Raw genomic sequence first — 225,716 nt, 5'->3', positions numbered from 1 at the left:
TGCACCTGACGGGCACGGTCGAGCCGTACCCGGATCCCCTTGACGTGGTGGAGCGCACCGTGGAGACGCTGGAGTCGCCGCGGACCCCGTCGTGGCGGCCCGGCCCGGCGTCGCGGGAGTACTTCGCCCGGATCGTGTCCGGCGTGGCCGCCTTCCGTGTCCGGGTGACGGCGGAGCAGAGCATGTTCAAGCTGAGCCAGGACATGGACGATGACCGGCGCGCCCGGGTCCACCGCGACGCGCACCCGGAGTTGGCACGCCTGATGAACGAGGTGGACCCGAGATGACCGTTCCCGCCCTTGACCCGAGCACTGCCTTCCCCACCTACGTCTCCTCCCCGCTGGATACGGCGGGCGGGGGCAGGCCGCCGGACGCGGCGGGCCGGGGCCGGGAGTTCGGCGCGCGCTGGCAGGCCGAGGTGCGCGCCAACCTGGACGGCTACACTCGGCTGTTCGAGGCGGGCGGCGCGAGCGAGGCCCGGGTGCGGGGGCTGGCCGAGCGCGCTCTGGACAATACGGCGGCCTGGGCGCCCGCCCTGGCTGAGGAGATCATCGGCATCGCCGCCGGGGCCGGACTGGAACCGTGGCAGGCGGCCGCCGTCAACGCGCGCACCGAGATCCTGGCCGCGCTCGGCGACGACGGCGAGGGGGAGTGCTCCACGGCCGTCGTGGTGGGCGGCGACCTGCCGCCGCGTGCCGTGCAGACCTGGGACTGGCACGACCATCTGCGCGACGCGCCGCTGCTGTGGGCGTTCGAGCCGAGACCGGGCCACACCGTGCGGACCTTCACCGAGTTCGGTGTGCTGGGCAAGATCGGGGTGAACAGCGCGGGCCTGGGCGTCCACTTCAACATCCTGCGCCACTCGGCCGACCACGCCCGCATCGGCGTGCCCGTGCACGTGGTGGCACGCCGGATCCTCGACGAGGCGGCCACGCTGGAGCAGGCGGCCGAGCTCGCCCGGTCGGCGCGGACCTCCGCGTCCACGGTGATCACCGTCGTCACGGAGGCGGGCGTACGGGCGCTGGAGATCTGCCCCGAGGGGGTCGCGGAGGTCGGGACGGGCGGCATACTGCTGCACACCAACCACTTCCTGGACGGCGCGCTCGCCGCCGGCGAGCGGCTGGGCACCGAGCGGCCGGCCACGTACGCGCGGCTGCGGCACCTGGAGGGGCGGCTGGCCCAGCTGGGCGACCCGGACGTCACCACGCGGGCACGGGCGATGACCTGCCACGCGCCGGTCGCTCCCGTCTGCGCGCACGCCGACCCCGAGCTGCCCTTCGACCAGCGCTGGGAGACGCTGGCGGTGATCGCCCTGGACGTCGCCACGGCCACCATGCGGGTGCACCGGGGAAGGCTCTGCCAGGTCACCGAGTCGACCTGGCAGACCTTCTGACGGCCGGTCAGTGGAAGGCGCTGAGCCCGGTCAGGGCCCGGCCCACGACGAGCGCGTGGATCTCAGACGTGCCCTCGTAGGTGAGCACGGACTCAAGGTTGACCGCATGCCTGATCACCGGATACTCCAGGGTGATGCCGCTCGCGCCGAGCAGTGTGCGGCATTTCCTGGCGATGTCGAGGGCCTCGCGCACATTGTTCAGCTTGCCGGCGCTCACCTGTTCGGGGGTGAGCGTGCCGCGCTCCTTGAGCCGCCCGAGGTGGATCGCGAGCAGCATCCCCTTGCCCAGCTCCACGGCCATGTCGGCGAGCTTCTCCTGGGTGAGCTGGTAGGAGGCGAGGGGCCGGGCGAAGACGGCCCGGTCGGCGGTGTAGGCGAGGGTGGTCTCCAGGCAGTCCAGCGCGGCGCCCATCGCCCCGAACACGATCCCGAACCTGGCCTCGTTCAGGCAGCCGAGGGGTCCGGACAGGCCGCGCGCGCCGGGCAGCAGCGCCTCGGCCGGCAGCCGTACGTCGTCGCAGACCAGCTCGCTCGTCACGCTCGCGCGCAGCGACACCTTCCGCTTGAGGTCGTTGGCGGTGAAGCCGGGCGTGCCCGCGGGCACCAGGAAGCCGCGGATGCCGTCCTCGGCGCGGGCCCAGACGACCGAGACGTCCGCCACCGAGCCGTTGGTGATCCACATCTTGGTGCCGTTCAGCACCCAGTCGGAGCCGTCCCGCCTGGCCGTGGCGCGCATGCCGGCCGGGTCGGAGCCGAAGTCCGGCTCGGTCAGGCCGAAGCAGCCGATCCGCTCACCGGCCGCCATCGCGGGCAGCCACTCCTGCTTCTGCTCCTCGCTGCCGTACTTCCAGATCGCGTACATGGCCAGCGAGCCCTGCACCGAGACCAGGCTGCGCAGGCCGGAGTCGGCCGCCTCCAGCTCCAGGCAGGCCAGGCCGTACGCGACGGCGCCCAGCCCGGCGCAGCCGTATCCGTCGAGGTGCATGCCGAGCACGCCGACCGAGCCGAGGGTGCGCGCGAGCTCGCGGGCGGGCAGCTCGCCGGACTCGAACCAGCCGGCCAGATGCGGCCGCAGCTCGCGGTCGCAGACCTGGCGGACGGCCTGGCGGATGTCGCGCTCCTCGTCGGTGAGCAGACCGTCCAGCGCGAACAGTGTCCAGGGGTGCACCTAACCTCCTGCTATTTTGGATCCAATATTCAATGTCCAATATGACACAGACGAGATGAGTTTGACCATGGAGATCATGAACCTGGTGGCCGGCCGCTGGATCGAGGGCTCCGGCGCCGCGTTCGCCGACACCGATCCCGCCCACCCGGACGAGGTCGTCGCGCACGGGCACGCGGCCTCCCCGGCGGAGGTGGAGCTCGCCATCCGCGCGGCCCGCGACGCAGCGCCAGGCTGGCGGGCCACCCCGCACCACGAGCGCGCCGCCGTGCTCGCCGCCGCCGCCGTCCGCATCGACGCGGCGGCCGAGGAGTGGGGGCGAGAGCTGAGCCGCGAGGAGGGCAAGACACTGCCCGAAGGCGTGGCCGAGGTACGCGGCGCGGCCCGGATCCTGCGCTTCTACGCGGCCGAGGCCGACCGGGAGAGCGGCGAGGTCTACGCCTCCCCTCGCCGCGGCGAGAACCTGCTGGTGATGCGGAAGCCGGTCGGAGTCGCCGGCCTGATCACCCCGTTCAACTTTCCGATCGCGATCCCCGCCTGGAAGCTCGGCCCCGCTCTCAGCTACGGCAACACGGTCGTGTGGAAGCCGTCCTCGCTCGTCCCGCTGCTCGCCGCCCGCCTGGCCGGTGCGCTCACCGACGCCGGCCTGCCGCCGGGCGTGCTCAACCTCGTGTACGGCGAAGCGGGCACGGGACTGGCCATCATCGACCACCCGGACGTGGACGCCGTGTCCTTCACCGGCTCCACCGAGGTCGGCAGGGCCGTCATCGCCCGCTGCGGCGCGCTCGCCAAGCCGGTGCAGACCGAGATGGGCGGCAAGAACGCGGCCGTCGTGCTCGCCGACGCCGATCTCGACCACGCCGCCGAGCAGGTGTGCGCGGGCGCCTTCCGGTCCAGCGGGCAGAAGTGCACGGCCACCTCCCGGCTCGTCGTCGAGGAGGCGGTCGCCGACGAGCTGCTGAGCAGGGTGGCCGCCAGAGCCGGGGAGCTCGTCGTCGGCGACCCGCTCGCCGCCGGTGTGGACCTCGGGCCGCTGATCAGCGCCGCCGCCAGGGACCGGGTCGCCGCGGGCGTGCGCCGGGCGCTGGACCAGGGCGCCGAACCGCTCGCCGGCTCCTCGCCGCACCCCGGCCAGGGCTGGTTCACCCCGCCCACCGTGCTCGCGCTGCCCCGCACCGACGTGGACGTGTGGCGTGAGGAACTGTTCGGGCCGGTGCTCGGCGCGGTACGGGCCTCGGGACCGCAGGAGGCGTTGCGGCTGGCCAACGAGAGCGAGCACGGCCTGTCCGCGGCGATCTTCACCCGCGACCTCGGCGCCGCGCTCCAGGCGGTCGACCACCTGGAGGTCGGCGTCCTGCACGTCAACTCCGAGTCCGCGGGCACCTTTCCCTGGGTGCCGTTCGGCGGCAGCAAGCGCAGCGGCTTCGGCCCCAGGGAGCAGGGCAGGGCGGCCCGCGAGTTCTTCACCCAGACCGTGACCGTCTACCTCGGTGCCCCGGCGTGAGCGGCGCGCTGTCGGGCCTGCTGGTCGCCGACTTCAGCCGGGTGCTGGCCGGGCCGTACGCCACCATGCTGCTGGCCGATCTCGGCGCCGACGTCGTCAAGGTCGAACGGCCCGGCGCCGGCGACGACACCCGCTCGTGGGGACCGCCGCACGCCGGCGGCCAGGCCACCTACTACCTGGCCGTCAACAGGAACAAGCGGTCGATCGCCCTCGACCTGCGCGACCCCGCCGACCTGCGGGTCGCCAGGGCGCTGGCGGCCCGCGCCGACGTCCTGGTGGAGAACTTCAAACCGGGCACCATGGACCGGCTCGGCCTCGGCCACGACGAGCTGAGCGCGCTCAACCCGGGGCTGGTCTACTGCTCGGTGACCGGCTTCGGCCTCGGCAAGGGCGCCGAACTGCCGGGTTACGACCTGATCGCGCAGGCGGTGGGTGGGCTGATGAGCGTGACCGGCGAGCCGGGAGGGCCGGGCACCAAGACCGGCGTGGCCCTGGTCGACGTGATCACCGGCCTGCACGCGGCGCTCGGCGTGCTGGCCGCGCTCCGGCACCGCGACAGGACCGGGCAGGGCCAGCGGGTGACGGTCTCGCTGCTGTCGTCGCTGCTGTCCGCCCTGACCAACCAGGCCGCCGGGTACGCCGCCGCCGGGGTGGTGCCGAAGGCCATGGGCAACCGGCATCCCAGCATCGTCCCGTACGAGGTGTTCAGGGCCGCCGACCGGCCGATGGTCATCGCGGCGGGCAACGACGGCCAGTTCGCCGCCCTGTGCGAGGTGCTGGGCCGCGCCGACCTGGCGGCGGACCCCAGGTTCGCCGCCAACTCCGGCCGGGTCGCCCACCGCGCGGAACTGGTCGCGGCGCTGGAGGACACGCTCGCGACCCGCACCGCCGACGCGTGGTTCGCCGCGCTCACCCCCGCCGGGGTGCCGTGCGGCCCGATCAACGACCTGGCCGCGGCCTTCACCCTAGCGACGGAACTGGGCCTTGAACCCCTCGTCGGCGGCCAGGTCGCCAACCCCATCACCCTGGGCGCGACCCCGCCGTCGTACCGGCTGCCGCCGCCCGCGCTCGGGCAGGACGAGCAGTGGGTCCGTGAGATATTGGAGCAATGACCAGCAGGCCGCCCACGGCTCAGCAGTTCGTTCTGGCGGAGCTCAGGCAGGCCATCACCTCCGGCCGGCTGCCCCCCGGCGAGCCGATCAGGCAGGAGGCCCTGGCCGAGGAGCTCGACGTCAGCAGGGTGCCGCTGCGGGAGGCGCTGAAGACCCTTGAGGGCGAAGGGCTCGTCGGCTACCGCCCGCACCGGGGCTACTCCGTCGTACGGCTGTCCCTCGACGATCTTCGCGAGGTCTACCTCATCAGGGAGCTGCTGGAGGGCGAGGCGGTGCGGCGCGCGGTCACGCGCCTCACCCCGGCCGCCCTGGAGGCGGCCGAGCAGGCACAGGCGGAGGTCGAGCGGGCCGCCGCGGCGGGCGACGTGCCCGCGATGACCGAGGCCAACCGCCGCTTCCACATGACGATCTTCGAGGGCGCCGGCCTGCCGCGCCTGGCCCGGCTCATCGCGACCCTGTGGGACTCCACAGACGCCTACCGCTCGGTCTACTACGGTGACGACGTCAACAGGCAGCGGGTCATCCGGGAGCACCGCGCCACGCTCGACCTGCTGCGCCGCCGTGACGCGGAGGCCGTGGTGAAGGTGCTGGACGAGCACCGGGCGGCGGCCGTCACCGCCCTGGAGACACTGCTCGCGCCGGACGCGTAGGTCAGGGGCCGCGATTCAGCGGCCGGAGACTGTGCGACCAGAGACTCTGCGACCGGAGACTTCGCGGCCGGAGATTCAGCGGCCGGAGATGAGGTCCGCCAGGCGGGCGTACGGCGAGGTGGTGGTGCCGCGCTCGTTCTCCCGCCGGTCGGCGGCCCGATAGAGGGTGTAGATGAGCTGCACGCCCGCCCACCGCAGCGGCTCCGGCTCCCACTGCCTGACCTGACGCCCCACCCAGGGCAGCGCGGTCAGCTCGGTGTCGCGGCGCAGCAGCAGGTCACGCAGGGTGCGCCCGGCCAGGTTGGTGGTGGTGACACCGCTGCCCACGTAGCCGCCGGCCCAGCCGAGGCCGCTGGCGTGGTCGAGGTGCACGGTGGAGCACCAGTCGCGGGGCACGCCCAGCACCCCGCACCAGGAGTGCTGGACCCGCACGTCCACCGCCGCCGGGAACAGCTTGACCAGCATCCGCCACAGCAGCGCCGCCGTCCGCGGCTGGGTGGCCCCCCGGTCGTCCGTACGGGATCCGTACCGGTAGGGGACGCCGCGCCCGCCGATCGCGATGCGGTCGTCGGCGGTGCGCTGGGCGTAGACGTAGGCGTGCGCCTCGTCGCCGAGCAGTTCGCCGCCCGCCCAGCCGATGTGCTTCCACACCTCGGCCGGCAGCGGCTCGGTGACGATCATCGAGCTGTTCATCGGCAGCCACTGCCGGTGCTGACCGGCGAGGCCGGCCGTGAACCCCTCGGTGGCGCGGATGACGTAGTCGGCCCGGACGATGCCGCGCGTGGTGACGGCCGACGCCGTGCCGCCCTGACGCGGCCGGATCTCGGTGACGGTGGTGTTCTCGAACACGTCCACGCCGAGTCCCGCGACCGTGCGGGCCAGGCCGACGGCCAGCTTGGCCGGCTGGAGGCGGGCGCAGTGCGGCGAGTAGGTGGCCTCGACGGCGCCCGCGACGTTCACCCGCTCGTGCTGCTCGTCGCGGCTCAACGGCCGCATGTCGTCCTCGCCGTAGCCCCAGGTGCGCAGGTCGGCGAGGTCGGCGCGCAGCCGGGCGCGCTGGGCGGGGTTGGTGGCGACGCGGACCAGGCCGCCCTTGTGGATGTCTGCGTCGATGCCTTCGTCGCGGGCCACGCCGATCACCTCGTCGACGGACCGGAACATCGCGCGCTGCAGGTCGATCATCGCCTGGCGGCCCCGCGCCTTGGCGTGCCGCCTGCGCGAGCCCGCGAACTCGGCCGACAGCCAGCCGCCGTTGCGGCCGGACGCGCCGAACCCGGCGAACTCCTTCTCCAGGATCGCGATCCGCAGGTCCGGCTGCTCCTTCTTCAGGTAGTAGGCCGTCCACAGGCCCGTGTAGCCGCCGCCGACGATGGCGACGTCGTACTCCCGGTCTCCGGGCAGCCCGGCGCGGCGCTCCGGCACGCCGATCTGCCGGTACCAGTAGGACACGCCGCCGTTGGCGAAGTCCTTGGTCCGCGGGATGCCTCTCACGTCGTCACAGCTCCTCAGGCAGGGGTGGGCGGGCTGATCACCCAGAGGACCTCGGCGACCTCGTCACCCTGGTTGGCCAGGCGGTGCGGGACCGAGGTGCGGTACTCGACGCTGTCCCCGCCGGTCAGCACCTGCGGGGACGCCGAGCCGAGCCAGATGGTCACCTGGCCGCGGAGCACGAGGAGGATCTCCTGCGAGTCGCCGTGCGTGTACGGCTCCGCCCCGGTGGAGGCGCCCGGGTCGAACTCGCCCGCGTACATCTCCAGATTCCGCAGCGGACGCTGTGAGATCAGGTATTTACGGGTGCCGGGGCTCATGGGCAGCTCCGGCCGTTGCGAGCGGCGGACCACGCGGTGGCCCACCTCCTCCTCGTCGTTGAAGAGGTCGGCCACGGTGAGGCCGAGAGCGCCGGCGATCCGCCGCAGCATGCCGATGCTCGCGCTGGTCTGACCGCGCTCCAGCTGGCTGATGAAGCTGGGGCTCGCCTGCGCCTCGCCGGCCAGACCCCGCACGGTCATGTGCCGCATGAGCCGGTAGGCCCGGATGCGGGCGCCCAACTCGGTCATCGAACCCCTCGATCAGCCCTACTGAACAAGGTGTTCAGTGCCCTGAGGGGCAACGTACCCAACCTGGAGGAACTCCAGCAAGAGGACGCCGGGTAACGATTATTTCCTCGTCTGCCGCTGGTAGCCCTCGTCGCCGCCGTAGACCCGCAGGTCGGGATCGCGCTCCGGCTGGTTGGCCGGGCTGGTCGGCGAGGCCGTGTGCTCCACGGCGAAGTCGTCGGACAGGGGCATCGGCGGGGACAGATAGTCGGCCCAGGAGACCCGGCCCAGGGGAGTGGCGTCCGTGGTCAGCGCGCCCGATCGCTGCGCGGCGACCAGCTTGCCGGGGTAGCGGACCCGTACGCACACGCGGCGCAACCCACGAGCCCGCAGCCAGGTCCTGACCAGCTCGTCGGTGCCGAGCACCTGCGGCCCGCCGAACTCCAGCGTCTCGTCCCGCGGCCCCTCGGCGAGCAGCCCGGCCAGGCGCGCGGCCACCTCGCCGGTGTCGACCGGCTGCCAGGGGACCGAGCGGTCCACCGGCAGCATGGGCAGGCCGGCGAACCCGCGCAGCAGCTTGTCGAGCCACTGGTGGAAGTGGGTGGCGCGGAGCACGGTGTAGCCGAGGCCGCTGCCCCTGATCACGCGTTCGGCCTCGAACGTGTGCCGCAGCAGGCCGGTGGGCGCCCGGTCGGCGCCGACCAGCGAGACGTACAGCAGGTGAGTCACCCGCGCCTCGCGAGCGGCCGAGACGAGCGTCAGGGTGCCCGCGACGTCGACCCGCTCGGCCCCCTTACGGCCGTGAGTGGCCAGATGCACGATCGCGTCGCAGTCGCGGGCCGCCTGCCTGACGCCGTTGCCGGAGGCGAGGTCGCCCCGCACCCACGTCACCTCACCCCCGTCCCGCTCACGGCGACTCAACGCCCGGACCTGGTGGCCCCGCCTGACCAGGGCGGGCACCACGGCCCTGCCCAGCGTGCCGGTCGCTCCCGTAACCAAAATGCGCATATCGGTCACCTACCCGGTGAAAGCCTGTCCGTGCATCTGCGGGGTAGTGCGCTGCACATGGCTCGAATCGCAGCGGAATCCCTGATAGAGCGGCTCGCCGAGTGGGATGTCGACACCGTCTTCGGCATGCCCGGCGACGGCATCAACGGCATCATGGAAGGCCTGCGCCGCCATCGCGACCGGGTGCGCTTCGTCCTCGTGCACCACGAGGAGGCCGCCGCCTTCATGGCCACCGCCTACGCCAAGGCGACCGGCCGGATCGGCGTCTGCCTGGCCACCTCCGGTCCCGGTGGCATCCACCTGCTCAACGGGCTCTACGACGCCAAGCTGGACCACGCGCCCGTGCTGGCCATCACCGGCATGCAGGAGACGTCGGTGCTCGGCACGGCCTACCAGCAGGAGGTCCACCTGGACCGGCTGTTCGAGGACGTCACCGAGTACAACATGATGATCAGCAACCCGGCGCAGCTCCCGTCGCTGGTGGACGTGGCGATCAGGACCGCCTACGCGCGGCGCGGGGTCGCGCACCTCACCATCCCCAACGACGTGCAGGTCGCCGACGCCGGCGCCGAGCCGTACGACAGCCTCGGACCCGTCAGGCCGCCGCAGACCGCGCCCGTCTACCTGCGGGCGTCCGGCCTGCCGCGCGCGGAGGACCTGGAGTGGGCGGCCGAGGTGCTCAACGGGGCCGTCCGCCCGGCCATGCTCGTCGGCGCGGGCGCGCTGCACGCCGGGGACGAGGTGCTGGCGGTGGCCCAGGCGCTGGACGCGCCCGTGGTCAAGACGCTGCCCGGCAAGGCGGTCATCCCGGACGACTCGCCGTACACGACGGGCGGCATCGGCCTGCTCGGCACCCGGCCGAGCGAGGAGCTGATGGAAGAGGCCGACGTGCTCTTCATGGTGGGGACCAACTTCCCCTACACCAAGTATCTGCCGGAACCCGGCAGGGCCCGGGTGGTGCAGTTCGAGGCGGACCCGGCCAGGGCGGGCACCAGGATCGCGACGGACGTGCCGGTGGTGTGCGACGCCAGGGAGGGGCTGCGCGAGCTGCTGCCGCTGCTCTCCCGCCGCGACGGCAACGCCCATTTGGCGAAATATCAGGAAAAAATGGCGCGGTGGCGGGCCGACATGGACGCACTGGAGAACGGCGAGCGCGACCCCATCGCCCCGCAGTACGCCGTGTCCGTCCTCGACCGGCTGGCCACCGACGACGCCATCCTGACCTGCGACAGCGGCACCATCGCCACCTGGGCGGCCCGCCACTGGACCATCCGCGGCGGGCGCGAGTTCTACCTGTCCGGCACCCTGGCCACGATGGCGCCCGGCCTGCCGTACGCGATCGCCATGCAGCACGCCCACCCCGGGCGGCAGGTGATCGCCTACGTCGGCGACGGCGGCTTCGCCATGCTCATGGCCGAGTTCCTCACCGCCGCCCAGCACCGGCTGCCGGTCAAGGTCATCATCAACAACAACAACTCGCTCGGCCAGATCCTCTGGGAGCAGATGGTCCTCGGCTACCCCGAGCACGGAGTCCGCTACCCCGAGCCGGTGGCCGACTTCTCCACCTGGGCCCGATCCTGCGGCGGGTTCGGCGCCAAGGTCAGCAAGGCGGGCGACCTGGCACCGGCGATCAGCCAGGCGCTCGCCCACGACGGCCCGGCCCTGGTGGACGTGGACGTGAACCCGAACGAGCCGCCCATGCCCGGCAAGGTCTCCTACGAGCAGGCCAAGAACTTCGCCCAGGCCTTCCTCAGGGGACAGCCGCACAAGGCCGCCATCGCCACCACTCTGTGGAAGGACCGCATCCAGCGCCTGGGCGACTAGAGGTTCAGGCCACGCTCAACGGCTCACGCTTTCCTTCTGCCGGACGTACCAGGTGACGATCCACAGGACCAGGCCGATCGCCAGCAGCACACCCGCGATCTGGTACTGGCCGGCCGGACGCCCGGAGGACCACGGCAGCACCAGGTAGAGGCACGTGAACGTGCCCACCACGGGAAGGATCCGGCCCGCCTTGAAGTGCTCCCCGGGCACCTGGTCCTTGCGCAGGACGAGCACGGACAGGTTGACGAGCGCGAACACCGCGAGCAGGAGCAGCGACGTTGTCCCGCCCAGCAGGGCCACGACCGGGCTCTCCGGGTCCAGCGAGACGAAGGTGATGAGGCCACCCGCGATGGCGGTGGTGAACAGGATCGCCGCGTGCGGCGTGCGGCGCGTGGGGTGCACCTTCGCCAGGAAGGCCGGCAGCACGCCCTGTCTGCCCATCCCGTAGAGCAGCCGACTGGCCATCAGCATGTTGATCAGCGCTGAGTTGGCGACGGCGAACATCGAGATGAACGGCAGCAGGTCGGAGATCGGGAAGCCGGGAGCCGCGGTCTGCACCACCAGCGACAGCGGCGTCTCGCTGTCGGCGAGCTCTCCGACGGGGACCACGGCGACGGCGCAGATGGAGACGAGCACGTAGATCAGACCCGTGATCCCGAGACCGGTGAGCATGATGCGGGGAAAGATCCGGGCCGGGTTCTTCGTCTCCTCCGCCATGTTGACCGAGTCCTCGAACCCGACCATGGCGAAGAACGCCAGCGACGTCGCGGCGCTGACCGCCAGGAACACGCTCTTGTCCTCGGGAGTCTCGAAGGCGACGACGCGGGAGAAGTCCGCGTTCCCGCCGGAGATGAAGTACAGACTGATCACGATGACGAGCAGCAGTCCCGAGAGCTCGATCGCGGTGAGGACCACGTTGATCTTGACGCTCTCGCCGACTCCGCGCAGGTTGACCGCCAGAACCAGGAGCATGAAAATCAGCGCGATCATCAGGATGACGCCGTTGCCGACGTCGAGCCCGAATCCGGTGCTGAGGTTCGCGGCGAAGGCCCGCGAGGCGGCGGAGGCGGAGGTGATGCCGGAGCACATCACGGCGAAGCACACCATGAAGGTCAGGATGTGCGTGCCGAACGCCTTGTGCACGTAGAGCGCGGCTCCGGCGGCCTGCGGATACTTGGTGACCAGCTCCAGGTACGAGCACGCCGTGATCAACGCGACGAAGAAGGCGATGGCGAAGGGCAACCAGGCGGCGCCTCCCACTTCGCCCGCGACCTGGCCGGTCAGCGCGTAGATGCCGGTGCCGAGAATGTCGCCGATGATGAACAGCAGCAACAGTCCCGGGCCCATCACCTGCTTCAGGCTGGGTTGCTCGCCGCTGTTCGTCCCGATATGGCTGGGTGGGCTGGTCTGTGCCATGGGGGGTTCCTCTTCTGCAGCCGCTCTGGAACGTCATTACGTACCCCGGTTGGCCTGCGGATATTCTGGCCCGCGCGGTGACATTGCGATCGTCCGGCCGCGACTTAAGCCGCCTGTGACCAGGCGCGGGCGATCCCGGCCGCCGCGCTGCGCAGCGGCTCCACCAGGCGGGGCAGCTCCCGCGACCGCCGGGAGGACAGCACGATGCCCAGGGCCGCGATGGCCCGCCCCTCCACCAGGACGGGAGCCGCCGCCGAGCACGAGCCCAGCGACATCTCCTCGAACGTGAGCGCGTAGCCCTGCGCCCGGACCGTTCCCAGCTCCCTCGCCAGCCGGCCCCGCTCGGTGATCGTGTGCGAGGTGGGCCGCTCCAGCTCGCGCGCCAGATAGGCCCGGACGAACCAGTCGGGCTCGTACGCCAGCAGCGCCTTGCCCACCCCCGTCGGGTGCATGGGCAGCCGCGACCCCGTCTTGGAGACGATCGGCACCGCCCGTTTGCCGTACACCTTGTCGACGTACAGCACCTCCAGGCCGTCGCGGACGGCCAGGTGCACGTTCTCGCCGGTGCTGCCGAACAGCTCCTGCAGCCACGGGTGCGCCACGTCGTGCAGCGGGTCCGGCGCGAGCCGGCCGAGCTCCCACAGCCGCAGCCCCACCCGTAACCGCCCGTCGGCGGTGCGGTTGAGCGCCTGCCACCGCTCCAGCTCGCCGACCAGCCGGTGAGTCGTCGTCAGCGGCACCCCGCTGCGGGTGGCGAGCTCGGTGAGGGAGAGCTGCGGGTGCGCCGCGTCGAACGCGCCCAGCAACGCGAGCACTTTCGAGGTGACCGTACGACCCGGCTCGCGGGATCCGCCTGACATGTGCCTATCGTGCAATGTTCTTCCACTGAGTGGAAGAGTCCTGTCGGCTTGTCCACCGCCGGGGCAGGATGCTTCCCGTATGCGGACTCAGGTAGGGATCATCGGCGCGGGGCCCGCGGGCCTGCTCCTGTCACACCTGCTCCACCTGCGCGGCATCTCCTCCGTGGTGCTGGAGAAGCGCAGCCGCGACTACGTGGAGCGGCGGGTGCGGGCCGGCGTGCTGGAGCAGGGGACGGTCGACACGCTCATCGAGGCCGGCGTGGGCGAGCGCCTGCTCCGCGAAGGGCTGCCCCATCACGGCATCGAGCTCAGGTACGACGGCGAGCGGCACCGCATCGCCTTCGAGAAGCTCGTGCCCGGCAGGGCCATCACCGTGTACGGCCAGCAGGAGGTGGTCAAGGACCTCATCGCCGCCAGGCTGGAGGCGGGCGGCGACATCCGCTTCGAGGTCGAGGACGTGGCGGCGCACTCCCTGGAGGACCGGCCGTACCTGACCTTCGGCGGCGAGCGGCTCGACTGCGACGTGATCGCCGGCTGCGACGGCTTTCACGGGGTGTCCCGGCCGTCCATCCCGCCGGGCGTGCTCACGACCTACGAGCGCGACTACCCGTTCGCCTGGCTGGGCGTCCTGGCCGAGGTCGCGCCGTCCTCGGAAGAGCTGATCTACGCCAGGACCGAGCGTGGTTTCGCTTTGCACAGCATGCGCTCACCCACGATCAGCCGCTTCTACCTTCAGGTGCCGCCCGACGCCGACGTGGCCGAATGGCCCGACGAGCGCATCTGGGCCGAGCTCAGGACACGGCTGGAGACCGTGCCCGGATTCGCCCTGACCACCGGCGCGATCATCGAGAAGAGCGTCACCCCGATGCGCGGCTTCGTCACCGAGCCGATGCAGCACGGCAGGCTCTACCTGGCCGGCGACGCCGCGCACATCGTGCCGCCCACCGGCGCCAAGGGGCTGAACCTGGCCGTGGCCGACGTCCGGGTGCTCACCGAGGCGCTGACCGCGTTCTTCCACGACGGCGGAGCGGGCGCGCTCGACGGCTACTCCGCCGCCTGCCTCAAACGGGTGTGGCGGGCGCAGCACTTCTCCTGGTGGATGACCACGCTGCTGCACACCTTCGACTCCGACGACGCCTACGGGCGGCGGTTGCAGCTGTCCTACCTGGACTACGTGACCTCCTCCGAGGCGGCGGCGACCACACTGGCGGAGAACTACGTAGGACTCCCCTGGTGAACTCAACCCCCGCAACTGAAGGAACGCGATGACCCATCCGCCCTATCTGAGCCCAGGCTACGGCAGCACCGTCCTGCGCGCCCCCTCCCAGCCGCCGGTGACGTTCAAGGCAGACCCGGACGCGATCGAGCTGACCAGCCCCGTCTTCGGCCACCAGGAGGTCGGCGCCCTCGACGCCGACCTGACCAGGCAGCACGACGGCGAGCCGATCGGCGAGCGCATCATCGTGACCGGACGCGTCCTCGACGCGGACGGGCGTCCCGTACGCGACAGCCTGATCGAACTGTGGCAGGCCAACTCCGCCGGCCGGTACGCCCACCTCGGCGACCAGCATCCGGCCCCGCTCGACCCCAACTTCACCGGCGGCGGCCGCTGCCTCACCGACGCGGACGGCCGCTACCGCTTCGTCACCATCAAGCCCGGCGCCTACCCGTGGCGCAACCACCCCAACGCCTGGCGCCCGGCCCACCTGCACTTCTCGGTGTTCGGCCAGGCGTTCACGCAGCGGCTCATCACCCAGATGTACTTCCCCGGCGACCCGCTGATGGCGCTCGACCCGATCTACCAGTCGATCCCCGACGACGCCGCCAGGCAACGGCTCATCTCCTCCTACGCCCACGACGTCACCGAGCCCGAGTGGGCGCTCGGCTACACCTTCGACATCGTGCTCGGCCGGACCCCGGTGGAGCCCTCATGACGACCCTTCCCCTGACCCCCTCGCAGACGATCGGCCCGTTCTACTCCCACGCGCTGCCCTACCCGCACGACTGGGAGCTCGTCCCCGGCACCCACCCCGAGGCGATCACGCTGTCGGGCACCGTCCGGGACGGCGCGGGCGAGCCCGTCCCCGACGCCCTCCTGGAGATCTGGCTCGGCGACACCGGCGACCGGGGCGCCCTGCTCCGCGGCGACGGCCAGGTGTCCGGCTTCGGGCGCTGCGCCACCCAGCCCGACGGCACCTACCGCTTCCGGCTGGCCCGCCCGGCCCGGCCGTACCTGTCGATGCAGATCTTCGCCCGCGGCCTGCTGCGGTCGGTGCTCACCCGCGTGTACCTGGCGGACCAGCCGGACCCCTTCCTGGACACCCTCGACCCGGCCCGCCGCGCCACCCTCGTCGCGACCGGTTCGGACGGTTCGTACCGGTTCGACGTACGGCTCCAGGGCAAGGGGGAGACGGTCTTCCTTGACTTCTGACCCGACCCCGCCGCCCGGCCCGCCGTCCCCTCCGACAGTGGGTACGGCGGGCCTCGGCGGCGGGGCGGCGGCCGGCTCTGCCGGTGACCTCGGTGTGAGGGTGGGCGCCGACTCCGTCGGCTCGCACGGTGGCTCGACGGCAGGGGGTTCCGGCCGCGCGGGTTCGGGTGCGGCGGCTGGCACCGGCGGCGGTCCGGGTGCGACGGTGGGCTCGAACCGCGCCTCGGGTGCGGGAGGTCGCTCCCGCGTGGAGGCAGAGGAGGCAGAGGAGGTGGAGGTGGAGGTGGACGGCGGGTTGCTGGCGCCGGTGCGGGCGGGCACCCGGGTGGAGGCGCTCACGTCGGATCGGGCGTGGGTGCGGGCCATGCTGGACGCCGAGGCGGCGCTCGCCCGTGCCCAGGCCCGCGCCGGCCTGATCTCCGGCGAGGCGGCGGCCCTGATCGACCGTACGGCGGCGGCGCTCACGGTGGACCCCGCCGACCTCGCCCGCCGCTCCCGCCAGTCGGCGGGCCCCGTCGCCCCCCTGGTCTCCGACCTGCGCCAGGCCGTGTCCCGGGCTGGGCCCCAGCCTGTGACCCAGGGCGTGTCCCAGGGCGGGTCCGGCGAGGACGTGGCTCGCCTGGTCCATCTGGGAGCCACCACCCAGGACATCCTGGACACCGCGGCCATGCTGGTCGCCACCCGGGCGGTCGCCGTCATCACCGCCGACCTGGACTCCCTCCTGGCCCTCCTGGCCGACCTGGCCCAGCGCCACCGCACCACCGTGATGGCCGCCCGAACCCTCGGCCAGCACGCGGTGCCGACGACCTTCGGCCTCAAGGCGGCCGGCTGGCTGACAGGCGTCCTGCGCACCCGCGACCGCCTGCGCGCCATCCCTCTCCCCGCCCAGCTCGGCGGCGCCGCAGGCACCCTCGCCGCCCTCGTCGAAGCCACCCGCGAGCCCACCCCCGCAGGACCCGCCCGCGAGGAGCCCTGTGGGGGTACCGCGGGTGGGAAGGCCGTGCGTGGGAAGGCCGTGCGTGGGGAGGCCGGGCGTGAGAATGCCGATCGTCCAGCGGGCGATCGTGAGGTGGCCGCCGCTGATTCCCCGCAGCGGGCGATCGCGCTCGTCGCCGTCTACGCCGAGGAGCTGGGGCTGGCGGTGCCGCTGGCGCCGTGGCACGCGGAGCGGTCGGTGGTCGGCGAGCTCGGGGCCGCGCTGACCGGTACGGCGAGGGCCCTCGGCAAGCTGGCGACCGACGTGATCCTCATGGCCCAGACCGAGGTGGGCGAGGCCGCCGAGTCCTCGCAGGGCGGCTCCTCAGCCATGCCGCACAAACGCAACCCCGCCCTGTCGGTGCTCATCCGCTCGGCCTCGCTGCAGGTGCCCGCGTACGCGCAGGCGCTGGCCCAGGCGGGGGAGCACGAGCGGGGGGCCGGCGCCTGGCAGGCAGAGTGGGCGCCGTTGCGCGAATGTCTCAGGCTGACCGGGGGCGCGGCGGAGACGGCCGTGGAGCTGGTCGGCGGGCTGCGAGTCTTCCCGGACAGGATGCGCGCCAACGTGGACCTCACCGGCGGTCGCATAGTCTCCGAACGGCTCGCCGCCCATCTCGACAAGAACGACCTGCGCACGCTCCTGGACCAGGACGCCCCCCTCGACATCCCACGGGACGCGCTGGATCCTGACGCCCCGCAGGACCTGCTGGACCCGGCCGGATACCTGGGCGCCGCCCCGGAACTGGTCGACCGCATTCTCGCCGCGTACCGGGAGCGACCGTGAACGTCAGTATCGGAGTGAGCACGTGAAGCTGCATCACCGCCTCGACGGACCCGCTGACGGACCGCTGCTGGTCCTCGGCCCGTCACTGGGCACCACCCTGGACGTCTGGCAGCCCCAGCTGCCGGAGCTGACCGCCGGCTGGCGGGTGCTCAGGTACGACCTTCCCGGGCATGGTGACTCACCGCCGGCCGAGGGGTTCACCATCGACGACCTGGCGCGGGCCGTACTGGATCTGGTGGATGAGCCGTACTTCGCGATAGGTGGGATCTCGGTCGGCGGCGCGATCGCCGCCACTGCGGCGATCAAGGCGCCGGAGCGGGTACGCAGCCTCGTCCTGTGCTGTTCGTCGGCCCGCTTCGGCGAGCCGGGGCCGTGGCTGGGACGGGCGGCGCTGGTGCGGGGCAAGGGCGTTACCTCGCTCGCGCCCGCCCTGGCGACGCGCTGGTTCTCCGAGGGGTACGACGGCGGCTGGGTGCTGGACATGCTGGGGCAGGTCGACTCCTCGTCGTACGCCGCCTGCTGTGAGGCGCTGGCCGCCTTCGACCTGAGGTCGCGCCTGCCCGAGATCGCGGCTCCCACCCTCGTCGTGGCCGGAGCCGACGATCCCGCCACGCCGATCGAGCACGCGCTGACCCTCGCCACCGGCATCCCGGGCGCGCTCCTGTCGGCGGTGCCGGGCGCGGCCCATCTGGCGAGCGTCGAGCGCGCCGACGCGGTGACGCCCGCCATCGTGCGGCACCTGTCCTCTGCGCCGTCGCGCGTGGCGAGTGCCGCTGCGGCGGGCGGCGCCGACGCGGCGGCCGGGATGCGGACCAGGCGGGAGGTGCTCGGTGACGCACACGTCGACCATGCCATCGCCGCCACGACCGATTTCACCAGGGACTTCCAGAGTTTCATCACCCGCTACGCCTGGGACGAGATCTGGAACCGCCCCGGTCTGGACCGGCGGACGCGTAGTTGCGTCACGCTCACCGCCCTGGTCGCGCACGGCCACCTCAGCGAGCTCGCGATGCACGTACGCGCGGCCTTACGCAACGGGCTCACCCGGGAGGAGATCGGTGAGGTGCTGCTGCAGAGCGCCGTGTACTGCGGGGTTCCGGCGGCGAACGCCGCCTTCGGTGTGGCACAGCGCACGCTCGCGGAACTCGACGCCGAAGGGTAAAGGGGTTTTGTCATAGTTTATGGTTTAAAGGGTGAATCTCCAGGACGGCTGGGCCGCCTCACCGCTGCGATCGGTGATGGACATGCTCGGCCAAGCGCAGCTCGACCGGATGACCACCGACCCGGGCCTGGTGGCCGCGGTGGATCAGCACGCCGCGGTGCTGCGGGATGCGATCCCGCTGGACCGCGAGACCTTGGGCGACTACGTCCTGGGTTTCCTGGACGAGTTGCGCGACCGTGACTGGATGTTCTACGGCGACCTCGACGCCCCCGCGCTGCGGCTGACGGCGGCCTGCTGGCTCGCCAGGGAGTCGGGCTTCCTCGAAGACGGGGCACCCGCCTGACGGACCGGCCGGCCCATGGCGCGAGCCGGCCGGTCCGCGGGCTCAGGGCTGCTCGTAACCCGACCGGGTGGCACCGCCGGGCCCGGTTCCGGTGGGGCGGGTCGTCGGCTGCTCGGTCATCGAGGCGGCGTCGCCACGACCTCGCTGGTACGCCTCGGCCTGTGCCCTGGCCTGTGGCGCCTCGGCCTCGACCCGGCCTATCCACCGCTCCCACCGCTGCTGCATCGGCCGGACGAGGCCGCCCCCGATCCCGATGGCCGCGATCGCGCCGATGGTGGCGAGCACGGTGATCAGCACCGGTGTGGTGACCGCCGTGGCCACCCCGATCTGGTTCAGCGCGGCGATGATGCCGAGCGCCCAGATGAACACCTGGGCGGCGACAGCCAGCATGCGGCCGTACGAGAGCCCGCCCAGCGCGCCTCTGATGATGTCGCCGACGGCCTTGGCTATCGCCCCGGCCACGACGATGATCACGATGGCGACGATGGCGCTGGGCAGCCAGGCCACCACGCCGGTGAGCAGCGCGGAGATCGGGTTCGGCCCGAAGACGCTGAAGGCGATCTGCAGGGTGATCAGGATGATCGCGTAGTAGACGATCTTCCCGACCAGGCTGCTGGCGTCGTAGTCGCTGCGGGCCAGCCAGGTGTGCACGCCGCTGCGCTGTACCAGCCGGTCGAAGCCGACCCGCTCAAGGATCTTGTCGACGACCTTCATCAGCACCTTCGCGATGATCCACCCGATGACGAGTATGACCAGGAACGCGAAGAACTTCGGTACGAACGTCGCAATCTGTCGCCAGGCATCCGATATGCCTTGGCCTATGTTGATGTCCACGGTTTCCTCCTCCGAGGAGCCAATGCCAACGCGCTACCCGGTCAGAAGGCCGATCACGCACAGAGCGTAATCAATGGGATGTATTTTGCATTTTCTGGACGATCGACGTCCTAGGTGAGGACTCCGGCCCGGCGGAGGACCAGGGCGGTGTCCACTGTCCGAACGCCGGCCAGGCGCCGATCCGTTCGCTGGGGGTAGGCGTACAGGTCGCCGGTGGTACTGCCCTGGCGGCAGGCACCGCCGTCCTGGCCGCTGGCGGCACGATGGCGCCGGACGCACATCCTTCTGCTTCGACAGGATCTCGTGGCCAGATCGCCCGTCGGCGAACCCGAAGCCCGAAAGGGCAGCTGGTATGACAGGGTCCTCATGAGCTTGCTGGAGCGCGAGCTCAAGGACTGAGCACAGGTCCGATCAGCCAGAGCGCGAAAAAACGCTCGACCGGGCATCCGGTCGAGCGTCTCGCCTTGCTTCGCACAGCCACTCATTGATCGCTGTGGTGTGACGGCCTCTGGAATGCGCCGTGTGGTGGACGATACTGGGATTGAACCAGTGACCTCTTCCGTGTCAGGGAAGCGCTCTCCCGCTGAGCTAATCGTCCGTATTGAGTTGTGCACTCAGAGCGGAAGACGGGATTCGAACCCGCGACCCTCACCTTGGCAAGGTGATGCTCTACCACTGAGCCACTTCCGCATGGCGTCGCACTTTACTTTAGCGGATCCCGGAGGCTCCGCTGACCTTCGCCGAGGTGGAGACGGGATTTGAACCCGTGTAGACGGCTTTGCAGGCCGCTGCCTCGCCTCTCGGCCACTCCACCAGGAGATTGAACTCCGAGCGGAAGACGGGATTCGAACCCGCGACCCTCACCTTGGCAAGGTGATGCTCTACCACTGAGCCACTTCCGCGTGCTTCCGGCACTGGCCGGTCACGGGAAAACCATATCGCCTTCGCGGAGTGCCCGTGTGCACTGAGAGGTCGGTGAAGCCAAAATCAACGGATGATGCGTACGTCTTCCGCCCGGACGAACATGACCCGGTGGCCGAGCTGGATCTGGTGGTAACGCAGGTCGCCCTTGACCATGACGTGCTTGGCCGGCTTGAACGATTTCGCCGACTGGTAGGTGCCGGTCAGGGTGTGGCCGACGGTGTAGGACTGGCCCTGGCGGATGGTGTAGGGAAGCGGGACATGGCGCTGGAAAGCGACCCCCGTGCCTCGGTAGGCGGATTTTTCGGGGTACGCCCGGCCGTACACCTTGACTGTGGGTTTGATCGGGGTGACGAGCGGGCCTCGGGCCGGGACGGCGGTCGGCCGTGACCGCGGGTTGTGGAACCAGGCCTTCTGGCCGAGATACCAGATGGCCGTCCAGTCACCGCGCCGCTCGGCGACCGCGTACCGCTGGCCGGTCGAGGCGCGGGCGCTGTGGTCGTAGACGCTGTACGTGCTGGGCTTGCCCACGAGCTTGCCGATGTCGTCGATCAGCGGGGCCTTGTGCCGCGGTTCGGTGTGCAGCCACACCACCGACGCGCCGTGCGGGGGGCACGCCTTGGCGGGCTTGGCGGACGTACAGCCGGTGAAGCGAGGCCGGTGATCGTCGTAGGACGGCCGGATGAGCACCGACCCGCCGCCCTCAAGCTGCGCGTCCTCCCTGGACCACTGGTACGGCGCGTCCCGATCGGGCCTGGCGAACTCCTCCTCCCTACGCGGCGTGGCCTCGCTGGACGGCGGCTCGTGCCAGGCGGGCCCGAACGAAATCTTGAACGGCGCGTCCCACAGGGTCTCCCCGATGGGAGTGCTCCACCAGGTGTGCTCGAACGACGGGTCCTGGTCGTGCGACTGGTCGTGCGAGGGACTGTTCGATGGGTCGTTCGGCAGTGCGGCCTTGTCGTACGACGTATCCTGGCCGGCGCTCCCGAACGGCTCGCCCAGCAGGTCGAAGTAGTGGGCCCAGTCCCAGTAGGGGCCCGGGTCGTCGTGCATGTCGGGCAGGGTTTCGGGGGTGGTGCCGGGAACGTTGTCGTGGCCGAGGATGTGGGCGCGGTCGAGGGGGATGTCGTGCTTGTTCGCCAGATAGCGGACGAGCTTGGCCGAGGCCCGGTACATCGCCTCGGTGTACCAGGTGCCGCCCTTGGCCAGGTAGCCCTCGTGTTCGATGCCGATCGAGCGGCTGTTGACATCCCAGTTGCCCGCATGCCAGGCGATGTCCTTGTTCAGCACATGCTGGGCGACATGTCCGTCGTTGGAGCGGATCGTGTAGTGCCAGCTCACGTACTTAGGGTTCTTCACCAGGGCCGAGATGCCCCGGTAGGTCCCTTCGGTGTCGTGGACGATGATGTAGTCGATCTGCCGGGAGTGATCAAGACGGTCGTGGTTGCCGTAGTCCTTCTTGCCGGTCCGCTTGTACGCCGCGGGCATCCACTCGCAGGTCAGCGCCTGCGGACACTCGGCCCGGCTCGCCGCCCGGCGCAGCGGAGCCGGTGACCGCAGGCCGGGGTCGGCCGTCAGCCGCACCACGGAGCCGTCGTCCGTACGGCGTGATGCTCCGGCGCGGATCACCGAGAGCACCTCGTCGGCGAAGCTCCGTGACCCCGCGTACCGGATGATCGCGCCGTACCACTGGGCCGGGTCGGAGCTGGGCCGCTCCTGGAAGGAGGCGAGCAGCGCGGCGCCGCCCCTGATGTTCGCGGCCGGATCACTGCGCAACCGCGCCGAGCTCAGCCCCGTCAACCGCCCGGCCTCCTTCAACAACGCCCCACCGGAGACGGAAGGACCCCCCGCCAGGGGACTCCCCGCCCCAGGAAGTCCCGCAGTCTCCCGCTGCGAGTCGCCGGTCTGGGGAGGGGAAGACGGCTGAGAGGAGTCCGAGGGGGAGTGGCGCACCGGACGGGCGCTGTCGCCGCGTGCGTCCCCGTGGGCGTGATCGCCTCCCGGCTCGCGCTCCTGGCCGGGGAGTGCGGTGAGGTCCACGAGGTGCATCGGCCCGTAGCCGCCCGCGGTGCTCGGCTCGCCGGCGTGCGCGTCCCAGCGTGACTGCAGGTAGGAGACGCCGAGCAGGACGCTCTGCGGCACCCCGTACTCCCTGGCCGCCTCGGCGAAGTCGCCCTGCCGCCCCGGGGCCTGGCCCGGCACGGCCAGGGCGCCGGCGGTGGCGGTGAGCGCGACCCAGAGCAGCATGACAACCCCCATGTAAATGTCACGAGATGAACACTCCCCGTAACCATTCCCAGAAAGGGGTGTGTCAGACGGGACGGATGTTACGCAGGAGACCAGTTGAGTTCACGGCAAACTCCTCACCCTCTCGTGGGACTTCACCCAGGTTCGAGTGGGTAAGTGGCCGAACCTCCATGGGAGAAGTCAGAAGCGCCTTAGAGCTAAATCCTGCCCGATTTCGGGCAGGATCTTGGCATGTCCCGATCGATCTGCGTAATGTCCTCCTCTGTGTCCACGGCACGGCATCCCTACGAAGACCTCATCGCCCACCTGACCAAGACCAGCCCCCTGGGACCTGGTGAGGCGGCACGCGTGGTGGCCGACGTGCTGTCGTACTTCTCCGAGTCGACCGAGGAGTTCGTACGGCGACGCCACGGCGAGCTGCAGGCTCGCGGCCTCACCAACGACGAGATCTTCCCCAGGGTCGCCGCGGAGCTACGGGGCCGCCGGGTGGCGGCCCCCGAGCTTTCCCTGCGGCAGCTACGCCGGATCATCTACGGATAGGAGACCTCAGATGTGCGGAATCGTGGCGTATATCGGGCCGAAGGACGCGGCCCCCATCCTGCTCGAAGGGCTGCAGCGGCTCGAATACCGCGGTTACGACTCCGCCGGGGTCGTGGTCTCCAACAAGGGCCTCAAGCTGCGCAAGGTCAAGGGCAGGGTCGCCGACCTGGCCAAGGTGGTGCCGGCCCGGTTCAAGGGGACGCTCGGCATCGGCCACACCCGCTGGGCCACGCACGGCGTGCCGAGTGACGTGAACGCGCACCCGCACCTGTCGGCCGACGAGCGCATCGCGGTCGTGCACAACGGCATCATCGAGAACGCCGACGAGCTGCGCGCCAAGCTGAGCGCCGACGGCGTGGAGTTCGTGTCCGAGACCGACACCGAGGTGCTCGCCCACCTGGTCGCCCGGGCCGTCGACGAGAACGACTCGCTGGAGGAGGCCGTCCGCAAGTCCCTCAAGAGCGTGGTGGGGACGTACGGCATCGCGGTGATCGACGCCGAGCGGCCGGGTGAGGTCGTCGTGGCGCGCAACGGCAGCCCGATCGTGATCGGCATCGGCGAGAAGGAGATGTTCGCCGCCTCCGACGTGGCCGCGCTGGTCCGTTACACCCGCCAGGTGGTGCACCTGGAGGACGGCGAGCTGGCCGTGCTGCGCGCCGACGGCTTCCACACCTTCGCCAGCGACGCCCGCGAGACCGCCAAGGAGCCGCTGACCGTCGACTGGGACGCCGGCCACTACGACACCGGCGGCTACGAGCACTACCTGCTCAAGGAGATCTCCGAGCAGCCCGACACCGTCACCCGCACCCTGAGCGGCCGACTCGACGAGCGCTTCAACATCGCCCACCTGGGCGGGCTGAACATGGACGCGCGCGAGACCCGCTCCTTCCGCCGGGTGAAGGTCATCGGCTGCGGCTCGGCCTACTACGCCGGCCAGATCGGCGCGCAGCTCATCGAGGAGCTGGCCCGCATCCCGGCCGACGCCGAGCCGGCCAGCGAGTTTCGCTACCGCAACCCCGTCGTCGACCAGGACACCCTCTACGTGGCGATCAGCCAGTCCGGCGAGACCTACGACACCCTGGCCGCCGTGCAGGAGCTCAAGCGCAAGGGCGGCCGGGTCATCGGCATCGTCAACGCCGTCGGCAGCGCCATCGCCCGCGAGGTCGACGGCGGCGTCTACCTGCACGCGGGGCCGGAGGTGTCGGTGGCCTCCACCAAGGCGTTCACCTCGACCGCGGTGGCGTTCGCGCTGCTGGCGCTGCATCTGGGCCGGGTGCGCGACCTGTCGCCCGCCGACGGCCGGCGCATCTGCGAGGGCCTGCGCAGGCTGCCCGACCAGATCGGGGAGATCCTCACGCAGAGCGACAAGATCGCCCAGCTGGCGCAGAAGTACGCCGGCCATGCCAGCATGATGTTCGTGGGCCGGGTGCGCGGCTATCCGGTGGCCCGCGAGGGCGCGCAGAAGCTCAAGGAGATCTCCTACGTGCACGCCGAGGCCTACCCGGCCAGTGAGCTCAAGCACGGCCCGCTCGCGCTGATCGGCCCCGAGATCCCGACGGTGGCGATCGTCCCCGACGACGAGCTGCTCGACAAGAACCTCACCACACTCGGCGAGATCCGCGCCCGGGGCGGCAACGTCCTGATGATCGGCCACCGCGAGCCCGACGCCAAGCTGGCCGACGACGCCATCGTGGTGCCGAAGAACGAGATCGAGCTGGACCCGATCCTGCTGACCATCCCGCTTCAGCTGCTGGCCTACCACGCCGCCGTCGCGCTCGGCCGTGACGTGGACAAGCCGCGCAACCTGGCCAAGAGCGTCACCGTCGAATAGGCGGTAAGACAAGGCTTACCGTTCGGATGGGTCATAGTCGGATTCGGCCCTGTGTCCCCCTTGACACTGAGCCCATAGTGTCAGAAAGGTGTCCCAGTCCGACCCCCACACCCCCAATGTCGCCCGGATGTACGACTACCTCCTCGGCGGCAAGGACAACTACGCGGTCGATCGTGAGGCCATTGACAGGCTGACGGATCTGATCCCGGAGGCGCTGCCGCTGGCCCGCGCCAGCCGCGGCTTCCTCCAGCGGGCGGTCCGTTACGTCGCGCAGGAAGGCGTGGAGCAGTTCCTCGACCTCGGCAGCGGCCTGCCCACGCAGGGCAACGTACACGAGGTGGCACCGCACGCCGTGGTCGTCTACGTCGATCAGGACCCGATCGTGGCGGCGCACGCGCGTGCGCTGCTGCGGGGGGAGGACAGGGCGGTCTTCGTGGAGGCCGACCTGCTCGACCTCGACCGGATTCTGGCGGGAGCCACCGGCCTTCTCGACCTGAACGAGCCGGTCGCGGTCCTGATGGTGTCGATGCTGCACTCCTTCCCGGCGGGCCGCGATCCCGATGGCCTGGTGGCCCGCCTGCGCGAGGCGGTGGCCCCGGGCAGCTATCTGGCGCTCACGCACGCCACCTCCAGCAGCCGGCAGGAGGGCGAGGCGTCCACCGACCGCAGCCCGGAGGAGATCCGGGCCTTCTTCGGCGACTTCGAGCTGGTGCCTCCGGGTCTGGTGCAGGCGGCCGACTGGCGTCCTGACCGGCCCCGGCTGGTGGGCGGCCCGCTGCTGCCCTCGTACGTGCTGGCGGGTCTGGCCCGGAAACCGTAGGACCCCGAGGTGTAACTCTGCGTTATGTGACAATAACGTGAAGTAGGGGACTCGGGGGGTGCGTCATGCGGCGAAGACGGTTTCTCGCAGGCGGACTGGGGGCGGCCGCCTGCCTGGCCGGCTGCGGCACCCAGCGCCACGTCCCAGGAGCGAACGGCGGGCGGCCGTACACGATCGTCGCGGGGGGAGCGCGGTGGCGGCCGGTGACGCGGGCGTTCGTCGCGGCGGTGCGCGAGGCCGGGTTCCCGGTGGCCGGGCCGGGACAGGCCGTCCGGCTCACCGTCACCGGGCTGCCGGCGCTCGCCGCGGCCGAGCTCAACGACGGGCTGACGCTGGCCGAGACCGCGACACCGCTGGCCCGGCTGGCGGGCGAGGTCGAGGTGGTGCTCGTGCCCGCCGACTCCCGCTTCAGGACCTTTGCCGACTTCGGCGCGCACCTGCTCGCCCACACCGGCCGGACGCCCCTGGCCGGCGGACCTCTGGGGGAGCCCGACCACCTGCTGTTCGGGCTGATCGCCAAGGGGGTCGGCGCCGACATCCGTCAGGTCGACTACACCGGCTACCAGAGCAGCGCGGAGGCGGCCACCGCGCTGTTCGCGGGCCGGGCCGAGGCGGTCGTCGGCACGCTCGCCGACTGGCGCCCCCACATCGATCAGGAACGGGTACGAGTGCTCGCCGTGTCGTGCGCCAAGCGCTTCCCCGGGCTGGACGCGCCGAGCCTGCTGGAGAGCGGCGTGCGCGTCGACTTCGCCAACTGGTGCGCCGTCGTCGGGCCGGCCGCCATGCAGGACGAGGCCCGCGCCTCGGCCGTCGGCATGTGCGAGGAGGTGGCGGGGTCCGCGGCCTGGCGGCGGGCCTGCCGTACCGGAGGATGGGCGCCGATCCCACTGGCGGGCGAGGAGTTCGTGCAGTGGCTGGCCTCGGAGGTGCGGCGGACCAAGGCCGTGATGCGCGACCTCGGGCTCTTGGGAGCGCGCTGAGACACAAGATGCTGGGGCGGTTGCGGAAACTGCCACTAGATGTAGGATCCTGCTCGTCGCTGGTTCGCCTCCTGGAGGCGGAGCAAAAGGGAACCCGGTGCGATTCCGGGGCTGCCCCGCAGCGGTGAGCGGGAACGACCGCCGTCACGTGCACTGGAGAGATCTGGGAAGCGACGGCCAGTAGGAGGAAGACAGGCGCCCGCAAGCCCGAAGACCTGCCGGTGATGTGAATGTCCAGGGCCTCGAGGGAGGGTCCGGGGGCGTCCGCGGCCGGCGTTCGAGGCGAGCCGCAGTGCTCTCGCGTGCCCTCATCGAGGATGAGCTCGCGAGGAGAGAGCACGTGACACAGATCGTTGAGGCCGATCGGCGGCTGGCCATCGAGGAAGCCGCCGCCCGGGTGATCACCGACCCGGCCAACTCCCGGGTGGCCGCCCGGCTGCTCGCCGAGGAGATCGCCGACGAGGCCGCCGGGCACGGGGTGCGCTCGTTCTCCGAATCCGTGGCCGCCACCCACGCCGCCGGGCTGGTCCAGGACGCGCTGGCGGCGTTCGTCGCGGCCAACGCCGCCGAGCTGGACGCGCTGATCCGCGAGGAAGCCGACGAGCGCTTCGAGTACTTCGGGCTCCGCACGGTCTACGACCGCTACCTGCTGCGCCACCCGGACACGCGGGCGGTGCTGGAGCGGCCGCAGCACTTCTTCCTGCGGGTGGCGTGCGGGCTGTCCACGACAGTCGCCGAGGCCGCCGAGCTCTACGCCCTGATGTCCACCCTGTCCTACCTGCCGAGCTCGCCGACGCTGTTCAACTCCGGCTCGCGGCGGCCCCAGCTCTCCTCCTGCTTCCTGCTCGACTCACCCCGCGACGAGCTGGAGGCGATCTACGACCGGTACGGCCAGGTGGCCAGACTGTCGAAGTACGCCGGCGGCATCGGCATCTCCTGGACCCGGGTCCGCTCGCGCGGCTCGCTGATCAAGGGCACCAACGGGCACTCCAACGGCATCGTGCCCTGGCTGCGCACCCTGGACTCCTCGGTGGCCGCGGTCAACCAGGGCGGCCGCCGCAAGGGCGCTGCCTGCGTCTACCTGGAGACCTGGCACGCCGACATCGAGGAGTTCCTGGAGCTGCGGGACAACACCGGCGAGGACGCCCGCCGCACCCACAACCTCAACCTGGCCAACTGGGTGCCGGACGAGTTCATGCGCCGGGTGGAGGCGGACGAGCCCTGGTCGCTGTTCGACCCGAAGCAGGTGCCCGACCTCACCGACCTGTACGGCGAGGCGTTCACACGCGCCTACCGTGCCTACGAGGCCGACGGGCGATTCGTCCGTCAGATCCCCGCCCGGACCCTCTACGGCCGCATGATGCGCACGCTGGCGCAGACCGGCAACGGCTGGATGACGTTCAAGGACGCGGCCAACCGCACCTCCAACCAGACGGCCCGCCCCGAGAACGTCATCCACCTGTCGAACCTGTGCACCGAGATCCTGGAGGTCACCAGCGACGCCGAGACCGCGGTGTGCAACCTCGGCTCCATCAACCTCGCCGCCCACCTGCGCGAGGGGGCCGAGATCGACTGGGACAGGCTGCGCTCGACCGTACGCACCGCCGTGCGCTTCCTCGACGTCACTATCGACCTCGGCTTCTACCCGACGCCCGAGGCCGAGGCGGCCAACCGGCGGTGGCGGCCGATCGGGCTGGGCGTGATGGGGCTGGCGGACGTGTTCTTCACGCTGCGGCTGCCGTTCGACTCGCCCGAGGCGCTGGCGCTGTCGACCCGCATCGCCGAGGAGATCGCGCTGGCCGCCTACGACACCTCCGCCGACCTGGCCGCCGAGCGCGGCAGGCACCCGTCCTACGACGACACCCGGGCCGCCGGGGGAGTGCTGCACCCCGACCATTACGACGCCGCCACCTCGCCGCGCTGGGACGCGGTGCGCGCCAAGATCGCCGCCTCCGGCCTGCGCAACTCCCTCATGCTCGCCATCGCGCCGACGGCCACGATCGCCTCCATCGCCGGCTGCTACGAGTGCATCGAGCCGCAGGTGTCCAACGTGTTCAAGCGCGAGACGCTGTCCGGCGAGTTCCTCCAGGTCAACCGCTATCTGGTGGCCGACCTCCAGGCGCGCGGGCAGTGGACCCAGCAGGTGCGCGACGACCTCAAGCGGGCCGACGGCTCGGTCCAGAACGTGCCCGGCGTCCCCGAGGATCTCAAGACCCTCTACCGCACGGCCTGGGAGCTGCCGCAGAAGGCCCTGATCGACCTGGCGGCGGCGCGGCAGCCGTACATCGACCAGTCGCAGTCGCTCAACCTCTTCATGGCCGAACCGACCATCGGCAAGCTGTCGTCGATGTACGCCTACGCGTGGAAGAGCGGCCTGAAGACCACCTACTACCTCCGCTCCCGCCCGGCCACCCGGATCGCGCAGACCACCATTCAGCAGATCACCGTCCAGCAGGCCGCCCCGGACGTCTGCTCCCTGGAGAACCCGGAAACCTGCGAAGCCTGCCAGTAGACCCCTTTTCTGTACGGAGAACTCCCCATGCTGCTTGACCCCGGAATGGACCTCACCCTGCGCCCGATGCGCTACCCGGACTTCTACGAGCGCTACCGGGCCGCGATCCGCAACACCTGGACGGTCGAGGAGGTGGACCTGCACACCGACCTCGCCGACCTGGCCAGGATGACGCCCCAGGAACGCCACCTGATCAACCGGCTCGTCGCCTTCTTCGCCACCGGCGACTCCATCGTGGCCAACAACCTCGTGCTCAACCTCTACCAGCACGCCAACGCCCCCGAGGCGCGCCTGTACCTGAGCAGGCAGCTGTACGAGGAGGCCGTCCACGTGCAGTTCTACCTCACACTGCTGGACACCTACTTGCCCGATCCGGACGAGCGGGTCAAGGCGTTCGCCGCCATCGAGCACATCCCGTCCATCCGCGACAAGGCCGAGTTCTGCTTCAGGTGGATCGACTCCATCAACGGGATCCAGCGCCTGGAGACCCCCGGCGAGCGCAAGCAGTTCCTGCTCAACGTCATCTGCTTCGCCGCCTGCATCGAGGGCCTGTTCTTCTACGGCGCGTTCGCCTACGTCTACTGGTTCCGCTCCCGGGGCCTGCTCAGCGGGCTCGCCACCGGGACGAACTGGGTGTTCCGCGACGAGTCCATGCACATGGAGTTCGCCTTCAGCGTCGTGGACACCGTACGGGCCGAGGAGCCCGAGCTGTTCGACGACGAGCTGAGCGAGCAGGTGACCCGGATGATCGAGGAGGCCGTCGAGGCGGAGCTGGCCTTCGCCGGCGACCTGTGCGGTGACGGCATGCCCGGGATGAGCGTCGGGCAGATGCGTGCTTACCTTGAGTACGTCGCCGACCAGCGCCTGGCCAGGCTCGGCCTGCCCGCCAGGTACGGCACCGCCAACCCGTTCGCGTTCATGGAGCTGCAGGACGTTCAGGAACTGGCCAACTTCTTCGAACGGCGTGTTTCCGCTTACCAGGTGGCTGTTGAGGGCAATGTGAGTTTTGATGAGACGTTCTAGGTAATTTGGTGGGATATTTCGGGAGGTTGTGAAGGTGACGTCGACGGCTCACTGGCTGATCCTGGCCGTGTCCGTGGCCGGCGCGATCCTGCTGGTGGAACTGGCCAGACGGGCGCTGACCAGAGCCGGGCGCAAGTGGGACCTGGCCCGCCACCTGGGGGAGCGCTGCGCCTGGCCGGCCTTCGCGGTGGCCGCGACGCTGTCGTTCAACCTGGTGTTCGAGCCGTCGATGATCGGCGTGTCGCGGGAAGAGCTGGCCGTCGGCGCGGTGATCGAGCGCGTGGTCGGACTCGTCTCGATCGCGGGGCTCACCTGGCTGATCATCCAGGCCAGCTACGCTCTCACGGACGTCGTCATGGACCGCCTGGTCCAGGTCGAGGGGGAGCGCAACCGGCGGGCCCGGCGGATCATGACGCAGATCGGGCTGGTCCGCCGGGTCGCCACCGCGGTCGTCATCGTGGTGGCCTTCGGCGTCATGCTGTTCTCCTTCCCGCAGGTACAGGCGCTGGGAGCCGGGCTGCTCGCCTCCGCCGGCATCGCGGGCGCCATCATCGGCATCGCCGCGCAGCCGACACTCGGCAACATGGTCGCCGGCCTGCAACTCGCCTTCAGCGACGCGCTCCGGCTGGACGACGTGGTCGTGGTGGAGGAGGAATGGGGCAGGATCGAGGAGCTCACGCTCACCTACGTGGTGCTGCGACTGTGGGACGAGCGTCGGCTGGTCCTGCCCGTCTCCTACTTCACCCAGAACCCGTTCGAGAACTGGACCAGGCACGGCAGCCGGGTGATCGCGGCGGTCTACCTGAGGGTCGACTGGGCGGTGCCGGTCGACAAGCTCCGCGAGGAGCTCTACCGCTTCATCCAGGGCAACCCGCTCTGGGACCAGAAGGACTGGACGCTCCAGGTCACCGACGTGCTGCCGAACGGCCTGGTGGAGCTGCGCGGCCTGATGAGCGCCGCGGACTCGGCGTCCGCCTGGGATCTCAAGTGCGACGTACGCGAGCACCTCGTCACCTACATCAGGGAGAACTACCCCGACGCGCTGCCCCGCTTCCGCATCGAGACGCCCGAGACCCGTGCCGGGGCGTCGTGGCGCAGTGGCGCACGCGAGTGAGTTTTATTCGGTGGCACCCGGGGCGATCACCGGGCTACCGTGGACATCGTCCAGCAAGAACAGCGTCCAGCAAGAACAGCGAAGGAAAGGAGGGCGACGGTGCGCGAGCTGAAGGCACTTGGACCGTCCCCTCTGGGGGCAGGGCCGGCTTCCTGGTGATCTGAGACGGACACCAGGACGGCCGCCCGGGGCGATCCCCGAGGCGGTTTTTTCATGCCTTCATGGCTCATGCCTTCATGTACGACCGAGTGTGGGGTAGCTTGGCCGCCCGCCTGCCTTGGGAGCAGGAGCATCGCAGGTTCGAATCCTGCCACTCGGACGACGGCCCTGAAAGAAGAGGGCCGCGGGTTCGGCCTGGCCGGTGGGAATGGCGCCCCCCGGCCGGACACGAGCCCTCGCCCCGGGCGCGGCCCACGCCAGCCCGGCCCGGGGCCCAAGCCGCCCTGGCCCAATTGGCAGAGGCGCCGCCCTGCGGAGGTCGGGGTTCGACTCCCCGGGGCGGCACCCGGATGATCAGGTGCCGTCGCGCCCAGCGTGGCGTGCGGGGCGCGCTCGAAGGCCCTCCGTATAGTGATGGACCGATGACACTTCGTGATCACGGGGGGAATATCATGAGAGGTACCCTTATCGCTGCGGGCGGGGCTGCGTTCGCCGCTGCCGCGCTGGTCGGTGGCCTGGCGGGCCCGGCCACCGCGGACATCGAAGACCGCCACAGGAGCCACGGCTGCGACATGCAGACGAAGGAGGTCAAGACCTGGATGGACATCCACGGTCACAAGATCTCGCTCGGGACGCGTCACGCCAGCGCCTGCAAGGGCGACGGCCGCCCGTACGGCCGCGACTACGGCAGCTGGGCACTCAACTACGCGCTCGACGGCGAGAGCTGGCGCCTCGACGACTGAGCATCGGGCCGTTCGGCCTGGCCGGTCCCGGGAGCTCGCGACGAGCCCTGGGGCCGGCCTTTCGCGCGCTCATTGACCGGCCGCCCAGACGGCCTGGAACGCCGCCTCGCTGATCTCCATCAGGTCCCAGATCTCCAGCGCCTGGTCGGTGAGGAAGCCGTGCTCGTCCTGCAGGTGCCGCCACCAGTAGAGGTGAACACCTCGCTCGGCGTCGATCTCGATCTGCCGGATCGCCCAGTGCTCGCCGTCGCCCTCGACGGTCTCGAACAGCCACACCCCGCCGTCGCCGTCATCCCCGCGCCAGTGGCGGCGGGGCAGCTCCGACTCGCTGAGCTCTCGGATCCGGGGTTGGCGAAGATCTGGCAGCACGGCACCACTCTAGGCCCGTCCGGCAGCGGTCCCGGCGGTCCCGGCGGCCTCAGCGGTCCACGATCTCGTTCTTGCCGATGACGACCACGCCGCCGCGGGTCAGCGCGAAGCGGGTGCGGTCGTACTCCAGGTCGAAGCCGATGCGCGCGCCGTCCGGGATGACCACGTTCTTGTCGATGATGGCCCTGCGGACGATCGCGCCCCTGCCCACCTTGACGTTGTCCATCAGGACGGAGTCCTCCACCTGCGAGTGGGAATGCAGCACGACCATCGGCGACAGGATGGACCGCAGGGCCAGGCCGCCGGAGATGATCACCCCGGGGGAGACCAGCGAGTCGATCGCCCGGCCCACCCGGTCGCCGTCGTTGTGCACGAACTTGGCCGGCGGCAGCGGGTCGTGGCCGGTGTGGATGGGCCACTTGTCGTTGTAGAGGTTGAAGATCGGGTGGGCGGAGATGAGGTCCATGTGGGCCTCGTAGTAGGCGTCGAGCGTGCCCACGTCGCGCCAGTAGCCGCGGTCGCGCTCGCTGGAGCCGGGCACCATGTTGTGCGCGAAGTCGTAGACGTCGGCCCCGCCCGACTTGACCAGCATCGGGATGATGTTGCCGCCCAGGTCGTGCTTGCTGGTCGGGTCGAGCGCGTCTTCACGCAGTGCGTCGATCATCGCCTGGGTCTTGAACACGTAGTTGCCCATCGAGGCGAACACCTCGTCGGGCGAGTCGGCCAGGCCCACCGCGTCCTTGGGCTTCTCCCGGAACGCGACGATCCTGCGGCCCTGCGGATCGGTCTCGATCACGCCGAACTGGTCGGCCAGCGACAGCGGCTGCCGGATGGCCGCCACCGTCACGTCCGCGCCGGACTGCTCGTGCTGATCCACCATCTGCCGCGGGTCCATCCGGTAGATGTGGTCCGCGCCGAACACGATCACGTGCTCGGGCATCTCGTCGTAGATCAGGTTCAGGTTCTGGAAGAGCGCGTCGGCCGAGCCGGAGAACCAGCGTGGGCCCAGCCGCTGCTGCGCGGGGACCGGCGTCACGTAGTTGCCGAGCATCGACGACAGCCGCCAGGTGCGCGAGACGTGGCGGTCGAGGCTGTGATTCTTGTACTGGGTCAGTACGACGATCTTCAGATAGTTGCCGTTGGCCAGGTTGGACAGCACGAAGTCGATGAGCCGATACATCCCGCCGAACGGCACCGCCGGTTTCGCCCGGTCCGCCGTGAGAGGCATGAGCCTCTTTCCCTCTCCACCTGCCAGCACGACCGCAAGCACCCTCCGGGACCTCATGCCCAGGACGCTACCCTCAATTGGCCCATCTATCGAAGAAACCTCGTCCGGCTCCCTCCCGTCGTGTCCCATTCTCCTTAGATATGTACGTCCATCGCCTCACGTTCGATCCCGGTGTCGGGCTGTCGATGTGCCCTGGACGGGCGGCTTGCTCGTAAGGTCGAGTCATGCGTGTTGATCTGCTCAGCAGGGAGTATCCACCGGAGGTCTACGGCGGAGCCGGCGTGCACCTGGAATACCTGGCCAGGGAGTTGCGGGAGCTGGCTGACGTGCGAGTCCGGTGTTTCGGGGCCGAACGGGACGAACCCGGCGTGTCGGCCTATCGGGTGCCGGGCGGGCTGGAGTCGGCGAACGCCGCCTTGCAGGTGCTCGGCGTGGACCTGGAAATGGCCGCCGCGTGCGAGGGCGCGGACGTCGTTCACTCGCATACCTGGTACGCCAACTTTGCCGGGCATGTCGCGAAGATGCTCCACGGCATCCCGCACGTGATCACGACGCACAGCCTGGAGCCGCTGCGCCCGTGGAAGGCCGAGCAGCTCGGCGGGGGCTACACGATCTCGTCGTGGGCCGAGCGCACCGCCCTCGCCGCCGCCGACGCGGTGATCGCGGTGTCGGAGGGGATGCGCCGCGACGTGCTGGCCGCCTACCCGGGGATCGACCCGGCCAAGGTGAGCGTCATCCACAACGGCATCGACACCACCGAGTACGCGCCGGACAACGGCCACGAGATCCTAAAAAAGCATGGCATCGACCCCGCCAGGCCGTACGTCATCTTCGTCGGGCGGATCACCCGGCAGAAGGGGCTGGTCCACCTCCTGCACGCGGCGCGGTCCTTCGCCCCCGACGCGCAGCTCGTGCTCTGCGCGGGCGCGCCGGACACCCCCGAGATCGAGGCCGAGGTGACCGGCCTGGTGCGCGACCTGGACCGGGAGGGCGTGGTCTGGATCTCCGAGATGCTGCCCAAGCCCCAGGTCATCCAGTTGCTCACGCACGCGGCCGTGTTCGTGTGCCCGTCGGTGTACGAGCCGATGGGCATCGTGAACCTGGAGGCGATGGCGTGCGAGACCGCCGTCGTCGCCACCGCCACCGGCGGCATCCCCGAAGTGGTCGCCGACGGTGAGACCGGCCTGCTCGTGCCCATCGACCAGGCCGCCGACGGCACCCCGCACGACCCCGGCCGGTTCGCCGCGGACCTGGCCGAGCGGGTCAACGCCCTGCTGGCAGACCCGGCGCGGGCGGCGGCCATGGGGCGGGCGGGGCGGGCGCGAGCCGTCGAGCACTTCTCCTGGGAACGCGTTGCGCGCCGCACCGCAGACCTTTACGCGTCGCTGCGCAAAACAGGCTAATTGGGCCTTGTTACGGCCCTGTATCGGGCTCACGCTGAGCGGCAGGAGGCAGAGCCATGTCGCACCCGCTCGGAGTCAGCCGCCCGGACCTCGACGTCACCGACCTGCCCACGCCCGAGGAGGTCTTCAAGGTCTCCCGGATCGGGCCCGCGCAACTGTTCAAGTACGCCGTGGGGCCGAGCCTGATCGCTCTCGGCATCTCCATCGGCAGCGGCGAGTGGCTGCTCGGGCCGCTCAACGTGGGGCAGTACGGCTTCGTCGGCGTCGGCTGGGTCATCCTGGTGTCGGCGATCCTGCAGACGTTCTACAACGTCGAGTGCGCCCGCTACGTCGTGGCGACGGGAGAGACACCGGTGGTCGGCTGGGGCCGGGTGCCGCCGGGCTGGCGGCTGTGGATCCCGCTGTCGGTCCTGATCGTCATCTTCGCCTTCATCGCCGGGGGCTGGGCCGCCTCGGCCGGGCAGGGCGTGTACGCGCTCGTGCACGGTGCGATCCCGCCCGCCGACGCCGAGGAGCCCCGCCTGTGGGCCATCGCCCTGCTGGTCCTGGTCTTCGCGATCACCGCGCTGGCCCGCCGCATCAGCCGCGCGCTGGAGCTGGCGAACTGGCTCCTGGTGAGCACCATCCTCGTCGCCCTGCTCGCCATCGACCTGCTCGTGGTGCCGTGGGAGCTGTGGTGGGAGGGCATCCGCGGCTTCTTCACCCCCGCCGCCCCGCCCGCCGGGATCACCGCCACCCAGCTGGGCGCGCTGGCCGGCTTCACCGCCCTGGCCTCCGGCCTCAACTGGTACGTCATGGGCCACTACCGCGACAAGGGCTACGGCATGGGCTACCGCGCGGGGTACATCTCCGGGCTGCGCGGCAAGCGGAGCGAGATCCTGGCCAGTGGCGTGACCTTCCCGGACAACGAGCTCAACCGGGGGCTGTGGCGCAGGTGGTACCGCCTGCTGATGGTGGACATGTGGGGGGTGTTCTTCGTCGGCGCCATCCTCGGCATGCTGCTGCCCACGATCCTCATGGCGCAGGCGGTCGCGCTCTCGGGCGAGACCCCCACCCGGGCCAACGTCCCCACCTTCGTCGCCGCCGCGCTGGGCGACGAGTACGGGCAAGCGGTCTTCTACGTGGGGCTGGTGCTGGGGGTGCTGATCCTGTTCTCCACCCAGCTGGGCATCTTCGAGGCGATGGTGCGGGTGACGACCGACGCCGCGCACGCCACCAGCCCGCGCCTGCGCCGCCTGGTCGAGGGGGATCCGCGCCGGTTCTACTACCCGTTCATGATCACGCTGTTGGTGATCATCTCCATCGTCATCCACCTCAGCCTGCCCGTGGCGCTGGTGGAATGGTCAGCCAACATGTCGAACCTGGGCGCGCTGATCTACCCGTTCTTCCTCATCTACCTGAACAGCAAGCTGCCCCGCCCGGCCCGGCCACGGCCCTGGCACTACGTCATCCTGGTGCTGAACTTCCTGTTCTTCGGGTTCTTCTTCGTCAACTTCATCGCCGACTTCGTCGGCGAGCCGCTGATCACCTTCTGACCCGCCCCGCCGCGCCCGGGTGCGGCGGGGACACCGTCAACGGATCGGTTCGAGGACGACGACCGGAATCTCCCGATCGGTCTTCTTGGTGTACTCGTCGTAGTCGGGCCAGGTCGCGGTCATCAGCCGCCAGAGCTCCCGCCGTTCCTCGCCGGTGGCCGTACGGGTGCCGGCCCGGAACTTGTCACCCTTGACCTGCACCTCCACCTCGGGATTGGACTGCAGGTTCTTGTACCAGTCAGGGTGATCCGGGTCGCCGCCCTTCGACGCGACGATGACATAGGCGTCGCCGTGCGGCCGGTAGATCAGCGGCGTCGTGTATGGCTCGCCTGACCTGCGGCCTTTGGTGGTCAGGAGAAGGACCGTGGTGTTGTTCCAGTCGTGTCCTTCGGCGCCGTCGGTCTCCTGATAGCGCCGGACGTGTTCCTTGCCGTAGAGCATGTGGGGTCGCCTACCCCGGCAGCGCGTGACCTCACCGTCACGCTCCGGGCCTGTACGAAGAGTTGACGGCTCCCGTCCCGGACGTGCGCGACCCGGTCCTGTACGACGGGGCCGGGCTGGTGAGAGCCTTGCCCCATGAACGATCCGGCCGGACCTCTCGCTGCCCGTATCGAGGAGTTCGAACGGACCGCCGACCCCCGATCCGTGCTGGCGGGGCCCGCGCTGGCCGAGGCCGAGCAGGCGATGCGGGCCTGCACCGGCGAGGCGGCCGACGCCGAGATCTGGCGTCTGATCGGGAAGCTCCACCTGGCCCGCTACCGGCTGGACGGACACGGCGGCGAGGCGGCCGTGGCGGGCGTGTTCTTCGCCGCCGCAGCCGTGGTCGATCCCGGCGGGATGCCGGGGACGACGAACGTCCCGTCGGCCGACGAGCCGCAGACGTGGGCGGAACTGGTCGACGAGGTCCTGCGCCATGTGGACCCGGACACCTCACCGCATGTCGGGCTGCTGCTGCACGCCCTGATCCGCCGCGCGATCAGCACGCCGTCGGCGGAGGTGTGCGACCTGCTGGCGGAGTCACTGCTGCGGGAGACGATGGAGGCCCCCCATCCCGTCTGGGCGGCGGAGGCGCTGGCGATCCTGGGCGGCGGGCTGCTCCGGCTGTTCGCGGCCACGGGGGAGCCGGAGGCGCTCGACGACGCGGTCCACGTACACCTGAGGGCGGCGCTCGGCGCGCCCGGCGACAGCCGCCACCTGCGCGAGCTGGCCGCGGTGCTCGGCCTGGCCGTCCCCGGCGACGACGAGCTGATCAGGGCCCACCTCGCGGCCGCCCAGCTCCCGCCGGGCGGCCAGGAGCGGTCCCAGGCGCTGCTCACCCTGTTCGACCTGGCCCAGGCCAGGGCCTCCGCGTCGGCCGCCGACGCCGACCTCCTGGCCTTCATCCGGGTCGGGCAGGCCACGCTGGACTTCTGGCACGACGAGCACGCCCACCCGCGCGTGCTCGCGGGCTACGCCGCGGGACTGGTCGAGTGGTACGTGGTCACCGGCGACATACGATCGCTGGAGGCGGGCCGGGAGATGCTGGAGGTGCTCGGCACACCCGGCCGGGAGATCCCCGAGCGGCTCGGACGCGACCAGCTGACCCGCCTCGACCTGCTCGCGGACCGGCGCCGGCGGCGCTGGCGGGCGGGCGGCGACCTGGCCGACCTGGAGATCGCGATCCAGACCCTGCGGCAGGCCGTCGCGCGCACCTACGCCGGTCACCCGGACCGCCCGAGGCTGCTGGCCGACCTGGCCGACGCGCTGGTCCAGCGCGCCGATCTGGGAGACCATCCGGGTGAGGCGACAGCCGCCGCGCGCTCGGCCGTCGCGGCCTGCGGCGAGGACGATCCGCTGCGCCCCAGAGCCCTGCTGCTGCTCGGCCAGGCCCTGCGCCTGGACCTGAGCACGAGCGCCGCCGACGAGGGCATCGCCGCGCTGCGCGAAGCGCTCGCCGCCGGACAGGAGCCGTCGTTCCTGGCGGAGGCGTACGGCCCGCTCTCCGAGCTGCTGCGGCGCCGGGCGATGGACGGCGGCGAGGGACGCAAGGCCGACCTCGACGAGGCCGTGACCACCGGCCGCCAGGCCGCCGAGGCGCAGGACCGGCCCGCCGCCGTCGGCACGCTCGCCAAGGCGCTGATCCAGCGGTTCAGGGCGGATGGCGACCCCGCGGACCTCGCCGAGGCGCTGACGCTGGCCAGCAGCGTCCCACGCGGCGACCGCGAGCTGCGCTCCCAGCTCCGCCTCGCGATCGAGGACGCCGACCTGCTGCCCGGCATCCCCGGCGAGGACCTGGCGCTGGCGGCCACGCGGCTCGCGCTGGTGTACGACGAGGAGGAGACGGCCCGCGTCCTGCTCCGGATCGGTGAGCGCCATGCCCGCGTGGCGGGCGAGGCCGGCCCTTTCCTGGCGGCCACCGCCGTCCAGCTCGCCGAGAGCGAGCGGCTCCCGCTCGCGATCGAGCTGCTCGAACGGGCCGGTCCGGCGTTCGCCACGGCGGACGAGCCGGCCGAGGCGGCGGACGCGCTCTCCACGATGGGCGGCCACCACCAGCGGCTCGGCGAGTGGGAGGCGGCGCTGCACGCCTTCCAACGCGCCGCGACCGCCTACCGCGAGCTGGGCGCGAGCCCGGAGGAGGCGGCGCAGGTGGGCCACATGGGCGCCGTGGCGGCCCAGGCAGGCGATCCTCGCCGGGCCGTCGAGCTCCACCTGCGGGCCGCCGCCCTGTGCGCGGACGCCGGACTCGCCGGCGAGGAGGCGTCCCACCGGAGTGACGCGGCCGACGCCTACCTCGCCGCGGGCGACCCCGCCGCGGCACGGGAGTGCGCCGGCCGGGCCCGTGAGCTGCACCAGGCACTCGGCCAGGCCGAACGGGCGGCGGCGGTCCTGATCGGCAGCGCCAGAGCCTGCGCGGAGCTGGGCCGCCCGACCGCCGCCGTTGAGCTGATCACCACCTGCGCCGCCGAGCTCGAAGCCCTCGGCGCCTGGGACGACGCCTGCCAGGCGCTGGACTCCCACGCGCGGCTGCTCCACACGCTCGGACAGGCCGAACACGCGGCCGCCTGCGAGACGAGCATCGTCGACATCGTGCGCCGGCACGGGCAGCGGCGCGACCCCGCCGACGAATGGCTGCACATCGCCCACCGCCGCCACGCCCGAGGCGACCTGCCGGCCGCCAGACGCGCGTTCGAGCTGGCCGAACGCGCCTACAACACCATCGGCGACGTCGACGGCCTCGCCACCGTCCGCTACGACCTCGGCGTCCTCGGCTACGGCGACCACGACATGGAGCAGGCGGCCCAGGACTTCGCGACGGCCGCCGAGGCGTACGCCCGGCTGGGGGCAGGGGGCAAGGAGTCCGCCGCCCGCACCATGCGCGGCGCCTGCCTGATGGAGCTGGACCGTTTCGACGCGGCGGCGGCTGAGCTCGGCAGGGCGTTGGAGCTCGCGGCCTTGGACGGAGACCTGACGGCGCTGTTCTCCGTCACGCTCGCCGAGGCCGAGCTGGCGGCGGTCACCGGGCGGCTGCCCGAGGCGGAGGCCCGCCTGCTCGCCGCCCACGGCCTGGCCGCCGCCGACCCGGTGCGCTCGGCGGTCGTCAGGGAACGGATTGAGGGGCCGGGCACGCACGCCGGCGACCCGGAGACCCTGCGCCTCGCCGGCGCGACCTACCGCGACCACGGCCGGCCGCACCTCGCCGCCCTCGCCTGCCTCCGGCTCGGCTTCGCCTTCGAAGGCCATGGCGAACTGGTCCGTGCCAGGGCCGCGCTGGAGGAAGGGCTCGCCGCCCTCGCCGCAGAGAAGGTGACGCCTCTCGCCGAGGCGCCGTACGAGGTGATGGCGGGCCGCACGGACGAGCTGGTCCCTCTGGCCCTGGATCGCCTGCAGGCGATCCAACGCGCCCTCACCACCCCCACCGACCGCCACCACCTCGCCACACCCGCATCCGACCGTCACCACCTCGCCACCCCCCTTTCATCGGTCGGCGACGGCGATCTCGTGCTACCGGACGAGTCCGGCGGGCGGTCGCCTGGCGAAGGGGCCGGGAGTGGGGCGGGCGAGCCACAGGAGGACGGTAGGCCGGGCTGACCGCGATGGGCCTCGGAGCGGAACCGGCTGTCCGACGCCGACGCGGCCGGCTTCCGCTCCCAGGGTGGAGGAATCGGGCGCTGAAGGTCAGAGGTAGGGGCGGGCCACGGTGACCAGGTCGGGGGCGGCGTGGCGGGTGTCGACGTAGATGGCGGTGCCGGGGGTGCGCTCGCGGATGTCGCGGTCGCGGATGGCGAAGACCGCGGGGGCGACCCCCACGTCGCCGTAGTGGACGGTCACGGCCGCGTCGACGGCCCGCCGCATGTCGGCGAGCACGCCTCGGGCAGTGTGCCCGGCCCCGGAGGCCGCGAGGTGGCCGAGCATCGCGGCGAAGCGGGACTCGGCCTCCGCCTGGGGCCGCTGCTCGGGCAGCACCGGACGGTCGAGCCAGAACACCTTGCCCGCCAGGAAGGCGTCGTAGCTCACGCCCTCGTGGCTGAGCGTGCGTGCCGTGCCGGCGAGCAGCTCGCCGAACTCCGCCAGCTCGGCCCTCGGCGGCAGGTCGGCGGTGACGAACAGGGGCACGATCAGCGAGTCCAGCATGGGCGGCCTTCCCTCCTTGAGGAGGCTCATCGTAGAGCGCGCCACCGACAATCTCCGTGCCCGCCGTCCCGGCGCGTCCTCACCCGTCCCGCCGGGAGCCGCGAGCCGCGTCGGCGAGGCGGTCGGACAGCACCTGAAGGTGCGCCGTCAGCTCGGGCGGCTCGTGCACCTCGAAGGGGACGCCCAGGGACGCGAGCCAGAGCGCCAGCTCGTCCAGCGAGTTCGAGCCGCCGATCAGCAGGCAGGTGGCGGCGTCGACGGGCACGACGGTCGCCGCGGCGGGGGTGACCCGCTCGGCGACGGCCTCGGCGGGCGCGTGCACGGTGACCCGGCCCTGGTAGCGGTAGGGGGCGTTGGAGATCATCCGCGAGGCGTACCCGGCGAGGTCGGGGTCGGGGGGTTCGCGCGGGGTGAACCGCGGGCCGCCCGGGGTGCGCAGCCGCAGCCGGTCCACCCGGAAGACGCGCCAGTCGTCGCGCCCGGTGTCGTAGGCGACGAGATACCAGCGGCGGCCGGTGGCCACGAGCCGGTACGGCTCGACCGTGCGGGTGCCGGCGGTGCCGTCCGGCTTGCTGTAGTCGAAGCGCAGGCTCTCGTGGTCGCGGCAGGCGGCCGCGATGGCGGACAGGGTGTCCGCGCCGACGGTGGCGGGCCCGGTCAGCGGTACGGTCATCGACTGCAGGGCGTTGACCCGGTGGCGCAGCCGGGTGGGCAGCACCCGTTCGAGCTTGGCCAGCGCGCGCAGGGAGGTCTCCTCGATGCCGGTCACGCTGCCCTGCGCGGCGGTGCGCAGCCCGACGGCGACGGCGACCGCCTCCTCGTCGTCGAGCAGCAGCGGGGGCAGGTCGTGTCCGGCGCCGAGCCGGTATCCGGACAGCCCGGCGGTGGCGTGCACGGGGTAGCCGAGCTCGCGCAGCCGGTCCACGTCGCGCCGGACGGTGCGGCCGGTCACGCCGAGCCGGTCCGCGAGCTCGGAGCCGGACCAGTCGCGATGGGTCTGCAAGAGGGACAGCAGCTTGAGCAGCCGGGCGGAGGTTTCCCACATGTCCGCCAGTATCGCGCCCACCTAGGACCGTAGTTGTCCTAACCGGCGCCTAGCGTGATCCGTATGAGCAACGACATTCGCCCCTTCCGCATCGATGTCCCGCAGGCCGACCTGGACGACCTGCGGGAGCGCCTGGCCAGGACTCGCTGGCCGGACGACCTGGACGGTGCCGGCTGGCCGTACGGTGTGCCCGTCCCGTACGCCCGGCGACTGGCCGCCTACTGGCGCGACGGCTACGACTGGCGCGCGCAGGAGGCGGCGCTGAACGCCTTCCCGCAGTTCACCACGGAGATCGACGGCCAGAACGTGCATTTCCTGCACGTACGCTCGCCGGAGCCGGACGCGTTGCCGCTGCTCCTCACGCACGGCTGGCCGGGTTCCGTGGTCGAGTTCATGAACGTAATCGGCCCGCTCACCGACCCCCGCGCGCACGGCGGCGACCCCGCCGACGCCTTCCACGTCGTGGCCCCCTCCATCCCGGGCTTCGGCTTCTCCGGCCCCACCCGGGAGCGAGGCTGGGACCTGAACAGGGTCGCGCGGGCCTGGAAGGAGCTGATGCGCCGCCTCGGCCACGACCGCTACGGCGCTCAGGGCGGCGACTCCGGGGCGACGATCTCGCCCCAGGTGGCCAGGATCGACCCCGAGCGGGTGGTGGGCGTGCACGTCAACGGCGCGCTCGGCTTCCCCTCCGGCGACCCCGCCGAGTTCGAGGGACTGTCGGAGGCCGAGCAGGCGCGGCTGCGCGGCTACGGCGACCAGGACGGCGTCGGCTACGCGATCCTCCAGTCCACCCGGCCGCACACCCTCGCCTACGGCCTGCACGACTCACCGGCGGGGCAGCTCGCGTGGATTGCCGAGAAGTTCAAGGAGTGGACCGACCCGGCCCACGACCTGCCCGAGGAGGCGGTGGACCGCGACCAGCTGCTGACCAACATCAGCCTCTACTGGCTGACCGGCACCGCGGGTTCCTCGGCCCGCCTGTACAAGGAGAGCGCGGCGTCCTGGGGGCGGCCGGTCGAGCCGTCCACGGTCCCGCACGGCGTGGCGGTCTTCCCCGGCGATCTCGGCGTCCGCCGCTTCGCCGAGCGCGAGCACAAGGTGGTCCACTGGTCGGAGTTCGACAGGGGCGGCCACTTCGCCGCCATGGAGGCCCCGGACCTGCTCATCGGCGACGTCCGCGCCTTCTTCCGGCTCGTGCGCTGACCGCTCAGCGCTCGGTCCACTCCTCTTCCAGCGCGGCGTGGACGACGGAGTCGCGCCAGCCGGCCGGTGTGGACTCGTGGTGGCGCAGGCGGCCCTCCTCCACCATGCCCGCGGTGAGCATGGCGAGCTGCGCGGGCAGGTTGGCGGGGGAGCGGGCGCCCCAGACGCGGTGCAGGCCGAGCCGCTTGAAGCCGAACGCCAGCAGCAGCCGGACCAGGTCCGTGCCCATGCCGCGTCCCCACCGGTCCGGGCGCAGGCCCAGGCCGATCTCGGCGCTGTGCGGGCGGTCGGCGTCGATGTGCAGCCGGGCCACGCCGATCACTTCCTGGCTGTCGACGTCGAGCACCGCCAGCACGTACAGCATGCGCGGCTCGGCCGCTGCGGACCGCACGCCCTCGTCGACGAGCTCGGCGACCTGCTGGAGGGTACGGGGCCCGAACGGCATGTGCTGGGTCGCCTCGGGATCGCCGTAGACGGCGTGCAGCGCCGCGACGTCCGCCTCGGTGACCTCGCGAAGCCACAGACGCGCACCTTTGCACACAACTGGCTGCATGCGCAGAAGGTAACGCGAGATCACCGATCTTTACAAGTCTTGTCAAGTAGCGAGTTGACTCCCGTAAGCTCGCGCGACAAGTTCGGCGATGGCGCTGTGCGCGCCGAGCGGCTCGGCGTGCCCGGCGCCGGACTGGGCGGCGGCCTTCTCCACGACGTCAGCAGGCGCCTCGTGGCCGATCAGGCAGGGGGCGATGGCCAGTCGCTCGGCGCCCGCCGCGCGCAGCCGCTGGGCCGCCAGGGGGACGCCGGGCTCGCTGTCGAGCGAGGCGGCGACCACGGGCAGGGTGAGCCGGGAGGCCAGCAGCACCGCGGTGGGCTGGACGGCGTGCACGGCCCGCTCGCCGCCGACCGTGCCGAGGATGACGCCGTCGACGGGGCTGGAGACGTTCAGCAGGCGGACGCGATCTGCCCTGGCCAGGCCGCGCTCGGCGAGCCTGATGTGCAGCGCCTCGGCCAGCAGCGGGTGCGGGCCGAGGGCCTCGGTCACCGTCGCACCGGATCCGCTCGCGGCGACGGCCTTGTTGATCTCCGCCAGGACCACCGGGTCGTCCCAGGTGACCAGGGGCACCACGACGGCCTGACGGTCGGCCGGCAGCGATTCGGCCAGCGAGTCGACGACGACGAGTCGTACCTCGATCTGGGGGTTGTCCGTGCGCACGACGGCGGCGATCTCGGCGGCCACGCCCGACGCGCTGCCAGGCGCCGCTAGCACGAGAACGGGCGCGTCCGGTGGCAGGGACGTGGGGACGGGACGGCGGTGGCGGCCGCCCCCCGGCCGGGGGGAACGTTCGCGTACAGGGAGGCTCACAGGCGCGCAGTTTATGCGCAAAGGGGGTGCGACGTTCCAGAAATCGGCCGCGATTCCGTTACAACGGGCGGTAAAAGTGACTGAGATCACGTCGCAACACCCAGAAACGTTGACTTATGGGGATAAAACGGCAGACGCAGCAGTAACTAGAGACGCGTTCTAGAGCGACAGTCCACTTCGTCCCCCGGAGGGGGAATGAAGCCGTTCTAGGTCCGCGAGCTCAGCGTCAACCTGAGGGGACGAGCCCGCCGTCCGGCCAGGCCCCGGCCGGACGGCGGGCGCCCCCGCCACGGGAGGTCAGCGGGTGGGTACGACCACCGACTGCGGGTTGCCGGGGGCGTAGACGGTGATCCCCTGCGGCAGCGCCTTGAGCTTGTCGATCTCCGCGCAGGCCGGGCACTTGTCGTAACCGTCCTGCCTGGCCTGGTTCGCGTCCGCCTCCGCCCTGGCCTGCGCCACCCTGGCCTGGGACTCCGAGACGGCGGCGTTGGCGGCCAGCGAGCGGTCGACCGCCTTCTGCACGTCCCCGGGCAGCGTGACCTTGACCAGGGTGAACCGCAGACCGGTCAGGAAGTCGCCGCCCAGCGTCTGCGGCAGGTCGCGGGCGAGCGAGGCGTTGACGGCGTTCTGCACCGTGGAGATGTTGGTGTTGCTGTCCTGGGGCTTGAGCGAGGAGCTCTCCAGCAGCGCGCACGACGGGACGAGCTCGGCGCAGCGCATGGCGCCGATCTGGGCGCGCAGCGCGTTGTCGATCACGGGCCGGACCGCCTGGCCGAAGAACGCGGACCAGCCCTCGTCGCCGTCCCACGCGTACAGGGACCGGTCGTCCTGACTGCGGAAGGTACGGGTGCCGTACTTGTCGTCGAACGTCTTCAGCGTCTCGTGGTCCAGGTTGAGGGTGAAGTAGAGGGTGCCTTCGATGCCCAGGTTCACGCCGTCGCTGCTGGGCACCGTCACCACGTCCACGCCGAGTGTGGTGGCACGCTTGGCGTCGGCGGTGATCGTGTAGAACCGCTGCTGCGCCGGATAGGTGTGGCTGGACGACCACAGGCCGGCCCAGGTCAGGCCGGAGCCCGGATCGATCACCTGGCGGATCTGGTTGTCGTCGAGCGGGCCGCCGTCGCGGACGACGGTGACGACGCCGGCGTCGGTGCTCTCCAGGCCGCCGATGCCCCCGACGAGGAAGGGGAGCGCGATGATGGCGGCGATGATGGCCAGGGCTGTTCTCAACGTCGTCCTCCCACGCGGGCGGCGGTGGCAGCCGCCGCCCGCGGCTTTCGCGGCGAACTATCGACAGGGACGACCTCAGGCGCGCTGCGGCACACCGGCGAGGTCGACGTCGCGGGTCTCCGGCGCGATGGCCAGGCCCACGGCGGTGATGGCCAGCGCGGCCACCACGTAGACGGACACCGCGATGGTGGTGCCGAAGGAGTCGAACAGTTTGATCGCGATGATCGGCGCGAGCCCGCCGCCCACGATCCCGGCCACCTGATAGCCCATCGAGGCCCCGCTGTAGCGCAGCCGGGTGCTGAACAGCTCGGCGATGAAGGCCGCCTGCGGGCCGTACATCGCGGCGTGGCAGAGCAGCGCCACGGCGGTCGCGAGCACGATCAGCGGGAAGGATCTGGTCTCCAGCAGCGGGAAGAACGCGAACACCCAGACCGCGGCCCCGATGACGCCCGCCAGGTAGACCCGCCGCCTGCCGAAGCGGTCGGACAGCGAGCCGAACAGCGGGATCAGCGCCAGCTGCAGCGCCGAGGCGATCAGCACCGCGTTCAGCCCGAGGTCGCGATCGAGGCCCAGCGGGCCGGTCAGGTAGACCAGGATGTAGGCGGTGAAGGTGTAGAAGGCCACGTCCACGCCGATGCGCGCGGTGAACGCCGACAACAGCGCCCGCGGGTGCGTGCGCAGCACCTCGACCAGCGGCATCCTGGCCTTGGCGCCCTTCTGCTCGACCTGCGCGAACAGCGGCGACTCGGTGATCCGCAGCCGCACCCAGAGACCGACGAAGACGAGCACGCCGGACAGCAGGAACGGCACCCGCCAGCCCCACGACAGGAACGCCGCGTCGGACAGCGTGGCCGACAGGATCGTGAGCAGCGCGGTCGCCAGCACGTAACCGGCGGGCACGCCCACCTGCGGCCAGCTCGCGTTGAAACCGCGGCGGCGCGGATCGCCGTGCTCCAGCGACATGATGACCGCTCCGCCCCATTCGCCGCCGAGCCCGAGGCCCTGCGCGAACCGGAGGACGGCCAGCATGATCGGCGCGAGCACGCCCACGCTGTCGTAGCCGGGCAGCACCCCGATGAGGAAGGTCGAGACGCCCATCAGCAGCAAGGTCACGACCAGCACGGTCTTACGGCCGTTACGGTCGCCGAAGTGGCCGAAGATGATGCCGCCGAGCGGCCGGGCCACGAACGCCACCGCGTTGGTCGTCAGCGCCAGCAGGGTCGCGTTGAGCGGGTCGAAGGTGGGGAAGAACAACTTGCCGAAGACCAGCGTCGCCGCCGTGGTGTAGAGGAAGAAGTCATACCACTCGAGCGACGTGCCGATCAGACTCGCGAGGATCACCCGCCGGGTCTGTGTGGTGGAGCTTGCCATCCCTCGCTCCTTACGTGGGGGGATTGGTTACACCATAAAAATCGTTGAACAATTCGACAAGGGGTTTGTTCAATGATTTCCTGATCCTGTGAAGAACGCCGCCGCCGACCTCGCGCAGGACCGCTCACGTCTTGGACGTAGCAGCACGGCCGAGCGCGTGGCGGACATCCTGCGTGACCGCATCATCGAAGGCCTGTTCAAGCCCGGCCAGCGCCTGTCGGAGGAGTCGATCTGCGAGGCGCTCGGCGTCTCGCGCAACACGCTGCGCGAGGCCTTCCGGCTCCTCAGTCACGAGCGGCTGCTCGACCACCGGCTCAACAGGGGCGTGTTCGTGCGGGTCCTGTCCGCCGAGGACGTCGCCGACCTCTATCAGGTGCGCCGGGTGATCGAGGGCATGGCCGTGCGCCGCAAGCCGACCGAGCAGGTGCTGCAGGTGATCAGAGAGGCGGTCGCCGACGCCGAGGGGGCCGCCCGGGATGACGACTGGCAGGCCGTCGGCACCGCCAACATCCGCTTCCACCAGGCCCTGGTGACGCTCAACGACAGCCCGCGGCTCAACGAGGCGATGCGGCAGCTCCTGGCCGAGCTCCGGCTCGTCTTCCACGTCATGGAGGATCCGCGGGCCTTCCACGAGCCGTTCGTGGCGCTCAACCGCGAGCTGCTGGGGCTGATCGAGGCCGGCGAGCCCGGCCGGGCCGTCGCCGCCCTGGACGCCTATCTCGACCACGCCGAGCAGCTTCTCCTCCACGCCTACGAGCCGAACCGCTAACGTTCCCGAGATGGACAGGCTCTTCACCCTCGCCGAGGCCCGCGCACTGATGCCGTCGATCATCGAGGAGGCCCGCGAGCTCATCGCCGCGCGCGCCGACCTCGCCGAGATCGCCTTCGACCGTGGCACCCCCGGCGGCTCCCGGCTGGGCGGGCTGCCCGAGCTCAAGGCCGCCGAAGCCCGCATCCAGGAGATCGTGAGCGGCTGGAGCGAGCAGGGCGTGGAGGTCAAGGGCGTCGCGCCCTTGCTGCTGGACTTCCCCTCGATGCTCGAGGGTGTGTCCGTACGCCTGTGCTGGATCGAGCCGGAGCCGGAGCTCGGCTGGTATCACCGCAGCGAGCTGGGCTTTCCCGGCCGCCGCCCACTGCCGTCCTGACCTCGCCCAAGTGTGGCCGACCTGTGACCAACCGGCCTGTGAGACGGCGACTCTAACCGGGTGAGCGAAAGGATCACCCATGAGGCTCACCCCTGCGACCGCCGCCCTCCTGGCGTCCGCGGTCCTCGGCGGGGTGGCGGCCACGCCACCCTCCGCACACGCCCAGACCGGTCCGTCCGTCGCACGAGCCGCCTGGATCAAGTCCTGCTCCAGCGGCCACGGCTCCGGCCCGTGCGGTCACTGGCGGCTCATCCTGCGGAACGGCCGGACGATCACCGTCCCCGACGCCGCCGCGACCAAGGTGGACGCCCGGGGCAGGCGCACCACCGACACCGGCGTCTTCGCCGTCAGCGGCGACGGCCGGACGATGCTCTACGAGCGGGCATCGGATCACCGCCTGATCGTCCGCCGGGTCGCCGGCGGTCCCGCCACCGAGCTGCCCCGCTCGCTCGCGCCCAAGGGCACCGGGTCGATCACCGCGCAGCTGTCACCCGATGGGGACCGGGTGCTGGTCGACCACGGGGACGAGAGCGGGCGGGTGCCGACCAGGGTCTTCACGGTCGCGACCGGCAGGACCACCGAACTCCCCGGCCTCGACCTGCCACTCGGCTTCAGCGCCGACGGCGACGAGGTGCTGGCCCAGCGCACCGCCGGCGACAACACCACCGCCCTGGTCGCGCACCGGCTCGACGGCACCTCGACCAGACGCACGCCGCCTCAGGTCGTGGCCGGCGCCGCCACCACGACGCTGGCCGCCGACGGCAGGACGGTCGCGGCGTTCATCTGGGGGGACGCCGAGAAGAAGAAGCGGCCCCGGCTGCGCCTCTACGACCTGCAGACCGGGGAGCTCTCCAAGGGCGTGGACCTGGCGCTGGACCCGGCCAGGACGCCGTACTCCGCCCACTGGACGGCGGACGGCAAGCTGACCGCGCTGGTGACGACGGACGGCGAAGGTTCCGCAGCGGTGGTACGGGTGCTCACCGCTGATCCCGGGACGGGCGCGCTCAAGCAGCGGGACACGTACACGATCGGCAAGTCCAGGCACGCCTTCTACGCGGCGGGAGAGACGGCATGAGAATCAGGATCGCCCTGCTGGCCGCCGCGCTGCTCGCGGCGCCGACGACCGCGCCGGCCACTGCGTCCACCACTGCGTCCACCACTGCATCCGCCACCGCGCCGGCCACTGGGACGGCCACCGCGCCGGCCAGTGGGATGGCCGGCGCCTGGGCGGCGCCGCACCACGAGAGCATCCGGTACGCCTCCGTCAAGGGCTGCAAGCTCAAGGGGGGCGGCGAGGTCCCCTGCGGTCATTGGCGTCTGGTCCTGCACAGCGGCGAGCAGCGCGTCCTGCGTGACGCCCAGGTCGTGGCCCGGCGCGCGAACGGCAAGTCCGCCGTCTACCCCGCCGCCCCGATCTCCGTCAGCGGCGACGGCCAGAAGGTCGCCTACATCACCCGCGCCGGACGTCTCGCCGTACGCACCCTGGACGGCGGGGTCACACTGCTGCCCGCCGGCGCGCTGCCGCGCAGGGACCAGGAGGTGATCCGGCTGCAGCTGTCCGGAGACGGGGCCAGGCTCGCCGTCAGCATCGGCGACGACGCCTACGGCACCCGCGTCTACGACACCGGCAGCGGCGCCCGGCTGGGCGGCATCGCGGGGCCGCACCATCTGGCCGGGTTCAGCGGCGACGGCGGGGAGCTGCTCACGGTCCTGAACGGCGAGGAGGGCGTCACCGACCTGGCCGTCAACGCCGACACCGGTGAGCGGCTCAACCGCGTCACGCCGCCACAGGTCATCGCCGTCAACGCCCCGCCGGCCCTGTCCGGCGACGGCCGCACCATCGCCGTCTGGGTCGCCGGCAAGTCGCGGCTCGCGCTGTACGACGCGCAGACGGACCAGCTGCTCAAGCGGCAGCGGGTCAAGCTGCCGGCCGGTCAGGTCCGCATGATCGACTGGACCGGCGACCGGCAGGTGACCGTGCACCTGGAACGACCGGTGGGCAAGGAGACCAGGATGACGATCGCGCAGATGGACACGGAGACCGGCGCGGTCACCATCAGGGACCGCTACACGCTCCTGAAGGACACCTTCGTCTTCGCCTCCTGCGGCGGCTGAGCCTCCCGTCCAGAGGCGGCCGGGGGCGTGTGGTGGACGTTTTCGCGTTGACCTGCGACACGAGGCCGGCGACCCACGATGACGATCGCACTCAGGCGCGGGTCACGAGGATGCCGTCGTCGTCGCTGAACAGCTCGGCGCCCGGGTGGAAGGTGACGCCGCCGAAGGTGACGGGGACGTCACGCTCGCCGGTGCCCTGCTTGCCGCTTTTGCGGGGGTTGGAGCCGCGGGCTTTGATGCCGAGGCCGAGTTCACGCAGGGCGGTGACGTCGCGCACCGCGCCGTTGATGACGATGCCGGCCCAGCCGTTGGCAGCGGCCGTGCCGGCGATGACATCGCCCATGAGGGCGGTGTGCAACGAGCCGCCACCGTCGACCACCAGGACGCGGCCGTCGCCGGGCTCGCGCAGGACGGACCTGAGGAGGGCGTTGTCCTCGTGGCAGCGGACGGTGACGATCGTGCCGGCGAAGGCGCGGCGGCCACCGTACTGGAGCAGTTGCAGGTCGCAGGAGTCGAGCCGGTCGCCGTGCTCGTCGTACAGGTCCGCGGTGGCGATGGTCATGGTGGGGAACCTCTCCAGGGGTCGACGGGAAGCCGCCGGGCGGCCAGGGCGGCCCAGCCGAGGCTGAGCGCGGTGATGAACAGGACGCCGCCGGCGCCGAGCCCGGCGGCGGCGAGGCCCGCCGCGCCGGGGATGAGCAACTGGCCGGTGCGGTTGCCGGCCAGGCGCAGGGACATGGCCCGGCCGCGCATGCCCGGCGGTGCGGACTCGGCCAGCCAGGACATGGTCAGCGGCTGCCCCACGCCGAGCCCGAGGCCGATGACCACGAGCAGGGCGGACAGCAGCCACAGCGACATGGGCAGCGGGGTGAGCAGCATGGCGACGGCCGCGGCGACGGTGCTGCTGACCAGCAGTCTGCGCCGGCCGAGTGCACGGGCGAGCCGGCCGAGGAACAGGCGCGAGACCATGGAGGCCGCGCCGCGGATGGTCAGCAGGAGGCCCACGGTGCCGGCGGTCAGGCCGTGCTCGGTGCCGAGCGCGGGCAGGTAGGCCAGGGTGATGTCGACCGCGGCGAGCACCACGCAGCTGGTGAGCAGGGCGTGCGCGAGGCCGGGCAGGCGCAGCAGCGAGCGGAGATCGCCGCCTACGGCACGGGCCGTGGTGGCGGGACGGCTCGGCGGCAGCAGGACGGAGAGCAGGAGAAGAAGAACGGCCAGCCCGCACGAGGCGGCGAAGATGCGGCCGGTGTCGGGGATGGCGCGCCCGCCGCCGAACGCCGTGATGAGCGACGGGCCCACCGCCTGGCCGAGGGACGCGGCGAAGGTGTAGTGGCCGAAGGCGGTGTCGTGGCGGCCTTGCTCGGTGGTGTTGGCGACGAGCGCCTGCTGGGCGATGACGCTGCCCAGGTGGCCGGTGCCGAGCAGGAGACCGGCCGCGACGAGGCCGGCGACGGTGTGGCCGAGCGTGATGAAGGCGGCGGCGGAAGCGGCGAGCAGGAGTGCGCCGGCCACGGCCATCCGGCGCTCGCCGTAGCGGTCGGCGGCGTGCCCGGCGGGCAGGGCGAGCAGCAGCGGCGCGAGGGCGAAACTGGCGCCGAGCAGCCCCAGCCAGGCCGTGGGCACGTCGAGTTCGATCGCCCGATAGGACATGGTGGGGCGCAGCACGAAGGTGATCATCTGGGTGCCGGCGGCGTGCGCCAGCAGGACGGCGTGCCGATGCCAGGGCTCAGGCATCAACCTCGTCCTGGCCCAGGGGGCGCGGCTCGGTGTGGTGCTTGCGCAGCCGCCAGGCAGCCTGGGCGCCGAGGCTCGTGTCGATGTGCTCGCGCATGACGGCGGCGGCCGACTCGGCGTCGCCCGCGATCACGTACTCCAGCAGGGCGTCGTGCTCGGCGGCCTTGCGGTCGCGGGCGGCCTGGCCGCGTTCGACCTCCAGGGCGAGGCGGCGGTAGCGGTCGGCTTTGTCCCACAGGCTGTTGAGGGTCTGGATGAGCAGGTCGTTGTGCGAGGCGGTGTACAGGGCGGTGTGGAACTTGCGGTGGGCGACGAGCTGCTCGTAGTCGGGGTTGCCGGGCAAGGGCTTGAGGCCGTCCGCGGCGGCGCGCATGGCGGCGATGTCGGCCTTGGTGCGGCGTTCGGCGGCCAGCGCGACGGCTAGGGGATCGAGGGAGCGGCGCAGCTCCAGCAGGTCGCGGGCCTCCTCGGCGGCCAGGGGAGCGACGCGGGCGTCGCGGTGGGCGTCGAGTTCGACCAGCCCTTCGCTCTTGAGCCGGCGCAGGGCTTCGCGCAGGGGCGTGGTGCTGATGCCGATGTCGCGGGCGAGCTGCGCCTGCGCGATGACGGAGCCGGGGAGCAGCGTCCCGGACAGGATCAGCTCCTTGACGCGTAGGTAGGCGTAGTCCGCCTTGGTGGTGTAGAGCTCGGCCGCTGATTCGCTCATCGCTGTCCTGTCTCGTCGGTGGCAGTTATAACCTACACCGCCGTCCCGACTTGCCAGCAAGAGCCCTCATGGATGGCCGCAACCACCGTGTACTGGAGGTGGACGCTATAAGGCGCTCCAAGGGCTCATCGCGTTACGTTCCGGAAACAGGGGGTTGACGTCATAGGTTATAACGAAGCAGAGTGTGCGCCATTGCAGGCGGCGGCCAGCCCTCGCCTGGTCTAGGAGGAAGCACATGACCACCTTCCATCCCACTCTCCGCTCCATCGCCGCCGTGCTCGCGCTCGGCGTCGTGACGGCCTGCGGCGGAGGTGGCGAGGCGGCGAAGCAACCGCCGCCGAACCCGATCGCCACGGGACAGGTCCCGTCGTACTACCCGGGCGACTACACGCAGGTGATCGAGGCCTCCAAGAAGGAGGGCGGCACCCTCACCATCTACTCCAACACCGATCAGGAGAATTGGGCGCCGATCTTCCGCGACTTCCGGAAGAAGTACGCCTGGGTGACGGAGATCGCGGCCAACAACCTCGACAGCGACGAGGTGTTTCAGCGGGTGCTCAGCGAACAGGCCACCGGCGACTCGCCGGCCGACCTGGTCGTGTCGAACGCCGCCCAGGCGTGGGCCGACTTCGCCGCCCGCTCGGGCACGCTGCTGGAGTACGCCTCGCCGGAGAAGGGCAAGCTGCCGGACTTCGCCGAGTTGCTGCCCAACGTGTACGCGATGTCGGTCGATCCGCTGTCAATCGCGTACAACACCGCGCTGCTGCCGGAGAAGCCGACGGGCTTGAAGAGCCTGGCGGCGATTCTGGCGAAGAAGCCCGCCGACTACCAGAACAAGGTGACCACCCGGGACGTGGGCGGGGCGTTCGGCTTCACCGTCTCGCACGCCTTCGCCGCAGCGCGGCCGGAGTCCTGGACGTCGCTGGCCTCGGTGTTGCCCCTGGCCAGGCCGGAGACCTCGTCCGGCACGCAGCTGGAGAAGATCATGGCCGGCGAGTACGTGGCCGGGTTCTTCGTCAGCGCCGCTCCCGCGTACCCCGTCGTGGCCAAGAGCGGCGGGCTGCTGGAGATCTCCTTCCTCGACGACGGCACCGTCGCCCTGCCGCGCGGCATCGGCATCGCCGCCAAGGCGCCGCACCCGGCCACGTCGAAGCTGTTCGTGGACTTCCTGCTGTCTCAGGAGGGGCAACGGGCGGTGGCCGAGGGCGGGCTCACCTCCTACCGCGACGGCATCGCCGTCGGCGACGGGCTGCACACCTACCAGGAACTGGTCACGTCCGTGGGCGAGGACAACGTCATCCTCGCCAAGTACGCGAAGGTCCCTGACGACGAGGTCAAGTCCTTCACCGACAAGTGGAACGGCCTGCTCGGTCGCTGACCTTCGAAAGGATCGCGATGACCACCCTGTCCCCGCCGTCACCGCCGCGTCCGGCGGTCCATCCGCCGCCGCGATATCGCAGGCCGCTGGGACTGACCCGGGAGAGCTGGCTGCAGTACGCCGTGCTCCTCCTCCTGGCCGTCCTGGTGCTGGCTCCGGTCGTCCCGACGCTCTACCAGTCCTTCCTCGACCGCCCGCTGTACGAGGCCGGCGGCGTCCTCGGCGCCGGCAACTACGTGCGGCTGTTCACCGAGGCGGGATTCGGCCGGGTCGTGCTCAACACGGCGCTGTTCGCCGGGCTCACCACTGTGCTGAGCCTGGCCATCGCGGTGCCGATGGCGGTGGTCGTGGTGCGTACCAAGCTGCCCGGCGGCCGGGTCTTCGCCGCCGCCATGCAGTGGCCGTTCTTCATCTCCTCGCTCATTCTCGGCTTCGGCTGGATCACCATGTACGGGCCGGCCGGGTTCGTCAGCGTCGAGGTGCGCCAGATTCTCGGCTTCCTGCCGTGGAATCTGTACTCCATCCCCGGCATGGCCATGACGGAGGCGGTGGCGCTGGCGCCCATCGTCTACACCTTCTGCGCCAACGCGCTGCGGCAGAGCGACGCCTCGCTGGAGGCCGCCGCGCAGGTGTGCGGGGCGCGCCCGCTGCGCATCCTGCGCTCGGTGATCCTGCCGTTGCTGCGCCCGCCCATCGTCTACAGCTCGATCCTGGTGATCAGCATGTCGGTCGAGACGCTCAGCGTGCCGCTGCTGTTCGGCCAGCCGGTCGGCATCGACGTCTTCTCCACGTTCCTCTACCGCAACGGCCTGCAGTCGATCAACCCTGACTACGGGGTGCTCGGCGCGGCGTCGGCCCTCATCCTGCTCGTCACCATCAGCCTGGTCGCGCTGCAGGCCAAGCTGCTGAAGGACGCTCAGCGGTTCGTCTCGGTACGTGGCAAGGCCACCCGCCCGCGCCGCCTGGACCTCGGGTGGCTCAAGTGGATCAGCGTGGCCGCCATCGCCTTCTACGTCGTCATGGGCGCCCTGATCCCCATCGGCGGGCTCGTCCTGCGCTCCTTCACCCAGGTGTTCACACCGCTGCAGTCCCCGTTCAAGACCCTCACCGGCGACAACTACGAGCGGATCTTCACCTATCCGGTGTACGTGCAGTCGATCGTCAACAGCCTGCTGGTGGCCGCGATCGGCGCCGTGCTGGTGAGCGCGCTGTCGCTGGCGGCGGTGATGGTGGCCAGGAGGTCGAGCTTCCGCTTCGGCCGCGCGGTGGAGTATCTGGCGCTCGCGCCGCAGGCGATGCCCGGCATCATCGTCGGCATCGGCCTGTTCTGGGCGCTCGCCTTCGCCCCCTTCGGGCTGGGGACGCTGATCCAGGGCACCCTGTGGGCGCTGATCATCGGCTTCGGGCTGCGCGCGCTGCCGAGCGGGTTCGGGTCCATCGCGCCGTCGATCATGCAGATCGGCCGGGAGCTCGACCACGCCGCCCGGGTGTCAGGCGCCGACTGGGTGCGCATGTTCACCCGCATCCTGGCGGCGCTGCTGCGACCGGCCTTCGCCGGGGCGCTGATCCTGACCTTCGTGACGCTGCTCAAGGAGTACTCGCCCGCGGTGTTCCTGGCCTCGGCCGACACCAACATCATCGGCACGACCATGCTCGAACTGTGGGTGCAGGGCAACACCGGCTCGGTGGCCGCGCTGGCCAGCCTGCAGATCGCCATCACGGCGACCTTCGTCGGGCTCGCCGGACTACTTCTCAAGGGACGCCCCCAGAAAGCAGACGACAATGCCTGAGGTCAAGGTCGCCCACCTGTCCAAGGAGTTCGGGGACAACGCCGTCCTGCGCGACATCTCGTTCACCATCGCCGACGGCGAGTTCTTCACCCTGCTCGGCCCCAGCGGCTGCGGCAAGTCCACCACGCTGGCGTGCATCGCCGGCCTGGAGCAGCCGACGAGCGGCAGCATCACGGTCGGGAACGCCACCTTCGTCGACTCCGGCACATTCGTGCCGCCCGAGGGGCGCAACCTCGGGATGGTGTTCCAGTCGTACGCGCTGTGGCCGCACATGACCGTCGCCCAGAACCTCGCCATGCCCCTCAAGATTCGCAAGGTGGAGCGGCGCGAGCAGGGCACGCTCATCGCCGGGGCGCTGGCCAAGGTCGGCCTGGCCGAGCTGAAGGACCGCTACCCGCACCAGCTGTCCGGCGGCCAGCAGCAGCGCGTCGCGCTCGCCCGCGCCCTCGTCTACTCACCTGGCGTGCTGCTGCTGGACGAGCCGCTGTCCAACCTGGACGCGCAGCTGCGTGAGCAGGCCCGAGCCTGGCTCAAGCGCCTGCAGGAAGAGCTCGGCATCACCACCGTGTACGTCACCCACGACCAGGAAGAGGCCCTGGCCCTGAGCGACCGGATCGCGGTGATGTCCAGGGGCGACATGCTGCAGGTCGGCACCCCGGAAGACATCTACGAGACGCCCGCGACCGCCGAGGTGGCGGCCTTCGTCGGCCGCTGCAACTTCCTCACGGGCACCATGACCGGCCCGGCGGAGGTGCGGCTGGACTGTACCGGCCAGACCATCGCCGTCCCCGCCGGAACGGCCGGCGGCGGCAGGCGGGTCAGCGTGGCGATCCGCCCCGAACGGCTGGAGATCCTCCCGGCCGGCCGCACCGCCCCCGACGGCGTGAACGTGCTCACGGCCCAGGTGCTCACCAGCTCCTACGCCGGCTCCCGCCACGACTACCACCTGCGCCTGGGCGACCACGTCATCCAGGCCGAAAGCAGCCGCGCAGGCCTGAGCGGCGACGTCACGCTCCTGGCCGAGCCCGCGGCCTGCCTGCTCTACCCGACCACCGACGCCTTGCCCGAGGACGTCGAAGCGCTCATCACCGTCACCCGGTGAAGCCACTCACACAGAATCGAGATCTCGTGACTTCCTACCGTCTTGGTGTACTGGAGGGCGACGGCATCGGCCCCGAGATCGTCCCGGCCTCCGTTCTGGTCCTGGACGCCGCGCTCGCCGCCGCCGGCGCCCCGCCCGTGGAGTGGGTGGAGCTGCCGCTCGGCGCCTCCGCCATCGGCACGCACGGCGACGCGGTACCGGAATCGACGCTGACCGCGCTCGCCGAGCTGGACGCCTGGCTGCTCGGCCCGCACGACAGCGTCGCCTACCCCGAGCCGCACCGCTCCAAGCTCAACCCCAGCGGCACCATCCGCAAGCACTTCGACCTGTTCGCCAACATCCGCCCGGCCAAGTCCTTCGACGGCGCCGACGCCGTCGTCCCCGGCACCGACCTGGTCATCGTCCGCGAGAACACCCAGGGCTTCTACGCCGACCGCAGCACCTACAAAGGCACCGGCGAGTTCATGCCCACTCCCGACGTGGCCATCGCCATGGGCATCATCACCCGGCCCGCGGTCGAACGCATCGCCGTCGAGGCGTTCGAGCTGGCCACCCGCAGACGCGGCAAGGTCACCATCGTCCACAAGGCCAACGTGCTCAAGTTGACCACCGGCCTGTTCCTCGACGTCTGCCGCGAGGTCGCCGCCCGCTACCCCGGCGTGAGCGTGGACGACTTCCACATCGACGCGATGACCGTCCATCTCGTGCGACGGGCCGACGACTTCGACGTCATCGTCACCGAGAACATGTTCGGCGACATCCTGTCCGACCTGACCGGCGAGATCGCCGGATCCCTCGGCATCGCCCCGTCCATCAACTCCTCCCACGAGCGCGCCATGGCCCAGGCCGCCCACGGCTCCGCCCCCGACATCGCCGGACGGGACCTGGCCAACCCCATCGCGATGATCCTCTCCAGCGCCATGCTGCTCGACTGGCTCGGTGCCCGCCACCAGGAGCCCGGCCTGGCCAGGGCCGCCACGCTGATCGAGGAGACGGTCGCAGAAACCGTCCGCTCCGGCACCCGTACCAGGGACATGGGCGGCACGGCGGGCACCCGCGCGTTCGCCGAGGCCGTCGCGGCCGGCGTCAAGAGGGCACGATGAGCCTGACGGTCGCGATCGTCAACGCCACGCCCGCCTCCATCCAGCCCGCCACCGACGGGCTCGACGAGGGCTTCCCGGAGGCCACCGCCTGGCATCTGCTGGATGACCGGCTCGTGACGGAGGCTGACGCGGCCGGCGGCCTGACGCCCCCGCTGACGCGCCGCATGCTCGCCCTGATCGATCACGCGGTACGCGGCGGCGCGGGTGCGGTGCTGCTGTCCTGCTCGATGTACGGCCCGGCCGCCGAGCTGGCCCGACGGCTCCACGACGTGCCGGTCACCGGCTCGGACGAGGCGATGTTCGCCCACGTCGCCCGGCACCGCCCCGGCAGGGTGCTGGTGCTCGGCTCACTGAGCTCGGCGGCGGCCGACTCGGCGAGACGGCTCGAGAACGCGGCGTACGGCGTCGAGGCGCACGCGGTCGCGGCGCCGGGAGCCGCCGCGGCGGCCGCAGCCCGCGACTGGCCCGGCCTGACCGACGCGCTGGCGCGAGCCGCCGAACCCCGCCTCGGCCAGGTCGACCTGGTCCTGCTCGGCCAGTACTCGATCAGCCCGGTGCATGCCGAGCTCGCCCGGCGGCTGGGAGTCGAGGTCCTCAGCCCTCCGCTGATGGCGGCGCGGGCGCTGCGCGAGGCACTGACATGAGCGCCGTACTCGGTTGCGTCGCGGACGACTACACCGGCGGCACCGACGTGGCCGCGGCCTTGCGCCGGTCAGGTCTGCGCACGGTCCTGCTGTTCGGCATCCCAGGCTCCGGGACCACCGTCCCGGACTGCGACGCCGTGGTCGTCGCGCTGAAGACCCGCTCCCTTCCCGCGAAGGAGGCCGTGGCCGTGTCGCTGGCCGCGCGGAGCTGGCTCGCGGGGGAGGGGGTGCGGCGCGTCTACGTCAAGTACTGCTCCACCTTCGACTCCACCGACGAGGGCAACATCGGCCCGGTCGCCGACGCGTTGACGCAGGCGGCCGGGGCCCGGCTGACCGTCGTGTGCCCGGCGGCGCCGGAGCACGGCCGCACGGTCTACCAGGGGCACCTGTTCGTCGGCGACCGGCTGCTGTCGGACTCGCCGATGCGCCATCACCCGCTCACCCCGATGACCGACCCGGACCTGATCCGCGTGCTCGGACGGCAGACGCCGCACCGCGTCGCACTGGTCTCACATCGGACGATCGAGCGCGGCGCGGACACCGTACGGGCGGCGCTGGACGAGCTGGAGGCACAAGGCGTCCGTTACGCGGTCACCGACGCCATCGGCGACCGAGACCTCGACGTCATCGCCCGCGCCACCGCGCACCTGCCCGTGATCACGGGCGCGGCGGGGCTGGCCCGCGCGGCAGGCGCGTGGGAGGTGACGCGGGGTGCCAGGACACGGGACACGGCGGACGGCGACGAGGCGGGCGCACCTCCGCTCGCTGCGGGGCCGGGGGTGGTGCTGGCGGGCAGCTGCTCGGCGGCCACCCTGGAGCAGGTGGCGCTGGCACGCGGGCGCATGCCGTCCTACCGACTGCGTGCTGACAAGGACGACCTGGTCGAGGATGCCCTTCAGTGGCTGGAGGCCCACTTCGGCGAGGAGGGGGGCGTCATGGTCTACTCCTCGGCCTCACCCGAGGAGCGTTCGCCCGGCTCCGCCGGCCTGCTGGAGCGGACGCTGGCCGCCGTCGCGTCGCGCGCCGCCGGGCTCGGCGCCCGGCGCATCGTCGTCGCCGGCGGCGAGACCTCCGGTGCCGTGGTCAACGCGCTCGGGGTGACGGGGGTGATCGTGGGCGCCGAGGTGGATCGGGGCGTGCCGTGGCTGTTCACCACCGGCCGCCCGCACCTGGCACTGCTCCTGAAGTCCGGCAACTTCGGCCGCCCTGACCTCCTGGTCCACGCCATGGAGGCGAGATGACCGACACCACCGACACCACCGGCAAGATCGGTACGACGGACGCGGCCGGCCGGGCACGCCAGGTCGTCGACCTGGGCTCCTCCCTGTTCGGCAGGCGGCTCACCCACGGCCGGACCGGCAACATCAGCGTCCGCACGGACGACGGCTTCCTGATCACGCCGACCGGGGAATCCCTCGGCGACCTGTCGCCCGCCGGCCTGTCGCTCGTCAGCCTCACCGAGGACCACCTGGACGGGCCGCGCCCCTCGAAGGAGGCGTTCCTGCACGCCGCCTTCTACCGCGCCCGCCCCGACGCGGGCGCGGTGGTCCACCTGCACAGCACCCACTCCGTCGCCGTCTCCTGCCACGACGGCCTGGACCCGGACGACGTGCTGCCGCCCCTGACCGCCTACTACGTGATGCGCGTCGGGCGGCTGCCGCTGCTGCCCTACCACGCGCCGGGCGACCCGGCGCTGGGACCGATCGCCGAACGGGCCGCCCGGACAGCGCACGCCCTGCTGCTGGCCAACCACGGTCCCATCGTCGCGGGCCCGGACCTCGCCGCGGCCGCCGACATCGTCGAGGAGCTCGAGGAGACGGCACGGCTGTGGCTGCTGCTGCGCGAGCGGCCCACCCGGCCGCTGACTCCCGCGCAGGCCGCGGACCTGAACGCCCGCTACGACGTACGAAGGAGCACCTCGTGATCCCAGCCGCTGATCTGGCCGGCCTGGCCGCCCGCATCCTCGTCGCGACAGGAGTCCCCGGCGAGGACGCCGCGCTGGTGGCCGACAGCCTGGTGACGGCCGACCTGTGGGGACACCCCTCGCACGGGCTGCTCCGCCTCAGCTGGTACGTCGACCGCATCCGGTCAACCGCCATGCGGACCGTCACCGAGGTGGCCACCCTGGTCGACGCGGGCGCCGTCGCAGTGCTGGACGGCCAGGACGGCGTCGGGCAGGTCGTGACCGCGCGCGCCTGCGGCGAGGCCGTACGCCGGGCCACCGGCCACGGCGTCGGTGTGGTGGCGGTGCGCAACAGCAACCACTTCGGCACCGCCGCCTACTTCACCCGCATGATCGCCGCCGAGGGCTGCGTCGCGATCCTCACCACCAACGGCAGCCCCGCCATGGCGCCCTGGGGCGGCAAGGAGAAGAGCGTGGGCGCCAATCCCTGGTCCATCGCGGTCCCCGGCCGACGCGGCCCGGTCGTTCTCGACATCGCCAACACCACGGTCGCCCGCGGCAAGATCTACGCCGCCCTGGAACACGGCGAACCCATCCCGCGGGAGTGGGCCATGGACGCCGACGGAACGCCCACCACCGACCCGCGCACGGCCATCGAGGGGCTCCTCCTGCCCATGGCAGGCCACAAGGGCTACGGCATCTCCTTCATGATGGACGTGCTGTCCGGCGTGCTGACCGGCAGCTCCTACGCCACCGACGTCGCCGGCCCGTACGTGCCCGACCGGCGCAGTGGCTGCGGCCACCTCGTGTTCGCGCTTCGCGTGGACGCGCTGGCCGACCCCGAGGAATTCGGCCGGCGGCTCGACGACCTGATCGACCGCACCAAGGCGGTGCCACGCGCACCGGGCGTCGCGGAGATCTTCTATCCGGGCGAGATCGAGGACCGCAACGCCGAGGCCGCCCGGAGGACCGGGGTGACGCTCGCGGCCAAGACACTGCGGGACCTGGGCAGGTTGGCGGCCGAGCACGGCATCGAGGTCCCCGCCGAGGTGGCCGCGTGCTCGTCGTGATCGTCACCCTGCAGATCCGGCCCGGCAAACTGCAGGACTTCCTCGACGGCATCGCCGCCAACGCGCGCGCCACCCGCGACGAGCCTGGCTGCCTGCGCTTCGACGTCCAACGCAGCGCCGACGACCCGCACCGGTTCCTGCTGTACAAGATCTACCGGGACGAGGCCGCCTTCCACCAGGAGCACCGGTCCGCCCCGCACTATCCCTCGTGGAGAGCGGCGGCCGCCGAATGCGTCGAGGCGGGCGGGCACGTGAACACCTTCTGGCTGCCCGCCTTCCCCGAGGACCTGCCCGAAGCCGCCCTCGCCGCGGCGGCCCGGCCGACGCCCCCCGAGCACCTGGGCTCATGACCATGTCGACGACAGGAGCGGCCATGTCCGGCAGTCCCGAAACCCTGCGCGTGGGATCCCGCGAGGTGCGCATCCACCGCGTCTCCGGCCTCGCCCCGGCCCACTTGCCGTACAGCCTGCGCATCATGCTGGAGAACCTGCTGCGCCACCGGGCGCCCGCCGGACAGGTGCGGGCGCTGACCGGCTGGCAGCCGCGCGCCGAGCGCACCGCGGCCGTGGACCTGCACCCCGCCCGGGTGTTCCTGCACGACACCAACGGCGTGCCCGCGCTCGCCGACCTGGCCGCCATGCGCGACGCGATGGTCGCGCTCCGCGGCGACCCCGGCCGCGTCAACCCGGCCATCCCCGCCGAGCTGGTCGTCGACCACTCCATCATCGCCGACGTCTTCGGCCGCCCCGACGCCCTGGCCCGCAACGCCGACCTGGAGTACGAGCGCAACGCCGAACGCTACCGCTTCCTGCGCTGGGGTCAGGCGTCGCTGCGCGGATTCGCCGTGGTGCCGCCGGGCAAGGGCATCATGCACCAGATCAACCTCGAGTACCTCGCCCGCGTTGTCATGTGCCACGACGGTACGGCGTACCCGGACCTGTGTCTGGGCACCGACTCGCACACCACCATGGTCAACGGGCTCGGCACGCTCGGCTGGGGCATCGGCGGCATCGAGGCCGAGGCCGCCATGCTCGGCCAACCCGTGACCATCCTCGTACCCGACGTGGTGGGAGTCCGCCTGCACGGCGAGCTGCCGGTCGCCGCCACGGCCACCGACCTCGTCCTGACCCTCACCGAACGACTGCGCCACCACGGCGTGGTCGGCAAGATCGTCGAGTTTCACGGGCCCGGCGTCACCGCGCTGCCGGTCACCGACCGGGCGACGATCTCCAACATGAGCCCGGAGTTCGGTTCCACCGCCGCGCTCTTCCCCATCGACGCCGAGACCATCCGCTACCTGCGCTTCACCGGCCGCTCCGCCGACCACGCCGACCTGGTCGAGTCCTACGCCAAGGCGCAGGGTCTGTGGCACGACCCCGGGGCGCCGCCTTCGTACACCGCCGACCTCGACCTCGACCTGGCCACCGTCGTGCCGTCCATCGCGGGCCCGCGCCGACCCCAGGACCGCATCCGGCTCGACGCCGCCAAGACCGCCTTCCGCGCCCCGGCACATCCGCTCGTACAGGCCCGGCTCGCGGACAGCGGCCAGGAGATCGGGCACGGCGCGGTCGCCATCGCCGCGATCACGTCCTGCACCAACACGTCCAACCCTTCGGTCATGGTCGCCGCCGGGCTGCTCGCCAAGAAGGCCGCCGAGCGCGGGCTGCGCACCAAGCCGTGGGTGAAGACCACGCTGTCGCCCGGCTCCCGTGTCGTCATGGACTACTACGGCGCGGCCGGCCTGACCCCGTACCTGGAGCGGCTCGGTTTCTCCCTGGCCGGGTTCGGCTGCATGACCTGCATCGGCGCCTCCGGCCCGCTCATCGACGAGGTGTCGCGGGCCGTGGCCGAGCACGATCTCGACGTCGCCGCGGTCCTGTCCGGCAACCGTAACTTCGAAGGCCGTATCCAGCCTGAGGTCCGCTCCAACTACCTGGCCTCACCCCCGCTCGTCGTCGCCTACGCCATCGCCGGCACCATGGACCTCGATCTCACCACCGAACCCCTGGGCACCGACCCCACCGGTGAGCCCGTCTACCTGAGCGACCTCTGGCCCACCCCCGACGAGGTGCGCGACGTCATCGACAAGGTGATCCGGCCGGACATGTTCACCCGCGCCTACGCCGACGTCCTCGACGGCGGCGACCGCTGGCGGCGCCTGGACGTCCCCGGCTCGGCCACCTACCCCTGGGACCCCGGCTCCACCTACGTCCGCCGCGCCCCGTACTTGGACGGCATGACAGCGCAGCCCTCACCCGTCAGCGACATCATCGACGCCCGCGTCCTGCTCAAGCTCGGTGACTTCATCACCACCGACCACATCTCACCGCCCGGAGCCATCCCGCCGGCCGGCCCGGCCGGCCGCTACCTCACCGATCTCGGCGTGCCCCGCCGCCAGCTCAACACCTACGCCTCCCGGCGCGGCAACCACGAAGTCATGATGCGCGGCACGTTCGCCAACGTCCGCCTGCGCAACCAGCTGCTCCCCGGCACAGAAGGCGGCCTCACCCCGAACTTCCTGGACGGCGGCACGACCACCACCGTGTACGAGGCGGCCCGCGCCTACCAGGAAGCCGCGACACCCGTCGTGGTGCTCGCCGGAGAGGGCTACGGCGCCGGCTCCTCCCGCGACTGGGCCGCCAAGGGCCCCGCGCTGCTCGGCGTGAAAGCCGTCATCGCCAAGTCGTTCGAGCGCATCCACCGCTCCAACCTGATCGGCATGGGCATCCTCCCGCTGCAGTTCCTGCCCGGCCAAGGCGCCGACGAGCTGGGCCTGACCGGCCGTGAGCAGATCACGATCACCGGCCTCGAACCGCTCAACGAGAGCCGCCGGCCGCGGACGCTGACCGTCACCGCCGGCGACTTCACCTTCCGGGCCGGCCTCCGGCTCGACACCGACCGCGAAGCGGACTACTACCGGCACGGCGGCATCATGCCCTACGTCCTGCGGAGTCTCCTGGTGTGAAGCGTCGTGGTGCTCAGCGGGTCCGGCGATCGGGGAGCATGTCGTCGTCGGGGATGGCCTCCGCCCGGCTCCGCTGCGCCGGCTGCGCGTCCGCCCAGCGCCGCAGGGTGTCCGTCGCCGCCGTCCGGTCGGCCTCCGACAGCCGGGAGATGTTGGCGCCGTGGTTGGCGCCCGGTGCGACATACAGGTAGGAGTCATGCCTGCTCGGCGTGAAGCGCTCGGCGCTCCACGGATCGTTCTCGCCGTAGATGAACAGGATCCGCTCCGACCGGGCGCGCACCCAGCGGTCCACGTCCAGCATCGGCTGCGGATCGTGCCGGGAGCGCAGCTCGGCGGGGATCACCGAGTTGGGCTGGTAGAGGCCGCGGTGGCGCACCAGCCCGCGCAGGTGCCGGAACTCCAGATCGGGCCAGCCGAGCTGGGTGGCAGCCTGGTAGTAGTACGGCGTGTAGTAGTCCAAGCCCTGGTCGGTGTAGAAGCCGAAGAAGGCGACACCGTCGATCCAGGAGTAGAGCTCCTCGTCCGTGGCGGTCACGGGCGGTACGGCCGCGCAGTCCGCCTCGGCGGCGTACTGCCAGAACGCCCACACCGTGTCGAGGATCGTCATCTCGAACGACCGGTCCACGCTGCCGAGTGTCCTGGTGAAGGTGTAGCCGTTACGCGTGGCGTCCGCCTCCAGCAGCGCCACCATCCGGTCCCGCCGCTTGAGCGCCTCCCGCTGCACGCCGGCCAGCGCGGCCCGGCAGGACTCGGAGCCGACCTGGGCGAAGAACCTGTCGTAGGTGTGATCCAGGTGATTCAGCCGGTCGTTCGGCGCGACGTAGGCGACCACGCCGTCCACGTCGTCGGGGTAGAAGCGCCGGTGGTAGATGGACGTCATGCCGCCCTTGCTCGCGCCCGTCTGCAGCCATCTGCCCGAATAGACGGTCTTGAGCGCTTGAACGATCCGGTGCTCGTCCGTCGCCTCCTGCCAGATGGTCAGGTCGTCCCAGTCGGCCGGCGCCGGGCGCGAGGAGCGGAAGAAGCGGTGCTCGACGGAGACCTGGTTGCCGTCCAGCAACTGGGTCGGTTCCGTACGCGAGGCCGTGGGGTTGACGGGCAGGCCGTAGCCGCCGGTGTAGAGGACGACAGGGGCGTCGGCCGACCGGTGCAGCAAGGTGAGCCGCTGCTCGAACGTCGCCCCGCGCGGACGCCGGTGATCGACCGGCTGGGTGAAGGTCAGGACGAAGAACCGGTGACCCGCCGGCTGCGACTCCGACACCACCGTGAGCCCCGGGATGGCGGTGAGCCTGTCGAGCAGGTCGTCCTGCGCCGCCACGGACGCTGGGCCGACCGACGTGGCGAGGGCTGCGGCGGTGGCCGGCGGAGCGTGCGGACTGAGGGCCGTCACGACGGCCATCGATGCCGCCAGCACGGCCAGGCGCGGGGATCGCACGATCGCGTCTCCTTCGGGGGGACCTGTATCGCATGACGGTATACCGATCAAGGGCCGCCGAACAGTGCCCCGTCCTCCGCGCCGGGACGCTGTCAGCCGGCGCTGGTGATGACCGCGAAGCGGGCGCCGTGCGGGTCGGTGAGGAAGGCCATCCGGCCCACGTCCTCGACGTCCATCGCCGGTGCCCGCACCGAGCCGCCGAGCTCCTGGCACCTGGACACCGTGGCGTCGCAGTCGGGCACCTCGAAGTAGATCAGCCAGTGGGGGGAGTCGCCGGGCTGCACCTCGGCCAGGCCCGCCATCGAGGTCTCCTCCTGGTCGCCTTCGGCCGGTGACACCACGGGATAGGTGAAATCACCCATGGACAGCTCCGCGATCCGCCAGCCGAAGACCGACCGGTAGAAGCCCTGGACGGCGGCGGGGTCGGGGACGTAGAGCTCGGCCCAGGCCAGCGAGCCGGGATCGGTGACCAGGTCGAGGCCGCGATTGGCGCCGGACTGCCAGACGGCGAACTGGGCGCCCGCCGGGTCGGTGAACTGGGCCAGGTGGCCCTGCCCCTCGATCTCCATCGGCCGGACGCGCACGGTGCCGCCCGCGCGCTCGACGGCCTCGGTGGTGGCCGCGCAGTCGGGCGAGGAGAAGTAGAGCATCCACGCCGGGGTGGCACCCTCCTCGGTGATCGCGCCGATCGCGGCGACCGTCCTGCCGTCGACCTTGCACAGGCCGTAGTCGCCGCCGAAGGAGTCGAACCGCCAGCCGAACAGGCCGGTGTAGAACCTCGCCGAAGCCTCCAGGTCGGGGCTGCCGAGGTCGATCCAGCACGGGGTGCCGGGCTGATACTGCGTGGTGAGCATGGGACGCTCCTTCGTCATGAACCGCTGCGGACCCATTGACTCCGAGCCTCGCACGTCCCGCTGACAGAATCGGCGCGACACGCTCAGTCGAATATATGTTTGAACGATCACGTACACTCGAAGCCATGAGAGCTGTATTCCAAGCGTCTCTGCTGGGCGTGGACGAGGAGCTCGGCTTCGGGGAGCTCGGTTCGGCGGTCCGCAGGACGTCGCTGGAGCGGGGCGCGTGGCTCGATGTCCGCCCTGGCTGGGTCTCCGGGGCCGACACGCTGTTCGAGCGGCTGGCCGAGACGGTGCCCTGGCGGGCGGAGCGGCGCAAGATGTACGACAAGGTCGTGGACGTGCCGAGGCTGCTGAAGTTCTACGACGAGGACGAGCCTCTGCCCGATCCGATGCTGGACGACGCCCTGCGCGCGCTCAACGACCACTACGCCGCCGAGCTCGGCGAGCCGTTCCGCACCGCAGGCCTGTGCTTCTACCGCGACGGCCGCGACAGCGTGGCCTGGCACGGCGACACCATCGGGCGGGGCGGCAGCGAGGACACCATGGTGGCGATCATCTCGGTCGGCAGCCCGCGTCCGCTGCTGCTACGGCCACGCGGCGGCGGCCCGTCGATCCGCCACGACCTGGGCCACGGCGATCTGATCGTCATGGGGGGCAGCTGCCAGCGCACCTGGGAGCACGCGATCCCCAAGACGGCCCGCCCGACCGGCCCGCGCATCAGCGTCCAGTTCCGCCCCCGGGGCGTGCGCTAGGCCCGGTCCCCGCACCGGCCGCCCTGGCTGATCCAGCACCCGCCGCAAGCGGCGCGGCTCGGGGTCGGTGACGTGCGGCGAACGGGCTGGGCGCTCAGCGGCGGTCGAAGGTGAGGCGGGCCACCCGCCCCTGCTCGCCGGAGGCCCAGCACGACAGGTCCCGCGTGCACGACACCGTGTCGAACGAGCCGGTGTCGAAGGTCCGCCACGTCCGCCCGCCCGTGTGCGTGACGTCGCTGCCCGCCGGCCCCACGGCGATGGCCGCGAACGGCGAGTAGGGCAGCCAGGTCACCCCGGACCTGTAGGCCGGAGGCGGCGTGGCCGAGGTCCTCCAGGTGGCGCCGCCGTCCCTGGACAGCGCCGCCGCGCTGGGCGATGCCTGGTCGGGCCGGTAGTCGCCGCCCACCGCGACACCGTGCCGCGCGTCGCGGAAGGCCACCGCGAAGACCCCGCGCGCCGGGTCGCCGGCCGGGATCGGCGTGTCCGCCACCGTCCAGGTGCGTCCCCGGTCACCCGAGTGGAACACCCGCGAGCGCCCGGCCCCGCCACTGGCCAGCCAGACGTCCCGCCCGCCGGAGGTGACCAGGCACTGCCCGCTCGCCGCGAACCCGGCCTCACCGGGCAACGCCTCGGGCATGCCGTCGGCGGGCAGCACCCGCCAGCTCCGCCCGCCGTCCTCGGTGGCGAGAATCCTGAACCTGCCGTCCACCGGGTCGCTCATCGCCAGCCCGTGCCGCCGGTCGAAGAACGCCATGCAGTCGTAGAAGGCCCTCGGCTCGTCGTTGGTGAAGGTCTCGGTCCAGGTACGGCCGCCGTCCTCGGTCCGGTAGACACGCGAGTCGGCGCCCTCGCCGATGGACAGCACCACGGCCCGGCGCGAGTCGAACGCCTCCACGTCACGGAACTGCAGGGCGGCGGCACCGGGCGGGGACACGTTGCGCCAGGTCCGGCCGCCGTCCACGGTACGCAGCACGGTGCCCTCCGACCCCGAGGCCCACACCACGTCCCGACTGACCGGCGACAGCCCTCGCAGCCGCGCGGTCACCCCGGTCTCCGTCAGCTCCCACCCCAGAGCCGGCGTGGTGACCGCCTGAGCGGTCAACGGGGTGGCGGCCACCAGACAGGCCACTGACAGCACGCTCAACGCGAACCGAAGTCTCATGTCAGGCAAACTAACCCAAAGGATCACCACCGTCCACGCCTTGGATATTGCGCTAGTGATCCTGTGGCGGGATCCGGGTCCAGGCCGGTGGTGGTTCGCAGGCTTCGAGCCAGGCGGTGGGAGGAGTGAGCCGGGCGCCGAGGATGCCGCAGACGATCGCGCAGGTGGTGTCCACGTCGCCCCCGGCGCCGGCCGTGGTCCAGAAGGCGCGCTCGAAGTCGTCCAGGTGGCGGGCGGCGGCCCACAGGGCGAACGGAACGGTGTCGTGCGCGGTGACGTTGCGGCCGTTGCCCAGCATGCGGGCGGCCAGCAGTGGATCGCTGATCGTCAGGAGCCGGCGAGCCTCGGCGATCCCGTCGCGGACGAGGCCCGGGGGAGTGAGGTCCAGGACCGCGTCCAGGAAGCCGCCGCGCGAAAGGGCGGCCTGCGAGGCGGTCAGAGAGGCGGCGACGGCTACGGCGACCGCTCCGGCGACCGCCTCCGGGTGGGTGTGGGTGACCAGCGCGGACCGCTCCGCCTGCCGTACGGTCTCCGTCAGGTCCCCGGCGAACCAGGCGCCGAGCGGCGCGACCCGCATGGCGGCACCGTTGCCCCAGGAGCCCTTGCCGTCGAAGACCTCGGCCGCGAGTGCGCGCCAGTCGCCGCCCTCCCGCACCAGTCGCAGCATGCGGCCGGTGGAGGGGCCGTAGCCGCGATCGAAGTCATGGTGCCCGGCGAAGGCGGCGGCGAGATTGTCCTGGTCGATCGTGCCGTGGTCGGCCAGGACGTGGTAGACGGAGCAGGCCATCTCGGTGTCGTCGGTCCACTGCCAGGGCGCGGGCGGCAGGGTGCGGGCGTCGAGATGCGGGCGGTTGGCCGGGACGAAGAACTGGGAGCCGAGAGCGTCACCGACGGCCAGGCCGTACAGCGAGCGTACTGCGGGATCGGAAGGCATCGGCGCCCATTATGCACCTCGATGATCTCTTGGTGCTCGCCCTCGCTACCGCCGCCCGCCGAACGCCCAGTCGTGGACCTCGATGCCGGCGTACCGGTCCGGGGTCAGGACGGCGCGTGCCGCATCAGGGTCCGGCGCTCGGACCAGCAGCGCCGTACCGAGCCAGGCGGTGCCGTCGTCGGACAGCAGCGGCCCGTACGCGATCAGGTCGTCCTGGTCGGGCGGCGGGACAAGGTCGGCGGGCTGCCCGGAGCCGAGGCCCAGCACCAGATAGCGGTTGCCGTCCTCCCGGCCGCCGGGGAAGTCCCACATGGTGCGCCCCAGCACGTTGCGCCATCGGCGCAGCATCACGTCCCGGTACACGCCGGCCTGGTAGGTGGGCTCGTCGAAGGCGAACGCGCGCGCGGCGGCGGGATCCGGCAGGTCGACGATGTGCACGCTGCCGGTGGCCGTGTCGCCGCCGCGGTCGAAGGTGGGGCCACGGGCGATCAGCTCCGCGGCGTAGCGGTCCATGTAGGACCAGTGCTCTTCCCGCAACTTGTCGCGCAGCGCCATGGAATCAGGACGATCGCGGTGGTAACAGAAAAACTCCATGCCGCCGATTTCTACCCTGGAGCGCGGCGACCGATCTTCGCGTCACCTGCGGAGCTCTTTGATCTGGTGGACGATACTGGGATTGAACCAGTGACCTCTTCCGTGTCAGGGAAGCGCTCTCCCGCTGAGCTAATCGTCCTTGGAGGTGGAGACGGGATTTGAACCCGTGTGGACGGCTTTGCAGGCCGCTGCCTCGCCTCTCGGCCACTCCACCAAGTGACTTACTTAGAGCGGAAGACGGGATTCGAACCCGCGACCCTCACCTTGGCAAGGTGATGCTCTACCACTGAGCCACTTCCGCGTTGCCCATTAACTCTAGCGGGTTTTGCGACCGGATGCTCACTTGAGGCGGCGGGCGACGCTTCGCTCGGTGGCGGGCAGGCTGAGGAAGATCTCCAGGATGCGGGTGAGCCGGTGCACCTCGATGCGGTGGAAGGCGGGACCTTCGGTGCGGGCCAGCAGGAGGGTGAGGGCGAGCGGCGGCAGCGGGGCGTGGATGATGTGCAGGCCGCCTTCGAGCGTGCGGGCCGTCGGCCGGGCCGGGACCGGCTCCGGCAGCGCCACCTGCTCCGGGGCCCGCCAGCTCGCGTAGACGACGCCGCGCTCGGCCGCCGTGGCCGCCCAGTCGGCGCTGAACAGCACCGGCAGCGAGTCGACGAGCGTGTTCAGCGCCCGGTCGCCCGCGGTGGTGATGTATTTGAGTATCTCCAGCTCGGGATAGGTGCCGGGGGCCTCGCGGGTGCTCCAGACGCCTTCGACCGTCACCTCGGGCACGCTTTCCAGGCCGTCGCGCAGCGCCTGCTTGGAGACCTCGTCAGGGCAGTGGACCGTCAGGTCGTCCATCGCCCGGCCGGCGCCTCGTTCGAGGACCGTGACCTGGGTGATGTCGGTGCCCGCGGCGCCGAGAACCCTGGTGATCCGGGCGAGAGAGCCGGGTTTGTCGGGCAGCGTGATGCGCACGCGAAGAAGCATCCATCCCTCCCCGAGCGAGATGCCGGTTCACACACTATCCGGCGAATACCGCTCGCGGCTCGACCTGCGCTACAACTGACGGGGTGAAGATTGGGCCGATCGAGGTGTGGCCGCCCGTGGTGCTGGCGCCCATGGCGGGCATCACGAACGCGCCGTTCAGGGCGCTCTGCCGGGAGCAGGGCGCGGGGCTGTTCGTGTGCGAGATGATCACGACGCGGGCGCTGGTGGAGCGCAATCCGAGGACGCTGCGGATGGTCAGGTTCGCGGAGTCGGAGTCGCCCAGGAGCATCCAGCTGTACGGAGTGGATCCGGACACGGTGGGCCTCGCGGTCAAGATGATCGTCGAGGAGGACCTGGCCGACCACATCGACCTCAACTTCGGCTGCCCGGTGCCCAAGGTGACCAAGCGGGGCGGCGGCTCGGCGTTGCCGTACAAGCGCAATCTGCTGCGGCGGATCCTGCGGGCGGCCGTCACGAACGCGGGACCCCTGCCCGTGACGATGAAGATGCGCAAGGGCATCGACGAGGACCACCTCACCTACCTCGACGCGGGCCGCATCGCGGTCGAGGAGGGGATCGCGGCGATCGCCCTGCACGCCCGTACGGCGCGGCAGCATTACGGCGGGGTGGCCGACTGGGACGCGATCGCGCGGCTCAAGGAGGCGGTGCGGGACATCCCGGTGCTGGGCAACGGCGACATCTGGAGCGCCGACGACGCCCTGCGCATGGTGGCCGCCACGGGCTGCGACGGCGTCGTGGTGGGCCGGGGCTGCCTGGGAAGGCCGTGGCTGTTCAAGGACCTGGCCAACGCGTTCGACGGCAGCCCCGAGCGTGCCCGGCCGACGCTCGGCGAGGTGGCCGCGATGATGGCCAGGCACGCCGAAGGGCTCACCGACTGCTTCGACCTCGAGCGCTACGCGGTGACGGACTTCCGCAAGCACGTCGGGTGGTATCTCAAGGGGTTCACGGTCGGCTCCGAGCTGCGCCGCGCGCTGGGCACCGCCGACTCGCTCGACGGGCTGCGGGAGAGCCTGGCCCGGCTGGAGCACGACCAGCCGTGGCCGCCCCACACCGACACCCCGCGCGGCAAGTCCGGCGAGCGTGACAAGGTGCACCTGCCGGACGGCTGGCTGGACGACCAGTGGGACTGCGACGTCCCGCAGGACGCCGAGTCGGACCTCTCCGGCGGCTAGTGCGGGCCGGTGGCCTCCACGCCGCAGGGGCCGCCTCCGGTGGCGACCTCCAGGCGGACCGGGTCGCCGGACATGGTGAGCGTGCGGTAGTAGTCGGAGATGCGTTCGGCCGAGCGGCCGACGTAGTGGCAGATGAAGCTGCGCCGGAAGCGGTCGGCCGTGGTGTTCGGCTCCGAGCCGTGGACCAGGCTGCCGTTGAAGAAGAGCACGTCGCCCGGCTCCATGTCGACCGGCACCCGCTCCAGGCCGGGCGGAGGCGGGACGAAGTCCCTGGTGAAGGAGACGCCCGGATCGGCTTCCTCCGGGCAGAACAGGTCCATCCGGTGCGTGCCGGGCACCACCTCCAGGCCGCCGTTCGCCCGGTCCACCCGGTCCAGCGCCACCCACGCCGCCACGCAGGTCCCCGGCTCGACCCGCAGGTAGAAGTTGTCCTGGTGCAGCGCCTGCCCCCTGGCTCCCGGCGGCTTGAAGTAGAACATGCTCTGGGCTGCTAGCGGCTCCTCACCGAGCAGCTCTTCGAGCACCGCGCAGAACCGGGAGTCGAGCAGGTAGCGCAGGGCGAGATCGTTCACCTGGTGCGGGTGCATGATGCGCGGGTAGTCGCGCAGGATGTCGTACGGCCTGCCGGGCTCTTGCGGCTTGGGGGCGAAATGGCCGGGGATCGGGCCGCCGGCGTGCAGCGCCATGAACTCCTCGCGCAGCCCGGTCACCTCGTCGGGGGACAGCATCTGGGGGACGAGCACGTAACCCTGGTCCTGGAAGTCGTTGAGTCTCATGGCGTTCACGCTAGGCGGCGGGCACGTGCGAGGGTATGACGGTGACCGCTGAGGACATGTCCGTTCCTGCTGCCGAGCTGACCATCGTGGGCCACTACGACCAGCCTCCCGGCTACGCCACCCGCCGTGCGTCGGGGGCGCCGAGCTGGCTGCTCATGTGGACGCAGGCGGGGGCCGGGCACGTCGAGCAGTCGGGTGTGTCGTTCCTGGCGGGGGCCGGTGACCTCGTGGTCCTGGGGCCGGGGGCGGCGCACCACTACCGGGTCGCGCCGGGGGCCGGGCGGTGGCGGTTCTGGTGGGTGCACTTCCAGCCGCGCCCGTCGTGGCCGGGGTGGCTCGCTCCGCACGCCGCCGCTCCCGGCTGCCACCGGGTGGCGGGCGTCGCGCCCGCCCTGCACGACCGCATCGACCACGCCTTCGGACGAGCACTCCGCGACGCCCGCTGGCTGCCGCCCCCGGCGCTGGAGAACAGCCGGTCCGGGGCGCTGGAGAGCGGCCCGGCCACAGTGCCGGGATACGTGCCGGGCGACGTGCCGGGCGAGCCGCCGGTCACCGCCATCGCCGGGTCCGCGGCGGCGCGGGAGCTCGTGCTCGGGGCGGTGGAGGAGGTGCTGGTGCTGGCCACCGCGTCGGCCCGCCGCGGCGGGGAGGGCGGGGAGGGCGGGGACGCCCGGATCCGCCGCGCGCTCGCGCTCATCGCCGCCGAGCCGGGCGCGCCGCACTCGGTCGACTCCCTGTCACGAACGGTGGCGCTGTCGCCGTCGCGCTTCGCGCACCTGTTCACCGCCGAGACCGGCCGCACCCCGATGCGCGCCGTGCGCGAGGCCCGGATGCGGTACGCGGCCACCCTCCTGGAGGCGACCGACCTCGACATCGGCCAGGTGGCCTCCGCGTCCGGCTTCGTCAGCCCGTTCCACTTCAGCCGCGCGTTCCGTCAGGAGTACGGCCTGCCGCCCCGCGACTACCGAGCCCGCCACGCCATCGGCTGACGTCGTTCCGCCACGATTCATGTCATTCTCAACCATGGTCACGACTCTGCTGTTATCCGCTGCTCTCGCCGCCTCGGCCACCATCGGTATCCCCAACGGGTTCATGCTGTACGAGAAGGCGGCGGCCAAGAAGGACGACAACCCGGAGCACAGCTGGCGGGTGAGCGCCAAGAAGAGCGCCAAGCTCGTCCTCAACCCCTGCGACAGCGCCAAGCTCGGCCAGTCCGGGCGCACGGCGGCCAAGACCCTCGTCTACACCGCCGTGCCCGACTACTCCAAGTCCGAGCAGGTCATCCTCTACGCCTCCCGCTCGGCGGCCAAGAAGGCGCTGACGGACCTGCACAGGGCCGCACGGGCGTGCGGCACCTCCGGCTACCGCTACTCCGGCGGCGCCGTACGGCTCGGCGACGGGGCGCTGGCCGTCACCGGCCAGGCATACCAGGGCAAGAAGGTCGCCATCGGCGGTGAGCGCGGCCTCGTCACCCGCCGTGGCAACGCGCTGCTGATCTACACCGTGGGCGGCGAATGGAGCAAGCCGGCCAAGGCCGACTTCGAGCAGCAGACCAAGGACACCAGGCGGATGCTGGCGAAGATCTGCCGCATCGCCTCCTGCTGACCAGGCCCGTACGGCAAATGTCTCGATCTTGGGACACTGTCATGACGCTACGCCGAACTTTCCGGCGCGACACTTGAGGAACAAGCGTGTGCCGGGGCGCCCTTGCCAGTCCGTTCCGGCACACGCTGATCCATTCTCAGAGCCTGTTGAGCCCGACCACGTGGACGACCGCTCGGCCCTCCTCGTCGGAGGCGGCCAGGTCGATCTGCGCGTCGATGCCCCAGTCGCCGTCGCCCGCCGGGTCCTTGACCGTCTGGCGGACCTTCCACAGGCCGCTCTCCTCCTCGATGCGCAGCAGCGCGGGCCCCCGCGCGTCGGCGTCGGTGAGGATCTCCTCGTGCTCGTCGTAGTAGGCGTCCAGCGCGGCGCCCCAGTCGACGTCCGGCGCCAGCTCGGCCAGCTCCGCCTCCTTCTCCAGCGAGCAGAGCTCCACCAGCCGGAACATCGCGTTGCGCACCAGCACCCGGAACGCCCGCGCGTTGCCGGTGACCGGGCGGACCTTCGTCTCCAGTGCCTGGCGCTGCTCCAGCGCCTCGTCCGGGTTGGCCAGCTTCTCCCACTCGTCGATCAGGCTGGAGTCGACCTGGCGGACCAGCTCGCCGAGCCACTCGATCAGGTCGACCAGGTCCTCGGTCTTGAGATGCTCGGGAATGGTGCGCGACAGCGTGCGGTAGGCGTCGGCCAGGTAGCGCAGCACCGTGCCCTCGGACCTGGACAGCTCGTAGAACTGGATGTACTCCCCGAACGTCATCGCCCGCTCGTACATGTCGCGCACCACCGACTTGGGGCTGACCGTGTAGTCGCCCACCCACGGATGACCCTGCCGGTAGGTCTCGTACGCGCCGAGCAGCAGGCTCTCCAGCGGCATCGGGTACATGATCTCGGCGAGCGCCTCCATGCGCTCTTCGTACTCGATCCCGTCGGCCTTCATCTCCGCGACGGCCTCGCCCTTGGCCTTCTTGAGCTGCGCCGACAGGATCTGGCGCGGGTCGTCCAGGATGGACTCCACGATCGAGACCAGGTCCAGGGCGTAGCCGGGGGCGTCACGGTCGAGCAGGTCGAAGGCGGCCAGCGCGAACGTGGACAGCGCCTGGTTGAGCGCGAAGTCGTCCTGGAGGTCGATCGTCAGCCTGGCCCGCCGGCCCTGGTCGTCGGGCTCGGCGAGCTGCTCGACCACGCCGCCCGCCAGCAGCGACCGGTAGATGGCGATGGCCTGGCTGATGTGCCGCCGCTGCCACTTGCGGTCCTCGTGGTTGTCGGTCAGCAGGTGCTTCATCGCCTGGAAGCAGTCGCCCGGCCGGTTGATCACCGCCAGCAGCATGGCGTTGCTCACCTTGAACCGCGAGTTGAGCGGCTCGGGCTCGGCGCTCTGCAGCTTCTCGAAGGTCTCCTCGCTCCAGCCGACGAACCCCTCCGGCGGCTTCTTGCGGGCGTAGCCGCGCCGCCGCTTCGGGTCGTCGCCGATCTTGGCCAGGGCCTTGGCGTTCTCGACGTCGTGCTCGGGCGCCTGGCAGGCGACGTAACCGATGGTGTCGAACCCGGCGCGCCCGGCGCGGCCGGCGATCTGGTGGAACTCCCGGGCGCGCAGCCGCCGTACCTTGTTGCCGTCGTACTTCGACAGCGCCGTGAACAGCACGGTCCTGATCGGCACGTTGACGCCCACCCCGAGGGTGTCGGTGCCGCAGATGACCTTCAGCAGCCCGGCCTGCGCCAGCCGCTCCACCAGCCGCCGATATTTGGGCAGCATCCCGGCGTGGTGCACGCCGATGCCGTGGCGCACCAGCCGCGACAGCGCCCGGCCGAAACCGGTGGTGAACCGGAAATGGCCGATCATCGCGGAGATCGCCGCCTTCTCCGCCTTCGTCGCCATGTTGAGGCTCATCAGCGACTGCGCCCGCTCCATCGCCGCCGCCTGGGTGAAGTGCACCACGTAGACGGGCCCCTGGCCGGTGCTGAGCATCTCCTCCAGCGTCTCGTGCAGCGGGGTCATCCGGTAGGAGTAGACCAGCGGCACCGGCCGCTCGGCGTGCTTGACCACCACGGTCGGCCGCCCGGTGCGCCTGGTCAGGTCGCGCTCGAACATCGACACTTCGCCGAGCGTCGCCGACATCAGGATGAACTGCACATTGGGCAGCTCCAGCAGCGGCACCTGCCACGCCCAGCCGCGATCCGGCTCGGCGTAGAAGTGGAACTCGTCCATCACCACCTGGCCGATGTCGGCCGCCGCGCCGTCGCGCAGGGCCACGTTGGCGAGGATCTCCGCCGTGCAGCAGATGATCGGCGCGCCCGGGTTGACGCTGGCGTCGCCGGTCATCATGCCGACGTTCGCGGTGCCGAAGACCGCGCACAGGTCGAAGAACTTCTCCGACACCAGCGCCTTGATCGGAGCGCTGTAGAAGGTGCGGATGTCCCTGGTCAGCGCGGCGAAGTGGGCACCCTGGGCGACGAGGCTCTTGCCCGAGCCGGTGGGCGTGGCCAGGATCAGGTTGCTGCCGGACACCACCTCGATCAGCGCCTCCTCCTGCGCTGGATAGAGGGTGAGCCCCCGTTCGGAGTTCCAGGACACGAACGCGTCGAAGATGGCGTCGGGATCGGCATCGATGTCTTCGGGCAGGCGGTCAATGAGAAGGCTCACACACCTATCCTGCCGAAGTTCACAGCATGGTCGGACCGGTCTTACCGTCCGGAGTCGAGTCGGAGCGGAACGGTGTCCAGCCACGTGCCGCTCACAGCTGGGCGCGCGGGCCCGTCACCAGCAGCCCGCCGAGGATCGCCAGGATCGCCACGACCGGCGTGAGCCCCGGCGCGAACCCGGCCACCATCAGCGCCAGCAGGCCGCCCCCGACGAGCGCGGTCGCGGCCAGCGCGCTCGTCCAGGTGGCCTTCCCGTACGGCAACGTGGGCGGCTCCTCGAACCGGGCGAAGCCCTTCAGCAGCGGCCACATCGTCAGGCCGAGCAACGTCAGCCAGATCGGCCATCCGGCGAGCCAGAAGGCGCCGCCGGGTGCGGGTGTGTCCAGGCGCATCCCGACCACGACCACCCCGGTCACCACGAACAGGGCCGGCATGTGCCACAGGTACGCCGTCATCATCCGCGGCCCCGCCCAGGCCAGCGGGCGGCTGATGGGCAGGCGCAGGATCCACGGCCGCAGCAGCGCCGCCAGCCCGATCTGCCCGACGGAGACGGCCAGCATCGCCAGCGTGGGCGGCGCCATGTTGGACATCTCGGCCCCCGGCAGGCCGATCATGCTGCCCGGGTAGGGGCCGTACCCCACCAGCAGCGCGGCCGCCCCGAAACCGCCGGCCGCCATCAGCCACCGGGCGGGGGTGCCCCGGTCGAGCCGCCCGTCGGCGTACAGGAAACCGAGCTGGTGGACCGCCAGCCAGACGAACACGATGTTCAGGTATCCGAGCGCGTCGAACCCGGTCGAAAAGCGCACCACGTCCGTCAGCGCCGCGCCGGCCGCCAGCGCGGCCGGCACCCTGAGCCCGTGCCTGGCGTGCAGGCGCATCATGTACGGCGTGGCCGTGACGGCGATCAGATAGACGGCCAGGAACCACAGGAGCTGGCCGGTGAGCTTGGCGCCCACCTCCAGCGGCTGTGCCGGCACGCCGAACATGAGCAGCAGGTGCGGGAGCGGGATCCACACCGCCGCCAGCGGCAGCAGCGGCCACGCCAGCCGCCGCAGCCGGACGACGAGCCACTGCGGCCCGCCCTGCGCGGCAAGGCCGAAGCTGATCGCGTTGGCCGCGCCGCCCGCGAAGAACACCAGCGGCATCACCTGACTGAGCCAGGTGACCACCCACACGCCGGGAGTCGACAGCGCGTTCCCCGTGGTCAACCGGTCGCCGTCGAAGGAGAGCACCGGGATGGTCCAGTGCTGGAACACCACCGCCGCCATGCCGAGCACCCGCAGGACGTCGATGAAGGGATCCCGGACCCGAGCCGGCGCCGCGGTGCGCGGTGCTGCGGGTCGCTCCAGCAGGACGGCCATGGGGGCCTCGATTCGGTGGGGGAGTGGTGCACTCAAGGCTCCCGCCGGGACAGTCTCCGCACATTGACGAGAACCGCCGTCTTGCGGTCGCCTTCCCACCACCGGCCCCGGTAGGGCTGTCCTTACCCCTGGAGGCGGGCGCACCGGGTCGAAAAGGGGCGCAGGGGGATTTAGCGTGTGTGGCATGCGCTCCCTGATGAGGCGTGTCCTGCTGGACACCCGCTACACGCTGGTGGGGTTCCCCACGACCGTGATCACCTTCGCGCTCATGCTCGTCGGCCTGGCCGCCGGGGTGGGCACCGCGGTCGTGTGGATCGGCGTGCCCGTGCTCGCCGGCACCCTCATGGTCGCGCGCGGATTCGCGGACGCGGAGCGTGGATGGCTGTCGGACGTGCTCAAACGCCCTCCGGTACGGCCCCGCTACAAGCCGGCCCCGGTGGGCGCGGGACGCTTCCGCAAGCTGATCAACCCGCTCACCAGCGGGCAGTCGTGGCTCGACCTGCTGCACGGCATCGTGAACTTCCCGATCGCGCTCGTCGCGTTCGTGCTCACCGTGGTCTCCTGGGCGATCCCCTTCGCCGGGCTGACCTATCCGATCTACGGCGTCATCACCTCCCGCATCCCCGGCAACGTGGAGTTGCCCGAGCTGCTGGGCATGGGCACCGGCTACCTGATCAACCTGATCTTCTACGTCAGTCTGGGGCTGTTCTTCCTGTTCCTCATGCCGTTCACGGTGCGCGGCGCCGCGCTGCTGCGGGCCGGGCTCGGCCGGGTGCTGCTGACCGGCGTCGCCGAGCTGCACACCCGCATCGACGACCTGGCCGAAGGACGGGCCGCCGCCGTGTCGGCCGAGGCCAACGCGCTGCGCAAGCTGGAGCGCGACATCCACGACGGCCCCCAGCAGCGCCTGGTCTCGCTCGCCATGGAGCTGTCCAGGGCCCAGCGCCAGCTGAACAAGGACCCTGAGGCGGCGCAGGCCACCATCAGCTCCGCGATCACCGCCACCCGCGAGACGCTCGACGAGCTGCGCGCCCTGTCCCGCGGCATCGCCCCGCCCATCCTGTCCGACCGCGGCCTGGCCCCCGCGCTCGCCGCGCTCGCCGGGCGCTGCACGGTCCCGGTCGACTTGGAGGTGCAGACCAGCGAACGGTACGAGGCCGCGATCGAGAACGCCATCTACTTCGTCGTCGCCGAGACCCTGACGAACGTCGCCAAGCACAGTAAAGCCACGGTCTGCACCATCCAGCTCATCAGCACCGGTACCGCCCTCATGCTCACCATCGGGGATGATGGGGTCGGCGGCGCACACGTCGCCAAGGGACACGGTCTCGCCGGGCTGGCCGACCGGCTCCGCGCGGTCGACGGGGAGCTCATGGTGCGGTCGCCCGAAGGCGGGCCGACAGTGATCTTTGCGGAGGTTCCGTGCGTGTAGTCGTGGCCGATGACGCGGTACTGATCAGGGAGGGCCTGGTCAGGCTGCTCGAAGAGTTCGGCTGCGAGGTGGTCGCGACCGTCGGGGACGGCGACGGCCTCGTCGAGGCGGTCGCCGAGCACCGGCCCGACGTGTCGGTGGTGGACGTGCGGATGCCGCCGTCCTTCACCGACGAGGGGCTGCGGGCCGCCGTCGAGGCGCGGCGCAGGGTCGCCGGGGCGCCGGTGCTGATCCTGTCGCAGTACGTCGAGGTGTCCTATGCCGACGACCTGCTCGCCGACGCCAGAGGCGCGGTGGGCTACCTGCTCAAGGACCGCGTCGTCGACGTGGACGAGTTCATGGAGGGGCTGAGACGGGTCGCCTCCGGTGGGACCGTGTTCGATCCACAGGTGGTGTCACAGCTGATGGTGCGCAGACGCAGGGACGATCCTCTCGCCCAGCTGACGCCTCGCGAGCGCGAGGTGCTCGGCCTGATGGCGGAGGGCAAGTCCAATCCCGCCATCGGCAGGCAGCTCGTGATCAGCGACGGAGCCGTCGAGAAACACATCAGGAGCATCTTCAGCAAGCTCGGCCTCTACGCCGACGACAGTGACCAGCATCGCCGGGTGCTCGCCGTACTCGCCTATCTGCGCTCGTAACGGCCCTGACGTTCCGGGTGGGGCCGGGCTCGCGGATCCGTGCCGGCGACCGCCGGCCTACCCCGGTATACCGGAGTAGCTGGCGCGCCCGCGGTCGTACGGCCGGAGCCTGGCCCGCTCACAGGCGCAGGGTCCGCCTGTCAGCCCCTCCTCGGCCCGCTGTCCGGCCTGAAATCCCGGATGGGTCAACGGCCGGTCCGCGCGGCGCTGCGCTGCGCGCGGACCTGGCCGCCCGGCATCAACCGAGCGCTTCGACCAGCTTCTTGCGCTGCTGGGCGCCCAGGCCGCCGAGGCGGCGCTTCTCGTCGACGCCCGCCTCCTCCATCAGCGCGGTGGCCTTGGCCGGGCCGACGCCCTTGACGGCGCGCAGCGCCTGGGAGACCTTGATCTTCTTGGCGATGTCGTCATCGCGCTCCAGCAGCTGGGAGAAGCTCAGCTCGCCGGCCTTGACCTTGCCCAGCAGAGCCGTGCGGGCGGCGCGGGCCTCCGCGGCCTTCTCCAGCGCTGCCTTGCGCTGCTCTGGGGTGAGAGTGGGAAGTGCCATGTTCTGTCTCTCCTCGGGGAGTTAACGATCGGGGATTTCTGTTACCCGTAGTGCAGTGGCTAATCATGGCGGATACCAGCGGTTCTTGTTGCGGAAAGCGCCGCTCAACGTGTCCGCCAGACCGATGAGGCCGCTTCGGCGCACGCCACGTCCTGCTCCGCGGTGCCGCCGCTGACCCCCACGCCTCCGGCCACGCGCTCGGTCTCGCCGTAGTCCGCCCAGAGCGGGATCCCGCCGCCGACGCAGACGAAACGGTCATGCCAGGACAGGTCCCCGCCCGGTCCCTGGCCGGCCGCCGGCGCGAGTTCGGCCGTGGGCCTGCGGTGGGCCGCCGCGGCGCACGCCTTGCCCGGCGCCAGGGACGCTCCCGCGAAGCCCGCACCCTCCATACGCAGGAAAGACACCAGATGACCGCCCGAGTCGACCACGGCCACGGAGATCACCGCGCCCTCCCGGGCGGCCTGCCTCAGCGCCGCCTCGCACATGCGTAACGCGAGTTCGAGATCCACGCACGTCCCCCTGGCCTTCGGTGTTCCTCCGCTGCCCGACGCCTCATGCGTACAGCGCGTGCGTCACCTGCGCAAGATCGCCCCTGGGCCTGGGATCGGACCGCCGTGGGACGCGTACGGGATGGGGCCTTTCAGCCCTCGCGCGTGGTATCAATCACACTGTGCGCTCGGGCGTGTCGTGCCGAGGATTGTGCCGAGAGCCAGGTGGAGAGGCCCTCGGGGGTCAGGAAGGCGTCGAACACCGACTCCATGGCGCCCAGCAGAGGGCCGCGCCACGGCATGGCCGACGGGGCGATCAAGGGCGGGCGGTCGCGGCGGATGGTCATCAGGCCGTCCTCCACGGCTCGCAGGAGCACCGGCGCCACCCGGTCGTGCAGGTCCGCGGCCAGCCCGGACAGGACGACCACCTCCGGGTCGTGCGCGTTCACCAGCGCGGCGATCCCCCTCCCGAGCGCTCGCGCATTGGCCACGACCGCCTCCACAGCCGCTGCCTCGGCGAGGAGGTGGGCGGCCTGGGCGCGGCCTCTGCCGCCGCCGTAGGCGAGACCCATGTGGCGGAGCAGGGCGTTCGCACCCACTTCCATGCCCCAGCAGCCGCTCGCCCCGCACATGCACGGCGCGTCGCCGCCGGTGAGGGGCATGTGGCCGAACTCGGCGCCCATCCCACTCGCCCCGCCCAGCGGCTTACCGTCGACGACCAGGACACCGCCGAGGTCGAAGTCCACGTGGAGGTGCAGCCCCACCTCGACGCCGCGCAACAGCCCCCGGCGGGCCTCCGCGAGCGCGGCCAGCGCCGTGTCGTTGCCCACCCGGACGAATTCCGGCGATTCGCCCCCCACCCGGACGGTTGCCACCCGGACGGCTCCTGGGCGTTCGACGGCGAGCAGGGCGGGGACGTCCACCGAGCGCCAGCGCAGGTGGGCGATGTCCACCAGGCCGCCCTCGCGAACCGGCCCGGCCACCGCCAGGCCGACGCCGACCACGCGGCTGCCGCAGCGTGCCAGGTGGTCGCGGATCGCCCCGCCCAGCGGCAGGAACACGCCCTCCGGCGTGCCGTCGTGCTCCTGGACGGAGAGCACGGTGATCCGCCCGCCGAGCTCGCAGGCCGCCAGTTCCCAGGCGTCCTCGCGTACGTCGACGGCCAGCACGATCGGGCCGCGCGGATGCGGCCCCGGCACCAGCGTGGGCCGGCCCCGTACGTGCTCGGGCGCCGGGACCTCGTGCAGGAGCTCGTCCTCCACCAGGCCGCCGACCAGCACCGACGCGGTCCCTCTGGCGAGCTCCAGCTCGCGGGTGAGGCGCGACCTGGTCCAGGTCGCGCCGCAGTCGTGGACGGCGCGCAGCACCCGCACCCGGTTGTGCGCGCGCAGCTCGCCGCTGGTCCTTGCCCCGTTCGCAATCATGATATTTCTCATTATGCTCTAGCCGTGAGCAAAAAATGGGGCGATGCCCAACGTGCCCGACTTGGCGTGTTCATCTTCTTCTTCCTGTGCGGGTTGGTCATGGGCCTGTGGGCGGCCGGGCTGCCCTCACTGAACGACCGGCTGGAGCTCGGCCCGGCCAGGCTGGGCACCGTCCTGCTCCTCATCTCCGGCGGCGCGCTGGTGTCCATGCTGGCGGCAGGGCCGCTGGTGGACAGGTGGTCCAGCCGGGCCGTCTGCTGGTTCGCGGGACCGTTCTCGGCGGTGGTCCTGCTCGGTCCCGCGCTCGCGCCGAACTATCCGGTGCTGACCGTGCTGGCCGTCGTCTTCGGGCTCGGGCTGGGCGTGACCGAGGTCGCCATGAACGCCCACTCCGTCGAGGTCGAACGCCGCTACGCCCGGCCGATCATCTCGGCCTTCCACGGCACGTGGAGCCTCGGCGGCGCGGCCGGCGGCGCGGTGACCGCGCTCGTCCTGCAGGCCGGGCTGGACGCCCAGACGCTGCTGGTGGTGGCGGCCGTGGTGGTGCCGTTCCTGTACCTGCCGGCGGCCCGGCTGCTGCTGCCGGACCCGCCCGAGCACGCCTCGGCGGACTCGCCCGCCGGTCAGGGCCGATCCGCGACCTCCCTGAGGTGGGGGCTGATCGCGTTGCTCGGCGGGGCCGCGTTCGCCGGTCACCTGGCCGAGGGCGCCGCCATCGACTGGGCCGCGCTGCACGCCCGCTGGGTGCTCGACACCGACCCGGCGCTCGCGCCGCTGGCCTACACGGTGTTCGCGGTCGCCATGACCACCATCCGGCTGCTCGGCGACCCCATCCGGGCCAGGCTCGGCTCGGTGCGCACGATCCAGTTGGCGGGCCTGCTGGCGACCTGCGGGTACGTTCTCGTCCTGGCCGCGCCGGCGACGGGCTCCCTGGCCGTGGTGTGCGCCTGGACCGGCTGGGCGCTGGCGGGGATCGGCCTCGCCACCGTGGTGCCGGTCATCTTCAGCGCCGTCGGCGCCGCGGGCGGCCGGGTCGGGCGCGCGCTGGCGCTGGTGACCGCGTTCGGCTACAGCGGCCTGCTGGTCGGGCCCGCCGTGCTGGGGTACGTCGCGGAGGCGTCGTCGCTGCCCATCGCCCTGATCGTGCCCGCCGTGCTGGCCGCGGTCGTGGCCTTCACCGGCGCTCCCGCCATCCGCGCCCTGGCCCGTGTCGCCACCCCGCTGGAACCCGCGACGGCAGCGGCCCGCGACTGAAGCGGGGGCGCGGGGCCGGATCCCGGCCCGAATTCCGGGTCGGGACCTCCCCGCGGGCCCGTTGACCTGGTGTTATGTGATCGTGACTTGACCCTGACGTGGTGCTCAATGTTTCATGTCCCAAAACACCGTAAACGTTTACAGAGCCTGATCTGAAATCGTTTACGTTCCTGGAAGGACTGCCTTGGCCGACGGACCCACGATCACCACGATCGCCGAGCGCGCCGGCGTCTCCATCGCCTCGGTCTCCCGGGTGCTGAACGGCCTGCCCACCAGGCAGGAGACCGTGCGCAAGGTGATGGCCGCCGCCGAGGAGCTCGGGTATGTGCGCAATGCCGTCGCCCGCTCCCTCAAGTCGCGGCGCACCCATCAGGTCGCCTTCGCCATGGCCGACGTCGGAAACCCGGCCTACCTGGCCATGTTGCGCCAGATCCAGCCCGTGCTCAAGGCCGCCGGCTACAGAATCGTGCTGCACTCCACCGACGCCGTCGTCGCCGACGAGATCGACGTGCTGCACAGCCTCGGCGAGCGCTACGTGGACGGCCTGATCATGAGCCCGCTGCGGGTCACCGGCCAGCACCTGCAGATGCTGGCCACCGCCAGAGCGCCTGTGGTGATCATCGGCTCGGTGCCCGAGGGGACACGCGTCGACAACGTGCGCGCCGACTCCCGTACCGGCGTCAAGCTCGCGATCGACCACCTGCACGCCCTCGGCCGCCGCAGGATCGGGATGGTCAACGGCCCGCCCGACACCGTCCCTGGCGCCGCGCGCGGAGCCGCCTACATCGAGGCGCTCGAAGCCTGCGGACTGCCCTACGACGAGAGTCTCGTCCAGATCGGCGACTTCTACCGCGCCGAAGGTGGCCGGGCCGTGGCCGCGCTGCTCGACCGGGTGCCCGACCTCGACGCCCTGATGTGCGCCAACGACCTGATCGCGCTCGGCGCCCTGGATGTGCTGCGCGCGGCGGGCAGGCGGGTGCCGCAGGACGTGGCCGTGGTCGGCATGGACGACACCGACCTGGCGGCGGCCTCCTGGCCGTCGCTCACCAGCGTCTCGCTGGGCTCCGCCGAGCGCGGCAAGGCCGCCGCCGAGTTGCTCCTCGACCGCCTGCAGAACGGCGAGCGCGAGCCCCGCCTGGTGACCGTGCCGCCGCGCCTCGTGGTGCGCGCCTCCACGACCGGCGAGGAGGGCGGGACGTGACGGCCACGGCGACCAAGCCGGCGCCGCCCACGCCGCCCGCTCGACGCGCGCGCGGCGCGGGCGGCGCCGGGCGCAACCGCGAGATGTGGGTGCTCATGCTGCCCGCGCTCGTGCCCGTGCTGCTGTTCAGCGTGGGCCCGCTGCTGTACGGGATCGGGCTGGCGTTCACCGACGCCGAGTCCGGCAAGAACCACGTCACCAGCTTCGTCGGCCTGGAGAACTTCGGCGACCTGCTCGCCGATGACACCTTCTGGGCGTCCATGCGGGTCGGCCTGATCTGGGCCGTGACGGTGACCGTGCTGCAGTTCCTCGCCTCGCTCGGACTGGCGCTGCTGCTGAACCAGAAGCTCTGGCTCAGGGGGGTCGCCCGGGTGCTGACCGTGGTGCCGTGGGCGATGCCGCCCGTGGTCATCGGCCTGATGTGGCGGCTGGTCTACCACCCGGACGCCGGCATCGTGAACAGCACCCTCGGCACCGACATCAACTGGCTCGCCGACTTCACCTGGGCGCTGCCCGCCGTCATCGTCATGGGCGTGTGGAGCGGCATGCCGCAGACCACGATCGTGCTGCTGGCCGGCCTGCAGACCATCCCCAAGGAGCTGTACGAGGCGGGCGAGATGGACGGGGCGGGCACCTGGCGCCGGTTCTGGAGCATCACGCTGCCGCAGCTGCGCCCCATCATCGTCACCATCACCTCGCTCGACTTCGTCTGGAACGTCAACCAGTTCAGCCTGGTCTACGTGCTCACGCAGGGCGGTCCCGGCGGCCAGACCAGGCTGCCGATGCTGTTCGCCTACGAGGAGGCGTTCCGGTACGGCTTCTTCGGCTACGCCGCCGCCCTCGGCGTCAGCATCGTGATCGTCGTGCTCGCCCTGCTCGGCGTCTATCTGTGGCGGCAACTGAGGGAGGCGTCATGAGAAAGATCCCCCAGTACGTCGCGCTGCTGGCGTACATGGTGTTCCTGGCCTTCCCGCTGGTGTGGCTGCTGTCCACGTCGCTGAAGACGCCGCAGGAGATGGCAAGTCTCGATCCGGCCTGGATCCCGGCCGAGCCCACGCTGACCAACTTCGCGGACGCGTTCGGCGAGCAGGACCTGGTCGGCGCGGGCGCGCGGAGCCTGGTGGTGGCGCTGGCGAGCGCGCTGCTGACGGTCACCGTGGCGCTGCCGGCCTCCTACGCCCTGGCCCGCTACCGGGGCACGCTCAAGCAGGTCGCGCTCGGCTGGGTGCTGGTCAGCCAGGTGTTCCCGTTCATCCTGATCATCATCCCGCTCTTCATGGTGCTGCGGCAGCTCGACCTGACCAACACGCTGGTCGGCCTCGTGGTCGTGCATGTGACGTTCACGCTGCCGTTCGCGTTGTGGATGCTCCAGGGGTACGTGCGGTCGGTGCCGCGCGAGCTGGAGGAGGCGGCGGCGGTGGACGGCGCCGGCCGTCTCCGAGCGGTCATCAGCGTCGTGGCGCCGCTGCTCGCGCCCGGCGTGGTGGCGACGCTGCTGTTCTCGTTCATCTCGTCCTGGAACGAGTTCCTGTTCGCACTGGTGGTCCTCAAGGATCCCGACGTGATGACGCTCCCGCTGACGCTGGTGAGGTTCACCGGCCCCGAGGGGGTGTCCAGGCTCGGCCCGCTGGCCGCGGCGTCGCTGATGGCGACGATCCCGAGCCTGATCTTTTTCGCAATCATCCAGCGACGGCTGAGGTCTGGCCTGATGGCCGGCGCTGTGAAGGGCTAGGAGGCTCTCATGCGTATCACATCCGCGTTGGCGGCGGCGGCTGTCGTCGCCCTGGCCGCCGGTTGCGGCGGCGGCGGGGACGGCGGGTCCTCCTCCGCCCCTGACCAGCCCGTCAAGCTCGACTTCCTCAGCCTCGCCTGGCAGAAGGAATCGGTCGCGGCCAACAAGCAACTCGTCGACGAGTGGAACAAGGCCAATCCGAACATCCAGGTCACCTACGTCCAGGGCAGCTGGGACAACGTCAACGACCAGCTCGTCACCTCCTTCGAGGGCGGCGACGCGCCCGACGTCATCCACGACGACTCCCCGGCGCTGTCCGGCTTCGCCACCAAGGGCTACCTGCTGGAGCTGAACGACAAGCTGCCGGCCGAGCTCAAGAGCGACATCCCGCAGAGCTCCTGGGACACCGTCACCTTCGACGACGGCAAGGGGAACCAGGGCGTGTACGGCGTGCCGTTCCTGCAGGAGTCGCAGGTCATCATCGCCAACAAGAAGCTGCTGGACGCCGCCAAGGTGCGCATGCCCACCCCGGCGGAGCCGTGGACGTGGGACGAGTTCGCCACGATCAGCAAGAAGCTCACCAAGGGCGACACCTACGGCGTGGCCTGGCCGATGAAGTCGCCGGTCAACAAGACGCTGAACCTCGCGCTGAACTTCGGCGGCACGTTCTTCCAGACCGGCGCCGACGGCAAGACCACGGTCAAGGTCGGCCCCGAGGAGAAGGAGGTCCTGCAGCGCATCCACGACCAGCTCTACAAGGACAAGTCCGCCGACACCTCGGCGCTCGGCATGGGCACCGCGGACCCGCTGCCCGGCTTCTTCGCCGACAAGTACGCGATGCTGCCCGTCGGCGTCTACCTGCGCCAGCAGGTGGCCGAGCAGGCCCCCGACGACTTCGCGTGGGTGACGCTGCCGCCGCTCAAGGGCACCACCTCCGAGCAGGGCGCCGTCTCCCAGACGCTGTCGGTCGCCGCTGACAGCGAGCACCCGGACGAGGCGCTGAAGTTCATCTCCTTCTTCCTGAACGGCCCGAACCAGGCCAAGCTCGCCAAGGGTGACTGGCTGCTGCCGACCTCGCAGCAGGCCGCCGCCGACCCGGCGATCACCACCGAGGAGGACGGCTGGGACGTGGCCACCGCCTCCGCCAAGAACCTCGTCGTCGCGCCGTTCCTCAAGGTGAACGGGTTCGACGAGTGGAAGTCCAAGGTGGCGACGCCCGCGCTGCAGGAGTACTTCGCCAACAAGATCAGCATCGACGAGGTGGCCAAGAAGCTCGTCGAGGACGGCAACGAGGTGCTGGAGCGGTACCAGCGGTGACGTATACCGACAGTGCTCATCAGGACAGGGCGCGGGGGTGTCTGCTCGGCCTCGCGGCCGGCGACGCCCTCGGGGCGCCCGCTGAGAACCTCTCGCCGGAGCAGATCCGCAGCAGGTGGGGGCGGCTCACCGAGATCGAGGGCGGCGGCACGGACGACACCGAGTACGCCATCTTCGCCGCCTCCCTGCTGGTGGCGCACGGACATGGACTGACCTCGGAACTGGTGGCCGCCGCCTACCGGGAGCGGATCATCCCGCTGGTGAACGGGCCGATGCGCGGCGCCGGTTTCTCCGAACTTGGCACGATCCAGGCGCTGCGGCGAGGGCTGGAGCCGCCGCTGACCGGCCTGGTACACCAGCACGGCTGGTCCGACGGGCTGGCGATGCGGGCCGCGCCGTACGGGATCTTCTGCCCCGGCGATCCCGGCGAGGCGGCCCGGCTGGTGGAGGAGGACGGCCGGGTCACCCAGTCAGGGGAGGGCATACTCGGCGGCCGCGCTATCGCAGGGGCCGTGGCCGCCGCCATGGTGGACGCGCCACCGCCGGACGTGGTCGAGGCCGCGCTGGCGGTGGTGCCCGCCGACTCCTGGACTGCCCGAAATATCGTACGAATCCGCGACGTGATCGGCGACGCCGTCGGCGGCGGGGCCGTGGCTTCGGGGCTCGTCGAGGCGCTGCACGAGGCCGTCGTCGTCAGGCACTACCCCTGGACGGACCTGGCCCCCGAGGCCGTGGCGCTGGCGCTGGCCGCCTACCTGGCCGGTGGGGGCGAGGTGGAGGCGTCGGTGACGTTCGCGGTGAGCCTGGGCAGGGACGCCGACACCATCGGCGCCATCGCCGGAGCGATCGCCGGAGCCGGGCGGGGAGAGCGAGGCGTGCCCGAGCGCTGGGCCGCGCGCATCGGGCCGGTGACCGGCAAATGCCTGCCCACCGTCGCGGGACGACATGTGCTCGACGTCGCCGACGAGCTGGCGGCGGCCCTGGACGGGGCCCGCCGATGACGGGCCGGACAGTGGCGGGTCGATGATGGGACCGGATCGCGCCGGCGAACCGGCGGAAGGACTGTAGACATCATGTCGGGGGACAGGATCACGGGAGCCTTCGTCGGGCTCGCCGTGGGTGACGCCGCGGGCTGGCCCGCGAGCAGGCACAGAGCGGCGCTGCACGCGCCATGGAGCAGGCGGCTGCACCGCGAGCTGGACGGGTTCGCCGAGGAGCATCGGGTGACCACGCTGCCGGTGCCGTTCGCGCTCAACCAGCCGGTCGCGCCGCTGGCCGTCGGCCCGTCCGACGACGCCGAATGGCTGGCCTGGACGGTGCTCGGCATCGACCGCCCGAGGGCCGAGGCGTTCAGGAGCCTGGCGGGGCGGACGGACATCAGGGCGCGCGTCTCCGTGGCGACCGCCCTGGACAACCTGGCCGGCGGCCTCGAACCGCCCGCCAGTGGGCACGACAACCCGCACCACTTCGACGACGCCGCCGCCATCAGGGCCGTCGCCTTCGGCGCGCTCGGCAGGGATCCTGCCGAGGACGCCCAGGTGACCAACTCCGGCGACGGCGTGCTCGGCGCGCTGGCCGTCGCGGCGGCCGTGGCCGAGGCGGTGGCGACGGGCTCACCGGCCCGGATGGTCGGCGCGGCGCTGGCCGTACTGCCAGAAGACACCGCCATCGGGCACAACGCGCGGCTGGCGCTGAAGGTCGCCCGCGAGGCGGGCGACCCGTTCGGCGCGGTGCCCGCGCTCGACGCGGCCCTGCTCGACCACGTCTACAGCTACGGGGTGGGCGCCGCGCAGACGGTGCCCGTGGCGCTGGCGCTGGCCGAGGTGGCGCAGGGGTCGCTCACCCGGGCCGTACCCGCCGCCGCCTGCCTGGCCGCGCTGGCCGACTCCGCGCCCGCGCTCACCGGCGCGCTCACCGGCGCGTGCGGCGGGTACGGTGCCATCCCGGAGGGGTGGCGAACGGCGGCGGGCACACTCGCCGGCTGCTGTCTGCCCGAACTGGCAGGCTTGGATCTCATGGACCTGACGGAGGGACTTTCATGACGCCGCTTGAGGACAGGGCGATCGGCTGCGTGGCGGGGGCGGCGGTCGGTGACGCGCTGGGCGGCGCCACCGAGGGCTGGACCCCCGAACAGATCGTCGAACGCTACGCCGGGCAGGTGGAGGGCATCGTCCCGCCGTTCAACGAGGACTGGCGCAATGCCCGCCCCATCGCGCCGTACCACAAGGGCGACGGCCACATCACCGACGACACGTTGATGACGCACGCGCTGATCCGCGTCTACGAGAAGGCGGGCGGCCACCTCGACGCCTACTCCGTGGCCGAGCACCTGGTGCCCGAGCTGATGGGCAAGCGGCAGTGGATCCCCGAGCTGGAGGCCGAGGCGCTGCCGCTGCAGCGGATCTTCCTGGCGGAGAAGTGGATCGTCGCCCGCCTGCACTACGGGCACGTCGACCCCCGCGAGGCGGGTGTCGGCAACATCGTCAACTGCGGCGCGGCCATGTACGTCGCCCCGGTCGGCATCGTCAACGCCGCCGACCCCGACGCCGCCTACGCCGAGGCCATCGACCTGACCGGCGCCCACCAGTCCAGCTACGGCCGGGAGGCGGCGGGCGTGATGGCGGCGGCCGTGGCCGAGGCCATGCGGCCGGGCGCCACCGCCGACTCCGTGGTGGCGGCCTGCCTCCGGCTCGCCAGGGACGGCACCAGGGCGGCCATCGAGTCCGTCTGCGAGGCGGCCCGCGACCTGGGCCACTGGGACGGCTCGTTCGCCGCGCTGCGCGCCGCCGTGCGGCCCTACGACACGGTCGCCGACACCTATCGCGACCAGGGGCTCGGCGCCCGCCGCCCGAGTCGTACGCACAGCATCGAGGAGCTGCCGCTGGCGCTGGCCTTCCTGGTGATCGCCAAGGGGGACTTCCGTGACACCGTGCTGGGCGGCGTCAACTACGGCCGGGACGCCGATTCGATAGCCTCGATGGGTGGCGCCATCGCCGGCGCGCTCGGCGGCCTCGCCGCGGTGCCGGGGGAGTGGGTCGAGCAGGTGGGCACGGCCAGCCGCACCGACCTGCTCACGCCGGGCCGGACGATCGCCGCGGTGGCGCGCCGGGTGCACGCCGGCGACGTGGCCCGCCGCCGGGCGCACGAAGCCGCGTTCACCGACCTTCTGGAGACCTGAAGATGATCCGGCTCACCTGGGTGCAGCCTGAGGACCTGGTGGGGCACGAGCTCCGCCAGGCCGCCGAGGACGGCAGAGACGCCGGCCAGATCGCCGAGCGGTGGCACGCCGAGGGCGGCCACGACGCCCCGCCCCGCGCCGGGGCCTCCGAGCCCGGCGCGCAGAAGCTCCGGCCGCTGGCCGAGCGGCTCCTGGACGAGCTGGACGCGATCGACTCGCCGCTGGACGAGCCGACGGACCTGATCGCCGTCATCGCCGCCTGCCCCGGCTGGCCGCAGCCACGGCCCGGCCACGTCGCCTCCCGTGACCGCGTGCTGGGCGGCTGGCTCGGCCGCTCGGCCGGCTGCGTGCTGGGCAAGCCCGTCGAGAAGCTGCCGCGCGAAGGCATCAGGGAGCTCGCCGAGGCCACCGGCAACTGGCCGATCCGCGGCTGGTTCACCGCCGAGGGGCTGCCGGACGAGGTCGCCGAGCGCCGGCCGTGGAACCGCCGCAGCGCCGTCAACTCGCTGGCCGAGAACATCGACGGCATCCCCGAGGACGACGACCTCAACTACGCGCTGCTCGCCCTGTCCGTGCTGGAGCGGCACGGCCGCGGCTTCACCACCGACGACGTGGCGAAACTCTGGCTGGACGAACTGCCCGCCGGGCGCACGTTCACCGCCGAGCGGGTCGCCTACCGCAACCTGCTGGCCGGCGTCGAGCCGCCGGAGACGGCCACCTACCGCAACCCGTTCAGGGAGTGGATCGGCGCGCTGATCAGGGCGGACGTGTACGGATGGATCAACCCCGGCGATCCGGGCACCGCCGCCGAGTACGCCTGGCGTGACGCCCGGCTCACCCACACCGCCAACGGCGTCTACGGGGCGATGTTCGTCGCCGCCATGTGCGCCACCGCGATGGTCGCCACCTCCGTGGAGGAGGTGGTGGCGGCCGGACTGTCGGTGGTGCCGCCGCGCTCCCGCCTGCATGCGGCCGTACGGCAGGCGGCCGAGGACGCGGCCCGAGAGCCGGACTTCGAACGGGTCCTCGACCTGCTGCACGAACGCCATGGCGGCCTGCACTGGGTGCACACGATCAACAACGCGGCCCTGATCGCCGCCGCGCTGATCCACGGCCGCGGCGACTTCACCGCCTCCATCGCCGGCGCGGTCGCCGCCGGCTGGGACACCGACTCGGCCGGCGCGACGGTCGGCTCCGTCGTCGGGGCGCTGAACGGCGGCGTCCCCGGGCAGTGGACCATGCGCGACAGCCTCGCCAGCAGCCTGACCGGCTTCGACGGCATCGGGCTGGAGGAGCTGGCGCGCCGTACCCAGGAGATGATGCATCCGTGATCACGGTCTTCGGCAGCGCGAACATGGACCTGGTGGCCTACGTCTCCAAGGCTCCCCAGCGGGGGGAGACGGTCACCGGGCGCGAGTTCCGGACGATTCCCGGCGGCAAGGGCGCCAACCAGGCCATCGCCGCCGCCAGAGCCGGCGCCGCGGTGGCGTTCATCGGCGCGGTGGGCGAGGACGCCTTCGGCACCGAACTGCGCGACACCCTCGCCGCCGCCGGTGTGAACGTCAGCCTGCTGCGGCGGGTGCCGGGCTTGAGCGGCATCGCGCACATCGTGGTGGACGACACGGGCGCCAACTCGATCATCGTGGTCCCCGGCGCGAACGGCACGGTCGGCGGCCCCACGGGCAACGATCGCGCCCTGATCGCCGCGTCGCAGGCGCTGCTGCTGCAGCTCGAACTGCCGATGGAGGCGGTCATCGCCGCGGCCAGGGCGGCACGCGAGGCGGGCGTCCCCGTCATCCTCACCCCCGCCCCCGCGCAGCCCCTGCCGAACGGCCTGCTGGACGCGGTCACCCTGCTGATCCCCAATGAGCACGAGGCCGCAGCCATCACCGGCACGGCCTCCCCGGAGGCGGCCATGGACGCGCTGCTGCGGCGGGTCGACGAGGCCGTCATCACGCTGGGGTCGGAGGGGGCACTGTACGGGTCGAGCTCGGGGGAGCGGATCCGGGTGCCGGCGGTCAAGGTCCAGGCGGTGGACACCACGGCCGCCGGCGACACCTTCGCCGGGGCGTTCGCGGTCGCGCAATCCGAGGGCCGCGACGCCGAGGAGGCGCTGCGGTTCGCGTCCGCGGCGGCGGCGCTGTCGGTGCAGCGCGCGGGAGCCAGCACGTCGATGCCCACCCGTGTGGAGATCGAGGCGTCCCAGGCCTGACAGGACGAACGCCGTCAGGCGCCGAGCAGGTCGTGAATGCGCCAGCCGTCTTTGTCACCGGCCATGCGCATGGCCAGCTCCGCCCGGCTGGCCAGATCGAGCGGGGCGGCCCCAGCGACCGCATGACCGTGAGCGAGCCGGTCCAGAGCCGCGCCGACGAGAGGCCCGGCAGTCCGTACGGTCGCCGCAAGGGCGATCGAGCGGGTGGAGCCGCCGTGCAGGACGATGTTCCGCTGGCGGTACAGCCGGCGAAAGCTGCCCCGGAGGTAGTTGTTGACCCGGCGGAGAGTGATCGACGGCTCAGTGACCAACTCCTGCATCCGCTCGAAGGCCGCAGCGGTGGTGAGATCACCGGCGGGTCTCCCCGGCTTCGTGGCCAGCCACTGGACCAGCCGCTGCGCGCGCTGCCGGTTATTGCCCTCTATCGCGCCGAGGTCACGGTGGAGACGAGGGTCGGCCGAACGGATCTTGCGCTCGTAGCTCAGCGCGGTCAACTCGGCGCGCGGCCATCCGGCCGCCACCAGCGCGGCGGCTCGATCGGCGGATACGGTGCGTCCCTCGTCACGGTCGGCCTCGTCGGTGTCGCAGAAGAGCAGTGATTCCAAGGCGGCCCAGGCTCCGGCGACGGCGTTGCTGGGCGAGCTCTCCGTGAGCGGGGCGGCCAGCTCCAGCGCGTCGTCCATGCGCAGCCCATGCGTGCCGCTTTCGGGCAGGTCGTAGAGCACACCGACGCGCTCCAGGGACAGGACGGTGACAGCGGGGTCCCCGCGGCGGAAATCCTGAGGCTCAGGCAGGCCGGACAGGAAGATCTGTGGGTGTACGTCGACGACGGTCTTTCCACGCCGATAACGGACTCGATTCCGGATGCGGTCGAACCGTTCGGTGATCTCATGCAGAGCCGAGACGTGGTCGCGGGCACGGACGCGGAAGAGCAGGCCACCGCTGGCGCGAACGGATGTGACGTGAGGGAACTCAGCGGCCAGTCGATTGCTGACTTCCTCCTTCGACATCCAGTGAGAGGACTTGAGCGCGCTCTGGGCGGCGGGCAGCTTGTCCTGGAGGACGATCATTCCCTCGTACTCGCGGTCCCCGAGCGCTTCGAGCTCCATGAACAACTCGACCAGGTCGACGGCGGTCCCGGTGCGGCCGAGACGAGACTTGACCTGGCCGTACAGGAAGTCCTGATGGAATCCCTCATCGAGCAGGTGAGCGGCGATACACCGGGCGGAACGTTCCACATGGACAGGTCCACCGGTGATGAGATCGCGCCAGCGTCGCAGATATCCGTCAGCGGTCAGATCGGCGATGAGTGCCAGCGTACGCTGGCTCCGTGCGCCCGGCTTGAGGGGAGAAGAGCAGGCTTTGTGGACCTCGCGACGCAGGTCCCCGCCGCCGATGGCGCCATCGGTCTTGAGGCGTGGCAGAAGCGACTCGCGAGCGAACCAGGAAAGGGAGGCGGGAGACAGCACGTGCCGTCCCACCCAGTCGGCTGCCTCGACCGCCTCATACATCGACAGGACCGTTCCGACGTCCCATAGGCGCCGATGCCAAGGCTGCCAGGATTCGAGCAGTTCGCCTACCCGTGCGCGCACGAGGGCGTCGGTGTCGGACGGGCTGACGGTCGCCACGAAGTCTCTCCAGCCGGATGAAATGTTCGTATGATCGGTTGCGGTGAGGCGTAGAGGGAATTACCCTCAGTAGGACTTAGGCAGGGGAGCCGCCCGCAAGGGCCGCTCCCCACCGCCTTTTCTGGGCTGCTTGCAAGAGTCTTCCGGAGGAAGACGTCGAGAATCAGCGTTTCCGCTGAATCAGCTCTGGGCTGAGCTGGTACGACTCAGGCAGGTTGAGCGGACCGTTCGGTATCAGATGATGTCGAGCGGGCAGAGCCAGGGAATGAACGAAACACCCGAGGAGCAGCCGGCAGCGCCGAACGGCCTGGGCGGGGAGAGCGACGTGGTCGCTGAGCGGTCCGGCGCCACCACGGAGAAGGGCCGCCGTCCCATCCCCGCCGACCCGCCGGAGGCCACGGACGAGGCCGACACCGAGGAGACGGCCGACGAGGAGAACGAAGAGGGCGAGGTGCCCCACCCCGACGCCGGCCCGACGGCTTAGCCCATTTCCGCACGCGCCGCTGCCTCGGAGATCTCCTTGGCCATCGTCAAAGCGCTGGCGCACCTCCCAAGCTCCAACGCCGACGGTGAGATCCAGTGCAGGAGCGTCGGTTTGTTGTCCTTGCAGAGCAGTCCCTGCGCGGAAGTCTCGTCTCCTGTCAACGGCTGGCCCGCCCGGTGGGAGGCCACATCCCGCAGACGGTTCTGCGGTTTCGTGCCGTGCAAAGATCATCGTCGGTTCGCCCACCGATGTTCAGAGAGGCCATCACGTGGATGTTCGACGGCCTTCGGCCTACCCGAACCTGGGCCCGAACTGGCGGCGATGAGTGAGTTCTTCGACTTCGAGGACGAAGACTGGACCGGGAGAGACGACGGCTGGAGCTGGAAAGCAGGTTTCCTGACGGCCATCGAACTGGCCACGGCGGTGCGACTGGACCACCGGTGGCTGGACACGGAACACCCCTGTTCAACACTCTCGGACCCTGTTCCAGAGTGAAGCGCCTTACCTCCGAATCACCCCGGCGCCGTGTCGGCGGGCGATCGGGCCTGTACGACCTGTTGTCCGGGACGGGACGGCCTCCTCGAAGGCCGGTGGGACTCACGGGAAGACGATTCCGGCTTGCGGCGAAGGGTGAGTGACCGTCCACCACACATGAGGCAGGCTGATGACGGAGAGAAGAACTTGATCGCCGAAGCGGGCGAGCAGATGACCGACGCCGAACTCGTCGCCCAGTACCGGCGGGACTCCGGCCTGTTCACCATCGTGCACGACCGCTACTTCCGCGACATTTACCTGTACGTGGCCGGCCGCCTGGACACACAGATCGCCGAGGACATCACGGCCGAGACGTTCCTGCTGGCTTTCGACCAGCGCGACCGGTTCGACCCGGAGCGCGGGGGACTGCGGCCCTGGCTGTTCGGCTTCGCCACCAATCTGATCGCCAGGCACCGGCGCAAGGAGACCCGCCACTACAGGGCGCTGTCCCGGCTCGGCCCGGAACCCGTCGTAGAAGGCCACGAGAACCGGGTCATCGCCTCCGTCGCCGCGGAGCGTATGCAGCCGCACCTGGCCAAGGCGCTGGCCGCGTTGTCCGGCGGTGAGCGCGATGTCCTGCTGCTCGTGGCCCTGGGTCAGCTCAGCTACGACGAAGTGGCCCAGGCGCTCGGCATCGCCGCCGGCACGGTGGGCTCCAGGCTCAGCCGAGCGCGCGCGAAGATCCACGCTCTCATCGACCAGGAGACCGCCCATGGATGACCTGAACGCGATCGCCACCCTGCTGACCAAGCCCGAGCCGCCCGCTGAGGCGGTCACGCGCAGCAGAGGCCGGCTCCAGGACAGGATGCGAGGCCGCGCGCGGCGGCGGATCGGGTGGCTGCTGCCCGCGCTCACCCTGGCCACCGCCGCCGCCGCGGCCGTCGCCATGCTCGTCACGGGCGTGATCACGCCCGCCGGCGCACCCGCCTCAGGCAGGGAGGTCCTGCTCATGGCCGCTGTCAGCGCGGAACGCACGCCCCAAGGCTCCGGGACCTATTGGTACGTCACCCGTGAGATGCGGGACATGGACATTCCGCGTCAGGAGAGCTGGACCACGCGCGACGGCCGGCGCTGGTCCAAGGGCGAGCCGGGTGACCCTCCCGGTGTCGTCGTACCAGACCCGGACCCGCTCATGCTCAAGGGCGCCGAGGTGAGCATCGAGGACCTCGAAAAGCTGCCGGCAGATCCCGAGGCGCTGAAAGCGCGGCTGGCGGGGCTTCAAGGGCGTGACAGCGCCATGACCGCATCTGAGCAGCGAGGCGACCCTCTCTTCTCACTGATCACGCTGATCTCGGAGCTGCCGACGCCGCCGGAGGTCCGTTCGGCAGCGTTCCGGGCGCTCGCCACCATGCCCGGAGTTGAGAGCACGGGCGCGGTCGAAGGCGGGCACGAACTGCGGTTCCCCTATCCTGACACCACGTGGGAGGTCAAGCTGGTCGTCGATCCCGAGACCGCTCGAGTGACGCGCACCAACTCTCTCTCCGGCAACGACGGAAGCGTGTTGTTGAGCGCAGGATTCATCAGGGTGACCACCGGCTGGACGGACCAGCCTCCCCGATAGGGACTCCCAGCCGACGCACCGGGCCCTTCCCCGGAATAGCGCACGGATCCGGGGTTGGCGAGCGACGGCCTCCGTACCCGCTGGTCGAATGTCCTCCCATCGGCCTTGGCCTCGCTGCGAGGTCGGGGCCGATGGGAGGCGCCGTGACAGTAGCCGGTCCGACGGCCTAGCCGTCGTGATCGTCGTTCAGGCATTCTTGCGCCCGCTCAAGCCCCTGCTGCCGACCCTGCCGCAGTGAGACCGCAGGAGTGCAGGGTCGCATCCAGGTGGCGTACGTCGGTGGTGGTCGCCCAGGGTTCCAGCCGGGTTCGGGCCTGGTTGATCTCCTTGGCGAGTCGGGCGGAGCTGTGCTGTCTGGTGATGTCGGCGGCCTCGGTCAGCCGGGCAGCCGCTTCGGGGATCTCCTTGGTCATGGTCAAGGCGCGGGCGTATTGGGTGAGCACCCACGCATGACGCCCCTTGAGTCTGGGGTCCGGCCTGGTCAGATATCGCTCGGTTGCCGCTATGACAGGTCGGGCTGGACCAGCGAGGTGCTTCTCCTGAGTTCCGCTTCCGATGGCGAGACCCAGTACAAGAACGCCGGTTCGTTGTCTTTCGGTGCGCTGGCCGACGCGAGCGCGTTGTCATGGGCGCGGGCACTCGCGGCAGTATTGCCCTCAGTCGCGTAGGCGAGTGAGAACAGTGTCTCGTGCAGCGGGGCCAGGAGCTTGCTCGGGGATCGGTTGGCCCAGCTCTGGATGGCGAAGGCATGGTCGAAGACGGCGGCCGTCCGGTTCTGATCACTGGCCATCCTGCCCAGCCAGTAGTGCATGAAGGCGATCAACGTCGGATCTCCGAGATCGAGTGCCGCATGCAACCCGTCACGCAGGGGTTGCTCGGCCGCCGCCCGTTGTCCGTTGACGAGCGGCAGCAGGGTTGCGGGTCCGGAGACGTCGTCGGCTCGCCGGGCCTGCAAGGTCAGCTTCTCGAAGGTTCGTACGGTGGCCTCGTCCATCCGCCAGGTGTTGCGCAGGACTCCGGCCAGGCGTTCCTCTTCCTCGGGGGTGAGGACCCGCAGCAGGCCGAGCGCCTGGCTGCCGCCGGAGGCCAGGGCCAGTTCGAAGAGCAGGTCGCGTCGCTTCACGTCGGCCTCCTCGGCGCCGGTGGCGTGCAGGCGATTCCGGGCTTCTTCCCTCTCCTAGATCGCAATAGGCAGTGTTTCGATCCAGCAGTCCGCGACATGGGCCGCGAGCACGGCTTTCGCCTCCTCAGCGTCCTCGTGGGTCAGAAATACTCCAGAGCCGGAGATGTCAGGTCCGTCGCGGAGCTCGACCCGCGTCATGACGACGTAAACGTGGCGATACCTTTCTCGGCGGACTCGCTGGTGATCTTCACTGCTGCAGAGGGCTTCGATCAGGTCGGCCGCCGAGGCGATGCTGAAGCCCGCATCGGCGCCGGACAGCGGGGTGGTCGGCCACCGCGTATCGCCGGCGAAAACGTTGGTGAAGAAGCTTCGGCGTGTGGGAGCGAGGACGTCTTCGTGCCAGCCGGCCGCCATGCTGATCACGTAGTCCGTCTCTCCTTGGCTCTCCAGCAGGAAGACCCGATCACTGGGACTGAATTCGACGCTGGGGTAGACAGCCTTGATGCGTTCGGCTTCGTCGGTGGGTGCGCTTCTGATCAGCAGGCCATGATAGTCGTCCCGGATCTTCATGATCGCCGCAGGCTTGAAGAGCACCTCGATGGTGGTCTCCGGAAGTGTGCTGGGCCCGTCAGAGCTTCCAATACTGCGGAACAGCGCTTGGCCGTGGCTCACGGTGTAGGCCCACAGCGCGAATCTGCGCTGGCTGCGGAAGATCTCCTTGCCCGGCGGAAGCTGCTGGTCTGTATTGAACCAGGCCTTGTTCGTCATGCGGATCAGAGTCGCGGTCTAACGGATCAGCGGTCAACCGGGTGCGCGGCCGGACGACTGGTCGTGGGGGTTCCCCGGCGAGCATGCCATGGCGGTGGCGTGTGAGCACCGTAACCATGTTTGAGTGGACCCGACGTTCCCTGCACCTTCTCATGCGGTGGTGGAGGATGACTTCAGTTCGGATCCGGAGGCGTTGTGCTCCTGTGTGGCGGAAGCCGCGGCATGCCGAAATCGGCGGTTGTCGTGAGGCGCCGTGCGCGGGCGCGCTTGTCGCGGCGAAACGACAGGGTCAGGTCGATGCCACTGGTCTCGCCAAACCAGCGCGGGCTCGCCGAGCAAGCAGGGCGGCCTCCAGTTCGTCTGGCCGGGCAATCTGAATTGGCCCCGGTGTGACGGTTCGATGCGGCCCCAGCGACGGGATGCGACCATGTCCTGGTGAAGGCGTATGACGGTCCCGCGGTGTTGCGTTGGAGGGCGAACTGGACCTTTGCCCTGGACTGCGATGTTGCGGCGGTCGTGATCGCATCAGCTCGGGGTTGGGACGTGTCTGTCGTGCCGAGCACGCAGGACGACCGCTGGGGACTCAACACCTTCCCCAATCCGTGGGAGCTCGTCTTCCCCGACGGCAGCGCGTTCGACGTCGATGTCGCGGCCAATGGCAACGCCTGGACGGTGACTGAGGTCGCCGGTGCTTGACCTGGCGGGCGATGTGCAGGGCGGAGCTCTCGTTGCCTTGCGGTCGGCCGCTGGAAGGCAGCGCTCGCGTGTTGCTTGATGCGCGCGCCTGCGCGAGTCGACGCTGCGATCTTTGCGCGCGCCATTCAGCTCGATGAAGCTTTCCGATGCCCGATGGCGGCGGCGGTGAACGCTTCGGTGTTGAGGACTCGGCTGTGGGCCGAAACGCCGTCCAGGAGCAGCGCCAGTTGCTCGGCGAGCTGTTCGGGGTTGCTGGCGCCGATGTGGACGGACAGTCCGTTCTTGACCAGCTCGGTGGCGAAGATGCGCCTGCTGCCCGTACTCGCTGTGTGCGGTTGTGTTCGTGTGGCGATCGAGCAGGTTGTCGGTGGTGCCTGCGATCGTGTCCGGCATGGGCGAGCTGGTCGAGCGAGTGGATGAACTGGACCGCGTGCTGGGAGTTGTGGATCGCGCAGAGGCGGAGCGTCGGCGATGGACGCATCGGATCGCGACGACGATCTGTCGCGATCCGATGCGGCGGATCCTCGTGCTGCGCCGAGCGGCGCAGCACATTCGCTTTCCCGGCCACTATGACGTGATGGTCGGCGGTGCGGTGAACGTGAGCGAGTCGTATGAGGACGCGGCAGTCCGCGAGCTGTCCGAGGAGCTGGGCGCCGGCGTCCCGGTGCGGTTCATGTTCAAGTTCCTGTGCCGGGATGGGGTCAGCCCTGTCTGGTTCGGGGTGCACGAGGCCGTGATCACCGAGCCATTGGTTCCAGATCCGTCCGAGATCGCTTGGCATGCCTGGCTCACAGAGCTCGAACTGCGGGAGGTCGTAGATCGATGGCCTTTCGTTCCTGGTGGGCGAGAGGCGTTGCGCCGATATTTGGTCTTCGGGAACGAGGGCCGGCCGTCGGCCGGCTGATCGGCGGCATCATGTCGAGTAGGTGCATGGCCCGATTCCCTCAGCTCGGGCTGCAGTCGACGTACTCGGGGGTCGGGGGTGTCTCCGGTCTGGAGGACGACGGCGAGTCGGGATTCGAACTCTTCGGGTCGGTATGACGGTCGGCCCCGGGGAGCAGCGTTACTGGCTCGATACACCGAGCCGCGTGATCGGCTGAGGAAAATCGGGCTTTCACGATGAGAGATGGTGGACGCATTCGTCCCGGTAGCGTTCCGTTCGCATGCGCAGTTTGGCCGGGTCCTCCAGGACGGCTCGGGAGACCGACGGGACGACCGCGTGTCGTACGGACGCGAACAGGCGGCCGACGTCGGCGGGGGAGGCGCCCTGGGTGCCCAGCCCGGGAGCCAGGACCGGGCCGTTGAGGTGGTCGAGCGGGTAGCCGGGGTCAGAAACGGTTGCGCCGACGACGACGCCGATCGAGCCCAGCGGGGAGGCGGCCTCGTTGGCTGACCGCACGCCCTCGTAGATCTCGCCCGCCACCGCGCTCTGCAGGGCGGTGGCCTCGGGGTTGGAGGTGCGGGCGAGGACGAAGACGCCGGCGTCGCTGGCGAGGGCCGAGGTGATGGCGCCCCGCAGGCTGCCGAACCCCAGGTAGGGGCTGAGCGTCACCGCGTCGGCGGCGAGCGGGCTGCCCCGGTCGAGGTAGGCCTCGGCGTAGGCGGTCATGGTGCTGCCGATGTCGCCGCGTTTGACGTCCAGCAGGACGAGCGTGCCCGCGTCCCGCAGGTCGGCGATCGTCTGCTCCAGCACGGCGATGCCCCGGCTGCCCCAGCGCTCGTAGAAGGCCGACTGCGGTTTCACGACTCCCACCAGGTCGCTCACCGCGTCGACCACCGTCCGGCTGAACCGGTCGAGGCCGGCGGGGGAGTCGTCGAGTCCCCACGCGTGCAGCAGCTCCGGGCTCGGGTCGATCCCGACGCAGAGCGGTCCGTGCTTGTCGAGCTTCGCCCGCAACCGTGTCCCGAATGATTCGTTCACCTTGGGCCCCCTCACGACCTAGGCAGACTAGTGCGTAGAAGCCACATGTATGGGGTTTGGCGGCTGATATATGGGGCTCCCACCTCACCAAGGATCCGGCATCTCGGGCATATCAGCCAGAGTTCATAAGAGTGTGGTCTTTCGGGTAGGCAGCAGGCATGTACGAGATCGCGCGGCGGACGCTCACGTTGTGCACCGACCCGGCGGGGGAGGTGGTCGTCACGATCGGGCTGCCGTACGAGGAGCCGTCGGGCGAGTGGTCGTGCCCGTACCGGATCGACGGGCTCGCCGGCTGGGAGCACGAGCGGAAGGTGACCGGGGTCGACTCCCTGCAGGCGGTGGAGCTCGCGCTGGCGACCATGCGCGCCGCGCTCACCGGCTCGCACGAGGCCAAGGAGGGCCTGCTGAACTGGGACGAGGAGCCGATGGGCAGCCGCCCGCAGATCGTGTACGTGAACTGGGACAAGGGGCAGGATGTCGCCTATATCGCGATGAAGCATGAAATCACGCCAGGTGATGCGGTTCGCCAGGTCGTGGCCGACGCGGTCGTGCTCGACTACGCGGCCTCCGGTGAGTTGCTCGGCCTGGAGCTGACCAACGCCCACACCCTGCTGCCGTCGGAGATGCGCATCTGACGCGACGCCGCACGAGCCGGAACAGGGCGCGGCCTCGATAATCGGGGGCGTGACATCTCCTCGCGTCGTGGCCACGGACCTGGACGGCACCCTCCTGCGCTCCGACGGGTCGGTCTCCGAGCGGACCCGTCGGGCGTTGCGCCTGGCGCGCCGGGCCGGGGCCGAGATCGTGTTCGTCACCGCCCGCCCGCCCCGCAGCCTCGAACCGATCGCCCGGCAGACGGGCGAGCTCGGCATGGCGGTCTGCAGCAACGGCGCGATCGTGTACGACGTCACCGCCGACGAGATCGTCACCATGTCCCCGATCGTCCCGGCGGCGGCCGTGACGATCATCGCCACCCTCACCGAGGCGCTGCCGGGGGTGAGTTTCGCGGCGGAGACGGGCCGGGGCGTGCTGTTCCAGCCGGGGTACGGCAGGCACATCCACACCGATCTGGCCTACTGGCGCCCGGTGCCGGACGTGTGCGCGGAAGGGGAGCCCATCGTCAAGCTGCTCGTCTGGTCGGACACCCATCCGCTGGACGACATGTTCACCGCCGCGGTGGCCGCCATCGACGGGCAGGCCGAGGTGACGCACTCGGGTGTACGGGGACTGCTGGAGGTCAGCGCCTCGCAGGTGACCAAGGCGGGCACGCTGGCGGGCCTGTGCGAGGGGATGGGCGTGCCGCCGGAGCGGGTGGTGGCGTTCGGGGATATGCCCAACGACCTGGCGATGCTCGCCTTCGCGGGCGCGGGCTACGCCATGGCCAACGCGCACCCGCTCGTGCTGGCGGCGGTGGAGCGCCGGACCCTCTCCAACGACGAGGACGGCGTGGCCGCGGCGCTGGAGCACATCTTCGCCTGACCGCTGGTGACGTTACGTGTCCGTGACCAGAGTCGTGATTTTTCCGTACTAATACGGATTATCACCGCTATTAGCCCTTGACCGTCCCGTCGAGGTGGTCGCAGAATGTCGGGCTAATGCGCATTATCACTTAGACGGGATGATACGGACTGTGACTGTTTCAGGTCGGCGCCTCACGCAGCAGGACATCGCGCGGATGGCCGGAGTGAGCCAGACGACGGTGTCGCTGGTGCTCAACGGCCGGGCCGACGGCGAGGTCAGGATCTCCCAGGAGACCCGCGACCGCGTGCTGCAGGTGATCAGGGAGACCGGCTACGTCGCCGACCCGGTCGCCAGGCGGCTGGCCGACCGGCGCAACCGCATCCTCGGCGTCTTCACGTACGAGGCGGTCTTCCCCGCCGAGAGCGCCGACTTCTACCACCCCTTCCTCGTCGGCATCGAGGAGTGCGCCGAGGAGGCGGGCTGCGACCTGCTGCTGTTCACCAGCGCCAAGGTCGTGGAGGGGGAGCAGCGGCGGATATTCAGCGCGGAGAGCCGGATCCGGCTGGCCGACGGCTGCGTACTGCTCGGCCGTACCGTCGACCGGGACGACCTGGCCAGGCTGCTGACCGAGCGGATCCCGTTCGTGTCCGTGGGCCGTCGCGACGACGCCGGCGGGCCGGTGCCCTACGTCGGCGCCGACTACCCGCCGGCGGTCCGCGCGCTCGTCGAGCGGGCGGCGGCGCTCGGCCACCGGCGCCTGGCCTACGTGGGCGTGGGCACCGGCGCGGAGTCCTTCACTGACCGGTTCGACGGCTTCACCGAGGCCGTGGCGGCGGTCGGGGCCGAGGGCCTGCATCTGACCTCGGCCGACGGGCTCTTCGACGCCGGCGCGACCGCCGTACTCGTCGAAGAGCTCGCCGACGCGGTCGCGATCGTGCGGGCGGCCCGCGAGCGTGGGCTGGACGTGCCGCGCGACCTGTCGGTCCTGGTGCTCGGCGCGCACTCCACGCCGGTGCACACCGACATCGACTTCACCGGCTTCCGCATCCCCCGGCGCGAGATGGGACGCAGAGCCGTCGAGCTGCTGACCCAGGTGCTGGAGAGCGGCGGAGCCCCCCAGGAAATGCTGCCGTGCGAGCTGGTCGAAGGCTCGACCCTGGCTCCCGCACCGAACGTCCCCGTACAGAACTGAGAGAGGTAACCCCCACGTGGTTGAGATATCGGCAGACGCGGTCGTCGTCGGCGGCGGGCTGGGCGGCGTCGCCGCCGCGCTGGCCCTGCTGCGGGCCGGCCGCTCGGTGATCCTCACCGAGGAGTACGACTGGCTGGGCGGCCAGCTCACCAGCCAGGCCGTGCCGCCGGACGAGCACACCTGGGTGGAGCGGTTCGGCGTGACCGCGAGCTACCGGGCGCTGCGGGAGGGCATCCGCCGTTACTACCGCGACCACTACCCGCTCACCGAGCGGGCCCGCGCCTGGCAGGAGCTGAACCCCGGCGCCGGCCACGTCAGCCGGCTCTGCCACGAGCCCAGGGTCGCCGTCTCGGTCATCGAGGCGATGCTCGCGCCGTACCGGGGCTCCGGCCGGCTGCGCGTGCTGCAGCCGTACCGGCCCGTCGAGGCGCAGGTGGACGGCGACCGGGTGACCGCGGTGCGGCTCGCGCACCGCGACGGCGGCGAGGACGTCACGGCGCTGGGCGCGTACGTGCTGGACGCCACCGAGACCGGCGAGCTGCTGCCGCTGACCGGGACCGAGTACGTGACCGGGTTCGAGTCGCAGGCCGAGACGAATGAGCCGAGCGCGCCCGCCGAGGCGCAGCCGCTCAACATGCAGGCCGTCTCGGTGTGCTTCGCGCTCGACCACGTCGACGGCGACCACACCATCGACAAGCCGGACTCCTACGACTTCTGGCGCGCCTACCAGCCGCCGTTCTGGGGCGACAAGCTGCTGTCGTGGCGCTGCCCGAGCCCGCGGACGCTGGAGATCGTGGAGCGTTCCTTCACCCCCAACCCCGGCGACGACCCCCGCCTGGTGGAGGCCGACCAGCGGGTCAACCCGGGCGACGCCAACCTGTGGACCTTCCGCCGGATCGCCGCTCGCGACAACTTCGTGCCCGGGGCCTACGACAGCGACATCACACTGGTCAACTGGCCGATGATCGACTATCTGGAGGGGCCCGTCATCGACGTGCCCGACGCCGGCCGGCACCTGGCGGCGGCCCGGGAGCTGTCGATGTCGGTGCTCTACTGGCTGCAGACCGAGGCCCCGCGCACCGACGGCGGCACCGGCCACCCCGGCCTGCGGCTGCGCGGCGACGTCACCGGCAGCGCCGACGGCCTCGCCCAGGCGCCCTACATCCGGGAGTCCCGCCGCATCCGCGCCCTGACGACCGTCACCGAGCAGGACGTGTCCGTGGCGGTGCGCGGTGACAAGGGCGCCGTCTCCTACGCCGACTCGGTCGGCATCGGCATGTACCGCATCGACCTGCACCCGTCCACCGGCGGCGACAACTACATCGACGTGGCCAGCTCGCCGTTCGAGATCCCGCTCGGCGCGCTGATCCCGCGGCGGATGGCCAACCTGCTGCCCGCCTCCAAGAACATCGGCACCACCCACATCACCAACGGCGCCTACCGCCTGCACCCGGTGGAGTGGAACGTCGGCGAGGCCGCGGGCGCGCTGGCCGCGTTCTGCCTCGACCACGCCACGACTCCGCACGCCGTACGCGAGAGCGAGCGGCTCCTGGCCGACTACCAGCACCGGCTCACCCGTGACGGCGTCGAACTGCGCTGGCCCGACGTCACCGGTTACTGAAGGAGAACTCATCATGAAGGCAATCGGGAAGCTGGCGGCCCTCTCGCTGACCGCACTGCTCGCGGTCACCGCGTGCGGCGGCGGCGAGACCCCTGTGGCGCAGGGGCCGCAGCCGCTCCGCATGACGATCTGGACCTCCAACGAGGCCCACCTGAAGCTGTTCAACGAGATCGCCGACGAGTATCGCAAGACACACCCCGACGTCGGCGCGATCACCTTCGACACGATCCCGTTCGAGAACTACACCACCACGATCACCACCCAGATCGCCGGCGGCAAGGCCCCCGACCTGGCCTGGATCCTGGAGAGCTCCGCCCCCGACTTCGTCGGCTCCGGCGCGCTCGCCCCCCTGAACAGCAAGATCGAGAACGCCGCGGAGCTCGTCCCCTCGGCCACCAAGCTGTGGCAGCAGGACGGTGAGCTGTACGCCTACCCGTTCTCCACCTCGCCGTTCGGCGTGTTCGTCAACACCGACCTGGTCAAGGCCGCCAAGCAGAAGTCCCCGCAGGAGCTCATCAAGGCCGGCCAGTGGGACTGGGAGCACGTCAACGACGTCAACGCCGCCGTCGCCAAGGACGGCAAGCAGGGCCTGACCATCCTCGACTTCGACTACAAGGGCTGGGACAACCTGGCCACCATCTGGGGCGGCTGGGGCGCCAAGGCCTACAGCGACGACGGCAAGAGCTGCCAGTTCAACAGCCCCGAGATGGTCGAGGCGATGACCTTCCTGCACACGTCGATCTTCAAGGACAAGGCCATGCCGGGCCCCGGCACCGTCGCCGACTTCTTCGCGGGCGACTCCGCCATGGTGATCGCGCAGATCTCCAGGGCCGCCATGCTCAAGGAGGGCACCTTCGAGTGGGACCTCGTCCCGCTGCCCGCCGGGCCCAAGGGTGAGTACGCGGTGATCGGGCAGGCCGGGATCGGCGTGCTGAAGAAGTCACCCAACGCCGAACTGGCCACCGACTTCCTCGCCTTCTTCACCAACCCCGCCAACTCCGCCAAACTGGCCGCCTACTTCCCGCCGGCGCGAAGCTCTCAGCTCACCGCCGACACCATGGCCAAGACGAACCCGCTGCTCAAGCCCGACCAGCTGCAGAAGGTCGTGATCGACGGCATCGAGAACGGCGTCGTCAAGCCCAGCCACACCGGCCAGGCCGAGCTGGCGCAGACCATCAGGGCCTCGCTCGACCCGCTGTGGACGGCGGACGCCGACGTCAAGACGGTGCTGGACGGCGTGTGCGCGAAGATCCAGCCCATGCTCGGTGCGTGACGTGGCGGCAACGGAGATCCGCGACCGGGTGGCGGGCCGTACGGCCACCCGGCGCGGCCCCTTCTGGACCATCCCGCGCCGTGACGCTCTGGTCGGATACCTGCTCATCTCTCCGCAGCTGGCCGGCAGCGTGCTGTTCGTGCTGCTGCCGCTGGCCCTCGTCGGCTGGTACAGCCTTCAGGAGTGGAACGTCCTGGCCGGGACGTTCGACTTCGTCGGCGGCGAGAACTACGCCAAACTGCTCGCAGACCCGAATATGGGCGAGGTGCTGACCAGCACCACCCTGTTCTCCATCGGCCTGGTGGTGCTCAACCTGGCGCTGGCCCTGCTCCTGGCGATCCTGCTCAACCAGAAACTGGCCGGCACCACCTTCTTCCGCACCCTGTTCTTCTCCCCGGTGCTGGTGTCGCTGGTCGCCTGGACCATCGTCTGGCAGTTCCTGCTGCAGGGCGACGGCGGCATCAACGGCCTGCTCGGCGCGGTCGGCGTCGACGGCCCCAACTGGCTGCGCGGCGACGCCACCGCCCTGCTCTCCGTCGTCGTGGTCCAGGTGATCAAGAACGTCGGCCTCAACATGGTGCTGTTCCTGGCCGCGCTGCAGGGCGTGCCCCGCCAGCTCTACGAGGCCGCCGAGCTCGACGGCGCGAACGCCTGGGTGCGCTTCCTGCGCATCACCATGCCGCTGATCAGCCCCACCGTCCTGCTCACCTCGATCATCACCGTGGTCGGGTCGCTGCAGGTGTTCGCCCAGATCGCGGTCCTCACCCAGGGCGGCCCCGGGATGTCCACCACGGTCCTCGTCTACTACCTCTACCAGCAGGCCTTCCAGTTCAGGCACTTCGGCTACGGCGCCACGCTGTCGGTCCTGCTGTTCCTGATCGTCGCGGCGCTCACGCTCGTGCAGTGGCGGATGCGCCGGAAGTGGGTCTTCCATGAGTCGTAGGGTCAAACTCTCGCTGTACGGCCTGCTGTGCGTCCTGTGTGTGCCGTTCGTCTTCCCCACCTGGTGGATGGTCACCTCGTCGGTCAAGCCGATCAACGAGATCTTCGCCTTCCCGCCCTCGCTGGTGCCCGACCGGTGGGACCTGACGTCCTACAGCCGGGTCTTCGAGCTGCAGCCGTTCGCCCAGCAGTACTGGAACAGCCTCTACATCGCGGCCGTGGTCACCGTGGGCACCATGGCGGTGGCCGCGATGGCCGGCTACGCCTTCGCCCGCATCCGCTTCCCCGGGCAGAACGTGCTGTTCGTGGTCGTGCTCGTCGGCCTGCTGATCCCCAGCGAGGTCACGATCGTCCCGCTGTTCCAGATGTTCCACGACTTCGGGATGAGCGACACCCACTGGCCGCTCATCCTGGTGCCGATCTTCGGCGCGCCCAGTGTGCTGGCCACCTTCATCATGCGGCAGTTCTTCATCACCCTGCCCGGCGAGCTGGAGGAGGCCGCCCGCGTCGACGGGCTCGGCAGGTTCGGCACCTTCTACCGGGTCGCGCTGCCGCTGGCCCGTCCCGCACTCGGCGCGGTCGCCATCTTCACCTTCCTGCACTCCTGGAACCTCTACCTCGAACCCATCGTCTACCTGTCCACCCCTGCCAACTTCACCCTCCCGCAGGCGCTCACCCAGTTCGTCGACGCCTATGGCGGACCCATGTGGAACGTGCAGCTCGCGGCCGCCACGATGACGGCACTGCCGATCCTGGTGGTGTTCGTGCTGGCCCAGCGGCAGTTCATCGAAGGTCTCGCGCACACCGGTCTGAAAGGCTGACCATGCTCACTCGCCGCACCCTCCTCGGCGCCGCCGTCCTGTCGGCGGCCCTGCCCGGCACCGCCTGGGCCTCCTCCGTGCCCGACCTCGCCCCCTTACCTGCGGGAGCGCCCGACCGCCGCCTGTTCACGCCCGCCGAGCAGCGCTTCGCGCCCTACCTGGCGACCCTCGCGCCCATGGTCAACGACATGGACGACAGCGGCTTCTTCGCCGGCGGCTGGTGGCGCAACCCCGCCGCGCCGTACAACGCCCGGGTGCAGGAGCACGTCTTCACGCTGGCCTGGTTCCACGCCAACGCCCGTCCCTGGAACCCGTACGCGGGCGACCCCGCGCTGCTCGCCGCCCTCGACGCCGGGCTCGGGCACTACCTGTCGCTGCAGCACGCCGATGGATCGTTCCCGGAATACCACCGGCAGGAGCACCACCTGGCCGCCACCGGCTTCGGCCTCGGCTACCTCAGCAAGACCCTCCAGCTGCTGCGCCAGTCGGGTGCGCTGCCCGAGCGACGGGCCCAGCTGACCACGGCCCTGCGCACCGCCATGACCTGGTTCCTCGACGCGGACAACCCGACCGTCTGGCAGCCGCGGCTGGGGTACGCCAACCAGACGGCCTCCGGGCTGGCCGGCGCCGCGCTCGCGCTCAACCTCGACCGCGACCCCGCGGCGCGCACCAGACTGACCGAGGCCTTCGCCCGGATCGCCGCCACCGGCCAGAGCCCCGCCGGGTTCTTCTACGAGCAGCGCGGCGCCGACCTGAACTACAACTTCGAGGTCATGCTGCCCGAGCTCGCCGACGCCTACCACCAGACCCGCGACCCGGTCCTGGTCGACATGGCCGCCAAGTACACCGACTGGCTCGGCTACAACCTGCTGCGCGAGCCCGACGGCTCCGGCTACATGACCAACGTCGCCACCTCCACGCGCACCAGCTCCCGTTTCTACGCCGAGGTCCGGCCCGACCCGGACCGGACGGCGCTCAACTGGGTCTTCACCGGCCGCGTGCCGCAGCTCGCCGCGTTCATGACCGCCCGGGAGGACCTCGCCGACGCCCGCGCCGCATGGGCCGCCTCCACCGAGCCGGTGGGGCCGCTCGCCAAGCAGGACACCTCCCCGCGCATCCTCTCCCACGGCCTGTACGGCGAGGGGTTCCCCACCCGCCGCCAGCGTGCCGCCGCCATCGCCCAGCTGCCGTACCTGCGCGACCACGACTTCGTCGAGCTGCGCCAGGACGACGGCCAGGACTTCCTGTTCGTCCGCAAGCCCGGCCTGTACCTGGGCGGCTACTTCGGCGCCCGCGCCGACGCCCAGACCCGCACCGGCCTGACCTTCCTCTGGCACCCCGAGGCGGGCACCGTCATCCAGGCGCTCAACGACAACAACCACGCCTGCTGGTCCACCGTCTTTTCCGGCCAGCGGCCCGACTCCAACGGCCCCCTGCCCGCCACCTACTTCCACGGCGCCCCCGGCGGCCAGGAGTGGACCGGCGGCCAGAGCCGCGGCGCCTTCGGCATCCGTTACGGCAACGACTCCGTCACCACCGACGTGCACGTCACCCGGCAGACGCTGCGCCGCTCCGTCCGGGCGAACGCGCCGGCGTTCGAGCAGATCCCGCTCATCCTGCTCCCGACGGACGAGCTCACCTTCACCGACGGCACCCGCGCCCAGCACGGCGGCTCCGTCACCGCCACGGCCGACGGCCTCGACCTGCGGCGCGGCCGGACGACGATCCGCTTCCGCTGGGGCACCGCCACCCCCGCCACGGTCGCCGCCGGCTCGGTCCGCTACCTGGGCGAACGCCGCTTCCACGCCCTCCGGGTCCCCCACCAGGGCACCTTCGACCTGACGATCTCCCTCTGACCCGGTCCTCGGTAGGACGCGCGTCGCGTCCTACCGGGGCCACGTCCGCTGGATCACCCGAACAGGCAACCGGCGTGGAGATCAGCTGAGGCGTGCCGCCCAGACGGTGCGTTCGGTGCGTACCGAGAGGTCGTCGCGGCGCAGGATGCTGTGGGGACTCTCCGTGTCGAGCAGCCGGTCGAGCGCGGCGAGGTCCGCGGCGGGAAGCGCGTGCGCGGCGGCACCGCGGATGCGTTGCAGGCCGCTGAGCGCGTAGCGGCCGATGGCCTCGTTGCGGGAACCTTCGATGTCCACGGTGATGGTGCGCTTGCCTTCGAGGGCGAACCCGGCGGCGATCAGCATCGGGCCCCAGTCGGCGCCACGGTGGGGCATGTGCTCGGCGTGGAGGTGCGCGGTCGCGGCGTGGCAGCGCTCTTCCAGGCCGGGCCGGTCCTCCGGGGCGTTCTCGGGCAGGAAGCGGGGGAAATCGGCCAGCTCGACGACGGCCAACAGGCCGCCGGGCGCGAGCATGTCGTGGATGGCGCGCAGCGCGCGGTCGGGGTCGGCCAGGTGATGCATCGAGGCCGAGGCCCAGACCAGGTCCGGCGTGCCGAGGTCGGGCCAGTCGGCGGCGTCGAGGTCGGCCTGCACGGTGCGCACGCGGTCATCCGCATCCTGGGCGCACGCCTTCTTCCACAGCCGCTGCAGGTGTCCGGGCGAAGCGTCGACGGCCGTGACGTGCGCCTCGGGGAAGCGGTCGAGGAGGGCGAAGGTGCCCGCTCCGGTGCCGGAGCCCAGGTCCACGATGTGGCGTGGGCTGGTCTTCAGGGGCAGCCATGCGGTGATGGACGCGATGTGCTCGCCGAGGACCTCCGCGTCCAGGTCGAGGATCTCCGCCTGGCCGGCGTCGTCCTGCTGGTGGTGGTCATGCTGGTGGTCGTGCTGGTGGTGGTCGTGCTGCGCGCCATGGTGGTGGGTGTGCGGGTGTGCGTTCGTCATGCCGTCACCGTAAGGCCGGTTTGCTCATCGGGCACGATGGCTCCCGGAATGCGCAAGATGCCGGCGCGTGGCGGTGCCCGACGCGCAAGACGCACCCGCGCCGCCGTCATTCGCGGTTGCCCGGGCTGCCAGAGTCGCCGTCGTCGCGCTGGTGTCCGCGGCGGGCATCGCGGTCGAAGATGCCCAGAATCTCGCACGGTCCGCCTTCGGCGCCGATGTCGTGCGGCATCATGGTGGGGAACTCGGCGGCCTGGTTGGTCTCGAGCCGGAAGCGCCGGTGGCCCAGCATGAGGATCGCGGTGCCGGAGAGCACGACCAGCCATTCCCGGCCGGCGTGGGCACGCATGCGGGCGGGGTTGTCGGGCGGCGGCTGGGTCATGCGCTGGCGTACGACGATCATGCCGGGATGGCCCTTGACAGGCCAGCGCATCGAGCCGTGGGCGCCGTCGATCGTCGGGCTGGTGACGACATCGTCGGTGGCGGTCTCGACGAGCTGGTCGAGGGTGGTGTCCAGAGCGCGGGCGAGGATGACGAGCTGATCCAGGGCGAGGCGGCGCTGGCCGTTCTCGATGCGGCTCAGCGAGGACTGGCTGAGGTTGGCGCGGGCGGCCAGTTCTTCCAGGGACCAGCCCTGTGCGACCCGCAGAGCACGGATCCGTTTGCGTACGAGGCTGTCCACGTCTCCAATTTCTTGCGTCATGGGCAACATTATATGCTCCTCCTGCAAGGCGAGTTTAACGTCGTGCGTAGAAGGGCCCCGAAAGGTCGGGCCACGCACGACGAAAGGGCGCGACATGTCTGTGCGGACTTCCGTGTACGAGAGCGACACACTGCCCGGTGAGACCGTGGACGTCGCGGTGATCGGCGGCGGCGCCGCAGGCTTGAACGGTGCCTTGATGCTGGCGCGCTCCCGCCGTTCGGTCATCGTGATCGACAGCGGGTCGCCTCGCAACGCGCCTGCCGACGCCATGCACGGCTTCATCATGCTGGACGGTACGCCGCCCACCGAGCTGCTGGAGCGGGGCCGGGAGCAGGTGCGCCAGTACGGCGGCCGGATCGTCCTCGGAGAGGTGACCTCTGCCGAGCCCGCCGCTCCGGCCCCCGACGGTGACCTGCGGTTCACGGTCTCCCTGGCCGACGGTGGCACGGTGACGGCGCGCCGCGTGCTGGTGGCCACCGGCCTGCGGGACGTGCTGCCGGACGTGCCCGGCCTCGCCTCGCACTGGGGGCATGGCGTGGTGCACTGCCCGTACTGCCACGGCTGGGAGGTACGCGACGAACCGATCGGCGTTCTCGCCACCGGCCCCACCTCGATCCACCACGCGCTGCTGTTCCGCCAGCTGACCGACGATCTCGTCTACTTCACCCACGGCACCGAACTCGACGACGACACCCGAGCACGCTTCGCCGCCCGCGACATCCGCATCGTCGACACCCCGGTGCGGGAGGTCATGACGAGCGAGGACGGCGGCATCGCGGGCGTGCGCCTGACCGATGGCACGGCCGTGGCCCGCCGCGTCCTCGCGGTCGCCACGCGGATGCGGGCCCGCACCGAGGGCCTGCACGGCCTTAAGCTGCCGATGGAGGACCTGCCCGGCGACATGGGCCGCCGCTTCGCCTCCGGCATGGCCGGCGCCACCGAAGTGCCGGGCGTGTGGGTCGCCGGCAACGCCACGGACCTGACCGCCCAGGTGGGCGCCTCCGCCGCGGCGGGCGCTCTGGCCGGCTCCCACATCAACGCCCTCCTGGCCACCGCCGACACCGACGCCGCCCTCGCCACCGCCCTGACCGGCGTCGAGAACGCCGCCCGGACCGGCGTCGAGAACGCCGCCCGGTAGCAGTGCCAGGTGGCCGTCCGGTTCCACGCGCGGCCATCGTCGCGGCCTCCGGGCGTCGTGGCCGGCTATCGGTCCTGGGCGGTCAGGACCTCGTCGGCGTGGTCGAAGGCCCACTCGCCCAGGGCCCCGATCGGGCCGAGCAGCGTCCGGCCCAGGTCCGTCAGTTCGTACTCCACACGTGGCGGCGCCTCCGCGTACGCCTGCCGCGCCACCAGCCCGTTGGACTCCAGGCGGCGCAGGGTCTCCGTCAGCACCTTGGGGCTGATGCCGCCGATCTGCGCGCGCAGGTCGCCGGGGCGCCGGGGGCCGTGGCGCAGTGACCAGATGACGACCGCGTTCCAGGTGTGGGAGATCAGGTCGAAGGCCAGCCTGGCCTGACAGTCGGCGAGAAACACGGGTCCTCCGATAGGCACCGGATGGTGCGTGACGACATTCCTACAGTCTTCGTACGAGTACTAACACGTGGAGGACGAACATGCGGATCGGCATTCTGGGCGCGGGCACCATGGCCGACGCCCTCGGCACCCAGTGGCTCGCGGCGGGCCACGACATCATGGTCAGCGGCAGGAACCCGGTGGCGAGCGCCGCCCTGGCGGAGAAGATGACGACCGCCGCCCAGCGGCCTGGCGCCCCCGCGCCTGGCGTCGCGCGTGCGGGAACGTGGGCGGAGGCCGCCGAGTACGGCGAGGTGGTGATGGTGGCCGTCCTGGAAGCCGGCCTGCACGACGTGCTACGGGCAGCGGGCCCGGCGATGCGCGGTAAGCCGGTGATCGATGTGACCAACGCGGTCGGGCCTGGCGCCTATGACGTGACGCGCTCACTGGCCGAGCTGATCGCCGACTCCACGGGCGGACAGGTGGTGAAGGCGTTCAACCTGTGCCACGTCGACGTGTGGCGGATGACACCGCCGGTCTTCGACGGCCGCCCGCTGGCCGTCCCCCTGTGCGGGGACGACGAGCGCGCGCTCGCGACGGCCCGCACGCTGGTCACCGACCTGGGCTGCACACCGGTCCACGGCGGCGGCCTCGACAGGGCGAAACTCCTGGAGGCGACGGCGGCGTTCATGATCGGCCTCTGGATCACCGGCGCCGACGCCCAGGCGGTCCTGCCGCCCCTCGCCGGCTCCGGCACCCACCCCACCACCTGAACACCCGGCGCCTGGCGCAGCGGCGTAAGCGGACGTTGACTTTCCTTCGGCTTGAGCGCCTTCAGCAGCGCTGTCCAGGACCCTCGTCGTAGGTGAGAACACGTGCCGGGCCAGCCGGGGTTCCTGCTGTCGCGGGCCCTACGGCTGCATCAGCGAGGTAGCAGTGTGTCCAACGGCCGGTAAGATCATCGCATTCTTACCCAAGCCTGGTCAGCAGTCCGCCGATGCCGCTCCGGCCCCGCGGTGGTCGTGGTCGTGCTGCTCACCGGGCTGCCCGGCGGCGAGGAGGGCCCGCGCCTTCCTTACCGGGCGCCCTATGACGTCAGCTGCCCCGCGTGGACGAAACTGGAGCGCGGGTTCGGCGACACACGGGTGGAGGACCGGGAGCGCGCCTTCCTGTGCCTGGTACGGGACGCGGGCGGGCCGATGTTCCCTGACGACAGGTCCGACCGGGCTCACCTGGATCACGGCAGGGCGTTGTGCGCCCAGCCGAGGTGGAAGAGAACCGACGAATGGCTGCGCAGCGAGGACCGGACGATCAACATGTACGGGCTGGACAGCGCGCTGGTGTTCCTGTGCCCTGACGTCATCGGAGGCCCGGACCTGATGCCCTCGGACGAGCAGATGGTCCAGGATGAGGCCGATTACGTCGCCGCTGCCAATGCCGCCTGCCGTGACCCATGGCCCTCGGCGCGGGCCCGCGAGCAGGGGACCGCCGCCTATTTCACGTCCGAAGGCGGCGGCTATCACCTCGCCGACGACGCGGATCCGGCCAACGAGGACGGGGTCGAGCGGGACCACGACGGGTTGCTCACGGGCGAGGAGACCGGCGTGGGCATCGAAACGATCACGCAGATGAACATCTGCGTGACCGTCAAGGCGTTCGACAAGGCTCCGGCACTGCGACTCAAGGGCTGGCAGGAGGTGGCCGAGGTGGGGGTCACCAGCCGCAGCGGTCGTCTGACGGTGCCGGCCATGCAGTCGGCCGGTGAGGAGGGCGCCGGGAAGGCGCTGCCCAACCTGGCGATCAAGGGGCCGGGGCACTACCGGGTACGCGTCCACGCGCGGGCTGACGAGGACGCCGTCACCATACTCCCCGCCGAGCGGCACCTCATCCTGGTCTATCCCGGGCGGTCCACGAAGGAGATCGTCCATCGGTCTCGTGACTGAATCCACGACGGACTGCACGCGGCACGATGGCCGGTGGCGGCCGGGTGTACGACCTGAGGTGTAGTGCGGAGGACGACCAGGGGAGGATGCCGGGCGGCCGGTGGCACAAGATCCTGGAGCTCACCCGATCGAAGGAGAGTCCAGTGGTCACTCAGGTTGCCCGGGCAAGCGGATACCAGACCGCGTTCAAGGCGGTCGCCCTGCTGTACATGGCGGCGGTGCTCGTGCAGGCGGTGACGGCCGGGCAGTTGCTGAGTGGCGCGACGGGCGGCCTGCACGGAGTGGGCGCGGGGGCCGTCCTCCTGCTGGGGCTGACGCAGCTCGTGGTCGCCGTGCTGTTGTGGCGGCCGGGGCGGGGCGCGGGCTGGCCCGCCCTGGTCAGCCTGGCGGTGCTGCTGCTCGGGCTGGTGCAGTCGATGCTGGGCGGGTCCGGCGCGGTGGCGGCGCACGTGCCGCTCGGCATGGCGCTGTTCGGGCTGAGCGTCTGGCTGGTGGTCTGGTCCTGGCGCCGCTGATCAGCAGCACAGATCAGCACAGATCAGCACAGATCAGCACAGATCAGTACGGCCACGAGAGGGAGGCGGCGCACTCGGCCGCCGTCCCATGTACCAGGGGCGAGTCGCGACAGCGCGGCTCGCCCGTACGAACGTCAGGCGCCCGCGTAGATGCGGTGCACGAACTCGGCGAGTTTGCTGTCGGGCAGTTCCTTGGCCAGGTCGGCCTCGGTGATCATGCCGACGATCCGGTGGTTCTGGATCACGGGCAGCCGCTTGATCTGGTGCTGCTCCATCTTCTCCAGCGCCTCTTCGACGCTGTGATCCGCCTCGACCCACACCAGCCCGCGGGCCAGCTCGCTCGCCGTGGTGCTGTCGAGGTCCTTGCCTTCGGCGCAGCACTTGATCACGATGTCGCGGTCGGTGATGATGCCCTTCAGCCGGTCGTCGTCACCGCAGATCGGCAGCGCGCCGACCGACAGATCGCGCATCATCTGCGACGCGGTGCGCAGGCTGTCGTGCTCGCCGATGCACTCCGCGCCTTGGTGCATCACATCCTGAACCGTCTTTCCGGCCCCTGCTGTGCTCATCTCCGCCTCCCCCAGAAAGGACTGCTGGACATGTCCGGGGTCCTCTACCCAGCCGATGGCCGTTATGCGACGTACGCCTCGCGGGGGCGTCAAGCTACCCGTCGGCGGCGAGGCGGTCGAGCCATTCGCTGAGCAGGTGCTGCTCGCCGCTGGTCAGCGTGGTCTGCTCGGGCAGCGTGGCGAGCAGGGCGCGGGCCGCGCCGGCGGGGCCCGCGTCGCGTACGGCGGGCTTGTCGTTGGTGACGGCGGTGACCATCGACTCCCGCATGGCGGTCAGCAGGGCCGGGTCGCGCTGGTCCTCGGGCAGCGACAGCCAGGTGAGCACCGCGCCACGCGCCGTCGCGTGGATCAGGGCCGCCGCGAGGCGTTCGTCGACGCGGAGCCAGCCGCCGGCGGCGAGGCGGTGGATGCGTCCCACCAGGATCCGCATGCCGGCCTGGAACGCGGCCGACGTGGTGCCGCGCCTCGGCTCGCCGTACATCAGCGCGTACAGCGCGGGGTTGGACAGTCCGAACTCGACGGCCAGGTCCCAGCCCGCGCGCAGGTCCTCGATCGGGTCGTCGGCATCGGCGGCGAGGTGTTTGGCCGCGAGGAAGGTGGTGTAGCCGTGCTCGGCCACCGCTTCGAGCAGTCCGTCCATGTCGGCGAAGTGACGATAGATCGCCGGAGGCTGCACTCCGGCCGCCGCCGCGACCGCGCGGGTGGTGACCGCGTCGCGGCCCTCGCGCGCGAGCAGGTCCGCGGCGGCCTCGATCACGCGCCGGCGGATGAGCTCACGCCCGCCGGTCGCGGCCTCTGACGTTACGTCGTCCTCTGTTCCCCGGGCCATGAATCAATGATACGCCAAAAAGTGGACCATTGATAGTATCGATGGTAACGTCGCCGCGTTATCAGTGGAAATCGCGAAGAAGGAGGACGAGATGTCAGAGAGAATGCGCATCGTCGGTCTTGAGGAACACGTCGTGCTGCCCGTACTGCTCGATGCCTGGGCACGGGCGGGAGTGCGGCAGGTCCCGCAGCTCGGTTTCGGCGACGAGCCGTTCGCGCGGCGGCTGCGCGACGTCGGCGAGCGGCGCCTGGCCGACATGGACGATCAGGGTCTGGACGTCGCGGTGCTGTCCCTGGCCTCACCGGGCGTGCAGAACCTCCCGGCGGCCGACGCCGTGAGCGTCGCACGCGAGGCCAACGACGCGCTCGCCGAGGTGGTCGCCGCTCACCCGGACCGGTTCCAGGCGCTCGCGGCCATCCCGACGCCGGAGCCCGAAGCCGCCGTCGCGGAACTGGAGCGCGCGGTGACGCGGCTCGGCTTCCGGGGCGCGATGCTGTACGGGCGCACAGGCGACAAACTGGCCGACGCGCCGGAGTTCGACGACCTGTACGCGGCCGCCGCCCGACTCCGGGTGCCGCTGCACTTCCACCCGCAGACCCCCGTGCAGCCGGTCCTGGACGCGTACTACTCAGGGTTGGGCGGCGTCGGCATGGGGCTGGCCACCGCGGGGCTGGGCTGGTATTACGACCTGGGCATCCAGTATCTGCGGATGATCTTCTCCGGTGTGTTCGACCGCCATCCCGAGCTGCAGGTGATCGCCGGGCACTGGGGCGAGGTCGTCCTCTTCTATCTCGACCACACGGGGATCATGGCGCACAACGCCAAGCTGGACCGGCCCCTCGCCGACTACTTCCGCCAGAATTTCTGGGTGGCGGGCAGCGGCACGGTGAGCGAGCGCTACCTGCGGTGGACGGCGGAGGTCGTCGGGACCGAACGCATGCTGTATTCGACCGACTACCCGTACACCTTCGGGACCCGGCCAGGCGGCTTCCCGTTCCTCGACACGAGCGGCGGGGTCGCGCGGTCGTTCCTGGAGGGAGCGCCGTTCACCGAGGAGGAGAAGGCCGCCATCGGGTCCGGCAACTGGGAGCGGCTGACCGGGCACGTCACGGCGGGTCGCGACCCTCGGCGGTGAGGAAGCCGCCGGCCTCCGGAAGGGCCGGCGGCGATCGTCATCGGGAGATCTCGTACGGGATGATCTCGGCCAGGGCGGAGGCCCCGCCCATGCCGTAGTCGGCCCGTAGCCTGAGGTATCTGGCCGAGACGCCTCGCAGGTCGACGTCGTTCGGCGCCGTCATCCTCGGCCACTCGACCCGCTCGACGTCCCTGAACGTCGTGCCGTCGTCGCTGACCTGCACCACGCCCTCCAGGATGGTGCCGTTCATGTCGTAGCGCAGCTTGGGCTGGAAGCGCACCGCGGACAGCTCCCTGACCCGCCCGAGGTCGACCGTGATGAAGTGCGGCTGCGCCGGGACCTCGGGGTAGTTGGAGTGGAAGTCGGTCGTGAGGTCGCCGTCGACCGCGCGGCCCGGGTCGCCGGCGCCGGGCTTGAAGGTGCTCGCCGTCGCGCTGAGCTCGGCCGGGGGCACCGGGGTGCCGGCCGGGGTCGCGGGCCATACCCCTGGGGCGTGCTCGGGCTCGTCGGCGACGATCGGCCGGTCGGGGCCGGTGCCCTTGCCGCGGATCACCACGTCGGTGATGACCGAGCCGTGGTCGGAGTAGAACGGGTAGGGCCGGTCGAGCCGGCTGTCGCGGTGGCGGGGGAGACGGCGGTCGTCGGTGCGGGAGCCCAGCACGCGGACGTCCTCGCCGCGCGCGAAGACGTAGTCGATGCGGGCGGGCGCCGAGCGGAAGCCGCTGAGCGTGCTCCAGGTGCGGCCGGGGTAGCGCCCGGCGTTGGGGTTGGCGTGGCGGAAGGTGTCGGTGAAGCCCGCGTCGGTGTACATCTTGGTGAGCGGCCACGGCAGCACCATGCCCGCGTGCCCGCGCGCGTTCGCGAACTGCTCGGTCCAGTCCAGATGGGACCAGGCGTTGAGGTCCCCGCCCATGAGCACGGGGGCGTCGTCATCGCCGATGAAGGACGGCAGCGCCTTGTCCAGGATGGCCTTGCCCATGGCGACGCGACGGTAGTGGTCGTCCTCGAGGAGCTGCTGGTCCGTCTTCGTCCGGGGCATGCCGTAGAGGTTCTGCACGGCCGCCTCGTGGCCGTCCCAGTTGGCGGAGAGGTCGTGCCAGGTCCACATGCTGAACGCGTGGACGTGCTCGCCGTTCGGCAGGCCCAGCCGGGCGCCGCCGAGGTTGAACGAGGAGATGTCCGCGTCGGCGTATCGCGGGTAGACCTTCTCGACCTTGAGCTTCGTGTACAGCCAGAGGTTGTCGCCGTTGACGCTGTAGTCCTCCGGCGTGGTGAGCCGCACGCCGGAGAACCGCTCGTTCGCCGGCCGCCCGGCGTTCAGCCCGTCAAGGATCTTCGTGCCGGATCCGTACCCCTCGATCACGAACAGGACGTCCGGATCGACCTCGTTGAGATACTCGATCATCTGCTGGAGGTTCTCGCCGCTCTTCTCCTGGCCGTTGATCGTGCCGCCGACGTAGAGGTTCCACGTCATCAGCCGCAGCGGCGTGCCCACGTGGTCCTTCGGCAGGGACTTGACGGTGGCGTCGACCGTCACCTGCTGCTCGGGCAGCAGGAAGGGACGGGTTCGGGCGCTCCCCGTACTGCTGTAGATGGTCTCCCTCGCCCACACCTGGTCACCGCTCCTGACGGTGGCGGTGAACTCCTCCACCCGGTTCGGTCTCGGCCGTCCGGTCCACACCACCGTGCAGGTGCGACCACCCTGGTCCGAGTCGCATTCCATCCGGTGCGATGGCGACTGGGCCAGGTGTTCGGCCGCGGCCGGGGGCGCCGGAGCCAGCAGCCCGGCTAAGGCCAGGACAACGGCCAAGGGGGGAATCAATCTGCGCATGAGCTGTCCTTTCATGGGTTCTCGGAGAACTGCGGTCAGCCCTTGGAGCCGGTGAAGGCGATGCCGGCGATGAGCTGCCGTTGCATGAACGCGAAAAGCACGATCACGGGCAGCGTGGCGACGACCGTCCCGGCGAACAGGATCGGGAAGTCGGTCTGGAACTGCCCGCGGAGCGAGGCGAGCCCGGCGGAGAGGGTCATCATCTCCGGATCGGTGTTGACCACCAGCGGCCAGAGCAGGCTGCTCCACGACCACATGACGGTCAGCAGCCCCAGCGCCAGCAACCCCGGCCTGACCAGCGGCAGCATGATGTGCCAGTAGATCTGCAGCGGGTTGGCCCCGTCGAGGCGCGCGGCCTCGTCCAGTTCCTTGGGCAGGGTGAGGAAGAACTGCCTGAGCAGGAACGTGCCGAAGGCCCCGAAGACGCCCGGCGCGATCAGCGCCTGCAGCGTGTTGAGCCAGCCGAGCCCCTGCATGATCTCGTAGCGCGGGATGAGGAACAGCTCGCCGGGGACCATGAGCATGGCCAGGAAGACCATGAAGATGGCGCCCCGGCCGGGAAAACGCAGCCGGGCGAAGGCGAAGGCGGCCAGCGAGCACAGCAGCAGCTGCCCGGCGGTGACGCCCACGGTGACCACGACCGTGTTGAGGAACTGCCTGGCCAGCGGCACCGAGCGGAAGACGTCGGCGAAGTTCGACCACTGCCACGAGGGCGTGAACTTCGGCGGCACCCGCAGCGAGTCCGGCAGCGTCTGCAGCGAGACCACGATCTGCCAGGCGAAGGGGGCGAGCATCACCAGCGCGCCCCCGGCCAGCACCACGTGGGCCGGCCAGGTCCTGGGCCTACTCATAGTGCACCCACTTCTTCTGCAACCTGAACTGGATCACGGTCAGCACGAGGATCAGCCCGAGCAACAGCACGGCGATCGCCGCGGCGAGCCCCCGCTGGTTCTGCACGAAGCCCTTCTCGAAGAAGAGGTAGACGATCGTGCGGCTGCCGGCGAGCGCCGGGCTCTTCAGGTCGATCATGAGATAGACCAGGTCGAAGACCTGCAAAGCGTTGATCATGGTGATCACGACGACGAAGAACGTGGTCGGCGTGAGCAGCGGGAGCGTGATGCTGAAGAACTGCCGCAGCCGCCCCGCGCCGTCCATCGAGGCGGCCTCGTAGTAGTGGCGCGGGATGCCCTGGAGCCCGGCCAGGAGCAGCACGGCGTTGTAGCCGATCGAGCTCCAGATCCCGACGATCGCGATCGCGTAAAGGGCGAAATCCGGATCTCCCACCCAGTAGGGCCCGTCGATCCCCAGCGTGCCGAGGAAGTAATTGATCGCGCCGAAGTCGCCGTTGAACAGGTAGCGCCAGGTCAGGCCCACGGCGGCGGGCATGGTGACGACCGGGAGGAAGTACAGCGTCCGGTAGAGGCTCAGGCCGCGCAGCCCTGGCACGTTCAGCAGCGCCGCCACGACGATGGCCAGTGGCACGCCCGCCAGCACCAGCACCGCGTAGAGCAGGGTGTTGCCGAGCGCGCCGAGCATCTCCTCGTCGCCGAGCAGGTCGGTGAAGTTGGCCGTCCCCACCCAGGTGTGGCCGCCGAAGACGCCCGACTCGGTGAAGCTGAGGTACAGCGTCTGAGCGATGGGCCACAGGTAGAAGACGGCCAGGCCCAGCGCCATCGGGGCGATGAGGAGGTATCCCCACGCCCACTCGCGCTTGGAGAGCATTCGTTACTCCTTGGCCAGGATTTCGTTCATCTGCGCCGCGATCTCCTTGGCGACGTCGGCCACCGGGCGCTCGCCCGACCAGGCCTCGGCGAGCAGCTTGTTCTGCACGTCCTGCCACTGCGCGGTGTTCAGCGTCGCCGGGTACGGCACGCCGTGCGGCATCGAGGCGTCGTACGTCTCCTTCAGGTGGAAGGAGGGGAAGGCCTTGAACCAGCCGTCCTGCGTGCCCGGACGCAGCGAGAGGGCGCCGCCGCCGCTGTCGCTGAGGATCTTCTGGGCCGGCTCGGAGGCGACGAACTCGGCGAACGCCGCCGACTCCGCCGGATGCTCGCTCTTGGCCGAGACGGCGTTGGCCAGGCCGAGCAGGATGACGGCTTCCTTCGCCGGTCCCCCGGGCAGCGGGGCCACGTCGATCCGCTCGCGGATCTCGGGGTTGGCCCAGAAGGTGGAGGCGAACCAGACGCCGCCGTAGTACATGCCGTACTTGCCGGACTGGAAGAGCTGGATGGGATCGGTGTCGGTGTAGACCTCGGCGACGGGCGCGACCTTGTCCTTGAGCATGCCGGTCCAGAACTCCAGGCCCTGGATGGAGGCGGGGTCGTCGAAGCCGCTCTTCTTGCCGTCGGGCGAGAGCACGTGGCCGCCGGCCTGGAGCATCGTGGGGTAGAAGCCGCCCTGGTCCCACATCGGGGCCATGATGCCGAACTGCTTCTTGGCCGGGTCGGTCAGCTTCTTGGCCGCGGCCTTGACGTCGTCCCAGGTCCAGTCGGCCGTCGGGTAGTCCAGCCCGGCCGCGTCGAAGATCTTCTTGTCGTACCAGAGCGCCGGGATGCTCACGTTGTGCGGCAGCGCGTACAGCTTGCCGTCGTGGCGGTAGCCGTCGACCACCGCGTCCGGCAGGCCCTCGGCCTTGGACGCGTCGACCGGGGCGATGACGCCGCCCTTGGCGTACATGCGGACGTTGAGGCTGTTCATCCAGAAGACGTCCGGAGCCGCGCCGCCGGACGCGGCCGTCTGGAGCTTGGTCCAGTACTGGTCCCACGGGGTGATCTCCAGCTTGACCGTGACCTTCGGGTTGGCCTGCTGGAAAGCGGCGATGATCTTCTCGGAGCCGGCCTGGTCGTTCTTGTCCCAGATGGCGTAGCTGATGGTGACATTGCCGGACTGGCCGGATTCGTCGGACGTGCCGCAGCCCGCGGCGACGACGGCGAGGCCGAGCAGCCCGGCCAGGGGGAGGCGAAAACGCATGGGTCTCTCCAGGTGGGGGGTCTCAGAACCGCAGGTTCGCGGTCCAGGTGGCGAGCTTGTCGTCGATCTCGGCCCTGGTCCGGGGGTGGCCGGGGGCGTCGGGACGTCGCTGCCAGGGGTGCGGGCCGGCGGCCGGGCGATACTCCACCCCCAGGGCGTCGAGCCGCTTCTCGTGTACGGCGAGCCGGGTGAGGAAGTCATCGAAGTCGCGCTTCCCGCTCCATACCGCCTCGGCGAACGCGGCCAGGCGGGGGAAGGCCATGTAGTCGAGCAGGCGGGGCGAGTCGATGTGCTCGGTCCACAGCGCCGCCTGGGCGCCGAGGATCCTGCCCCGCTCGTCCTCGGTGAGGCCGCCGGGGACGGGGTCGAAGGCGTGCACCGCGCTCAGGGAGGTCACGCTGCCGATCGGCACCGGCTCCTGATCGCCCTCGGCCTGGCGGAAGTCCAGGTAGGTCTCGGCGAAGGGGGACACCACCACGTCGTGGCCGGTCCGCGCGGCCAGCGCCGCGCACATGCCGCCCCGCCAGGCGGCGACGGTGACTCCCGCCGGCAGGCCGCCCTCCATGAGCTCGTCCCAGCCGAGCGGCTTGCGCCCGCGGGCCAGCAGGTAGTCGGCGAAGTGCCGCATCAGCCAGCTCTGCAGCTCGTCGGCGTCGCGCAGGCCGAGTTCGAGGATGCGCTCCTTGGCCGGGACGCTCTCGTTCCACTGGGTCTTGGGGACCTCGTCGCCGCCGACACAGATGTACTCGCCGGGGAAGAGCTCCAGGACCTCGTCGAGGACGTCGGTGAAGAACGCGATCGTCTCGTCGGCGACGTTGAGCACGTTCTCGCTGACGCCCCATTCCGTGGCCACGTCCAGCGGGGCGTCGAGGTTGCCGAGCTCCGGGTAGGCGGCGATGGCGGCCTGGGTGTGGCCGGGCAGGTCGACCTCCGGGACGACGGTGACGAATCTGTCGGCCGCGTAGGCGACGATCTCCCTGATGTCCTCCTGGCTGTAGAAGCCGCCGTGCGGTCGCCCGTCGCGCAGGCGATGCCGCCTGGCGCCCAGCGGCGACTCGCGCCGCCAGGCGCCGACCTCGGTCAGCTTCGGATATTTCCTGATCTCCAGCCGCCAGCCCTGGTCGTCGGTCAGGTGCAGGTGCAGCACGTTGAGCTTGTGCGTGGCCAGCAGGTCGATGTACCGCAGCAGGTCGTGCTTGGGCAGGAAGTGGCGGGCCACGTCGATCAGGCAGCCGCGCCAGCCGTACCTGGGCGCGTCGGCGATGCCGACGGCGGGAACGCTCCACGTCCTGTCCCCGGTACGGCCGGCCCGGAACGCCGCCGGGTCGAGGAACTGGCGCAGCGTCTGGGCCCCGTAGAAGGCGCCGGCCGGGGCGGCGGCCTCGATCAGCACCGACTCCGCCGTGGTCGTGAGCCGGTACTCCTCGGGCCCGAGCTCGTCGGCGAGGCGGATCTCGACCCCGCCGGGGCCCTCCGGCAGCGGCAGGCCGGTGGCCGGGGTGAGGGTCTCGCGGAGCCAGGCCGCGGCCCTGACCAGCGGTGGGTCGGCGACAATCGGGGTGGCGGCGGTGAAGGTGAACCGCCCTTCGGCTGACGTCAGGCGGGAGGGCGCCGGGATCGTCGTCACAGCGCCTGCACGGTACGGGTCTCGCGGGCTCGCTCGGCGGCCCACACGACGAGGTGCCCGGCCAGCGCGTCGGCCGCGCCGGCTCCGAGCGGCGCCTGATCGCCGGCCACCACGGCGTCGATGAAGGCCCTGGTGAGGCCCGTGTCACCGCCGCCGTGGCCGTCGGCCAGCGACGCGCCCGTGCTCGTCCCGGTGTCGATCGTCTCCTCGGCGCCGGTCACGAAGTCGACGAGCCTGATCCGCCGGCCGTCGCCCTCGGCGAAGCCGCGCGTACCGAAGATCCTGGTCTTGCGGTGCTCCAGCGGGGTGAAGGCGGTCATCGTGAACGACGCGGTCGCGCCCCGCGCGAACTCCAGCATCACGACCTGCTGGTCCACCACGTCGTTGTCGCAGTCGTAGACGCAGCGGCCGTACGGGCCGGTCTCCAGCGCGTGCCTGACGCCGGCCGTGGTGGCGTCGGCGGTGACCGCGCCGAGCGGCCAGAACTCCCGGGCCGGGTCGCCGAGGCAGCCCAGGTAGAAGCGTTCGGCGGAGTAGGGGCAGGTGGGCTCGACCGCGCAGCTCACGCAGCGTTCGCCCGCGCCCTCCGGCCGGTTCTCCGGCCGGAAGTGGGTGAGCGAGCCGAAGGACGCCACGCCGACCGGCTCGTCCTCGATGAGGTGGAGCAGCCAGTCGATGTCGTGGCAGGACTTGGTCAGCAGCATCGGCCCCGACTCGGCGGTGTCACGCCAGGCGCCCCGCACGTAGGAGTGGGCCATGTGCCACCAGCCCACCGGTTCCAGATGCTGGACGCTGGATATCGTGCCCAACCGGCCGCCGTCCACGAGCTCCTTGAGCACCTTGGTGTAGGCGGTGTAGCGGAGCACGTGGCCCACGGCGAAGACGACGCCGTTGCGCTCGACGGCCTCGACGATCCTGCGCGCCTCCGGCTCGCTGGGGGCCATCGGCTTCTCCAGCAGGATGGCGTAGCCCAGCTCGGCGAAGGCCACGGCGGGATCGGCGTGCAACCGGTCCTGGGTGGCGATGACCACGGCGTCGGCCAGCTTCGGCATGGCGGCCAGCTCGGCCCATCCGGGGTAGCAGGCCTGTTCGGACAGGTCGTGCTCGGCCGCCAGCCTGGCCCGCCTGGCCGGATCCGGGTCCGCGACGGCCACGACGCGCGCCCGGCCGTCGGCCGCGGCGGCCCTGGCGTAGATCAGGCCGCGGGCACCCGCGCCGACGATGGCTATGGTCGCTGTCATTGCCGCACTCCTCGACTTATTCTGGAGTCCATAGATAGTCATAGATCCGACCTTGCAGTCAAGCCCCTTCCTGTCGGACGATCCAGCTGGCGGAGATCGTCGCGAGCGCACATAATGAGGAGTCCATCAATAGTGAGAGGTGATCCCGTGCAGGTCAGTGGTGGGGACCTTCAGCGGCTGCGCCAGCTGAACTCGCTCAGCAGCATCAGCGCCCTGCGCGCGGCGAGCGGCCCGCTGACGCTCACCGAGCTGGCCGCGGCGACCGGGCTGTCGCGGGGTTCCATGGTGGACGTCGTCACCGACCTGCACGAACGCGGCTGGATCGCCGAGGTCGAGCCCACCCCCGGCGGCATGGGCCGGCCCGCCAAGCGCTACCGCTTTCGTGCCGACGCCGGGCACGTGCTCGGCATCGACATAGGGATCCACAAGGTCCTCGCCATGGTCACCGACCTCGCCGGCCGGACCGTCGCCAGCGGCCGGGTCGCCGTGAACCGGCACACCACCCGGGACGAGCGGCTGGACGCCGTGCACAGAGCCATCGACGCCGCGCTCGTCGCCTCCGGTCTGACCCCGCCCGACCTGTGGGGCGTCGCCGCCGGAAGCACCGGCGTCGTCAACCGGGAAGGCCTGGTCACCTGGGTCGACGAACTCCCCGACTGGGCCGGCGTCGACCTCGTCGGCCGGCTCGGGCAGTCGCTGTCCTGCCCGATCGCCATCGAGAACGACAGCAAGCTCGCCGCCCTGGCCGAACAGCGGCTGGGCGTCGCGGCAGGCGTCCGCGACCTCGTCTACCTGCACATCGGCCGCCGGCCCGGCGCCGCGCTCATCCTCAACGGCCATCTCCACCACGGCTTCAGCGGCGCCACGGGGGAGGTCGGCCACATGGGCATCACCGGCTGGCGCACCATGGCGAGCGAGCTGGAGAACTGCCCCGCGGCCGAAGGCGCCCCGCCGGAGGACGCCGCCGGGCTCGTCTTCGGAGCCGCCCGCGCCGGCGACGCCGGCGCGCTGGCCGCCGTCGACGGCTACGCCCACCAGCTCGCGCTCGGCACCGCCGCCATGGTCCTGACCCTGGACCCCGAGCTGGTCGTCCTCGGCGGCGGCTTCTCCCGCTCGGCCGACGTCCTGCTGCCGGCCCTCCGCCGCGCCCTCGAACCCCACTGCCTGCGCGTCCCCGAGATCCGGCCCTCGAAGCTCGGCGAGGAATGCGTCGCGCTGGGCGCCGCCTGCCTGGCGCTGAACCACGTGGACGAGCAGTTCTTCTCACCGGAAGGCTCGATCTCCCGCCCGGCCGCCCCCCAGCGCCTCGCCTGACCAGGCCGGCTCGTCCCACGGCGAAAAAGCGCCTCTCCCGATCCGGATCGGGAGAGGCGCCGTCGGAGATGTCCGGCTAGTTCGCGTTCACGTCCACCCCGTCCACGGACGGCCCGGTCGGCGGCATCTGGTAGCCGTGCGCCGTCATCCTCGTCTCGGGCCGCAGCTCGCACGGGACGCAGTCGGGCCAGTAGCGCTCGGGTGTGCGTCCGCTGACCGGGTTGCGGTAGTGGAACCACATGGGCAGGATGCCGGGCCACGTGATCGTGGTGCCGGTGCCGCCCCGGAACCCTTCCTCGCGTTCGCCCAGCTCGGTGAGCTTGATGTCCGGTGGATACCTGGTCAGCAGCGGGCTGTCCGGCGGCTTCGGCGCATCGGGCGGCGGGTCTTCCGCCGATGCCCAGCCGCCCGCCCAGGTGGGCGAGGTGTAGTAGTGCTCGTCGATGGTCACGGTCCACAACCGCCAGATGCCGTTCTCCAGCACCGCCTGGTTGTGGTACATGCCGCCGTGCAGGCCGGAGAAGCCCGGCGCCCCGTCCTTCGACGTGCGGGGCTGGAACAGGCGCGTGCGGAGGGTCGCCGACCGGCCGTCCTGCGACACCATGATCACGGGTTGGGTGAGCCAGTGGAAGGAGATCCGGGCGCGCAGCGCGTCCGGTGGCAGGGGGCCTCCCCAGGATGCGTTGACCGCGCCCAGGATGCGGTCGCGGCCGAAGTAGTAGCCGGCGAACGGCGACTGCTTGTTGCCGTTGACCGCGAAGATCCCCGCCATCCACGGCCACTGGAAGTCGTCGATGGTGAAGCCGTATGCCGAGGAGACGTTCTCGGCCCCGTCATAGGCGTGCGAGCGGTCGAGCCGGCGCTTGAGGTCGGTCAGGTTCTGGCTCGGCGCGTCGTGCGTCCGCGCCGCCGTAACAGCCTGCCGCGCCGGCGTCTTGAGGAACTCGGGTACGGCGCGGTCCGCTCGTGAAGTGGTGCCGCCGTTACCCCATCCCTCGGCGTAGTCGGCGCTGAGCAGCGGCTGGACGTGCACCTCCGTCAGTTTCCACAGCTCGCCCTGCTTGACGAAGCGGTTGCGGAACGTGGCGAACTCCCAGGCCCCCTTCTTGGTGTCGGCATCGCCCAGCATGCCGATCTGGATGCCGCGGGTGATCGCTTCCCGTCCGCCGGGCCGTACGTCGACGATCAGGTCGAAGATCGGATGGTCGTTGAGCTGGCCGTGGGTGAGGCCTTCCGGCCCCATGCGCTCCATCGCCCGGCGCACCCCATCGCGGCCCCGGTACACGCCCACGCCGTCGATCCGGAACCTGGCGTCGGCGGAGAACAGATCGACCACGTCGGTCCACATCTTGCGATCGACGTAGTAGCCGTAGGCGTTCTGGAGGTTGCGGACGGTGTCCTCGTCGTTCAGCCGGCCGATCCTGTCCGCCAGCTCCCGCGCGCTCGCCCTGGTGCGCGGGGCGGGACCGGACGGCTCCGGGTTGGGCACCCCGGTCTCGTCGAGGGTGAAATGCGGCGGCACGATGGGCAGGTCCGCGCCGCCGACGTTGGTCCAGCCGGTGGCGTAGTCGCCTTCGTACTGGGGGTGATAGCGGAGGGTCGCGATCTGCCAGTGCCTGTCCTTGAGAACGTACTCGTTCTCGTAGATTCCGCCTTCGATCCGGGCCCGCCCCTTGCCGTCGCCCAGGAAGCGCATGCCGTCCCAGCGGACCTTGGCGGTCCGGCCGTCGACGGAGAGGTTCACGAGCGGCTGGTCGATGATCTCGGTGTGGAGTGAGCCCGGCCTGGTGCCGTCCATCGCGCCGGCGTCGTTCTTGAGCCAGGTCTTGATCGCCTTGCGGCCGGTCGCGGTCTCGTCGCCCCACCGCAGCGTGCCGTCGTCGGCGAACAGTGCCGCCATCGCGTTCCACTGCCCGAACTGGCTCAGGTGGGTATAGGTGCGCTGTAAGTCCTTGACCTCGCGCACTGACTCGACCCGTTCAAGGTCGCGGGCCAGTGTGTCGATCGTCCGCGACGCCGGCGTGGACGCCGCCGTCACCGTCGTCGGCGGCGTCTGCGGGCTGACGCCCACACCGGCTGCTAGGAGCAGCGCCGTCGCCATTCCCATCGCAAGTTTCACACTCTCATCTCCTGTCCGTGGCCATCGTTCAGCGGAATTCGAGACGTGGGATGTCGGTTCAGCAAAGCACCCGTATGTTCGCCATGCAACCCATCACTTCGCATAGTGGTCCGTGAGTGCAAAAGGTCAGGTCCCTGCGTAGACATGAGTGGATGCCCTACGTATCATGAACATTCCGTTCAGAATCCGGACTATACGGAGGCTCATACATGCTGTCAGCCGAGGATGCCCGGCCCGTCTCGCCGGCCGTCCTGAAGGTCCTGACCGGTGCCGTGGACCTGCATTGCCACTCGGGACCGAGTCCGTTTCCGCGACGGTTGAACCACGTCGAGGCGTCCTACGACGCGGCGCGTATCGGCATGCGCGCGATCCTCGTCAAGTCGCATCACCACAACACCGTGATGGACCTGCTCGCCATGAGCACCTGGCTCGCGGACGCCCCCACGCCGGTCTACGGCGGGGTCGCGCTCAACACCGAGGTCGGCGGCATGAACCCGTCGGCCGTGGCGATGAGCCTGCGGATGGGCGGACGCTGCGTATGGGCGCCCACCGTGTCCGCCCGGCCGCACATCGACCACCACAGCCACGGCGGAGACTTTCCCAGCGCCGCGATCGACCTGCTCGAGAAGGAAGAGTCGATCTTCGACGAGTCCGGGGAGGTCTCGGCGGACACGGCCGCGGTCGTCGACATCGTCGCCGAGACAGGCGCGCTGCTCACCGGCGGCCACCTGGACCCCGAGTCGATGAAGGCACTGTTCTCGGTCGCCGAGAGCAAGGGCGTGCGGCGCCTGCTCGTCCAGCATCCCGACTTCATCGTCGGCGCGTCCGATGCCGACATCGAGGAGCTGCTGCGCTTCGGCGCCTACATCGAGCACGAGATCGCCATGTACCACCCCGAGGTGACCGCCATCGGGTGGCCCATCCAGCAGCTGCTGGACTGGATCGACCGCGTCGGCCCCGAGCGGACCGTCATCTCGTCGGACCTCGGCCAGAAGGGCAACCCGCTGCCCGTCGACGGCTACATCTACCTCATCGGGGCGCTTCTCGACCACGGAGTGGCCGAGAAGGACATCCGCAGGATGATCGCCGCCAATCCCGCGTACCTGCTGGGCCTGGAGGACAAGCCGTCGTGATCGCCGCCGACCGCGTGATCATCAGTGCCGCGGTGACGGGCTCGGTCCACGTGCCGTCGCAGAGCGATCATCTCCCGGTCACGCCAGAGGAGATCGTCGCGGAGTCCCTCGCCGCGGCCGAGGCGGGGGCGGCCGTCATCCACCTGCACGCCAGGCACGGCGAGGACGGCCGACCGGCGTTCGAACCGGCGGTCTTCGAGGAGATCATCCCGCCGATCGCCGCCCGGTGCGACGCGGTCATCAACATCACGACCGGCGGGGCGTCGTCGATGACGATCGAGGAACGGCTCGCCGCCGCGACCCGGTTCAGCCCCGAACTCGCCTCGCTCAACATGGGGTCGATGAACTTCGTCTACTCCGGCATCGCCGACCGGGTGACCCACTGGAAACACCCGTGGGAGAAGCCCTACGTCGAGAACACCTACCGCCACCCGTTCGTCAACTCCTTCGAGCAGATCGAGTACGCGCTCCGGGAACTGGGCGACAAGGGCGGCACCCGGTTCGAGTACGAGTGCTACGACATCGGGCACCTGTACACCCTCGCCCACTTCGCCGACCGGGGGCTCGCCAAGCCGCCCTTCCTCATCCAGGGCGTCTTCGGGATCCTCGGCGGCATCGGGGCCGATCACGCCAACCTCACCCACATGGTCGCCATCGCCGACAAGCTCTTCGGCCACGACTACCACTTCTCCGCCTTCGCGGCGGGCCGCCACCAGATGCGGTTCTGCACCCACAGCGCATGGCTGGGCGGCCACGTACGCGTCGGGCTGGAGGACAACCTCTACATCGGCAAGGGCGAGCAGGCGACCGGCAACGCACAACAGGTGCGCAAGGTCCGGGAGACCCTCGCCGACCTCGGCAAGGAGATCGCGACACCCGCCGACGTCCGGCGAATGCTGGCCCTCAAGGGCGCGCGCAACATCACGCTGTAACGGCTACGAGAGGAACCGACATGACGATGTACGCCAAGGACGACCTCCGGTCCCAACTGGCGAGCGTCCCGGCCACGAAGGCGGCGGTCGATCCGTCCACCCCCATCGCACAGGCGCAGTACCTGGAGTTCCCCGAGCTCCCGCCCGCCGTGGTCAGCCCGGCCGGCAGCCGCACCTGGGTCGCGCGCGGCCAGAACGCCGTGCTCGTGTGGACCGATGCCGTCGCCGGCGATCGCTTCTCGCGCGACGGCCAGCCCGACGAGTACGCCGTCCTGCTCTACTCCGGCAGCGCCTCGATCCGGGTCACCGCCGGTGAGGAGGAGCAGGAGGTGAACGAGGAGGCGTTCGTCGTGGTGCCGCCGGGCGACAGTGTCGTCGAGGCGCTGACCGACGGGCCCGTCATCCGGGTGTTCTCCTGCGTCGCCGAGGACCTGCGCGACGCCGCGCTCAACGCCGAGGCGTACGCCGAACCCGACCCCCGCTGCGCCCCGCTCGTGCCGTGGCCGGACCCGGTGGACGGCTTCCGGCTGCGCGTCTACCGGCTCGCCGAGACACCGATCACCGAGGGGCGGTTCGGCCGGATCTTCCGCACCACGAACCTCATGGTGAACTTCCTCGCCGAGGAGCCCGACCCCCGTGACCCTCTCAAGCTCTCCCCGCACTTCCACGACGACTTCGAACAGCTCTCCCTGGGGATCAAGGGGGAGTTCGTCCATCACATCCAGTACCCCTGGGGCCCGGACTCGACGCAGTGGCGGCCCGAGGACCACGGCCGGGTCGGGACACCGTCGATCACCGTCATCCCCCCGCCGACCGTCCACACGACCCAGGGTGTGGGCCCGCACCAGCAACTGATCGACATCTTCTCGCCGCCGCGCCAGGACTTCTCCGCCCGTCCCGGCTGGGTCCTCAACGCGGCCGACTATCCGGCCCGATGAGCGCGCCGCGCACCAGCCGGTTCCGGGCCGCGCTGGCCCGGCCCGGCGGACCGGCTCTCGGCACCTGGGTGAAGCTGCCGGTGATGGAGAGCGTCGAGTTGCTGGCGCTGGCCGGTTTCGACTTCGTGGTCATCGACCTCGAACACTCCGCGATGAACCTCGAAACCACGTACCGGCTGATCGGCACCGCGAACCACCTGGGGATGGCCCCGATCGTGCGGATCCCCGTGCTGGACGGCGGCATCGCCCCGCGCGTCCTGGACGCCGGCGCGGAAGGGATCATGCTGCCGCACGTCGACACGGTCGGCCAGGCGGAGGCGGCCGTGCGGGCGGTCCGCTTCCCGCCGCGGGGCGGCAGGGGAGTGGGCGCGACGAGCCGGGCCGGCGCGTGGGGCGCGCTGGACCGTGCCGAGTACCTGCGCTACGGCCAGGAGGAGGTGGTGCTGATCGCGCAGATCGAGAGCGCTCAGGCCGCCAGGTCGGCGGGCGCGATCGCCGCGGTGGCGGGCGTGGACGCGCTGCTCGTCGGCGCCGCCGACCTGTCCACCTCCGAGGCCGCCGCGGAGGACGACCCACGGGTGGTCGAGCTGATCACCACCGCGATCAAGGCCTGCACCGCCGCCGGCAAGCCGATCGGCAACGCGGGGGCGGCCACGAGGAGGTCGGCGCAGGCCGCCGTCGAGGCGGGGTACGCCTTCACGATGCTCGGCAACGACGCCGGCCTGCTCGGGTCGGCCGCCGCGGCCGCCGTGCGGGACGGACGGGCGGCCGGTGGTGACCGATGAGTCCCGCGCGCCTGTCACAGTGCCGTACGTATCACCGCTTGCACAACCAGAACTGAGAGGTAGACATCTTGTCTGACAACGCACGGGCGCACACGGCGCCCGGAACCGGGCTGCTCGCCGGGAAGGTCGTTCTCGTGGTCGGCGGGAGCACCGGCATCGGGGCCGACTCCGTCCGGGTCTTCGCCGAGGAGGGCGCCTCCGTCATGGTCGCCGCGCGGTCGCGGGACACCCTCGCCGCGCTCACCGAGGAACTCACCGCGGCGGGTCACGACGTCGCCTACACCGCCGGGGACGTCAGCGTCGGAGCCGACGTGGCGCGGTTCGTCGACGACACGCTCGCCCGGTTCGGCCGGCTCGACGGCGCGTTCAACAACGCCGGCATCAACCAGTACGGCCCGCTCGACGAGGTGTCGGAGGAGGACTTCGACCGGATCATGGCGGTGAACGTCAAGGGCACGTGGCTGTGCCTGCGCGAGGAGATCCGCGCGATGCGGGAGACGGGCGGGTCGATCGTCAACACGAGCAGTGTGGGCGGATTCCGCGGCAACACGGGGCTCGGCGCGTACCAGGCGACGAAGCACGCGGTCATCGGCTTCACCCGCACGGCGGCCCACGACAACGGGCCGCTCGGCATCCGGGTCAACGTCGTCGCCCCCGGCCCCACCGAGACCCCGATGTTCGTCAAGTGGCGGCACGACGATCCGGCGGCCGTGGAGCGCCGGATCGCCTCGGTCCCGTTGCGGAAGGCCGGCACGACGACCGAGGTGGCCAACGCCGCGGCATGGCTGTTGAGCGATCGCGCGAGCCAGGTCAACGGTGTCGTCCTGCCGGTCGACGGCGGGTACAGCGCCTAGACGTTCACGATACGGACACGGTAATTGAGATATGAACAATGGCTTGCTTTACTGACCGACTGAGCCGTACAAGCTGGAAGGGGACGAGAGTGTCCTCGAACAAGATCAGATGGTCGAGTTGGCCCTTACTGGCACCCGCGCTGGCCCTGCTGGCCGGGATTCTCCTGGTGCCGCTGGCCGACACCCTGATCCGCAGCGTCTCGACACCCGGCTGGACGCTGGAGAACTACGGCGCCCTCTTCACCGACGGCGTCACCCTGACGGTGCTCGGGCGGACGGCGATGACCGCCGCGACGGTGACGGCCGCCGCCCTGCTCATCGGGTATCCGTACGCGTACCTGATGACCCGGGTGAGCCCACGGGCGCGCGGCATCCTCCTGGTCATCGTGCTGATCCCCTTCTGGACGTCCGTGATGGCGCGCAACTTCGCGTGGATCATCATCCTTCAGGACGGCGGGCCGGTGCAGAGCGTGTTCGCGTTCTTCGGGGCCGACGACGTCGTCCTCTACGGCAGCACCGCCGGTGTGACGATCGCGATGACCCAGGTGATGCTCCCGTTCATGGTGCTGCCGCTGTTCAGCACCCTCGGCTCCATCGACCGGCGGCTGCTGCTCGCCGCGCGAGGGCTCGGCTCGTCCCCGACCGCGGCGTTCTGGAAGGTCTTCTGGCCGCTGTCGCGCGGCGGGGTGATGGCCGGCGTGATCCTGGTGTTCACCCTCAGCCTCGGGTTCTACGTGACCCCGGCGCTGCTCGGATCGCCGCAGGAGTCGCTCGTCGCCCAGTTGCTCGCGCAGCGGACCACCCTCCTGCTCGACTTCGCCGCCGCGGGAGCGCTCGGCATGCTCGTGCTGGTCGTCACGCTCGTGCTCGTCGCGTGGGCGAACCGGATGGGTGGCACCGTGTCCGCGATCGGTGTGGTCGCGACCGCCCGACCGAAGGACCGCTGATGACCGGCCCCGCGACCACCCGCCGGCGGTACACGAAGGTCGACCCGATCCCGTGGTGGCTCAAGGCGTTCGGCGGGCTCGTCGTCGTCTTCTTCATCCTGCCGACGCTGTTCGTCATCCCGATGAGCTTCAGTGACGCGACGACGTTCCAGTTCCCTCCGCAGGGCTTCACGTGGCGCCTGTACGAGAACTTCTTCACCAACCCGGTCTGGCTGAACTCCCTGGGCAACTCGTTCCTGGTCGCCACGCTCACGGCGTTGCTGGCCACGACGGTGGGGACCGCGGCCGCCGTGGCGCTGTCCCGGCTGGAGGGCAGGTTCGCCCAGCTCGTCCGTACGTTGCTGATGGTGCCGATCGTCGCCCCGGCGATCGTCGTCGCGGTCGCGGTGTACATCACCTTCCTCGGCTGGCAGCTCACCGGGACGGTGCCCGGGTACGTGCTCGCGCACACCGCGATCGCCGTGCCGTACGTGCTCGTCTCCGTCACCGGCGCGCTCGGCGGCTTCGACCCGCGACTGCTGCGGGCCGCCGCGTCGCTCGGCTCCTCACCGGCGCGCGCGTTCGTCCGCGTGACGATGCCGCTGATCAGCCGCGGCATCCTGACGGGCGCGATCTTCGCGTTCATCGTCTCGTTCGACGAGGTCGTCCTCGCGCTGTTCCTGCGATCCCCGCTGTTCCAGACCATGCCCGTGCAGATGTACAACAGCGTCACCGTCGAGATCGACCCGACGATCTCGGCGGCCTCGAGCCTGATGGTCGTGGCCGTGACCATCATCTTCCTCCTGCCCCAGCTGCTTCGCGGCAGGGGCGGCCGCCGATAGGAGAGCCATGACGATGACAGGTGAGACCACGGTGGAGCCGGAGACCAGGCGCGGCACCGAGATCCGGCTGGAGCACGTCACCAAGGACTACGGGCTCGCGGCTCCGGCGGTCGACGACATCTCGCTGACGATCGAGCCCGGTGAGTTCATGACGCTCCTCGGGCCGAGCGGCTCGGGCAAGACGACCACCCTGAACCTCATCGCCGGTTTCGAGACGCTCACCGCCGGCACGATCGCGCTCAACGGGACCGACGTGAGCGACGTGCCGCCGCACCGGCGCAACCTCGGCATGTTGTTCCAGAACTACGCGCTGTTCCCGCATCTGACGGTCGCGCAGAACGTCGCGTATCCGCTACGTGAGCGCAGGGTCGGGAAGCGGGAGATCGCCCGGAAGGTCGCGGAGGTGCTCGAGCTCGTGCAGCTCACCGGGCGCGACGACGACCACCCCTCGCAGCTCTCCGGAGGGCAGCAGCAACGGGTCGCGCTGGCCCGCGCGATCGTCTTCGAGCCGGAGGCGCTCCTCCTGGACGAACCGCTCGGCGCGCTCGACCGCAACCTGCGGTCGGCCCTGCAGACGGAGATCCGGCGGATCCATCGCGAGGTCGGGTCCACGTTCGTCTTCGTGACGCACGACCAGGAGGAGGCCATGAACCTCTCCGATCGCATCGCGCTGTTCAACAACGGGCGCATCGAGCAGATCGGCACGCCGCAGCAGCTGTACGCCGAGCCCGAGACCCTGTTCACGGCGCGGTTCCTCGGCGATTCCAACGTGTTCGAGCTCGGGCGGGCCGCCCTCGAAGAGAACGTCGCGTGGGACGGCGAGAGCTGGGTCGTCGACCCTGGTACCGTCGCCGCCCACCCCGGCGTGCGCGCGAGCAGCGCGGTCGTGGTGCGGCCCGAGGACGTCGAGGTCGCCGGCGGCCGCGACGACGTGCCCTCCGGCGCCAACGCCGTACGGGCGACCGTGCGCGACGTCGAGTACATGGGCTCGTACCGCACGCTGCTGCTCGCCATGGGCGAACGCGGGCTGCCCGGCCGTACCCGCGTCAGCCCGCTGCTGGGGGACTACGCCATCGGTGACGACATCGTGGTGTGGTGGCGGCCGCAGGCGCAGCGGATCGTCGCGGCCTGACCGAGGCCCGTCCCGCGCTCCCGGTTTTGTTTCGGATCGTGAACCTCGTACCACAATATCCACACATATAAGGGCTATAAGTCCTATACCTATCCATTTGCGTCCGGTAATGTTCGCATATCGGGGATACGTAGTCGTATAGCGAACGACAGGGCTGGCCGACTCGGCAGCTCCCCATGAGAGGTAAGACAGATGGCTCGATCAAGAACGGCCCTCGCGAGCGCCGGCCTCACCGCGGCGGCGTTGCTGCTCGCCGCCTGCGGAGCAGGTGGCGACGCGGGCTCGGACGGGGCCGGCGGGGCGGAGCGGCTCACCTACGTCTCCTACGGCGGCTCCGGCCAGGACGCGCAGATCAAGGCGTTCCAGGAGCCCTACACCGCCGCGCACCCCGACGTGACCTTCGTCAACTCGTCGCCGGCCGACGTGGCCCAGGTGAAGGCGCAGGTGACGTCCGGCGTCGTCCAGTGGGACATCGTCTCGGTGGCGCCCGCGGCGGCGAAGCAGCACTGCGGAACCCTGTTCGAGAAGCTGAGCCTGCCCGGCCTGAACGCCGCGGACTTCGTCTCCAAGGCGATCGGCGAGTGCTACGTCGGCAACTTCGCGAACGCGAGTCCTTTCGCCTATAACGCCGACAAGTTCCTGGACCCGGCGAAGGCGCCCCAGACGATCAAGGACTTCTTCGACACGGCGAAGTTCCCGGGCAAGCGGGGCGTCATCACCAACCTGCAGAACGGCATCCTGGAGTACCCGCTCCTTGCCGAGGGCGTCGCGCCCGACAAGCTCTACCCGCTCGACGTCGACCGCGCCCTGAACAAGTGGGCCACCATCCGCCAGGACACCATCTTCGCGCCGAACGTGGGCGCGCTGCAGCAGGCGGCCAGCTCCGGCCAGGTCGACATGTTCCTCCTCTCCGACTCGCGCCTGATCGCGCTGCTGGAGGAGAAGAAGAACATCAAGATCGTCTGGGACACGACCGTGGTGTCGGTCAACGCGCTCGCCGTGCCGCTCGGCACGAAGCACAAGGCGACCGCGCAGGACTTCCTGCAGTCGCTGGTGCAGCCCGGCCCGGTCGCGAAGATCTCCGAGATGCTCGGGACCGTGCCGGTCAACCTCACGGCCAAGCCGAAGCTGACCCCCAATGGCAAGCTCGTGGAGGTGTACGGGCCGGTGAACACCGGAAAGACCGTGGTCCAGGACATCGACTGGTATGCCCAGCACTGGGACGACGTCACGACCAAGCTCACCAACTGGCTGGTGGGCTGAGAGTTGACTCACAGGCTCGCGTCCCGATTCAGTTCTCCATGTGAACTAGAATTCAGTCATGGCGAACATTGACGTGACCGGCGAGGGTTCCGGCTCCGACATCCAGGCGGTTCAGCGGGTCGGTCAGATCTGCGCGCTCTTCGGTCCGCGTACGACCGAACTCACGGCCGCCGACGTGGCCGAGCGACTGGGACTGAACCGGACGACGGCGTACCGGTACTGCGCCTCGCTGGTCACGGCCGGCATACTCGAGCGCGGGCAGCGCCGCGGCACCTTCGTCCTGGGCGGCCTGATGGTGCAGCTCGGGATACACGCACTGGCCCGGCGGCGCGTCGTCGAGATCGCGCCGCCGTACCTGGCGGAGCTCAGCGCCGCCGTCCGCATGACGACCGTGCTCGGCGTCTGGGGCGCACGCGGACCCGTCGTGGCCATCGTCAACGAGGACCTCAGCCGCACTCTCGTCGTGACGGTCCACGCCGGCACCCAACTCGACCTGAACTCGTCGCAGTTGCGGGTCTTCCTGGCCTGCAAGGACGAGCAGGCGTTCGAACGGATCACGGAGGGCGTCTCGGACGCCCGGCGGGCGGAGCTGGAGGCGGGGGTCTTCATGGCCCGGCGCAACGGCTACAGCATCACCAGCCACCCCGACGGCCTCTTCGCGGCGGCGGCGCCCGTTTACGACGAGTACGGCATCTGCGCCACCGTCGCGGTGCTCGGCGCCGACCAGATGGCCGACCTCTCACCCGGGTCGCCGGCCCTCACCAAGCTCCTTAGCATCGCCGCCACGCTCAGCGACGAACTGGGCGGCGGCCAAGAGAGGAAACGTATTGCCGAGCTATGACGAGATCGCCGGTTCGAGCTGGGACGTCTTCGGACCCGGCGATCAGCTGGGCACCGTCAACCTCCTGACCCCCGAGCGCGTGGCGGCGGGGGCCCGCCTGATCCGCACCGGACGCCGGATCAACCTCGACTACCCGATCAACGCCTTCGAGCCCTACCCGACCGGCACCAGGCATCGGACCGAGCACCACGTCTTCGCCAACAACGAGTTCCACCGCGACGACTGGCTCGACTCGTTCTACCTGCAGTCCACCTCCCAACTCGACGCGCTGCGCCACATCGGGCATCCGCAGCGCGGCTTCTACGGTGGGCTCCCGGCGGCCGACAACAACGAGAGCTCGACGGCACTCGGCATCCACAACTGGGCGGAGTCGGGGATCGCCGGCCGCGGCGTCCTGCTCGACGTCCCCCGCTTCTTCGCGCTGGAGGGCCGGCCGTACGACTGCGAGCAGACGATCGCGCTCGACGACGTGACGCTCGACGCCATCGCGCGCTCGCAGGGCGTCACCTGGCAGGGCGGCGACATGCTGCTGCTGCGCACCGGCTGGGCCGAGAACTACGTCGCGAAGTCGGTCGAGGAACGCGTCGAGTTCAACAAGCGCAACAAGTCCCCGGGGCTGGCCCAGCGGGAGTCGGTCCTGCGCTGGCTCTGGGACCACGAGATCGCGCTCGTCGCGGGCGACAACCCGGCGGTCGAGGCCGACCCCGTGATCGAGTCCGATTTCCGCACCGACGGCGACCGGCCCCCGGAGCGGGGCGTGGATCACAGCGGGATGCTGCACCGGCCCCTCATCGCCCTCCTCGGCATGGCGATGGGCGAGCTCTGGAAGCTCGACGACCTCGCCGCCGACTGCGCCGCCGACGGGGTCTACGAGTTCTTCCTGACGTGCAAGCCACTGAACCTCGTCGGCGGTGTCGGTTCGCCGCCGAACGCCCTCGCCCTCAAGTAGCGGTCATCGCACCGGCAGGAGAACCATGAAGTACGTCACGGCCGGGACACTCCGGCTGCCGCCCCGCGTCCACTTCGGCTACGGATCACGCGCGCAACTGAGCGAGGTGCTGCGCCTCCATGGCCGCTGGGTGCTCGCGATCGTCGATCCGTTCCTCATCGAGACCCCGATCTTCAGGGAGACGATCACCAGGCTCGAGGCCGACGGCTTTCACGTCGCCGTACACAGTGACATCAGCCCGGAACTCCCCACCGCGTCGCTGGACGCCGCGGCGGCGTTCGCGCGGGAGCACGCGCCCGACGTCATCCTCGCCATCGGCGGCGGCAGCGCGCTGGACGCCGCGAAGCTGGTCGGCCTGCTCGTCACCCACGGCGGGCCGCTGAGCCGGTACTACGGGGAGAACCTGGTCCCAGGGCCTTCGCTGCCCCTCGTCGCCGTCCCCACCACCGCCGGAACCGGGTCGGAGGTGACCCCGGTCGCCGTGGTGTCCGACCCGGAGCACGAGATGAAGGTGGGGATCTCCAGCCCGTACCTGATTCCCACCGCCGCGATCGTCGATCCGGAGTTCACCCTCGGCGCTCCCCGGAGCGTGACCGCGTTCGCGGGCATCGACGCCCTCGTGCACGCGGTCGAGTCGTACACCGCGGCCCGGCTCGAACCGTCCTGGGACACCACCCTGCCCGTCTTCACCGGCCGGAACGCGTTCACCGAGAGCGTGGCGCTGCGCGCGGCGGAGCATCTCGGCTCCTCGCTGGCGGCGGCGGTCGGCGACCCCGGGAACCGCGGGGCCCGGGAGGAGGTCGCTTTCGGCAGCCTGCTCGCCGGCGTCGCGTTCGGCGCCACCGGCACCCACCTCTCGCACGCCCTCCAGTACCCGATCGGCGCGGCCACCAAGACGCCCCACGGGCTCGGCACCGGCCTGCTGCTTCCGTACGTCCTGCGAGCCTGCCTCACCGACGCCGATGCCGACGCCGAGGTCGCCGAACGGATCGCCGCGATCGGCGGCGCCCTGGGATCCACGGCGGCCACCACGGAGGCCAGGGCCCGCGACGCCATCTCCTCGATCGTGGCGCTCAACCGCACGATCGGCGTGCCGGCCTCCCTTCAGGAGATCGGGATCACCCGGCGGCAGCTCCCGCACCTCGCCGAACTGGCCTCGCGCTCCACCCGGCTGATCGCGATCGCGCCCGTCCCGGCGCCACCCGCCCTCCTGCTCGACATCCTCGAACACGCCTACACCGGACGGAGCGACTCATGACCTATCTCGCGGACCTCTTCATCGACGGCGAGTGGCGTCCGGGCGGCGGTGAGCGCTTCGACGTGATCGACCCCGCCGACCAGACCGTCATCGCCCGGTTCGCCGCCGCCACCGAGGACGACTGCATGGCCGCCGTCGACGCGGCCGCGAACGCGCAGACCCGCTGGGCGGCCACCGCGCCCAGGGAGCGGAGCGAGCTGCTCCGATCCGCGTACGAGGTGCTCACCGAGGAGGTCGAGCAGTTCGCGGAGATCATCGTGCGGGAGAACGGGAAGTCCTGGTCCGACGCGGTCGGGGAGGCGAACTACGCCAAGGAGTTCTTCCGCTGGTTCGCCGAGGAGGCCGTGCGGATCCCCGGCGACTATCGTCTCTCGCCGGCCGGGGACAAGCGCATCGTCGTCGACCGGCAGCCGATCGGCGTCTCCCTGCTGATCACCCCGTGGAACTTCCCCGCCGCCATGGCCACCCGGAAGCTCGCTCCCGCGCTGGCCGCCGGATGCACGACCATCCTCAAACCGGCCAGGGAGACCCCGCTGACGGCCGCGTACATCGTCGAGGTGCTGCGGCGCGTCGGCGTCCCCAGCGGCGTGGTGAACCTGGTGACACCGGTGCCGACAGGCCCCCTCGTGGCCAAGATGATCAACAGGCCGGAGGTGCGGAAGCTCTCCTTCACCGGCTCCACCGAGGTCGGCCGCGACCTGCTGCACGCCTGCGCCGACAGCGTCGTGAGCGCCTCGATGGAGCTCGGCGGGAACGCGCCGCTCATCGTGCTCCCCGGCGCCGACATGGACGTCACCATCGAGGGGGCGATGCTCGCGAAGATGCGCAACGGCGGCGCGGCCTGCACCGCCGCCAACCGCGTGTACGTGCACAGCTCGCGGCACGACGAGTTCGTCGAGCGGATGACCGCGGAGCTGGCCGCCCTGTCCGTCGGCCCCGGCCTCGACCGCTCCCGGCAGGTCGGCGCGCTCGTCTCGATCGCCGAACGCGACAAGGTCGCCGAGCTCGTGGACACCGCCGTCTCGGAGGGCGCGACCCTCGTCCACGGTGGCACGTCCTCCGAGAAGGGCGCCTTCTATGACGCCACCCTGCTGACAGGCGTACGGCACGGGTCGCGCATCACCTCGACCGAGATCTTCGGCCCCGTCGTGACCGTCGTGGCCTACGACGACGTCGACGAGGCGGTGCGGATGGCGAACGACACCATCTACGGGCTAATGGCGTACGTGTTCGGCGAGGAGCGCGAGGCCGTGGCCGTCGCCCGGCGGCTGGAGGCGGGGATGGTCGCGGTCAACCGGGGTGTGGTGAGTGATCCGGCGGCGCCGTTCGGCGGGGTCAAGCAGAGCGGGCTCGGACGGGAGGGCGGCTCGGAGGGGATCCTCGAGTTCCTCGAGGAGAAGTACATCGCCCTGACCGAACCCCGGATCGGTTGAAGGCACGTCACTCGATCAGGTGCCGTGGCGGGCGAGGTGGTCGGCGGCGCGGATGGGGTCGGGGAGGCGGAAGCGGGGGGCGAGGCGGAGCACCTGGTCCGTGGCCGTGTCGAGGGTGATGCGGTGGCCTTGGGAAACGTACACCGGCTTGATGGCCCGTTGGGTGCGCAGGGCGCGGCCGACTGTGGTGTCGTCGAGCACGATGGGGGTCCATGAACCGCGTTCACGGTCGGGGGTGGTGTGGGTGCCGACGAAGGGGGTCTTGGCGACGCCGAGCGATGGCAGGCCGGTCAGCAGGCCCAGGTGGCAGGCCAGGCCGAACCTGCGGGGGTGCGCGAGGCCGTAGCCGTCGCAGACCAGCAGGTCGGGGGTGACGGTGAGGCGTTCGAGCGCCTCCACCAGGGCGGGCAGCTCGCGAAAGGCGAACAGGCCCGGTCGGTACGGGAACGCCGCCTTGCCGTGCACCACCACCTGCTCCACCACGGCCAGGGTGCCGGCGTCGAGCACGACCACGGCGGCGGACAGCGCGTCGACGCCGTGGTAGTGCACGTCCAGGCCCGCCACGGTGGTGAAGTCGGTGGGGCCGGTCAGCTCGACGTGAAGGCGGAGTCGCTCCTGGATGGCCTCTGCCTCGGGGACACTGGTCGGCCAGGGGTGAAGCTGGTTCACATGCACTGACCAAAGCTAATGGACCAGCAGTCAACGCGGGTCGATCGGGGTCAGCGACCGGTTCCGGTCCTCGATCGCCTCGGCGGCGTCGAGGCACAGGTCCTCCCGGAAGCGCCGGCCGATGAGCTGCACGCCCTGAGGCAAGCCGGCCGCCTCACCGGTCGGTACGGCCACGGCGGGGAGGCCGAGAAGGTTGACGGCCACGGCCATGCGCAGGGCCGCCGGCCATCCGGCGAGCCATGCGGCGTCGGAGTCGGCGCCGACTGTGAACGCCGGGCCGGTGCTGATCGGTGCGAGCACGAGCGGGGTCTCCAGCATCCACGCGTGCCAGGCCCGTGCGATCTGGGCGCGTTCCAGCAGGGGGTCGAAGGCCGGCTCGCCCCCGGCGCGGGTCCAGTGCGGCTGGTAATCGGCCCAGAAGCGGACGAATCCACCAGAGGCCAGGGACTCGACCGGAGGCTGCTTCTCGTGCGCCCGGCCGTAGGTGGACATGATCTGCGTGTAGATCTCTACGGCCCTGGTCAGCGCCGGAGGCGAGCCCTCCTCGACGACGTAGCCGGACGCGGTGAGCAGCTCCGCCGCTCGGCGCAGGGCGGCCGCGACGCCGGGATCCAGGTCCGGTCCGTCCGGGTCGGTGGCTAGACGTACCCGGATGGGAGGTTCGACCGGAGGGCCGTCGAGCGGCACCGGCGCGTGCCAGGGGTCGCCGCCTGAGCGTCCGCACATGTGAGCGAAGGCCAGCCGCAGATCGCTCACCCGGCGCGCGATGGGACCGTGCACGCCCAGCAACTGGAACGCGAACGGCGTCGGCCCGCCCCCGCCGCCCTGGGACACCCGGCCCAGCGACGGCTTCAACGCGGTGACCCCGCAGCACTGGGCCGGCCAGCGCAGCGAGCCCGCTCCGTCGTTGCCCAGGCCCAGCGGCGCCATGCCGGTGGCCACGGCCACGGCGTCACCCCCGCTGGAGCCGCCGGGCGTGTGACCGGCCGACCACGGGTTGCGGGTGGGACCGCGCAGGTCGTTGTCGGTGTGCCAGCGCATGCCGAACTCCGGCATGTTCGTCCGCCCGATCGGGATGGCGCCCGCCGCCCGCAACTCGGCGACATGCGGTGCGTCCGTGGCGGCGATCGCGTCGCGCAGCGCGACGATCCCCAGCGTCGTCGCCGAGCCCGCGACGTCGATGTTCTCCTTGACCGTCACGGGAACGCCGGTGAGCGGACCGGCCGTCGTGCCCGACCGTACGGCTTCGTCGGCCGCGTCCGCCGCCTGGAGCGCCGTCTCCTCCAGGACGACCGTGATCGCGTTCACCTCGGGGTTGACCTGGGCGATCCGCCGGAGATGCGCCTCGACCACCTCGCGGCTCGACACCTCACGCTCCCGGATCAGCCTTGCCATGTCCGAGGCGGACAACTCCCAGATCTCCGACATGCTTTCTCCCTTGGTGGTGGTGTGCCGAGGAATCTAGGGCCCGCTGCCGGAAGATTGCAGTCTTGTCTTTCCCGCGTGCGTCAGCCGCCCGGCTTCGGGCCCTCGCGGGTTGGCGCGTCCGCGGTGATCTGGGCCTTCGAGCGATACTTCCTTTCACTGGGAGTCGCGTGGTCGTCCTATTACAAGGGCCATAAGGGGAAATGCTGGGTAGTGTCAGGACCCATGAGCGATGTCCTGGTGCTGGTCGGCCCTGGGCTGGCCGCAGACGAGGCACTTCTCGGCGAGATCGCCGAGCGAGAGTTCGCCGCACTGGGCGTGCGTGGCGTGATCACGCACGTACGGGACGCAGCGGACGTCCGAGCCCGTACGCGCCCCCGACAGGGCACGAGTCCTGCGCCGATCCCGGCGACAACGCCCGCCGGAGCGCCGGGCAGGGAGAACGGATCAGGACACGTTCGCACGCCGGCAGCGGGTGACGGCGGGCTGGCGCGGCGGCGCGGTGCTCGGGTCCAGGCCACTGTGATCATCCCAGGGCCTGAGGAGGACATTCGGCGGCTGATGGGGGAGTCGCTCGGCTTGGTCGTCTGGCTGGACATCTGGAGGGCCGACGGCATCGTGGTGGGGGAGGGTGCCGCCCACATCCACGGTCGTGGGCTCGGCGGTCTGGCCTGGGCGATCCGGCATGCGGTACACCGCCTGCGCCACCCGTACCACCGCATTTCATACGGCCCGCACCACGAGCAGTGGGCGGACCTGTACCTCCCAGCGGAAGCCCGTACGGGGGCGTCCCAGGAGGAGATGTCCCGGAGGAAGGCGTCCCGCGAGCGAGCGGTTCCTATCGAAGCGGGGGCTTCGGAGGGGCTGGTTCGCGAGGGGGAGATTCCCTCCATGAGGGTGGTTTCCCCCGAGGGGGTGCAAGAGAGGGTCGGCTCTTCTGCAGAGGCGGGTCGCGAGGTAGTGGGGGCGCTTCTGGAGGGCGGCGAGGTAGCGGTGCCGGCTTCGGAAGGGGCGTTGGCGCCGTTGCCGGTGCGGGTGCCGGTCGTGGTGTTGGTGCACGGTGGATACTGGCGATCCGTATGGGCGGCCGATCTGATGGACGCGCTCGGCGCCGATCTCGTCGAACGTGGCTTCGCCGTGTGGAACCTCGAGTACCGCCGGCCCGACCTGCACGGCTGGGAGGTGGCCACGGCTGATGTGGCCGCCGGTCTGGACGCGTTGGCTTCGGCGGGAGCGCCGCTGGATCTGGGCAGGGTCGCGGTGGTGGGGCACTCGGCGGGGGGACAGCTCGCGTTGCGGGCGGCGGCGGACGGGGCCAGGGTCTCGCTGGCCGTGTCGCTGGCGGGGGTGCTGGACCTGGTCGAGGGCGACCGGCGGTGGCTCAGCTCGGGCGCGGTGGCCGTCGCGCTCGGTACGGTTGCGTCTCACATGCCGGACATCGCGGGTGGCGTACCCGGGAATGCGACCAGCCGTGAGCGGTCGGTGGCGGACGGGCATGAGGTGGCCAGGAGTGTGTACGGTGCGGCCAGCCCGATGCTCCGGTTGCCGTTGGGGGTGCGCCAGCTGATCGTGCAGGGGTCGGGGGACGATCTGGACCTGCTTGACTTCGGGCGGAGATATGCGAAGGCAGCCCACGACGCCGGTGATGATGTGAAATATCTGGAAATGGTGGGAGACCATTTCTCCGTCATCACCCCCGACACGCCCATCTGGCGCGCCACCGCCCTGAGCATCACCGAAGCCCTGCGGTAAGCCGCCGGCTCTGCCACAGCCGAGGGGCAACGGCCGGGTTCATGGACACGGTACGTGCCCCCTGGACACAACCCCCGCCGCCCCGTACCAAGGAGTGATGGAGGTCACGATCGTCGGCAGGATCGAGGCGGCGGGCCTGGCGCGCGCGGCGTGCCGGGGATGACGGACCGAAAGAGATGGTGAGCATGCTCTCGTACGCCAGCGCCACCGCGCGAACCCCGCTCCTGGGCGAGACCATCGGCGCGAACTTCGAGCGAACCGTGTCGCGCTTCCCCGACCGCGAGGCCCTGGTGGACGTGCCCACCGGCCGCAGGTGGACCTACGCCGAGCTCGACGCCGAGGTGGACCGGCTGGCGCTGTCGCTGCTGGCCCGCGGCGTCGCCAAGGCGGACAGGGTCGGCATCTGGGCGCCCAACTGCGCCGAGTGGGTGATCGTGCAGTACGCCACGGCCAAGATCGGCGCGATCCTGGTCAACGTCAACCCGGCCTACCGGGCGCACGAGCTCGCGTACGTGGTCGAGCAGTCGGGCATGCGGCTGCTGATCAGCGCCCTGTCGCACAAGGGCAGCGACTACCGCGCCATGGTCAAGGAGATCGGCTTCGCGGACGCCGTCTATCTCGGCGACCCGAGCTGGGAGCAGCTGCTGGCTAGGTCGGCGGAGCCGGGCGCGCTGCGGCGGCGGATGGCCGAGCTCGCCTTCGACGATCCGATCAACATCCAGTACACCTCCGGGACCACCGGCTTCCCCAAGGGCGCGACGCTCTCGCACCACAACATCCTCAACAACGGCTTCTTCGTGGGAGAGCTCCTGCACTACACCGAGGCCGACCGGGTGTGCCTGCCGGTGCCGTTCTACCACTGCTTCGGCATGGTGATGGGGAATCTGGGCGCGACCTCGCACGGCTCCTGCGTGGTGATCCCGTCACCGGGGTTCGACCCGGAGGCGACGCTGCGCGCCGTACAGCAGGAGAGGTGCACCTCGCTGTACGGGGTGCCGACGATGTTCATCGCCGAGCTGGGCGTGCTGCGCGGGTTCGACCTGTCCACGCTGCGGACGGGCATCATGGCCGGGTCGCCGTGCCCGGTGGAGGTGATGAAGCGCGTGGTCAGCGAGATGAACATGCGCGAGGTCGCGATCTGCTACGGCATGACCGAGACCTCCCCGGTGTCCACGATGACCCGACCGGACGACGACCTGGCGCGCAGGACCGAGACGGTCGGCCGGGTGATGCCGCACGTCGAGGTGAAGATCGTGCACCCGGAGACGCGGCTGACCGTGCCGCGCGGCGAGCCGGGGGAGCTGTGCACGCGCGGCTACTCGGTGATGCTCGGCTACTGGGAGCAGCCGGACCGGACCGCCGAGGCCATCGACGAGGCCCGCTGGATGCATACCGGCGACTTGGCCACGATGGACGACGACGGCTACCTGAACGTGGTCGGCCGGATCAAGGACATGATCATCAGAGGTGGCGAGAACGTCTACCCGCGCGAGGTCGAGGAGTTCCTCTACCGCCACCCCGACATCAGCGACGTGCAGGTGATCGGCGTCCCGGACGAGAAGTACGGCGAGGAACTGATGGCCTGGATCATCATGCGCCCGGGCGCCGTCCCGCTGACGGCGCAGGCGGTCAGGGAGTTCTGCGCGGGCCGGCTGGCCCACTACAAGATCCCCCGGTACGTCCACGTGGTGGATTCGTTCCCGATCACGGTGACCGGCAAGATCCGCAAGGTGGAGATGCGGGCGCAGGCGCTCGACCTGCTCGGGCTGCGCACGGCGGCCGAGCTCCGGAACGCCTGAGACACCCGGGTCAGCTAGACAAAACGGACAACCCCTAGCATGTCTCCGTGATCGTTGGTGAGGTGTTCGGCCTGCTCGGCGTCGGATTGGCCGCCGGGGTGGTCAGCACCGTGGTGAGCCTCGCCTCCATCGTGTCCTACCCGGCGTTGCTGGCCTTCGGGCTGCCACCGCTCACCGCGAACGTCACCAACACCGTCGCACTGCTCTTCACCGGGATCGGCGCCGCCTTCGGTTCCCGGCCGGAGCTCACGGGGCAGGCGCCGCGCGTGTTCCGGCTGGGCTGGCTGACCGCCCTGGGCGGCGCGACGGGCGCCGGTCTGCTCCTGGTGACGCCGTCGGAGACGTTCGAGCAGATCGCCCCCTGGCTGATCGGCGGGGCCTCGTTGCTGCTGGTACGCCCCCCGAGGGGTGAGCCGCACGGCGACCGCGGGCTGCTGATGCGGTTCGCGCTGTTCGCGGTGGCCATCTACGTCGGCTACTTCGGGGCGGCGGGCGGCATCCTGATGCTGGCCGTGCTCTCCTCCATGCTGGGCGGCGGCCCCGCCAAGATCAACGCGCTGAAGAACGTGCTGTCCGGGCTGGCCAACGCGGTGGCGGCACTGGGGTTCGCGGTGTTCGGCCCGGTCGACTGGGCGGCCGCCGCGCCCCTGGCCGTCGGCTTCCTGCTGGGCGGCTGGCTCGGGCCGAAGATCGCGCGGCGCCTGCCCGGCCAGAGCCTGCGCTACCTCGCCGCGGCCTGCGGCCTGGCGGTCGCGATCAAGCTGGGGTACGACGCGTACACGACCTGAAAGCCGGCCGCACGGCCTGAAGGCGTCCACGCGACCTGAAGGCGTCCACGCGACCTGAAGGCGTCCACGCGACCTGAAGGCGGCCGCGCGGCCAGAACGGTGGGCGGCGCGGGCGGAGGCTTGGGGAGGGCGGTGCTCAGACGAGTTTGGCGAAGCGCAAGGCCACCTCGCGCCAGATCGGCGTCGAGACCGGCTCGTCGGCGACCGCCCTCGCGTACACCTCGTCGGGGTCGAACCCGTCCGCCCGCCACTCGCGGATCCGCTCCGGCACCACCTCGGGGTGGAACTGCACCCCCCACGCCTGCTCACCCACCCGGAACGCCTGGTACGGGCAGCGCTCGGTCTCGGCCAGCCAGACGGCTCCAGGCGGCAGCGCGGTGATGGCGTCGACGTGGTGCTCGATGGCGGGCACCACCTCGGGCAGCTCGCGGAACAGCAGGTCGGAGGCGGCCTCCGGCCTGATCGTGACCGGGAGGCTGCCGTTCTCCGGCGCGCCGGCGTCCCCGGTCACCTCACCACCGGCCACCTCCGCGATCATCTGCCCGCCCAGGCAGATCCCGAACAGCGGCCGCCCGTCGTCCAGCGCCTGCCCCACCAGCTTCCTGGTGGGCGCCAGCCACGGAGCCCGGTCGTCCTGGCTGGGCAGGTAGCCACCGCCCAGCATGATCATGGCGTCGTGCTCCAGCCGGTCGGGCACCGGCGCGCCGTCATAGGCGTGCACCACCTCCAGCCGCAGCCCGGCCTCCTCCAGCCAGCCGCCGAACCGGCCGGGGCCGCCGCTCCGGCTGTTCTGCACGATCAGGACGTCACGCATCGCAGGTCTCCGTCAGGAAGTCGTCAGGTCAGGTCAGGGTGGGTCGAGGTGAGGGCGGGTCAAGGTCGAGGCGGGTCAAGGTGGAGATGGGTCGAGGTCAGAACGGGTCGAGGCCAGGGTGGGTGTCGAGGTCAGGGGAGGTTCGCGGCCCTGGCGGTGTGGCGCAGCAGCAGGGCGGTGGTCACCGGCCCGACGCCGCCGGGCACCGGGGTGAGCGCCCCCGCCACGCCTGCGACCGCGTCGAAGTCCACGTCGCCGGCCAGGCCGCCGTCATCCGTCGGGTTGGTGCCGACGTCGATGACGACCGCGCCGGGCGCCACATGGCCGGCGCCGATCAGCCCGGCCCGGCCGGCGGCCACCACCAGCACCTCGGCGGCCGAGGTGACGGCGGCCAGGTCGCGGGTGCGCGAGTGGCTGACGGTGACCGTGGCGTGCCGGTCGAGCAGCAGGTGGGCCAGCGGCTTGCCGACCACCGTCGAGCGGCCCACCACCACGGCCCGCCTGCCTGCCAGTTCCACGCCGTAGTGGTCGAGCAGGGCCATCACCGCCGCCGCCGTGGCGGGCACGAACGCGGGCAGCCCCGCCGCGAGCCGGCCCAGCGAGAGCGGGTTGGCGCCGTCGACGTCCTTGCGCGGGTCGATGGCGGCGGCCAGCTCCTGCGCCGAGAGCCCGGCGGGCAGCGGGGTCTGCAGCATCACGCCGTGCACGCCGGCGTCGGCGCTGAGCCGGGCCAGCGTCTCCCGGACCTGCTCGGCCCGCGCGCCGGGCCCCAGGTCGACCAGGTCGGCGGCGATGCCGACGCCGGCCGCCGCCTTGGCGATGGACCGGACGTACCACAGGCTCGCCTCGTCGTCGGTGGCCACCACGACGGCGAGCCGGGGCTGTGGCCCGGCGTCCACCTCCGCGGTGGTCTGCGTCTTGATGGCCGCGGCCAGCTCCCTGCCCGTCAGCTTCCTCACACGCCCGTCCTTTCACCCGCGTCGCCTGTCACGCCCTGTCACGCTCCATGCTCCCAGGTCCGCCCATGGTCTCGTCCCGGTGCGCGGTCGCCTGCCGCGGCCTATGGTTTCAGACCCTCGCGCACCTGGGCGGTCACTCGCTCGGCGCGGGCCATGGTGTCGTCGGCGTCCGCGAGCCGGGCGCGCAGGCCGTCGCGGGTCCGGTCGTCACGGATGCCGCCCAGGTTCACCTCGACGTTGACCCGGGCCGTGGCGATGGCGGCGCGGGCGGCCTCGGCGGCGGCCGCGACGTCGGTGAGGAGGTTGGGGTTGCCGATCGGCAGCAGGGTCTCGCAGAGGCCGACCAGGCGCGAGGCCAGCTCGGCCACCTCGGCGGGCGGCTCGGCCGCGTCCACCAGAGCCGCCGCGATGGCCAGCGTGCGCTCCTCGCCCTTGGGCAGCCGGTAGGCGTCGGTGACCGCGGTGAACGCCGCCGTGTCGTGCTCCGCCAGCTCCAGCGCCCGTGTCCGGGCCTCGTCGGTCTCGGTGATCATGCGGGTCATGGTCTCGGCGTGCTCGGCGTACTTCTCGCCGGTGGTGTAACGAGCCACCATGCCGAGCAGCGCGGCGGCCTGCGCCGCGTGCAACGCGGCGGTGGCGCCGCCGCCCGGCGCGGGCACCCGGTCGGCCAGCGTGGACAGGAAGTCGACGATCGTTGTGTCGCGCATGGCGGCATTCTGCCAGCCCGCGCACCGCTCACTCGCGGTGCATCGGCCGCGTGGTGTCCTGCTGCGGGACATCTGGGGAGTACGGGTTCCGCGCGTACGGGTCCGGGCCGCCAGGGCGATCCGGTGACCCGGAAGCGTGGGAGGGGCCGTGCGGGTGGGGAGCGTACGAGGGCGCGTGCTGGGCGGGAGGGTAGGCGGGCCCGTAGGGGCCGGTGGATGCGTCGAAGGCGGGCCGCACCCCGCGCCAGCGGGACGGGAACGCCGACACCACCAGCAGCAGGACGCCGATGACCAGCAGGATCCCCTGGTAGGACAGGTTGCGGTAGCCGTTGTCGAGCATGGCCGGCAGGAACCCCCGGGGCAGGATCCGCGTCCGGCTCATCAGCTCCAGCAGCGGCAGGCTGCCCACCAGGACGAACATCAGCCCGCCGAGCAGCGACGCCACCGGCGACAGCCGGGAGCCGGCCAGGAAGGCCAGCGCGATCCCGGAGAGCACGAGCAGGCCGAGCCCGAGCCAGGAGAAGGCGAGCATGCGCTGCATGGTGAGGGTGAGCTCGGACACGCCGTACATCAGCCCGGCGACGATCAGCGGCGGCAGGAGCAGTCCGGCGACGATTCCCAGAAGATGGCGCACACCGTTTGTCATGATCCACCCCGTTTATCCGGTAGTGCCCCAAGCTACCGCGTGGACTCCCGCACCACGAGATCCGGCTGGAACATGATCTGCTGGTGCGCGTGCGTGTCCGGGTTGTCGCACTCGTCGAGCAGCAGCTCGGTGGCCACCCGCCCCAGCTGGTAGGTCGGCTGCCTGATCGAGCTCAGCGACACGGTCGTGGCCGAGGCGAAGTCGATGTCGTCGTAGCCGATCAGCGAGACGTCCTCGGGCACCCGCACGCCCCCCTGCAGCAGGCCGCGCAGCATGCCCACGGCGAGCAGGTCGTTGGCGCAGAACAGCGCGTCCGGCAGGCGGTCCTGGGCGAGCAGCTTCTCGGCGGCCTGCTGGCCGGCCGCCGCGGTCATCGCCGGCATGGACACCTCCCGCAGCTCCTGCGGGTCGCGCCCGGCGGCGGCCAGTGCCCGCTCGGCGCCCCGCCGCCGGTCCTGGCACTGCCTGAGCGAGGCGGGTCCGGTGATGTAGGCGATGTTGTCGAACCCGCCCGCCAGCAGGTGCTCGACGGCCATCGCGCCACCGGTCACGTCGTTGACCGCCACCGCGCACTGGTCGGGCCGATCGGCCGGATGGTCGACCAGCACCACCGCGATGCCCCGCCGGCGCAGCATGTCGAGCCGGGCATGGTCCTCGTCAGACGGCGTGATCAGCACCCCGCGCACCCGCTGCTCGGCGAAGACCAGGAGGTTGCGTTCCTCCTTGACGCGGCTGCCGGAGGAGTTGCCCAGGATGACTGCGTAGCCGCGCTCGCTGGCCAGATCTTCGACCCCGGCGGCGACGTCGGTGAAGAACGGGTTGCCGATGTCCATCACCGACAGGCCGACCGTGCGGCTGTGGCCGGCGCGCAGCGTGGAGGCCGAGCCGTGCCTGACGAAGCCGAGCTCCCTGATGGCCGTCTCCACCCGGTCACGGGTGCTGCCCGCGACCTTCTCGGGCCGGTTGAGCACGTTGGACACCGTGCCGGGCGAGACACCGGCCCTGGCCGCGACATCCTTGATGCTCACCGTGCTCGTGCTCATCGGTGCCCCTGAGGCTCGTAGGTGCGCACGCCCGCGCTGCGCCGTACCAGATCCCGCATCTCGGCCAGGTCGCCCACCAGGCCCCGCGCCCTGGCCTGCACCAGCGCGTTGCCCAGCGCGGCCGCCTCGACGGGACCGGCGACCACCGGCAGTCCGGTGGCGTCGGCCGTGAGCCGGCACAGCAGCGTGTTGAGTGAGCCGCCGCCCACCAGGTGCACGACCTCGACCGGGCGGCCACTGAGCCGCACGGCGTCGGCGACGGCCCGTTGGTAGGCGAGGGCGAGGCTCTGCAGGATGCATCGTACGACCTGCGCGCGGCCCTGCGGAGCGCGCTGCCCGGTGCGGGCGCAGTAGGCGGCGATGCGGGCGGGCATGTCGCCGGGAGGCAGGAAGGACGGGTCGTCGGGGTCGATGACCGTGTCGGTCCCGGTGGCCCCGGCCTCCGCCAGCAGCGGCTCCAGATCCGGCTCGCCCCAGGTGCGCAGGCACTCCTGCAGGATCCACAGGCCCATGACGTTGCGCAGGTAGCGGGTGGTGCCGTCGATGCCGGCCTCGTTGGTGAAGTTGGCCAGGCGACTCTCCTCGGTGAGCACCGGGGCGGGCAGCTCGACGCCCACCAGCGACCAGGTGCCGCAGGAGATGTAGGCGAAGCGGCCGGTCTCGGCGGGCACCGCGACCACGGCGGAGGCGGTGTCGTGGGAGGCGGTCTTGGTGACGACCGTGGTGTAGCCGACCTCCTCCGCCACGTCCGCCCGCAGTGGGGTGCTGTCTTCCGAAATGTCGGGGAAAATCCGGCGAGGGAGGCGGAGTTTGTCGATGAGCTCCCAGGCCCACTCCCGCCGCGTCACGTCGTACAGACCCGTGGTCGAGGCGTTCGTCCGCTCGGCCCCGATCGCCCCCGTCAGCCAGTGGCCGAGCAGGTCCGGGATCAGCAGCATCGTCTCGGCCTCGTCCAGCCGCTCGGTGAGGAGCTGGTTGACGGTGTTGAACTGCAGGAACTGCAGCCCGGTCACCTCGTAGGGGTCCACCCGCGCGGTGAAGCGGTTCGTCCGCCCGTCGCGGTAGTGCACCGGGTTGCCGATCAGCCGGCCCCCGGCGTCCAGCAGCCCGTAGTCGACCGCCCAGGAGTCGATGCCGACGGACTCCGCCGGCCCCGCCTCGCGCAGCCCGTCCAGCACGCCTCGGTACAGCGCGAGGATGTCCCAGTGCAGCGTCCCGGACACCTGCACCGGCCGGTTGGGGAAGCGGTGCACCTCGGTGAGGTCGATCCGGCCGGCCGACACGGCGGCACTCATCACTCGCCCGCTGGAGGCGCCTAGATCAACAGCTGTGAATCGCACGCAACTGATTAAAACGTAACAATCACAGATGCGCCAGAGAGTCCGTGAAGGCATTGACGACCGAGGGCGGAACACCTAGATTCCGGGAAACATCCCGTTAAAACGTTTGTTGCCCGGAGGACGTATGAGTGGTCCGCCCACCCTCGCACTCGCGAACGTCAGCAAGTCGTTCGGAGCCGTGAGGGCGCTGCGCGACGTATCGCTCGAGTTGTTCCCCGGCGAGGCGCACGCACTCGCGGGGGAGAACGGCGCCGGCAAGTCCACGCTCGTCAAGACGCTCGCCGGGGTGCACCGCCCGGACAGCGGCCAGGTGCTGCTGGGCGGCGAGCCCGTCACGTTCGCCGGCCCGGCCGACGCCCAGCAGGCCGGCGTGGCGGTCATCTACCAAGAGCCCACCCTTTTTCCTGATTTGTCGGTCGCCGAGAACATCTTCATGGGCCGTCAGCCGCGCATCGGCCTTGGCCGCATCGACCGCAAGGCCATGCGAGCCCAGGCGAAGCAGCTGTTCGACCGGCTCGGCGTGACGCTCGACCCCGAGCAGCCCGCGCGCGGCCTGTCCATCGCCGACCAGCAGCTCGTCGAGATCGCCAAGGCCATCTCCCGGGACGCCCGCGTCCTGGTCATGGACGAGCCCACGGCCGCGCTGTCCGGCAACGAGGTCGCCCGGCTGTTCTCGGTCGTGGAGGCGCTGCGCGAGCAGGGCTGCGCGATCCTGTTCATCTCGCACCGGCTGGACGAGATCTTCTCGCTCTGCCAGCGGGTGACGACGCTGCGCGACGGCGCCTGGATCGCCAGCGAGCCCGTCGAGGGCCTCACCCACGACGACCTGATCCGCCGGATGGTGGGCCGTGACCTGGACGCCCTCTACCCCAAGCAGGACACCACCGCCGGTGAGGTCGCGCTCCAGGTCGAGCGGCTGACCAGGGAGGGCTGGTTCACCGACGTCTCCTTCCAGGTGCGGCGGGGCGAGATCGTCGCCCTGGCCGGGCTGGTCGGCGCCGGGCGGAGCGAGGTGGCCAGGGCCGTCTTCGGCATCGACCGGTGGGACGCCGGCTCGGTCACCGTGGACGGCAGGCCGCTGCCCGCCGGCAGTCCCACCGCCGCCATGAGCGCCGGGCTGGCCCTGGTGCCCGAGGACCGGCGGCAGCAGGGGCTGGTCATGGAGCTGTCGATCGAGCGCAACATCGGCCTGACCGGGCTGCGCTCGCTGCGCCGGGGCGTCACCATCTCCCGGGCCGCCGAACGCGATCGGGCCAGGGACTGGGCGCTGCGGCTGCAGCTCAAGTTCGCCCGGCTGAGCGACGGCGTCGGCGTGCTGTCGGGCGGAAATCAGCAGAAGGTCGTGCTGGCCAAGTGGCTGGCGACCGAGCCGTCCGTGCTCATCGTGGACGAGCCCACCCGCGGCATCGACGTCGGCACCAAGGCCGAGGTGCACCGCCTGCTGTCGGAGCTGGCCGGTCAGGGCATCGCGGTGCTCATGATCTCCTCCGACCTGCCGGAGGTGCTCGGCATGGCCGACCGGGTGCTGGTCATGCACGAGGGGCGGCTGACCGCCGAGATCTCGCGCGCCGAAGCGACCGAGGAGAGCGTCATGTCCGCCGCGACCGGGAGGGCCGCATGACGACCGCGACCGCCCCGCCCGAGCCCGCCGTGCCCACCCGCAGCGCCCGGGGGCTCGTCGACCTGGTGTTCCGGGCGAGAGAGCTGAGCCTGGTCATCGCCCTGGTCGCGCTCGTCGCCATCACGGCCGGTGTCAACGGCAACTTCCTGTCCGGGCAGGGCATCGAGGACATCCTGCTCAACACGGCCATCCTGGCGCTGCTGGCCGTCGGCCAGTCGCTGGTGGTCGTCACCCGCAACCTGGACCTGTCGGTCGGGTCGGTGGTGGGGCTGGTCGCGTTCGTCACCGGCGACATGCTGGCGAGCGGCTGGGGGATCGTGCCCGGCGTAGTGCTGGGCATCGCCATCGGCGCCGTCTGCGGCCTGCTGAACGGGCTCCTGGTGAGCTTCTGCCGGGTGCCCGCGCTGGTCGTGACGCTCGGCACGCTCTACGTGATCCAGGGCATCGGCCACTACATCGCCCACGGCCGCCAGATCAACGCGGTGGACCTGCCGCCGGGGCTGCTCTCGCTGGGCAACGGCAGCGTGCTGGGCATCCCGTACCTGCCGCTCATCACGCTCGTCGTCATGCTGGCGATCGGCTACTACCTGCGCTCCTACCCGAGCGGCAGGGAGTTCTACGCGATCGGCTCCAGTCCGGAGGCGGCCGGCCTGGCGGGCGTGCCCGTCCGGCGCCGCATCCTGGTCGCCTACCTGGTCAGCGGCTGCCTGGCCGGGCTGGCCGGCGTGCTCTGGCTGGCCAGGTTCGGCACCGTCATCGCCGACTCCGCCAACGGCTGGGAGCTGCTGGTGATCAGCGCCGTGGTGGTCGGCGGCGTGGCGATCACCGGCGGCGTCGGCAGCGTGTACGGGGCCGCGCTCGGCGCGCTCCTGCTCACCACCATCGGCAGCGCGCTGGTCGTGCTCCGGGTCAACCCGTTCTGGCAGCAGGCCATCACCGGGGCGCTGCTCCTGCTCGCGATCAGCGTCGACCGGGTGCTCGCGCTGCGGGTCGCCCGGCTGCTCAGAAGGAGAAGCCGCCATGGCTAAAGTGCTGCGCTGGGACGTCATGGTCGGCGTGCTGCTGGTCGCGGTGTTCGCCGGCGGCTCGCTCACCTCGCCGGGCTTCGCCACCGTCGGGAACCTGTCGTTCGCCCTCGGCGACCTGGGCGAGATCGCGCTCATCGCGCTGACCATGACCATGCTGGTGGTGGCCGCCGAGGTGGACCTGTCGGTCGCCTCCGTGCTCGGCCTGTCCAGCGCCCTGGTCGGCGCCCTGTGGGACGGCGGCATGGCCATCGAGACCATCATCCCGCTGGTCGTGCTCGTCGGCGCCCTGTGCGGGCTGGTCAACGGCCTGCTCGTGACCAAGCTCGGGCTGCCCTCGCTGGCCGTCACGATCGGCACCCTCGCCCTCTACCGGGGGCTGGCGTACGTGGTGCTGGGGGACAAGGCCGTCGCCCAGTTCCCGCGCGAGTTCACCGCGCTGGCCGTGGACGACGTGCCGGGGACGTTCATCCCGTATCCGGTCGCGCTGTTCGTCATGCTCGCGGTGGTGGTCGCGATCGTGCTGCACGCCACCGGGTTCGGCCGCTCGCTGTTCGCGATCGGCGCGCAGGAGCAGGCCGCGTTCTTCGCCGGGATCCGGGTCAAGCGGATCAAGCTGCTGCTGTTCGTCCTGTCCGGCACGGTCGCCGCCTTCGCCGGCGTCGTCTTCACCCTCAGGTACGGCTCCGCCCGCGCCGACAACGGCCTGGGCATCGAGCTCGCGGTCATCGCCGCCGTGCTGCTCGGCGGGGTCGACTTCGACGGCGGCAAGGGCACCCTCGGCGGCGTCATCGCCGGTGTGCTGCTCATCGGCCTGCTGCGCAACCTGCTCATGCTCAACGACGTCTCGACCGAGATCCAGTCGATCGTCACCGGTCTCCTGCTCATCATCTCGGTGCTCACCCCCCGCCTCATCGCCTCGGTGAGACCGGCGCTCCTGAAAGGATCTACATGAGATCGATCCGTATGGTCACCCTGACAGCGGTGCTCGCCCTGGGCGTGGCCGCCTGCGGCGGAGGCACCACCAAGGACACGGTCAGCTCGGCGTCCCCGGCGGCCCCCGCCTCCAGCGCCGCCGCCAAGGCCGATCCCAACGCGCCCATCAAAGAGGGCCTGAAGCTGGCGTTCCTGCCCAAGCAGATCAACAACCCGTACGAGACCATCGTCGACAAGGCCGGCATCGAGGCGGCGGCGGAGTTCAAGGGCGAGGCCAAGGAGGTCGGCCCGTCCGACGCGTCGGCCTCCTCGCAGATCTCCTACATCAACACTCTCACCCAGCAGGGCCACGACGCGATCCTGATCGCGGCCAACGACGCCAACGCCGTCTGCGGCCCGCTCCAGGAGGCCCGCGCCAAGGGCATCAAGATCGTCTCGTACGACTCCGACGCCGCTCCCGAGTGCCGGGACATCTTCATCAACCAGGCCAGCTCGGAAGAGGTCGGCCGCAGCCAGGTCAAGCTGCTCGCCGACATGATCGACAGCAAGGGCGAGATCGCCATCCTGTCGGCCACGGCCAACGCCACGAACCAGAACACCTGGATCGAGTTCATGAAGGACGAGCTCGCCAAGCCTGAGTACAAGGACATGAAGCTGGTCAAGGTCGCCTACGGTGACGACGACGACCAGAAGTCCTTCACCGAGACGCAGGGCCTGCTGCAGGCCTACCCGGACCTCAAGGGCATCATCTCGCCCACCACGGTCGGCGTCTCGGCCGCGGCCCGCTACATCTCGGGCTCGAAGTACAAGGGCAAGGTCGTGCTGACCGGCCTCGGCACGCCGAACCAGATGCGCCAGTTCGTCAAGGACGGCACCGTCGAGAAGTTCGCCCTGTGGAACCCGAAGGACCTCGGCTACCTGGCCTCCTACGCCGCCGCCGCGCTGGCCTCCGGCCAGATCACCGGCGCCGAGGGCGAGACCCTCAAGGCCGGCAAGCTCGGTGAGCGCACCATCGGCGCCAAGGGTGAGATCATCCTCGGCCCGCCGTTCACCTTCGACGCCTCGAACATCGACGAGTTCGACTTCTGATCACGTAGCGACAGTCCGCACGCGCGCTTCCCGCCGGGGGGCGCGCGTGCGCAGGAAGGAGACCGTGTGGAGCGGGTGTGCTTTCAGTTGAGAGTCCGGCCCGAACGGATTGACGAGTACCGGGAACGCCACCTGAACGTGTGGCCCGACATGCGCGAGGCGCTGCGGGCCGCAGGATGGCGCAACTACTCGCTCTTCCTGCGTGACGACGGGCTGCTCATCGGCTATCTGGAGGCCGACGACTTCGAGGCGGCGCAGCGGGCGATGGCCGACACCGAGGTCAACACCCGCTGGCAGCGCGAGATGGCGCCGTTCTTCGAGGTGGGCCGGCCCGACGAGGGCCTGCTCAGGTTGGCCGAAGTTTTCCATCTGGATTGATACGGGGACAATCATGATCAAGGACATGCTGCGTAAGCAGCGCATCGAGACGCCTTCGTGGGCGTACGGCAACTCCGGGACCCGCTTCAAGGTCTTCGCCCAGCAGGGCGTGCCGCGGGACCCGTACGAGAAGCTGGCGGACGCGGCGCAGGTGCAGTTGCACACCGGGGTGGCGCCGACCGTGGCGCTGCACATCCCGTGGGACAAGGTCGACGACTACGGCGATCTGGCCCGGCACGCGGCCGAGCTGGGGGTGGGCATCGGGGCGATCAACTCCAACGTCTTCCAGGACAACGACTACATGCTGGGCAGCGTCACCCATCCCGATCCCCGGGTGCGGGCCAAGGCGCTGGCCCACCTGCTCGAGTGCGTGGACATCATGGACCAGACCGGGTCCGACACCCTCAAGCTGTGGTTCTCCGATGGAACGAACTATCCGGGGCAGGATGACATCCGGGCCCGGCAGGACCGGCTCGCGGAGGCGCTGTCGGCGGTGTACGAACGGCTGGGGGAGGGGCAGCGGTTCCTGCTGGAGTACAAGCTGTTCGAGCCCGCTTTCTACACCACCGACGTGCCCGACTGGGGCACCGCGTACGCGCACTGCGTGAAGCTCGGGCCCAAGGCGCAGGTCGTGGTCGACACCGGGCACCACGCGCCCGGCACCAACATCGAGTTCATCGTGGCGTTCCTGCTGCGTGAGGGGAAGCTGGGCGGTTTCGACTTCAACTCCCGCTTCTACGCCGACGACGACCTCATGGTGGGCGCGGCCGACCCGTTCCAGCTCTTCCGGATCATGTTCGAGGTGATCGGCGGCGGCGGGTACACCGAGGAGATCGCCTTCATGCTCGACCAGTGCCACAACATCGAGCCGAAGATCCCCGGCCAGATCCGCTCGGTGATGAACGTGCAGGAGGCCACCGCCAAGGCGCTGCTCGTCGACCGGGCCGCCTTGGCCGAGGCGCAGCGGGCAGGGGATGTGCTGGGCGCGAACGCGGTGCTGATGGACGCGTACAACACCGACGTGCGTCCGCTGCTGGCCGAGCTCCGCGAGGAGATGGGGCTGGCGCCAGACCCGATGGCCGCCTACGCCAAGTCCGGATATTTCGAGAAAATCGCCGCCGAGCGGGTGGGCGGCGCGCAGGCAGGATGGGGAGCCTGATGAACGCCGTCGAAGAACTGCTCGCCAGGGCGCACGCCCTCGGCTCGGATCCGCGCAACACCAACTTCGCCGGCGGCAACGCCTCCGCGAAGGCCGCCGCGAACGACCCGGTGACCGGCCACGACGTCGAGCTGATGTGGGTGAAGGGGTCCGGGGGCGACCTCGGCACCCTCACCGCGGCGGGACTGGCCGTGCTGCGCCTGGACCGCGTCCGGGCGCTGATCGACGTCTACCCGGGCGTGGACCGCGAGGACGAGATGGTGACCGCGTTCGACTACTGCCTGCACGGCAAGGGCGGCGCGGCCCCGTCGATCGACACCGCCATGCACGCCCTGGTCGACGCACCGCACGTGGACCACCTGCACCCCGACTCCGGCATCGCCATCGCCACCGCCGCCGACGGCCCCGCGCTGACCGAGCGGATCTTCGGCGAGCGGGTCGTCTGGGTGCCGTGGCGACGGCCCGGCTTCCAGCTCGGCCTGGACATCGCCGAGATCAAGTCCGCCCACCCGGACGCCATCGGCTGCGTGCTCGGCGGCCACGGCATCACCGCCTGGGGCGACACCAGCCAGGAGTGCGAGCGCAACTCGCTCGACATCATCCGCACCGCCGAGCGCTACATCGCCGAGCACGGCCGTCCCGACCCGTTCGGCCCGGTGCTGCACGAGCCGCTGGCCGAGGAGGCCAGGCGCCGCAGGGCCGCCGAGCTCTTCCCGGCGGTGCGTGGCCTGGCGAGCACCGACGCCCGCCAGGTCGGCCACTACACCGACACCCCCGAGGTGCTCGACTTCCTCTCCCGCGCCGAACACCCCCGGCTGGCCGCGCTCGGCACGTCCTGCCCGGACCACTTCCTGCGCACCAAGGTCGCCCCGCTGGTGCTCGACCTGCCGCCGGACGCGCCGCTCGACGACGCGCTGGCCCGGCTGCGCGAGCTGCACGCCCGATACCGCGAGGACTACGCCGCCTACTACCAGCGGCACGCCACGCCGGACTCGCCGCCGATGCGCGGCGCGGACCCGGCCATCGTGCTGGTGCCGGGCGTCGGCATGTTCAGCTTCGGCAAGGACAAGCAGACCGCCAGGGTCGCCGGCGAGTTCTACGTCAACGCGATCAACGTGATGCGCGGCGCCGAGTCGCTGTCCACCTACCGGCCCATCGCCGAGTCGGAGAAGTTCCGCATCGAGTACTGGGAGCTGGAGGAGGCCAAGCTGCGCCGCCTGCCCAAGCCCAAGCCGCTGGCCGGGCGGGTCGCCCTGGTCACCGGCGGCGGCTCCGGCATCGGCGCCGCCACCTGCCGCCGGCTGGCCGCCGAGGGCGCCTGCGTGGTGGTCGCCGACCGCGACCTCGCCGCCGCCGAGAAGGTCGCCGCCGAGCTCGGCGCCGCCGCCTACCGGCCGCAGGACGTCGCCGTCGCCGCCGGCGTGGACGTCACCTCGGAAGAGCAGGTCCAGCAGGCGGTACGGCAGGCGGTGCTCGCCTTCGGCGGCGTCGACCTGGTCGTGAACAACGCCGGCCTGTCCCTGTCGCGCTCACTGCTGGAGACCACGCTCGACGACTGGGACCTGCAGCACGACGTGATGGCGCGAGGCTCCTTCCTGGTCTCCCGCGAGACCGCCCGGGTCCTCATCGACCAGGGCATCGGCGGTGACATCGTCTACATCTCCTCCAAGAACGCCGTCTTCGCCGGGCCCAACAACGTCGCCTACGGTGCGGCCAAGGCCGACCAGGCGCACCAGGTCCGGCTGCTGGCCGCCGAGCTCGGCGGCCACGGCATCCGGGTGAACGGCATCAACCCGGACGGCGTGGTCCGCGGCTCCGGCATCTTCGCCGCCGGCTGGGGCGCCAACCGGGCGGCGGTGTACGGGGTCGAAGAGGAGAAGCTGGGCGAGTTCTACGCCCAGCGCACGCTGCTCAAGCAGGAAGTGCTGCCGGAGCATGTGGCCGCCGCTGTGTTCGCGCTCACGGCGGGCGACCTGCGGGTCACCACCGGCCTGCACATCCCCGTCGACGCTGGGGTGGCCGCCGCCTTCCTGCGCTGACCGGCCGCGCACCCGTACACAGCAAGACGCCCGATCGGGCCGTACAGAGTCGTACACAGCGAGACGCCCGATCGGGCCGTACAGAAGGGAGAGCGTCGTGACGCTCGAACGGATCGCCACCAACCGCACCAAGGTCGGGCTCGTCGCGGGCGGGCTCGGCGCGTACTGGCCGCAGTTCCCCGAGCTGCTGCCGCAGCTCCAGCGCTCCTCCGCCCGCGTGTCGGAGCGGATGCGGGCGCTGGGCTGCGAGGTGGTGGACGCCGGGTTCGTCTCCGACGCGCAGGAGGGCGCCGCCGCGGCGGAGAAGCTGCGCGCGGCCGGATGCGACCTGATCGTCGGCTTCCTCACCACCTACATGACCGCCACCATGCTGCTCCCGGTCGCCCAGCGCACCGGCGCGCCGGTGCTGCTGATCAACCTGCAGCCGACCGAGTCGATGGACCACGAGACGTTCGACACCGGTCAGTGGCTGGCCTACTGCGGCGCCTGCCCGCTGCCGGAGATGGCCAACACCTTCACCAGGGCCGGGATCCCGTTCAGGTCGGTGTCCGGCTACCTGGAGGACGAGCGGGCCTGGGCCCGGATCGGCCGCTGGGTGCGGGCCGCCGGCGTGCGCGCGGCGCTGCGGCGCGGCCGGCACGGGCTGATGGGCCACCTCTACCCGGGCATGCTGGACGTGTCGACCGACCTGACGCTGGTGCCGGTGCACCTCGGCGGGCACGTCGAGGTGCTGGAGTTCGACGACCTGCGGGTACGCGTCGAGCAGGTCACCGACGCCGAGGTCAAGGACCGGATGGAGCTGGCCCGCGAGGTGTTCGAGCTGGACGGGACGGTCGTCGCCGAGGACTTCGCGTGGGCGGCGCGGGTCTCGGCCGGGCTCGACCGGCTGGTGGCCGACTTCGAGCTCGACAGCCTCGCCTACTACCACCGCGGGCTCAACGGGGAGATCCACGAACGGCTCGGCGCCGGCATGATCCTCGGCGCGTCGCTGCTCACCGCCCGCGGCGTGCCCACCGCCGGCGAGTACGAGCTGCGTACGTCCCTCGCGATGCTGGTCATGGACCGGCTGGGCGCGGGCGGCTCCTTCACCGAACTGCAGGCGCTGGACTTCCTGCGCGGGCACGTCGAGATGGGCCACGACGGCCCGGCGCACCTGGAGATCAGCTCCGGCAAGCCGCTCCTGCGCGGCCTCGGCGTCTTCCACGGCAAGCGTGGGTGGGGCGTGTCGGTCGAGTTCGACGTGGCGCACGGGCCGGTGACGGCGTTCGGGCTGCTGCAGAAGCGGGACGGCGCGTTCGGCTTCGTCGTGTCGGAGGGCGAGACCGTGGACGGCCCGCACCTCAAGATCGGCAACACCACCTCTCGGGTCGACTTCGGCCGCGACCCGGGCGAGTGGACGGACGCGTGGAGCGCCACCGGCATCTCCCACCACTGGGCCCTCGGCACCGGCCACCGGGCCGAGGAACTGCGCGCGCTGGCGGACCTGATGGAAGTGGAGCTCGTCACCGTCTGACGGCTACGACGCCGTCCCGATCGGCGGGTGGCTCCTCGCGAGCAACCCGCCGATCCCGCGTTTTCAGCCGCAGCGTCCCCACGAGCTCAGCGACCGGAAGCGCTGACCGCCCTCCTGCGTGACGAACCTGATCCGGTGTCTCTGGGCGGCGGTGGAGAGGTAAGTCCTCAGGAGCCGAGCGCGTGCCCTGTCGTTGCGTCGATGTGGTCGGGGGCCTCGGTATGGCGGTCGCCGACCGTGGGTGTCCCGGTGGGCTCGAACATGAGGATCGTCGCTCCGGTGGGCGCGGACGGCTTGTGCTCCGTGCCACGGGGGACGGTGAACACCGCGCCCGCAGGGAGCCGGACCGTGCGCTCCCCACCAGGCTCACGCAAGGAGATGTGCAGCTCTCCGTCGAGAACCAGGAAGAACTCGTCGGTGTCGTCATGGACGTGCCAGATGTGCTCGCCCCCGACCTTGGCGATGCGTACGTCGTAGTCGTTGACGCGCGTGACGATGCGGGGGCTCCACAGGGCGTCGAAGGAGGCGAGGGCCTTACTGAGGACAATGGGTTCGATGCTCACGCATAAATCCTGGTTCATCGAGCACACTCGGCGTGAGTGCTAGGAATAGCATATGACGCAAGGATCCTCGCACGTTGCCCATGCTGCGAGCCCGCACCGGGTCGTCGTGATCGTGGACGAGAACTCCAACCCCTTCGAGCTGGGCTGCGCAACCGAGATCTTCGGCCTGCGCAGGCCGGAGCTCGGACGCGATCTCTACGACTTCCGCCTGTGTTCGCCCGAGCCGCGCACGCTGATGCGGGACGGGTTCTTCACACTCACGGGCGTCACCGGCCTGGAAGCGGCCGAATCGGCGGATACGTTGATCGTCCCCAACCGTCCCGACGTCGAGGTGCCCCGAAGAACCGCCGTGCTCGATGCCATCCGGCGGGCGCATGCGCGCGGCGCCCGCCTCGTCGGCTTCTGCAGCGGTGCCTTCACCCTGGCCGAGGCAGGGGTCCTCGACGGGCGCCGGGCCACCGCGCACTGGCAGTGGGCGGATTCCTTCCGGGCCCGCTTCCCTTCCGTCCGGCTCGAAACAGACGTGCTGTTCGTGGACGACGGCGACATCCTCACGGCCGCGGGAAGCGCAGCCGCGCTCGACCTCGGCCTGCACATCGTCCGCCGCGATCACGGCGCGGAAGTCGCCAACTCCGTGAGCCGGCGGCTCGTCTTCGCCGCCCACCGCGACGGCGGGCAACGGCAGTTCGTGGAGCGGCCCGTGCCCGAGGTGCCGGACGAGTCCTTGGCACCTGTCCTCGCCTGGGCCCAGGAGCACCTGGACGCCCCGGTCACGGTGTCCGACCTCGCCGCGCGCGCCTCGGTCAGTCCGGCCACCCTGCACCGCCGTTTCCACGTGCAGATGGGCACCACACCGCTGGCGTGGCTCACCGGGGAACGACTCGCTCTGGCATGCCGGCTGATCGAGCGGGGCGAGTCACGCTTCGAGACGGTCGCGCGGCACAGCGGGCTGGGCACCGCCGCCAATCTGCGTGCGCTGATGCGTCGCAAGATCGGGCTCACTCCATTGGAATACCGGCACCGATTCGGCCCGGGGATAGGCCAGGAATCGACCTGATCTCCTAACGGGCCACAACAAGCCGTGACTCGACGTCTGCCGCCGCCGGCAGCGAACAGACTGGCTGACCCCGGCAATGGCGGCATCCCGATCCTGCTGGACGTCGCGAGCGTGCGGGAGGTGCCGTGGCTGGAACCGGGGCAGGGGGTGTTTCCCGACGATCTCGAGGAGGCCGAGCGTCGCCAGGGTACGGGTGCGAGCCGGAGATGCGGTATCGAACTCACCACACGATCAGAATCACAACATTCGATCACATAGTTACACCACCCCAGGGGACGCCATCTCGGCTGGTCCGGATGATCCGCACGGATGACGTTATCGGCAGGCGCACAGTGGATTCATCAGGCTGTGGAGTCATCTCTCGGGGAGGGGCTGGGGCGAAGGGTGCCCGTGGACACGCTCCAGCACGACGACCGGGATCTGCCTGCCGGCGGCTGTCTCGAACTCGGCGAACTTCGGGACGAGCGCTATCTCTTTCGCCCAGATCCGCTCGCGCTCCGCGCCCTCCGCGAGCCGAGCCACGACCGGCATCCTCTCCGTGCCCACCTCGACGGTGGCCTGCGGATTCGCCATGAGGTTGTGGTACCAGACCGGATGATGCGGACTGCCACCGTGGGTGCCGAAGATGGCCCAGCCATCGCCGACCGGCTGGTAGAACAACGGGCTGATCCGCTCGCGCCCGGTCTTGGCCCCGGTGTGGTGCACCAGGATGAGCGGCATGCCTCGCTCGTCGAACCCGGGAAACCGGGGCGGGATGGGTCGGCCTGCGGCGAAATCCTCTTCGCTGCTCCATGACACATATCCGCCGTTCGCTCGGAACTCGGCGATGATCTGATCGTTCCAGCTGCCGGTGGCAGGAGCCTCGGCTGCGGTGGTCGTGGACGGGTCGGACATGGTATTCCCTTTGCTATCCGGAGCACTTGCTCCTCAAAGTAGCACAGGGCGGAGCATGTGCTCCGGATAAGAAGGTATGCTCGGCCGTATGGCAATGGCCGAACCGGAGAACACCATCCGGCGCCGCACACCGCGCGTGGACGCGATCCGTAACCGGGAAGCGATCGTCGAGGCCGCCGCCGAGGTGCTGGCCGAGCAGGGCGTCGCGGTGGACGTACGCGAGATCGCCCGCCGCAGCGGGGTGGGCATGGGCACCCTCTACCGGCATTTCCCGAAGAAGGAAGATCTCGTTCACACAGTCCTGCGCAGGGACTTCGCGAAATGGGCGGAATCGGCACGCCAGGCGGCGATCGAGGCCGAGGACCCCTGGGCGGCACTGACCGACTTCTACCAGCAGGCCCTGACCGGCTACGCCCGCCACCGCGCGATCATGGAGAACTTCGCGCTGACCTGGGCCGACCCCGATCTGGAGGGCATCCATCAGCTTCGCCTCGTCATCGAGCGACTGTGCGCCCGCGCCGGCGCCATGGGCCTGTTGCGCCCCGGCGTGACCACGGATGACCTGCTGCTCCTTCTGGTCTCACTGGGCCACGCCGTCCAGATCACCGACGAGTGCCGCCCACAGATGTGGAACAGGCTGTTGCGCATCTCCCTCGACGGCCTGCGCGCCGACCACCGTGAACCACTTCCTCCCGCAGACGTCGCACCGGATATCCACCACCCGAACCCAGAACAGAAACCCCGATAGATCAAGCCCTGCGGGACATGGGCTTACGTGTGTGCGTCGCCGGGAACCAGGCAGATGGCCACGATCGAGGCTCAGCGCGAGACGATCGCGCGGCTGGAAGCGACAGTGGAGCGGCTGACCGCGCCGCCGGGTCCGCGACATTCCGCTGGTCACCGTGACGGTGACCGAGCACCTCTGATTGCTTACCTTTCACTATTCACGGAGATCCCTTAGGAATAGAGGCTTCCCGTGTTCAGGAGTAATTGGACGACGGATGAAAGCAGAGCCACAAAGACAGCGGAAGGCCAGTACGGTAGCCGCGACACTGATGAACGACGGACGACGGCGAAATTCGATGCTGCAGTTATCGCAGCGAAGGCGACAACAAGTGCGAGCCCGATGAGCAGCGCTCCAAGATAGCCGTCACGGAACGGTATTCCCGGCGATCCGACACCCAGGCCCGCCAGCCAGTCACGAGCTACGAAGTAGGGGTAGAACAGGGCGAATTGTCCTAGAAAGCCGACTGCTGTATTTAGGGCAAGAGACAGCAGGTAGGCGGCACGCGAGGACAGTTGGCGGCCTCTCGCCTGTGTGTCTTGTCCATCATCACCCATCTAGAGGTTCCTTGCGCACTGTTGTATATTCGAAAATGCGGTGGCTGGGAATTGTTTCTCCCGGTACACGTCGCCTGAGCCGTTATAGTGCCTGAGGATCAGTCCTGAGATCAGCTGACGACCATGCCGTCGAACAGGCTATCGTGGCGGCATGGCATCTCAGGTAGGCTGCGGCAGCCATACCGCTTGTCCTCATAGGAGAAATTTGAAGCGTCGTTCGATGACTGCCATCGCATACATCATAACCTTTTTAGGTGCCGCGTCCGCCTGTAGTGCACCGAGCCCATCCGGCCCACCGCAATCTCGCACAGTGCAGCATGAATCCGACCTGGTCCTGCCGCTGGACGCCTACGATCTGACGTCCGAACAACGCTCGACGGTGCAGACCGCCCGCTATCTCTTGATAGAGCGATGCGTGGCCAGGTTCGGGCTGAAGTTCAAACCACACAACACCAAGCCGATCGCCTATCCGAAGAACGCGTCCTACCTCGGCTGGCTGGGGGCGAAGAAAGTCGCCGAATACGGCTACAGCGGCCCTCCTGGGCAACGGGAGGAGGCCGCGGCCGCCGTTTCCGGCATCCGCGGGTACGACATTCCGCGGAAGCAGGACGCCGTTCATGTCGGCACCGTGAAAACGTACAAAGGCCGTGCCGTTCCTTCGGAAGGATGTGACGGCTGGGCGCAGCGCAAGCTCAATGGAAACGCTCCCGGCCCGGACGGGAAGGTGCCCGCCAAGCCGCACATCTACAAGAACCTCTACGTCCTGATGGACGACGCCGCGATAGCCGCGTACAACCACCCCCAAGTGCGGGCCGCCGGCTCGGCATGGAGCGAGTGCATGCGCGCATCGGGCTTCATCTACCCGGACCCACCGTCCGCCGAGAGTGACAAGCGATGGGCCGGGCGAGGCGGGCAGGACAGCGCGGGGCGGCCGCCCGGCAGGGACGAGATCGCCGTGTCAGTCGCCGATGAGGCGTGCCGGTTGAAGGTCGACTACAGCGGCGCCCGTAAGCGCGCCTACGCGTCGGCCCAGGGAAAAATCATCGCGGCCAACCGCCCCACCCTCGACCGCCTGTCCGGCCTACTGAAGGTGCGCTACGCGAACGCCGTCAAGATTCTTCCTTGAAGTGATTGTGATCCCTATTGAAATCTCACTAACCCTCTTTCATCCTCAGGCGGTCTGGGCGACGCGGTGGTTTTGAAGGACGGCGATGGCCTTGTAGAGGTGGCCGATCTTGTTCGGGCTGCAGCGTACTGAGCCTCAATTTATGATGTCCGCCGGCATGCTCGCAGAGGGCATGACGGTGAGGCGGGTCTCGACCAGGCATCCGTTGATCAGGTGTGGACGGTACTGGATCTTCTTCAGGCCGCGCTTGAGCAGTGACCAGATGCCCTCGGTCGGATTGAGATCCGGCCTGTTCTGAGCGAGATGAGCCCGACTCAGGGCCGGTCGTAGATGGAGTGATCGCCGATACGGCGCCACATCAGGAACGGCTCGCCGTCGGCGGTGGTGCAGAACTCGAAGGTTGCCCTGCCGTCCGGGGAGGCGAAGTTCCACGTCAAGGAGTAGACGTGGATGTCGGTGAGCTTATGAATGCGTAGCCGCGGAGGCCAGGGGGCGTGGCCTGTGTGCGCTCCCTGCTCGATCGCCGGCAGGAAGTGCTTGTACACAGTCTCCCTGAACATCGCGTAGTGCTCAGGAGGAAGCCGGGCCGCGTCTCGGAGAAAGGCGGCCGTACGATCGAATTTCACGGGACGTCTTCTCCGCGGACCGCGTCTATCTCGGCGAAGAGGTCGTCCATGGTGTCGAAGGCGCGGGTGCGGCCCTCCCGGATGTCGGCGTCGGCCTCGGCCTCGGCCGACTGCCATCCAGGAGTCCAGTACCAAGCCTCGTCCGCAGGGACTATGGCGGCGACACGGCGACCTTGGTCGGTCAGATAGGCAATCGTGTGTCGCTGTGCTGCAGCGGTGATGACGTCGGGCAGATGGCCGTCGGCCTCGTCCAGCGACACCTCGAACGCGTCCTCGCTCATGTCGCGAGTGTAGGTCGTGGCTTGTGTTGGGGTCACATGCCATAGAGTAATGGATTAGCTACGCACTGTGGCCAATGGTCGACTCCACAGTGCTCTGTAGCCTTCGGATGCATGCTCTCGTGGTTGTGCGTTATCCGCCTCCTCTGGCTCGGGCGTACAGGAGGCGGTAAGGGTCGTCGGGTTGGTTGTGTCCGGCCTCGTATGCCTTGATGCGGCGGACGATGCTTTCCCGGGAGGGGAGCCTGGCGCGTACGTCGTCGTCGGCGGCCTCGACCAGGCGTCGGGCCATCTCTTTCTGGCTCCAGAGCCGGTTGCGGCGCTCGGCGCGCAGCCGTACGGCCCATGCGGGGAGTTCGGTGGCCATCGTGTGCACCTCGCTGTCAGACCTGGGGGATGTTCTGACCGCCCTTAGTGTCCCTCAATCACATCTGTGATGGCAGCGCTACGCACTGTTGTAATCGGAGGTGACGCGACCGAAGCGGGGTCCGTAGGCGCTGGAACCGCCGTACGGACCCCTTGATCAGGATGGTGGTCCTGACCTATGACACACGATAGGGCTGTAGTCGTCGCTCGTCCGGTGTTCGCCGGGTGGCGGATCATGCGCAGTGACGCCGGGCGGTGGTGGGCGACGCGCGAGCGGCCGTTTTCCAGGGCCGTTGAGGAGGCGGGCGCGTATCGTACGGTCGACGCTGACGGTCTGGTGGAGTTGTGCCGGGTCATCGCGGAGCAGGAGGGTATGGCGGAGCGGGCATGCCCGGCCGGATGGTTGGCCGGGTGATCGCGGCCACCGCCGTTCTCGCTCTGCCTGATGTCCTGGCGGAGGAGGGCGACGAGGGCTGTGCGGGGGTCTCGCCGCATCCGGCTGTGCCGCGTCCGGGGCGTACGGTGCTGCGGTGGATCGAGCAGGACCTTGGGCGCGGCCGGGTCGTCGCGTACTCCTGTTCCTGCCGGATGACCGCCTATGAGCTGGTCTCCTGCGCCGGCTTCTACCAGATCTGCCGCCGGACCCTTCCCCTGCAAGGGCGTGCCGCCCGTGTCCTGGACGGCTGAGTGGTGGCGTCGCGAGGAGGCGTACGAGTGGTGGCGCCGCCTGCTCGCCGGCCAGGCCCGATGAGCCGCCCCGCCGGTCGGATGCTGGTCCCGGCCGGCGGGGCTGCGGGCGGCCTGACGTACGCCCAGGGGTTCAGGCCGCCCGCTTTCCTGAGCATGTCGCCCGGCTGCGCGCCCGCGGCGTGCCGCGACGCCTCGGCTGAGCAAGCTGCCGGCGTCCCAACGTCGGCACGTACGAGGCCTCTTGGTGGCGGGACGCGGTCGGCTGCGCCATCGCACGTGATAAACCCGGTGACGTCGACGATCACCCCCGGGATACTGGTCGCCCATGGATGAGGTCGAAGTGGTCGTCGCCCATTCCGAGCGCGCGACCCTGCGCGTCGGCGAGGTGTTCCTGAAGGTGGACGCCGATCAGGCGCGCCTCGATGTCGAGGTCGAGGCGATGGCCCTGGTGCCGGTCCCGACCCCGAAGGTCCTGTGGCGCAAGCCGCCCGTGCTCGCGATCGCCGCGGTCCCGGGGACGGCGCTCGGCCGCCTCGGCGAGCCGTCGACCGCGTCCCCGGCGGCATGGGCCGCGGCGGGCGCCGCCATCCGGAGGTTGCACGACGCGCCGTTGCCGCCCAGGCCGGGCCGGGCCGGCCTGGGCATCGACGCGTGGGCGGCGGAACTCGACGGCGAGTGCGAGCGGCTCGTGACGGACGGCGTCCTGCCCGCCGACCTGGTCACTCGCAACCGCCAGGTGGCCGAGGCCGCGCTCCGGCCGTGGGCTCCGGTGTTCACGCACGGAGACCTGCAGATCACTCACGTGTTCGTCGACGGTGACGAGATCACGGGCATCATCGACTGGTCCGAGGCGGGCCAGGGTGATGCCCTGTTCGACCTCGCCATCTTGACGCTCGGACACGAGGAGCACCTCGGCGACGTCGTCGCCGGCTATGGCGCCGACGTCGACCTCGACGTGATCCGCGCGTGGTGGTCGTTGCGGAGTCTGCTGGCGGTTCGCTGGCTGGTCGAGCACGGCTTCGACCCGTTCGCACCGGGCTGTGAGGTCGACGTGCTGAGGTCCCGCCTGTGAGGCTGCGCGGGTTTGACCGCTATGGGAAGGTCCTGTCGGACAGGATGCCCGACAGGACCTTCCCACCCAGAATCCGGCGTGCGGTGCCGCCGGGCAGCGCTGAGGAACGTCAGGGAGCTTCTCCAGCGCGACGTAGGGGTTCCTCACCGTGGAAGACCTTCCCCGGCTCGGCCATCGCACGGTAGAGCTGGTCCGTGTCCCACGCGGGCTCGCGCAGATCGAGCCGGTTCGACGCCCGGAACCCGTCCAACGCCAGGTAGACGTGCCGCCGCCACATCGACGGGGCAACGTGCCGCGTGGCCTCGGCGACCCTGCTGCTCGCCCACAACAACAGAAAGAGGTCGGCGCCGGTGACGTCCGGACGCACGACGCCGGCCGCCTGAGCCCGCCCCAGCACCCGTTGTGCGAGCGCGCAGATCTCGCTGTGCACGGCATCGGTGCGGTCGTCACCGGGGAACCGCCGCGCCAAGAAGTCGCCGAACGCCCGATCCCCGGCCTGGGCCGCACACAGGACTTCGAGCAGGCCGCGAAACGCCTCCCAGGGATCCTCCAGGCCGAGCGCGGCCTCCACCTCATTGACCACGTGGCGCAGCTTCGGTTCGAGTACGGCGTACAGGAGGTCCAGACGCGTCGGGAAGTGCCGGTAGAGGGTGCCGACCACCAAGCCCGCCTCCCGTGCGATGCCGTCGAGGGCGGCCTGCGCGCCGTGGTCGGCGAACGCGCGCCGAGCGCACTCCAGAAGCCGCTCGCGGTTGCGGCGGGCATCCCGGCGAGCGGGCGGCGGGTTCCCCCTGGAAGACATGAGGCCATCCTAGCAAGGTGAGACATATATCAACTTTGAGAGTGCTCTCATCTTCGCTACAGTAAGCGGCATCAAAGATGAGAGCATCATCATTTTCTGACTAAGGGAGCGACATGGCGAAGCTCGGTGGGAAGGTCGCGGTGATCACCGGCGCGACCTCTGGGCTGGCACTGGCGACGGCGAAGTTGTTCGTCGAGGAGGGTGCGCACGTGGTCATCACCGGCCGGCGCCAGGATCGGCTGGACGCGGCGGTGGCCGCCATCGGCCACGGCGTGACCGGAGTGCTCGGCGACGTCGGTCGGATCTCCGACGTGGTCCGCCTGGCCGAGGTCGTGGCGGCCGAAGTGGGCCGGGTGGACGTGCTCATCGCCAGCGCCGGCGCCTGGACGTGGAACGAGCACATCGGCGACGTGACCGAGGAGTCGTTCGACGCCGTGTTCGGGGTGAACGTGCGCGGGACGTTCTTCACCGTGCAGAAACTGCTGCCGTTGCTGTCCGACGGCGCCTCGATCGTGCTCATCGGGTCGGGCGCCGCGGACAAGGGCGATCCGGGAACGACGGTCTACGCCGCGAGCAAGGCGGCACTGCGGTCGTTCGCCCGGACCTGGACCACCGACTTGAAGCAGCGCCGAATCCGGGTCAACGTCCTCAGCCCCGCCGCGATCGAGACCCCCGCGTTCGCGGACCTCCCGCCGGGGTTCAAGGAGCAGATCGCCTCGCGGGTCCCCGTCGGCCGCCTCGGTGACGAGGACGAGATCGCCACCGCGGCGCTCTTCCTCGCTTCCGCGGACTCGAGCTTCGTCACCGGGATCGACCTCCCCGTCGACGGCGGGATCGGCCAGGTCTGACCACCGATAAGGCGTCGAAGGTCAAAAGGCGTTAGCGTCCACGGGGGCGGTGTGCGGGTTTGAGCCCGTTCGTCACCTCGATGCCCGCAGGCGAAGATCGATGTGACATGAGGGCGGCCCCCTCGGCCGCAGCGGAGGGTTCAGGGCCGTCGTGCGGAAGCGGCGAAGATCGGCAGGGCCAGGAACAGGCGACCGACCCGGGCGCGCTCGGTCTGCTCGGCAGCCCAGGCCGTCTCCTGTTCGGCGGTGATGGCTCCGCCGGCGCGGGCGGCCTCGGCGATCCCGGTGAGCATGGGCAGCATGGTCTTGTCGGTGAAGACGCCGGTGTGCATTTCCACGGCGACGTCCTCGAACCCGGCGTCGAGCAGCAGGTTGCGGTAGCGGCGGGCGGCGCGGGGGTTGACCGTCCGGTCGGCACGGGCGTGGACGATGGTGCGGGTGAGCGCCGGGTCGTCGGAGTCGATGACGAAGGTGTCCCAGTCCTGGCCGAGGAGGACGATCCGCCCGCCCGGCGCAAGCACCCGCGTGGCCTCCGCCAGCGCTTTCCCGGCGTCGGGGAGGTCGTGGAAGACCTTGTCGGCCCGGTAGCCGGCCACCGCGCCGTTCCCGAGCGGCAGGTCGCAGGCGTCACCCAGGCGGAAGTCGGCGTCCGGCCAGCGGTGGCGGGCCGCCGCGAGCATCTGCTCGCTGAGGTCCACACCGATGGCCCGCGCATCCTGTTCGGCCAGCTCGGCCACCGCCCGCCCGGCGCCGCAGCCCACGTCCACCACGCTCGCGCCGGCCGGGAGATTGAGCAGCTCGTAGGACCGGGTACGCAGCGCGGCGGCGCCTGGCAGGGCATCGGCCGCGTCCATCATGCGGAGGAGCGATTCCCTGTGATCGGATGTCGTCGTCGATTTGGACATGGCAGCCAGCATGCGACTTAATGTCGACATGAAGTCAAGTGTCAGGATGAGCATCGGGGATATCGCGGCACGGTTCGGCCTGGCCACGCACGTCCTACGGCACTGGGAGACGATGGGCCTGCTCACGCCGGCCCGTATCGGTGGAGACCGCCGCCGATACGGCACCGACGACCTCTATCGTGTGGCGGCGATCCTGCGCGCCAAGGAGGCCGGATTCAGCCTGGACGACGTCCGCGCGATGATCAGCACGTCCGATCCCGTGGAACGGCGCGCCATCCTCGTGCGTCAGCGGGCCGAGCTGGCCCGCCGCATCGCCGAGGCGCAGGCCTCGCTCGAGCTCATCGACTGCGCTCTGGACTGCGAACACGAGGACCTGCCCGGTTGCCCGCACTTCCAGGCCAAGCTGGCCGAGCGTATTTCCCCCGACCCCCCACCGCACGTCCGCGGGTGATGCCTGGCCCGAGTTGAAGGACCGTACCTGGCGATCGTCGTCCCGTCAGGCGTCCCTCAGGTCGGCGGGGGCCGTCGCCCTGGCGTAGAAGATCACCACCGTCAGGAGCACGAGCAGGCCGGCGAAGGTGGTGACCTTGCCTACGGCGTCGGCGATCCAGCCGATCAGCACCGGGCCGAACAGCAGCCCGGAGTAGGTCAGGGTGGTGAACCTGGACAGCGCCATCGCCGCGCCGTCCGAGCTGCCGTGCCCGACCGCGCTGAAGATGAGGGGCAGCAGGACCGACAAACCCACGCCGACCACGCCGAAGCCGACGATGGTCACCGCGGCGTTCGGGCCCACCACGACCAGCAGCAGGCCGGCGAGCGCGACCGCGCTGCTCACCCGGACCAGGGGCGGCGCGCCGTACTTCTCGTGCAGGCGGTCGCCGACGAGGCGGCCGCCGACCTGGCAGACGTTGAACAGGATGTAGCCCAGGGAGGCGACGGCCAGGGTCGCGCCGCGGTCGTCGATGAGCAGGACGCCGCTCCAGCTGCCGACCGCCCCCTCCAGGATGAGCACGCTCGCCCCCATCGCGCCGAGCAGCAGCACCCGGGGCGTCCAGCCGGCCCGCCAGCGCACCCTGATCTTCTTGTCCGGCTCCGGCTCCTGGTCGGCGCCGGCGGGCAGCATCCAGAAGCCGGTGACCAGCGCGAGCGCGGCCACACCCACGCCCACCCAGGCGAAGTGCGCCATCAGGGAGATCTCGACCTGCAGGGTCAGGCCGCCCAGCAGGGCGGCGCCCAGCGCGCCGATGCTCCAGGCGGCGTGGCAGCGGTTCATCACGGCCCGCTTGAGCGTGCGCTCCACGGCGATCGCGTGCGAGTTCATCGACACGTCGAGCAGCCCGTCGATCAGGCCGAAGGCCACCAGTGCGACGGCGAGCTGGATCGGGTCGGCGGCCAGCGCGATGCCGATCAGTGACAGCGGCAGTGCCACGCCGGTGATCCTGGCGATCGGCGCGCTGCCGAACCGGGCCACCAGAGCACCGGTGACCTGCATGGAGATCAGCGCGCAGACCGACGGGACGACCAGCAGCAGGCCGAGCTGCCCGTCCGACAGGCCGTGCTCGAGCTTCAGCGTCGGCACCCGGATCAGGAAGGTGGCGTAGGCGAGACCCACGATCAGGAACGCGGACATCGCCGCCAGCCGGGTCAGGCCCGCCGTGCGTGGCTCGGGGTCGAGTTCGGGTGTGCTGGTGTCCTCAGGCGCCGTCATCGCCGGCCCACTCCTTCATCCATCGGCTGTCCGCCTTCTCGCCCCGGAGGATGAACCGCAGGTCCACGGAGACGCGCATGGCATCGGTCACGGTGTCGAGCGAGGCGTGCACCAGGTGCGGACTGTGCACGGTGAGGTCGCCCGCCTCATAGTCATGCCACAGCCACCGGCGGCCCACGGCCCGCGCCGTGGCCTGGAGGTCGTGGCTGATCGGCCGGGGGTCGCCCGCGCGGTCGCTGACGAGCCGCGCCCGCTCGAACCGCTCGGCCGCCTCCCGGTGCGAGCCTTCGAGGTAGACCAGGCCGCCGGTCTCCATCGGGCAGTCGCCGGCCGGGATCCACATGGTGAGCACCCGCTCGCTGCCCTGGGTCATGTAAGCGTGGTCGGTGTGCGCGCGCGAGGCCATCTGGGTGCCCGCGTGGAAGTGGCGCAGGATGCCGCGCCGCAGCCGCTCGACCGGGCCGCCGAGCAGCGCCTCCGCCAGGCCCCGCAGCGACGGCTGATCGGCGAAGGACGCGAAGTGCCGCTCGCGGACGAAGGTGTGCGCCGGATGGCCCCGCACCCCGTGCGCGGGCAGCCCGTCGGGCGCCTTCCCGGAGAAGATCCCCTCCTCGGGCGTGGAACCGGCGGCGAGCAGCCCGTCCGGGAACATCGACAGGTACGCCGCGCGCAGGTCCAGCACCTGCCGACGGTCGAGGAAGCCGCGCAGCAGCACCACCCCGTCGTCGTGGAAGCGCCGGCGCAGGGCGGGGAGGTCACCGGCCAGCGGCGTGCTGTCGGTCAGCGGCGCGAACAGCTCGGGGGTGAACGGGACGGGCACCCCGTTGGACGTCACGGCCTGCCGGGACATCAGTAGACCCCCTCGATGACCCGTGGCGCGTCCTCCGACTCGTACGCGCCCACCTGCGACACTCCCGGCCACGGGAACCACGGATGCGCGGGGGCGGAGACCGCCGTGTCCCGCTCCAGCAGGTTGGGCAGGAAGAGGTCTTCGAGCAGGGTCACCACCCGGATCCGCCCCCGCTCGCCGACCGCGACCTCCTGCCACACGTCGTCCGGCCGCACCACGTGCATGACCGCCAGCGGCGGCGGCAGGTGGTGGCTGTGCGGCGCGCCGGGCTCCAGGGCGTCTGCCTGCAGCGCGTGCCCGGACAGGGTGTTGCCGTAGGTGTCGATCCACTGCACGTCCTGGAGATACTCCTCGCGCAGGTAACGGGCCTCCTCGGGCGAGCAGGAGGTGCCGCCGGTGCACACCGCGCGCACGCCGTACGCGCTGAGGGGTTTGCGGAGCGCGGGCGCGAGCGACATGAGCAGCCGTGAGGTGGTGAAGAGCAGCGCGGGCCGTTCGTCCTCAAGGATGTCCGCGGTCTGCGCGACCAGATGGGCGACGTAGGCGTCGGCCTCGCCCGAGGCGCGGACCAGGTGTTTGACCCAGCGCGGGTCGAAGTCGACGGAGAAGACGGCCGCGCCCCAGCTGTCGCCGAGCAGCTTGACGAAGTGACCGTAGGCGTGCGGGCCGCTGGGCGTCATGGCCAGGATGTCGCCGCCGAGCAGGCCGCGCGCCTCCAGCATGACGCGGTACATCGCCACGTCGTGGACGGCGCGGGTGACGTCGACGACGCGGTACGGCCTCCCGGACGAGCCGCCGGTCTCCACGACCCGGAACGGGCGCCCCGCGAAGCCACGCGGCACCAGGTCACGCGCCCGCACCCCGCGCAGGTCCGTCTTGTCGAACAGGCCGAACAGGCGCAGCGAGGCGTAGTCGGTGACGTCACGGATCGGGTCGAAGGGCAGGCCGCCCTTGCGTGCCAGCCAGAACGCCGACCCGGTCCGGTCGCTGAAGTGCCAGCTCATCATGCGGGCCGTCCACTCGTCGAGCGATTCGCGCAGTGGAGGGACGTGCTCTCGCATGGCCTCAAGCAGGGAGCCGCCCGGCTCTGGGGGGTGGTTCGTGTTCAGGACGACACTCCTTCCGGGGAGATCGCGTAGTGGGCCGGGTGGACGAAACGGGATCTGGCGGCCAGACCGAGGGCGCCGGCCCGGTCCGTGGCGACGATCACGGCGAAGGGGAAGGGCAGCTCGACGCCGACCAGCGGGTGGCCGGGGTCGTCGACCTCGACGAGGGCAGGCGCGAGGAAGCCGTCCGACAGCAGCGGCCGCCGGGTGAGCAGCCGCCCGCCGGGGGCGAGCCGGTCCATCACGAACGCGGCCGTCCGTGCGGCGTCGGCCTCGGGCCAGGCCGCCTGCGGCCGGCGCGGGTCCGGCGGGTCGAGCGAGATGCCGTCGAGCACCTCGGCGACCCGCCGGCCGAGCGGCTCGGTCCCGCGCAGGCAGGCCACCACGCAGGTGCTGGTGCAGAACCGGCCCGCGTCCTGCGCGATCCGCTCGGCGAGCCATTCGGGGTCCGGCGGCTCGTCCACGATCACGCAGGCGCGCCCCGGCCCCCGGAACTCCAGCGACGGCGGCCCCGCCGCCCTCCCGGCGAGCTCCGCCGCCAGATCGTCCCCTCCATACACGATCTGGTGGTCGGAGCTCTGGATGAGGGCGTGCAGGGTGCGGGGCGCGGTCGGGTAGTAGCCGAGCGTCTCGGCCGGCCAGCCCACGCTCAGCAGGGCCCCGATCAGGCGGGCCGACGACAGCGGCTCACGCCTGCTCGGCCGGACCCAGACGGCCGCGCCGGACAGCGCGGCCTCCAGTACGGCCTCCAGGCAGGTGAAGGTGTTGGCGGGCAGCGAGACCAGGGTGAGGCCGTCGCGCTCCTCCGGCACGAGCTCTGCCGGGCGGGAGCCGCGTTCGTCCGCCGGCTCCGCCCATCGGGCGCCGAGCAGGTCCGACCAGCGCCGTACCAGAGCGGGCGGGAGCCCGGCCACCGCGCCCATCGACGCGGCGAAGTCGCCGGAGTCCTGAACACCGAGCCCTTCGACCGGCACCCGGCCGAACCTGAACAGGTCGACGGCCTCGCGGAGCAGGTCCAGCCGCCTGTTCCGGTCCGGAACACCGGGCCCGGCCAGGCCGGCGCGCAGCCGGGCGGCGTCGTCGCGGACGATGATCTCCGGGGCCAGGCAGAGCGACCCGGCGCCGGGGACGGGCACGGTGTCCATCGACCGATACCACCGGCCCCCGCGCAGCAGCGGGAGGACTGCCTGGGCGGTCACGAGAGGGAGTCCCGCAGCGCCTGGACGACCCGATCCTGCTGGGCGGTGGTCATGCCGGGGAAGATCGGCAGGCAGATGTGGCGGGCGGTGAACGCCTCGGCGCGTGGGTAGGAGCGGTCGCCGAAGCGCGGGGCGAAGTAGGGCTGGCGATGCAGCGGGACGTCGTACACCTCACCCGCCAGGCGCACCCCGTCGGCGCGCAGCCGCGCCTTGAGCGCCGCCCGGTCCACGCCGTCCGGCAACAGCGCCAGGTACTTGTAATGATTTGTCGCGCAATTAGGTGATATTTCGGGACGGGTGAGGGCGGGCACGCGGGGCAGGTTCTCGTCGTACCAGGCGGCCAGTCTCCTCCGCTCGGCCAGCACCTCCGCCAGCCGGGCCAGGTGGGTGAGCCCCACGGCCGCGTGCAGCTCGCTCATCCGCCAGTTGCTGCCGAGGTCGTCGTGCAGGTTCTCCTCGAAGGAGCGCTTGCCGTGGTCCCGCAGACGCCGCACCCGCTCCAGGTCGCCAGGGTCGGCGGCGGTCAGCAGGCCGCCCTCGCCGCTGGTGATGACCTTCGTGGGGTAGAGCGAGAAGGCGGCCAGCCGGCCGAACGTGCCCGCCTGCCGCCCGCCCAGCGACGAGCCGAGCGCGTGCGCGGCGTCCTCGACCACGGCGACGCCCCGCTCGGCGCAGACGGCCAGCACCTCCGGCAGGGAGTCCGGCAGGGCGCCCGCGATGTGCACGGGCACCACCGCGGCCACGTCGTCATGAGCGGAGAGCGCCGCCCGCAGGCCATCGGGGTCCAGGCCGAGACCGTCGGGCTCCATGTCGACGAAGTCGACCCTCGCCCCGGCGCGGACGGCGCTCGCCGCGGTCGCGAAGAAGGTGTTGGCCGGGACCAGCACGGTACGCCCCGCGACTCCGACGATCCGCAGCGCGATCTCCAGGGCGGACGAGCCGGAGCTGACGGCCGCAGCGCCCCGGCCGATCTCCCGGCCGGCCAGCTCCTCCAGCCGGCCGCCGGCCGGGCCGAGCGTCAGCGACCCGGACGCCAGCGCGTCGTCCACCAGGTCCAGGACGTCCAGGCGGGCCCGTACGCCGAAGGACACCCGCGCGGCGGGCACGAACGGCTCGTCGGCGGCGGGCTTGGCCAGGGTGCGGGCGAAGAAGTCGGCCGCCTCGGCCAGGCCGGTGCTGTGGCCCATGGGCAGGGCGAGCACCTCGGCCCGTCCCTGCTCGTAGGAGCGGATGATCCGCTCGCCGGCCCGCGCCGCGTCGTCGTGGTCGAGCCGCGCGTCGGCGTTGCCGTACTGGATCTGGAGAGGGGCGGGGGTCAGGGCCGCGTACAGCTCGGGGAGGTCGGCGTGGCGCAGGATGGACGGCAGGGCGGTGTACTGGTTCCAGGCCAGCAGCTTGCCGATCATCGTCTGGTAGGTGCCCAGGTGGCTGGCCGCGCACAGCGGGACCGGCTCGTCCGCCAGGAGGGCGGCGTGCAGGGCCACGGCCGCGCCCATGCTGTGGCCGAACAGGCCGGCGCCGGCTACGTCCGGCTGCGCGCGCAGCCAGCCGAGCGCCGCCAGGGCGTCCTCGGCCAGCGCGCCGAGCAGGCTGCCCCCGTACAGCCGCAACGTGCCGTCCAGCACGTCGCCGCTGTCGCGCCCGCCCAGCGCGGCGGGGTCCGCCCACCGGTCCAAGCCGTGGTCGAGGGTGAGGGTGCGGAATCCGGCCCCGGTCAGATGGGCGGCCACGTCGCGGCCCGGATGGTCGGGCGGGACGAGGCCGGTCACCCGCTCCAGCGTCGCGTTACGCCCTGGGCACACCAGCACGGCCGGCCACGGCGGCGGGCCCGCCGGGGTCAGCATGACGGCGCGCAGTTCATCGCGGCCGTCGTGCTCGAAGACGTAATGATCCACGCGGTGGTCCTCGCGTTCCGCGCCGTGCGTGGACCGGATCCGGAGGGTCCGCTCCTGGACGGCGGCCAGCCGGACGACCGCCCGGCGCACCTGCGCGTTGCGGGCGGCCTGGTCCGGAGCGCGTACGGGGGAACGGCCGAGATGGGTGAAGCGTTCGATCGGCGTCAACGGTGTTCTCGGATCTCAGACGAAGTCGGTGTGAAGGGCCTGGGGCACTTCGACGCGGTAGTTGTTCAGGGCGTCGTCGATCTTGATCTGACCCCTGCGCAGCCATTCGAGCAGCTCGTTCTGCGGCCGGTAGAAGCAGGACTTGCACAGGTCCGTCCGGCGCGGGTTGCTGGCCTCCCACTCGGCTCTGGGGCCGCCTTCGAGCACGGGGAGATAGCCGTCCTCCAGCACGTTGCCGATGAGGTAACGGCTGTTCAGGTGCACCTGCGGGCAGGGGTAGAGGTTGCCGTCCGCGCCGACGGCCGTGACGAAGCGGCTGTAGTGGCAGTGCTCGAAGTCGCCCTCGACCTCCTCCACCTGGTCCATCGGCCCCCGGTCCAGCTTGGGCACGGAGATCTCGAACTCCTCCGACGACAGCGCGGCGACCTCGGTCAGCGAGGCGGAGACCTCGGCCATGACCTCTTCGATGGTCTCGTGGCCCATGGAGCTGTAGAACTCCGGCTCGAACCGGACATAGTGCGCCCCAGAGTCGCGCACGGCGTGGGCGGCCTGGACGATCTCCTTGTAGTTCTGCCGGGTGATCACGAAGTTGAACCCGATCCGGAACTCCGGATCGACGGCCTGCTCGCGCAGGCGACTCACCGCCTTGAGGAAGGTGGTGAAGGTCCGCTCCCGGTCCCGGGTGATCTCGTTGAACGTCGCCTCGGTGCCGGCGTTGAGCCCGATCCGCACCCACGTGTGGGTGTTGATCACGCAGTCGGCGATCTCCTGCCGGTGCAGGCGCGATCCGTTGGTGATCAGGCCGATGCGCAGACCCGCCTCGTTTCCGGCCGCGCAGATCTCCGTATAGCCGCGATGAATGGTGCATTCGCCACTGCCGCAGAACGTCACGGCCCGGCCGCCGGACTCGGCGAATTCCCGCATGAGCTTGACGCTCTTATCTGTGGGAATGGCGTCCTTGAAGGAGAACAGGTCGTAGAAGTTCTCCTCGTTCGGCGAATGGAAGTTGCAGAAATTGCAACGCATGTTGCAGGCGCCCATGATGCCGATGCGCATATGGATGGGCCGGAACGTCTCGCCGTTGACGAATTTCCTCAGCAGGTCCTCGTGGGCCAGCACCTTGTCGGGCGCGTGGGCCTGGTCAAGAGAGACCTCCGCCAGACCGTCGCTGTTTCGGGGGCGCGCGGATCGGTAACTTTCGTCGGACATCTCGTCTCCACCCTCGGCCGCGCAAGTCTCCATGACGGCCGGTAAGTCGCGAGTCATCTGCGGGCGCTTCGCCAGCATTCTACGCCGACCCGAGAAGGCTGCCATTCCTGCTTGGGAGCCACTTTTGGGAGCGCTCCCAGGTGACGCTAGGCGATATCCCAAAATTGGTCAAGCCCTCTTGTGAGGTATTTTTCTGCACGGTAACCTTTGGCGCGCTCCGTGTTATTGCAGGTGAGAGGAATCGGCGTGGCAGAATTCCCGATAGCGTCGTCCGGAATGTCCGGAACGGAGGTCGGAGCACTCGGCCGGAGGCTGGCCGCCTATGTCTTTCTCGCTCACGATCCATCGGTCCCCGCCGTGGCGGCCGACTGGTGGGAGATCAGCGGCCCCCACTACCAGGATGTGGCCGGCGCCGTGGCCGAGCTCGTGGCGGACGGCCCCGCCGCGGCGCGTCTGTCCGCCTTCGCCGCCGCGCCCGACGACCGGCGGCTGGAGTCGGCGCTCGCCCAGTCGCTCACCGAGCTGCTGCGGGAGTTCCCCGCCGAGCGCGCCCGGCTGGAGAAGATGGTAGCCGCGGCCGACGAGCAGGTGCTGGTGGACTACCACCACGGCACCCAAGCCGACCGGTCGGCCGTCGGGGTGAGCCTCGATGACGTCGCCGTGTGGGCCCGGCCCCGGCTGCCCGTCACGATCGTGATCCCCTTCCGCGACCGGGTGGGCGGCGCCCGCGCCCGTAACCTGCTGGCCTGCCTGGCCGCCCTGCGCGACCAGCACCATCACGGGGCTCAGGTGCGCGTCACCGTGGTCGAGTCCGACTCCGAGCCGCGCTGGCGCGACACCGTCGAGCCGCTGACCGACCACTACCTGTTCGCCCGGCACGACGGTCATTTCAACAAGTCGTGGGCGGTCAACGCCGGGGTGCGCAACACTCCGGGCCGGCCCGAGCTGATCTGCGTGCTGGACACCGACATCCTGGCCGACCGCCGCTTCCTGGCGCGCAACGTGGACAGGATGGCCGCCGACCCCTCACTGTCGGCCTTCCTGCCCTACCGCCGCATGTACTGCCTCGACGCCGAGTCCTCCGCCGCCGCCATCCGCCGCCGGATCGAGCAGGGCGAGGGCGACGTGCCGCTCGACGAGATCCGCTCGCTGGTGCTGCGCGAGCCGCCCGGCGCCTGCCTGTGGGTCAGGGCCGCGCTCTTCCACGAGATCGGCGGGTTCGACGAGCGCTACCAGGGCTGGGGCGGCGAGGACGACGACGTCGTGGCCAGGCTGGCCCGCGCCGGGCGGCTGACCAGGTTCGACGACCCGCTGCTGCACCTGGCCCATCCGCGCCCGCAGATGACGCAGGACGGCGCCCCGTTCAACGCCCACATCGAGCCGCTGAGCTGGACCGCCGACGCCGGCTACGGTGACCTGCGAGGACCCCGGGGATGAGGGCGTACGCGAGCAGCACCTCGGTGCCGCAGGGCGGCCGGCTGCGTTTCCACCTGACCGGCGCCGCGGCCCACCGCACGATCCGCGACGCGGTGACCGGCGAGATCAGGGCGGAGTCCGGCCGCACGGAGCCGGGGTGGACGCTGGACGTCCCGCAGGACTGGCCCAGCTCCCTGTACGCCGCGTCGTTCGGCTCCGCCGATCCCGACGACGACGTCTACTTCGTCGTCCGGCCCGGCGGCCCGCCCCGCGACGCGATCCTGGTGTCCGTCCCCTTCCTCACCTGGCAGGCCTACAACCAGGCGGGCGTGCCGGGGGAGGGGCTCTACCCGACCGAAGGCGCGGGCCGGGCCGGCCGGGTCACCTTCGACCGGCCCGGCGGCGGTCCGGCCGGCCACTGGGAGGACCGCTTCTACCACTGGCTGAGCCGTACCGGCATCCCCGCCGACTACTGCTCCAACCTGGACCTGCACGAGGACCCCGGCGCGCTGCTGCGCGGCCGGCGGCTGCTGGTGATAGCGGGCCACGACGAGTACTGGACCAGGCAGATGCGGGACGCGGCCGAGTCGTTCGTGGCGGCCGGCGGCAACATCGCCTTCTTCGGCGGCAACACCTGCTGGTGGCAGACCCGCCTGGAGGACGGCGGCCGGACGATGGTGTGCCATCGTGACGCGCTGCTCGACCCCATGTCCGCCGTCGATCCGAGCCTGGTCACCGTCGAGTGGACCAGCGCGCCGGTGTCCCGCCCGGAGAACAGCCTGACCGGCGTGAGCTTCCGGCGCGGCGCGGGATGCTGGGAGGACATGAACGCGGTGAAGTCCGAGGCGTACACCGTGCGGTTCGCCGGGCACTGGGTGTTCGAGGGCACCGGGCTGCGCGACGGCGACACCTTCGGCAGAGGCGCCATCGGCTACGAGACCGACGCCGCCGAGTACACCGAGGTCGACGGGGTGCCGCTGGCGACCGGCGCCGACGGGACACCCGCCGAGTTCGCCATCCTGGCCACCGCCGACCTGCGTCACTGGCGGAGCCTGGGCCAGGGCGGGCACGCCACGATGGGCGTCATGCGGCGCGGGGCGGGCACCGTCTTCAACGCGGCCACGATCGGCTGGGGCGACGCCATCGAGGACCCGGTCATCGACCGCGTCACCCGCAACGTGCTAAGCCGGCTCGGCGGCCCGGCCGGCTGGTGGGAGCCGATGGGCGGCGGGACCGGCGTGACCGGGCTGGCGGCCTCCGCGCACCTGCTCTTCGGCGTGCTGGCCGACAGCGGGCTCTACGTACGGCGTGGCCGTACCCAGAACCTGCCGTGGCGGTGGATCGAAGCCGCGCCCGGCCTGGTGGCGCTGGCGGCCCCGCGCGAGGCGACGCCCGGCTCACCCGTCTTCCTGTACGGGCTGGACGCAGGCGGCCGGGTGCTCGCTCGTGACCCGGTGCCCGAGGCGGCGGCCTGGACCGAGATCTACCGGGCGCCGTCCGGCGCGATCGGGATCGCGCCCGTCGACCGGACCATGTACGCGCTCTGCCCCGGTGGCGAGCTGTGGAGCCGCCCGCTCGCCGCCGGGCTCCCCGGCCCGTGGGCCCGTCTGGACGACGGCCCGCCCCTCGTCGCGCTCGCGCACGTGGGAGGCCGGCTGATGGGCCTGGACGACGACGGCGAGCTGTACGGCAGAGCGCCGGACACCGGCGCGTGGACCCGATCGGGCCCCACCCCCGGCCTGACCACCCTGACCGGCACGGCCGGCAGGCTCATCGGCGCCACCCCGGCAGGCGATCTCCACTGGCGGGAACCGTTCCTGGACATCGACCCCTGAGGGAGAGCGCGTGCGCCACATCTCGCTCGCCGGCCGCCGCCGCATCCGGCTGGACCACGACGCGCCCGTGCCCGAGATCGGGCCGGGCGACGTGCTGGTGCGGGTGGCCGCCTGCACCGTCTGCAACCGCAGCGACCTGGCCTACTACCACTACTACGGCCTGCGCGACCACTGCGCCACCGGCTGCTTCGGCCACGAGATCGCCGGCACCGTGGAAGCCGTCGGCGAGCGGGTGACCAGCGTCGCGCCGGGCCGGCGGGTGTTCGTCCGGACCCCGCTCACCTCGGGGTTCGCCGAGTTCGCGGCCGCCAGGGAGGTCAGCGTGGGCGCGCTGCCCGACGACGTCCCCTTCGAGCGCGGCGCGATCCTGCAGCTGCTGCCGCTGGCCGTGCACGCCACCCGGGGCGTACGGCTCGGCGACCGGGTCGCCATCGTGGGCCAGGGCCCGGTCGGCCTGATGGCGCTGCAGGTCGCGCGGCTGCGCGGGGCTGCGGAGATCACGGTCGCGGACCTGGACCCGTGGCGGCTGGAACAGTCGGCGCTGCTGGGCGCCGACCGGACGGTCCTGGTGGAGTCCCCGCACGCGGTGCCCGACCGGCTCGACGGGGACTTCGACGCGGACTTCGACGTGGCCATCGAGGCGGTGGGCACTCCGCACACCGCCCGCGCCTGCGTCGACCTGGTCCGCCAGAACGGTCTCGTCGTCTTCCTCGGCACCCACCACGTCGACACCCACGTCACCTTCGACATGGTCACGTGGGAGAAGAAGGGGCTGCGCGTGCACAGCTCCGCCGAGCCGACCGACGCGGCCAGGGCCGAGGCCATGGCGATCGCCGTACGGCTGGCGTTCGCCGGGCGGGTGCGCCTCGATACGATCCTGACCGCGACCTACCCGCTGGAGAACCTCCAGGAAGCCCTCGACCGCCTCTCCCAGAGCCCCACCCTCCACCCCGCCGGGCACGACACACCCCACCGCACTCCGCCGGAGAAGACACTGAAGATCGCGATATGCCCCTGAGATGGGGGGTCGCCGGCTACGGCGACATCGTCCGCAAGCGGGCCCTGCCCGCGCTGTTCTCCCTCGGCGAGACGGTCACCTGCGTGTGGGGCCGGGACGCCGCCCGTGCGCAGCGGACCTGCGACGAGTTCGGCGCCGGCTTCGGCACCTCCGACTACGGCAAGCTGCTCGACGCGGTCGACGTCGTCTACGTCGCCACGCCGGTCGCCACCCATCTGCCCCTCGCGGTGGCGGCGGCGCGCGCCGGCCGGCCCGTGCTCGTGGAGAAGCCGCTCGGAGTCCTGCCCGCGCTGGCGGAGAAGCCGCTCGGCGTTCTGCCCGCGCTGGTGGAGCGGCCGTCTGCCGGCGAGCTGGACGCCGCTCACGTGGGCGTCGCCTACTACCGCAGGCTCGCCCCTGCCGTCCGCCGCGCGCTCGACCTGCTGAGTGGCCGCGCGATCCACGAGGTGGTGGTGGACTACCGAGGCCCCTTCGACCCGGCTTCCGACGACCCGAAGCTGTGGCGTACGGACCCGGCGCTGTCCGGCGGGGGCGTGCTCGCCGACGTCGGCAGCCACCGCCTCGACCTGCTCTGCCTGCTGCTGGGGGAGCCGGTCGTGACCGGCGCGCGCACCGGCCGGCGCTTCCCCCTCGGCGCCGAGCGGGAAGTACGGGCACGGCTGGCCTGGCCGTCAGGGGCCACCGGCGAGGTGGACACGGTGTGGGGCCCCGAGCCGCGCCGGGACCACCTGCGCCTCACCTTCGACGGCGGGCGCCTGGAGCTCGATCCGCTGGACTCGGGCCACCTGCGCGGAACCGTCGACGGAGTGGCCGTCGAGGAGTTCCTGCCACCACCGGCGAACCTGCACATCCCGCTCATGGCCGACTTCGCGCGCAGCGTCCGCGACGGGACCGCACCGATCTGTCCCGTCCACGACGCCGCCGCCGTCGACCGACTCATCTCGGCCGTGTACGCGGCCGCCACCCCTCTGGAGGAAGACACATGACGGCCGTATCCCTGCCCGCGTTCCCCGCGCCGCTGCACTGGCTGAACGAGCCCGAGCAGTGGAGCGTCGACGGTGACGACGCGCTCGTCATCACCGCCGCCGCGGGCACCGACCTCTTCTCCGATCCGGGCGAGCCGAACCGCTACGCCAACGCCCCCGCCCTGGTGGGACGCCTGGACGGCGACTTCACCCTGAGCGCCCGGGTCAGGCTCGACCTGATGTCCACCTTCGACGCGGCCGTCCTGCTGCTGCACGCCGACGGTGACCGGTGGGCCAAGTTCTGCCTCGAACTCTCCCCCCAGGGCACGCCCACCGTCGTCTCCGTGGTCACCCGCGGCGTGTCCGACGACTGCAACTCCATGCCGATGTACGGCGATGACATCAGGCTCCGCGTCTCCCGCGTCGGCCCGGCCTTCGCCTTCCACATCGCCGAAGGGGACGGTGTCTGGAGCCTCATCAGATACTTCGCGCTCGACGGAGACCCGGAGGTCGGCTTCCTCGCCCAGAGCCCGACCGGAGCCGGCGCCACCGTCCGCTTCGAGGACATCCAGTACACCCCCAAACGGCTGTCCGACCTGCGCAACGGGGAATAGCGGCGGCCCCCGCGGTTGCCCGGCGGGCCCCGCGAGCCGGTGCCCGGGGCGATCCTGCGAAGTCCCTGTGAGCCGATTCCTGGGTCTTTCCCGACGCTCCCCGGGCAGGGATCCTGGGCCGCATGAGATCAGCGATCCTCAAGACCGCGCTCTGCGCCGCGCTCGCGGGCGTGCTGCTGGCACCGCCCGCCCAGGCGGCCACACAGGCGACTGACACTTTCCCGCTGCCCAACGGCTTCCAGCCGGAGGGCATCGAGATCGGGCCAGGCCCCTTCGCCTACTTCGGCTCCCGCGCGACCGGCTCCATCTACCGGGCCGACCTGCGCACCGGCAAAGGAAAGATCATCAGCGACGGGCCGGGCACCCCGTCGCTCGGCCTCAAGAGCGACGACCGGGGCAGGCTCTTCGTGGCGGGCGGCAACGCGGGCAACGCCCGCGTGATCGACCTGCGCACCGGGGCGGTGCTCAAGTCCTACACGCTGGCCACCGGCGCCTCGTTCGTCAACGACGTCGTGCTCACCCGCGATGCCGCCTGGATCACCGACTCCACCAACTCCGTCCTGTACAAGCTGCCGCTCCGCCGCCACGGCGGGCTGCCCGGCGAGGCCGTCACGCTCCCGCTCACCGGCGCCATCCAGTACGCCGACGGCATCAACGCCAACGGCATCGCCGCCACGCCGGACGGCAAGGGGTTACTCCTCGTGCAGTCCAACACCGGCAAACTGTTCAGGGCCGACCCCCGTACCGGCGTCACCACCGAGGTAGACCTCGGCGGCGAGCTCCTCACCAACGGCGACGGCCTGCTTCTGCACGGCCGCACTCTGTACGTGGTGCAGAACCGGCTCAACACGGTCGCCGTGCTCCGCCTGAGCCACGACGGCACCTCCGGCCGCGTCACCGACCGGCTCACCGACGAGCGCTTCGACATCCCGACCACGGTGGCGGCGTTCGGTAAGCGCCTCTACCTGCCCAACGCCCGCTTCAGCACCCCGCCCACCCCCGACACGCCGTACGACGTCGTCTCCATCAAGCGCTGACCCTTGCGCGCCGACCGTCCGGCCGCCCGCACGAGCGAGGGCCGGGCGGTCGGCGAGATGGGGTCGTGGATCTCGGCGGGTGAGAGCGGTGATCAGGGGCGCAGGGAGGCGAGGTAGTCCGCGAAGGGGACGACGTCCTCGGGCAGGGTGCCGCCGGGCCGCCTGCCATCCTCGCCACTTCGCCCGCTCTGTCCGTTCTCCTTGGTCCCGCCGTCGTCGTGCGCGAGCTTCGCCGGGGTGTCGTCCTGAGGGACGGCGTGCGGGGCTCGGAGGCGCATGAGGTCGGCGAGTTCGGACGCCGCGCGGGTGATGCGGTCCGGCAGGCCGTCGGCGAAGGCGTCGCCACTCCCGCCCCAGTCCTCGGAGGCCGCGTACACCGCCGTCGGCACGACCACCGCGCGCAGGTAGGCGAAGAGCGGGCGCAGCGCGTGCTCCAGCACCAGCGAGTGGCGCGGCGTGCCGCCGGTGGCGGCGATCAGCACGGGCTTGCCGGTCAGCGCGGCGTTGTCCACGACGTCGAAGAAGGACTTGAACAGCCCGCTGTAGGAGGCGGTGAACACCGGCGTGACGGCGATGAGCCCGTCGGCCTCCGTCACGGCCGCGAGCGCGGCGCGCAGCCGGGCGTTGGCGAAGCCGGTGACGAAGTTGTTCGCGATGTCCACCGCGAGCTCGCGCAGCTCGATCACGGTCGTGTCGGCGGCGCCCTGGAGCCGCTGTCCCGTCGCCTCGGTGAGGCGGTCGGCGAGCAGGCGAGTGGAGGACGGCTGGGTGAGCCCCGCCGTGACGACGACGAGCTTCATGGGTTGATCTCCTTGTTCGGACCTGACGGCTGGTCAGGCGCCGGCGGGGGCTGTCGTACGGGCGGCCAGGAGGGAGGCGTGGGTCGGGGTTTCCGGCACACCGGCGGGGCGGTTCTTGGCGAACTCCTCGCGCAGCACCGGCACGACCTCCTCGCCGAGGATGTCGAGCTGCTCCAGGACGGTCTTCAGCGGCAGCCCGGCGTGGTCCACGAGGAACAGCTGGCGCTGGTAGTCACCGAAGTACTCGCGGAAGCGCAGGGTCTTGTCGATGATCTGCTGCGGGCTGCCGACGGACAACGGCGTCTCGGCCATGAAGTCCTCCAGCGACGGCCCGTGCCCGTACACGGGGGCGTTGTCGAAGTACGGGCGGAACTCGCGGATGGCGTCCTGGGAGTTCTTCCGCATGAACACCTGCCCGCCGAGCCCGACGATGGCCTGCTCGGCGGTGCCGTGCCCGTAGTGGGCGTAACGCTGCCGGTAGAGGTCGATCAGCCGGACGAAGTGCTCCTTCGGCCAGAAGATGTTGTTGGCGAAGAACCCGTCACCGTAGTACGCGGCCTGCTCGGCGATCTCGGGGCTGCGGATGGAGCCGTGCCACACGAACGGCGGCACGCCGTCGAGCGGGCGGGGTGTGGAGGTGAAGCCCTGCAGCGGAGTGCGGAAGCGGCCCTCCCAGTCCACCACGTCCTCGCGCCACAGCTTGTGCAGCAGCGCGTAGTTCTCCACGGCGAGCGGGATGCCCTGCCGGATGTCCTGCCCGAACCACGGGTAGACCGGGCCGGTGTTGCCACGGCCCAGCATCAGGTCCACCCGGCCGTCCGCCAGGTGCTGCAGCATGGCGAAGTCCTCGGCGATCTTGACCGGGTCGTTGGTCGTGATCAACGTGGTGGCCGTGGACAGCTGGAGCCGCTCGGTCCTGGCCGCGATGTAACCGAGCATGGTCGTCGGCGAGGACGGCACGAACGGCGGGTTGTGGTGCTCGCCGGTGGCGAAGACGTCGAGCCCGACCTCCTCGGCCTTGAGCGCGATGGCCACCATGGCCTTGATCCGCTCAGCCTCGGCCGGGGTCGTGCCCGTGGTCGGATCCGGCGTCACATCCCCGACACTGAAGATGCCGAACTGCATTGTAGTCACCATCCAGTACTATTGAACTTTCAACAGCGCTAGCGCCAGGGCCCGCGTGTATATTCCGGATCACAGAGCGTTGATGTCCACCGCGCCGAGGACGCGTTTCGGCGCCCCGTGGTCGGCGATCGCGATCATAGCCCGCCCGATCTGTTCGGTCGTGGTCACCGCCGCCGGCATCAACCGCCGCAGCACAGGGTAGAACGGCCGCGCCACCACATACGCCAGCCGGTAGAACGGAGTGTGTGACGGCCGGGGCTGGATGAAACCGGGCCGCAGGACGTACGCCTGGAATGGCAGGGCGAGCAGCGCGTTCTCGGTCATCCCCCGCACCCTGGCCCACATCTGGCGGCCCTGCGCGTCGGCGCCGGCGGCGGACACGTACACGAACGTCGAGCCGGGGTCGAGCCTGGCCAGCGTGGTCCCGGCGGACAGGACGACATCGTAGGTGAGCCGCCGGTACTCCCGCTCGTCCAGGCCCGCCGAGGAGACGCCCAGGCAGAAGAAGCACGCGTCGAACCCCGCCAGCTCGCTCTCGACGGCTGTCAGATCGAGCAGGTCACCGTGGACGATCTCACGCAGCTTGCCGTGCGCCCGCCCGGTGGGGGAGGGGCCCACCGTCAGCACGGCCTCCACCCGGTCATCGGCCAGGCATTCGTGCAGCACGCCCTGTCCGATCATGCCGGTGGCGCCGAATATGATCACTCTCATCGGGTCTCCCGGATCGTCGGATCCCGGGCGGCCGCACGCGTCAGGCCGCCGGGTTCCTCGCCGCTCATCTCTCCAGCATCCGCCCGCTCCGGCCTGGGCGCCATGGCCGATCGGATGCCCTGAGGCCTCCGGGTCAAGCAGGGGTTTGCAGCACGCATCGTTGCGGTAAGTAATCGCCGACCACAGAGCGTGGTCAGGGGATTCCCCTCGCTCTGACAGGAGATCTCGTTGCGCGTCACCGCAGCAATCATCGCCGGCCTCCTGGCCGCGACACCCGCCCTCGTCCTCGTCGCCCCCGCCGCGTCGGCGGCGACCTCGGCAGCCCCGGCGGTCTCCTCCCAGGACTGCCGGAACGGGGGTGGCATACCTCGTCTCTGGGGCTGGACCCTCAAGTGCACCGGCGGCATCCACCACGGACAGCCGATCGACTGAGGACGGCGGCTCAGCGGGCGGCGAGGACCCGCTGATCACCCCGGGAGGGCCCCTTCGCGGGGCTCTCCACCCAGCCGGAACGGCAGAAAGCCCCAGCGCTGTCGGCATGTGCCGTGCACCGGGGCTCTGAGCTGCTCATGGAACGTGGTGGACGATACTGGGATTGAACCAGTGACCTCTTCCGTGTCAGGGAAGCGCTCTCCCGCTGAGCTAATCGTCCGTGTCGAGCCGAAGCTCCGAGCGGAAGACGGGATTCGAACCCGCGACCCTCACCTTGGCAAGGTGATGCTCTACCACTGAGCCACTTCCGCGTCCGCCCCGGTTGAACACCGGGCGACGAAGAGCACTCTAGCGAATTACCGCCGAGTCCCCAAACCGAATTCCCCCGCCCACCTTGGCGTACCAGGTGATCCCGCCCCCTCGGGCGGAAGTCACGTGTGCCCGCCGTTGACGGTGATGTGCTGGCCGGTGACGAAGGCGGCCTGATCGGAGGCGAGGTAGGACACCATGCCCGCCACGTCCTCGGGCGTCCCCATGCGGCGCAGCGGCACCTGGGCCAGGTAGTCGGCGACCTCCAGCCCGGCGTGCCGTTCGACCGGGATCCAGCCGGGGGCGACGAGATTGACGGTGACGCCGTGCGGGCCGAGCTCGCGGGCCCACAGTCGGGTGAGGGCCTGCTGCGCGCCCTTCGCGGCGGTGTACGCCGACGTCAGGGGCAGGGCGCGGTCGACGATGTCGGAGCCGATCTGGATCACCCGGCCGCCCCGTCGGGCCTTCCAGGACGGCAGGCAGGCCTGCACCAGCAGCGTGGGGCTCTTGACGAAGAACGTGAGCTGGTCGAGGTAGGCCTGCCAGGTCACCTCCTCCACCGGCGCCTCGGGCTGCGGCCCGGTCGCGTTGAGCACCAGCGCGTCGATCGGGCCGAGCCGCCCGGCTGCCTGGGCGGCCAGCTCGGCGACGCAGGCCTCGTCGGTGACGTCGGCGGCGAACGACTCGGCGCGCCCGCCCGCCGCGCGGATGTCGTCGACCACCTGGGCGGCCCCGCCCGAGTCGGAGCGGTAGTTGACCGCGACGGCCCAGCCGTCGGCGCCCAGCCGCCGCGCGACGGCGGCGCCGAGCCCCCGGGACGCGCCGGTCACCAACGCCGCCTTCACCACTCACCCCTTGAAACACGCATGGGCGTCAGCCTAGTGAGCATGCGTAACCCAGAGCGGGGGTGGTGGGCGGCGCATGCGCGTCAGCGTAGCGAGCATGTGTATCCCAGAGAAGGGGGTGGTGGGCGGCGCATGGGCGTCAGCCTAGTGAGCATGCGTATCCCGGGGCCGGGGGTGGTGGGCGGCGGATGCGTGCCGGACCAGCGAGCATGCGGTGACCGGCTCGGGGTAGCGGGGCAACGTCAGATCCGGCTCTACGGGGGAGAGGGTCGTATGGTCACCCCGAAGTCACACACCCGGTCACCCCTCCAGCTCGCCTCGCTGGTCGTGGGCTTGGTGTTCCTGCTGGTCGGCGTGCTCGGGTTCATCCCCGGCATCACCACCGGCTACGAGAACATGCGGTTCGCCGGCCACCACTCCGAGGCGTACCTGCTGGGCGTTTTCCAGGTGTCCGTTCTGCATAACATCGTGCACCTGTTGTTCGGGCTCGCGGGCGTGCTCATGTCCCGGGCCGTCACCACGGCGCGGACGTTCCTGGTCGGCGGCGGGATCATCTATCTGGTCCTGTGGCTCTACGGGCTGTTCATCGGCAAGGAGAGCGCCGCCAACTTCGTGCCGCTCAACACCGCCGACGACTGGCTGCACTTCCTGCTGGGCGTCGGCATGATCGCGCTCGGCCTGCTGCTGGGCCGCCGCACGGGACAGCACCGGTGACGCTTCGACGCGGAGTTGAACATGCGTGAGTTAACGTCACGGCATGGCTGTTGACCACGCGGCACGCGATGCCGACATCGCCCCGGTGGCGGCGCTCATCGCCGACCCGACCAGGGCCGCCATCCTGACGGCCCTGCTCGGGGGGCGCGCGCTGGCTGCGGGGGAGCTGGCCCGGCTGGCCGGGGTGAGCGCCGCGACGGCGAGCGCGCATCTGGCCAGGCTGCTCGACGGCGGCCTCGTGACCGTGCTGCGGCAGGGCCGCCACCGCTACTACCGCCTGTCTGGGCACGAGGTGGCCGAGGTGCTGGAGGTGCTGGCCAGGGTCAGCGCCCGCCCGCCGGTGCGGTCCCTGCGCCAGTCGCGGCAGGCCAGGCTGCTGGAGGAGGCCCGCACCTGCTACGACCACCTGGCGGGTCGGGCCGGGGTGGCACTGCTGGACGGCCTGCGCGCGAGCGGCTGCCTGGACGGCGAGCGGGTGACCGCCGAGGGTGAGCGGCTGCTGGCCGGCCTGGGCGTCGACGTGGCGGGCGCGCGGGCGGCCAGGCGCCGGTTCGCGCCCGAATGCCTGGACTGGACCGAGCGCCGCGCCCACCTCGGCGGCGCGCTGGGCGCGGCCATCACCGAGGTGCTCCTCGAACGAGGGTGGTACCGGCCGGGCACGACGCCCCGCGCGGTGACGCTCACCGACAAGGGCAGGCAGGGGCTGGCGAAGATGTTCTCCGGTAAGGAGCTAACATCGCATACGCCAGTTACCTATGCGGGAGAGTAATCATGCGCGACAACGGAGTCGTGAACGTCGGTCCCGAGCCCCTCACCTTCGACGATGTCATCAGCGTGGCGCGCCACGGCGCCCCCGTGCGGCTCACGGACGACGCGATGGCCGCCGTCGCGGCGGCGCGGCAGCGCGTGGACGAGCTGGCCGAGAGCCCGGTCCCCGTGTACGGCATCTCCACCGGCTTCGGCGCGCTGGCCACCCGCCACATCGACCCGGAGCTGCGCGCGCAGCTGCAGCGCTCGCTGGTGCGCTCCCACGCGGCGGGCAACGGGCCCGAGGTGGAGACCGAGGTGGTGCGCGCGCTCATGCTGCTGCGCCTGCACACCCTCGCCACCGGCCACACCGGCATCCGGCCGACCACCGCCAGGACCCTCGCCGCGATCGTCAGCGCGGGCATCACGCCGATCGTGCACGAGTACGGCAGCCTCGGCTGCTCGGGCGACCTGGCGCCGCTGGCGCACGTCGCCCTCACGCTCATGGGCGAGGGCGTCGTACGCGATAAGTCCGGAAATATTACGGAAGCCGCCGAGGCGCTGAAGCAGGCCGGGATCGACCCCGTCGAGCTGGCCGCCAAGGAGGGCCTGGCGCTCATCAACGGCACCGACGGCATGCTCGGCATGCTCATCCTGGCCATCGACGACCTGACCCGGCTCGCCAGGACCGCCGACGTCAGCGCCGCGATGAGCGTGGAGGCGCTGCTCGGCACCGACCGCGTCTTCGCCCCCGAGCTCCAGGCGCTGCGCCCGCACCCCGGCCAGGCCGCCGCGGCCGCCAACATGACGGCGATCCTCGCCGGCTCCGGCATCATGGCCAGCCACCGCGACCCGGAGAGCTGCACCCGCGTTCAGGACGCCTACTCGCTGCGCTGCGCCCCCCAGGTCGCCGGAGCGGCCCGCGACACCATCGCGCACGCCGCGACGGTCGCCACCTGGGAGCTCGCCAGCGCCGTCGACAACCCGGCCGTGCTCGCCGACGGCCGGGTGGAGTCCAACGGCAACTTCCACGGCGCCCCCGTGGCCTACGTGCTGGACTTCCTGGCCATCGTCGCCGCCGACCTGGCCTCCATGTCCGAGCGCCGCACCGACCGCTTCCTCGACGTGGCCCGCAACCACGGCCTGCCCGCCTTCCTGGCCGACGACCCCGGCGTCGATTCCGGCCACATGATCGCCCAGTACACCCAGGCGGCCATCGTGTCGGAGCTCAAGCGGCTGGCCGTGCCCGCCAGCGTCGACTCCATCCCGAGCTCGGCCATGCAGGAGGACCACGTCTCGATGGGCTGGTCGGCGGCCCGCAAGCTGCGCCGGTCGATCGACGGGCTCACCCGGGTGCTGGCCATCGAGGTGCTCACCGCCGCCCGCGCCCTCGACCTGCGGCACCCGCTGACGCCGGCCCCCGCGACGGCCGCCGTGGTGCGGACGCTGCGCGAGACCGTCCCCGGGCCGGGGCCGGACCGCTTCCTCGCGCCGGAGATCGAGTCCGCCGTCCGGCTGGTGACCGACGGCGCGGTCCTGGACGCGGTCGAGTCGGTGACCGGCCCGCTCGCCTAGCCGCTGACGCGGGCCGGCAGGGCGACGATGGCGTCGACCTCCAGGAGCGCGCCCGGCATGAACAGCCGCGACACCTCCACCGTCGTGCTCGCCGGCGGTGTGCCGGTGATGTACTTCCTGCGCACCTGTCCGTACTCCACGCGCAGGTCCATGTCGGTGAGGTACGTCCTGAGGAAGGCCAGGTCGCCGAACGTGGCGCCCTGGTCGGCCAGGATGCGGGACAGGCACCCGAAGACGTGCTCGGCCTGGGCCGTCATGGACCCCTCGCCGACCAGCTCCCCCCGCTCGTCGAAGGCCGCCTGCCCGGAGACGTAGAGCATGTCCCCGACCCGCACCGCGTGCGAGTAGAACCCGTTGGTGGCGGGAACCGTCGCCGGGTTGACCGGCCTCGCCCGGCTCTGCGGTGGTGTGGTGCGTACGTGGTGGGCGATGGCCGTGATGTCGCGGTCGGTCAGGCCGGCGGCCTCGGCCTCTCGCAGGCGGGTGTGGGCGGCGTTCGCCAGGGAGGCGCCCGGCCAGGCCGCCAGGCCGAGATCCTTGGCGGCGAGCCCGAGCGCGTAGCGGGTGTCCTGGGCGGGGGCGTGCAGCCGACCGGCCAGGATGCCGAGCGGGGTGCCCGACAACACGCCGGCCAGCGCGTCACGATCGATCCCGTGCGCGTCGGCGTACGCGAAGGTCTCCGCGAGCAGCACCTGGGCGGGCACGAGAGCGCTCATGACGGCGAGTTTCATCGCCGCCCCCGCGCCCAGCGGACCGAGCTCGCGCACCGTGCCGAAGACGCCGAGCACCTCGCGGCAGCCCGACAGGTCTCCGCCCGCGAGCACCGTCAGCGTGCCGTCCGCGGCCGGGCCGACGCTGCCCAGCACCGGCGCGTCCACCAGGCTCACCGCCGAGGGCAGCGCCGCGCGAAGCTCGCGCACCGCCTCGGGCCCGATCGTGGACATCTCCACCACCGTCGCGCCGGGCCGCAGCCCCGGCGCCGCCGCCGTCAGCACCTCGCGCACCGCGTCCGGATCCCGCAGCATCGTGATGACCAGGTCCGCCCCGTCCACCGCCGCCGCCGCGGTGACACCGCTCCCGCGCCGCCACGTTGTCACTTCGTGCCCGGCCTCGCTGAGCCGCCGGGCCATGGGGACGCCCATGCGTCCTTGTCCGAGAAATGCGATCACATCCCTCAGTGAAACGGAACGCACGGTATTCCACCAGCGACTAGATTGCATACCAGCCATGCCTGACGTGAATGCCTTCGACATCACCGCCCTGCGCCTGCTCGACGAGGTCGCGAGGAGCGGGTCCTTCACCGCTGCCGCCGAGCTGCTCGGCTACACGCAGTCGGCGGTCTCCCGCCGCGTCGCCGCCCTCGAACGCGCCGCCGGCGGGCCGCTCTTCGAGCGTTTGCCGAGAGGTGTACGCCTCACGCCCGCCGGAGTCGCGCTGCACCGGCACGCCGTCGAGGTGCTCGACCGGCTCGGCCGCGCGGGTGAGGAGCTGGCCGCGATCCACGCCGGCAGCGGCGGGACGCTGCGCGTCGGCGCGTTCGCCACCGCCAACGTGGACCTGGTGCCCACGACGCTGAAACGGTTCGCCGACCGGCATCCGGGGGTCGAGCTGCGGCTCGTCGAAGGACTCAGCCCGCGCCTGACCGACCGGCTGGCCGCCGGCGCGCTGGACCTCGCGGTGATCAGCGACTACCCGGCAGGGCTCCCCGCCTTCGCGGGCGAGTTGGTGCCCCTGTACGAGGACCGGCTGCTGGTCGCCCTTCCCCGCGACCATCCCGTGGCCCGGAGCGGAGCCACGGGCCCGCATGAGAGGGGTGGACGGGGGCGTCGCCAGGGCGGGCCTGTGGCCGGTTCGCACGAGGACGGTGTGGAGCTGCGGGAACTGGCGGGGGAGCGGTGGATCGAGGCGGCGCCGCGTGGGCAGCCGACACTGCTGGTGACCGCCTGCGCCGCCGCCGGGTTCACGCCTCGCGGCGGGCTGCGGGTGGCCGAGTGGTCGGGCAAGTTCGGTTTCGTGGCCGCCGGGCTCGGTGTCACGCTCGTCCCCGAGCTGGCGGCACGCGCCGTGCCGGACGATCTGGTGCTGATGCCGCTGCGCGGGCAGATGCCCGTGCGGACGGTGTACGCCGCCCTGCCGGACCGGCCGCTGCCCGCCGCGCGGGAGCTCGCCGAGCTGCTCGGGGAGTGGCGGCGCCACCTCTGATCGAGCGAGGCGCTGACGGGCCGGCGGGCCGCTTTCCGGACAGGGCGCCGCCCGGCGCGCGGGAGCTCGCTGGAATGCTGGGAGAATGGGATGTGTGGACGACGCTTTCGCGTATGTGGGCCACCGGCTGGCCACGGGGTTGCGCGATGTGACGACGGACCTCGCCGCGCTGGACGGCGAGGGCTGGTGGGCTGTCGTGGCCGACTACGAGGGCAAGGTGACGTGCGCCCGGTTCGACCAGGTTCGTCCCGCTGCGCTGCCCCGGCCGCGCGGCGCCTGGCACGGCCCGCGTCTCGGCGAGTGGCGTAGCTCGCTCGACCAGGCCGCCTACGAGCGCGGCGTCGAGGCCATCCGCGACGAGATCGAGCGCGGCGAGGTCTACCAGGCCAACCTGTGCCGTGTGCTGACCGCGCCCGTCGGCCCCGACGCCGACCCGCTGGCGCTGGCCGCCCGGCTCGCGGCCGGCAACCCGGCGCCCTACTCCGGGATCATCCAGATACCGGGCCTCGCCGTCGTGTCGGCCTCGCCCGAGCTCTACCTGTCGCGGGCCGGCGACGTCGTCGAGTCCAGGCCCATCAAGGGCACCGGCGTCACGGCCGACGACATGCTCGCGAAGGACTACGCCGAGAACGTCATGATCGTCGACCTGGTCCGCAACGACCTCGGCAGGGTCGCGGCCGTCGGATCGGTCGAGGTCCCGGAGCTCTGCGCCGTCGAGGAGCATCCCGGCCTGGCCCACCTCGTCTCCACCGTGCGGGCCCGGCTCGCGCCGGGCATGGGGTGGCCGGAGCTGTTCGCCGCCACGTTCCCGCCCGGCTCGGTGACCGGCGCGCCGAAATCGTCCGCGCTGCGCATCATCAATGAGCTCGAACCGGAGCCGCGCGGGCCCTACTGTGGGGCGGTGGGCTGGGTCGACGCCGATCGGGGCACGGCGGCGCTGGCCGTGAGCATCCGTACGTTCTGGATCACCGGCGGCGAGATCCGCTTCGGCACCGGAGCGGGCATCACCTGGGGCAGCGACCCCAGGCGAGAGTGGGTCGAAACCGAGCTCAAAGCGTCCAGGCTCATAGCCCTGGCATCCTCAGGAGGCAATTGATGAACATCCCTGTCTGGGTCAACGGGGAGCTTCTCGACCCCGCGCAGGCCGGCGTCTCGGTGTTCGACCACGGGCTGATGGTCGGCGACGGCGTCTTCGAGACCGTGAAGATCGTGCACGGCAGGGCGTTCGCCCTCACCCGGCACCTCGACCGGCTCAAGCTCTCCGCCGCGCGCATGGACCTGCCCGAGCCCGACGTCGAGGCGATCGCCGACGGCATCGACCAGTGCCTGGCCGCCGCCCCCGCCTGGTCGCTCGGCCGCATCCGGATCACCTACACCAGCGGCCCCGGCCCGCTCGGCTCCGACCGCGGCGACCAGGGCGGCACCTCGGTCGTGATCGTCGACGAGCAGAAGCCGTTCCCCGCCGCCGCGAAGGTCACCGTCGTCCCGTGGCCGCGTAACGAGCGCGGCGCGCTGTCCGGCGTCAAGAGCACCTCCTACGGCGACAACGCCAAGGCCCTGGCCTACGCCAAGGCGCGCGGCGGCGGCGAGGCCATCTTCGGCAACCTCGCCGGCGACCTGTGCGAGGGCACCGGGTCCAACATCTTCATCGTGCGCGACGGTCACCTGCTCACCCCGACCCTCGCCTCCGGCTGCCTGGCGGGCGTCACCCGCGCCCTGGTCGTGGAGTGGTTCGGCGCCGAGGAGGTGGACGTACCACTGCAGGCGCTCTACGGCGCTGAGGAGGCGTTCCTCACCTCCACCACCCGCGACATCCAGCCGATCGCGCTGGTCGACGAGACCGAGCTGCCGGTCGCGCCGGGCCCGATCACCGCCAAGGCGATGCGCGTCTTCGCCGAGCGCTCCGCCGCCGACCTCAATCCCTGATCGCGTTGGCCGTGGGCAAGCCGCGCCCGGGAGATCCCGAGCGGCTCGGCGACCACCGCGTCGTGGGCAGGCTCGGCCAGGGCGGCCAGGGCGTCGTCTACCTGGGCGAGGCCGAAGACGGGGAGCGCGTGGCGATCAAGGTGCTCACGGGCGGCCTCGACCGGTCGTTCAAGCGCGAGCTCGCCGCGGCCCGCCAGGTCGCCGAGTTCTGCACGGCCCGGGTCATCGCCGCCGATCTCGATCACGACCCGCCTTACGTGGTCAGCGAGTTCATCGACGGCCCGACCCTGGAGCAGGTCACCCCCGTGCGCGGGGCGGCGCTGACGCGGGTGGCCATCGCCACGGCGACCGCGCTGACCGCCATTCACCGGGCCGGGGTGGTGCATCGCGACTTCAAGCCCGCGAACGTGCTGATGGCCGCCGACGGCCCGCGCGTGATCGACTTCGGCATCGCCAGGCTGGCCGACGCCACCACCGTGGGCAGCGGGCTCGTCGGCACGCCGCGCTACATGGCGCCCGAGCAGTTCGGTGACGGCCCGGTCGGCTCCGCCGCCGACGTGTTCGCCTGGGGCTGCACGATGGCGTACGCGGCGACGGGCCGCACGCCGTTCGGCGGCGACACGATCCCGGCCGCCATCCACCGGATCTTATCGGGGCAGCCCGAGCTGACCGGCCTGCCCGAGCCGCTGCGCTCCATCGTCGAGCGCTGCCTGGACAAGGATCCGGCCCGCCGGCCCGAGGCCAGGCAGGTGCTCTTCGACCTGCTCGGCGAGACCCGGCCCGCCGGGGAGGCGGAGGCGTTGCGGCAGGGCGCCCTCGCCGCCACACCCACCCCCGTATCGCGGCGCGGGCTGCTGCTCGGGGCGGGAGCGCTGACCGCGGCGCTGACCGCCGCGGCCGTCGTCGTGTGGCAGGCCAGATCCGGTCCCCCGCCAGAGGCCGAGTTCACGTCCGGGCCCACGTCGCTGCGCACGGCCGTGGCGGCGCCGCCCAACGAGCCGCAACCCCTCGCCGCCGCGCTGCAGGCCGCCCTCGCCGTCACACCCATGGCCGACTTCACCCACACAGGCGGGCTGTCACAGAGCAGCTTCTCCGCTACGGCCAAGGGCAGCCTCGTCTACGACCCGCTCGCCATGGACGGCTCCGGCAGCGTGGACTTCACCATGAACCTGAGCACCCCCGAGAGGAACGCCGACAAGGTCGTGGTCATCGGCGCCGGCGAGCGCGAGGGCGTCTACCTCGACGGGCGCGAGGCCAAGGGGAAGGACGAGACCGGAGTCGTGCTGTACACCCGCCTCATCGCGCTCGTGGCCTCCGTCGGGATCATCACCGAGCTCGTCGCGCTCACCCCCAGGATGAGCGCGACGGGCCGCACGTACGTGGGCTCGCTCGTCACCACCACGGCGCCGCACACCGTACAGGACATCCTCGCCGAGATCGCCGGCGGCTGGAGCAGGCAGGACCTGGAGAAGAGCACCCTCAACTGGGAGCTCACGCTGGACGAGCAGAATTGCCCGCGCGCCTTCGAGCTCGTCTGGCGCGCCCCGATCCAGGAGGCCGTGCTCGCGTCCTCCTGGACCACCGGCTACAGCGGCTGGCGCATCGGCACGATCAGCGCGCCTCAGTAGCTCTTCTGGGTCTGGACGTTGAAGTCGTCCATCTTGACCTGCTTGGCCGGATCGGTCAGCGGGTCGGTGATCTCCAGGACGTCCAGGCCCAGCTGAATGTCGGAGGAGTAGACGTACCCGTTGTAGTAGTAGGCCGACCAGGAGCCGGCGATGCCGCCGTCACCCTCGAACGGGCCGCGCTCGAAGTAGCCGATCTCCTTCGGGTTGTCGGAGTCGGTGAAGTCCACGAACGACACGCCGCCCTGGTACCACGCCTGGACCATGATGTCCTTGCCCGGCACCGGCAGCAGGGAGCCGTTGTGGGCGACGCAGTTCTCCTCTTCCTGCTGCTCGCGCGGGATCTTGAAGTAGCCGCGCTTCTGCAACTGGCCGTCGACGAGGTCGTAGACGGCGTCCGCGCCCTTGGTGGCCGGGGTGTTGCTGTCGCACGTCGGCGCGGAACCGCCGCCCAGCTCGTCGGTGAACAGGACCTTGGTCGCGTCGTTGTTGAACGTCGCGGAGTGCCAGATCTGGAAGTTCTCCCGGTCGCTGATCTGCTGCAGCAGCTTGGGCCGCTCCGGGTCGGCGATGTCCAGCAGCACGCCGTCACCGAAGCAGGCGCCCGCGGCGAGGTTCTTCTCCGGGAAGGCGGTGATGTCGTGGCAGCCGGCGGCGCCCGGCTGGGCGCCCTGGATCGGGATGTCGGGGCTGGCGATGACCCGCGCGGACTTCGGGTCGCTCACCGGGACCTCCACGATCTGCAGCAGCTTGTGCGGCGCGGGGCAGGTCTTGGAGTCCGGCTCGGGGCCGGGGGAGGAGACGTACACGTACAGCTTGTCGTCCTTCGGCACCATCGTGTGGGTGTGGGAGCCGCAGTCGGTGGCGACGGAGGAGACGTACTTGGGGCTCTTCTTGTCGCTGATGTCGAAGATGCGCAGGCCCTCCCAGGCGCGCTCCTGATCGGTGGAGTCACAGCCCTCGCCGCTGCGGGGCTCGTCCACGGACAGGATCAGCAGGTCGCCGTGGACCGAGACGTCGTTCTGCTGCGCCGGGCAGGCCACCTGGCTCACCGTCTTGGGGGCGGTCGGGTCGCTGATGTCGTAGATCGAGAACCCGCCGAAGTTGCCCACGAACGCGTAGTCGCCCTGGAAGGCCAGGTCGGTGTTCCAGTCGTCCAGGCCGTTGAGCGGGGCCGATCGGGGCACGTTGGCGACCAGTTTGACGTTGTCACTGGTCATGACCTGGCCCGGCGGAAGGCTGCTCGACCGCGTGTCGGACGCTTGCGTCGGCGGCGCGGCCGCCGGCTGCTCCGGGCTCGCCGCACACGCGGATACCAGCAGTACGGCCGCGCACAGCGCCGCCCCCCGCACCTTGGCGAAGATCACGCCTGTCCCCCTCGTCACATAGCTCAGTATGGAAGCTATGCCAGAGAAGTCCCGAGTGTGCGCACTATTCGTCACAGTTCTGCTGATATCTGTGTCGGTGGGCTGCGGCCAGGAGCCGGAACGACCGGCGCCCGTGGGCACGGACGCTCCGGTGATCGTCCCTCAGGAGCCGGGCGGAACGGCCCGGACGGCGACCCCCGGCGAGCGCGTGGGGCGCGCGCCCGCACCCCCGACGGCCGCGGACGTACGCTTCGCCGAAGGCATGATCCCCCACCACCGGCAGGCCCTGGAGATGACCGCCCTGGTGCCGAACCGCAGCACCAGGCCCGCCATCCGCGCCATCGCCGACCAGATCGCGCTCACCCAGCAGCCCGAGATCACGATCATGTCGAACTGGCTGACCGCCCTCGGCCGCCCCGTCCCCGGCGGGCACACGCACGGCGGCGACCGGGACGGCGGCGACGGCTACGGCATGGCCACGGAGGCGCAGCTGCGGGCGTTGCGCGCGGCCAGGGGCGCGGCGTTCGACCGGATGTTCCTGGAGCTGATGATCAGGCACCACGAGGGCGCGGTGCGCATGGCGGGGGAGCAGCTCGCGGGCGGCCGCGATCAGCGGATGCGGCTGATGGCCAGGGATGTGTACGCGGGCCAGAGCATCGAGATCACCAGGATGCGCAAGACCGTGGACACGCTGCCCGGATGAGGCTCAGGAGGGCCAGAGCATGTTGGTCAGCTCCGCGTCCAGGTCCATGTAGTCGGCCTCGCGGCCGGCGGGAACCTTCTCATATGTCCGGTGCAGGAACTCTGTCAGCGGGGCCAAGGGCACCTCGAACAGCGCCTGCCCGAAGGGGGAGGTCAAACTGATGTGCAACGTGCGCTCGCCGTCGGCGCGCGCCGGCCACACCTGCACGTCGCCGTCGCCGACACGTCTCACGATGCCGACGGTCAGCAACTCGCGTGCGAAGATCCACTCGACCGGCTCGTCGTTCCCTACGTGGAAGGCCATGCGGATGGCGTACGGGTCGTCGGCTGTGTAGCTCAGTCCGGCGAGCAGGGGGACGGTTGTACGGTCGGGGACCACAAGCCGAAGGCCAAGCTCGGCGGAGACGGTGGTGCTGTTCATCGTCAGCCAAACCTTTTCGTCGTAGGTCCCCTCTGCGGGGCTTTCACTGCTCTTGCGGACTTCGTCCTAGAGCTATGACGCGGAACGAAGAAACCTGTAGGAAAGATTCCGCTCCAAGGCCCTTCTGTAACGCAACTCACAGCTGGACATTTAGCCATCTACCTGGCTAAACGGCATCTATCGGGTCGTATTTGCAAGGGTTTTGCGTGGGGTGAAGCCTTGTCCCGAGCGGCTCCAAGAACGTTTACGGCGTGGATCACGATCGGCGTCTACCCGGGACAGGACGATGGTATGCCACCCGGCCGCCACACCGATGGGCAACCGCCGCCTTTCACCCGAATCATCCACCTGCCGCGGCCTCCTCGCCCTCCCGCTCGCCGTTTCGCCAGCGGGCCCCGGGATGCGGTATGGTTTTCCCCGTCGGCACCGCGAGGCGTCGGCGAGGAGGGCGATTAGCTCAGGGGGAGAGCGCTTCGTTCACACCGAAGAGGTCACTGGTTCGATCCCAGTATCGCCCACCAGCTCAAGAGCCGCCTCCCGAATCCGGGAGGCGGCTCTTGATCTTCTGAGTGACAAACTGAGTGACTTACGGGTTCTTGGCGGCATGGCCTGGAGCAGGGAAGATCCGATCCATGATCGCAGCCCCTTCCTGCATCACCGGGCGGATCTGCTGGCGATAGACCTTCTCTGTCACCGCTGACCCTCCCGCATGACCGATCAGGCGAGCGATGTGCTCGATGGGGACGCCGTCAGCGGAGAGCAGAGAGACGAAGCTGTGCCGTAGTTCGCGCGGGGTCCACTCCTGGGCGACCAGGCCCGCTCTGTCGATCACGCGCCGCACCTCTCGCCGGACGTTGTTGGCGCTGAGTTTGGTTCCTGCCTGAGTCGCGAACACGAGATCGTTGTCGTGCCACCGGTCGCCGGCCTTCTGGCGAACACGGCTTTGATGGTCCCAGAGAGCCCGTAATGCGGTGACGCAACGCTGCGGCAGCTTCAAGGTTCGGCGTGACCGTGCGGTCTCGGTGTCACCGCCGATCCGAACGAATCTCCACACATGGACTCCGAAATCGTCATGGTCCCATCCGGCATCCTTGACGAGGAGATCAAGCGGCTGAAGGCGGAGAACGCCGAACTGCGGCGGGCCAACGAGATCTTGAAAGCGGCGTCGGTTTTCTTCGCGGCCGAGCTCGACCGGCCGCACAAGCGCTCGTAGCGGTCATGGACGCTAGCCGCGTAAGGACTCGGTCTTTCAAACGGCCTGGCGGCGTTGACTGGGTGCATGACCATCCTCGGCGATCCCCATCCCCGGCCTGTCGTGATGGGTCGTACGGACGACGGGCGATTCAGATTCGTGGTTCCGCTGTGTGACGGCGAGACAGTCTCTTCCATCGAGGTAGAGGATCATCAGACGAGATGTCTGGTGTGGAAAGCGTCGCAACCGGCTCGGCCAGAAGTACGGAACGGGGCGATCGTCTTTGGAGATGTAGACCGATCAGCCCGGCACCGGCCTGTCGGCGAGTCCCGCTTCACCGTCGTGATAGCAGCCGCCACCAACTCCGCCGATCACACTCCGCAACCCATGATTACCGACAAAGGCTCACTGACCTTTTTCAGCCTCAGGCGGCCTGAGCACTGCGGAGGATCTTCCGGCCTTTCAGCTGGGCGTTCGCGCGTTCGCCGGGTCCGCGGAGCTTGGCGCGGGCGCGGTTGGCCTGCTTCTGGAACTCCGGTTTGTTCTTGCCTTGTACGGGTGCGGACCGGGCCCTCGGTTCCCTGATGGGCCTTGTCGGCGAGGGTGATGATCGTGGCCTGCTCCGACGCGCGCGAGATGCCCCAGATGCGGGCGGGGCTCAGGTCGTGGGCTTTGCCGGGCAGCGCTCCGGAGGCCCACAGGACGGTCCCGTCGGGTGAGGCGATGACCTGGACGTTCATCCCGTGCACGCGGTGCTTGACGGAGAAGTACGGCCGGTATGGATCAGCGTGCCGTCCAGGACCAAGTGGTCGCTTCGCCTTGCGCAACGCCGCCGTGAGCTTGGGCGAGCGGGCCGACAGCAACGCGACCGTCCGCCAAGCGGTCGCCGTCGACACCCCGAAACCGGCTTCGAGCGTCTCGCCCTTGCGCAGGTAGACCAGCACGAGGATGGAAAGCTTCACTGCTCACTGGCTGGGGCCCGCTACCGCGTGACTTGCGGAGCCGGATATCTTCCGGTCAGCCGGAATTGTCGCGGACCGCCGCCACCGGTGCGGACGGCTCAGCGCAGGGAGCGGAAGAACGCGCGCACGTCGGCGACGAACGGGATGGGTTGTTCCAGGGCCAGGAAGTGTCCGCCGCGCTCGAATTCGGTCCAGTGCACGATGTTGTGATCGCGTTCGGCGAAGCGACGGATGGCGACGTCCTGGGTGAGAGAGACTGCCACGCCGGTGGGCACGGTGCCGGGATCGCGCGGTGCCCAGGCCGATGGGTCGTGGTGGGACTCGTAGTAGTTGTGGGCCGAGGAGGCGCCGGTCTGCGTGAACCAGTAGATGCTGACGTCGGTGAGGATGGCGTCGCGGTCGACGGCGTCTTCGGGCAGGTCGGCGGCGCTGTCGGTCCATTCCTTGAACTTCTCGACGATCCAGGCGAGCTGGCCGGCAGGGGAGTCGTTCAGGCCGTGTCCCAGGGTCTGCGGGCGGGTGCCTTGGAGCTTGTCGTAGCCGCTCTGTTCCTGCTGCCAGTGCTCCAGGCGTGCCAGTCGCTCCAGTTCGGACTCGGTCAGGCCGTCCATCTCACCCTCGGCCCCGATCGGGAAGGTGACCAGGGCATTGACGTGCACGCCGAACACGTGCTCGGCATCCTGGCGGGCCATGGCCGGGGCCACGAAGGCGCCGACGTCGCCGCCCTGCACGCCGTAGCGGGAGTAGCCGAGCCGGTGCATCAGCTCGGCGAAAGCGTCGGCGATGCGGCCCTGCGTCCAACCCGTATCGCGCAGGGGAGCGGAGAAGCCGAACCCGGGCAGAGAGGGGATCACCAGGTGGAAGGCGTCGGCAGGGTTGCCGCCGTAGGAGCGCGGGTCGGTCAGCGGGCCGATGACGTCCAAGAACTCGGCGAACGAGCCGGGCCAGCCGTGGATGAGCATCAGCGGGGTCGCCTCGGCCTCGGGTGAGCGAATGTGCGCGAAGTGGATGCTCTGCCCGTCGATGTCGGTGGTGAACTGGGGCAGCTCGTTCAGCCTGGCCTCGTGCTTGCGCCAGTCGTAGCCGTCGGCCCAGTAGGAGGCGAGCTGGCGCAGGTAGCCGGTCGGGACGCCGCGGCTCCATCCTGGACCGCCGATCTCGCTGCTCCAGCGGGTACGGGCGAGCCGCTCGCGTAGGTCATCCAGCTCGTCCTGCGGGATTTCTATGTGGAACGGGTTGATCATCGGGCTATCCCTTCCAGAAACGGAATACTTGTGCGAAGAAGATGGCGGTCCGTTTGTTTGTGGTTCACCGCCCGCCCCAGAGGGCGGACTGACCTTCTGGGCTGCGAGGCGTCGGTCGTTCCGCGCATCGTACGGTTCAATAGGCAGAAATTTCGATCGCCGGCCTGGCGATAAAGTCGGCGAAAATACAACGCATGCCGTCCTACTGCGCGCACTTCCACGATGAGTCTCATCGCAGAACCCTTCCCATGCGGGCGACACCTGATGACCCGAAAGCGAAGAGTGGCTGATTCTTTGGAAGCCGGGAGCATTCGGGGATGTTTGCTTGTTTATGCTGAGAATGGAGATTATGAGGATTCCACGACGTGGGCTATCCATATAGCGCAGCGCGAAGTGCGCTCTCGGGATGGCGTGCTAAGGGAGATCTCACCCCCTCTGCGCCCAGCTCAAGTGGGACACATGGGACTAAAGTGCCTTAACTGACATGAGTAGGGCGAGAACCCCACTTCCCCGGCCGATTCGGCTCGATCGAGGACGGCCGGGCCTTATGCCAGAGCTTCCCCACCTGGTACCTACCACCAGCGCTACCACTCCGGGATCGGCTACCACTACCTGGTCGACCTGCACTACGGGCGCGTCGCCGCCATCGGCAACCGGCGCGCCCTCGTTCTGGCCGCCGCCCCGGCACCCCGAACGCTTCGCCAGCGGAGGCACCCCCACCCCACTCGCCCGGCCCGGTCCCGCCTGGATCAACAAACCCAAAACCGAAACACACAACGAGCACACCGCAGAGAAGCCGACACAGAATCAACCCAGCTCAACTGCCTTGATCACATTGACAGGCATCCCATGGCGAAAACTGTCAAGGGGGCGACTTGGGCGGTCCGATGTGGCCAAGCAGAATCCCGGCTCGCCGGGGCACCGGCGCGCGACCGTGGACGGACGCGAGGTGACGTCGTCGTACAACATCGTCGGACCGGTTCGGCGCATCCAGATGGACTAGAGCGTCGACCCTTACGTCCTGATCGTCCAGATCCCCCAGGACGCCGTCGAACGGGTCCTGGCCGAGTGCCTCGGCGACGCGCCCCCGGCCGCCGAGGTTCGAGCCGCTCGTCGACCGCGACGGCCCTGTCGGGTGCCGGTGATCAGGTCAGCGTCCGCGCCCTCCAGCGGGGGTTCGGTGAACACTTGCAGACCACGCCGCCGGCCCATCTGCGCCGGCGACGGCTCGAACGGGCGCATGAGGACCTGCTGGATCTGGCCGCCTCGGGTCGCCCCGGCACCTTCATCGACGTCGCGCTGCGCTGGGGTTCACGCACATGGGCCGGTTCTTGAACCTGTACCGCGCGGCGTACGGCCGGTCTCCCCGGCCACGCTCAAGGGCGCACGTTGACCAAGGTAGGGATATCCGATTTGCGTGGCAAGCTCCGCACTTTACGGATAGATCTCGAATGATGATCGGGTCAGACTTCCAATGATTCGTGCATCACCTGCGTGGAGGTCGCGTGACAACGGTCCAGCCGCTTACCCTGGAGGACGATCTTCCCCTGGACCTGGCCATCCGGTGGGATGACCCGCCTGCCATGCTCGGCGCTGTCGCCGCGCTGCGGGACGCGTTCGACACGGGCCGCGTGCTGAACTGGCGCGCCGAGGCGATGCCGCGGACCGTCGTCCCGCTCCTGTGGCACCTCCCGCCTCCCGAGAACGCGGCACCGGACTTCGCGGAATGGCGCTCGGTCTTCCGGCCGGGGCTGTGCTACTACCGGCGCGGGCCCGGGTTCGTCCAGGTCAAGGACGTGCGGGACCCGGAGGAGGCGGGGAGGTTCACCATCGACGAGCCGCACGTCCTGAGGGCGTTCCTCCGGTGCCTCCGGCCGACCGCGCTCACCGACCTGGACGCCCTCGAACGCGACGCGGCTGAGGCGTTGCTCGACGAACGGCTCCTGCTGCGCGCCGCCGACCAGGTGGTCGTCCTCCCCTACCGCATGCGGCGCTGGCCGGTGCCCGCGATGGGGCTGTGAGGGGCGAGCCGATGAGCACCAACGACGAGACCCAGAACGTGGCCGAGGCGCGAGCCCGGGCCGAACTAGTCAAGATGATCTTCGGGTTCCGCTTCTCCCAAGTGGTCCACACCGCGGTCCGGCTCAGGATCGCCGACCACCTCGCGGATGGCGAGAAGACGGTCGCGCGGCTCGCCCAGGCGACCGGGACGCACCCGCCGACCCTGCACCGGCTGCTGCGCGCACTCGCGGCCTTGGACATCGTCATCGAGACGACTGCCGGTTCGTACCGGCTCGGCGCGCTCGGACGGCCCCTGCGCTTCGAGGCGGAGAACTCGGTGACGGCCCTGACGCTGATGGCCGGGGACGACATGGCGTGGCGAGCCTGGGGGGAGCTCACGCACAGCGTCCGTACAGGTGAGCCCGCCTTCGACCACCTCGCCGGAATGAACAACTTCGCGTACATGGCCGACCGTCCGGAGGTGGCGGTGGCCTACTACGAGGCCGTGCGGCGGGACACCGCCGGCCTCGCTCCGGCGCTGGCCGCCCACGTGGACTTCTCGCGGTTCAAGAAGGTCGTGGACGTGGGCGGCGGTGCGGGCGCGCTGCTCGCCGAGATCCTGCGCCGCGAGACCGGCGTGCGCGGCGTGCTGTTCGACACCCCCGCCGGTCTCGCGTCCGCGCCGCGCGTCCTGGCCGAGGCGGGCGTCGCGGAGCGATGCGAGATCGTCGCGGGAGACTTCATGGAGAAGGTCCCCGAGGGCGGCGACGCCTATGTGCTCAAGTATGTCCTGCTCGACTGGGACGACGACAGTGCCCGGACGATCCTCGCCAACTGCCGCCGCGCCATGCCCGAGCACGCGGTCCTCATCGTCGTCGAGCTCATGCTGCCCGATCGCCCGGACTCCTGGACGGCCGTGGGAGACCTCGACCTGCTGGTGACCACGGGCGGAAGGGAGCGTACCGAAGCGGAGTTCGAGGCGCTCCTGCGGTCGGCGGGTCTCGAACCCGCTTCGGTGCGGGAGCTGCCGGACGAGGGCCATTTCACGGTGATCGAGGCGAAGGAGGTGAGAACATGACCGCCACCACTCTGAAGAAGACCCGCATCCGGCCGTCCACGTACTGCCGTTCAGTGCGTATCACCATGGGTCAGGCCCGGAAGGAGTCGGCCCCCGCGGGTGAGACCGTTCCGGAACGGCGGGCGCGCGGTATCGGCTGAACGACAAGGTGACGGCGAGAAGGCCGCCGAGGCGCGGACCGGCCTTCTCGCCCCCCGACCGGTCTCCCCGGTTGTCCGGCGCGCCACCGGACCACCTTCGCGTCGAACGGAGCGGAAAGATCATGCGGCTGACACTCGCGGCGATGCCCTGGCAGGCGATCAACCGGCCCTCGCTGCCCCTTGGGCTGCTCCACGGCCTGGTCGCACGGGACTGCCCGGACGTCGAGGTCACCGAATACCACGGTGGCGTGCGCTGGGCGGAGCACCTGTTCGCGGCCGACGCGACGCCGCCGTCGGACTACACCGAGATCGCCGACACCGGGGTCTTCCACGGACTGGGAGACCTGATCTTCGCCGGATGCCTGTACGACGACCTGGGCCGGGGCGCGGACGCGCTGGAGCGCGTTTCTGCGACATACGGCTTCGACGCCGCGGGCATCCGGCGGATGCGCGAGCTCTCCGCCGGGTTCGTCGACAAGGCGGCGGCCGAGATCCTGGCGTCCGGCCCTGACGTGGTCGGGTTCTCCACTACCTTCATGCAGAACGCGGCCAGCCTCGCGCTCGCCCGCCGGATCAAGGGTCTGCGGCCCGAGGTGACCGTCGTGTTCGGTGGCGCCAACTGCGAGGGGCCGATGGGCGCCGCCCTGCACCGCAACCACCGGTTCGTCGACCTGGTCGTCCGCGGTGAGGCGGAACAGGTGTTCCCGGCGCTGCTCTCCCGGCTGAGCGAGGACGCCCTGCGCGGAGACTTCGCCGACATCCCCGGCGTCTGCTGGTGGGACGGCGACCGCTCCGTGGCCAACGACCAGCCGGCGCACAGCGTGTCTCCCGGCCTGATCCCCATCCCGGACTACACCGCCTGGCAGGACGCGTTCGAACGCTCGCCGCTGCGCGAGTACCTCACGCCGGAACTGGTCGTCGAGAGCTCGCGCGGCTGCTGGTGGGGCGAGAAGCACCACTGCACGTTCTGCGGCCTCAACGGATCGCTCATGCGGTTCCGCAGCAAGTCCGCCGACCAGTTCTGGACGGAGCTGAGCACCCTGGTGGAACGCCACCAGATCCTCGACGTGATCACCGTCGACAACATCCTGGACATGGGCTACCTGAAGACCCTGCTCCCCCGCATGGCCGAGGCCGACTGGGACCTGCGAGTCTTCTACGAGATCAAGTCCAACCTGCGCGGCGACCAGATCGCGGCGCTCGCCGACGCGGGGATCGTCCTGCTCCAGCCCGGGATCGAGAGCCTGAGCGGCAGGGTGCTCGGCCTCATGGACAAGGGGGTGGACGGCGTGACCAACGTCCGGCTCCTCCGCGACTGCGAGGACAACCACGTCACCTGTGAGTGGAACTACCTGTATGGCTTCCCCGGGGAGCGGAACGAGGACTACCTCGACGTGATCCACCAGATCCCGGCACTGGTCCACCTGCAGCCGCCCTCGTACTCCCAGCGCATCATCCTCGAACGCTACAGCCCCTACTTCGAACGTCCCGAGCTGGGCTTCGCCCGCCGCGAGCCCGCCGCCTTCTACCGCGACATCTACGACCTCCCCGAGAGCGAACTCGCCGACCTCGTCTACTTCTTCGACTGCGACAACGCCGGCATCGGCGAGGACGTCGTGGCGGACCTCAAGGCCGCGTTCTTCCGGTGGCGGCGCGGCTACCTGCACTCCTCGCTGGTCGCCGAGGACGACGGCACCGATATCCTGATCACCGACCGCCGCGCGGGATGGCCGAGGGCCCGGCACCGGTTGACCGGCTGGCGGGCCGACGCCTACCGGGGGCTGCGCCGACGCCGCACGGTCAACGGGCTGTGCTCCCACCTGGGGGAGCTGGGCCGTGACGTCGGCGCCGCCGCCGTCGAGGCGTGGCTGCGCGACGCCCTCCGGGACGGCCTCGTGTTCGTCGACGACACCGCCTGGGTCGCGCTCGCGACAGCCCAGGTCCCGCAAAAGGTGATCACGGACGAGGCCGCCGCGGCCCGCTAGTACTCCAGTGCCACTTTGCGATCTTTAGGCGTAGGGGTCACATGGCGACGGCCACCGCGTGATCATTCGGAGCTTGTGAAGACAGGTTTCGGGGGCGTCGCCGTTCGGCACGCTGGGATCAGGTATGGCCAGAGCGGTACCTCGACAACGACCCGCCACTCGTTGGGACCTCATCTACCCGGGACGGTGCCCGGTAGCAACGGCCACGAGTCGCGTGGCGTCTGATCTTCAAAGCCGATCGGACGGTCAGCCCGGCCATGGCTCGCCAGGGTCGCGGGGTCGACGTCCTCGGCCTGCGTCGTGCAGCCGGTAGATGCCTTGCTCGCGCAGCGACCTGACGGGTCGACCCGCTGGATCGGGCGTGCGGCCCTGGCCGGGATGAGGGCCGGAGGCGGGGGAGCGGTAGGCGCCGGCCGCCGTTGCAGTCGCGACGCCGGCACGAGCCGTGCGGCGGTCGGCGGGATCAGCGTCGCCGGCACCACGACCGGATGCGGTGCGAGCGCCGACGCGTTCACCGGTGCGGACAGAGAGCGAGGGGATCGTACGCGCGCGCATAGCAATTCCTCTGTCAGGTGACGATGCCTGCATGGGATCAAGGACCGAACGGCTGATGAATTCTTCGGCGACGCGCATCCGGCTCGGGCGGCCGGCCGGTGGGGGTTGATCTCGGCGGGAGCCGCGCCTAGCCTTCGGCCGTGGAAGCCCCGACACTGTTCGCGATCAGTGACCTGCACGTCGCCTACAAGGAGAACCGTGAGATCGTCGAGAGGATCAAGCCCGCGCACGACGGCGACTGGCTGATCGTCGCCGGTGACGTCGGGGAGCTCTTCGCCGACGTGGAATGGGCGCTGGGCCTGCTCGCCGACCGGTTCGCCAAGGTGATCTGGGCACCGGGCAACCACGAGCTGTGGACGCCGCGGGAGGACCCGGTCCAGCTGCGCGGCGAGGCCCGCTACCGCCGCCTGGTGGAGGTCTGCCGGGAGCTCGGCGTCGTCACCCCGGAGGACGCGTATCCGGTGTGGGACGGACCGGGCGGCCCGGTCGCGGTCGTGCCGCTGTTCCTGCTGTACGACTACTCCTTCCGGATGCCGGGCCTGACCACCAAGGAGGCGTCGCTGGCGTACGCCTACGAGACGGGCGTCGTGTGCACCGACGAGATCCTGCTCCATCCCGACCCGTACCCCAGCCGGGAGGCCTGGTGCTGGGCCCGCCTGGCGGAGACCGAGCAGCGGCTGGCCGGCATCGACGACAGCCTGAGGACCGTGCTGGTCAATCACTTTCCCTTGGTACGCGAGCCCACCCGGATCCTGCGCTACCCGGAGTTCGCCCAGTGGTGCGGCACCGACCGGACCGCCGACTGGCACCTGCGTTACCGGGCCGAGGTCGCCGTCTACGGGCACCTGCACATACCCAGGACCACCTGGCACGACGGCGTCCGTTTCGAGGAGGTGTCGGTCGGCTATCCGCGCGAGTGGCGTCGGCGGAGCACGCCACCGGGGGTACTCCGCCGGGTGTTCGACTGATTCCGCACCCTTGTCTCCGCAGCCGTGCATTTGCATTGACGGCGGGCCGTGGGACAAACTCGTGAATGAGGCGACCGCAAGCCCGCTTTTTCGTACTCATTGATATTCAGGGTCGAAGGGCCGCCGTGGTGAGGCGCGTCTGCCTCCAAGGTCGCGGGCGCGGCCCAAAGCCGTGCCTGTGCTGTGTCTGACCTGGTCGTTTTCGCATGCTCCCGGCCATGGACGGCGTGCCACCGCCACCGTCCGCACCCTCGCCGAGCGGTGTTCAACTGCTTAGAGCCCACAGTTGAACACAATCTTCCGCACGCCTGTCTGACTGAGCGTTTCCGCAGTTGAACAAGGGTGCAGGGCCGGTTGCGTGCCTTCCGCCCGCCCAGTTAGCATCCTGCCGAACGTAATTCGCGGATTTCCTCTCGGAAAGCTTTTTCGGATATCTGTTCAATGGCGTCGAGCCACGCCGACCGCTCCCGCGGGGTCATGGGAAAGCTCATGTCGAGCGATCAGGGAATGGCGACTGAATGTCTAACGAGGAAAAACTCCGCGATTACCTCAAGCTGGTGACCGCCAATCTCCAGCAGACGCGCCGCCGCCTGCGCGAGGTGGAGGAGCAGAGTCAGGAACCGATCGCGATCATCGGCATGGGCTGCCGGTTCCCCGGCGGCGTACAGGACCCGGAACACCTGTGGGAGTTGCTGACGGCCGGCACGGACGCGGTCTCCGGGCTGCCGAGCACGCGCGGCTGGGACCTGGACGCCCTGTACGACCCGGACCCGGCCCATCCCGGGACGTCGAACGTTCGCTCGGGCGGATTCGTTCACGAAGCGGGGGAGTTCGATCCCGGGTTCTTCGGGATCAGCCCGCGCGAGGCGCTGGCCATGGACCCGCAGCAGCGACTCCTGCTGGAGACCTCCTGGGAGGCTCTGGAGCGGGCCGGCATCGACCCTGGATCGCTGCGGGGCTCGTCGACCGGGGTGTTCGCCGGCGCCAGTTTCTCCGGTTACGGCAGCGCGCTCCAGGACGGCGACGGCAGCCTGGAGAGCCACCTCCTCACCGGCACCGCCAACAGCGTCATCTCCGGCCGGGTGGCCTTCAGCTTCGGTCTCGAGGGCCCGGCCGTCTCGGTGGACACGGCCTGCTCGTCCTCGCTCGTCGCCCTGCACCTCGCGGTCAAGGCCCTGCGCTCCGGCGAATGCGGCCTGGCGCTGGCCGGGGCTGTGACCGTGTTGGCCAGTCCTACCTGGTTCGTCTGGGGCAGCCGGCAGCTGGGGCTCGCCCCCGACGGGCGGTGCAAGCCGTTCTCGGCCACCGCCGACGGCATGGGGCTGGCCGAGGGCGCCGGCATGCTGGTGCTCGAACGGCTCTCGGACGCCCGCCGGCACGGGCACGAGGTTCTCGCCGTGATCCGGGGCAGCGCGGTGAACCAGGACGGCGCCTCCAACGGACTGACGGCCCCCAACGGGCCCTCCCAGCAGCGGGTGATCCAGGCGGCGCTGGCCGGCGCCGGGCTGTCCCCGGACGACATCGACGCGGTCGAGGCACACGGCACCGGCACGGAGCTGGGCGACCCGATCGAGGCGCAGGCGCTGCTGGCCGCGTACGGGCAGAACAGGGACCCCGAGCGGCCGCTGTGGACGGGATCGGTGAAGTCCAACATCGGCCACACCCAGGCCGCGGCCGGGGTGGCCGGACTGATCAAGATGGTGCTGGCCCTGCGGCACGGTGTCCTGCCGCGCACCCTGCACGTCGATGAACCGACCCCGCACGTGGACTGGTCCGGCGGGGTACGGCTGCTGACCGAGGCGGTCGACTGGCCCGCCGGTGACCGGCCGCGCCGGGCCGGGGTGTCGTCGTTCGGGATGAGCGGCACCAACGCGCACGTCATCCTGGAGGAGGACCCGTCCGAGTCCGGCTGGCCGCCCGGGGACGCAGGCCCGGCGGAGGACGCCGGCGGGGCGGCTGCGGTGGCCGAGGACGTCCCGGCCGTGGCCATGCGGGTGCTGACGGGGGCTCCGTCCGCCTGGCTGGTGTCGAGCCGGTCCGCCGCCGGGCTGCCGGTGCAGGCCGGAAGGCTGGCCGCGTTCCTCGCGAGCCGACCGGGCTCGGACCCGGCTGACGACGCTGACCTCGCCGATGCCCGCAGGATCACTGACATCGGCTGGTCGCTGGCGACGACCCGGTCGACGTTCGAGCATCGCGCCGTGATCCTCGGTGCGGACCTCGGCCAGCTGACGTCCGGGCTGTCGGCCGTGGCCGCAGGGGACTCGGCTCCGGGGGTGCTGTCGGGGGTGGTTCCGCCCGGTGGCAGCAGCCGGGTGGGTTTCCTGTTCGCCGGGCAGGGGGCGCAGCGGGCCGGGATGGGCCGGGAGCTGTACGCCGCGTCCCCGGTCTTCGCCTCGGTGTTCGACCAGGCGTGCGCCCTGCTGGAGGCCGAGCTCGGCCTGCCGATCCGGGACGTCGTACTCGGCCGGGACCCTCATGACGGCGACACCGGCCCCACACCCGAGGACGATCCGCGCGCGGATCAGACCGTCTTCGCCCAGGCCGGGCTGTTCGCGGTGGAGGCGGGGCTGGTGGCCATGCTGGCGGCGGCCGGGATCGTGCCGGACGCGGTGGCCGGTCATTCGGTGGGTGAGATCGCGGCGGCTCATGCCGCAGGGGTGCTGAGCCTGGCCGACGCCTGCCGGCTGGTGGCGGCGCGGGGCCGGCTGATGCAGGCGCTGCCCGAGGGTGGGGCGATGGCCGCCATCGAGGCGACCGAGGCCGAGCTGGTCGCGGCCATGGGGGACGACGTCGACGGCGTCGACGGCGTCGAGCTGGCCGCCGTGAACGGTCTCTCGTCGGTGGTCGTCTCCGGTGCCGCCGAGGCGGTCGACGAGCTGATCGAGGTCTGGCGGGCACGAGGCCGGCGAGTGCGCCGGTTGCGGGTCAGCCACGCGTTCCACTCGGCCCGGATGGACCCGGTGCTGCCCGAGCTGGCCGCGGTGGCCGCCGGGCTGGAGCACCACGCCCCGATGGTGACGTGGGCGGGCGCCCTGACCGGTGAGCCGATCACCACCGCGGATCCGGGCTACTGGACGGAGCAGGCCCGCCGGCCCGTACGGTTCGCCGACGCCGTCACCACCCTGGCCGACCAGGGCGTCTCGGTGTTCATCGAGATCGGCCCGGACACGACCCTGTCCGCGCTCGGCCTGGCCGCGCTGGCGGGCTTCACCGCCGACGGTGCGGAATCGCGGCCCGGAGCCGTCCTCATCCCGCTGCTGCGGCCCACGACGCCCGTCCCCGAATCTGTTCTGACCGCGTTCGCGCGTGCGCACGTCCATGGTGTCGAGGTGGACTGGGCCGCCGTGCTCCCCGCCGGACGGCGGGTGGCGTTGCCGACGTACGCCTTCGCGCACCAGCAGTTCTGGGCCCGGTCCGGGCCGTCCGGCGGCGCGACCGGTGACGGCGCGACCACGGAGGCGGAGCGACGCTTCTGGGCGGCGGTCGAGGCGGGCGACCTGGCCACGCTGGCCGGCACACTCGCGGTGGACGGGAGCCGTCCGTTCGGCGAGGTGCTGCCCGCGCTGTGGTCCTGGCGGCAGCGCGAGCGTCATGAGGCGCTGACCGCGAACTGGCGGTACCGGGTCTCCTGGGAGCCGGTCACCGACCCGGGGCCGGCCCGTCTGTCCGGAACCTGGCTCGTGGTGGGCGATGCGGCGGACGGCGGCCTGAGCGCCGACTACCTGTCGATCCTGCGCGACCGGGGCGCCGAGCCCATCCTCGTCGGGATCGCCCCCGACCAGCTCGACCGGGAGGCCCTGGCCGGCCGGCTGGCCGACTCGCTCACCGAGTGCCGGGCCGCCGGGGCCGCGCCGGTGGCCGGGGTACTGTCGCTGCTCGCGTTGGACGAGACGCCACGGCCGGAGTTCCCGGTGGTTCCCGCCGGGCTGGCCGGGACACTGGGGCTGGTCCAGGCGCTCGGCGACGTCGGCATCCAGGCTCCGCTCTGGGTCCTCACCCGCGAGGCGATGACCACCCGCCCCGACGAGGTACCGGCCAGACCGGTGCAGGCGCACGTCTGGGGACTGGGCCGGGTCGTCGCCCTTGAGCACCCCGACCGCTGGGGCGGCCTGATCGACCTGCCCGCCACCCTGGACGAGCCGGCCGCCGCTCGGCTGGCCGCCGTGCTGGCCGGCTGCGGCGAGGACCAGGTCGCGATCCGCGGCGCCGGCATCCTCGGCCGCCGCCTGATCCGGGCCGCGCCCGCCCACCACGACGTCGAACGCCCGACGAATCGGGCCGCGCCCGCCCATGACGGCGTCGGACGTTGGACGACTCGGGGCACGACGCTGATCACCGGTGATGCCGGCACGATCGGCGATACGACGGCCCGCTGGCTGGCGGAGTGCGGCTCGCGGAGCCTGGTCCTGGCCGGCCGGTCCGGTCCGGCCGCGCCGGGCGCGGCGAGCCTGGCGGCGGTGCTGGCCGAGGCCGGCGCCACGGTCAGCGTTCTCGTCGCCGACGTCGCCCGGCGGGACGAGACGGCCGGGCTGCTCGACAGGATCGGCCGGAGCGGGACGCCGCTGACCGCGGTGTTCCACACCACGGGCGTGGAACAGGCCACCGCCGTGGCCGACACGACCATCGCCGACCTGGCCGACGTCCTCGGCGAGAAGGCCGCCGGAGCGAGGTGGCTGGACGAGCTCACCCGGCCCCTGAACCTGGACGCGTTCGTCCTGTTCTCCTCGATCTCCGCCACCTGGGGCAGCGGCCGGCAGCCGGGCTCCGCGGCGGCGAACGCCTTCCTGGACGCGCTCGCGGAAAGCCGCCGCGGTCAAGGGCTGGCGGCGACGTCGGTCGCCTGGGGCCCGTGGGCGGGCCAGGGCCTGGCGAACGGTGACGACGGCGAGCAGATGCGGCGACGTGGGCTGAGGCTGGTGGACCCGGCCCAGGGGATCCGCGCGCTGGGGCAGGCCCTCGACCACACGGACCCGTCGGTGACGGTCGCCGACGTGGACTGGGCCCGCTTCGCGGCGACCTTCACGCTGCGGCGGCCGAGCCCGTTGATCGCGAGCATGCCCGAGGTCTCGCGCTCGGCGGCCGACGCCGACCCCGGTTCCGCCGCCCCGAACTCCGGGACGGCGCTGGGCCGGCAACTGACCGGCCTGCCCGAGGATGAGCAGACCCGCATCCTGCTCGACCTGATCCGGGCCCGGATCGCCACCGTCCTCGGCCATGCGTCGATCGAGAACGTCCAGGCGGACTGGGCCTTCAGCGACCTCGGCTTCGACTCCCTGACCGCCGTCGAACTCCGTGACCGGCTCAACGCCGCGACCGGCCTGCGACTGCCCGCCACGCTGGTGTTCGACCACCCCACCCCGGTGGCTGCCGCGAAGTTTCTCCGATCCCAGCTGACAGGGGACGCGGAGAACGCCGGCCGCGCCGCCGCCGGCTTCCTCCGGTCGGCGGCCCCCGACGAGCCGATCGCCATCGTCGGCATCGGCTGCCGCTTCCCCGGCGGCGTCGACACCCCCGAAGGGCTCTGGGAGCTGCTGGCCGCCGGCGCGGACGTGATCGGCGACTTCCCGCGCGACCGCGGCTGGAACACCGAGGACCTGTTCGATCCCGACCCGGACCAGGAGGGCACCACCCACATCCAGTCCGGCGGATTCCTGCACGCGGCCGGTGACTTCGACCCCGGCTTCTTCGGGATCAGCCCCCGCGAGGCGCTGACCATGGACCCCCAGCAGAGACTGCTGCTGGAGACCTCGTGGGAGGCGCTGGAGCGAGCCTCCATCGATCCCTTCTCGCTGCGCGGCAGCCGCACCGGGGTGTTCGCCGGCGGCACCTTCTCCCGCTACGGCGCCGACCAGCCCGAAGGCGCGCTCGACGGCGGCCTGGTGACGGGCACCGCGACCAGCGTGCTGTCCGGCCGCGTGTCCTACACCCTCGGCCTGGAGGGGCCCGCTCTCACGGTCGACACGGCCTGCTCATCCGGCCTGGTCGCGCTGCACCTGGCCGCTCAGGCGCTGCGTTCCGGCGAATGCACGCTCGCCTTGGCCGGAGCCGCGTTCGTGACGGCCAGCCCGGTCATGTTCACCGACTTCAGCAGGCAGCTGGGACTGGCTCCGGACGGCCGGTGCAAGGCGTTCGCCGCCGATGCCGACGGCATGGGCGTCGCCGAGGGCGCGGGCATGCTCGTCATGGAACGCCTGTCCGACGCCCGCCGGAACGGGCACCGGGTGCTGGCGCTGGTGACCGGCAGCGCGGTGAACCAGGACGGCGCCTCCAACGGCCTCACCGCGCCGAACGGCCCGTCCCAGCAGCGGGTGATCCGGGACGCCCTGGCCAGTGCGGGGCTGAGCGCCGCCGACGTCGACGCGGTCGAGGCGCACGGCACCGGAACGCCGCTGGGCGACCCGATCGAGGCACAGGCGCTGCTGGCGACGTACGGACAGGACCGGCCGGAAGGACGGCCGTTGCGGCTGGGGTCGGTGAAGTCGAACATCGGGCACGCCCAGCAGGCGGCCGGCGCGGCCGGACTGATCAAGATGGTGCTGGCCCTGCGGCACGGGCTGCTGCCGCGCACGCTGCACGCGCAGGAACGGTCCCCGCACGTGGACTGGTCCGCGGGCGACGTAAGGCTGCTCACCGAGGCGCGCCCGTGGTCGCCGGGCGAGCGGCCGCGCCGGGCCGGCGTCTCCGCGTTCGGGATCAGCGGTACGAACGCGCACGTCATCCTCCAGGAGGCCCCGGCCGAGGCCCTGGCAGGTGAGCCCAGCGCCAACGCCCCCGAACCGTCCGGCGAACCCGGCATCAGCGCCGGGCCGGTCGGCGCATCCGGGGGTGAGCCGGTTCCGGCCGTGCTGTCGGCCGCGTCACCGGTCTGGTTGTTGTCGGCCCGGTCGGAAGCCGGGCTGGCCGCCCAGGCGCAGCGGCTGGCGTCGTTCGTGACGGCGGATCCGGAGCTGGATCCGGCCGACGTGGGGTGGTCTCTGGCTGTGTCGCGTTCGATGCTCGAACACCGGGCCGCCGTGGTCGGAGCGGATCGGGACGAGCTCATGGCGACGCTGTCGGCCCTTGCCGGCGAAGGCGAGGCCGCTGGACTGTCCGCCGGGTCTGGTGCGGTCGGGCTCGGGGCCGCCGGGGCCGGTGCCGTGGGGCTCGCGTCCAGCGGCGGCGTCGGGAAGATCGCTTTTGTCTTCCCTGGTCAGGGTGCGCAGTGGGTGGGGATGGGGCGGGAGATGCTGGTGGCGTCTCCGGTGTTCGCGGCTCG

The 225,716-nt window shown here is 70.8% G+C and carries 209 protein-coding genes, 12 tRNA genes and 1 riboswitch (1 of these 222 running past the window's edge); of the genes, 131 read left to right on the top strand and 90 right to left on the bottom strand.

Annotated elements, in window-relative coordinates; all coding sequences use genetic code 11:
• On the top strand, positions 1–287 hold the 3' portion of the coding sequence (locus ACTMTF_RS28500) for an FMN-binding negative transcriptional regulator (RefSeq protein WP_441113432.1). Its footprint begins 319 nt before the window's first position; only the last 287 of its 606 coding nucleotides appear in the window; its start codon lies beyond the left edge, outside the window; the stop codon is at positions 285–287.
• Positions 284–1,393, top strand: coding sequence for a C45 family autoproteolytic acyltransferase/hydolase (locus ACTMTF_RS28495; protein ID WP_441113431.1), 1,110 nt, complete (start codon positions 284–286; stop codon positions 1,391–1,393). The genes ACTMTF_RS28500 and ACTMTF_RS28495 overlap by 4 nt, the downstream gene beginning before the upstream one ends.
• 7 nt (positions 1,394–1,400) lie before the next feature.
• Here ACTMTF_RS28495 and ACTMTF_RS28490 read toward each other — a convergent pair whose 3' ends face one another.
• The gene (locus tag ACTMTF_RS28490) at positions 1,401–2,561 is read right to left on the bottom strand and encodes an acyl-CoA dehydrogenase family protein (protein ID WP_441113430.1); all 1,161 of its coding nucleotides are present in this window, start codon (positions 2,559–2,561) and stop codon (positions 1,401–1,403) included.
• Positions 2,562–2,628: 67 nt separating this feature from the next.
• Between ACTMTF_RS28490 and ACTMTF_RS28485 the strand changes: the two genes are divergently transcribed.
• The 3 genes from ACTMTF_RS28485 to ACTMTF_RS28475 are packed head-to-tail and all read left to right on the top strand — an operon-like array spanning position 2,629 to position 5,824.
• Positions 2,629–4,062: an aldehyde dehydrogenase family protein gene (locus tag ACTMTF_RS28485; protein WP_441113429.1), complete on the top strand. Its 1,434-nt coding sequence runs from the start codon at positions 2,629–2,631 to the stop codon at positions 4,060–4,062.
• Positions 4,059–5,174, top strand: coding sequence for a CaiB/BaiF CoA transferase family protein (locus ACTMTF_RS28480; protein ID WP_441113428.1), 1,116 nt, complete (start codon positions 4,059–4,061; stop codon positions 5,172–5,174). Before ACTMTF_RS28485 ends, ACTMTF_RS28480 begins: the two co-directional genes overlap by 4 nt.
• Positions 5,171–5,824 carry a GntR family transcriptional regulator gene (locus ACTMTF_RS28475; RefSeq protein ID WP_441113427.1) on the top strand — a complete coding sequence of 218 codons (654 nt, stop codon included), beginning with the start codon at positions 5,171–5,173 and terminating at the stop codon, positions 5,822–5,824. Before ACTMTF_RS28480 ends, ACTMTF_RS28475 begins: the two co-directional genes overlap by 4 nt.
• A gap of 75 nt (positions 5,825–5,899) precedes the next feature.
• Here ACTMTF_RS28475 and ACTMTF_RS28470 read toward each other — a convergent pair whose 3' ends face one another.
• From ACTMTF_RS28470 to ACTMTF_RS28460, 3 genes are all read right to left on the bottom strand, one after another.
• Positions 5,900–7,315, bottom strand: a complete 1,416-nt coding sequence (locus ACTMTF_RS28470) for an NAD(P)/FAD-dependent oxidoreductase (RefSeq protein ID WP_441113426.1) — start codon at positions 7,313–7,315, stop codon at positions 5,900–5,902.
• 14 nt (positions 7,316–7,329) lie between these two features.
• Positions 7,330–7,881: a helix-turn-helix domain-containing protein gene (locus ACTMTF_RS28465; protein ID WP_441113425.1), complete on the bottom strand. Its 552-nt coding sequence runs from the start codon at positions 7,879–7,881 to the stop codon at positions 7,330–7,332.
• Positions 7,882–7,980: 99 nt separating this feature from the next.
• Positions 7,981–8,868, bottom strand: a complete 888-nt coding sequence (locus ACTMTF_RS28460) for an SDR family oxidoreductase (RefSeq protein WP_441113424.1) — start codon at positions 8,866–8,868, stop codon at positions 7,981–7,983.
• Positions 8,869–8,925: 57 nt separating this feature from the next.
• Between ACTMTF_RS28460 and ACTMTF_RS28455 the strand changes: the two genes are divergently transcribed.
• Positions 8,926–10,692, top strand: a complete 1,767-nt coding sequence (locus ACTMTF_RS28455; protein WP_441113423.1) for a thiamine pyrophosphate-dependent enzyme — start codon at positions 8,926–8,928, stop codon at positions 10,690–10,692.
• Between the two features lie 15 nt (positions 10,693–10,707).
• Here the strand turns inward: ACTMTF_RS28455 and ACTMTF_RS28450 are convergent, their stop codons facing one another.
• Entirely contained in the window at positions 10,708–12,108 is a 1,401-nt protein-coding gene (locus ACTMTF_RS28450) for an APC family permease (RefSeq protein WP_441113422.1), read from the bottom strand.
• 104 nt (positions 12,109–12,212) lie between these two features.
• Positions 12,213–12,968, bottom strand: coding sequence for an IclR family transcriptional regulator (locus tag ACTMTF_RS28445; protein ID WP_441113421.1), 756 nt, complete (start codon positions 12,966–12,968; stop codon positions 12,213–12,215).
• Positions 12,969–13,047: 79 nt separating this feature from the next.
• Here ACTMTF_RS28445 and ACTMTF_RS28440 point away from each other — a divergent pair, with 79 nt between their 5' ends.
• The 6 genes from ACTMTF_RS28440 (at position 13,048) to ACTMTF_RS28415 (ending at position 18,663) form a co-directional block, all read left to right on the top strand.
• On the top strand, positions 13,048–14,205 hold the full coding sequence (locus tag ACTMTF_RS28440; RefSeq protein ID WP_441113420.1) for a 4-hydroxybenzoate 3-monooxygenase: 1,158 nt from the start codon (positions 13,048–13,050) through the stop codon (positions 14,203–14,205).
• Between the two features lie 28 nt (positions 14,206–14,233).
• Entirely contained in the window at positions 14,234–14,902 is a 669-nt protein-coding gene (pcaH, locus tag ACTMTF_RS28435; RefSeq protein ID WP_441113419.1) for a protocatechuate 3,4-dioxygenase subunit beta, read from the top strand.
• Complete coding sequence (locus ACTMTF_RS28430; protein WP_441113418.1) at positions 14,899–15,399, top strand: dioxygenase family protein; 501 nt, start codon at positions 14,899–14,901, stop codon at positions 15,397–15,399. Before pcaH ends, ACTMTF_RS28430 begins: the two co-directional genes overlap by 4 nt.
• A gap of 247 nt (positions 15,400–15,646) precedes the next feature.
• The gene (locus ACTMTF_RS28425) at positions 15,647–17,158 is read left to right on the top strand and encodes a lyase family protein (RefSeq protein WP_441113417.1); all 1,512 of its coding nucleotides are present in this window, start codon (positions 15,647–15,649) and stop codon (positions 17,156–17,158) included.
• 22 nt (positions 17,159–17,180) lie between these two features.
• On the top strand, positions 17,181–18,320 hold the full coding sequence (pcaDC, locus tag ACTMTF_RS28420; protein WP_441113416.1) for a bifunctional 3-oxoadipate enol-lactonase/4-carboxymuconolactone decarboxylase PcaDC: 1,140 nt from the start codon (positions 17,181–17,183) through the stop codon (positions 18,318–18,320).
• Between the two features lie 31 nt (positions 18,321–18,351).
• A complete protein-coding gene (locus tag ACTMTF_RS28415) occupies positions 18,352–18,663 on the top strand; it encodes a DUF6401 family natural product biosynthesis protein (RefSeq protein ID WP_441113415.1) in 312 nt (103 codons plus the stop codon).
• A 42-nt stretch (positions 18,664–18,705) separates the two neighbouring features.
• On the opposite strand, the gene ACTMTF_RS28410 is transcribed toward ACTMTF_RS28415, so the two are convergent.
• From ACTMTF_RS28410 to ACTMTF_RS28385, 6 genes are all read right to left on the bottom strand, one after another.
• Positions 18,706–19,491, bottom strand: coding sequence for a mechanosensitive ion channel family protein (locus tag ACTMTF_RS28410; protein ID WP_441113454.1), 786 nt, complete (start codon positions 19,489–19,491; stop codon positions 18,706–18,708).
• A 529-nt stretch (positions 19,492–20,020) separates the two neighbouring features.
• Positions 20,021–20,095: transfer RNA gene (locus tag ACTMTF_RS28405), tRNA-Val, on the bottom strand.
• Between the two features lie 20 nt (positions 20,096–20,115).
• Positions 20,116–20,187, bottom strand: a tRNA-Gly gene (locus ACTMTF_RS28400).
• 53 nt (positions 20,188–20,240) lie between these two features.
• Positions 20,241–20,311, bottom strand: a tRNA-Cys gene (locus ACTMTF_RS28395).
• A 16-nt stretch (positions 20,312–20,327) separates the two neighbouring features.
• Positions 20,328–20,399, bottom strand: a tRNA-Gly gene (locus tag ACTMTF_RS28390).
• Between the two features lie 85 nt (positions 20,400–20,484).
• Complete coding sequence (locus ACTMTF_RS28385) at positions 20,485–22,665, bottom strand: N-acetylmuramoyl-L-alanine amidase (RefSeq protein WP_441113414.1); 2,181 nt, start codon at positions 22,663–22,665, stop codon at positions 20,485–20,487.
• A gap of 264 nt (positions 22,666–22,929) precedes the next feature.
• Between ACTMTF_RS28385 and ACTMTF_RS28380 the strand changes: the two genes are divergently transcribed.
• From ACTMTF_RS28380 to ACTMTF_RS28335, 10 genes are all read left to right on the top strand, one after another.
• Positions 22,930–23,205 carry a hypothetical protein gene (locus tag ACTMTF_RS28380; RefSeq protein ID WP_441113413.1) on the top strand — a complete coding sequence of 92 codons (276 nt, stop codon included), beginning with the start codon at positions 22,930–22,932 and terminating at the stop codon, positions 23,203–23,205.
• Positions 23,206–23,215: 10 nt separating this feature from the next.
• Positions 23,216–25,036 carry a glutamine--fructose-6-phosphate transaminase (isomerizing) gene (glmS, locus tag ACTMTF_RS28375; RefSeq protein ID WP_441113412.1) on the top strand — a complete coding sequence of 607 codons (1,821 nt, stop codon included), beginning with the start codon at positions 23,216–23,218 and terminating at the stop codon, positions 25,034–25,036.
• An 88-nt stretch (positions 25,037–25,124) separates the two neighbouring features.
• Positions 25,125–25,856, top strand: coding sequence for an SAM-dependent methyltransferase (locus ACTMTF_RS28370; RefSeq protein ID WP_441113411.1), 732 nt, complete (start codon positions 25,125–25,127; stop codon positions 25,854–25,856).
• A gap of 65 nt (positions 25,857–25,921) precedes the next feature.
• Positions 25,922–26,836: a Bug family tripartite tricarboxylate transporter substrate binding protein gene (locus ACTMTF_RS28365; RefSeq protein WP_441113410.1), complete on the top strand. Its 915-nt coding sequence runs from the start codon at positions 25,922–25,924 to the stop codon at positions 26,834–26,836.
• A 43-nt stretch (positions 26,837–26,879) separates the two neighbouring features.
• A riboswitch (cobalamin riboswitch) is annotated at positions 26,880–27,073 on the top strand.
• Positions 27,074–27,176: 103 nt separating this feature from the next.
• Positions 27,177–29,348 carry a ribonucleoside-diphosphate reductase subunit alpha gene (locus tag ACTMTF_RS28360; protein WP_441113409.1) on the top strand — a complete coding sequence of 724 codons (2,172 nt, stop codon included), beginning with the start codon at positions 27,177–27,179 and terminating at the stop codon, positions 29,346–29,348.
• 27 nt (positions 29,349–29,375) lie between these two features.
• Positions 29,376–30,371 carry a ribonucleotide-diphosphate reductase subunit beta gene (locus tag ACTMTF_RS28355; protein ID WP_441113408.1) on the top strand — a complete coding sequence of 332 codons (996 nt, stop codon included), beginning with the start codon at positions 29,376–29,378 and terminating at the stop codon, positions 30,369–30,371.
• Between the two features lie 34 nt (positions 30,372–30,405).
• The gene (locus ACTMTF_RS28350) at positions 30,406–31,485 is read left to right on the top strand and encodes a mechanosensitive ion channel family protein (protein WP_441113407.1); all 1,080 of its coding nucleotides are present in this window, start codon (positions 30,406–30,408) and stop codon (positions 31,483–31,485) included.
• Between the two features lie 244 nt (positions 31,486–31,729).
• Positions 31,730–31,804 (top strand) — tRNA-Pro (locus ACTMTF_RS28345).
• Positions 31,805–31,922: 118 nt separating this feature from the next.
• Positions 31,923–31,989 (top strand) — tRNA-OTHER (locus ACTMTF_RS28340).
• A gap of 107 nt (positions 31,990–32,096) precedes the next feature.
• Positions 32,097–32,387, top strand: a complete 291-nt coding sequence (locus tag ACTMTF_RS28335) for a hypothetical protein (protein WP_441113406.1) — start codon at positions 32,097–32,099, stop codon at positions 32,385–32,387.
• Positions 32,388–32,456: 69 nt separating this feature from the next.
• On the opposite strand, the gene ACTMTF_RS28330 is transcribed toward ACTMTF_RS28335, so the two are convergent.
• Both ACTMTF_RS28330 and glgC read right to left on the bottom strand, forming a co-directional pair.
• Positions 32,457–32,756 (bottom strand): hypothetical protein, encoded by a 300-nt coding sequence (locus ACTMTF_RS28330; RefSeq protein WP_441113405.1) that lies wholly within the window; start codon positions 32,754–32,756, stop codon positions 32,457–32,459.
• 49 nt (positions 32,757–32,805) lie between these two features.
• Positions 32,806–34,041, bottom strand: a complete 1,236-nt coding sequence (glgC, locus tag ACTMTF_RS28325) for a glucose-1-phosphate adenylyltransferase (protein WP_441113404.1) — start codon at positions 34,039–34,041, stop codon at positions 32,806–32,808.
• 167 nt (positions 34,042–34,208) lie between these two features.
• Between glgC and glgA the strand changes: the two genes are divergently transcribed.
• Both glgA and ACTMTF_RS28315 read left to right on the top strand, forming a co-directional pair.
• The gene (gene glgA / locus ACTMTF_RS28320; RefSeq protein WP_441113403.1) at positions 34,209–35,387 is read left to right on the top strand and encodes a glycogen synthase; all 1,179 of its coding nucleotides are present in this window, start codon (positions 34,209–34,211) and stop codon (positions 35,385–35,387) included.
• Between the two features lie 56 nt (positions 35,388–35,443).
• Positions 35,444–36,922 (top strand): Nramp family divalent metal transporter, encoded by a 1,479-nt coding sequence (locus tag ACTMTF_RS28315; protein ID WP_441113402.1) that lies wholly within the window; start codon positions 35,444–35,446, stop codon positions 36,920–36,922.
• A 36-nt stretch (positions 36,923–36,958) separates the two neighbouring features.
• On the opposite strand, the gene ACTMTF_RS28310 is transcribed toward ACTMTF_RS28315, so the two are convergent.
• The gene (locus ACTMTF_RS28310; RefSeq protein ID WP_397001882.1) at positions 36,959–37,363 is read right to left on the bottom strand and encodes a nitroreductase family deazaflavin-dependent oxidoreductase; all 405 of its coding nucleotides are present in this window, start codon (positions 37,361–37,363) and stop codon (positions 36,959–36,961) included.
• Between the two features lie 135 nt (positions 37,364–37,498).
• Between ACTMTF_RS28310 and ACTMTF_RS28305 the strand changes: the two genes are divergently transcribed.
• The gene (locus tag ACTMTF_RS28305; RefSeq protein ID WP_441113401.1) at positions 37,499–40,990 is read left to right on the top strand and encodes a hypothetical protein; all 3,492 of its coding nucleotides are present in this window, start codon (positions 37,499–37,501) and stop codon (positions 40,988–40,990) included.
• 87 nt (positions 40,991–41,077) lie between these two features.
• Here ACTMTF_RS28305 and ACTMTF_RS28300 read toward each other — a convergent pair whose 3' ends face one another.
• Both ACTMTF_RS28300 and ACTMTF_RS28295 read right to left on the bottom strand, forming a co-directional pair.
• The gene (locus ACTMTF_RS28300; protein ID WP_441113400.1) at positions 41,078–41,533 is read right to left on the bottom strand and encodes a hypothetical protein; all 456 of its coding nucleotides are present in this window, start codon (positions 41,531–41,533) and stop codon (positions 41,078–41,080) included.
• A gap of 79 nt (positions 41,534–41,612) precedes the next feature.
• A complete protein-coding gene (locus tag ACTMTF_RS28295) occupies positions 41,613–42,578 on the bottom strand; it encodes a helix-turn-helix transcriptional regulator (protein WP_441113399.1) in 966 nt (321 codons plus the stop codon).
• 63 nt (positions 42,579–42,641) lie between these two features.
• Here ACTMTF_RS28295 and ACTMTF_RS28290 point away from each other — a divergent pair, with 63 nt between their 5' ends.
• A complete protein-coding gene (locus tag ACTMTF_RS28290) occupies positions 42,642–43,781 on the top strand; it encodes an epoxide hydrolase family protein (RefSeq protein ID WP_441113398.1) in 1,140 nt (379 codons plus the stop codon).
• A 4-nt stretch (positions 43,782–43,785) separates the two neighbouring features.
• On the opposite strand, the gene ACTMTF_RS28285 is transcribed toward ACTMTF_RS28290, so the two are convergent.
• The 4 genes from ACTMTF_RS28285 to ACTMTF_RS28270 all read right to left on the bottom strand — a co-directional run bounded on the left by ACTMTF_RS28285 (position 43,786) and on the right by ACTMTF_RS28270 (position 47,745).
• Positions 43,786–44,334, bottom strand: coding sequence for a GNAT family N-acetyltransferase (locus tag ACTMTF_RS28285; protein WP_441113397.1), 549 nt, complete (start codon positions 44,332–44,334; stop codon positions 43,786–43,788).
• Positions 44,335–44,376: 42 nt separating this feature from the next.
• Positions 44,377–45,144, bottom strand: coding sequence for a sirohydrochlorin chelatase (locus ACTMTF_RS28280; RefSeq protein ID WP_441113396.1), 768 nt, complete (start codon positions 45,142–45,144; stop codon positions 44,377–44,379).
• 297 nt (positions 45,145–45,441) lie between these two features.
• Entirely contained in the window at positions 45,442–46,374 is a 933-nt protein-coding gene (locus tag ACTMTF_RS28275; protein WP_397001868.1) for an SPFH domain-containing protein, read from the bottom strand.
• Positions 46,375–46,449: 75 nt separating this feature from the next.
• Entirely contained in the window at positions 46,450–47,745 is a 1,296-nt protein-coding gene (locus ACTMTF_RS28270) for an MFS transporter (RefSeq protein WP_441113395.1), read from the bottom strand.
• A gap of 88 nt (positions 47,746–47,833) precedes the next feature.
• On the opposite strand from ACTMTF_RS28270, the gene ACTMTF_RS28265 reads away from it, so the two are divergent.
• From ACTMTF_RS28265 to ACTMTF_RS28250, 4 genes are all read left to right on the top strand, one after another.
• Entirely contained in the window at positions 47,834–48,514 is a 681-nt protein-coding gene (locus ACTMTF_RS28265; protein WP_397001864.1) for a GntR family transcriptional regulator, read from the top strand.
• 10 nt (positions 48,515–48,524) lie between these two features.
• Positions 48,525–48,890 (top strand): DUF2203 domain-containing protein, encoded by a 366-nt coding sequence (locus tag ACTMTF_RS28260; protein ID WP_441113394.1) that lies wholly within the window; start codon positions 48,525–48,527, stop codon positions 48,888–48,890.
• Between the two features lie 79 nt (positions 48,891–48,969).
• A complete protein-coding gene (locus ACTMTF_RS28255; protein ID WP_441113393.1) occupies positions 48,970–49,965 on the top strand; it encodes a hypothetical protein in 996 nt (331 codons plus the stop codon).
• A complete protein-coding gene (locus ACTMTF_RS28250; protein WP_441113392.1) occupies positions 49,962–51,005 on the top strand; it encodes a hypothetical protein in 1,044 nt (347 codons plus the stop codon). The genes ACTMTF_RS28255 and ACTMTF_RS28250 overlap by 4 nt, the downstream gene beginning before the upstream one ends.
• A 91-nt stretch (positions 51,006–51,096) precedes the next feature.
• Here the strand turns inward: ACTMTF_RS28250 and rraA are convergent, their stop codons facing one another.
• From rraA to ACTMTF_RS28235, 3 genes are read right to left on the bottom strand one after another with little or no spacing between them, the layout of a single operon-like run.
• Positions 51,097–51,567, bottom strand: coding sequence for a ribonuclease E activity regulator RraA (rraA, locus tag ACTMTF_RS28245; protein WP_441113391.1), 471 nt, complete (start codon positions 51,565–51,567; stop codon positions 51,097–51,099).
• Positions 51,564–52,739 carry an MFS transporter gene (locus tag ACTMTF_RS28240; RefSeq protein ID WP_441113390.1) on the bottom strand — a complete coding sequence of 392 codons (1,176 nt, stop codon included), beginning with the start codon at positions 52,737–52,739 and terminating at the stop codon, positions 51,564–51,566. The genes rraA and ACTMTF_RS28240 overlap by 4 nt, the downstream gene beginning before the upstream one ends.
• Positions 52,732–53,445, bottom strand: coding sequence for a GntR family transcriptional regulator (locus ACTMTF_RS28235; protein ID WP_441113389.1), 714 nt, complete (start codon positions 53,443–53,445; stop codon positions 52,732–52,734). The genes ACTMTF_RS28240 and ACTMTF_RS28235 overlap by 8 nt, the downstream gene beginning before the upstream one ends.
• Before the next feature lie 235 nt (positions 53,446–53,680).
• Between ACTMTF_RS28235 and ACTMTF_RS28230 the strand changes: the two genes are divergently transcribed.
• The 10 genes from ACTMTF_RS28230 to acnA are packed head-to-tail and all read left to right on the top strand — an operon-like array spanning position 53,681 to position 65,400.
• Positions 53,681–54,823, top strand: a complete 1,143-nt coding sequence (locus tag ACTMTF_RS28230; RefSeq protein ID WP_441113388.1) for an ABC transporter substrate-binding protein — start codon at positions 53,681–53,683, stop codon at positions 54,821–54,823.
• A 17-nt stretch (positions 54,824–54,840) separates the two neighbouring features.
• On the top strand, positions 54,841–56,613 hold the full coding sequence (locus ACTMTF_RS28225) for an ABC transporter permease (protein ID WP_441113387.1): 1,773 nt from the start codon (positions 54,841–54,843) through the stop codon (positions 56,611–56,613).
• Complete coding sequence (locus tag ACTMTF_RS28220; RefSeq protein ID WP_441113386.1) at positions 56,606–57,715, top strand: ABC transporter ATP-binding protein; 1,110 nt, start codon at positions 56,606–56,608, stop codon at positions 57,713–57,715. Before ACTMTF_RS28225 ends, ACTMTF_RS28220 begins: the two co-directional genes overlap by 8 nt.
• A gap of 26 nt (positions 57,716–57,741) precedes the next feature.
• Positions 57,742–58,818, top strand: a complete 1,077-nt coding sequence (locus ACTMTF_RS28215) for an isocitrate/isopropylmalate dehydrogenase family protein (RefSeq protein ID WP_441113385.1) — start codon at positions 57,742–57,744, stop codon at positions 58,816–58,818.
• Entirely contained in the window at positions 58,815–59,462 is a 648-nt protein-coding gene (locus ACTMTF_RS28210; protein WP_441113384.1) for an aspartate/glutamate racemase family protein, read from the top strand. Before ACTMTF_RS28215 ends, ACTMTF_RS28210 begins: the two co-directional genes overlap by 4 nt.
• The gene (gene otnK, locus ACTMTF_RS28205) at positions 59,459–60,703 is read left to right on the top strand and encodes a 3-oxo-tetronate kinase (protein ID WP_441113383.1); all 1,245 of its coding nucleotides are present in this window, start codon (positions 59,459–59,461) and stop codon (positions 60,701–60,703) included. The genes ACTMTF_RS28210 and otnK overlap by 4 nt, the downstream gene beginning before the upstream one ends.
• Positions 60,700–61,386 (top strand): 3-oxo-tetronate 4-phosphate decarboxylase, encoded by a 687-nt coding sequence (gene otnC, locus ACTMTF_RS28200; RefSeq protein WP_441113382.1) that lies wholly within the window; start codon positions 60,700–60,702, stop codon positions 61,384–61,386. Before otnK ends, otnC begins: the two co-directional genes overlap by 4 nt.
• Positions 61,383–62,435 (top strand): Ldh family oxidoreductase, encoded by a 1,053-nt coding sequence (locus tag ACTMTF_RS28195; RefSeq protein ID WP_441113381.1) that lies wholly within the window; start codon positions 61,383–61,385, stop codon positions 62,433–62,435. The genes otnC and ACTMTF_RS28195 overlap by 4 nt, the downstream gene beginning before the upstream one ends.
• Positions 62,423–62,785 (top strand): putative quinol monooxygenase, encoded by a 363-nt coding sequence (locus ACTMTF_RS28190; protein ID WP_441113380.1) that lies wholly within the window; start codon positions 62,423–62,425, stop codon positions 62,783–62,785. Before ACTMTF_RS28195 ends, ACTMTF_RS28190 begins: the two co-directional genes overlap by 13 nt.
• A gap of 23 nt (positions 62,786–62,808) precedes the next feature.
• On the top strand, positions 62,809–65,400 hold the full coding sequence (acnA, locus tag ACTMTF_RS28185) for an aconitate hydratase AcnA (RefSeq protein WP_441113379.1): 2,592 nt from the start codon (positions 62,809–62,811) through the stop codon (positions 65,398–65,400).
• A gap of 13 nt (positions 65,401–65,413) precedes the next feature.
• Here the strand turns inward: acnA and ACTMTF_RS28180 are convergent, their stop codons facing one another.
• Together ACTMTF_RS28180 and ACTMTF_RS28175 are read right to left on the bottom strand one after the other, a co-directional pair.
• Entirely contained in the window at positions 65,414–66,835 is a 1,422-nt protein-coding gene (locus ACTMTF_RS28180; RefSeq protein WP_441113378.1) for a S28 family serine protease, read from the bottom strand.
• 92 nt (positions 66,836–66,927) lie between these two features.
• Positions 66,928–67,689 carry a VOC family protein gene (locus ACTMTF_RS28175; protein ID WP_441113377.1) on the bottom strand — a complete coding sequence of 254 codons (762 nt, stop codon included), beginning with the start codon at positions 67,687–67,689 and terminating at the stop codon, positions 66,928–66,930.
• 125 nt (positions 67,690–67,814) lie between these two features.
• Between ACTMTF_RS28175 and ACTMTF_RS28170 the strand changes: the two genes are divergently transcribed.
• Positions 67,815–68,444 (top strand): alpha-ketoglutarate-dependent dioxygenase AlkB, encoded by a 630-nt coding sequence (locus tag ACTMTF_RS28170; RefSeq protein ID WP_441113376.1) that lies wholly within the window; start codon positions 67,815–67,817, stop codon positions 68,442–68,444.
• 94 nt (positions 68,445–68,538) lie between these two features.
• Here ACTMTF_RS28170 and ACTMTF_RS28165 read toward each other — a convergent pair whose 3' ends face one another.
• The 7 genes from ACTMTF_RS28165 to ACTMTF_RS28135 all read right to left on the bottom strand — a co-directional run bounded on the left by ACTMTF_RS28165 (position 68,539) and on the right by ACTMTF_RS28135 (position 72,106).
• On the bottom strand, positions 68,539–69,606 hold the full coding sequence (locus tag ACTMTF_RS28165; RefSeq protein WP_441113375.1) for a WD40/YVTN/BNR-like repeat-containing protein: 1,068 nt from the start codon (positions 69,604–69,606) through the stop codon (positions 68,539–68,541).
• 52 nt (positions 69,607–69,658) lie between these two features.
• Positions 69,659–70,540: an ADP-ribosylglycohydrolase family protein gene (locus tag ACTMTF_RS28160; RefSeq protein WP_441113374.1), complete on the bottom strand. Its 882-nt coding sequence runs from the start codon at positions 70,538–70,540 to the stop codon at positions 69,659–69,661.
• A gap of 45 nt (positions 70,541–70,585) precedes the next feature.
• On the bottom strand, positions 70,586–71,134 hold the full coding sequence (locus ACTMTF_RS28155; protein ID WP_441113373.1) for a YciI family protein: 549 nt from the start codon (positions 71,132–71,134) through the stop codon (positions 70,586–70,588).
• A gap of 64 nt (positions 71,135–71,198) precedes the next feature.
• Positions 71,199–71,273, bottom strand: a tRNA-Val gene (locus ACTMTF_RS28150).
• 1 nt (position 71,274) lies between these two features.
• Positions 71,275–71,348, bottom strand: a tRNA-Cys gene (locus ACTMTF_RS28145).
• 15 nt (positions 71,349–71,363) lie between these two features.
• Positions 71,364–71,435: transfer RNA gene (locus tag ACTMTF_RS28140), tRNA-Gly, on the bottom strand.
• A 38-nt stretch (positions 71,436–71,473) separates the two neighbouring features.
• Positions 71,474–72,106: an ACT domain-containing protein gene (locus ACTMTF_RS28135; protein WP_441113372.1), complete on the bottom strand. Its 633-nt coding sequence runs from the start codon at positions 72,104–72,106 to the stop codon at positions 71,474–71,476.
• Between the two features lie 83 nt (positions 72,107–72,189).
• Between ACTMTF_RS28135 and dusB the strand changes: the two genes are divergently transcribed.
• Positions 72,190–73,299, top strand: coding sequence for a tRNA dihydrouridine synthase DusB (gene dusB / locus ACTMTF_RS28130; RefSeq protein WP_441113371.1), 1,110 nt, complete (start codon positions 72,190–72,192; stop codon positions 73,297–73,299).
• On the opposite strand, the gene ACTMTF_RS28125 is transcribed toward dusB, so the two are convergent.
• Complete coding sequence (locus tag ACTMTF_RS28125) at positions 73,296–74,075, bottom strand: phytanoyl-CoA dioxygenase family protein (RefSeq protein ID WP_441113370.1); 780 nt, start codon at positions 74,073–74,075, stop codon at positions 73,296–73,298. The two genes, dusB and ACTMTF_RS28125, sit on opposite strands and share 4 nt — an antisense overlap.
• A gap of 41 nt (positions 74,076–74,116) precedes the next feature.
• On the opposite strand from ACTMTF_RS28125, the gene ACTMTF_RS28120 reads away from it, so the two are divergent.
• Complete coding sequence (locus ACTMTF_RS28120) at positions 74,117–75,064, top strand: helix-turn-helix domain-containing protein (protein WP_441113369.1); 948 nt, start codon at positions 74,117–74,119, stop codon at positions 75,062–75,064.
• Between the two features lie 34 nt (positions 75,065–75,098).
• Positions 75,099–75,680 carry a hypothetical protein gene (locus ACTMTF_RS28115; RefSeq protein ID WP_441113368.1) on the top strand — a complete coding sequence of 194 codons (582 nt, stop codon included), beginning with the start codon at positions 75,099–75,101 and terminating at the stop codon, positions 75,678–75,680.
• 136 nt (positions 75,681–75,816) lie between these two features.
• Here the strand turns inward: ACTMTF_RS28115 and ACTMTF_RS28110 are convergent, their stop codons facing one another.
• Together ACTMTF_RS28110 and ACTMTF_RS28105 are read right to left on the bottom strand one after the other, a co-directional pair.
• Positions 75,817–78,315 (bottom strand): DEAD/DEAH box helicase, encoded by a 2,499-nt coding sequence (locus ACTMTF_RS28110; RefSeq protein WP_441113367.1) that lies wholly within the window; start codon positions 78,313–78,315, stop codon positions 75,817–75,819.
• 91 nt (positions 78,316–78,406) lie between these two features.
• Positions 78,407–79,675, bottom strand: a complete 1,269-nt coding sequence (locus tag ACTMTF_RS28105; RefSeq protein WP_441113366.1) for an acyltransferase family protein — start codon at positions 79,673–79,675, stop codon at positions 78,407–78,409.
• A gap of 184 nt (positions 79,676–79,859) precedes the next feature.
• Here ACTMTF_RS28105 and ACTMTF_RS28100 point away from each other — a divergent pair, with 184 nt between their 5' ends.
• Positions 79,860–81,107, top strand: a complete 1,248-nt coding sequence (locus tag ACTMTF_RS28100; RefSeq protein WP_397001828.1) for a sensor histidine kinase — start codon at positions 79,860–79,862, stop codon at positions 81,105–81,107.
• The gene (locus ACTMTF_RS28095; protein ID WP_397001826.1) at positions 81,098–81,745 is read left to right on the top strand and encodes a response regulator transcription factor; all 648 of its coding nucleotides are present in this window, start codon (positions 81,098–81,100) and stop codon (positions 81,743–81,745) included. The genes ACTMTF_RS28100 and ACTMTF_RS28095 overlap by 10 nt, the downstream gene beginning before the upstream one ends.
• Positions 81,746–81,983: 238 nt before the next feature.
• Here ACTMTF_RS28095 and mihF read toward each other — a convergent pair whose 3' ends face one another.
• The 3 genes from mihF to ACTMTF_RS28080 form a co-directional block, all read right to left on the bottom strand.
• Positions 81,984–82,289 (bottom strand): integration host factor, actinobacterial type, encoded by a 306-nt coding sequence (gene mihF, locus ACTMTF_RS28090; protein WP_397001824.1) that lies wholly within the window; start codon positions 82,287–82,289, stop codon positions 81,984–81,986.
• A gap of 104 nt (positions 82,290–82,393) precedes the next feature.
• Complete coding sequence (locus tag ACTMTF_RS28085) at positions 82,394–82,798, bottom strand: heme-binding protein (protein WP_397001822.1); 405 nt, start codon at positions 82,796–82,798, stop codon at positions 82,394–82,396.
• A 131-nt stretch (positions 82,799–82,929) separates the two neighbouring features.
• Complete coding sequence (locus ACTMTF_RS28080; protein WP_441113365.1) at positions 82,930–84,201, bottom strand: ROK family protein; 1,272 nt, start codon at positions 84,199–84,201, stop codon at positions 82,930–82,932.
• A 24-nt stretch (positions 84,202–84,225) separates the two neighbouring features.
• On the opposite strand from ACTMTF_RS28080, the gene ACTMTF_RS28075 reads away from it, so the two are divergent.
• The 10 genes from ACTMTF_RS28075 (at position 84,226) to rbsK (ending at position 95,095) form a co-directional block, all read left to right on the top strand.
• The gene (locus ACTMTF_RS28075; protein ID WP_441113364.1) at positions 84,226–85,455 is read left to right on the top strand and encodes an MFS transporter; all 1,230 of its coding nucleotides are present in this window, start codon (positions 84,226–84,228) and stop codon (positions 85,453–85,455) included.
• A 184-nt stretch (positions 85,456–85,639) separates the two neighbouring features.
• The gene (locus ACTMTF_RS28070; protein WP_441113363.1) at positions 85,640–86,656 is read left to right on the top strand and encodes a LacI family DNA-binding transcriptional regulator; all 1,017 of its coding nucleotides are present in this window, start codon (positions 85,640–85,642) and stop codon (positions 86,654–86,656) included.
• Positions 86,653–87,573, top strand: coding sequence for a carbohydrate ABC transporter permease (locus tag ACTMTF_RS28065; RefSeq protein WP_397001814.1), 921 nt, complete (start codon positions 86,653–86,655; stop codon positions 87,571–87,573). The genes ACTMTF_RS28070 and ACTMTF_RS28065 overlap by 4 nt, the downstream gene beginning before the upstream one ends.
• The gene (locus ACTMTF_RS28060) at positions 87,570–88,388 is read left to right on the top strand and encodes a carbohydrate ABC transporter permease (RefSeq protein ID WP_441113362.1); all 819 of its coding nucleotides are present in this window, start codon (positions 87,570–87,572) and stop codon (positions 88,386–88,388) included. The genes ACTMTF_RS28065 and ACTMTF_RS28060 overlap by 4 nt, the downstream gene beginning before the upstream one ends.
• 9 nt (positions 88,389–88,397) lie before the next feature.
• Complete coding sequence (locus tag ACTMTF_RS28055; protein WP_441113361.1) at positions 88,398–89,705, top strand: ABC transporter substrate-binding protein; 1,308 nt, start codon at positions 88,398–88,400, stop codon at positions 89,703–89,705.
• On the top strand, positions 89,702–90,706 hold the full coding sequence (locus ACTMTF_RS28050; protein WP_441113360.1) for an ADP-ribosylglycohydrolase family protein: 1,005 nt from the start codon (positions 89,702–89,704) through the stop codon (positions 90,704–90,706). Before ACTMTF_RS28055 ends, ACTMTF_RS28050 begins: the two co-directional genes overlap by 4 nt.
• 72 nt (positions 90,707–90,778) lie before the next feature.
• Positions 90,779–91,747, top strand: coding sequence for an ADP-ribosylglycohydrolase family protein (locus ACTMTF_RS28045; protein WP_441113359.1), 969 nt, complete (start codon positions 90,779–90,781; stop codon positions 91,745–91,747).
• Positions 91,744–92,883, top strand: a complete 1,140-nt coding sequence (locus ACTMTF_RS28040; RefSeq protein WP_441113358.1) for an ADP-ribosylglycohydrolase family protein — start codon at positions 91,744–91,746, stop codon at positions 92,881–92,883. The genes ACTMTF_RS28045 and ACTMTF_RS28040 overlap by 4 nt, the downstream gene beginning before the upstream one ends.
• Positions 92,884–92,885: 2 nt before the next feature.
• Positions 92,886–94,214, top strand: a complete 1,329-nt coding sequence (locus tag ACTMTF_RS28035) for an ADP-ribosylglycohydrolase family protein (protein WP_441113357.1) — start codon at positions 92,886–92,888, stop codon at positions 94,212–94,214.
• Positions 94,211–95,095, top strand: a complete 885-nt coding sequence (gene rbsK / locus ACTMTF_RS28030; protein WP_441113356.1) for a ribokinase — start codon at positions 94,211–94,213, stop codon at positions 95,093–95,095. Before ACTMTF_RS28035 ends, rbsK begins: the two co-directional genes overlap by 4 nt.
• Positions 95,096–95,109: 14 nt before the next feature.
• Here the strand turns inward: rbsK and ACTMTF_RS28025 are convergent, their stop codons facing one another.
• Entirely contained in the window at positions 95,110–96,723 is a 1,614-nt protein-coding gene (locus ACTMTF_RS28025) for a hypothetical protein (protein WP_441113355.1), read from the bottom strand.
• Positions 96,724–96,988: 265 nt separating this feature from the next.
• Between ACTMTF_RS28025 and ACTMTF_RS28020 the strand changes: the two genes are divergently transcribed.
• From ACTMTF_RS28020 to ACTMTF_RS28005, 4 genes are all read left to right on the top strand, one after another.
• Complete coding sequence (locus ACTMTF_RS28020) at positions 96,989–97,207, top strand: hypothetical protein (protein ID WP_441113354.1); 219 nt, start codon at positions 96,989–96,991, stop codon at positions 97,205–97,207.
• A gap of 321 nt (positions 97,208–97,528) precedes the next feature.
• On the top strand, positions 97,529–97,702 hold the full coding sequence (locus ACTMTF_RS28015) for a hypothetical protein (RefSeq protein ID WP_441113353.1): 174 nt from the start codon (positions 97,529–97,531) through the stop codon (positions 97,700–97,702).
• Between the two features lie 186 nt (positions 97,703–97,888).
• Positions 97,889–98,461: an RNA polymerase sigma factor gene (locus ACTMTF_RS28010; RefSeq protein ID WP_441113352.1), complete on the top strand. Its 573-nt coding sequence runs from the start codon at positions 97,889–97,891 to the stop codon at positions 98,459–98,461.
• On the top strand, positions 98,454–99,302 hold the full coding sequence (locus ACTMTF_RS28005) for a CU044_5270 family protein (protein WP_441113351.1): 849 nt from the start codon (positions 98,454–98,456) through the stop codon (positions 99,300–99,302). Before ACTMTF_RS28010 ends, ACTMTF_RS28005 begins: the two co-directional genes overlap by 8 nt.
• A 206-nt stretch (positions 99,303–99,508) precedes the next feature.
• Here the strand turns inward: ACTMTF_RS28005 and ACTMTF_RS28000 are convergent, their stop codons facing one another.
• The 3 genes from ACTMTF_RS28000 to ACTMTF_RS27990 are packed head-to-tail and all read right to left on the bottom strand — an operon-like array spanning position 99,509 to position 101,193.
• Entirely contained in the window at positions 99,509–99,745 is a 237-nt protein-coding gene (locus tag ACTMTF_RS28000; RefSeq protein WP_441113350.1) for a hypothetical protein, read from the bottom strand.
• A 59-nt stretch (positions 99,746–99,804) separates the two neighbouring features.
• Positions 99,805–100,425, bottom strand: coding sequence for a hypothetical protein (locus tag ACTMTF_RS27995; protein WP_441113349.1), 621 nt, complete (start codon positions 100,423–100,425; stop codon positions 99,805–99,807).
• A gap of 54 nt (positions 100,426–100,479) precedes the next feature.
• The gene (locus ACTMTF_RS27990) at positions 100,480–101,193 is read right to left on the bottom strand and encodes a hypothetical protein (RefSeq protein ID WP_441113348.1); all 714 of its coding nucleotides are present in this window, start codon (positions 101,191–101,193) and stop codon (positions 100,480–100,482) included.
• A gap of 435 nt (positions 101,194–101,628) precedes the next feature.
• Between ACTMTF_RS27990 and ACTMTF_RS27985 the strand changes: the two genes are divergently transcribed.
• Positions 101,629–101,889 carry a hypothetical protein gene (locus tag ACTMTF_RS27985; RefSeq protein WP_441113347.1) on the top strand — a complete coding sequence of 87 codons (261 nt, stop codon included), beginning with the start codon at positions 101,629–101,631 and terminating at the stop codon, positions 101,887–101,889.
• Positions 101,890–102,280: 391 nt separating this feature from the next.
• On the top strand, positions 102,281–102,793 hold the full coding sequence (locus ACTMTF_RS27980) for an NUDIX hydrolase (protein ID WP_441113346.1): 513 nt from the start codon (positions 102,281–102,283) through the stop codon (positions 102,791–102,793).
• Positions 102,794–103,003: 210 nt separating this feature from the next.
• On the opposite strand, the gene pyrF is transcribed toward ACTMTF_RS27980, so the two are convergent.
• Positions 103,004–103,810, bottom strand: a complete 807-nt coding sequence (pyrF, locus tag ACTMTF_RS27975) for an orotidine-5'-phosphate decarboxylase (protein WP_441113345.1) — start codon at positions 103,808–103,810, stop codon at positions 103,004–103,006.
• Between the two features lie 158 nt (positions 103,811–103,968).
• Here pyrF and ACTMTF_RS27970 point away from each other — a divergent pair, with 158 nt between their 5' ends.
• From ACTMTF_RS27970 to ACTMTF_RS27935, 8 genes are all read left to right on the top strand, one after another.
• Positions 103,969–104,445 (top strand): DUF2283 domain-containing protein, encoded by a 477-nt coding sequence (locus tag ACTMTF_RS27970; protein WP_441113344.1) that lies wholly within the window; start codon positions 103,969–103,971, stop codon positions 104,443–104,445.
• A 49-nt stretch (positions 104,446–104,494) separates the two neighbouring features.
• On the top strand, positions 104,495–105,289 hold the full coding sequence (locus ACTMTF_RS27965; protein WP_441113343.1) for a Cof-type HAD-IIB family hydrolase: 795 nt from the start codon (positions 104,495–104,497) through the stop codon (positions 105,287–105,289).
• A gap of 151 nt (positions 105,290–105,440) precedes the next feature.
• Positions 105,441–106,463: a LacI family DNA-binding transcriptional regulator gene (locus ACTMTF_RS27960; protein WP_441113342.1), complete on the top strand. Its 1,023-nt coding sequence runs from the start codon at positions 105,441–105,443 to the stop codon at positions 106,461–106,463.
• Between the two features lie 16 nt (positions 106,464–106,479).
• Positions 106,480–108,084: an FAD-dependent oxidoreductase gene (locus tag ACTMTF_RS27955; RefSeq protein ID WP_397001782.1), complete on the top strand. Its 1,605-nt coding sequence runs from the start codon at positions 106,480–106,482 to the stop codon at positions 108,082–108,084.
• Positions 108,085–108,097: 13 nt separating this feature from the next.
• Entirely contained in the window at positions 108,098–109,357 is a 1,260-nt protein-coding gene (locus ACTMTF_RS27950) for an ABC transporter substrate-binding protein (protein ID WP_441113341.1), read from the top strand.
• A 1-nt stretch (position 109,358) separates the two neighbouring features.
• The gene (locus tag ACTMTF_RS27945; RefSeq protein ID WP_441113340.1) at positions 109,359–110,300 is read left to right on the top strand and encodes a carbohydrate ABC transporter permease; all 942 of its coding nucleotides are present in this window, start codon (positions 109,359–109,361) and stop codon (positions 110,298–110,300) included.
• The gene (locus tag ACTMTF_RS27940) at positions 110,290–111,120 is read left to right on the top strand and encodes a carbohydrate ABC transporter permease (RefSeq protein WP_397001776.1); all 831 of its coding nucleotides are present in this window, start codon (positions 110,290–110,292) and stop codon (positions 111,118–111,120) included. The genes ACTMTF_RS27945 and ACTMTF_RS27940 overlap by 11 nt, the downstream gene beginning before the upstream one ends.
• Positions 111,121–111,122: 2 nt before the next feature.
• Entirely contained in the window at positions 111,123–112,976 is a 1,854-nt protein-coding gene (locus tag ACTMTF_RS27935) for a hypothetical protein (RefSeq protein WP_441113339.1), read from the top strand.
• 81 nt (positions 112,977–113,057) lie between these two features.
• Here the strand turns inward: ACTMTF_RS27935 and ACTMTF_RS27930 are convergent, their stop codons facing one another.
• Both ACTMTF_RS27930 and ACTMTF_RS27925 read right to left on the bottom strand, forming a co-directional pair.
• Positions 113,058–113,954 (bottom strand): class I SAM-dependent methyltransferase, encoded by an 897-nt coding sequence (locus tag ACTMTF_RS27930; protein ID WP_441113338.1) that lies wholly within the window; start codon positions 113,952–113,954, stop codon positions 113,058–113,060.
• A gap of 106 nt (positions 113,955–114,060) precedes the next feature.
• Positions 114,061–114,654, bottom strand: coding sequence for a helix-turn-helix domain-containing protein (locus tag ACTMTF_RS27925; RefSeq protein WP_441113337.1), 594 nt, complete (start codon positions 114,652–114,654; stop codon positions 114,061–114,063).
• A gap of 94 nt (positions 114,655–114,748) precedes the next feature.
• On the opposite strand from ACTMTF_RS27925, the gene ACTMTF_RS27920 reads away from it, so the two are divergent.
• Positions 114,749–115,792, top strand: coding sequence for an NAD(P)/FAD-dependent oxidoreductase (locus ACTMTF_RS27920; protein ID WP_441113336.1), 1,044 nt, complete (start codon positions 114,749–114,751; stop codon positions 115,790–115,792).
• 65 nt (positions 115,793–115,857) lie between these two features.
• On the opposite strand, the gene ACTMTF_RS27915 is transcribed toward ACTMTF_RS27920, so the two are convergent.
• On the bottom strand, positions 115,858–116,187 hold the full coding sequence (locus ACTMTF_RS27915; RefSeq protein WP_397001766.1) for a winged helix-turn-helix transcriptional regulator: 330 nt from the start codon (positions 116,185–116,187) through the stop codon (positions 115,858–115,860).
• 80 nt (positions 116,188–116,267) lie between these two features.
• Here ACTMTF_RS27915 and ACTMTF_RS27910 point away from each other — a divergent pair, with 80 nt between their 5' ends.
• The 3 genes from ACTMTF_RS27910 (at position 116,268) to ACTMTF_RS27900 (ending at position 118,624) form a co-directional block, all read left to right on the top strand.
• Entirely contained in the window at positions 116,268–116,939 is a 672-nt protein-coding gene (locus ACTMTF_RS27910; RefSeq protein WP_441113335.1) for an NADPH-dependent F420 reductase, read from the top strand.
• 243 nt (positions 116,940–117,182) lie between these two features.
• Positions 117,183–118,109, top strand: a complete 927-nt coding sequence (locus ACTMTF_RS27905; protein WP_441113334.1) for a hypothetical protein — start codon at positions 117,183–117,185, stop codon at positions 118,107–118,109.
• A 143-nt stretch (positions 118,110–118,252) separates the two neighbouring features.
• Positions 118,253–118,624 (top strand): hypothetical protein, encoded by a 372-nt coding sequence (locus tag ACTMTF_RS27900; protein ID WP_441113333.1) that lies wholly within the window; start codon positions 118,253–118,255, stop codon positions 118,622–118,624.
• A 134-nt stretch (positions 118,625–118,758) separates the two neighbouring features.
• Here ACTMTF_RS27900 and ACTMTF_RS27895 read toward each other — a convergent pair whose 3' ends face one another.
• Both ACTMTF_RS27895 and ACTMTF_RS27890 read right to left on the bottom strand, forming a co-directional pair.
• Positions 118,759–119,193 (bottom strand): CBS domain-containing protein, encoded by a 435-nt coding sequence (locus ACTMTF_RS27895; RefSeq protein WP_441113332.1) that lies wholly within the window; start codon positions 119,191–119,193, stop codon positions 118,759–118,761.
• Positions 119,194–119,287: 94 nt separating this feature from the next.
• Entirely contained in the window at positions 119,288–120,022 is a 735-nt protein-coding gene (locus ACTMTF_RS27890) for a TetR/AcrR family transcriptional regulator (protein ID WP_441113331.1), read from the bottom strand.
• 91 nt (positions 120,023–120,113) lie between these two features.
• Between ACTMTF_RS27890 and ACTMTF_RS27885 the strand changes: the two genes are divergently transcribed.
• Positions 120,114–121,157, top strand: coding sequence for an amidohydrolase family protein (locus tag ACTMTF_RS27885; RefSeq protein ID WP_441113330.1), 1,044 nt, complete (start codon positions 120,114–120,116; stop codon positions 121,155–121,157).
• A 37-nt stretch (positions 121,158–121,194) separates the two neighbouring features.
• On the opposite strand, the gene ACTMTF_RS27880 is transcribed toward ACTMTF_RS27885, so the two are convergent.
• From ACTMTF_RS27880 to ACTMTF_RS27855, 6 genes are read right to left on the bottom strand one after another with little or no spacing between them, the layout of a single operon-like run.
• On the bottom strand, positions 121,195–122,988 hold the full coding sequence (locus tag ACTMTF_RS27880) for an endonuclease/exonuclease/phosphatase family protein (RefSeq protein WP_441113329.1): 1,794 nt from the start codon (positions 122,986–122,988) through the stop codon (positions 121,195–121,197).
• 35 nt (positions 122,989–123,023) lie between these two features.
• Positions 123,024–123,839 carry a carbohydrate ABC transporter permease gene (locus tag ACTMTF_RS27875; RefSeq protein WP_441113328.1) on the bottom strand — a complete coding sequence of 272 codons (816 nt, stop codon included), beginning with the start codon at positions 123,837–123,839 and terminating at the stop codon, positions 123,024–123,026.
• Entirely contained in the window at positions 123,832–124,710 is an 879-nt protein-coding gene (locus ACTMTF_RS27870; RefSeq protein WP_441113327.1) for a carbohydrate ABC transporter permease, read from the bottom strand. The genes ACTMTF_RS27875 and ACTMTF_RS27870 overlap by 8 nt, the downstream gene beginning before the upstream one ends.
• 3 nt (positions 124,711–124,713) lie before the next feature.
• On the bottom strand, positions 124,714–125,958 hold the full coding sequence (locus tag ACTMTF_RS27865; RefSeq protein WP_441113326.1) for an ABC transporter substrate-binding protein: 1,245 nt from the start codon (positions 125,956–125,958) through the stop codon (positions 124,714–124,716).
• Positions 125,959–125,980: 22 nt separating this feature from the next.
• Entirely contained in the window at positions 125,981–127,585 is a 1,605-nt protein-coding gene (locus ACTMTF_RS27860) for a beta-N-acetylhexosaminidase (protein WP_441113325.1), read from the bottom strand.
• A complete protein-coding gene (locus ACTMTF_RS27855; RefSeq protein ID WP_441113324.1) occupies positions 127,582–128,826 on the bottom strand; it encodes a Gfo/Idh/MocA family protein in 1,245 nt (414 codons plus the stop codon). Before ACTMTF_RS27855 ends, ACTMTF_RS27860 begins: the two co-directional genes overlap by 4 nt.
• A 147-nt stretch (positions 128,827–128,973) precedes the next feature.
• Between ACTMTF_RS27855 and ACTMTF_RS27850 the strand changes: the two genes are divergently transcribed.
• Positions 128,974–130,140, top strand: coding sequence for an ROK family protein (locus tag ACTMTF_RS27850; RefSeq protein ID WP_441113323.1), 1,167 nt, complete (start codon positions 128,974–128,976; stop codon positions 130,138–130,140).
• 76 nt (positions 130,141–130,216) lie between these two features.
• Here ACTMTF_RS27850 and ACTMTF_RS27845 read toward each other — a convergent pair whose 3' ends face one another.
• Positions 130,217–132,259: a nuclear transport factor 2 family protein gene (locus tag ACTMTF_RS27845; protein WP_441113322.1), complete on the bottom strand. Its 2,043-nt coding sequence runs from the start codon at positions 132,257–132,259 to the stop codon at positions 130,217–130,219.
• Positions 132,260–132,468: 209 nt separating this feature from the next.
• Here ACTMTF_RS27845 and ACTMTF_RS27840 point away from each other — a divergent pair, with 209 nt between their 5' ends.
• The 13 genes from ACTMTF_RS27840 (at position 132,469) to ACTMTF_RS27780 (ending at position 145,545) form a co-directional block, all read left to right on the top strand.
• Entirely contained in the window at positions 132,469–133,392 is a 924-nt protein-coding gene (locus ACTMTF_RS27840; protein ID WP_441113321.1) for a DUF6282 family protein, read from the top strand.
• On the top strand, positions 133,389–134,324 hold the full coding sequence (locus tag ACTMTF_RS27835; RefSeq protein WP_397001737.1) for a 3-keto-5-aminohexanoate cleavage protein: 936 nt from the start codon (positions 133,389–133,391) through the stop codon (positions 134,322–134,324). The genes ACTMTF_RS27840 and ACTMTF_RS27835 overlap by 4 nt, the downstream gene beginning before the upstream one ends.
• A 20-nt stretch (positions 134,325–134,344) precedes the next feature.
• The gene (locus ACTMTF_RS27830) at positions 134,345–135,262 is read left to right on the top strand and encodes a hypothetical protein (RefSeq protein WP_441113320.1); all 918 of its coding nucleotides are present in this window, start codon (positions 134,345–134,347) and stop codon (positions 135,260–135,262) included.
• The gene (locus ACTMTF_RS27825; protein ID WP_441113319.1) at positions 135,259–136,047 is read left to right on the top strand and encodes an HpcH/HpaI aldolase family protein; all 789 of its coding nucleotides are present in this window, start codon (positions 135,259–135,261) and stop codon (positions 136,045–136,047) included. The genes ACTMTF_RS27830 and ACTMTF_RS27825 overlap by 4 nt, the downstream gene beginning before the upstream one ends.
• Positions 136,048–136,115: 68 nt before the next feature.
• Positions 136,116–136,901: an SDR family NAD(P)-dependent oxidoreductase gene (locus ACTMTF_RS27820; protein WP_397001731.1), complete on the top strand. Its 786-nt coding sequence runs from the start codon at positions 136,116–136,118 to the stop codon at positions 136,899–136,901.
• Between the two features lie 89 nt (positions 136,902–136,990).
• A complete protein-coding gene (locus tag ACTMTF_RS27815; RefSeq protein ID WP_441113318.1) occupies positions 136,991–137,848 on the top strand; it encodes an ABC transporter permease in 858 nt (285 codons plus the stop codon).
• The gene (locus tag ACTMTF_RS27810; protein WP_441113317.1) at positions 137,848–138,669 is read left to right on the top strand and encodes an ABC transporter permease; all 822 of its coding nucleotides are present in this window, start codon (positions 137,848–137,850) and stop codon (positions 138,667–138,669) included. The genes ACTMTF_RS27815 and ACTMTF_RS27810 overlap by 1 nt, the downstream gene beginning before the upstream one ends.
• A 7-nt stretch (positions 138,670–138,676) precedes the next feature.
• Positions 138,677–139,801 carry an ABC transporter ATP-binding protein gene (locus tag ACTMTF_RS27805; RefSeq protein ID WP_441113316.1) on the top strand — a complete coding sequence of 375 codons (1,125 nt, stop codon included), beginning with the start codon at positions 138,677–138,679 and terminating at the stop codon, positions 139,799–139,801.
• A gap of 192 nt (positions 139,802–139,993) precedes the next feature.
• Positions 139,994–141,064, top strand: a complete 1,071-nt coding sequence (locus tag ACTMTF_RS27800; protein ID WP_441113315.1) for an extracellular solute-binding protein — start codon at positions 139,994–139,996, stop codon at positions 141,062–141,064.
• 58 nt (positions 141,065–141,122) lie between these two features.
• Positions 141,123–141,905 (top strand): IclR family transcriptional regulator, encoded by a 783-nt coding sequence (locus ACTMTF_RS27795; RefSeq protein WP_441113314.1) that lies wholly within the window; start codon positions 141,123–141,125, stop codon positions 141,903–141,905.
• Positions 141,892–142,854 carry a cyclase family protein gene (locus ACTMTF_RS27790; protein ID WP_441113313.1) on the top strand — a complete coding sequence of 321 codons (963 nt, stop codon included), beginning with the start codon at positions 141,892–141,894 and terminating at the stop codon, positions 142,852–142,854. The genes ACTMTF_RS27795 and ACTMTF_RS27790 overlap by 14 nt, the downstream gene beginning before the upstream one ends.
• A 25-nt stretch (positions 142,855–142,879) precedes the next feature.
• On the top strand, positions 142,880–144,112 hold the full coding sequence (locus ACTMTF_RS27785; protein WP_441113312.1) for an iron-containing alcohol dehydrogenase: 1,233 nt from the start codon (positions 142,880–142,882) through the stop codon (positions 144,110–144,112).
• Entirely contained in the window at positions 144,109–145,545 is a 1,437-nt protein-coding gene (locus ACTMTF_RS27780) for an NAD-dependent succinate-semialdehyde dehydrogenase (protein WP_441113311.1), read from the top strand. The genes ACTMTF_RS27785 and ACTMTF_RS27780 overlap by 4 nt, the downstream gene beginning before the upstream one ends.
• A 15-nt stretch (positions 145,546–145,560) precedes the next feature.
• Here ACTMTF_RS27780 and ACTMTF_RS27775 read toward each other — a convergent pair whose 3' ends face one another.
• Together ACTMTF_RS27775 and ACTMTF_RS27770 are read right to left on the bottom strand one after the other, a co-directional pair.
• The gene (locus tag ACTMTF_RS27775; protein ID WP_441113310.1) at positions 145,561–146,220 is read right to left on the bottom strand and encodes an endonuclease V; all 660 of its coding nucleotides are present in this window, start codon (positions 146,218–146,220) and stop codon (positions 145,561–145,563) included.
• Positions 146,221–146,244: 24 nt separating this feature from the next.
• Positions 146,245–147,642 (bottom strand): amidase, encoded by a 1,398-nt coding sequence (locus ACTMTF_RS27770; protein ID WP_441113309.1) that lies wholly within the window; start codon positions 147,640–147,642, stop codon positions 146,245–146,247.
• A gap of 222 nt (positions 147,643–147,864) precedes the next feature.
• Here ACTMTF_RS27770 and ACTMTF_RS27765 point away from each other — a divergent pair, with 222 nt between their 5' ends.
• The 3 genes from ACTMTF_RS27765 to ACTMTF_RS27755 all read left to right on the top strand — a co-directional run bounded on the left by ACTMTF_RS27765 (position 147,865) and on the right by ACTMTF_RS27755 (position 151,978).
• Complete coding sequence (locus ACTMTF_RS27765; protein ID WP_441113308.1) at positions 147,865–149,391, top strand: alpha/beta hydrolase; 1,527 nt, start codon at positions 147,865–147,867, stop codon at positions 149,389–149,391.
• A 185-nt stretch (positions 149,392–149,576) separates the two neighbouring features.
• Positions 149,577–151,190 (top strand): AMP-binding protein, encoded by a 1,614-nt coding sequence (locus tag ACTMTF_RS27760; RefSeq protein WP_441113307.1) that lies wholly within the window; start codon positions 149,577–149,579, stop codon positions 151,188–151,190.
• Positions 151,191–151,237: 47 nt separating this feature from the next.
• Positions 151,238–151,978, top strand: a complete 741-nt coding sequence (locus ACTMTF_RS27755; protein ID WP_441113306.1) for a sulfite exporter TauE/SafE family protein — start codon at positions 151,238–151,240, stop codon at positions 151,976–151,978.
• A 136-nt stretch (positions 151,979–152,114) separates the two neighbouring features.
• Here the strand turns inward: ACTMTF_RS27755 and ACTMTF_RS27750 are convergent, their stop codons facing one another.
• From ACTMTF_RS27750 to ACTMTF_RS27725, 6 genes are all read right to left on the bottom strand, one after another.
• Entirely contained in the window at positions 152,115–152,792 is a 678-nt protein-coding gene (locus ACTMTF_RS27750) for a type 1 glutamine amidotransferase (RefSeq protein WP_397001687.1), read from the bottom strand.
• 131 nt (positions 152,793–152,923) lie between these two features.
• The gene (locus tag ACTMTF_RS27745; protein WP_441113305.1) at positions 152,924–153,751 is read right to left on the bottom strand and encodes a bifunctional 5,10-methylenetetrahydrofolate dehydrogenase/5,10-methenyltetrahydrofolate cyclohydrolase; all 828 of its coding nucleotides are present in this window, start codon (positions 153,749–153,751) and stop codon (positions 152,924–152,926) included.
• Positions 153,752–153,852: 101 nt separating this feature from the next.
• Complete coding sequence (locus ACTMTF_RS27740) at positions 153,853–154,458, bottom strand: cyclodeaminase/cyclohydrolase family protein (RefSeq protein ID WP_441113304.1); 606 nt, start codon at positions 154,456–154,458, stop codon at positions 153,853–153,855.
• A gap of 28 nt (positions 154,459–154,486) precedes the next feature.
• Positions 154,487–155,104, bottom strand: a complete 618-nt coding sequence (locus ACTMTF_RS27735; RefSeq protein ID WP_441113303.1) for a hypothetical protein — start codon at positions 155,102–155,104, stop codon at positions 154,487–154,489.
• A gap of 32 nt (positions 155,105–155,136) precedes the next feature.
• Positions 155,137–156,147, bottom strand: coding sequence for a LacI family DNA-binding transcriptional regulator (locus ACTMTF_RS27730; protein ID WP_397001679.1), 1,011 nt, complete (start codon positions 156,145–156,147; stop codon positions 155,137–155,139).
• The gene (locus ACTMTF_RS27725) at positions 156,144–157,442 is read right to left on the bottom strand and encodes a rhamnulokinase (RefSeq protein ID WP_441113302.1); all 1,299 of its coding nucleotides are present in this window, start codon (positions 157,440–157,442) and stop codon (positions 156,144–156,146) included. The genes ACTMTF_RS27730 and ACTMTF_RS27725 overlap by 4 nt, the downstream gene beginning before the upstream one ends.
• Positions 157,443–157,611: 169 nt before the next feature.
• Between ACTMTF_RS27725 and ACTMTF_RS27720 the strand changes: the two genes are divergently transcribed.
• The 8 genes from ACTMTF_RS27720 to ACTMTF_RS27685 all read left to right on the top strand — a co-directional run bounded on the left by ACTMTF_RS27720 (position 157,612) and on the right by ACTMTF_RS27685 (position 167,247).
• Positions 157,612–159,108 carry a sugar ABC transporter ATP-binding protein gene (locus ACTMTF_RS27720; RefSeq protein ID WP_441113301.1) on the top strand — a complete coding sequence of 499 codons (1,497 nt, stop codon included), beginning with the start codon at positions 157,612–157,614 and terminating at the stop codon, positions 159,106–159,108.
• A complete protein-coding gene (locus ACTMTF_RS27715; RefSeq protein ID WP_441113300.1) occupies positions 159,105–160,136 on the top strand; it encodes an ABC transporter permease in 1,032 nt (343 codons plus the stop codon). The genes ACTMTF_RS27720 and ACTMTF_RS27715 overlap by 4 nt, the downstream gene beginning before the upstream one ends.
• The gene (locus ACTMTF_RS27710) at positions 160,129–161,088 is read left to right on the top strand and encodes an ABC transporter permease (RefSeq protein ID WP_397001673.1); all 960 of its coding nucleotides are present in this window, start codon (positions 160,129–160,131) and stop codon (positions 161,086–161,088) included. Before ACTMTF_RS27715 ends, ACTMTF_RS27710 begins: the two co-directional genes overlap by 8 nt.
• A complete protein-coding gene (rhaS, locus tag ACTMTF_RS27705; RefSeq protein ID WP_397001671.1) occupies positions 161,085–162,158 on the top strand; it encodes a rhamnose ABC transporter substrate-binding protein in 1,074 nt (357 codons plus the stop codon). The genes ACTMTF_RS27710 and rhaS overlap by 4 nt, the downstream gene beginning before the upstream one ends.
• A 66-nt stretch (positions 162,159–162,224) precedes the next feature.
• The gene (locus tag ACTMTF_RS27700; RefSeq protein ID WP_441113299.1) at positions 162,225–162,536 is read left to right on the top strand and encodes an L-rhamnose mutarotase; all 312 of its coding nucleotides are present in this window, start codon (positions 162,225–162,227) and stop codon (positions 162,534–162,536) included.
• 13 nt (positions 162,537–162,549) lie between these two features.
• Positions 162,550–163,695 carry an L-rhamnose isomerase gene (gene rhaI, locus ACTMTF_RS27695; protein ID WP_397001667.1) on the top strand — a complete coding sequence of 382 codons (1,146 nt, stop codon included), beginning with the start codon at positions 162,550–162,552 and terminating at the stop codon, positions 163,693–163,695.
• Entirely contained in the window at positions 163,695–165,734 is a 2,040-nt protein-coding gene (locus tag ACTMTF_RS27690; protein WP_441113298.1) for a bifunctional aldolase/short-chain dehydrogenase, read from the top strand. Before rhaI ends, ACTMTF_RS27690 begins: the two co-directional genes overlap by 1 nt.
• A gap of 97 nt (positions 165,735–165,831) precedes the next feature.
• Complete coding sequence (locus ACTMTF_RS27685) at positions 165,832–167,247, top strand: arabinose isomerase (protein WP_441113297.1); 1,416 nt, start codon at positions 165,832–165,834, stop codon at positions 167,245–167,247.
• Between the two features lie 167 nt (positions 167,248–167,414).
• Here the strand turns inward: ACTMTF_RS27685 and ACTMTF_RS27680 are convergent, their stop codons facing one another.
• Positions 167,415–167,810, bottom strand: a complete 396-nt coding sequence (locus ACTMTF_RS27680; RefSeq protein WP_441113296.1) for a cupin domain-containing protein — start codon at positions 167,808–167,810, stop codon at positions 167,415–167,417.
• A gap of 52 nt (positions 167,811–167,862) precedes the next feature.
• On the opposite strand from ACTMTF_RS27680, the gene ACTMTF_RS27675 reads away from it, so the two are divergent.
• A complete protein-coding gene (locus tag ACTMTF_RS27675) occupies positions 167,863–168,867 on the top strand; it encodes a helix-turn-helix domain-containing protein (RefSeq protein WP_441113295.1) in 1,005 nt (334 codons plus the stop codon).
• Positions 168,868–169,221: 354 nt separating this feature from the next.
• Here the strand turns inward: ACTMTF_RS27675 and ACTMTF_RS27670 are convergent, their stop codons facing one another.
• Entirely contained in the window at positions 169,222–169,761 is a 540-nt protein-coding gene (locus ACTMTF_RS27670) for a nitroreductase/quinone reductase family protein (RefSeq protein ID WP_441113294.1), read from the bottom strand.
• Between the two features lie 88 nt (positions 169,762–169,849).
• On the opposite strand from ACTMTF_RS27670, the gene ACTMTF_RS27665 reads away from it, so the two are divergent.
• Complete coding sequence (locus ACTMTF_RS27665; protein ID WP_441113293.1) at positions 169,850–170,509, top strand: TetR/AcrR family transcriptional regulator; 660 nt, start codon at positions 169,850–169,852, stop codon at positions 170,507–170,509.
• A 209-nt stretch (positions 170,510–170,718) separates the two neighbouring features.
• Here the strand turns inward: ACTMTF_RS27665 and ACTMTF_RS27660 are convergent, their stop codons facing one another.
• Entirely contained in the window at positions 170,719–171,102 is a 384-nt protein-coding gene (locus tag ACTMTF_RS27660; protein ID WP_441113292.1) for a hypothetical protein, read from the bottom strand.
• 220 nt (positions 171,103–171,322) lie between these two features.
• Between ACTMTF_RS27660 and ACTMTF_RS27655 the strand changes: the two genes are divergently transcribed.
• On the top strand, positions 171,323–172,228 hold the full coding sequence (locus tag ACTMTF_RS27655) for a hypothetical protein (protein ID WP_441113291.1): 906 nt from the start codon (positions 171,323–171,325) through the stop codon (positions 172,226–172,228).
• Between the two features lie 314 nt (positions 172,229–172,542).
• On the opposite strand, the gene ACTMTF_RS27650 is transcribed toward ACTMTF_RS27655, so the two are convergent.
• The 3 genes from ACTMTF_RS27650 to ACTMTF_RS27640 form a co-directional block, all read right to left on the bottom strand.
• Positions 172,543–172,854, bottom strand: coding sequence for a hypothetical protein (locus tag ACTMTF_RS27650; RefSeq protein WP_441113290.1), 312 nt, complete (start codon positions 172,852–172,854; stop codon positions 172,543–172,545).
• Positions 172,851–173,135: a hypothetical protein gene (locus tag ACTMTF_RS27645; protein ID WP_441113289.1), complete on the bottom strand. Its 285-nt coding sequence runs from the start codon at positions 173,133–173,135 to the stop codon at positions 172,851–172,853. The genes ACTMTF_RS27650 and ACTMTF_RS27645 overlap by 4 nt, the downstream gene beginning before the upstream one ends.
• 130 nt (positions 173,136–173,265) lie before the next feature.
• Entirely contained in the window at positions 173,266–173,499 is a 234-nt protein-coding gene (locus ACTMTF_RS27640) for a hypothetical protein (RefSeq protein ID WP_441113288.1), read from the bottom strand.
• 386 nt (positions 173,500–173,885) lie between these two features.
• Here ACTMTF_RS27640 and ACTMTF_RS27635 point away from each other — a divergent pair, with 386 nt between their 5' ends.
• Together ACTMTF_RS27635 and ACTMTF_RS27630 are read left to right on the top strand one after the other, a co-directional pair.
• Positions 173,886–174,185 (top strand): hypothetical protein, encoded by a 300-nt coding sequence (locus ACTMTF_RS27635; protein WP_441113287.1) that lies wholly within the window; start codon positions 173,886–173,888, stop codon positions 174,183–174,185.
• 328 nt (positions 174,186–174,513) lie between these two features.
• Complete coding sequence (locus ACTMTF_RS27630; RefSeq protein ID WP_441113286.1) at positions 174,514–175,260, top strand: phosphotransferase family protein; 747 nt, start codon at positions 174,514–174,516, stop codon at positions 175,258–175,260.
• A 109-nt stretch (positions 175,261–175,369) separates the two neighbouring features.
• On the opposite strand, the gene ACTMTF_RS27625 is transcribed toward ACTMTF_RS27630, so the two are convergent.
• Positions 175,370–176,062: a TetR/AcrR family transcriptional regulator gene (locus ACTMTF_RS27625; RefSeq protein WP_441113285.1), complete on the bottom strand. Its 693-nt coding sequence runs from the start codon at positions 176,060–176,062 to the stop codon at positions 175,370–175,372.
• Positions 176,063–176,175: 113 nt separating this feature from the next.
• On the opposite strand from ACTMTF_RS27625, the gene ACTMTF_RS27620 reads away from it, so the two are divergent.
• Positions 176,176–176,910, top strand: coding sequence for an SDR family oxidoreductase (locus tag ACTMTF_RS27620; RefSeq protein ID WP_441113284.1), 735 nt, complete (start codon positions 176,176–176,178; stop codon positions 176,908–176,910).
• 140 nt (positions 176,911–177,050) lie between these two features.
• Here the strand turns inward: ACTMTF_RS27620 and ACTMTF_RS27615 are convergent, their stop codons facing one another.
• Entirely contained in the window at positions 177,051–177,815 is a 765-nt protein-coding gene (locus tag ACTMTF_RS27615) for a methyltransferase domain-containing protein (RefSeq protein ID WP_441113283.1), read from the bottom strand.
• A 46-nt stretch (positions 177,816–177,861) separates the two neighbouring features.
• On the opposite strand from ACTMTF_RS27615, the gene ACTMTF_RS27610 reads away from it, so the two are divergent.
• Positions 177,862–178,266: a MerR family transcriptional regulator gene (locus tag ACTMTF_RS27610; protein WP_441113282.1), complete on the top strand. Its 405-nt coding sequence runs from the start codon at positions 177,862–177,864 to the stop codon at positions 178,264–178,266.
• A gap of 45 nt (positions 178,267–178,311) precedes the next feature.
• Here the strand turns inward: ACTMTF_RS27610 and ACTMTF_RS27605 are convergent, their stop codons facing one another.
• The 6 genes from ACTMTF_RS27605 to ACTMTF_RS27580 are packed head-to-tail and all read right to left on the bottom strand — an operon-like array spanning position 178,312 to position 185,950.
• Positions 178,312–179,523, bottom strand: a complete 1,212-nt coding sequence (locus ACTMTF_RS27605; protein ID WP_441113281.1) for an MFS transporter — start codon at positions 179,521–179,523, stop codon at positions 178,312–178,314.
• A complete protein-coding gene (locus ACTMTF_RS27600) occupies positions 179,510–180,373 on the bottom strand; it encodes a phytanoyl-CoA dioxygenase family protein (protein WP_441113280.1) in 864 nt (287 codons plus the stop codon). Before ACTMTF_RS27600 ends, ACTMTF_RS27605 begins: the two co-directional genes overlap by 14 nt.
• Positions 180,373–181,434: a hypothetical protein gene (locus tag ACTMTF_RS27595; RefSeq protein WP_441113279.1), complete on the bottom strand. Its 1,062-nt coding sequence runs from the start codon at positions 181,432–181,434 to the stop codon at positions 180,373–180,375. The genes ACTMTF_RS27600 and ACTMTF_RS27595 overlap by 1 nt, the downstream gene beginning before the upstream one ends.
• A 44-nt stretch (positions 181,435–181,478) precedes the next feature.
• Entirely contained in the window at positions 181,479–182,678 is a 1,200-nt protein-coding gene (locus tag ACTMTF_RS27590; RefSeq protein WP_441113278.1) for an acyl-CoA reductase, read from the bottom strand.
• Positions 182,675–184,741, bottom strand: a complete 2,067-nt coding sequence (locus ACTMTF_RS27585; RefSeq protein ID WP_441113277.1) for a DegT/DnrJ/EryC1/StrS family aminotransferase — start codon at positions 184,739–184,741, stop codon at positions 182,675–182,677. The genes ACTMTF_RS27590 and ACTMTF_RS27585 overlap by 4 nt, the downstream gene beginning before the upstream one ends.
• A gap of 15 nt (positions 184,742–184,756) precedes the next feature.
• Positions 184,757–185,950: a radical SAM protein gene (locus ACTMTF_RS27580; RefSeq protein WP_397001645.1), complete on the bottom strand. Its 1,194-nt coding sequence runs from the start codon at positions 185,948–185,950 to the stop codon at positions 184,757–184,759.
• A gap of 276 nt (positions 185,951–186,226) precedes the next feature.
• Here ACTMTF_RS27580 and ACTMTF_RS27575 point away from each other — a divergent pair, with 276 nt between their 5' ends.
• The 6 genes from ACTMTF_RS27575 (at position 186,227) to ACTMTF_RS27550 (ending at position 192,835) form a co-directional block, all read left to right on the top strand.
• The gene (locus ACTMTF_RS27575) at positions 186,227–187,387 is read left to right on the top strand and encodes a glycosyltransferase (RefSeq protein WP_441113276.1); all 1,161 of its coding nucleotides are present in this window, start codon (positions 186,227–186,229) and stop codon (positions 187,385–187,387) included.
• Entirely contained in the window at positions 187,384–189,201 is a 1,818-nt protein-coding gene (locus ACTMTF_RS27570) for a N,N-dimethylformamidase beta subunit family domain-containing protein (protein WP_441113275.1), read from the top strand. Before ACTMTF_RS27575 ends, ACTMTF_RS27570 begins: the two co-directional genes overlap by 4 nt.
• Before the next feature lie 10 nt (positions 189,202–189,211).
• Complete coding sequence (locus ACTMTF_RS27565; RefSeq protein ID WP_397001639.1) at positions 189,212–190,219, top strand: zinc-binding dehydrogenase; 1,008 nt, start codon at positions 189,212–189,214, stop codon at positions 190,217–190,219.
• The gene (locus tag ACTMTF_RS27560) at positions 190,210–191,205 is read left to right on the top strand and encodes a Gfo/Idh/MocA family protein (protein ID WP_441113274.1); all 996 of its coding nucleotides are present in this window, start codon (positions 190,210–190,212) and stop codon (positions 191,203–191,205) included. Before ACTMTF_RS27565 ends, ACTMTF_RS27560 begins: the two co-directional genes overlap by 10 nt.
• Positions 191,202–191,798, top strand: a complete 597-nt coding sequence (locus ACTMTF_RS27555) for a DUF1349 domain-containing protein (RefSeq protein ID WP_441113273.1) — start codon at positions 191,202–191,204, stop codon at positions 191,796–191,798. The genes ACTMTF_RS27560 and ACTMTF_RS27555 overlap by 4 nt, the downstream gene beginning before the upstream one ends.
• A 122-nt stretch (positions 191,799–191,920) precedes the next feature.
• Positions 191,921–192,835, top strand: coding sequence for a superoxide dismutase (locus ACTMTF_RS27550; protein WP_441113272.1), 915 nt, complete (start codon positions 191,921–191,923; stop codon positions 192,833–192,835).
• Between the two features lie 92 nt (positions 192,836–192,927).
• On the opposite strand, the gene ACTMTF_RS27545 is transcribed toward ACTMTF_RS27550, so the two are convergent.
• The 3 genes from ACTMTF_RS27545 to ACTMTF_RS27535 form a co-directional block, all read right to left on the bottom strand.
• On the bottom strand, positions 192,928–193,635 hold the full coding sequence (locus ACTMTF_RS27545) for an FMN reductase (RefSeq protein WP_441113271.1): 708 nt from the start codon (positions 193,633–193,635) through the stop codon (positions 192,928–192,930).
• Positions 193,636–193,668: 33 nt separating this feature from the next.
• Positions 193,669–194,760, bottom strand: coding sequence for an LLM class flavin-dependent oxidoreductase (locus tag ACTMTF_RS27540; RefSeq protein WP_397001629.1), 1,092 nt, complete (start codon positions 194,758–194,760; stop codon positions 193,669–193,671).
• 69 nt (positions 194,761–194,829) lie between these two features.
• Positions 194,830–195,471 (bottom strand): NAD(P)H-binding protein, encoded by a 642-nt coding sequence (locus tag ACTMTF_RS27535; RefSeq protein ID WP_441113270.1) that lies wholly within the window; start codon positions 195,469–195,471, stop codon positions 194,830–194,832.
• A gap of 228 nt (positions 195,472–195,699) precedes the next feature.
• Here ACTMTF_RS27535 and ACTMTF_RS27530 point away from each other — a divergent pair, with 228 nt between their 5' ends.
• A complete protein-coding gene (locus ACTMTF_RS27530) occupies positions 195,700–195,903 on the top strand; it encodes a hypothetical protein (protein WP_441113269.1) in 204 nt (67 codons plus the stop codon).
• Between the two features lie 145 nt (positions 195,904–196,048).
• Here the strand turns inward: ACTMTF_RS27530 and ACTMTF_RS27525 are convergent.
• The 3 genes from ACTMTF_RS27525 to ACTMTF_RS27515 form a co-directional block, all read right to left on the bottom strand.
• Positions 196,049–196,123: transfer RNA gene (locus ACTMTF_RS27525), tRNA-Val, on the bottom strand.
• 19 nt (positions 196,124–196,142) lie between these two features.
• Positions 196,143–196,214 (bottom strand) — tRNA-Gly (locus ACTMTF_RS27520).
• Positions 196,215–196,334: 120 nt separating this feature from the next.
• A complete protein-coding gene (locus ACTMTF_RS27515) occupies positions 196,335–197,057 on the bottom strand; it encodes an SDR family oxidoreductase (RefSeq protein WP_441113268.1) in 723 nt (240 codons plus the stop codon).
• A 273-nt stretch (positions 197,058–197,330) separates the two neighbouring features.
• Here ACTMTF_RS27515 and ACTMTF_RS27510 point away from each other — a divergent pair, with 273 nt between their 5' ends.
• The 3 genes from ACTMTF_RS27510 to hutH are packed head-to-tail and all read left to right on the top strand — an operon-like array spanning position 197,331 to position 200,093.
• Positions 197,331–197,771, top strand: a complete 441-nt coding sequence (locus ACTMTF_RS27510; RefSeq protein WP_441113267.1) for a DUF4383 domain-containing protein — start codon at positions 197,331–197,333, stop codon at positions 197,769–197,771.
• A gap of 43 nt (positions 197,772–197,814) precedes the next feature.
• Positions 197,815–198,540, top strand: a complete 726-nt coding sequence (locus ACTMTF_RS27505) for an ArsR/SmtB family transcription factor (RefSeq protein WP_441113266.1) — start codon at positions 197,815–197,817, stop codon at positions 198,538–198,540.
• 2 nt (positions 198,541–198,542) lie between these two features.
• Positions 198,543–200,093: a histidine ammonia-lyase gene (hutH, locus tag ACTMTF_RS27500; protein WP_441113265.1), complete on the top strand. Its 1,551-nt coding sequence runs from the start codon at positions 198,543–198,545 to the stop codon at positions 200,091–200,093.
• Here the strand turns inward: hutH and ACTMTF_RS27495 are convergent.
• Complete coding sequence (locus ACTMTF_RS27495) at positions 200,090–201,313, bottom strand: NAD(P)-binding domain-containing protein (protein WP_441113264.1); 1,224 nt, start codon at positions 201,311–201,313, stop codon at positions 200,090–200,092. The genes hutH and ACTMTF_RS27495 overlap by 4 nt on opposite strands.
• 7 nt (positions 201,314–201,320) lie before the next feature.
• Between ACTMTF_RS27495 and ACTMTF_RS27490 the strand changes: the two genes are divergently transcribed.
• From ACTMTF_RS27490 to ACTMTF_RS27475, 4 genes are all read left to right on the top strand, one after another.
• Positions 201,321–202,295 (top strand): LysR family transcriptional regulator, encoded by a 975-nt coding sequence (locus ACTMTF_RS27490; RefSeq protein ID WP_441113263.1) that lies wholly within the window; start codon positions 201,321–201,323, stop codon positions 202,293–202,295.
• A gap of 85 nt (positions 202,296–202,380) precedes the next feature.
• On the top strand, positions 202,381–203,391 hold the full coding sequence (locus tag ACTMTF_RS27485) for a chorismate-binding protein (RefSeq protein WP_441113262.1): 1,011 nt from the start codon (positions 202,381–202,383) through the stop codon (positions 203,389–203,391).
• Positions 203,391–204,221, top strand: coding sequence for an aminotransferase class IV (locus ACTMTF_RS27480; protein WP_441113261.1), 831 nt, complete (start codon positions 203,391–203,393; stop codon positions 204,219–204,221). Before ACTMTF_RS27485 ends, ACTMTF_RS27480 begins: the two co-directional genes overlap by 1 nt.
• Positions 204,222–204,232: 11 nt before the next feature.
• Entirely contained in the window at positions 204,233–205,849 is a 1,617-nt protein-coding gene (locus ACTMTF_RS27475; protein WP_441113260.1) for a serine/threonine-protein kinase, read from the top strand.
• Here the strand turns inward: ACTMTF_RS27475 and ACTMTF_RS27470 are convergent.
• Positions 205,843–207,231, bottom strand: a complete 1,389-nt coding sequence (locus ACTMTF_RS27470) for an LVIVD repeat-containing protein (protein ID WP_441113259.1) — start codon at positions 207,229–207,231, stop codon at positions 205,843–205,845. The genes ACTMTF_RS27475 and ACTMTF_RS27470 overlap by 7 nt on opposite strands.
• Before the next feature lie 133 nt (positions 207,232–207,364).
• Here ACTMTF_RS27470 and ACTMTF_RS27465 point away from each other — a divergent pair, with 133 nt between their 5' ends.
• Positions 207,365–207,916, top strand: coding sequence for a DUF305 domain-containing protein (locus tag ACTMTF_RS27465; protein WP_441113258.1), 552 nt, complete (start codon positions 207,365–207,367; stop codon positions 207,914–207,916).
• 3 nt (positions 207,917–207,919) lie between these two features.
• Here the strand turns inward: ACTMTF_RS27465 and ACTMTF_RS27460 are convergent, their stop codons facing one another.
• Positions 207,920–208,336 (bottom strand): SsgA family sporulation/cell division regulator, encoded by a 417-nt coding sequence (locus ACTMTF_RS27460; RefSeq protein WP_189143653.1) that lies wholly within the window; start codon positions 208,334–208,336, stop codon positions 207,920–207,922.
• A gap of 446 nt (positions 208,337–208,782) precedes the next feature.
• Between ACTMTF_RS27460 and ACTMTF_RS27455 the strand changes: the two genes are divergently transcribed.
• Positions 208,783–208,857, top strand: a tRNA-Val gene (locus tag ACTMTF_RS27455).
• Between the two features lie 65 nt (positions 208,858–208,922).
• Here ACTMTF_RS27455 and ACTMTF_RS27450 read toward each other — a convergent pair.
• Positions 208,923–209,390 carry a tyrosine-type recombinase/integrase gene (locus ACTMTF_RS27450; protein WP_441113257.1) on the bottom strand — a complete coding sequence of 156 codons (468 nt, stop codon included), beginning with the start codon at positions 209,388–209,390 and terminating at the stop codon, positions 208,923–208,925.
• Between ACTMTF_RS27450 and ACTMTF_RS27445 the strand changes: the two genes are divergently transcribed.
• A complete protein-coding gene (locus tag ACTMTF_RS27445) occupies positions 209,391–209,549 on the top strand; it encodes a hypothetical protein (protein ID WP_441113455.1) in 159 nt (52 codons plus the stop codon). It abuts the gene before it with no gap.
• 350 nt (positions 209,550–209,899) lie between these two features.
• Here the strand turns inward: ACTMTF_RS27445 and ACTMTF_RS27440 are convergent, their stop codons facing one another.
• Together ACTMTF_RS27440 and ACTMTF_RS27435 are read right to left on the bottom strand one after the other, a co-directional pair.
• Entirely contained in the window at positions 209,900–210,490 is a 591-nt protein-coding gene (locus ACTMTF_RS27440) for a transposase family protein (RefSeq protein WP_441113256.1), read from the bottom strand.
• Between the two features lie 98 nt (positions 210,491–210,588).
• A complete protein-coding gene (locus ACTMTF_RS27435; protein WP_441113255.1) occupies positions 210,589–211,734 on the bottom strand; it encodes an epoxide hydrolase family protein in 1,146 nt (381 codons plus the stop codon).
• A gap of 1,188 nt (positions 211,735–212,922) precedes the next feature.
• On the opposite strand from ACTMTF_RS27435, the gene ACTMTF_RS27430 reads away from it, so the two are divergent.
• The 7 genes from ACTMTF_RS27430 to ACTMTF_RS27400 all read left to right on the top strand — a co-directional run.
• Positions 212,923–213,069, top strand: a complete 147-nt coding sequence (locus ACTMTF_RS27430) for a hypothetical protein (protein ID WP_441113254.1) — start codon at positions 212,923–212,925, stop codon at positions 213,067–213,069.
• Positions 213,070–213,239: 170 nt separating this feature from the next.
• Positions 213,240–213,755 (top strand): DUF5825 family protein, encoded by a 516-nt coding sequence (locus tag ACTMTF_RS27425; protein WP_441113253.1) that lies wholly within the window; start codon positions 213,240–213,242, stop codon positions 213,753–213,755.
• A gap of 11 nt (positions 213,756–213,766) precedes the next feature.
• Entirely contained in the window at positions 213,767–214,813 is a 1,047-nt protein-coding gene (locus tag ACTMTF_RS27420) for a methyltransferase (RefSeq protein ID WP_441113252.1), read from the top strand.
• Positions 214,810–214,953, top strand: coding sequence for a hypothetical protein (locus tag ACTMTF_RS27415; RefSeq protein ID WP_441113251.1), 144 nt, complete (start codon positions 214,810–214,812; stop codon positions 214,951–214,953). The genes ACTMTF_RS27420 and ACTMTF_RS27415 overlap by 4 nt, the downstream gene beginning before the upstream one ends.
• A gap of 122 nt (positions 214,954–215,075) precedes the next feature.
• Positions 215,076–216,938: a RiPP maturation radical SAM C-methyltransferase gene (locus ACTMTF_RS27410; protein WP_441113250.1), complete on the top strand. Its 1,863-nt coding sequence runs from the start codon at positions 215,076–215,078 to the stop codon at positions 216,936–216,938.
• A gap of 695 nt (positions 216,939–217,633) precedes the next feature.
• The gene (locus tag ACTMTF_RS27405) at positions 217,634–218,461 is read left to right on the top strand and encodes a metallophosphoesterase family protein (RefSeq protein WP_441113249.1); all 828 of its coding nucleotides are present in this window, start codon (positions 217,634–217,636) and stop codon (positions 218,459–218,461) included.
• A 518-nt stretch (positions 218,462–218,979) separates the two neighbouring features.
• Positions 218,980–225,716: type I polyketide synthase (locus ACTMTF_RS27400; RefSeq protein WP_441113248.1), on the top strand; the 6,737-nt coding region annotated here is incomplete at its 3' end.

The organism is Nonomuraea sp. ZG12, from assembly GCF_052068115.1.
Lineage (GTDB): Bacteria > Actinomycetota > Actinomycetes > Streptosporangiales > Streptosporangiaceae > Nonomuraea.
Note: the sequence above shows the minus strand (reverse complement) of the source record. Positions and strands in the feature narration are given on the sequence as shown.

Excerpts from the sequence above, each read along its gene's own strand:
- ACTMTF_RS28495 (WP_441113431.1), top strand. The coding sequence starts at position 284 with ATGACCGTTCCCGCCCTTGACCCGAGCACTGCCTTCCCCACCTACGTC.
- ACTMTF_RS28485 (WP_441113429.1), top strand. The coding sequence starts at position 2,629 with ATGGAGATCATGAACCTGGTGGCCGGCCGCTGGATCGAGGGCTCCGGC.
- ACTMTF_RS28475 (WP_441113427.1), top strand. The coding sequence starts at position 5,171 with ATGACCAGCAGGCCGCCCACGGCTCAGCAGTTCGTTCTGGCGGAGCTC.
- ACTMTF_RS28465 (WP_441113425.1), bottom strand. The coding sequence starts at position 7,881 with ATGACCGAGTTGGGCGCCCGCATCCGGGCCTACCGGCTCATGCGGCAC.
- ACTMTF_RS28460 (WP_441113424.1), bottom strand. The coding sequence starts at position 8,868 with ATGCGCATTTTGGTTACGGGAGCGACCGGCACGCTGGGCAGGGCCGTG.
- ACTMTF_RS28455 (WP_441113423.1), top strand. The coding sequence starts at position 8,926 with ATGGCTCGAATCGCAGCGGAATCCCTGATAGAGCGGCTCGCCGAGTGG.
- ACTMTF_RS28450 (WP_441113422.1), bottom strand. The coding sequence starts at position 12,108 with ATGGCACAGACCAGCCCACCCAGCCATATCGGGACGAACAGCGGCGAG.
- ACTMTF_RS28445 (WP_441113421.1), bottom strand. The coding sequence starts at position 12,968 with ATGTCAGGCGGATCCCGCGAGCCGGGTCGTACGGTCACCTCGAAAGTG.
- ACTMTF_RS28440 (WP_441113420.1), top strand. The coding sequence starts at position 13,048 with ATGCGGACTCAGGTAGGGATCATCGGCGCGGGGCCCGCGGGCCTGCTC.
- pcaH (WP_441113419.1), top strand. The coding sequence starts at position 14,234 with ATGACCCATCCGCCCTATCTGAGCCCAGGCTACGGCAGCACCGTCCTG.
- ACTMTF_RS28430 (WP_441113418.1), top strand. The coding sequence starts at position 14,899 with ATGACGACCCTTCCCCTGACCCCCTCGCAGACGATCGGCCCGTTCTAC.
- ACTMTF_RS28385 (WP_441113414.1), bottom strand. The coding sequence starts at position 22,665 with ATGCTGCTCTGGGTCGCGCTCACCGCCACCGCCGGCGCCCTGGCCGTG.
- glmS (WP_441113412.1), top strand. The coding sequence starts at position 23,216 with ATGTGCGGAATCGTGGCGTATATCGGGCCGAAGGACGCGGCCCCCATC.
- ACTMTF_RS28365 (WP_441113410.1), top strand. The coding sequence starts at position 25,922 with ATGCGGCGAAGACGGTTTCTCGCAGGCGGACTGGGGGCGGCCGCCTGC.
- ACTMTF_RS28355 (WP_441113408.1), top strand. The coding sequence starts at position 29,376 with ATGCTGCTTGACCCCGGAATGGACCTCACCCTGCGCCCGATGCGCTAC.
- ACTMTF_RS28335 (WP_441113406.1), top strand. The coding sequence starts at position 32,097 with ATGAGAGGTACCCTTATCGCTGCGGGCGGGGCTGCGTTCGCCGCTGCC.
- glgC (WP_441113404.1), bottom strand. The coding sequence starts at position 34,041 with ATGAGGTCCCGGAGGGTGCTTGCGGTCGTGCTGGCAGGTGGAGAGGGA.
- glgA (WP_441113403.1), top strand. The coding sequence starts at position 34,209 with ATGCGTGTTGATCTGCTCAGCAGGGAGTATCCACCGGAGGTCTACGGC.
- ACTMTF_RS28315 (WP_441113402.1), top strand. The coding sequence starts at position 35,444 with ATGTCGCACCCGCTCGGAGTCAGCCGCCCGGACCTCGACGTCACCGAC.
- ACTMTF_RS28310 (WP_397001882.1), bottom strand. The coding sequence starts at position 37,363 with ATGCTCTACGGCAAGGAACACGTCCGGCGCTATCAGGAGACCGACGGC.
- ACTMTF_RS28305 (WP_441113401.1), top strand. The coding sequence starts at position 37,499 with ATGAACGATCCGGCCGGACCTCTCGCTGCCCGTATCGAGGAGTTCGAA.
- ACTMTF_RS28300 (WP_441113400.1), bottom strand. The coding sequence starts at position 41,533 with ATGCTGGACTCGCTGATCGTGCCCCTGTTCGTCACCGCCGACCTGCCG.
- ACTMTF_RS28295 (WP_441113399.1), bottom strand. The coding sequence starts at position 42,578 with ATGTGGGAAACCTCCGCCCGGCTGCTCAAGCTGCTGTCCCTCTTGCAG.
- ACTMTF_RS28290 (WP_441113398.1), top strand. The coding sequence starts at position 42,642 with ATGAGCAACGACATTCGCCCCTTCCGCATCGATGTCCCGCAGGCCGAC.
- ACTMTF_RS28285 (WP_441113397.1), bottom strand. The coding sequence starts at position 44,334 with ATGCAGCCAGTTGTGTGCAAAGGTGCGCGTCTGTGGCTTCGCGAGGTC.
- ACTMTF_RS28270 (WP_441113395.1), bottom strand. The coding sequence starts at position 47,745 with ATGGCAAGCTCCACCACACAGACCCGGCGGGTGATCCTCGCGAGTCTG.
- ACTMTF_RS28260 (WP_441113394.1), top strand. The coding sequence starts at position 48,525 with ATGGACAGGCTCTTCACCCTCGCCGAGGCCCGCGCACTGATGCCGTCG.
- ACTMTF_RS28255 (WP_441113393.1), top strand. The coding sequence starts at position 48,970 with ATGAGGCTCACCCCTGCGACCGCCGCCCTCCTGGCGTCCGCGGTCCTC.
- ACTMTF_RS28250 (WP_441113392.1), top strand. The coding sequence starts at position 49,962 with ATGAGAATCAGGATCGCCCTGCTGGCCGCCGCGCTGCTCGCGGCGCCG.
- rraA (WP_441113391.1), bottom strand. The coding sequence starts at position 51,567 with ATGACCATCGCCACCGCGGACCTGTACGACGAGCACGGCGACCGGCTC.
- ACTMTF_RS28240 (WP_441113390.1), bottom strand. The coding sequence starts at position 52,739 with ATGCCTGAGCCCTGGCATCGGCACGCCGTCCTGCTGGCGCACGCCGCC.
- ACTMTF_RS28235 (WP_441113389.1), bottom strand. The coding sequence starts at position 53,445 with ATGAGCGAATCAGCGGCCGAGCTCTACACCACCAAGGCGGACTACGCC.
- ACTMTF_RS28230 (WP_441113388.1), top strand. The coding sequence starts at position 53,681 with ATGACCACCTTCCATCCCACTCTCCGCTCCATCGCCGCCGTGCTCGCG.
- ACTMTF_RS28225 (WP_441113387.1), top strand. The coding sequence starts at position 54,841 with ATGACCACCCTGTCCCCGCCGTCACCGCCGCGTCCGGCGGTCCATCCG.
- ACTMTF_RS28220 (WP_441113386.1), top strand. The coding sequence starts at position 56,606 with ATGCCTGAGGTCAAGGTCGCCCACCTGTCCAAGGAGTTCGGGGACAAC.
- ACTMTF_RS28210 (WP_441113384.1), top strand. The coding sequence starts at position 58,815 with ATGAGCCTGACGGTCGCGATCGTCAACGCCACGCCCGCCTCCATCCAG.
- otnK (WP_441113383.1), top strand. The coding sequence starts at position 59,459 with ATGAGCGCCGTACTCGGTTGCGTCGCGGACGACTACACCGGCGGCACC.
- otnC (WP_441113382.1), top strand. The coding sequence starts at position 60,700 with ATGACCGACACCACCGACACCACCGGCAAGATCGGTACGACGGACGCG.
- acnA (WP_441113379.1), top strand. The coding sequence starts at position 62,809 with ATGTCCGGCAGTCCCGAAACCCTGCGCGTGGGATCCCGCGAGGTGCGC.
- ACTMTF_RS28175 (WP_441113377.1), bottom strand. The coding sequence starts at position 67,689 with ATGCTCACCACGCAGTATCAGCCCGGCACCCCGTGCTGGATCGACCTC.
- ACTMTF_RS28170 (WP_441113376.1), top strand. The coding sequence starts at position 67,815 with ATGAGAGCTGTATTCCAAGCGTCTCTGCTGGGCGTGGACGAGGAGCTC.
- ACTMTF_RS28165 (WP_441113375.1), bottom strand. The coding sequence starts at position 69,606 with ATGAGACTTCGGTTCGCGTTGAGCGTGCTGTCAGTGGCCTGTCTGGTG.
- ACTMTF_RS28160 (WP_441113374.1), bottom strand. The coding sequence starts at position 70,540 with ATGCCTTCCGATCCCGCAGTACGCTCGCTGTACGGCCTGGCCGTCGGT.
- ACTMTF_RS28155 (WP_441113373.1), bottom strand. The coding sequence starts at position 71,134 with ATGGAGTTTTTCTGTTACCACCGCGATCGTCCTGATTCCATGGCGCTG.
- ACTMTF_RS28135 (WP_441113372.1), bottom strand. The coding sequence starts at position 72,106 with ATGCTTCTTCGCGTGCGCATCACGCTGCCCGACAAACCCGGCTCTCTC.
- ACTMTF_RS28125 (WP_441113370.1), bottom strand. The coding sequence starts at position 74,075 with ATGAGACTCAACGACTTCCAGGACCAGGGTTACGTGCTCGTCCCCCAG.
- ACTMTF_RS28115 (WP_441113368.1), top strand. The coding sequence starts at position 75,099 with ATGGTCACGACTCTGCTGTTATCCGCTGCTCTCGCCGCCTCGGCCACC.
- ACTMTF_RS28105 (WP_441113366.1), bottom strand. The coding sequence starts at position 79,675 with ATGGCCGTCCTGCTGGAGCGACCCGCAGCACCGCGCACCGCGGCGCCG.
- ACTMTF_RS28100 (WP_397001828.1), top strand. The coding sequence starts at position 79,860 with ATGCGCTCCCTGATGAGGCGTGTCCTGCTGGACACCCGCTACACGCTG.
- mihF (WP_397001824.1), bottom strand. The coding sequence starts at position 82,289 with ATGGCACTTCCCACTCTCACCCCAGAGCAGCGCAAGGCAGCGCTGGAG.
- ACTMTF_RS28080 (WP_441113365.1), bottom strand. The coding sequence starts at position 84,201 with ATGATTGCGAACGGGGCAAGGACCAGCGGCGAGCTGCGCGCGCACAAC.
- ACTMTF_RS28060 (WP_441113362.1), top strand. The coding sequence starts at position 87,570 with ATGAGAAAGATCCCCCAGTACGTCGCGCTGCTGGCGTACATGGTGTTC.
- ACTMTF_RS28055 (WP_441113361.1), top strand. The coding sequence starts at position 88,398 with ATGCGTATCACATCCGCGTTGGCGGCGGCGGCTGTCGTCGCCCTGGCC.
- ACTMTF_RS28045 (WP_441113359.1), top strand. The coding sequence starts at position 90,779 with ATGTCGGGGGACAGGATCACGGGAGCCTTCGTCGGGCTCGCCGTGGGT.
- ACTMTF_RS28040 (WP_441113358.1), top strand. The coding sequence starts at position 91,744 with ATGACGCCGCTTGAGGACAGGGCGATCGGCTGCGTGGCGGGGGCGGCG.
- ACTMTF_RS28035 (WP_441113357.1), top strand. The coding sequence starts at position 92,886 with ATGATCCGGCTCACCTGGGTGCAGCCTGAGGACCTGGTGGGGCACGAG.
- ACTMTF_RS28020 (WP_441113354.1), top strand. The coding sequence starts at position 96,989 with ATGAACGAAACACCCGAGGAGCAGCCGGCAGCGCCGAACGGCCTGGGC.
- ACTMTF_RS28015 (WP_441113353.1), top strand. The coding sequence starts at position 97,529 with ATGAGTGAGTTCTTCGACTTCGAGGACGAAGACTGGACCGGGAGAGAC.
- ACTMTF_RS28005 (WP_441113351.1), top strand. The coding sequence starts at position 98,454 with ATGGATGACCTGAACGCGATCGCCACCCTGCTGACCAAGCCCGAGCCG.
- ACTMTF_RS27990 (WP_441113348.1), bottom strand. The coding sequence starts at position 101,193 with ATGACGAACAAGGCCTGGTTCAATACAGACCAGCAGCTTCCGCCGGGC.
- ACTMTF_RS27980 (WP_441113346.1), top strand. The coding sequence starts at position 102,281 with ATGGGCGAGCTGGTCGAGCGAGTGGATGAACTGGACCGCGTGCTGGGA.
- ACTMTF_RS27970 (WP_441113344.1), top strand. The coding sequence starts at position 103,969 with ATGTACGAGATCGCGCGGCGGACGCTCACGTTGTGCACCGACCCGGCG.
- ACTMTF_RS27950 (WP_441113341.1), top strand. The coding sequence starts at position 108,098 with ATGAAGGCAATCGGGAAGCTGGCGGCCCTCTCGCTGACCGCACTGCTC.
- ACTMTF_RS27940 (WP_397001776.1), top strand. The coding sequence starts at position 110,290 with ATGAGTCGTAGGGTCAAACTCTCGCTGTACGGCCTGCTGTGCGTCCTG.
- ACTMTF_RS27935 (WP_441113339.1), top strand. The coding sequence starts at position 111,123 with ATGCTCACTCGCCGCACCCTCCTCGGCGCCGCCGTCCTGTCGGCGGCC.
- ACTMTF_RS27930 (WP_441113338.1), bottom strand. The coding sequence starts at position 113,954 with ATGACGAACGCACACCCGCACACCCACCACCATGGCGCGCAGCACGAC.
- ACTMTF_RS27925 (WP_441113337.1), bottom strand. The coding sequence starts at position 114,654 with ATGACGCAAGAAATTGGAGACGTGGACAGCCTCGTACGCAAACGGATC.
- ACTMTF_RS27920 (WP_441113336.1), top strand. The coding sequence starts at position 114,749 with ATGTCTGTGCGGACTTCCGTGTACGAGAGCGACACACTGCCCGGTGAG.
- ACTMTF_RS27910 (WP_441113335.1), top strand. The coding sequence starts at position 116,268 with ATGCGGATCGGCATTCTGGGCGCGGGCACCATGGCCGACGCCCTCGGC.
- ACTMTF_RS27895 (WP_441113332.1), bottom strand. The coding sequence starts at position 119,193 with ATGAGCACAGCAGGGGCCGGAAAGACGGTTCAGGATGTGATGCACCAA.
- ACTMTF_RS27890 (WP_441113331.1), bottom strand. The coding sequence starts at position 120,022 with ATGGCCCGGGGAACAGAGGACGACGTAACGTCAGAGGCCGCGACCGGC.
- ACTMTF_RS27885 (WP_441113330.1), top strand. The coding sequence starts at position 120,114 with ATGTCAGAGAGAATGCGCATCGTCGGTCTTGAGGAACACGTCGTGCTG.
- ACTMTF_RS27880 (WP_441113329.1), bottom strand. The coding sequence starts at position 122,988 with ATGCGCAGATTGATTCCCCCCTTGGCCGTTGTCCTGGCCTTAGCCGGG.
- ACTMTF_RS27875 (WP_441113328.1), bottom strand. The coding sequence starts at position 123,839 with ATGAGTAGGCCCAGGACCTGGCCGGCCCACGTGGTGCTGGCCGGGGGC.
- ACTMTF_RS27870 (WP_441113327.1), bottom strand. The coding sequence starts at position 124,710 with ATGCTCTCCAAGCGCGAGTGGGCGTGGGGATACCTCCTCATCGCCCCG.
- ACTMTF_RS27865 (WP_441113326.1), bottom strand. The coding sequence starts at position 125,958 with ATGCGTTTTCGCCTCCCCCTGGCCGGGCTGCTCGGCCTCGCCGTCGTC.
- ACTMTF_RS27855 (WP_441113324.1), bottom strand. The coding sequence starts at position 128,826 with ATGACAGCGACCATAGCCATCGTCGGCGCGGGTGCCCGCGGCCTGATC.
- ACTMTF_RS27840 (WP_441113321.1), top strand. The coding sequence starts at position 132,469 with ATGCTGTCAGCCGAGGATGCCCGGCCCGTCTCGCCGGCCGTCCTGAAG.
- ACTMTF_RS27830 (WP_441113320.1), top strand. The coding sequence starts at position 134,345 with ATGACGATGTACGCCAAGGACGACCTCCGGTCCCAACTGGCGAGCGTC.
- ACTMTF_RS27825 (WP_441113319.1), top strand. The coding sequence starts at position 135,259 with ATGAGCGCGCCGCGCACCAGCCGGTTCCGGGCCGCGCTGGCCCGGCCC.
- ACTMTF_RS27810 (WP_441113317.1), top strand. The coding sequence starts at position 137,848 with ATGACCGGCCCCGCGACCACCCGCCGGCGGTACACGAAGGTCGACCCG.
- ACTMTF_RS27805 (WP_441113316.1), top strand. The coding sequence starts at position 138,677 with ATGACGATGACAGGTGAGACCACGGTGGAGCCGGAGACCAGGCGCGGC.
- ACTMTF_RS27800 (WP_441113315.1), top strand. The coding sequence starts at position 139,994 with ATGGCTCGATCAAGAACGGCCCTCGCGAGCGCCGGCCTCACCGCGGCG.
- ACTMTF_RS27795 (WP_441113314.1), top strand. The coding sequence starts at position 141,123 with ATGGCGAACATTGACGTGACCGGCGAGGGTTCCGGCTCCGACATCCAG.
- ACTMTF_RS27785 (WP_441113312.1), top strand. The coding sequence starts at position 142,880 with ATGAAGTACGTCACGGCCGGGACACTCCGGCTGCCGCCCCGCGTCCAC.
- ACTMTF_RS27780 (WP_441113311.1), top strand. The coding sequence starts at position 144,109 with ATGACCTATCTCGCGGACCTCTTCATCGACGGCGAGTGGCGTCCGGGC.
- ACTMTF_RS27770 (WP_441113309.1), bottom strand. The coding sequence starts at position 147,642 with ATGTCGGAGATCTGGGAGTTGTCCGCCTCGGACATGGCAAGGCTGATC.
- ACTMTF_RS27765 (WP_441113308.1), top strand. The coding sequence starts at position 147,865 with ATGAGCGATGTCCTGGTGCTGGTCGGCCCTGGGCTGGCCGCAGACGAG.
- ACTMTF_RS27760 (WP_441113307.1), top strand. The coding sequence starts at position 149,577 with ATGCTCTCGTACGCCAGCGCCACCGCGCGAACCCCGCTCCTGGGCGAG.
- ACTMTF_RS27750 (WP_397001687.1), bottom strand. The coding sequence starts at position 152,792 with ATGCGTGACGTCCTGATCGTGCAGAACAGCCGGAGCGGCGGCCCCGGC.
- ACTMTF_RS27740 (WP_441113304.1), bottom strand. The coding sequence starts at position 154,458 with ATGCGCGACACAACGATCGTCGACTTCCTGTCCACGCTGGCCGACCGG.
- ACTMTF_RS27735 (WP_441113303.1), bottom strand. The coding sequence starts at position 155,104 with ATGACAAACGGTGTGCGCCATCTTCTGGGAATCGTCGCCGGACTGCTC.
- ACTMTF_RS27730 (WP_397001679.1), bottom strand. The coding sequence starts at position 156,147 with ATGAGCACGAGCACGGTGAGCATCAAGGATGTCGCGGCCAGGGCCGGT.
- ACTMTF_RS27725 (WP_441113302.1), bottom strand. The coding sequence starts at position 157,442 with ATGAGTGCCGCCGTGTCGGCCGGCCGGATCGACCTCACCGAGGTGCAC.
- ACTMTF_RS27720 (WP_441113301.1), top strand. The coding sequence starts at position 157,612 with ATGAGTGGTCCGCCCACCCTCGCACTCGCGAACGTCAGCAAGTCGTTC.
- ACTMTF_RS27715 (WP_441113300.1), top strand. The coding sequence starts at position 159,105 with ATGACGACCGCGACCGCCCCGCCCGAGCCCGCCGTGCCCACCCGCAGC.
- ACTMTF_RS27710 (WP_397001673.1), top strand. The coding sequence starts at position 160,129 with ATGGCTAAAGTGCTGCGCTGGGACGTCATGGTCGGCGTGCTGCTGGTC.
- rhaS (WP_397001671.1), top strand. The coding sequence starts at position 161,085 with ATGAGATCGATCCGTATGGTCACCCTGACAGCGGTGCTCGCCCTGGGC.
- rhaI (WP_397001667.1), top strand. The coding sequence starts at position 162,550 with ATGATCAAGGACATGCTGCGTAAGCAGCGCATCGAGACGCCTTCGTGG.
- ACTMTF_RS27690 (WP_441113298.1), top strand. The coding sequence starts at position 163,695 with ATGAACGCCGTCGAAGAACTGCTCGCCAGGGCGCACGCCCTCGGCTCG.
- ACTMTF_RS27675 (WP_441113295.1), top strand. The coding sequence starts at position 167,863 with ATGACGCAAGGATCCTCGCACGTTGCCCATGCTGCGAGCCCGCACCGG.
- ACTMTF_RS27670 (WP_441113294.1), bottom strand. The coding sequence starts at position 169,761 with ATGTCCGACCCGTCCACGACCACCGCAGCCGAGGCTCCTGCCACCGGC.
- ACTMTF_RS27665 (WP_441113293.1), top strand. The coding sequence starts at position 169,850 with ATGGCAATGGCCGAACCGGAGAACACCATCCGGCGCCGCACACCGCGC.
- ACTMTF_RS27660 (WP_441113292.1), bottom strand. The coding sequence starts at position 171,102 with ATGGGTGATGATGGACAAGACACACAGGCGAGAGGCCGCCAACTGTCC.
- ACTMTF_RS27655 (WP_441113291.1), top strand. The coding sequence starts at position 171,323 with ATGACTGCCATCGCATACATCATAACCTTTTTAGGTGCCGCGTCCGCC.
- ACTMTF_RS27645 (WP_441113289.1), bottom strand. The coding sequence starts at position 173,135 with ATGAGCGAGGACGCGTTCGAGGTGTCGCTGGACGAGGCCGACGGCCAT.
- ACTMTF_RS27640 (WP_441113288.1), bottom strand. The coding sequence starts at position 173,499 with ATGGCCACCGAACTCCCCGCATGGGCCGTACGGCTGCGCGCCGAGCGC.
- ACTMTF_RS27635 (WP_441113287.1), top strand. The coding sequence starts at position 173,886 with ATGCCCGGCCGGATGGTTGGCCGGGTGATCGCGGCCACCGCCGTTCTC.
- ACTMTF_RS27630 (WP_441113286.1), top strand. The coding sequence starts at position 174,514 with ATGGATGAGGTCGAAGTGGTCGTCGCCCATTCCGAGCGCGCGACCCTG.
- ACTMTF_RS27625 (WP_441113285.1), bottom strand. The coding sequence starts at position 176,062 with ATGTCTTCCAGGGGGAACCCGCCGCCCGCTCGCCGGGATGCCCGCCGC.
- ACTMTF_RS27620 (WP_441113284.1), top strand. The coding sequence starts at position 176,176 with ATGGCGAAGCTCGGTGGGAAGGTCGCGGTGATCACCGGCGCGACCTCT.
- ACTMTF_RS27615 (WP_441113283.1), bottom strand. The coding sequence starts at position 177,815 with ATGTCCAAATCGACGACGACATCCGATCACAGGGAATCGCTCCTCCGC.
- ACTMTF_RS27610 (WP_441113282.1), top strand. The coding sequence starts at position 177,862 with ATGAGCATCGGGGATATCGCGGCACGGTTCGGCCTGGCCACGCACGTC.
- ACTMTF_RS27605 (WP_441113281.1), bottom strand. The coding sequence starts at position 179,523 with ATGACGGCGCCTGAGGACACCAGCACACCCGAACTCGACCCCGAGCCA.
- ACTMTF_RS27600 (WP_441113280.1), bottom strand. The coding sequence starts at position 180,373 with ATGTCCCGGCAGGCCGTGACGTCCAACGGGGTGCCCGTCCCGTTCACC.
- ACTMTF_RS27595 (WP_441113279.1), bottom strand. The coding sequence starts at position 181,434 with ATGCGAGAGCACGTCCCTCCACTGCGCGAATCGCTCGACGAGTGGACG.
- ACTMTF_RS27580 (WP_397001645.1), bottom strand. The coding sequence starts at position 185,950 with ATGTCCGACGAAAGTTACCGATCCGCGCGCCCCCGAAACAGCGACGGT.
- ACTMTF_RS27575 (WP_441113276.1), top strand. The coding sequence starts at position 186,227 with ATGTCCGGAACGGAGGTCGGAGCACTCGGCCGGAGGCTGGCCGCCTAT.
- ACTMTF_RS27570 (WP_441113275.1), top strand. The coding sequence starts at position 187,384 with ATGAGGGCGTACGCGAGCAGCACCTCGGTGCCGCAGGGCGGCCGGCTG.
- ACTMTF_RS27560 (WP_441113274.1), top strand. The coding sequence starts at position 190,210 with ATGCCCCTGAGATGGGGGGTCGCCGGCTACGGCGACATCGTCCGCAAG.
- ACTMTF_RS27555 (WP_441113273.1), top strand. The coding sequence starts at position 191,202 with ATGACGGCCGTATCCCTGCCCGCGTTCCCCGCGCCGCTGCACTGGCTG.
- ACTMTF_RS27550 (WP_441113272.1), top strand. The coding sequence starts at position 191,921 with ATGAGATCAGCGATCCTCAAGACCGCGCTCTGCGCCGCGCTCGCGGGC.
- ACTMTF_RS27545 (WP_441113271.1), bottom strand. The coding sequence starts at position 193,635 with ATGAAGCTCGTCGTCGTCACGGCGGGGCTCACCCAGCCGTCCTCCACT.
- ACTMTF_RS27540 (WP_397001629.1), bottom strand. The coding sequence starts at position 194,760 with ATGCAGTTCGGCATCTTCAGTGTCGGGGATGTGACGCCGGATCCGACC.
- ACTMTF_RS27535 (WP_441113270.1), bottom strand. The coding sequence starts at position 195,471 with ATGAGAGTGATCATATTCGGCGCCACCGGCATGATCGGACAGGGCGTG.
- ACTMTF_RS27510 (WP_441113267.1), top strand. The coding sequence starts at position 197,331 with ATGGTCACCCCGAAGTCACACACCCGGTCACCCCTCCAGCTCGCCTCG.
- ACTMTF_RS27505 (WP_441113266.1), top strand. The coding sequence starts at position 197,815 with ATGGCTGTTGACCACGCGGCACGCGATGCCGACATCGCCCCGGTGGCG.
- hutH (WP_441113265.1), top strand. The coding sequence starts at position 198,543 with ATGCGCGACAACGGAGTCGTGAACGTCGGTCCCGAGCCCCTCACCTTC.
- ACTMTF_RS27495 (WP_441113264.1), bottom strand. The coding sequence starts at position 201,313 with ATGCAATCTAGTCGCTGGTGGAATACCGTGCGTTCCGTTTCACTGAGG.
- ACTMTF_RS27490 (WP_441113263.1), top strand. The coding sequence starts at position 201,321 with ATGCCTGACGTGAATGCCTTCGACATCACCGCCCTGCGCCTGCTCGAC.
- ACTMTF_RS27485 (WP_441113262.1), top strand. The coding sequence starts at position 202,381 with ATGGGATGTGTGGACGACGCTTTCGCGTATGTGGGCCACCGGCTGGCC.
- ACTMTF_RS27480 (WP_441113261.1), top strand. The coding sequence starts at position 203,391 with ATGAACATCCCTGTCTGGGTCAACGGGGAGCTTCTCGACCCCGCGCAG.
- ACTMTF_RS27460 (WP_189143653.1), bottom strand. The coding sequence starts at position 208,336 with ATGAACAGCACCACCGTCTCCGCCGAGCTTGGCCTTCGGCTTGTGGTC.
- ACTMTF_RS27445 (WP_441113455.1), top strand. The coding sequence starts at position 209,391 with ATGGACTCCGAAATCGTCATGGTCCCATCCGGCATCCTTGACGAGGAG.
- ACTMTF_RS27435 (WP_441113255.1), bottom strand. The coding sequence starts at position 211,734 with ATGATCAACCCGTTCCACATAGAAATCCCGCAGGACGAGCTGGATGAC.
- ACTMTF_RS27420 (WP_441113252.1), top strand. The coding sequence starts at position 213,767 with ATGAGCACCAACGACGAGACCCAGAACGTGGCCGAGGCGCGAGCCCGG.
- ACTMTF_RS27415 (WP_441113251.1), top strand. The coding sequence starts at position 214,810 with ATGACCGCCACCACTCTGAAGAAGACCCGCATCCGGCCGTCCACGTAC.
- ACTMTF_RS27410 (WP_441113250.1), top strand. The coding sequence starts at position 215,076 with ATGCGGCTGACACTCGCGGCGATGCCCTGGCAGGCGATCAACCGGCCC.